The 225,554-nt window shown below is 62.5% G+C and carries 219 protein-coding genes, 2 tRNA genes and 1 pseudogene (2 of these 222 running past the window's edge); 90 read left to right on the top strand and 132 right to left on the bottom strand.

Going from position 1 to position 225,554, the window contains the following annotated elements:
* Positions 1-87, bottom strand: partial view of a M55 family metallopeptidase gene (locus JYP46_RS04105; protein WP_222473862.1) — the 5' end (the start) only. Its footprint begins 735 nt before the window's first position; only the first 87 of its 822 coding nucleotides appear in the window; it begins with the start codon at positions 85-87; the stop codon falls past the left edge of the window.
* Positions 88-435: 348 nt separating this feature from the next.
* Between JYP46_RS04105 and JYP46_RS04100 the strand changes: the two genes are divergently transcribed.
* The 5 genes from JYP46_RS04100 (at position 436) to JYP46_RS04080 (ending at position 6,307) form a co-directional block, all read left to right on the top strand.
* A complete protein-coding gene (locus JYP46_RS04100; protein WP_206547343.1) occupies positions 436-1,602 on the top strand; it encodes an MFS transporter in 1,167 nt (388 codons plus the stop codon).
* Between the two features lie 115 nt (positions 1,603-1,717).
* Complete coding sequence (locus JYP46_RS04095; RefSeq protein WP_113154649.1) at positions 1,718-2,272, top strand: cysteine hydrolase family protein; 555 nt, start codon at positions 1,718-1,720, stop codon at positions 2,270-2,272.
* A 467-nt stretch (positions 2,273-2,739) separates the two neighbouring features.
* The gene (locus JYP46_RS04090) at positions 2,740-3,348 is read left to right on the top strand and encodes a TetR/AcrR family transcriptional regulator (protein WP_206547342.1); all 609 of its coding nucleotides are present in this window, start codon (positions 2,740-2,742) and stop codon (positions 3,346-3,348) included.
* Positions 3,349-3,361: 13 nt separating this feature from the next.
* A complete protein-coding gene (locus tag JYP46_RS04085) occupies positions 3,362-4,522 on the top strand; it encodes an isovaleryl-CoA dehydrogenase (RefSeq protein WP_113154647.1) in 1,161 nt (386 codons plus the stop codon).
* Between the two features lie 177 nt (positions 4,523-4,699).
* On the top strand, positions 4,700-6,307 hold the full coding sequence (locus JYP46_RS04080) for a carboxyl transferase domain-containing protein (protein ID WP_113154646.1): 1,608 nt from the start codon (positions 4,700-4,702) through the stop codon (positions 6,305-6,307).
* Positions 6,308-6,324: 17 nt separating this feature from the next.
* Here JYP46_RS04080 and JYP46_RS04075 read toward each other — a convergent pair whose 3' ends face one another.
* The 3 genes from JYP46_RS04075 to JYP46_RS04065 form a co-directional block, all read right to left on the bottom strand.
* Positions 6,325-6,936 carry a DUF922 domain-containing Zn-dependent protease gene (locus tag JYP46_RS04075; protein WP_206546035.1) on the bottom strand — a complete coding sequence of 204 codons (612 nt, stop codon included), beginning with the start codon at positions 6,934-6,936 and terminating at the stop codon, positions 6,325-6,327.
* A 307-nt stretch (positions 6,937-7,243) separates the two neighbouring features.
* Positions 7,244-11,140, bottom strand: coding sequence for a TonB-dependent receptor (locus JYP46_RS04070; protein WP_244974829.1), 3,897 nt, complete (start codon positions 11,138-11,140; stop codon positions 7,244-7,246).
* 180 nt (positions 11,141-11,320) lie between these two features.
* Positions 11,321-11,482 (bottom strand): hypothetical protein, encoded by a 162-nt coding sequence (locus JYP46_RS04065; RefSeq protein WP_206545944.1) that lies wholly within the window; start codon positions 11,480-11,482, stop codon positions 11,321-11,323.
* 414 nt (positions 11,483-11,896) lie between these two features.
* On the opposite strand from JYP46_RS04065, the gene JYP46_RS04060 reads away from it, so the two are divergent.
* On the top strand, positions 11,897-13,852 hold the full coding sequence (locus JYP46_RS04060; RefSeq protein WP_206547340.1) for an acetyl-CoA carboxylase biotin carboxylase subunit: 1,956 nt from the start codon (positions 11,897-11,899) through the stop codon (positions 13,850-13,852).
* 91 nt (positions 13,853-13,943) lie between these two features.
* On the opposite strand, the gene JYP46_RS04055 is transcribed toward JYP46_RS04060, so the two are convergent.
* The 4 genes from JYP46_RS04055 to JYP46_RS04040 form a co-directional block, all read right to left on the bottom strand.
* Positions 13,944-14,210, bottom strand: a complete 267-nt coding sequence (locus JYP46_RS04055; protein WP_113154643.1) for an SEL1-like repeat protein — start codon at positions 14,208-14,210, stop codon at positions 13,944-13,946.
* Between the two features lie 382 nt (positions 14,211-14,592).
* Positions 14,593-15,429: an ABC transporter ATP-binding protein gene (locus JYP46_RS04050; RefSeq protein WP_206547339.1), complete on the bottom strand. Its 837-nt coding sequence runs from the start codon at positions 15,427-15,429 to the stop codon at positions 14,593-14,595.
* Positions 15,422-16,477, bottom strand: a complete 1,056-nt coding sequence (locus JYP46_RS04045) for a FecCD family ABC transporter permease (protein ID WP_206547338.1) — start codon at positions 16,475-16,477, stop codon at positions 15,422-15,424. The genes JYP46_RS04050 and JYP46_RS04045 overlap by 8 nt, the downstream gene beginning before the upstream one ends.
* Positions 16,474-17,466 (bottom strand): FecCD family ABC transporter permease, encoded by a 993-nt coding sequence (locus JYP46_RS04040; RefSeq protein WP_206547337.1) that lies wholly within the window; start codon positions 17,464-17,466, stop codon positions 16,474-16,476. The genes JYP46_RS04045 and JYP46_RS04040 overlap by 4 nt, the downstream gene beginning before the upstream one ends.
* 130 nt (positions 17,467-17,596) lie before the next feature.
* On the opposite strand from JYP46_RS04040, the gene JYP46_RS04035 reads away from it, so the two are divergent.
* The 3 genes from JYP46_RS04035 (at position 17,597) to JYP46_RS04025 (ending at position 19,956) form a co-directional block, all read left to right on the top strand.
* On the top strand, positions 17,597-18,496 hold the full coding sequence (locus JYP46_RS04035; RefSeq protein WP_206547336.1) for an ABC transporter substrate-binding protein: 900 nt from the start codon (positions 17,597-17,599) through the stop codon (positions 18,494-18,496).
* An 84-nt stretch (positions 18,497-18,580) separates the two neighbouring features.
* A complete protein-coding gene (locus JYP46_RS04030) occupies positions 18,581-19,495 on the top strand; it encodes an ABC transporter substrate-binding protein (protein WP_206547335.1) in 915 nt (304 codons plus the stop codon).
* Positions 19,496-19,611: 116 nt separating this feature from the next.
* Positions 19,612-19,956, top strand: a complete 345-nt coding sequence (locus JYP46_RS04025) for a DUF2147 domain-containing protein (RefSeq protein ID WP_206546034.1) — start codon at positions 19,612-19,614, stop codon at positions 19,954-19,956.
* A 166-nt stretch (positions 19,957-20,122) separates the two neighbouring features.
* Here JYP46_RS04025 and JYP46_RS04020 read toward each other — a convergent pair whose 3' ends face one another.
* Positions 20,123-21,031, bottom strand: coding sequence for a LysR family transcriptional regulator (locus JYP46_RS04020; RefSeq protein WP_113154637.1), 909 nt, complete (start codon positions 21,029-21,031; stop codon positions 20,123-20,125).
* A gap of 111 nt (positions 21,032-21,142) precedes the next feature.
* On the opposite strand from JYP46_RS04020, the gene JYP46_RS04015 reads away from it, so the two are divergent.
* Both JYP46_RS04015 and JYP46_RS04010 read left to right on the top strand, forming a co-directional pair.
* The gene (locus JYP46_RS04015; RefSeq protein ID WP_113154636.1) at positions 21,143-21,481 is read left to right on the top strand and encodes a DMT family transporter; all 339 of its coding nucleotides are present in this window, start codon (positions 21,143-21,145) and stop codon (positions 21,479-21,481) included.
* Positions 21,478-21,795, top strand: coding sequence for an SMR family transporter (locus JYP46_RS04010; protein WP_113154635.1), 318 nt, complete (start codon positions 21,478-21,480; stop codon positions 21,793-21,795). The genes JYP46_RS04015 and JYP46_RS04010 overlap by 4 nt, the downstream gene beginning before the upstream one ends.
* A gap of 73 nt (positions 21,796-21,868) precedes the next feature.
* On the opposite strand, the gene JYP46_RS04005 is transcribed toward JYP46_RS04010, so the two are convergent.
* Positions 21,869-22,573 (bottom strand): glutathione S-transferase family protein, encoded by a 705-nt coding sequence (locus JYP46_RS04005; RefSeq protein WP_206547334.1) that lies wholly within the window; start codon positions 22,571-22,573, stop codon positions 21,869-21,871.
* Positions 22,574-22,799: 226 nt separating this feature from the next.
* Between JYP46_RS04005 and JYP46_RS04000 the strand changes: the two genes are divergently transcribed.
* The 4 genes from JYP46_RS04000 (at position 22,800) to JYP46_RS03985 (ending at position 25,841) form a co-directional block, all read left to right on the top strand.
* Positions 22,800-22,970, top strand: coding sequence for a hypothetical protein (locus JYP46_RS04000; RefSeq protein WP_206545936.1), 171 nt, complete (start codon positions 22,800-22,802; stop codon positions 22,968-22,970).
* Between the two features lie 38 nt (positions 22,971-23,008).
* A complete protein-coding gene (locus JYP46_RS03995) occupies positions 23,009-23,173 on the top strand; it encodes a hypothetical protein (protein ID WP_206545935.1) in 165 nt (54 codons plus the stop codon).
* A gap of 92 nt (positions 23,174-23,265) precedes the next feature.
* Complete coding sequence (locus JYP46_RS03990; RefSeq protein WP_206547333.1) at positions 23,266-24,765, top strand: AMP nucleosidase; 1,500 nt, start codon at positions 23,266-23,268, stop codon at positions 24,763-24,765.
* 59 nt (positions 24,766-24,824) lie between these two features.
* Positions 24,825-25,841 carry an endonuclease/exonuclease/phosphatase family protein gene (locus JYP46_RS03985; RefSeq protein ID WP_206547332.1) on the top strand — a complete coding sequence of 339 codons (1,017 nt, stop codon included), beginning with the start codon at positions 24,825-24,827 and terminating at the stop codon, positions 25,839-25,841.
* A 60-nt stretch (positions 25,842-25,901) separates the two neighbouring features.
* Here the strand turns inward: JYP46_RS03985 and JYP46_RS03980 are convergent, their stop codons facing one another.
* A complete protein-coding gene (locus JYP46_RS03980) occupies positions 25,902-26,753 on the bottom strand; it encodes a class I SAM-dependent methyltransferase (protein WP_206547331.1) in 852 nt (283 codons plus the stop codon).
* 5 nt (positions 26,754-26,758) lie between these two features.
* A complete protein-coding gene (locus JYP46_RS03975) occupies positions 26,759-28,441 on the bottom strand; it encodes an electron transfer flavoprotein-ubiquinone oxidoreductase (RefSeq protein WP_206547330.1) in 1,683 nt (560 codons plus the stop codon).
* A 361-nt stretch (positions 28,442-28,802) separates the two neighbouring features.
* Between JYP46_RS03975 and JYP46_RS03970 the strand changes: the two genes are divergently transcribed.
* From JYP46_RS03970 to JYP46_RS03955, 4 genes are all read left to right on the top strand, one after another.
* Positions 28,803-29,402, top strand: a complete 600-nt coding sequence (locus JYP46_RS03970; RefSeq protein ID WP_328850063.1) for a DUF2585 family protein — start codon at positions 28,803-28,805, stop codon at positions 29,400-29,402.
* Between the two features lie 104 nt (positions 29,403-29,506).
* A complete protein-coding gene (locus JYP46_RS03965) occupies positions 29,507-30,079 on the top strand; it encodes a hypothetical protein (RefSeq protein ID WP_206547328.1) in 573 nt (190 codons plus the stop codon).
* 86 nt (positions 30,080-30,165) lie between these two features.
* Positions 30,166-31,002: a uracil-DNA glycosylase gene (locus tag JYP46_RS03960; RefSeq protein WP_206547327.1), complete on the top strand. Its 837-nt coding sequence runs from the start codon at positions 30,166-30,168 to the stop codon at positions 31,000-31,002.
* Positions 31,003-31,101: 99 nt separating this feature from the next.
* Positions 31,102-31,971, top strand: a complete 870-nt coding sequence (locus JYP46_RS03955) for a hypothetical protein (RefSeq protein WP_206547326.1) — start codon at positions 31,102-31,104, stop codon at positions 31,969-31,971.
* A gap of 25 nt (positions 31,972-31,996) precedes the next feature.
* Here JYP46_RS03955 and JYP46_RS03950 read toward each other — a convergent pair whose 3' ends face one another.
* Both JYP46_RS03950 and JYP46_RS03945 read right to left on the bottom strand, forming a co-directional pair.
* A complete protein-coding gene (locus JYP46_RS03950; RefSeq protein ID WP_113154626.1) occupies positions 31,997-32,950 on the bottom strand; it encodes a DMT family transporter in 954 nt (317 codons plus the stop codon).
* Positions 32,951-33,018: 68 nt separating this feature from the next.
* Positions 33,019-35,334, bottom strand: a complete 2,316-nt coding sequence (locus JYP46_RS03945; protein ID WP_206547325.1) for a xanthine dehydrogenase family protein molybdopterin-binding subunit — start codon at positions 35,332-35,334, stop codon at positions 33,019-33,021.
* A 187-nt stretch (positions 35,335-35,521) separates the two neighbouring features.
* On the opposite strand from JYP46_RS03945, the gene pepN reads away from it, so the two are divergent.
* A complete protein-coding gene (gene pepN, locus JYP46_RS03940; protein WP_206547324.1) occupies positions 35,522-38,167 on the top strand; it encodes an aminopeptidase N in 2,646 nt (881 codons plus the stop codon).
* Between the two features lie 130 nt (positions 38,168-38,297).
* A complete protein-coding gene (locus tag JYP46_RS03935) occupies positions 38,298-40,634 on the top strand; it encodes a PAS domain-containing sensor histidine kinase (RefSeq protein ID WP_162742259.1) in 2,337 nt (778 codons plus the stop codon).
* A gap of 25 nt (positions 40,635-40,659) precedes the next feature.
* Here JYP46_RS03935 and JYP46_RS03930 read toward each other — a convergent pair whose 3' ends face one another.
* From JYP46_RS03930 to JYP46_RS03760, 35 genes are all read right to left on the bottom strand, one after another.
* Positions 40,660-43,626: a bifunctional [glutamine synthetase] adenylyltransferase/[glutamine synthetase]-adenylyl-L-tyrosine phosphorylase gene (locus JYP46_RS03930; RefSeq protein WP_206547323.1), complete on the bottom strand. Its 2,967-nt coding sequence runs from the start codon at positions 43,624-43,626 to the stop codon at positions 40,660-40,662.
* 44 nt (positions 43,627-43,670) lie between these two features.
* Positions 43,671-45,131, bottom strand: coding sequence for a sensor histidine kinase (locus tag JYP46_RS03925; RefSeq protein ID WP_206547322.1), 1,461 nt, complete (start codon positions 45,129-45,131; stop codon positions 43,671-43,673).
* Entirely contained in the window at positions 45,131-45,802 is a 672-nt protein-coding gene (locus tag JYP46_RS03920) for a response regulator transcription factor (protein WP_113154620.1), read from the bottom strand. Before JYP46_RS03920 ends, JYP46_RS03925 begins: the two co-directional genes overlap by 1 nt.
* A gap of 97 nt (positions 45,803-45,899) precedes the next feature.
* Positions 45,900-47,447, bottom strand: coding sequence for a Do family serine endopeptidase (locus JYP46_RS03915; RefSeq protein ID WP_206547321.1), 1,548 nt, complete (start codon positions 47,445-47,447; stop codon positions 45,900-45,902).
* Positions 47,448-47,571: 124 nt separating this feature from the next.
* The gene (locus tag JYP46_RS03910; RefSeq protein WP_206547320.1) at positions 47,572-48,816 is read right to left on the bottom strand and encodes a bifunctional alpha/beta hydrolase/OsmC family protein; all 1,245 of its coding nucleotides are present in this window, start codon (positions 48,814-48,816) and stop codon (positions 47,572-47,574) included.
* A 103-nt stretch (positions 48,817-48,919) separates the two neighbouring features.
* Positions 48,920-49,393 carry a cytochrome c-type biogenesis protein CcmH gene (locus JYP46_RS03905; protein WP_206547319.1) on the bottom strand — a complete coding sequence of 158 codons (474 nt, stop codon included), beginning with the start codon at positions 49,391-49,393 and terminating at the stop codon, positions 48,920-48,922.
* On the bottom strand, positions 49,393-51,381 hold the full coding sequence (locus JYP46_RS03900) for a heme lyase CcmF/NrfE family subunit (RefSeq protein ID WP_206547318.1): 1,989 nt from the start codon (positions 51,379-51,381) through the stop codon (positions 49,393-49,395). The genes JYP46_RS03905 and JYP46_RS03900 overlap by 1 nt, the downstream gene beginning before the upstream one ends.
* A 62-nt stretch (positions 51,382-51,443) precedes the next feature.
* Entirely contained in the window at positions 51,444-51,878 is a 435-nt protein-coding gene (ccmE, locus tag JYP46_RS03895) for a cytochrome c maturation protein CcmE (protein WP_113154616.1), read from the bottom strand.
* A gap of 7 nt (positions 51,879-51,885) precedes the next feature.
* A complete protein-coding gene (gene ccmI, locus JYP46_RS03890) occupies positions 51,886-53,025 on the bottom strand; it encodes a c-type cytochrome biogenesis protein CcmI (RefSeq protein ID WP_206547317.1) in 1,140 nt (379 codons plus the stop codon).
* A 169-nt stretch (positions 53,026-53,194) separates the two neighbouring features.
* Positions 53,195-53,632 (bottom strand): RT0821/Lpp0805 family surface protein, encoded by a 438-nt coding sequence (locus JYP46_RS03885; protein WP_204360793.1) that lies wholly within the window; start codon positions 53,630-53,632, stop codon positions 53,195-53,197.
* 98 nt (positions 53,633-53,730) lie between these two features.
* Entirely contained in the window at positions 53,731-55,137 is a 1,407-nt protein-coding gene (locus JYP46_RS03880) for an ATP-binding protein (protein ID WP_206547316.1), read from the bottom strand.
* Between the two features lie 9 nt (positions 55,138-55,146).
* Positions 55,147-55,818, bottom strand: coding sequence for a response regulator transcription factor (locus tag JYP46_RS03875; RefSeq protein WP_206545916.1), 672 nt, complete (start codon positions 55,816-55,818; stop codon positions 55,147-55,149).
* Positions 55,819-55,893: 75 nt separating this feature from the next.
* Positions 55,894-56,160: a hypothetical protein gene (locus tag JYP46_RS03870; RefSeq protein ID WP_113156228.1), complete on the bottom strand. Its 267-nt coding sequence runs from the start codon at positions 56,158-56,160 to the stop codon at positions 55,894-55,896.
* A 106-nt stretch (positions 56,161-56,266) separates the two neighbouring features.
* Positions 56,267-56,473: a hypothetical protein gene (locus JYP46_RS03865; protein ID WP_206547315.1), complete on the bottom strand. Its 207-nt coding sequence runs from the start codon at positions 56,471-56,473 to the stop codon at positions 56,267-56,269.
* 24 nt (positions 56,474-56,497) lie between these two features.
* Entirely contained in the window at positions 56,498-60,457 is a 3,960-nt protein-coding gene (locus JYP46_RS03860; RefSeq protein ID WP_206547314.1) for a baseplate multidomain protein megatron, read from the bottom strand.
* Positions 60,458-60,463: 6 nt separating this feature from the next.
* Complete coding sequence (locus JYP46_RS03855) at positions 60,464-60,937, bottom strand: NlpC/P60 family protein (protein WP_206547313.1); 474 nt, start codon at positions 60,935-60,937, stop codon at positions 60,464-60,466.
* Entirely contained in the window at positions 60,937-61,827 is an 891-nt protein-coding gene (locus tag JYP46_RS03850; protein WP_206547312.1) for a DUF2163 domain-containing protein, read from the bottom strand. Before JYP46_RS03850 ends, JYP46_RS03855 begins: the two co-directional genes overlap by 1 nt.
* The gene (locus tag JYP46_RS03845) at positions 61,824-62,465 is read right to left on the bottom strand and encodes a DUF2460 domain-containing protein (protein ID WP_206547311.1); all 642 of its coding nucleotides are present in this window, start codon (positions 62,463-62,465) and stop codon (positions 61,824-61,826) included. Before JYP46_RS03845 ends, JYP46_RS03850 begins: the two co-directional genes overlap by 4 nt.
* 17 nt (positions 62,466-62,482) lie before the next feature.
* Positions 62,483-63,037, bottom strand: a complete 555-nt coding sequence (locus JYP46_RS03840; protein WP_206547310.1) for a phage tail tape measure protein — start codon at positions 63,035-63,037, stop codon at positions 62,483-62,485.
* 93 nt (positions 63,038-63,130) lie between these two features.
* The gene (locus JYP46_RS03835) at positions 63,131-63,349 is read right to left on the bottom strand and encodes a rcc01693 family protein (protein WP_206547309.1); all 219 of its coding nucleotides are present in this window, start codon (positions 63,347-63,349) and stop codon (positions 63,131-63,133) included.
* Positions 63,346-63,684 (bottom strand): gene transfer agent family protein, encoded by a 339-nt coding sequence (locus JYP46_RS03830; RefSeq protein WP_206547308.1) that lies wholly within the window; start codon positions 63,682-63,684, stop codon positions 63,346-63,348. The genes JYP46_RS03835 and JYP46_RS03830 overlap by 4 nt, the downstream gene beginning before the upstream one ends.
* Positions 63,681-64,097, bottom strand: a complete 417-nt coding sequence (locus tag JYP46_RS03825) for a phage major tail protein, TP901-1 family (RefSeq protein WP_206547307.1) — start codon at positions 64,095-64,097, stop codon at positions 63,681-63,683. The genes JYP46_RS03830 and JYP46_RS03825 overlap by 4 nt, the downstream gene beginning before the upstream one ends.
* Positions 64,098-64,125: 28 nt before the next feature.
* Positions 64,126-64,533, bottom strand: coding sequence for a DUF3168 domain-containing protein (locus tag JYP46_RS03820; protein ID WP_206547306.1), 408 nt, complete (start codon positions 64,531-64,533; stop codon positions 64,126-64,128).
* Positions 64,514-64,678, bottom strand: coding sequence for a hypothetical protein (locus tag JYP46_RS03815; RefSeq protein ID WP_206547305.1), 165 nt, complete (start codon positions 64,676-64,678; stop codon positions 64,514-64,516). The genes JYP46_RS03820 and JYP46_RS03815 overlap by 20 nt, the downstream gene beginning before the upstream one ends.
* Positions 64,675-65,010: a phage head closure protein gene (locus JYP46_RS03810; RefSeq protein ID WP_206547304.1), complete on the bottom strand. Its 336-nt coding sequence runs from the start codon at positions 65,008-65,010 to the stop codon at positions 64,675-64,677. Before JYP46_RS03810 ends, JYP46_RS03815 begins: the two co-directional genes overlap by 4 nt.
* The gene (locus JYP46_RS03805) at positions 65,010-65,579 is read right to left on the bottom strand and encodes a head-tail connector protein (protein WP_206547303.1); all 570 of its coding nucleotides are present in this window, start codon (positions 65,577-65,579) and stop codon (positions 65,010-65,012) included. Before JYP46_RS03805 ends, JYP46_RS03810 begins: the two co-directional genes overlap by 1 nt.
* A 75-nt stretch (positions 65,580-65,654) precedes the next feature.
* Positions 65,655-66,911: a phage major capsid protein gene (locus tag JYP46_RS03800; protein ID WP_206547302.1), complete on the bottom strand. Its 1,257-nt coding sequence runs from the start codon at positions 66,909-66,911 to the stop codon at positions 65,655-65,657.
* 10 nt (positions 66,912-66,921) lie between these two features.
* On the bottom strand, positions 66,922-67,605 hold the full coding sequence (locus JYP46_RS03795) for an HK97 family phage prohead protease (protein WP_244974828.1): 684 nt from the start codon (positions 67,603-67,605) through the stop codon (positions 66,922-66,924).
* A 3-nt stretch (positions 67,606-67,608) separates the two neighbouring features.
* The gene (locus JYP46_RS03790) at positions 67,609-67,968 is read right to left on the bottom strand and encodes a DUF6107 family protein (protein ID WP_206547301.1); all 360 of its coding nucleotides are present in this window, start codon (positions 67,966-67,968) and stop codon (positions 67,609-67,611) included.
* Positions 67,969-68,125: 157 nt separating this feature from the next.
* Positions 68,126-68,533: a hypothetical protein gene (locus JYP46_RS03785; protein WP_206547300.1), complete on the bottom strand. Its 408-nt coding sequence runs from the start codon at positions 68,531-68,533 to the stop codon at positions 68,126-68,128.
* A gap of 507 nt (positions 68,534-69,040) precedes the next feature.
* On the bottom strand, positions 69,041-69,322 hold the full coding sequence (locus tag JYP46_RS03780) for a hypothetical protein (protein ID WP_162742257.1): 282 nt from the start codon (positions 69,320-69,322) through the stop codon (positions 69,041-69,043).
* Positions 69,323-69,687: 365 nt separating this feature from the next.
* A complete protein-coding gene (locus JYP46_RS03775; RefSeq protein ID WP_206547299.1) occupies positions 69,688-70,299 on the bottom strand; it encodes a hypothetical protein in 612 nt (203 codons plus the stop codon).
* Positions 70,300-70,414: 115 nt separating this feature from the next.
* Complete coding sequence (locus JYP46_RS03770) at positions 70,415-71,584, bottom strand: phage portal protein (protein ID WP_206547298.1); 1,170 nt, start codon at positions 71,582-71,584, stop codon at positions 70,415-70,417.
* Positions 71,585-71,617: 33 nt separating this feature from the next.
* A complete protein-coding gene (locus JYP46_RS03765) occupies positions 71,618-72,916 on the bottom strand; it encodes a DNA-packaging protein (RefSeq protein WP_236042083.1) in 1,299 nt (432 codons plus the stop codon).
* Positions 72,849-73,322: a hypothetical protein gene (locus tag JYP46_RS03760; RefSeq protein ID WP_222473855.1), complete on the bottom strand. Its 474-nt coding sequence runs from the start codon at positions 73,320-73,322 to the stop codon at positions 72,849-72,851. Before JYP46_RS03760 ends, JYP46_RS03765 begins: the two co-directional genes overlap by 68 nt.
* Before the next feature lie 344 nt (positions 73,323-73,666).
* Between JYP46_RS03760 and JYP46_RS03755 the strand changes: the two genes are divergently transcribed.
* The 3 genes from JYP46_RS03755 to JYP46_RS03745 all read left to right on the top strand — a co-directional run bounded on the left by JYP46_RS03755 (position 73,667) and on the right by JYP46_RS03745 (position 77,019).
* Positions 73,667-75,814, top strand: a complete 2,148-nt coding sequence (locus JYP46_RS03755; protein WP_113154606.1) for a transglycosylase domain-containing protein — start codon at positions 73,667-73,669, stop codon at positions 75,812-75,814.
* An 85-nt stretch (positions 75,815-75,899) separates the two neighbouring features.
* The gene (locus JYP46_RS03750) at positions 75,900-76,484 is read left to right on the top strand and encodes a DUF1214 domain-containing protein (RefSeq protein ID WP_206547295.1); all 585 of its coding nucleotides are present in this window, start codon (positions 75,900-75,902) and stop codon (positions 76,482-76,484) included.
* Positions 76,477-77,019 carry a DUF1254 domain-containing protein gene (locus JYP46_RS03745; protein WP_113154604.1) on the top strand — a complete coding sequence of 181 codons (543 nt, stop codon included), beginning with the start codon at positions 76,477-76,479 and terminating at the stop codon, positions 77,017-77,019. Before JYP46_RS03750 ends, JYP46_RS03745 begins: the two co-directional genes overlap by 8 nt.
* A gap of 146 nt (positions 77,020-77,165) precedes the next feature.
* Here the strand turns inward: JYP46_RS03745 and JYP46_RS03740 are convergent, their stop codons facing one another.
* Complete coding sequence (locus tag JYP46_RS03740) at positions 77,166-77,357, bottom strand: hypothetical protein (protein WP_162742256.1); 192 nt, start codon at positions 77,355-77,357, stop codon at positions 77,166-77,168.
* A 235-nt stretch (positions 77,358-77,592) separates the two neighbouring features.
* On the opposite strand from JYP46_RS03740, the gene JYP46_RS03735 reads away from it, so the two are divergent.
* Positions 77,593-78,507 (top strand): hypothetical protein, encoded by a 915-nt coding sequence (locus JYP46_RS03735; RefSeq protein WP_206547294.1) that lies wholly within the window; start codon positions 77,593-77,595, stop codon positions 78,505-78,507.
* Here JYP46_RS03735 and JYP46_RS03730 read toward each other — a convergent pair.
* The 3 genes from JYP46_RS03730 to JYP46_RS03720 form a co-directional block, all read right to left on the bottom strand.
* Positions 78,483-78,830 carry a DUF1491 family protein gene (locus JYP46_RS03730; protein ID WP_113154602.1) on the bottom strand — a complete coding sequence of 116 codons (348 nt, stop codon included), beginning with the start codon at positions 78,828-78,830 and terminating at the stop codon, positions 78,483-78,485. The two genes, JYP46_RS03735 and JYP46_RS03730, sit on opposite strands and share 25 nt — an antisense overlap.
* A gap of 98 nt (positions 78,831-78,928) precedes the next feature.
* Entirely contained in the window at positions 78,929-79,870 is a 942-nt protein-coding gene (locus JYP46_RS03725; RefSeq protein WP_113154601.1) for a peptidoglycan-binding domain-containing protein, read from the bottom strand.
* A complete protein-coding gene (locus tag JYP46_RS03720) occupies positions 79,845-81,635 on the bottom strand; it encodes a sensor histidine kinase (RefSeq protein ID WP_222473854.1) in 1,791 nt (596 codons plus the stop codon). Before JYP46_RS03720 ends, JYP46_RS03725 begins: the two co-directional genes overlap by 26 nt.
* Before the next feature lie 463 nt (positions 81,636-82,098).
* Here JYP46_RS03720 and JYP46_RS03715 point away from each other — a divergent pair, with 463 nt between their 5' ends.
* Together JYP46_RS03715 and JYP46_RS03710 are read left to right on the top strand one after the other, a co-directional pair.
* The gene (locus tag JYP46_RS03715) at positions 82,099-82,449 is read left to right on the top strand and encodes a DUF5330 domain-containing protein (RefSeq protein ID WP_206545906.1); all 351 of its coding nucleotides are present in this window, start codon (positions 82,099-82,101) and stop codon (positions 82,447-82,449) included.
* Positions 82,450-82,511: 62 nt separating this feature from the next.
* Complete coding sequence (locus tag JYP46_RS03710; protein ID WP_206547293.1) at positions 82,512-82,940, top strand: SufE family protein; 429 nt, start codon at positions 82,512-82,514, stop codon at positions 82,938-82,940.
* 68 nt (positions 82,941-83,008) lie between these two features.
* Here JYP46_RS03710 and JYP46_RS03705 read toward each other — a convergent pair whose 3' ends face one another.
* Both JYP46_RS03705 and JYP46_RS03700 read right to left on the bottom strand, forming a co-directional pair.
* Positions 83,009-83,836: a DUF6456 domain-containing protein gene (locus JYP46_RS03705; RefSeq protein WP_206547292.1), complete on the bottom strand. Its 828-nt coding sequence runs from the start codon at positions 83,834-83,836 to the stop codon at positions 83,009-83,011.
* A 1-nt stretch (position 83,837) separates the two neighbouring features.
* Entirely contained in the window at positions 83,838-84,269 is a 432-nt protein-coding gene (locus tag JYP46_RS03700) for a helix-turn-helix domain-containing protein (RefSeq protein ID WP_222473853.1), read from the bottom strand.
* A gap of 205 nt (positions 84,270-84,474) precedes the next feature.
* On the opposite strand from JYP46_RS03700, the gene JYP46_RS03695 reads away from it, so the two are divergent.
* Complete coding sequence (locus tag JYP46_RS03695) at positions 84,475-84,837, top strand: hypothetical protein (protein ID WP_222473852.1); 363 nt, start codon at positions 84,475-84,477, stop codon at positions 84,835-84,837.
* Positions 84,838-85,048: 211 nt separating this feature from the next.
* Here the strand turns inward: JYP46_RS03695 and JYP46_RS03690 are convergent, their stop codons facing one another.
* From JYP46_RS03690 to JYP46_RS03655, 8 genes are all read right to left on the bottom strand, one after another.
* On the bottom strand, positions 85,049-85,468 hold the full coding sequence (locus JYP46_RS03690) for a Ros/MucR family transcriptional regulator (RefSeq protein ID WP_206545903.1): 420 nt from the start codon (positions 85,466-85,468) through the stop codon (positions 85,049-85,051).
* Between the two features lie 434 nt (positions 85,469-85,902).
* Positions 85,903-86,280, bottom strand: coding sequence for a monovalent cation/H(+) antiporter subunit G (gene mnhG, locus JYP46_RS03685; protein ID WP_113156224.1), 378 nt, complete (start codon positions 86,278-86,280; stop codon positions 85,903-85,905).
* Positions 86,280-86,615 carry a cation:proton antiporter gene (locus JYP46_RS03680; RefSeq protein WP_206545902.1) on the bottom strand — a complete coding sequence of 112 codons (336 nt, stop codon included), beginning with the start codon at positions 86,613-86,615 and terminating at the stop codon, positions 86,280-86,282. The genes mnhG and JYP46_RS03680 overlap by 1 nt, the downstream gene beginning before the upstream one ends.
* A complete protein-coding gene (locus JYP46_RS03675; RefSeq protein ID WP_113154595.1) occupies positions 86,612-87,085 on the bottom strand; it encodes a Na+/H+ antiporter subunit E in 474 nt (157 codons plus the stop codon). The genes JYP46_RS03680 and JYP46_RS03675 overlap by 4 nt, the downstream gene beginning before the upstream one ends.
* Positions 87,082-88,638 (bottom strand): Na+/H+ antiporter subunit D, encoded by a 1,557-nt coding sequence (locus tag JYP46_RS03670; RefSeq protein WP_113154594.1) that lies wholly within the window; start codon positions 88,636-88,638, stop codon positions 87,082-87,084. The genes JYP46_RS03675 and JYP46_RS03670 overlap by 4 nt, the downstream gene beginning before the upstream one ends.
* Before the next feature lie 7 nt (positions 88,639-88,645).
* Positions 88,646-89,023: a Na+/H+ antiporter subunit C gene (locus JYP46_RS03665; protein ID WP_113154593.1), complete on the bottom strand. Its 378-nt coding sequence runs from the start codon at positions 89,021-89,023 to the stop codon at positions 88,646-88,648.
* Entirely contained in the window at positions 89,023-89,442 is a 420-nt protein-coding gene (locus tag JYP46_RS03660) for a Na+/H+ antiporter subunit B (RefSeq protein WP_113154592.1), read from the bottom strand. The genes JYP46_RS03665 and JYP46_RS03660 overlap by 1 nt, the downstream gene beginning before the upstream one ends.
* Position 89,443: 1 nt before the next feature.
* Positions 89,444-91,789, bottom strand: a complete 2,346-nt coding sequence (locus tag JYP46_RS03655; RefSeq protein WP_206547291.1) for a putative monovalent cation/H+ antiporter subunit A — start codon at positions 91,787-91,789, stop codon at positions 89,444-89,446.
* A gap of 472 nt (positions 91,790-92,261) precedes the next feature.
* Here JYP46_RS03655 and JYP46_RS03650 point away from each other — a divergent pair, with 472 nt between their 5' ends.
* Positions 92,262-94,379 carry a S9 family peptidase gene (locus tag JYP46_RS03650; RefSeq protein WP_206547290.1) on the top strand — a complete coding sequence of 706 codons (2,118 nt, stop codon included), beginning with the start codon at positions 92,262-92,264 and terminating at the stop codon, positions 94,377-94,379.
* Here the strand turns inward: JYP46_RS03650 and JYP46_RS03645 are convergent.
* The 4 genes from JYP46_RS03645 to JYP46_RS03630 all read right to left on the bottom strand — a co-directional run bounded on the left by JYP46_RS03645 (position 94,354) and on the right by JYP46_RS03630 (position 97,617).
* The gene (locus tag JYP46_RS03645) at positions 94,354-95,286 is read right to left on the bottom strand and encodes a cytochrome c (RefSeq protein WP_206547289.1); all 933 of its coding nucleotides are present in this window, start codon (positions 95,284-95,286) and stop codon (positions 94,354-94,356) included. The genes JYP46_RS03650 and JYP46_RS03645 overlap by 26 nt on opposite strands.
* A gap of 122 nt (positions 95,287-95,408) precedes the next feature.
* Positions 95,409-95,858, bottom strand: a complete 450-nt coding sequence (locus tag JYP46_RS03640; RefSeq protein ID WP_113154588.1) for a c-type cytochrome — start codon at positions 95,856-95,858, stop codon at positions 95,409-95,411.
* A 178-nt stretch (positions 95,859-96,036) separates the two neighbouring features.
* Complete coding sequence (locus JYP46_RS03635; protein ID WP_113154587.1) at positions 96,037-96,636, bottom strand: superoxide dismutase; 600 nt, start codon at positions 96,634-96,636, stop codon at positions 96,037-96,039.
* Between the two features lie 102 nt (positions 96,637-96,738).
* Positions 96,739-97,617 (bottom strand): branched-chain amino acid aminotransferase, encoded by an 879-nt coding sequence (locus JYP46_RS03630; protein ID WP_206547288.1) that lies wholly within the window; start codon positions 97,615-97,617, stop codon positions 96,739-96,741.
* Positions 97,618-97,813: 196 nt separating this feature from the next.
* Between JYP46_RS03630 and JYP46_RS03625 the strand changes: the two genes are divergently transcribed.
* Positions 97,814-98,470 (top strand): haloacid dehalogenase type II, encoded by a 657-nt coding sequence (locus JYP46_RS03625; protein WP_113154585.1) that lies wholly within the window; start codon positions 97,814-97,816, stop codon positions 98,468-98,470.
* Positions 98,471-98,719: 249 nt separating this feature from the next.
* Positions 98,720-99,466, top strand: a complete 747-nt coding sequence (locus JYP46_RS03620; protein ID WP_206545897.1) for a L,D-transpeptidase — start codon at positions 98,720-98,722, stop codon at positions 99,464-99,466.
* 40 nt (positions 99,467-99,506) lie between these two features.
* Here the strand turns inward: JYP46_RS03620 and JYP46_RS03615 are convergent, their stop codons facing one another.
* Positions 99,507-101,078, bottom strand: a complete 1,572-nt coding sequence (locus tag JYP46_RS03615; RefSeq protein ID WP_206547287.1) for a helicase HerA-like C-terminal domain-containing protein — start codon at positions 101,076-101,078, stop codon at positions 99,507-99,509.
* Positions 101,079-101,333: 255 nt separating this feature from the next.
* Here JYP46_RS03615 and JYP46_RS03610 point away from each other — a divergent pair, with 255 nt between their 5' ends.
* From JYP46_RS03610 to JYP46_RS03590, 5 genes and pseudogenes are all read left to right on the top strand, one after another.
* Positions 101,334-102,779, top strand: a complete 1,446-nt coding sequence (locus JYP46_RS03610) for a methylmalonyl-CoA mutase family protein (RefSeq protein ID WP_206545895.1) — start codon at positions 101,334-101,336, stop codon at positions 102,777-102,779.
* Positions 102,776-104,902, top strand: coding sequence for a methylmalonyl-CoA mutase (gene scpA / locus JYP46_RS03605; RefSeq protein WP_206547286.1), 2,127 nt, complete (start codon positions 102,776-102,778; stop codon positions 104,900-104,902). The genes JYP46_RS03610 and scpA overlap by 4 nt, the downstream gene beginning before the upstream one ends.
* Before the next feature lie 64 nt (positions 104,903-104,966).
* The gene (locus JYP46_RS03600) at positions 104,967-105,197 is read left to right on the top strand and encodes an AbrB/MazE/SpoVT family DNA-binding domain-containing protein (RefSeq protein ID WP_206547285.1); all 231 of its coding nucleotides are present in this window, start codon (positions 104,967-104,969) and stop codon (positions 105,195-105,197) included.
* Positions 105,194-105,554, top strand: a pseudogene (locus tag JYP46_RS03595) (type II toxin-antitoxin system death-on-curing family toxin). The gene JYP46_RS03600 and the pseudogene JYP46_RS03595 overlap by 4 nt, the downstream one beginning before the upstream one ends.
* A 55-nt stretch (positions 105,555-105,609) precedes the next feature.
* Positions 105,610-106,977, top strand: a complete 1,368-nt coding sequence (locus JYP46_RS03590) for a TIGR03808 family TAT-translocated repetitive protein (RefSeq protein ID WP_206547284.1) — start codon at positions 105,610-105,612, stop codon at positions 106,975-106,977.
* Positions 106,978-107,033: 56 nt separating this feature from the next.
* Here JYP46_RS03590 and JYP46_RS03585 read toward each other — a convergent pair whose 3' ends face one another.
* Both JYP46_RS03585 and JYP46_RS03580 read right to left on the bottom strand, forming a co-directional pair.
* Positions 107,034-107,885, bottom strand: a complete 852-nt coding sequence (locus tag JYP46_RS03585) for an AraC family transcriptional regulator (protein WP_113154578.1) — start codon at positions 107,883-107,885, stop codon at positions 107,034-107,036.
* 181 nt (positions 107,886-108,066) lie between these two features.
* Positions 108,067-109,104, bottom strand: a complete 1,038-nt coding sequence (locus JYP46_RS03580) for an asparaginase (protein ID WP_206547439.1) — start codon at positions 109,102-109,104, stop codon at positions 108,067-108,069.
* 62 nt (positions 109,105-109,166) lie between these two features.
* Between JYP46_RS03580 and JYP46_RS03575 the strand changes: the two genes are divergently transcribed.
* Positions 109,167-109,946, top strand: a complete 780-nt coding sequence (locus JYP46_RS03575) for a DUF3750 domain-containing protein (protein WP_206547283.1) — start codon at positions 109,167-109,169, stop codon at positions 109,944-109,946.
* Here JYP46_RS03575 and JYP46_RS03570 read toward each other — a convergent pair.
* Entirely contained in the window at positions 109,939-111,105 is a 1,167-nt protein-coding gene (locus tag JYP46_RS03570) for an acetyl-CoA acetyltransferase (RefSeq protein ID WP_206547282.1), read from the bottom strand. The genes JYP46_RS03575 and JYP46_RS03570 overlap by 8 nt on opposite strands.
* 164 nt (positions 111,106-111,269) lie before the next feature.
* Here JYP46_RS03570 and betI point away from each other — a divergent pair, with 164 nt between their 5' ends.
* The 5 genes from betI (at position 111,270) to JYP46_RS03545 (ending at position 115,799) form a co-directional block, all read left to right on the top strand.
* A complete protein-coding gene (gene betI / locus JYP46_RS03565; RefSeq protein WP_206545888.1) occupies positions 111,270-111,872 on the top strand; it encodes a transcriptional regulator BetI in 603 nt (200 codons plus the stop codon).
* Entirely contained in the window at positions 111,865-113,517 is a 1,653-nt protein-coding gene (betA, locus tag JYP46_RS03560; RefSeq protein WP_206547281.1) for a choline dehydrogenase, read from the top strand. Before betI ends, betA begins: the two co-directional genes overlap by 8 nt.
* A gap of 114 nt (positions 113,518-113,631) precedes the next feature.
* Positions 113,632-115,095 (top strand): betaine-aldehyde dehydrogenase, encoded by a 1,464-nt coding sequence (betB, locus tag JYP46_RS03555; RefSeq protein WP_206547280.1) that lies wholly within the window; start codon positions 113,632-113,634, stop codon positions 115,093-115,095.
* Positions 115,096-115,153: 58 nt separating this feature from the next.
* Positions 115,154-115,230, top strand: a tRNA-Pro gene (locus tag JYP46_RS03550).
* 359 nt (positions 115,231-115,589) lie between these two features.
* Positions 115,590-115,799: a cold-shock protein gene (locus tag JYP46_RS03545; protein WP_206545885.1), complete on the top strand. Its 210-nt coding sequence runs from the start codon at positions 115,590-115,592 to the stop codon at positions 115,797-115,799.
* Positions 115,800-116,038: 239 nt separating this feature from the next.
* Here JYP46_RS03545 and JYP46_RS03540 read toward each other — a convergent pair whose 3' ends face one another.
* Positions 116,039-116,299 (bottom strand): hypothetical protein, encoded by a 261-nt coding sequence (locus JYP46_RS03540; protein WP_206547279.1) that lies wholly within the window; start codon positions 116,297-116,299, stop codon positions 116,039-116,041.
* Positions 116,300-116,540: 241 nt separating this feature from the next.
* On the opposite strand from JYP46_RS03540, the gene JYP46_RS03535 reads away from it, so the two are divergent.
* The gene (locus tag JYP46_RS03535; protein WP_206547278.1) at positions 116,541-117,086 is read left to right on the top strand and encodes a putative pterin-binding protein; all 546 of its coding nucleotides are present in this window, start codon (positions 116,541-116,543) and stop codon (positions 117,084-117,086) included.
* Positions 117,087-117,152: 66 nt separating this feature from the next.
* Here the strand turns inward: JYP46_RS03535 and JYP46_RS03530 are convergent, their stop codons facing one another.
* Entirely contained in the window at positions 117,153-117,911 is a 759-nt protein-coding gene (locus tag JYP46_RS03530) for a GGDEF domain-containing protein (RefSeq protein WP_206545881.1), read from the bottom strand.
* Positions 117,912-118,157: 246 nt separating this feature from the next.
* Between JYP46_RS03530 and JYP46_RS03525 the strand changes: the two genes are divergently transcribed.
* The 6 genes from JYP46_RS03525 (at position 118,158) to JYP46_RS03500 (ending at position 127,163) form a co-directional block, all read left to right on the top strand.
* The gene (locus JYP46_RS03525) at positions 118,158-119,246 is read left to right on the top strand and encodes a GGDEF domain-containing protein (protein WP_113154568.1); all 1,089 of its coding nucleotides are present in this window, start codon (positions 118,158-118,160) and stop codon (positions 119,244-119,246) included.
* A gap of 334 nt (positions 119,247-119,580) precedes the next feature.
* Positions 119,581-120,465, top strand: coding sequence for an endonuclease III domain-containing protein (locus JYP46_RS03520; protein WP_206547277.1), 885 nt, complete (start codon positions 119,581-119,583; stop codon positions 120,463-120,465).
* A 19-nt stretch (positions 120,466-120,484) separates the two neighbouring features.
* Positions 120,485-121,354: an ImuA family protein gene (locus tag JYP46_RS03515; RefSeq protein WP_222473850.1), complete on the top strand. Its 870-nt coding sequence runs from the start codon at positions 120,485-120,487 to the stop codon at positions 121,352-121,354.
* Positions 121,355-121,367: 13 nt separating this feature from the next.
* Positions 121,368-122,831, top strand: a complete 1,464-nt coding sequence (locus tag JYP46_RS03510; protein WP_206547276.1) for a Y-family DNA polymerase — start codon at positions 121,368-121,370, stop codon at positions 122,829-122,831.
* Positions 122,828-126,154 (top strand): error-prone DNA polymerase, encoded by a 3,327-nt coding sequence (locus JYP46_RS03505; RefSeq protein WP_206547275.1) that lies wholly within the window; start codon positions 122,828-122,830, stop codon positions 126,152-126,154. Before JYP46_RS03510 ends, JYP46_RS03505 begins: the two co-directional genes overlap by 4 nt.
* 79 nt (positions 126,155-126,233) lie before the next feature.
* A complete protein-coding gene (locus JYP46_RS03500; RefSeq protein WP_206547274.1) occupies positions 126,234-127,163 on the top strand; it encodes a carbohydrate kinase family protein in 930 nt (309 codons plus the stop codon).
* 278 nt (positions 127,164-127,441) lie between these two features.
* On the opposite strand, the gene cysQ is transcribed toward JYP46_RS03500, so the two are convergent.
* From cysQ to JYP46_RS03480, 4 genes are all read right to left on the bottom strand, one after another.
* Positions 127,442-128,245 (bottom strand): 3'(2'),5'-bisphosphate nucleotidase CysQ, encoded by an 804-nt coding sequence (gene cysQ / locus JYP46_RS03495; RefSeq protein ID WP_206547273.1) that lies wholly within the window; start codon positions 128,243-128,245, stop codon positions 127,442-127,444.
* A gap of 78 nt (positions 128,246-128,323) precedes the next feature.
* A complete protein-coding gene (cysN, locus tag JYP46_RS03490; protein WP_206547272.1) occupies positions 128,324-130,243 on the bottom strand; it encodes a sulfate adenylyltransferase subunit CysN in 1,920 nt (639 codons plus the stop codon).
* 2 nt (positions 130,244-130,245) lie between these two features.
* On the bottom strand, positions 130,246-131,205 hold the full coding sequence (cysD, locus tag JYP46_RS03485) for a sulfate adenylyltransferase subunit CysD (protein WP_283799448.1): 960 nt from the start codon (positions 131,203-131,205) through the stop codon (positions 130,246-130,248).
* 175 nt (positions 131,206-131,380) lie between these two features.
* Complete coding sequence (locus JYP46_RS03480; protein ID WP_206545875.1) at positions 131,381-132,499, bottom strand: DegT/DnrJ/EryC1/StrS family aminotransferase; 1,119 nt, start codon at positions 132,497-132,499, stop codon at positions 131,381-131,383.
* A gap of 297 nt (positions 132,500-132,796) precedes the next feature.
* Between JYP46_RS03480 and JYP46_RS03475 the strand changes: the two genes are divergently transcribed.
* Positions 132,797-134,158, top strand: a complete 1,362-nt coding sequence (locus tag JYP46_RS03475; RefSeq protein WP_206547270.1) for a phosphohexomutase domain-containing protein — start codon at positions 132,797-132,799, stop codon at positions 134,156-134,158.
* A gap of 52 nt (positions 134,159-134,210) precedes the next feature.
* On the opposite strand, the gene JYP46_RS03470 is transcribed toward JYP46_RS03475, so the two are convergent.
* The 3 genes from JYP46_RS03470 to JYP46_RS03460 all read right to left on the bottom strand — a co-directional run bounded on the left by JYP46_RS03470 (position 134,211) and on the right by JYP46_RS03460 (position 135,957).
* A complete protein-coding gene (locus tag JYP46_RS03470; RefSeq protein WP_222473849.1) occupies positions 134,211-134,471 on the bottom strand; it encodes a sunset domain-containing protein in 261 nt (86 codons plus the stop codon).
* Between the two features lie 199 nt (positions 134,472-134,670).
* Positions 134,671-134,745, bottom strand: a tRNA-Gln gene (locus JYP46_RS03465).
* 111 nt (positions 134,746-134,856) lie between these two features.
* Complete coding sequence (locus JYP46_RS03460) at positions 134,857-135,957, bottom strand: DUF2793 domain-containing protein (RefSeq protein ID WP_206547269.1); 1,101 nt, start codon at positions 135,955-135,957, stop codon at positions 134,857-134,859.
* Between the two features lie 529 nt (positions 135,958-136,486).
* Here JYP46_RS03460 and JYP46_RS03455 point away from each other — a divergent pair.
* Positions 136,487-137,893 (top strand): mannose-1-phosphate guanylyltransferase/mannose-6-phosphate isomerase, encoded by a 1,407-nt coding sequence (locus tag JYP46_RS03455; protein WP_206547268.1) that lies wholly within the window; start codon positions 136,487-136,489, stop codon positions 137,891-137,893.
* A 21-nt stretch (positions 137,894-137,914) separates the two neighbouring features.
* Here the strand turns inward: JYP46_RS03455 and JYP46_RS03450 are convergent, their stop codons facing one another.
* The 3 genes from JYP46_RS03450 to JYP46_RS03440 form a co-directional block, all read right to left on the bottom strand.
* Positions 137,915-139,150, bottom strand: coding sequence for an O-antigen ligase family protein (locus tag JYP46_RS03450; RefSeq protein WP_222473848.1), 1,236 nt, complete (start codon positions 139,148-139,150; stop codon positions 137,915-137,917).
* Positions 139,147-140,136 (bottom strand): UDP-glucose 4-epimerase GalE, encoded by a 990-nt coding sequence (galE, locus tag JYP46_RS03445; RefSeq protein WP_206547267.1) that lies wholly within the window; start codon positions 140,134-140,136, stop codon positions 139,147-139,149. The genes JYP46_RS03450 and galE overlap by 4 nt, the downstream gene beginning before the upstream one ends.
* A gap of 104 nt (positions 140,137-140,240) precedes the next feature.
* Positions 140,241-140,846 (bottom strand): biotin transporter BioY, encoded by a 606-nt coding sequence (locus JYP46_RS03440; protein WP_206545869.1) that lies wholly within the window; start codon positions 140,844-140,846, stop codon positions 140,241-140,243.
* A gap of 129 nt (positions 140,847-140,975) precedes the next feature.
* Between JYP46_RS03440 and JYP46_RS03435 the strand changes: the two genes are divergently transcribed.
* Positions 140,976-141,881, top strand: coding sequence for an MBL fold metallo-hydrolase (locus JYP46_RS03435; protein WP_206547266.1), 906 nt, complete (start codon positions 140,976-140,978; stop codon positions 141,879-141,881).
* A 42-nt stretch (positions 141,882-141,923) separates the two neighbouring features.
* Here the strand turns inward: JYP46_RS03435 and JYP46_RS03430 are convergent, their stop codons facing one another.
* Positions 141,924-142,679, bottom strand: coding sequence for a DUF1499 domain-containing protein (locus JYP46_RS03430; RefSeq protein WP_222473847.1), 756 nt, complete (start codon positions 142,677-142,679; stop codon positions 141,924-141,926).
* Positions 142,680-142,981: 302 nt separating this feature from the next.
* Here JYP46_RS03430 and JYP46_RS03425 point away from each other — a divergent pair, with 302 nt between their 5' ends.
* A complete protein-coding gene (locus tag JYP46_RS03425; RefSeq protein WP_113154553.1) occupies positions 142,982-143,344 on the top strand; it encodes a hypothetical protein in 363 nt (120 codons plus the stop codon).
* 42 nt (positions 143,345-143,386) lie between these two features.
* On the opposite strand, the gene ppdK is transcribed toward JYP46_RS03425, so the two are convergent.
* A complete protein-coding gene (gene ppdK, locus JYP46_RS03420) occupies positions 143,387-146,062 on the bottom strand; it encodes a pyruvate, phosphate dikinase (RefSeq protein ID WP_206547264.1) in 2,676 nt (891 codons plus the stop codon).
* Between the two features lie 264 nt (positions 146,063-146,326).
* Positions 146,327-146,560 carry a hypothetical protein gene (locus tag JYP46_RS03415; RefSeq protein ID WP_222473846.1) on the bottom strand — a complete coding sequence of 78 codons (234 nt, stop codon included), beginning with the start codon at positions 146,558-146,560 and terminating at the stop codon, positions 146,327-146,329.
* A 386-nt stretch (positions 146,561-146,946) separates the two neighbouring features.
* Between JYP46_RS03415 and JYP46_RS03410 the strand changes: the two genes are divergently transcribed.
* Complete coding sequence (locus tag JYP46_RS03410) at positions 146,947-147,972, top strand: AraC family transcriptional regulator (RefSeq protein ID WP_206547263.1); 1,026 nt, start codon at positions 146,947-146,949, stop codon at positions 147,970-147,972.
* Here the strand turns inward: JYP46_RS03410 and JYP46_RS03405 are convergent.
* Positions 147,938-148,399, bottom strand: coding sequence for a DUF1810 domain-containing protein (locus JYP46_RS03405; RefSeq protein ID WP_206547262.1), 462 nt, complete (start codon positions 148,397-148,399; stop codon positions 147,938-147,940). The two genes, JYP46_RS03410 and JYP46_RS03405, sit on opposite strands and share 35 nt — an antisense overlap.
* Before the next feature lie 151 nt (positions 148,400-148,550).
* Between JYP46_RS03405 and JYP46_RS03400 the strand changes: the two genes are divergently transcribed.
* Positions 148,551-148,895, top strand: coding sequence for a VOC family protein (locus JYP46_RS03400; protein WP_206547261.1), 345 nt, complete (start codon positions 148,551-148,553; stop codon positions 148,893-148,895).
* Positions 148,896-148,975: 80 nt separating this feature from the next.
* Here JYP46_RS03400 and smc read toward each other — a convergent pair whose 3' ends face one another.
* From smc to JYP46_RS03380, 4 genes are all read right to left on the bottom strand, one after another.
* Positions 148,976-152,434 (bottom strand): chromosome segregation protein SMC, encoded by a 3,459-nt coding sequence (smc, locus tag JYP46_RS03395; protein ID WP_206547260.1) that lies wholly within the window; start codon positions 152,432-152,434, stop codon positions 148,976-148,978.
* A gap of 54 nt (positions 152,435-152,488) precedes the next feature.
* Positions 152,489-153,199, bottom strand: a complete 711-nt coding sequence (locus JYP46_RS03390) for a DsbA family protein (protein ID WP_222473844.1) — start codon at positions 153,197-153,199, stop codon at positions 152,489-152,491.
* Between the two features lie 59 nt (positions 153,200-153,258).
* Positions 153,259-153,969, bottom strand: a complete 711-nt coding sequence (locus JYP46_RS03385) for a DsbA family protein (RefSeq protein WP_113154547.1) — start codon at positions 153,967-153,969, stop codon at positions 153,259-153,261.
* Positions 153,970-154,094: 125 nt separating this feature from the next.
* The gene (locus JYP46_RS03380; RefSeq protein WP_206545860.1) at positions 154,095-154,592 is read right to left on the bottom strand and encodes a DUF721 domain-containing protein; all 498 of its coding nucleotides are present in this window, start codon (positions 154,590-154,592) and stop codon (positions 154,095-154,097) included.
* A 50-nt stretch (positions 154,593-154,642) separates the two neighbouring features.
* On the opposite strand from JYP46_RS03380, the gene mutY reads away from it, so the two are divergent.
* Positions 154,643-155,761, top strand: coding sequence for an A/G-specific adenine glycosylase (gene mutY, locus JYP46_RS03375; RefSeq protein ID WP_206547259.1), 1,119 nt, complete (start codon positions 154,643-154,645; stop codon positions 155,759-155,761).
* A gap of 6 nt (positions 155,762-155,767) precedes the next feature.
* Entirely contained in the window at positions 155,768-156,379 is a 612-nt protein-coding gene (locus JYP46_RS03370) for an HAD family hydrolase (RefSeq protein ID WP_206545858.1), read from the top strand.
* Between the two features lie 108 nt (positions 156,380-156,487).
* Here JYP46_RS03370 and JYP46_RS03365 read toward each other — a convergent pair whose 3' ends face one another.
* Positions 156,488-157,621, bottom strand: coding sequence for a site-specific DNA-methyltransferase (locus JYP46_RS03365; protein WP_206545857.1), 1,134 nt, complete (start codon positions 157,619-157,621; stop codon positions 156,488-156,490).
* Between the two features lie 347 nt (positions 157,622-157,968).
* On the opposite strand from JYP46_RS03365, the gene JYP46_RS03360 reads away from it, so the two are divergent.
* Positions 157,969-158,658: an HAD family hydrolase gene (locus JYP46_RS03360; RefSeq protein WP_206545856.1), complete on the top strand. Its 690-nt coding sequence runs from the start codon at positions 157,969-157,971 to the stop codon at positions 158,656-158,658.
* A gap of 115 nt (positions 158,659-158,773) precedes the next feature.
* Here JYP46_RS03360 and JYP46_RS03355 read toward each other — a convergent pair whose 3' ends face one another.
* On the bottom strand, positions 158,774-159,274 hold the full coding sequence (locus JYP46_RS03355) for a hypothetical protein (RefSeq protein WP_222473843.1): 501 nt from the start codon (positions 159,272-159,274) through the stop codon (positions 158,774-158,776).
* Between the two features lie 344 nt (positions 159,275-159,618).
* Here JYP46_RS03355 and thrC point away from each other — a divergent pair, with 344 nt between their 5' ends.
* From thrC to JYP46_RS03335, 4 genes are all read left to right on the top strand, one after another.
* The gene (gene thrC, locus JYP46_RS03350; RefSeq protein WP_206547258.1) at positions 159,619-161,022 is read left to right on the top strand and encodes a threonine synthase; all 1,404 of its coding nucleotides are present in this window, start codon (positions 159,619-159,621) and stop codon (positions 161,020-161,022) included.
* Positions 161,023-161,047: 25 nt separating this feature from the next.
* A complete protein-coding gene (locus JYP46_RS03345) occupies positions 161,048-162,340 on the top strand; it encodes a M16 family metallopeptidase (protein WP_206547257.1) in 1,293 nt (430 codons plus the stop codon).
* Between the two features lie 14 nt (positions 162,341-162,354).
* On the top strand, positions 162,355-162,957 hold the full coding sequence (locus tag JYP46_RS03340; protein WP_206547256.1) for a GNAT family N-acetyltransferase: 603 nt from the start codon (positions 162,355-162,357) through the stop codon (positions 162,955-162,957).
* 80 nt (positions 162,958-163,037) lie between these two features.
* Entirely contained in the window at positions 163,038-165,851 is a 2,814-nt protein-coding gene (locus JYP46_RS03335; RefSeq protein WP_206546027.1) for an EAL domain-containing protein, read from the top strand.
* A 127-nt stretch (positions 165,852-165,978) separates the two neighbouring features.
* Here the strand turns inward: JYP46_RS03335 and JYP46_RS03330 are convergent, their stop codons facing one another.
* Positions 165,979-166,560, bottom strand: coding sequence for a YqgE/AlgH family protein (locus tag JYP46_RS03330; RefSeq protein ID WP_113154537.1), 582 nt, complete (start codon positions 166,558-166,560; stop codon positions 165,979-165,981).
* 175 nt (positions 166,561-166,735) lie between these two features.
* Here JYP46_RS03330 and JYP46_RS03325 point away from each other — a divergent pair, with 175 nt between their 5' ends.
* A complete protein-coding gene (locus tag JYP46_RS03325) occupies positions 166,736-167,533 on the top strand; it encodes a protein-disulfide reductase DsbD domain-containing protein (protein WP_206547255.1) in 798 nt (265 codons plus the stop codon).
* A gap of 36 nt (positions 167,534-167,569) precedes the next feature.
* Entirely contained in the window at positions 167,570-168,061 is a 492-nt protein-coding gene (locus tag JYP46_RS03320) for a peroxiredoxin (RefSeq protein WP_206545852.1), read from the top strand.
* Positions 168,062-168,141: 80 nt separating this feature from the next.
* On the opposite strand, the gene rnhA is transcribed toward JYP46_RS03320, so the two are convergent.
* The 11 genes from rnhA to coxB form a co-directional block, all read right to left on the bottom strand.
* Positions 168,142-168,588: a ribonuclease HI gene (rnhA, locus tag JYP46_RS03315; RefSeq protein WP_113154534.1), complete on the bottom strand. Its 447-nt coding sequence runs from the start codon at positions 168,586-168,588 to the stop codon at positions 168,142-168,144.
* Positions 168,585-169,553, bottom strand: a complete 969-nt coding sequence (locus tag JYP46_RS03310) for a homoserine kinase (RefSeq protein WP_113154533.1) — start codon at positions 169,551-169,553, stop codon at positions 168,585-168,587. Before JYP46_RS03310 ends, rnhA begins: the two co-directional genes overlap by 4 nt.
* Before the next feature lie 2 nt (positions 169,554-169,555).
* Complete coding sequence (gene ispH / locus JYP46_RS03305; protein WP_113154532.1) at positions 169,556-170,569, bottom strand: 4-hydroxy-3-methylbut-2-enyl diphosphate reductase; 1,014 nt, start codon at positions 170,567-170,569, stop codon at positions 169,556-169,558.
* Between the two features lie 49 nt (positions 170,570-170,618).
* Positions 170,619-171,332: an SURF1 family protein gene (locus JYP46_RS03300; RefSeq protein ID WP_244974826.1), complete on the bottom strand. Its 714-nt coding sequence runs from the start codon at positions 171,330-171,332 to the stop codon at positions 170,619-170,621.
* A gap of 38 nt (positions 171,333-171,370) precedes the next feature.
* Positions 171,371-171,787 carry a DUF983 domain-containing protein gene (locus tag JYP46_RS03295; protein ID WP_113154530.1) on the bottom strand — a complete coding sequence of 139 codons (417 nt, stop codon included), beginning with the start codon at positions 171,785-171,787 and terminating at the stop codon, positions 171,371-171,373.
* Between the two features lie 198 nt (positions 171,788-171,985).
* A complete protein-coding gene (locus JYP46_RS03290; protein ID WP_206547253.1) occupies positions 171,986-172,870 on the bottom strand; it encodes a cytochrome c oxidase subunit 3 in 885 nt (294 codons plus the stop codon).
* Between the two features lies 1 nt (position 172,871).
* A complete protein-coding gene (locus tag JYP46_RS03285; RefSeq protein ID WP_113154528.1) occupies positions 172,872-173,486 on the bottom strand; it encodes a cytochrome c oxidase assembly protein in 615 nt (204 codons plus the stop codon).
* Positions 173,487-173,493: 7 nt separating this feature from the next.
* Complete coding sequence (locus JYP46_RS03280) at positions 173,494-173,649, bottom strand: hypothetical protein (protein ID WP_204360791.1); 156 nt, start codon at positions 173,647-173,649, stop codon at positions 173,494-173,496.
* A 10-nt stretch (positions 173,650-173,659) separates the two neighbouring features.
* Complete coding sequence (locus JYP46_RS03275; RefSeq protein WP_113154527.1) at positions 173,660-174,598, bottom strand: heme o synthase; 939 nt, start codon at positions 174,596-174,598, stop codon at positions 173,660-173,662.
* A gap of 86 nt (positions 174,599-174,684) precedes the next feature.
* A complete protein-coding gene (gene ctaD / locus JYP46_RS03270) occupies positions 174,685-176,337 on the bottom strand; it encodes a cytochrome c oxidase subunit I (protein WP_113154526.1) in 1,653 nt (550 codons plus the stop codon).
* 38 nt (positions 176,338-176,375) lie between these two features.
* The gene (gene coxB / locus JYP46_RS03265) at positions 176,376-177,236 is read right to left on the bottom strand and encodes a cytochrome c oxidase subunit II (RefSeq protein WP_162742254.1); all 861 of its coding nucleotides are present in this window, start codon (positions 177,234-177,236) and stop codon (positions 176,376-176,378) included.
* A gap of 395 nt (positions 177,237-177,631) precedes the next feature.
* Here coxB and JYP46_RS03260 point away from each other — a divergent pair, with 395 nt between their 5' ends.
* From JYP46_RS03260 to JYP46_RS03250, 3 genes are all read left to right on the top strand, one after another.
* Positions 177,632-178,102 (top strand): invasion associated locus B family protein, encoded by a 471-nt coding sequence (locus JYP46_RS03260; RefSeq protein WP_224873325.1) that lies wholly within the window; start codon positions 177,632-177,634, stop codon positions 178,100-178,102.
* Positions 178,103-178,197: 95 nt separating this feature from the next.
* The gene (tldD, locus tag JYP46_RS03255; protein WP_206547252.1) at positions 178,198-179,616 is read left to right on the top strand and encodes a metalloprotease TldD; all 1,419 of its coding nucleotides are present in this window, start codon (positions 178,198-178,200) and stop codon (positions 179,614-179,616) included.
* Between the two features lie 2 nt (positions 179,617-179,618).
* A complete protein-coding gene (locus JYP46_RS03250; RefSeq protein ID WP_210346553.1) occupies positions 179,619-180,317 on the top strand; it encodes an NAD-dependent deacylase in 699 nt (232 codons plus the stop codon).
* 31 nt (positions 180,318-180,348) lie between these two features.
* Here the strand turns inward: JYP46_RS03250 and JYP46_RS03245 are convergent, their stop codons facing one another.
* The 7 genes from JYP46_RS03245 to aroC all read right to left on the bottom strand — a co-directional run bounded on the left by JYP46_RS03245 (position 180,349) and on the right by aroC (position 188,031).
* Positions 180,349-181,590 (bottom strand): class I SAM-dependent RNA methyltransferase, encoded by a 1,242-nt coding sequence (locus JYP46_RS03245; protein ID WP_206547251.1) that lies wholly within the window; start codon positions 181,588-181,590, stop codon positions 180,349-180,351.
* A complete protein-coding gene (locus JYP46_RS03240) occupies positions 181,587-182,321 on the bottom strand; it encodes a TlyA family RNA methyltransferase (protein WP_206547250.1) in 735 nt (244 codons plus the stop codon). Before JYP46_RS03240 ends, JYP46_RS03245 begins: the two co-directional genes overlap by 4 nt.
* Before the next feature lie 78 nt (positions 182,322-182,399).
* The gene (gene dxs / locus JYP46_RS03235) at positions 182,400-184,340 is read right to left on the bottom strand and encodes a 1-deoxy-D-xylulose-5-phosphate synthase (RefSeq protein ID WP_210344198.1); all 1,941 of its coding nucleotides are present in this window, start codon (positions 184,338-184,340) and stop codon (positions 182,400-182,402) included.
* Between the two features lie 152 nt (positions 184,341-184,492).
* Positions 184,493-184,744, bottom strand: a complete 252-nt coding sequence (locus JYP46_RS03230; RefSeq protein ID WP_113154519.1) for an exodeoxyribonuclease VII small subunit — start codon at positions 184,742-184,744, stop codon at positions 184,493-184,495.
* Between the two features lie 3 nt (positions 184,745-184,747).
* On the bottom strand, positions 184,748-185,674 hold the full coding sequence (locus JYP46_RS03225; RefSeq protein ID WP_206546025.1) for a histone deacetylase family protein: 927 nt from the start codon (positions 185,672-185,674) through the stop codon (positions 184,748-184,750).
* Between the two features lie 141 nt (positions 185,675-185,815).
* A complete protein-coding gene (gene ribB / locus JYP46_RS03220) occupies positions 185,816-186,919 on the bottom strand; it encodes a 3,4-dihydroxy-2-butanone-4-phosphate synthase (protein WP_113154518.1) in 1,104 nt (367 codons plus the stop codon).
* An 11-nt stretch (positions 186,920-186,930) separates the two neighbouring features.
* Positions 186,931-188,031 (bottom strand): chorismate synthase, encoded by a 1,101-nt coding sequence (gene aroC, locus JYP46_RS03215; protein WP_113156212.1) that lies wholly within the window; start codon positions 188,029-188,031, stop codon positions 186,931-186,933.
* A 201-nt stretch (positions 188,032-188,232) separates the two neighbouring features.
* Between aroC and JYP46_RS03210 the strand changes: the two genes are divergently transcribed.
* On the top strand, positions 188,233-188,481 hold the full coding sequence (locus tag JYP46_RS03210) for a DUF1344 domain-containing protein (protein WP_113154517.1): 249 nt from the start codon (positions 188,233-188,235) through the stop codon (positions 188,479-188,481).
* Between the two features lie 3 nt (positions 188,482-188,484).
* On the opposite strand, the gene JYP46_RS03205 is transcribed toward JYP46_RS03210, so the two are convergent.
* The 4 genes from JYP46_RS03205 to JYP46_RS03190 all read right to left on the bottom strand — a co-directional run bounded on the left by JYP46_RS03205 (position 188,485) and on the right by JYP46_RS03190 (position 191,686).
* Positions 188,485-189,075, bottom strand: coding sequence for a histidine phosphatase family protein (locus JYP46_RS03205; protein WP_206545845.1), 591 nt, complete (start codon positions 189,073-189,075; stop codon positions 188,485-188,487).
* A gap of 117 nt (positions 189,076-189,192) precedes the next feature.
* A complete protein-coding gene (gene fabI, locus JYP46_RS03200; RefSeq protein WP_113154515.1) occupies positions 189,193-190,011 on the bottom strand; it encodes an enoyl-ACP reductase FabI in 819 nt (272 codons plus the stop codon).
* Between the two features lie 155 nt (positions 190,012-190,166).
* Entirely contained in the window at positions 190,167-191,126 is a 960-nt protein-coding gene (locus JYP46_RS03195; RefSeq protein ID WP_206547249.1) for a DnaJ C-terminal domain-containing protein, read from the bottom strand.
* Between the two features lie 119 nt (positions 191,127-191,245).
* A complete protein-coding gene (locus JYP46_RS03190; RefSeq protein WP_206547248.1) occupies positions 191,246-191,686 on the bottom strand; it encodes an RT0821/Lpp0805 family surface protein in 441 nt (146 codons plus the stop codon).
* An 80-nt stretch (positions 191,687-191,766) separates the two neighbouring features.
* Between JYP46_RS03190 and pdxH the strand changes: the two genes are divergently transcribed.
* Positions 191,767-192,384, top strand: a complete 618-nt coding sequence (gene pdxH / locus JYP46_RS03185; RefSeq protein ID WP_206545842.1) for a pyridoxamine 5'-phosphate oxidase — start codon at positions 191,767-191,769, stop codon at positions 192,382-192,384.
* Between the two features lie 3 nt (positions 192,385-192,387).
* Here pdxH and JYP46_RS03180 read toward each other — a convergent pair whose 3' ends face one another.
* Both JYP46_RS03180 and JYP46_RS03175 read right to left on the bottom strand, forming a co-directional pair.
* A complete protein-coding gene (locus JYP46_RS03180; protein ID WP_113154511.1) occupies positions 192,388-193,140 on the bottom strand; it encodes a crotonase/enoyl-CoA hydratase family protein in 753 nt (250 codons plus the stop codon).
* Between the two features lie 23 nt (positions 193,141-193,163).
* The gene (locus JYP46_RS03175) at positions 193,164-194,933 is read right to left on the bottom strand and encodes an acyl-CoA dehydrogenase family protein (RefSeq protein ID WP_206547247.1); all 1,770 of its coding nucleotides are present in this window, start codon (positions 194,931-194,933) and stop codon (positions 193,164-193,166) included.
* A 267-nt stretch (positions 194,934-195,200) separates the two neighbouring features.
* Here JYP46_RS03175 and JYP46_RS03170 point away from each other — a divergent pair, with 267 nt between their 5' ends.
* Positions 195,201-195,437, top strand: coding sequence for a hypothetical protein (locus tag JYP46_RS03170; RefSeq protein ID WP_206547246.1), 237 nt, complete (start codon positions 195,201-195,203; stop codon positions 195,435-195,437).
* A 21-nt stretch (positions 195,438-195,458) separates the two neighbouring features.
* Here the strand turns inward: JYP46_RS03170 and JYP46_RS03165 are convergent, their stop codons facing one another.
* Both JYP46_RS03165 and JYP46_RS03160 read right to left on the bottom strand, forming a co-directional pair.
* Positions 195,459-195,992, bottom strand: a complete 534-nt coding sequence (locus tag JYP46_RS03165) for a chloramphenicol phosphotransferase CPT family protein (RefSeq protein WP_206547245.1) — start codon at positions 195,990-195,992, stop codon at positions 195,459-195,461.
* Between the two features lie 27 nt (positions 195,993-196,019).
* Complete coding sequence (locus JYP46_RS03160; RefSeq protein ID WP_206547244.1) at positions 196,020-196,481, bottom strand: Lrp/AsnC family transcriptional regulator; 462 nt, start codon at positions 196,479-196,481, stop codon at positions 196,020-196,022.
* Positions 196,482-196,578: 97 nt separating this feature from the next.
* Between JYP46_RS03160 and JYP46_RS03155 the strand changes: the two genes are divergently transcribed.
* The 4 genes from JYP46_RS03155 (at position 196,579) to JYP46_RS03140 (ending at position 200,771) form a co-directional block, all read left to right on the top strand.
* The gene (locus tag JYP46_RS03155; RefSeq protein ID WP_206547243.1) at positions 196,579-197,589 is read left to right on the top strand and encodes a pyridoxal-phosphate dependent enzyme; all 1,011 of its coding nucleotides are present in this window, start codon (positions 196,579-196,581) and stop codon (positions 197,587-197,589) included.
* A gap of 93 nt (positions 197,590-197,682) precedes the next feature.
* Positions 197,683-198,447 carry a transporter substrate-binding domain-containing protein gene (locus JYP46_RS03150; protein WP_244974838.1) on the top strand — a complete coding sequence of 255 codons (765 nt, stop codon included), beginning with the start codon at positions 197,683-197,685 and terminating at the stop codon, positions 198,445-198,447.
* Between the two features lie 49 nt (positions 198,448-198,496).
* Positions 198,497-199,789: an NAD(P)/FAD-dependent oxidoreductase gene (locus JYP46_RS03145; protein ID WP_206547242.1), complete on the top strand. Its 1,293-nt coding sequence runs from the start codon at positions 198,497-198,499 to the stop codon at positions 199,787-199,789.
* A gap of 10 nt (positions 199,790-199,799) precedes the next feature.
* Positions 199,800-200,771 (top strand): amino acid ABC transporter permease, encoded by a 972-nt coding sequence (locus tag JYP46_RS03140; RefSeq protein WP_244974837.1) that lies wholly within the window; start codon positions 199,800-199,802, stop codon positions 200,769-200,771.
* A 10-nt stretch (positions 200,772-200,781) separates the two neighbouring features.
* Here JYP46_RS03140 and purD read toward each other — a convergent pair whose 3' ends face one another.
* The gene (gene purD / locus JYP46_RS03135; RefSeq protein WP_206547240.1) at positions 200,782-202,056 is read right to left on the bottom strand and encodes a phosphoribosylamine--glycine ligase; all 1,275 of its coding nucleotides are present in this window, start codon (positions 202,054-202,056) and stop codon (positions 200,782-200,784) included.
* 158 nt (positions 202,057-202,214) lie between these two features.
* Between purD and ubiA the strand changes: the two genes are divergently transcribed.
* Positions 202,215-203,198, top strand: coding sequence for a 4-hydroxybenzoate octaprenyltransferase (gene ubiA / locus JYP46_RS03130; protein ID WP_206545838.1), 984 nt, complete (start codon positions 202,215-202,217; stop codon positions 203,196-203,198).
* Between the two features lie 35 nt (positions 203,199-203,233).
* Here ubiA and JYP46_RS03125 read toward each other — a convergent pair whose 3' ends face one another.
* Complete coding sequence (locus JYP46_RS03125) at positions 203,234-203,797, bottom strand: DUF6101 family protein (RefSeq protein ID WP_113154507.1); 564 nt, start codon at positions 203,795-203,797, stop codon at positions 203,234-203,236.
* Positions 203,798-204,298: 501 nt separating this feature from the next.
* Here JYP46_RS03125 and JYP46_RS03120 point away from each other — a divergent pair.
* The 3 genes from JYP46_RS03120 to JYP46_RS03110 all read left to right on the top strand — a co-directional run bounded on the left by JYP46_RS03120 (position 204,299) and on the right by JYP46_RS03110 (position 205,653).
* Positions 204,299-204,619 (top strand): DMT family transporter, encoded by a 321-nt coding sequence (locus JYP46_RS03120; protein ID WP_206547239.1) that lies wholly within the window; start codon positions 204,299-204,301, stop codon positions 204,617-204,619.
* A gap of 76 nt (positions 204,620-204,695) precedes the next feature.
* Entirely contained in the window at positions 204,696-205,079 is a 384-nt protein-coding gene (locus JYP46_RS03115; RefSeq protein WP_206547238.1) for a DMT family transporter, read from the top strand.
* Between the two features lie 169 nt (positions 205,080-205,248).
* The gene (locus JYP46_RS03110) at positions 205,249-205,653 is read left to right on the top strand and encodes a MarR family winged helix-turn-helix transcriptional regulator (protein WP_206547237.1); all 405 of its coding nucleotides are present in this window, start codon (positions 205,249-205,251) and stop codon (positions 205,651-205,653) included.
* A 39-nt stretch (positions 205,654-205,692) separates the two neighbouring features.
* Here JYP46_RS03110 and JYP46_RS03105 read toward each other — a convergent pair whose 3' ends face one another.
* Positions 205,693-207,108, bottom strand: a complete 1,416-nt coding sequence (locus JYP46_RS03105; protein ID WP_206547236.1) for an FAD-binding oxidoreductase — start codon at positions 207,106-207,108, stop codon at positions 205,693-205,695.
* A gap of 36 nt (positions 207,109-207,144) precedes the next feature.
* Positions 207,145-208,101 (bottom strand): L-threonylcarbamoyladenylate synthase, encoded by a 957-nt coding sequence (locus JYP46_RS03100; protein ID WP_206547235.1) that lies wholly within the window; start codon positions 208,099-208,101, stop codon positions 207,145-207,147.
* Positions 208,102-208,262: 161 nt separating this feature from the next.
* Here JYP46_RS03100 and JYP46_RS03095 point away from each other — a divergent pair, with 161 nt between their 5' ends.
* Positions 208,263-208,799, top strand: a complete 537-nt coding sequence (locus JYP46_RS03095) for a hypothetical protein (protein ID WP_206547234.1) — start codon at positions 208,263-208,265, stop codon at positions 208,797-208,799.
* A gap of 99 nt (positions 208,800-208,898) precedes the next feature.
* Positions 208,899-209,312, top strand: a complete 414-nt coding sequence (locus tag JYP46_RS03090; RefSeq protein WP_206547233.1) for a hypothetical protein — start codon at positions 208,899-208,901, stop codon at positions 209,310-209,312.
* 84 nt (positions 209,313-209,396) lie between these two features.
* Here JYP46_RS03090 and glyS read toward each other — a convergent pair whose 3' ends face one another.
* Positions 209,397-211,703 (bottom strand): glycine--tRNA ligase subunit beta, encoded by a 2,307-nt coding sequence (gene glyS, locus JYP46_RS03085; protein WP_206547232.1) that lies wholly within the window; start codon positions 211,701-211,703, stop codon positions 209,397-209,399.
* A 141-nt stretch (positions 211,704-211,844) separates the two neighbouring features.
* On the opposite strand from glyS, the gene JYP46_RS03080 reads away from it, so the two are divergent.
* Positions 211,845-212,042 (top strand): hypothetical protein, encoded by a 198-nt coding sequence (locus tag JYP46_RS03080; RefSeq protein ID WP_206547231.1) that lies wholly within the window; start codon positions 211,845-211,847, stop codon positions 212,040-212,042.
* Positions 212,043-212,065: 23 nt separating this feature from the next.
* Here JYP46_RS03080 and JYP46_RS03075 read toward each other — a convergent pair whose 3' ends face one another.
* The 4 genes from JYP46_RS03075 to JYP46_RS03060 all read right to left on the bottom strand — a co-directional run bounded on the left by JYP46_RS03075 (position 212,066) and on the right by JYP46_RS03060 (position 216,776).
* Positions 212,066-212,449 (bottom strand): VOC family protein, encoded by a 384-nt coding sequence (locus tag JYP46_RS03075; protein WP_206547230.1) that lies wholly within the window; start codon positions 212,447-212,449, stop codon positions 212,066-212,068.
* 78 nt (positions 212,450-212,527) lie between these two features.
* Positions 212,528-213,460 carry a glycine--tRNA ligase subunit alpha gene (locus tag JYP46_RS03070; RefSeq protein WP_204360896.1) on the bottom strand — a complete coding sequence of 311 codons (933 nt, stop codon included), beginning with the start codon at positions 213,458-213,460 and terminating at the stop codon, positions 212,528-212,530.
* Between the two features lie 117 nt (positions 213,461-213,577).
* On the bottom strand, positions 213,578-215,635 hold the full coding sequence (locus JYP46_RS03065; RefSeq protein ID WP_206547229.1) for a tetratricopeptide repeat protein: 2,058 nt from the start codon (positions 215,633-215,635) through the stop codon (positions 213,578-213,580).
* 127 nt (positions 215,636-215,762) lie between these two features.
* Positions 215,763-216,776: a polyprenyl synthetase family protein gene (locus JYP46_RS03060; RefSeq protein WP_113154494.1), complete on the bottom strand. Its 1,014-nt coding sequence runs from the start codon at positions 216,774-216,776 to the stop codon at positions 215,763-215,765.
* A gap of 171 nt (positions 216,777-216,947) precedes the next feature.
* Between JYP46_RS03060 and JYP46_RS03055 the strand changes: the two genes are divergently transcribed.
* The 8 genes from JYP46_RS03055 to JYP46_RS03020 all read left to right on the top strand — a co-directional run bounded on the left by JYP46_RS03055 (position 216,948) and on the right by JYP46_RS03020 (position 223,040).
* Positions 216,948-217,187, top strand: coding sequence for a putative signal transducing protein (locus tag JYP46_RS03055; protein ID WP_113154493.1), 240 nt, complete (start codon positions 216,948-216,950; stop codon positions 217,185-217,187).
* Positions 217,180-217,962: a tRNA1(Val) (adenine(37)-N6)-methyltransferase gene (locus tag JYP46_RS03050; RefSeq protein WP_206547228.1), complete on the top strand. Its 783-nt coding sequence runs from the start codon at positions 217,180-217,182 to the stop codon at positions 217,960-217,962. Before JYP46_RS03055 ends, JYP46_RS03050 begins: the two co-directional genes overlap by 8 nt.
* An 82-nt stretch (positions 217,963-218,044) precedes the next feature.
* Complete coding sequence (locus JYP46_RS03045) at positions 218,045-218,920, top strand: S49 family peptidase (protein WP_206545825.1); 876 nt, start codon at positions 218,045-218,047, stop codon at positions 218,918-218,920.
* 84 nt (positions 218,921-219,004) lie between these two features.
* Entirely contained in the window at positions 219,005-219,190 is a 186-nt protein-coding gene (locus tag JYP46_RS03040; protein ID WP_113154490.1) for an NfeD family protein, read from the top strand.
* Positions 219,191-219,290: 100 nt separating this feature from the next.
* Complete coding sequence (locus JYP46_RS03035) at positions 219,291-220,190, top strand: 4-(cytidine 5'-diphospho)-2-C-methyl-D-erythritol kinase (RefSeq protein ID WP_222473838.1); 900 nt, start codon at positions 219,291-219,293, stop codon at positions 220,188-220,190.
* Entirely contained in the window at positions 220,168-220,722 is a 555-nt protein-coding gene (gene moaB, locus JYP46_RS03030; protein WP_206547227.1) for a molybdenum cofactor biosynthesis protein B, read from the top strand. The genes JYP46_RS03035 and moaB overlap by 23 nt, the downstream gene beginning before the upstream one ends.
* Positions 220,723-220,952: 230 nt before the next feature.
* Positions 220,953-222,107 (top strand): PA0069 family radical SAM protein, encoded by a 1,155-nt coding sequence (locus JYP46_RS03025; RefSeq protein ID WP_113154487.1) that lies wholly within the window; start codon positions 220,953-220,955, stop codon positions 222,105-222,107.
* Positions 222,108-222,296: 189 nt separating this feature from the next.
* Positions 222,297-223,040: a ribonuclease HII gene (locus JYP46_RS03020; protein ID WP_113154486.1), complete on the top strand. Its 744-nt coding sequence runs from the start codon at positions 222,297-222,299 to the stop codon at positions 223,038-223,040.
* Here the strand turns inward: JYP46_RS03020 and JYP46_RS03015 are convergent.
* Positions 222,966-223,535, bottom strand: coding sequence for an NnrU family protein (locus tag JYP46_RS03015; RefSeq protein WP_206545821.1), 570 nt, complete (start codon positions 223,533-223,535; stop codon positions 222,966-222,968). The genes JYP46_RS03020 and JYP46_RS03015 overlap by 75 nt on opposite strands.
* A gap of 70 nt (positions 223,536-223,605) precedes the next feature.
* On the opposite strand from JYP46_RS03015, the gene JYP46_RS03010 reads away from it, so the two are divergent.
* Positions 223,606-224,346: a TetR/AcrR family transcriptional regulator gene (locus tag JYP46_RS03010; RefSeq protein WP_206547226.1), complete on the top strand. Its 741-nt coding sequence runs from the start codon at positions 223,606-223,608 to the stop codon at positions 224,344-224,346.
* Between the two features lie 164 nt (positions 224,347-224,510).
* Here the strand turns inward: JYP46_RS03010 and JYP46_RS03005 are convergent, their stop codons facing one another.
* Both JYP46_RS03005 and JYP46_RS03000 read right to left on the bottom strand, forming a co-directional pair.
* On the bottom strand, positions 224,511-224,990 hold the full coding sequence (locus JYP46_RS03005) for a F0F1 ATP synthase subunit B (protein ID WP_113154483.1): 480 nt from the start codon (positions 224,988-224,990) through the stop codon (positions 224,511-224,513).
* A gap of 9 nt (positions 224,991-224,999) precedes the next feature.
* On the bottom strand, positions 225,000-225,554 hold the 3' portion of the coding sequence (locus JYP46_RS03000) for a F0F1 ATP synthase subunit B (protein WP_113154482.1). 27 nt of this gene lie beyond the right edge of the window; 555 of the gene's 582 nt are visible here — the last part of the coding sequence; its start codon lies off the right edge, out of view; its stop codon occupies positions 225,000-225,002.

The raw sequence follows: 225,554 nt of genomic DNA, 5'->3' as shown, positions 1-225,554 counted from the left end.
CTCGTATTCCGGGTTGCCGCGCTGGCCCTGAAGGCTCTCGCAGACCCCGGCCACGCCCTCGATATCGACAGAGATAAAAATATGCATGCCGCTCCCCTGATAATGAATCGCCGGCATTCGACTTGAAACGCATGACGAATTCCAGTCCCAGCATGCGATAGAAACGATGCCAGCCGCTTGCACCGCAGCCTGCATCATGCAAAATGAAGCCAGCGTTCGGGCAAACAGCCCCTGGCAGCCCCCTTGGCAGCCCCCGGCAGCCCTTGGCATCCCCCTCCCGGCAACATTGCCACAAGACGCTTCAGCACCTCTCCTTTCTTCCCTGAAACGCTGCGCAAACCTTCTGCGCCAGCACTCCGGTGCGCTCTCTCCCCAAAAAACGTCTTTCCCGGCGCTCAAAGCGCCATCCCGTTCATCCTGAACATGGAGTTTTCCATGCCTTCACGGCTTCTTTTGCCGGTGCTTGCGCTGGCTGTTTTTTTCGTCGGCGTGACAGAGTTCATGATCGCGCCCCTTCTGACGCCCATCGGCGCTGCCTTTGGCGCAACCCCGGCTGCCGCCTCCTGGCTGATTTCCGGCTATGCGCTTGCCTATGCCGTCGGCGCGCCGCTTATCGGTCTTGTCGCCCACCGGCTTGACCGGCGGCGTCTTCTGCTTACGGCGCTGACGCTTCTCGCCGCCGATGGGCTTGCGGTGGCCTTCGCCCCCACGCTTGGCATTGCCATCATTCTTCGTGTTCTGGGTGGAGTGGCGGCGGCCGCGCTCATTCCCGCCGTGTTCGCCCTCATTGCCGACCGGTTTCCCGAGGCGCGACATTCACAGGCCATGGGCCTTGTCATGCTTGGCATGACGGCAGGCATCGCCGCCGGGCCAGCGCTGGCCGGCGTCCTGACACGGCTGTTTGACTGGCGCGCGCCCTTCCTTGCCAGCGCCATCGGCTGTCTTCTGCTGCTCATGCCCGCAGGCCGTGTGCTTCGGGGCGATGAGACGACACATGCGCCTGCCACACGGCAGCGTTTAAGCGGGCTCGGCAGTTCTGGAAGAAGCGCGCTCCTGCTTCTCATCGCCAAGGCTCTCTGGAATGGCGCTGCCGTTGCCGCCTTCGGTCTGAGTGGCGAGATGCTGCGGGACCGATTTGCAACCGACACGCTGCAAACGGGGCTGGCGATCACGGCGTTCGGCCTCGGTCTGGCCGTGGGCAATCTATCGACCGGCCTCGTCAGACGGCTGTCGCACGGCGATGAGCGGCTGCTGGTCGCCGCCGTTCTGTTTCTCGCGCTCAGTTTTGCAGCCTTCCTGCTTCTGCCATTGCCGCTTGTCGGCACGCTTTTCTGCCTTGCCTGCTGGGGCATTGCGCTCGGTTTTGCAGCCCCTGCAAGCACGGCGCTGGTCGCCCGCCGGGCGGGCGCGGACAAAGCGTTTGTGCTGGCCCTGTCGGAGAGCGCCAACAATATCGCGCTGCTCTCACTGCTCACAGGTGCGGCCTTCGCATTGCAGAGCTTTGGGTTGCCTGCGGCAGGCATGGTGCTTGGAAGCGGGCTCGCGCTGGGGGCGGCCCTCCTCCTGATGGACGGGTTGGTCCAGAAGCTGGCGAAACACTAGCGCGATGGCTCTTGCAGGTCCGGCAGCCGGCGGTAGCATTGACCTGCTATCCCTGCCTGATGCAGGCACCCAGTACAGGCAATTGCACAACAACCGGATACGCAAGGGCTCACCGATGGATCTAGACGACGCCGTTCTTCTGCTTGTCGATTATCAGCAGGCATTTGACGATCCGTCCTGGCCCCGGCGCTGGAACAGCGATGTCGACAGGAACGGTCTTGCACTTCTCGCCGCCTGGCGCAGGGCAAAACGCCCGCTGATCCATGTGCGGCACGATTCCGTCGAGCAGGCTTCCACGCTGCGCCCCGGCGCGCCCGGCAATGCCCTGCGGCCCGGTTTCGAGCCGCTGCCCGGCGAACAGCTTGTCACCAAGAGCGTCAATTCCGCCTTTATCGGCACCGATCTCGACCTGCGCCTGCGTCGTCTCGGCGCGAAGACGGTGGTTACCTGCGGCATTTCCACGGATATGTGCGTGTCTACCACCATACGCACCGGCGCGAATATGGGCTGGAACATGATGCTGGTGGAAGACGCCTGCGACTGCTTCGATCTGCCGGATGGCAAGGGCGGGAGCGTTCCTGCCGAAGAGGTTCACCGCGCGCATGTGGCCACGCTCGGCTTCGAGTTCTGCAGGGTCGCGACCACAAGAGACGTTGTGAGCGCGCTCTGATCCGCCCGTATGAACCGGGCGCGACGGCACAGAGAACAGGGACGGCTTTCCCGGTTTCCCACCCTGGTAACAACGCATTTGCATACCTGCTTCTGTCGCGTCCGGGCGGCTTCGCTTCTCTAGCGTAGGCCTCGTTTGCTTGCTCAGATTGCCGCAAATCCATCGAATGCCACGGTACGCACGTCCATGGCATTGACCCAGTGCGTGGTTCGACAAGCTCACCATGAGGGAAGTGGTATCCGACAGGAGCCTAGATCCCGGTCGTTGCAGCGGATTTGACAAACACCGCCCTCCCTCATGGTGAGCTTCCTGAGCTTGTCGAAGGGCGAACCACGCACCGCGCTGGGACTGCCAAACCATCTTGCGGCATGAACTGTGATCAAACGCCCTTTTGTCCGTAACCAACCAATTCACACCCATCTTGAATTAATTGAACGTTCGTTTTATTAATACGACAGGGAGGCACCATGGCGCGCACGACCGGCTCAGACGGTGAAAAGACGGAAGCAGCGATCCGCGAGGCGGCGCTGGACCTGATTGCGCGTCTCGGCTTTGAAGCCATGTCCATGCGCCAGCTTGCCGCCAGCGTCGGCGTGCAGCCGGCTGCTCTCTACCGATACTTTACGACTAAAGAAGCATTGCTCCATGCACTCATGCTCGAGCATATGGAGCGCCTTATCGCTTCCTGGGGGGAAGCGCGTCCTGCACGTGGCTCCGACAAAGAGAAGCCGGCAGGACGCCTCGCTAAATTCGTTGAAAACCACATCCGCTTTCACCTGGCGCGGCGCAACGCAACCCATGTGAGCAATCTGGAGCTGCGCAGCCTTTCCAGCGAGCGGCTCGAGCAGATTCTTGCGCTGCGCAGCCAGTATGAGGGCGAATTGCGCTCCATCCTGACCGATGGCCAGCGCGAAGGCGTTTTCCAGATCGACGATGTGGCGCTGACGGCGATGGCGATCATCCAGATGATCACAGGTGTGATCGTCTGGTTTCGCCCGGAGCTGCGGCTTTCCGAAGACGAAGTTGCCGCTAACTATCACACCATGACCATGCGCCTTGTGGGCGCGGAGGCTTGACCGGAGGAGACCGATGTATACCGGATCGATGAATTTCGGGCTTGGCGAGGACATCGACGCGCTGCGCGACATGACGCATCGCTTCGCTCAGGAAAAGATAGCGCCACTGGCGGCGGAAACCGACGAAAGCAATGAGTTTCCAGCCCATCTCTGGCAGGAAATGGGTGCGCTCGGCCTGCTCGGCATGACCGTTGATCCGGATTATGGCGGCTCGGGCCTCGGCTATCTGGCGCATGTGGTGGCGATGGAGGAAATCTCGCGCGCCTCGGCCTCGGTCGGCCTTTCCTACGGCGCGCATTCCAATCTCTGCGTCAACCAGCTCCGCCGCTGGGGCAATGATGCGCAGAAGGAAAAATACCTTCCGGCACTCTGCTCTGGCGAAACCGTGGGCGCGCTCGCCATGTCCGAGACCGGCGCGGGCTCCGATGTCGTGTCCATGAAGCTCAAGGCAGAAAAGCGCAATGACCGCTTCGTGCTCAACGGCTCGAAAATGTGGATCACCAACGGCCCCGATGCGGGCACGCTGGTTGTCTACGCCAAGACCGATCCCGATGCGGGCCCGCGCGGCATCACCGCCTTCATCATCGAGCGCGACATGAAAGGCTTCTCGGTCGCGCAAAAGCTCGACAAGCTTGGCATGCGCGGCTCCAACACCGGCGAACTGGTGTTCGAGGATGTGGAAGTGCCCTTCGAGAACATGCTTGGCGAGGAAGGCAAGGGCGTCAACATTCTGATGTCGGGGCTCGACTATGAGCGTGTGGTGCTGGCCGGCGGCCCGGTGGGCATCATGGCGGCCTGCCTCGACGTGGCAGCACCCTATGTGCGCGAGCGCCAGCAGTTCGGCCAGCCGGTCGGCTCGTTCCAGCTTGTGCAGGGCAAGCTCGCCGACATGTACACGACGATGAACGCCTGCCGGTCCTATGTCTATGCGGTGGCCAGCGCCTGCGACCGTGGCGAGACGACCCGCAAGGACGCCGCCGGCTGCATTCTCTACGCAGCCGAGAAAGCGACGCAGACGGCGCTCGATGCGATCCAGCTTCTGGGCGGCAATGGCTATGTGAACGAGTTCCCCGCCGGTCGCCTCCTGCGCGACGCCAAGCTCTACGAGATCGGGGCCGGCACGAGCGAAATCAGGCGCTGGCTGATCGGCCGCGAAATGATGACGGAAGCCTGATGCGGGCCTTGCAGACCGCCCTGCCCGCTTCTCTGCAAGATTTTCTGCAGGATTTTCTGGCCGGTGCTCTTCTATCCGTTGCGCCGGGCAGACATGATGCGCTTACCTGACGCTCAATTCGTTTGCGCAGATTGACCACCAAAGGGCCTTGCGCCCGACAATGCCGCCGGAGATCGCATGACCGTCCTTCAATCGCAGCTTTCCACCGCCTCCGACGCATACAGGGCCAATTTCGAACGCATGCAGGCGCTGGTGGCCGAAACGGCAGAGAAAGCCGCGCTCGTGGAGCGTGGCGGGTCTGACGAGGCGCGCGAACGCCATGTGAAGCGCGGCAAGCTTCTGCCGCGCGAACGGCTCGCCCAATTGCTCGATGTCGGCGCGCCCTTTCTCGAAATCGGCCAGTTCGCCGCCCACGACATGTATGGCGGCGACATCGCTTCAGCTGGCCTGATCGCCGGCGTCGGGCGCATTGAGGGTCGCGAATGCGTCATCGTCGTCAATGACGCCACCGTGAAGGGCGGTACCTATTATCCGCTGACGGTGAAGAAGCATCTGCGCGCGCAGGAGATCGCGCTCGAAAACAATCTGCCCTGCGTCTATCTGGTGGATTCGGGCGGGGCCAATTTGCCGAACCAGGACGAAGTGTTTCCCGACCGTGAGCATTTCGGCCGCATCTTCTTCAACCAGGCCAACATGTCGGCGAAGGGCATTCCCCAGATTGCCTGCGTGATGGGCTCCTGCACCGCCGGCGGCGCCTATGTTCCCGCGATGAGCGACGAGACCATCATGGTCAAGGGACAGGCGACGATCTTCCTCGGCGGCCCGCCGCTGGTGAAGGCGGCCACCGGCGAAGTGGTGACCGCCGAAGAACTGGGCGGCGCGGAGGTGCACACGCGCGAATCCGGCGTTGCCGATCACTATGCGCTGGACGATGAACACGCACTGGCCATCGTGCGGCGCATCGTCAAAAACCTGAATCGAAAGAAGACGGTATCGCTCGATCTTCGCAAATCGATTCCGCCGCTTTACGACCCGCGCGAGATTTACGGCATCATTCCCGCCGACACCCGCCAGCCCTATGATGTGCGCGAGGTGATCGCGCGGGTGGTGGACGGGTCGGAGTTCGATGAGTTCAAGGCCAATTACGGAACCACGCTCGTCACCGGGTTTGCGCATATTTACGGAATTCCGGTAGGCATTCTGGCAAATAACGGGGTGCTTTTCTCCGAAAGTGCGCTGAAAGGCGCGCATTTCATCGAGCTGTGCTGCCAGCGAAAGATCCCGCTCGTCTTCCTCCAGAACATCACCGGCTTCATGGTCGGCCGCAAATATGAGGCCGGCGGCATCGCCCGTGACGGCGCGAAACTGGTGACGGCTGTCGCCACCGCGCAGGTCCCCAAGGTGACGGCCATCATCGGCGGTTCCTTTGGGGCCGGCAATTACGGCATGTGCGGCCGCGCCTACTCGCCCCGCTTCCTGTGGATGTGGCCCAATGCCCGCATTTCCGTGATGGGTGGCGAACAGGCGGCGACGGTTCTCTCAATCGTCAAGCGCGAAGGCATCGAGCGCAAGGGCGGAAGCTGGAGCGCGGAGGAAGAGGCAGCGTTTCGCCAGCCGATCCTCGAAAAATACGAGCGTGAAGGCCATCCGCTCTATTCGAGTGCGCGGCTGTGGGATGACGGGATCGTGGATCCGGCGAAAACACGCGAGGTTCTGGCGCTTTCGCTCGGATCGGCGCTGAACGCCCCGATTGGCGACACGAAATTCGGCGTTTTCAGAATGTAGGCAAACGGCGCGGCAGATCAGTTGCTGCGCTGCCGGTCACCATTGATGAACTCCATCACCAGACGGTGGACATTGCCGCCATCGCCCATTTCGACGCGATCGAAATCGCGGCTGCGCTGACGCTGCGCCTGCGACAGGCGGCCCAGATGCTCCTGCAATTTCGCCCGCACCTTGCGGCAGCCGGGATCATTCTCCGCGCGCAGACCGACGGACACGGCCTGGATCTCCTTCACCATGTCGGTGATGATCTCGCCATGCATTTCTTCATGCGTGCGCACGCCCGCACTGAAGCGATCCCAGGCGGCCTGCGTCTGCGGTGAGAGGGAAGAAGGCGCTTGCGGCAGGCGATAGGTGATGATGAGCTTCGGCTTTGCGGAAGCCAGCACGCAGGCTCCGTCCTTGCGCTGCTGATAATCGCGCTGCCAGGTCAGCCTGAAATCCGTATAGGCAATCACGCGTCGCACGCCCAGCTTGGGACCGCGCTCGCCGATGGAACGGTAGAGATCCAGCGCGGTGGAACCGGTGATCTTGTAGGGTTCCACCTGTTCGACGGGCTTCCACCCGGCCAACGCAACGGACGGCAGCACCACCGCCACCGCCAGGACAACACCCCGAACAAGCTTGCTCAAACCGGACACCCCCGACACGCATTTCTGACCGCACACCACGTTGCGGCTGGAATAGAGCGCTTCCGCTTTTCGTTGAATCACGGAAGCGCTCTAATTCATTGTTTCTGCGCAATTCCGGACGGAAAACCGGATCCCACTTTTCCTGGAATTGCTCTAGCAGACCGCCAGAGCGCCGGCCATGGCGTTCTGGCGGAAATGCAAGACGGGTCTGTTTCACGGGCAAGTTTGTCGAAATGACGACCCGCGCCATACGCTTGCGAAAACAGGTGGTGGGCGCCGCCCCCTCAAGCGGCGCCCGCCTCGGGCCTCAGAACTTGCCAACCATGTTCAGGAAGGCGCCGCGATCATCAAGCGTGAGATCGCGCAGATCGTCCGAGAAGCGCCCGAAATTGTAGCCCGCTCCGACCTTGAAATTGTTGCCGACATGGCGGTAGAGGGCTGCGAGTGCGCCGTAATCCATCGACTCGATCTCCGGCAGATAGAAGGCCCTGCCCTCCACCATGGCGTCCCAGTTCTTGACCACGTGCAGGTCGGCCCTGACGATGCCAAGATGGGCGGAAGACTGTTCCCAGCTTCCCATCGCATTGCTGCCATCGGTGCGCCTCTGGCGAATTTCGCCCATACGCATACCGTATTTACCACCCACCGAAAGCCATGGAAGAAGATCATAGGTGACGTCGGCAGAGACGATATGGCTTCTCTGAAGCGGGCCATTCGTCGAGCGTGACGCGGTGCTGATCTGCTCATTGCCCGGCAGATTGTAGAGATAGGTGTAACGCACCAGAGCATTGAGCGCGTCATGATCGACCGGTCGGTAGGCGTAGCCCAGCGAGCCTTCGACATAATCGCCATTGTAATAGGCTCCACCCGGCGTCTGCGAGATGACGGCATCCACATTGCCAAGGACCCGTCCATAACCATCATGGTCCATGGAAGCACCCGCGCTGACCAGATAGGTGTTGCGGTTGCGGCTTTCATCGTCTGAACGCTCGAAGCGCGCTTCACCACGCGCACGGGCATTGACGCCCAGTTCTTCATCCTTGAAGCCGACGCTGACGGAACCGGCATAGCGCTCGAAATCGGAATACTGTTTTCCGGTGTTCGGATTGATGCGATCATCTTCGATATTGCCTGCTTCAACACCGGCATCGACGGTCCAGGCTGCATCGGGCGTATAGATCACGCCATAGCGCTGAGCCAGAGCATTACGCCGGCCGAACAGATCGTAATCCGCTTCGGAATAGGCCGAGACAACATCGGTCATGCGCTTCTTCACGCCGGCAACCACTGCGCCATAGTCCCTGCCCTGCAGATCGTAGCCGTAGTTGCCATTCGAGGCGCGATCCGGATCGAGGCGATAACCGAGGTAATAGTGATCCTCGGGCGTCGGATCGTAGGTAACGGCAGCGAGACCGCCGATACCGGACTCACCCCAGGACACCTCGCCCTCTGCACCCACTTTCTCGGTCAGACGAACTTCCGCGCCAACACCATAGCGGTCATTCTTGCTCATATTGCCGCCGCGATCGAAGGTCGCCTGGGCAAAGCCGTAATAGAGATAATCGTCGTTCTGGCGATAATCGACGCGCATACCGGCATCCAGCCGCCGACCGCTATATCCGGATTTGCCTGCGGCGACCGCTGCCGGCGAATGAAGTTCTGAGTATGCGACACCAAACGCAGCCTTCCAGTATGCGTCGAATGTGTAGCTGACTTCGAACTCGGCTTCCTTGCTCTCGCGCCCCTCGACGTTCCTGTAATCGTCGTAGGAGAGTTTTAACTCCATGTTCGCGGTCAGCGGAATTTCGGCATGCGCGCCCCAGATCCGCTCTTCCACATCCACCTGATCGGTGACGCTGGTGAAGCCGGCCTCCTTCTTCTCATAGTAGCCGCCGATCTTGCCGGGCGTGCCAAACACACGGAAATCCTTTAAGTCCGCCTGTCCGCGAATGCTCCATGCCTTGGCTGCCTGTCCCGCCTGACCGGCGGTTTCGCGATCCGCAAGAGTGAGACCGCCATCGGTAGAGCGGGTAAGACCGAAGCCCGGCCCTTTCGAATAGGCGATTTCCGCATCGATATAGGTATTCTCGGAACGCTGCACGCGAATGTCGCCGCCATAAGCGGTCTGGTCCGACAGGCCCGTCTCGTCCCGCAGGCCGGTCGCACCGAGGCGCACATGGTTCTTGAGCCATGTCTCGGCGCGGCCGCCATAGACATAGTTTTCCATCTCGCTCGCCCTGGAGCGATATTCATACTGGGCCACCATATAGGCCGAATGGCCGCCAAGCGCCCCATCGCGGACCGCGCCGCCGTCGACCGTGCCGGAGTTGAGCGGCGCATCAAGGATCACCACGCCCTGCAGATAATCGATCGTGTAGTCCTCGCCATAGACCAGCGCACGACGCTCGACGACGCGCCCCGTGGTCTTGTCGCGATACTCGATGTGCAGCGTTTCGGAACCATCGACGATCCGCTGCCGCTTCAGGAAATAGGCGGAGCCGCCGGTGCCGAGAAATTCGTCGCGCTGCGGCAGTGTCTCGGGCTTTGCGGCGAAGGCGGTGGCCTTGAATTTGGGCTCGCCCCTTGCATTGTTGCCCGGCGAACGCAGCACCATTTCCGCGCCGTAAAGACCTCGGTCGACCTGGAGAAAGCGCGTTCCGGATATCTTGGTCTTGTAATTGCCCCACATGACGTGGCTCTCGCCGCGCTCAAGACGGACATAGAATTTTCCGTTGGTCGGCGCGTCTTCCACCGAGGTGGAGTCATCGCCATAGACCGGATAGTACTTGTCCGGGTCGATGCGCCGGAGAAGCTCTCTCGGGTCGCGGGCGTCGAGATCCTTGAAAAGGTTCTTGATCTCGTTTTCGCCGGTGTCTGCCGCCGCGGTGAGCAGGAACTTGCCCTTGATCTTTCCGCGCAGGTAGAAGGCCAGTCTGCCGGAGTTCCACACCTTGTCGTATTCGCCCGTGCGCACCTCTTCAATGCGTGGATCGCCGCTGCGTTTGCCGACGGTGAAATCGGCCAGAGCGACGTAGAACCAGTCATTTGTGGGAATGTTGACGTCGCGGCTGAAATAGAGCCCCCCCGCCTTGGAGCCGCCGTCGACGGCCACGTCGACCATGTGCTGCCCCGGCGGGAGAATACGCTGGGTCACGAAAGTGCCCTTGGGATCGAGCGGGACCAGCTCATCGAAAACCACAATCCCGTATCCTTCGGGAACGCGCGATCCGTGGACCGTGACGGCCCCGCCATAGACGGGAATGTTGCGGAATGCGGTTCGATCTTCTGAATTGCCCGGCGCGACGCCATTGCCGGAGTCGGACATGAACTCGCCGCGCGTGCTTGCGAAGGTCATCGGAACCGTTTCATCGAAGCGGCCCTTGGCGTCGTAGACGCGTAGCACATAGCGGAACTCACGCCCGCTCTGGGCCGGCATCACCCAGCCAGCCTCCCCGTTCACATTGATGGGAACCACGGCGACCGGCTTGTTCTGCCAGGCGACATTGTTCTCATAGATGCGCACTTCGGACCGGGTGATGAAGGCGGGATAGTTGGAGGTCGCGTAAAAACGCACCGGTTCACCGGCGCGGAATATGCGCTGGACCGGCACTGTCGAGACGTTGAGCAGCGGCTCGACATCGAGCCCGTCGAACTTGATCTGGATATCGACGGAGCTCAGATCCAGATCGGTCTTGCGCTGTTTGTCGACCGGGCGTGCGCCCGGCGATACGCCGAACATGCCTTCGTCCACGATCTGGCCGCTCTCATCAACAACCTGGCCATCCACGGAGATGACAAAGGGGATGGAGGGCTGATCGCCGGGCTGGGCCAGTTCGGTGTTCTCGCCGATCCGGAGCGTGCCCGACCCGCTATTGTCGAGCATCTTGCCACGGACGGTAGCCGGACATGGAAGCCCGCCACAGGCATCGTTCATTTCCATAAGAGGCGGCAACCCGTCATCGCCCTTGTAAACCACGCCGCCATCACCGGGGGCACCGACGGGCGGTCCTCCGACAGTCCCCGCCATGGGCTCACCACCGACAATGCGCCCACTCCCGCCAAGCGGCGAGCGGGCCAAAATGGGCGGCTCCGGGATCGGCTCGATGCCCTGCATGTCTGCAGCCAGAAGCGGCTCTGCCTGAAGGGCGGCAGAAATTGATATGATACTGCTCGCGAGCAGAAAGCGGGGTCGTGAACGTTCCATCATGAAATTTCCATTTGTTGTCTGCTGACGAATTCAACGGATCGCGCCGTTTTCACGCCTCCGAGCAAATCGGGGTTTCTCCCCGGCGGGTGCTGGCGCGGCTGACCAACCGGCTCTCGCGACACCGCCTTGCTTCTCATTTTTGTTCGGGCACTGATGGTGGGCATTCGACGCCCCGCCTCAGTCATTCTTGATTTCCGTCTTGATGACTGCGCAGGGCAGACCAGGCGACGGCGATGCGCTGCCTTTGGGCGCGACGCTCAAACCACTGATGTTCAGCGCAAAAATATCGTTGCCGTCAGCGTTACCGCACGAGGGATGACCACATTCGAGTTCTTGCATGACCATTCGGGAACCAGCCTATGTGTATCGCGCCCGCAACCAGTGCTCCTGGCTGGGACTTTGTTGACGATGCGAAGTACTTGGAACGAACCGACGCGTACTCGGGGTCTAGACACAGGAAAAAAAATAGACGGAACGGATACCGCTTGAGCAGTGCTGGAAGGGTATGGTTACGGTATCGAAATCGAAGAGGTTACGGATTAAGGCACTGAAATCACTTTGTCTTTCCGGACACAAACGGAGAGAAGACCTGTTGATGCGGTCTCTCGGACAAGCGCAGCAGGACAGTTCAGCGTGGCTCCCGGAACGGTGTTTGCTTATGCATCCAAAAAACAGCGCCAGTGACCGATTCTTCGCTGCAAGCCCGTGCGACAGGCGTTATGCTCTGGCAGCTTTGTAGGAGGATCGGTTCGCATGTTTCAGAAAATCCTGATTGCAAACCGCGGCGAGATCGCCGTGCGGGTGATCAAGACCGCGCGGCAAATGGGCATTGCCACGGTCGCGGTCCATTCGGACGCGGACCGGGATGCCCGGCATGTGCGCATGGCGGATCAGGCCGTCCATATCGGCCCGGCTGCAGCTTCTGAAAGCTACCTCAACGGGGACCGGATCATTGCGGCGGCGCAGGAAACCGGTGCAGAGGCGATCCATCCCGGCTACGGATTTCTCTCCGAAAACCCGGATTTCGTGGAAAAGGTGGAAGCAGCGGGCCTTGTCTTCATCGGGCCTTCGTCGCAGGCCATTCGCGCCATGGGGCTCAAGGACGCCGCCAAGCGCCTGATGGAAAAGGCGGGCGTGCCGGTTGTGCCCGGCTATCACGGAGACACGCAGGCGCTGGTGGCGCTCGCCTCCAAGGCCAACGAGATCGGCTATCCGGTGCTGATCAAGGCGCGGGCCGGCGGTGGCGGCAAGGGCATGCGCCTGGTTGCGGACCCGGATGCGTTTCCCGATGCGCTCGCGGCTGCGCAACGCGAAGCAAAGGCCGCCTTTGGCGACGAGCGCGTTCTGGTGGAGAAATACATCGAGACGCCGCGCCATATCGAAGTGCAGGTCTTTGGCGACAAGCATGGCAATGCGGTGCATCTGTTCGAGCGTGACTGCTCTGCCCAGCGCCGTCACCAGAAGGTGATCGAGGAAGCGCCCGCGCCCGGCATGGATGCGCTGACGCGTGAAGCCATGACGGATGCTGCGGTGAAGGCGGCAAAGGCCATCTCCTATAGCGGAGCGGGCACGATCGAATTCATCGTGGATGCGTCCGAGGGGCTTCGGCCCGACCGGTTCTGGTTCATGGAAATGAACACGCGCCTGCAGGTGGAGCATCCCGTGACCGAGATGATCACCGGCATTGATCTGGTGGAGTGGCAGTTGCGGGTGGCCGCCGGCGAGCCCCTGCCCCGCACGCAGGACGAGATCGCCGCGCATGGCCATGCGGTGGAGGCGCGCCTCTATGCGGAAGACGCCACGCGGGACTTCCTGCCGGCCACCGGAACGCTGCATCATCTGAAGTTTCCCGAGCATGTCGATGGCGCGCGCCTGCGCGTGGATGCCGGTGTTGCCGAAGGCGATGCCATCACCCCGTTCTACGATCCGATGATCGCCAAGCTGATCGTGCATGCCCCGACCCGCGAGGAAGCGCTGGAGGGGCTGGCGAATGCGCTGGAACGCACGGAGGTTGCCGGATCAACGGTCAATCTCGGCTTTCTGACCCGATTGTTGCGCGACGACGATTTTGCGGCCGGCCGGCTGGAAACGGGGCTGATCGCGCGCAAGCAGGAAGCGCTGACCACGGTCGCGCCACTGCGGGACCGCCATCTCGCCGTTGCCGTTGCCGCCACAAGCGGGACGGCCACGGGCGCCGATGCCTCAGACCCGTTTTCGGCAATCTCGGGTTATGGGCATTTTGGGCCGCTCGTTCACAGGCGGACACTGGTGGATGGCGAGGATGCGGTGGAGGCGCGGGTGACGGCGCAGGGGGATGGCGCGTTGAGCATTCGTCTCGGCGACGACGAGGCGGCGCGACCGATCATCGTGCGTCGGGATGATCCGACGCGCATCGCGCGCTGGCCGGGACATGTCACGGTTTTTGAGGGCGCGGATGCGCTGACGTTAAAGGTGCCGGATCGCCTTCAGGCTGCCGACGAGAGTGCTGGCGGTGACAGGCTGAGCGCGCCCATGCCCGGCCTTGTGAAGGTCGTGCGGGCAGCGGTGAACGACACGGTGAAGAAAGGTCAGCCGCTTCTGGTGCTTGAAGCCATGAAGATGGAGCACACCATCACCGCGCCTCATGACGGCGTGGTCGCAGAGATTGCGACCGAGGGGGCGCAGGTGAATGACGGCGCGATGCTTGTCCGCTTCCAGGACGCTGATTAGGAGAATAAGGCGCCCGGGAGCCGGTGGATCTGCGTCCGGTCCCGGGCGTTCCGCCCTCGCTATCAGTTCCCGGGCGTTCCGCCCCCCGTTATCAGTGCATCGTCATCCATTCGCGCGCATCGCGCAGCGCCTTGGCGAGTTCCGGCTTGCTCATGCTTGCGGCCAGTTCCGAGCGCAGCGCAGCGGCGCGTCCAGAACCCTTGATGGCCGCAATGTTGAACCATTTGTGCGCGGCCACCAGATCGACAGCACAATCGCGGCCGGTCGCATACATCATTCCCAGTTGAAACAGCACGTCTGCCTGGGTGGACGAACCAGCCGTACCGAAGCCTGCTTCCTGAACGTCATAACGTGCCATAATCCAAGATCCCTGTTTTTCTCCCGAGAGCCTTTTGTTTTTGCCCGTCTGGGCTAGCCCTTCGATGCTTCCGAGAATGCAGGGAGCGGCTGAAATCGCCGTTAAATCTTGTGCTTAATTTGAAGAAAACAAAGTTCAAATTTTCAGTAAACGCCTGATTTTGTTAAGCATCGCAAACCCGCACGGTGTCGGGGTTTGGGCTCTGTGTGACCGGCTCATTCGTTAACGCCCAGGCTAAGACTTCGCTAACCATGCGGAACGCAAGAACAGACGGTTTTGTGAAAATTGCGGCGCATCGGAGCGAAAAGTGGGGACCGGTTTTCGGCCACTTCGATGCCCCAAGGACAGTGTAGAGCATCGGACCGTACGGACGCTCGGCGCTTTAGTCCTGCACGAGGCGGTCGCGACGGGCCGGACAGGCTGCGAGCGGGACGCAGAAGGGGCGGCCTGACGCTTCTTCGCGGCGGACAATGCATTCAATGCCGAACACGTCCTCGATCAGCTCCTGATGGAAAACCGCTTCCACCGGCCCGCAGCCGGCGACCTGGCCCGCACGGAAGAACACGATGTCATCGGCAAAGCGCGCGGCCAGATTGAGATCGTGGAGCACGACCACCACGGTCTTGCCCTCCTGCGCGCCGAGGCGCTGCACAAGCGACAGCACTTCCAGCGCATGGGCGATGTCGAGATGATTGGTGGGCTCGTCGAGCAGGATGACGGGTGCGGCCTGCGCCAGAACCATGGCGATCCAGACGCGCTGAAGCTGGCCGCCAGAGAGCGTGCCGATGGCGCGATGGGCAAGCTCGGTGAGATTTGTCTGTGCGAGCGCGACGGCAACGGCCTCGCGGTCGGCGCGGGCATCGGGCGCGAAGGCCCGGCGGTGAGCGTAGCGGCCAAGAGAGACCAGTTGCTCGACCGACATTTCGTCGGGTGCGGTGGGGCTTTGCGTGAGCATGGCGATCTCACGCGCAAGCGCCTTGGCCGGGATCTGCGAGAGCGGCGTGTCGCGCAGCAGCACGGAACCGGCCTGCGTGGGCAGCATGGCCCGCATGGCGCGCAGGGCCGTGGACTTGCCACAGCCATTCGGCCCACACAAAGCGGTGAGACGCCCCGGACGGATTGAAAGATCGAGCGCATCGAAGACGAGCTTTCCCGGATAGCCGAGCGCTGCGGCGCGCAGTTCGATTTCGCACTGGTCTGCCGAATGGCCTTTAAGCATGAACGCGTCCTGCACGGATCAGAATGAATAGGAAGTATGGTGCGCCGATCACGGCGGTGACCGCACCGGCAGGCACTTCAAGCGGCGCGAACAACACCCGCACCGCGAGATCGGCCGCGATGACGATGGCTGCGCCGATGAGCGCCGCGCCAAGCGCCTGCACGCCCGCCCTGCCCCCGAGCATGAGCCGCGCGGCATGAGGCGCGACGAGACCGACGAAACCGATGGCTCCGGCAAAGGAGACCGCGGCGGCTGTGAGTGTTGCCGCCAGCGCAAAGAGCATCAACTGGGTGGCGCGGACGGGAAGGCCCGTGGCCTGCGCGCTCAGTTCATCAAGCTGGAGCTGGTCCATGCGACGGGCGAGCAGAAAGACAAGCGGAACCAGAACGCCAAGCACGATGGCCAGCACCTGAACATCGGCCCAGCGCGCCTGATAGACGGAACCGGCAAGCCACATGGCGGCCTGGCTCGCGCGATGCACCGGGCCATCAACAATGAAGAGCGTGACGCCGGCCTTGGCCAGAGCACCCAGCGCGACACCGTAGAGAATGACCCGCAGGGGCGGCGCTCCGGTGCGCGCGGCAAGCAGGATGACAAGTCCTGCGAAGCCGAGCGCGCCCAGCACCGCCGCCAGCGGCTGCCACTGAATGCTGACAGTGAGCGCATTCGCGTCATTGCTGAAGAGGAAGAGAAACACCACCACGCCAAGGGCAGCGCCATCTACAATGCCGAGAACCGACGGTGAGGCGAGCGGATTGCGCGTCGCGCGCTGAAGCGCGAAGCCTGCCAGCGCCAGCGCCAGACCGCTCAGCCCGGCCATGGCGAGGCGCGGCATGCGCAGTGACCAGATGATGATGGTGTCGCTGCGCTCTCCCGTGCCGAGGATGGCGGACAGGACACGCTGCAACGACATGCCCGAGCTGCCCAGCGCAACGCTTGCAAGTGCAAGCGCGCATAAGACGGTGGCGCAGGCGACCAGGATGGCCACGCGCGCCGGGATGCGCGAGCGGACAGGATGCGCACGCTGCGCGAAAGAGGCTGCCGTCATGCTGTGGCTCCGAGCCGTTTGCGCTGAAGGAGATAAAGCAGCATCGGCACGCCGACCACGGCCAGAAGAACGCCAACCGGCGCTTCTGACGGATAGATGATGAAACGGGCCGCAATGTCGGCGGCGAGCGCCAGCGCCGACCCGGCAAGAAGCGAGAGCGGCACGAGCTGCCGGTGCCCCGGAAAGCCGCTGAGCCGCGCCAGATGTGGCGCGGCAAGACCGATGAAGGCGACCGGCCCGGCAACCGAAACACTGACACCGGCAAGGATGGCCGCAAGAACAAGCACCGTCATGCGCACTTTCAGAACCGGCACGCCCAGCGCCTCGGCAGTCGTATCGTCGGTCATGAGCGCGTCGAGCGTCGGGGCGAGGAAACGGCATGCCGCCGCCACCAGAACGACCACCGGAGCCGCCAGATAGAGAAGCTCCGCGTCCCGGTCAGCGAAACCGCCGGAAAGCCAGAAGATCAGCTCTTCCATGGTGCGTTCATCGGCAACGATGACGATCTGGATGCCGGATGACAGAAGGGCGGCAATGGTGACACCCGCCAGAAGCAGATAGGAAGGCGAGGAAATGCCACCTGCCGAGAAGGCGAGCGAGAAGACGAGAAGCCCACATAAAAGCGCGCCAAGGCAGGCCGCGAGCGCAATGAGGGAGAGTGATCCCGTGCCGGTGAAGACGACCAAGAGCACGACGGCAAAGCCAGCCCCTGCATTGACGCCCAGAAGACCGGGTTCGGCCAGCGGATTGCGGGTCGCCGTCTGAAGCAGAAGACCGGCAAGACCGAGCGCCCCTCCCACAATGAGCGCCACAGCCGTGCGCGGGACACGCAGCGTGTTGACGATCAGCGCGGCCTGATCGTCCCCGCCCTGGCTCAGGGCGCGCCAGACCTCTGCGCTGGGTGTGAAGCGAATACCCACATGCAGGCTGATGATCGCCAGAAGGGCAATCACCGCAATCAGTATGGCGTGTGGAAGATAGCGCGGCATCCGTCTCTCTTTCGTGCCCGCTGCATCCCAGAAATTGACTAATAATGTCAACTTCAAACTTGACATTTTAACGCAAGATTTGTTGGTCGTGCCGGCAAGACAGCCACCGCGTCAAATCAGGAGACAGATCATGCGCGTCCTTCCCCTCTTACCGGCCATGCTGATGGCGTTGTTCACGACGGCGGCGGGCGCTGCCGGGATCGAGCACGCCATGGGAACGGCCACGGTGCCCGACGCTCCGCAGCGCGTGATCGTGCTGACCAATGAAGGCACGGAAGCCCTGCTGGCGCTGGGCGTGAAGCCCGTGGGCGCGGCGAATTCCTGGAATGGTGATCCGTGGTATGCCCATATCGCGGACCAGATGGAGGGTGTGGAGCCGGTCGGCAAGGAGAGCGCCGTCAATCTGGAACTGATCGCTGCACTTGAGCCAGACCTCATTCTGGGCACCAGGATCCGACACGAAGGAATTTTCGAACAGCTTTCCGCCATCGCCCCGACCGTTGTTTCGGAGCGCCTGCGCGGCGACTGGCGCGAGAATTTCGAACTCTGGGCGAAGGCGCTGAACCGGCAGGAAGCCGGCGAGAAGGTGCTTGAGGACTTCGACGCGAAGGTCTCGTCCCTGAGAAACGATCTGGGCGAAGCGGTGGATGAGAAAGTCTCCGTGATCCGCTTCATGCCCGGCCACATCCGCATCTACCAGATGGACAGTTTTTCCGGCTTCATCCTCGACAGGGTCGGTTTTCAGCGCCCTGAAAATCAGGATGTCGACAACTTCATGCTGAAGGCCGGAAAGGAAAGCATTCCGGACATGGATGGCGACCGCATTTTCTACTTCACCTATGAACCCGGCGATGGCGACGCGACCAGACTTTCTGAAGAGGTGCTGGCCGATCCGCTGTGGCAGACGCTTTCAGCCGTGAAAGCGGGCAAGGTTCATCAGGTGGATGACACGATCTGGAACACGGCCGGAGGCGTTCTGGCCGCGAACCTGATGCTCGACGATCTTGCCCGCCTTTACGGGCTTCGTTGATCAAGACCGGGACGGCCTGCCAGTGACGGGCCCTCCCACCCTCCCCGTTTTGGGGATTTTTCTCATTTTCAGACGAGATTTTTCATGAAACGATTGCTTATTCCCCTTTTGACCCTTGCCCTGTCCGCCGTGAGCGGAGCCGCTCTGGCCGGCAATGTGCAGCATGCCATGGGCAGGACGACAACGCCCGACAACCCTCAGCGCATCGTGGTGCTGACCACCGGGGGAACCGAAGCGGTTCTCGCACTGGGCATCAAACCGGTGGGCGCCGCCAATGGACGCGCGGTCAATGCGCGTGGCTCCGTCTGGTATGCGCATGTGGCCGACCGGCTTGACGGCGTTGAGCCGCTTGGCGAAGAGCGTGCGGTCAATCTGGAGCAGATCGCGGCGCTGGAGCCGGACCTGATCCTCGGCAACCGCCAGCGTCATGAGGGCGTATACGACCAGCTCTCGGCGATTGCGCCCACCGTGCTGTCCAACCGCCTCAGGGGCGACTGGCGCAAGAATTTCGAACTCTATGCCGAAGCGCTTGGCAGGACGGACGAAGGGGCTGCGGTGCTTGCGGCCTTCGACAAGCGCGTGGCTGAACTGTCCGACGCGCTCGGCGCGCAGAAGGACGAGACGCTTTCCGTCATCCGCTTCATGCCCGGACAGATCCGCATCTACCAGAGAGACAGTTTTTCGGGCGATGTGCTTGCCCGACTCGGCATTGCGCGGCCTGAACTCCAGCAGGAAGACAGCTTCGTGCTTAAGGTCGGCAAGGAGAGCATTCCCGACATGGATGGCGACCGGCTGGTGCATTTCACCTATGAATCCGGTGACGGAAAGGCCACCGCGCTTGCGCGCGACATTGCCAGCGATCCGCTCTGGCAGAGCCTGAAGGCCGTACAGGCTGGCTCGGTTCATGCCGTTGACGACGTGATCTGGAACACGGCTGGCGGCATCCTTGCGGCAGAGCGCATGCTGGATGACGTGGCGAAGATCTACGGCGTCGACTGAGCGAAAAGCCCCCGCCCGTCTGCGCGGGGGCCTTCACGGGCCAGTTGCAGAAAGAGGTTGTATTACGTTTACGTTCGCGTAAGCTTGCGGCTGCAACGTCATTGGGAGGAAGAATGATGATTGGCAAACTCTTTCTGGGCGGTGCGGCCCTGCTGCTTGCCGGCGGTGTCGCCATGGCCGACCCGATCGAGGGGAACTGGAAAACGGAATCGGGCGCGACCGCGCAGATCGCCCCCTGCGGCGGTTCCTATTGCATCACGCTGAAAAGTGGAAAGTTCGCCGGCAAGAAGATCGGCACGTTCCAGGCAGCGGGCAGCAACAAGTACACCGGCAAGATCACCGACCCGGCCAAGGACAAGACCTATTCCGGCAAGGGCACCCTCACCGGCAACAATCTGAAGATGGGCGGCTGCGTTCTTGGTGGCCTGATCTGCCGCAACCAGACCTGGTCCCGCATCTAAAGCAATTCCAGGAAAAGTCGGAACCGGTTTTCCGTCCGGAATTGCGCAAAACAATGCCTTAGAGCGCTTTCGCGATTCAGCGAAAAGTGGAAGCGCTCCAGGGGCAGGCAAAACCCTCCAGCTCAATGCCTCCGCGCGCCTTAACCCTGCAAGGCGCGTGGAGGTTTTAATCTGCAATCAGCCCATCGCTGCGCATCTGTGTGAGAATGATGTCGTGCGCGCGCGACTGTAGCGGCTCCCTCGCCTGCCCCTTGGCGGCCAGCGGCTCGCGGCTGCAGACGAAATAGGGATACCACGCTGCGCCCAGACCATGATTGATCTGGCCGAGCTGCGCATAATCTTCTTCCGACAGCAGGGATTCGGGCACATAGCCCCAGCCCAGACCGTCGCAGATCGCATCCTTGCCGAGTTCGAAACTACTCAGCGCAATCCGCTCGCTGCCCATGGCGTCGAGGTGGAAGCGCTCATGCTGCGTGCTGTCGAGATAGGTGATCTGTGGCAGGATGGAGAGATCCGCATCGGCGACATAGCTCATGGCGGCGAGCGGATGACCACGCGCGACCATCATGCGCATGCCAATCCGCGCGATGACACGGCTGTAAAGCCCGCTGGCGGGACCGGATCGGCCGGAGGCGATGAAATAGGCGATGTCCAGCTGCCCCTCGCGCACCAGTTCCGGCAGCACGTCGCTTTCCGCGTAACGCATGCTCAGGCGCACATCCGGCCGCGCGCGCCTGATGGAGCGGATTACGTGGCGCCAAAAATTTTCCGAAAGCACGTCGTCGCGACCGATCCGCAGCTCCTGACCGGCGGTCTCCTCACCGCGCGCACAACGCTCGATGATGCTGTTGGAAAGCGCGATGATACGGGCGCAGTCGTCCAGAATGTGCTCGCCGACCGGCGACAGGGTGAGGCTGTTGCCGCGCCGCACAAAGAGCTCGGCCCCCAGCTCATCCTCCAGCGCGGCAATGGCCATGCTGACGGTGGAGCGGTTGCGGCCCAGCTGCACGGCTGCGCCCGAAATGGAGCCGGTTCGCGCCGCAGCCTCAAAATATTCCAGGTAGTCGAGCCGCATTGGAACGGCCTTTCGTCAAAATTCTTGTCACTCAGCGATTTCTCATACGTCGAAAAGGCGGATATCTCAATCAAGTGACATTAAATTTGATCTTACATCACGAGGACGAAATTGCACTGGTTCTATCTGATCGCTGCGGTCTCCGCAGAAGTTGTCGGGACCACACTGATGAAATTCCTGGTGTCCGCGGGCCAGCTGGCCCAGGGGACGCTTGCCGCAATCTTCATGGTCGCCATGGCCTATCTCTTTCTGGGCAAAGCGACGCTGCGCATACCGGTGGCGCTGGCCAACGCCTTCTGGGAAGGGCTCGGCATGATCCTGATCGCGCTTGCATCGCTCTATCTGCTGGATGAGAGCATCTCGACCATGCAGGCGGTCGGCATCGGCGTGGCGCTGCTGGGCATTGTTATAATCAATTATGGCCACCACCAGCAGGAGCAGAAGCGATGACCATCTATATGGGATATGTGCTCGGCTCGGTGGCGCTCGACATCATGGCCAATCTGGCGCTGGAAAAATCGAACGGCTTTGCCCGCAGAGGCTGGGGCGTTGCGGCAGTTCTTCTGATCATGGCGGCGTTCGCGCTGCTCGCACTGGCCGTCACCGGCATGGATCTTTTCATCGCCTATGCAGTGTGGGGCGTGCTTTCGATCCTGGGAACGGCCATCGCCGTTTGGCTCGTTTTCGGCCAGCGCCTCAACCTGACAAGCTGGGTGGGCGTAGGCATTCTGATCCTGGCCATACTGCTGATCAGGCTTGGCTAACGTCTGAGATTGGGCTGACGATAAAGAAAAGCGGGCGACCGGGATCGCCCGCTTTTTGCATTCCGGACAGGGATCAGCTTGCGCGCTGACCAAAGAGAACCTTCTGGGCCTCCTTGTCCTCGGCCAGATTGCTGCGATGCGTCTGACCAACCTCGAGCGCGCGAATGACCGCCGGCCGGGCCATGACGGTTTCGAACCAGCGCTTCAGGTTCGGGAAATCGTTGAGGTCCTGCCCCTGCTGCTCATAGGGCTTGATCCAGCCAACGCAGGCCATGTCTGCAATCGTGTACTCATCGCCCGCCAGATAGGCGCGGTCGGCAAGACGACGATCCATCACGCCGTAAAGGCGGTTGACCTCATTGGTGTAGCGCTCGATGCCGTAGGGCACTTTCTCGGGCGCATATTTGCGGAAATGGTGCGCCTGACCGGCCATCGGGCCAAGACCGCCCATCTGCCAGAACAGCCACTGATCGACTTCCACGCGGGCGCGCTCGTCCGCGGGATAGAACTTGCCCGTCTTGCGGCCAAGATATTGCAGGATCGCGCCCGACTCGAAAACGGAGATGGGCTCGCCGCCCGGGCCTTCGGGATCGATGATGGCGGGCATGCGGTTGTTCGGTGCGATCTTCAGGAAGGACGGCTCGAACTGCTCGCCCTTGCCGATGTTCACATAGTGCACGGCATAGGGAAGTCCGGTCTCTTCAAGAAAGATGGTGACTTTCCAGCCGTTTGGTGTCGGCCAGTAATGAAGTTCGATCGGCTTGATCTGGGTGGTCATGCTTGTCTGCCTCCAAGGGTTCAGAGCCACGCGGTCGGGGGAGGATCGTGGCGACATTGGGGCAGGTAAGCACCGCCCGCCCGTTTTGCAACACACGCGCCGATAAACGATCTGTCATCGGGTGTTAACCGCCGTGTTAACGCTGCTGAACGCCGGATGAATGCCCCCATCAGTATCGGTTCAGCCGTCCCCTGCCACATTGATGGCAACAAAGAGGAAGAGCCCGATGCTGATACGCCGATTTTCGATTGTCTGCCTGATTGCAGCCCTGTTCGGCATGGGCCTGGCGATCCTCGTTGCAGAGGCCGGCCGGTCTTCCGACCGCTGGCAGGGCGGCAGGCCTTTCGCCTGCATGACCGATGACAACGCGTTTTGCGGCCAGACGGTGCGGCGCTGAACGGCAGGAAAGAAGTGGGGTTGGTGATGTTGCAGACAATGACACATATGGCCAAGGGACTGATGTTCGCGATGCTGATCGGCTCGCCGCTTCTGGCGGTCCAGAATGTGCGCGCCGGTGATGAAAACATCATCGAAGGGCGTTATGACAGGTCGAGTGGCGCCGGTCTCGTTCTGATGGTCAGCCTGCAACGCTCGCGCTAGGAGAGCTTCCCCCACCAGCTGGAAGTGCGCGAGCAGACCATGGATGCCGCAACCGGGCCTTGAGAAGACCGGGAAAATCCATATAAAAGGCCATGGAACATAGAATCTATCCTCAGCCCATTCAGACGATTTCAAGTCCGGAGTCCTACGCCCGGAAGAGCTTTACCGATGCCCGCGAAGCCGTCGCGGCGTTGAAAGCGCTCTATGAGCGCAATACCGCATTCCTGCGCGATGCGTTTGCGCAGGTTTCCAAAGAAGGCGAGAGCGATTGCCGCTTCCGCGCCTTCTATCCCGAAGTCAGCCTCGCCACCGCCACCTACGCCCAGATCGACACGCGGCTGGCCTATGGCCATGTGGCGGCACCCGGTGTCTATGCGACCACGATCACCCGGCCCGACCTTTTCGACGATTATTTGATCGACCAGCTGAGCCTGGTGATCCGCAATCACGGCGTGCCGGTGACCGTGTCGGAATCGGAAACGCCGATCCCCCTGCACTTCGCCTTCCTGCAGGACACCTATGTGGAAGGCTCCATCGCCGACCGGCTGAAACGGCCGCTGCGCGATCTGTTCGACGTGCCGGATCTGAACGCCACCGATGACCACATCGTCAACGGCACCCATGAGACGCCGGCAGGAGAACCGGAACCGCTGGCCCCGTTCACGGCGCAGCGTGTCGACTATTCGCTGCACCGGCTGTCGCACTATACGGCGACGGCGCCTGCGCATTTCCAGAACTTCGTGCTGTTCACGAACTATCAGTTCTACATTGACGAGTTCTGCGCCCTCGCCCGCGAGATGATGGCCGAAGGCGGCAAGGGCTACACGGCCTTCGTGGAGCCCGGCAATGTGATCACCAAGGCCGGCGAGACGAGCCCTTCGGCCAGCACGCCGGCGCGCCTGCCGCAGATGCCCGCTTATCATCTGAAGCGTGACGGTCACGCCGGCATCACCATGGTGAACATCGGCGTCGGCCCCTCCAACGCCAAGACGATCACCGACCATGTGGCGGTTCTGCGCCCGCATGCCTGGCTGATGCTCGGCCATTGCGCGGGGCTCAGAAACTCGCAGGCGCTGGGCGATTACGTTCTGGCGCATGCCTATGTGCGCGAAGACCATGTGCTTGACGACGATCTGCCGGTGTGGGTGCCGCTTCCCGCACTTGCAGAGGTGCAGGTTGCGTTGCAGGAAGCGGTGGCGGAGACCACCGGCCTTTCCGGCTATGAGTTGAAGCGCATCATGCGCACCGGCACGGTGGCGACCATCGACAACCGCAACTGGGAACTGCGCGAACAGCGCGGCCCCGTGCAGCGGCTCTCGCAGTCGCGGGCGATTGCGCTGGATATGGAATCGGCCACCATCGCGGCCAATGGCTTCCGCTTCCGCGTGCCCTACGGCACGCTGCTTTGCGTTTCGGACAAGCCGCTTCATGGCGAACTGAAGCTGCCGGGCATGGCCACCGACTTTTACAAGCGGCAGGTCTCCCAGCATCTCAAGATCGGCATGCGGGCGGTCGAGAAACTTGCGGAAATGCCGCCAGAACGGCTCCATTCGCGCAAGCTGAGAAGCTTTTTCGAAACCGCCTTCCAATAGCCCAAAAGAACGGCTAGCCCGCGTATCTCAAGGGACACGCAGCAAACAAGGCGCGAGAGATGAAGAAGAGCAGAACCGCATCCGCACTGCCGGCAATTCTGGCAATCGGCGCGGTTCTGATTTCGGTGCCCCTCGTGGCCGGCTATTGGGGTCGGCTGCACCCGGCCTTCGACGCCATGGCGCATTTTCGGATGCATCTGGCGGTGCTGATCGCCATTCTCTCCCTGCCGCTGATCTTCATACGGGGCTGGCGGCAGATCGGTGCGGCAGGAACCGTGCTTGGCCTTGCAGCCCTGAGCGCCACGCTTTTGCCGGGACAGAATGCGGCAGGAACGGCCAGAGCCGAAGCCGCCGACATGCCGGCTGCGCGCTACCGGCTCCTCCAGATGAACCTGCGCTACGACAACCCCACCCCAAAACAGGTGTTTTCGCTGATCGGCCAGACCCGGCCGGACATCGTGACGCTGAACGAGGTTTCAAGCATGTGGGTGGAGGAACTGAAGTTCCTTGAAGCCACCTACCCCTACCGCGTGATCTGCCCGCCGCCGGCCCGGATTGGCGGCGTTGCCATTCTCTCCCGCCGCCCCTTTGCCAGCTCATCCGCCTATGCCTGCTACGACCGCGGCTCAATGGCCGTGGCGACGGTGCGCCTTGGCGCAGATCCGGTGGAGATCGCCGCGCTGCATCTCGGCTGGCCCTGGCCCTATGAACAGCACCGTCAGGTGGAGCGCGTGACGCCGGTTCTGCAGCGGCTCGGCAAGACGGCGATCCTTGCAGGTGATCTGAACGCAGCGCCGTGGAGCGCAACGGCGCATCGTGTTGCGGCTGCCGGTGAGCTGGATCTTGTGCCGGGCGTTGGCCCGACCTGGCTGAAACGTCTGGTTCCCGAACCCGTTCGCCGGGTTGCAGGCCTGCCCATCGACCATGTGTTCAGCAAGGGACGGATCGTGCCGATTGCCATCTCGCGGCCGCAGGATGCCGGTTCCGACCACCTGCCCGTCCTGTTCGAATTCGGCATCATGCCTGACGCCGAACAGAACATCCTTGAGGTGAAACTGGCGCAGAACGCCGGTTAGAGCGACGTGCGGCCATCCGGACGCACAAAGGACGCCCTAACCTGTTGAAAGCACGGTGCGCTAATCGGCTTTCTGCTTTCGGGCGATGACCAGATGCCCCGGCACCGGCTTGCCTATTTCATGCCGCACCACGATGTCGCCAATCGCCAGGCCGGCAAAGCCGTGATCGGCAAGCATTTTGCCGAGATAGGCCTGCGCATGGGCAAAGCGCTGGTGCGGGCCGACCATGAAGGGGCGGCCGGCAAGCGTTTCATCCGGCAGGGTCTCGCTTGAGAATGCGAGAACCGCACCCTCTGTGGCGAGTTCCGCAGCGCCTTCGAAGAAGGCTTCCAGCTCACCGAGATAAGGCAGAACATCCGTCGCCGTGATCAGGTCGAAGGGTTCGACATCCGCATGCTGCAGAAAGTCCACCGCATCGCCCACATAGAGCGCGTCGTAGAGCTCTTTCTCGTCGGTGACCTCGACCATCGTTTCGGAAAGATCGACGCCGGTGATGTGGGCCGCCATATCGCGCAGCACCTCGCCGGCAAGGCCGGTACCGCAACCAAGATCGAGCATGCGCTCATAGGGACCGGGCGCGATCTCTTCCAGCGCCTGACGCACGAGTGCGGGCACATCGTAGCCGAGCTGGTCTACGAGGATGCTTTCGAATTCACCGGCGTGCTGGTCGAACAGCGTCGCGACATAGGCCTCCGAGGCGCGTGTCGGCGTTTCGCCGCGCCCCATGCTGGCGAGCCGCACGGCTGCCCCGCCATGATCGGCGGGATCCAGCGCCAAAACTTCCCTGTAGGCCTCGGCGGCGGCGTCGAGATCGCCCGCCTTTTCCAGTGCAAGCGCGCGATTATAGGCTTCGGCCAGCGCCTCTTCATCGACGGGGCTGGCTTCGGCGGCGCCGGTTTCATGATCGGACAATGCGGTTACATCCCGGTGTAGACGGGCCCTTCGCCACCCTGCGGCGGCACCCAGTTGATGTTCTGGTTCGGGTCCTTGATATCGCAGGTTTTGCAGTGGACGCAGTTCTGCGCGTTGATGACAAAACGCGCGTCAGCCACATCGCTGCCATCGGTCAGCGCGTTGCCGTCGGCATCCACCCATTCATAGACGCCCGCCGGGCAATAGCGCGAGGACGGGCCGGCAAAGACGCCGTATTCCGAAGTCTTCTGCAGCTCCATGTCCTTCACCTGAAGATGAACGGGTTGCTCTTCCTCATGGTTGGTGTTGGACAGGAAGACCGAGGAGAGACGGTCGAAGGTGAGAACACCATCGGGCTTGGGGTAATCGATGGGCGCGTGTTTCGCGGCCGGCTCAAGCGAGGCGGCATCGGTCTTGCCGTGCTTCATCGTGCCGAAGGGCGAAACGCCGAACAGCGAGTTCAGCCACATGTCGAGACCGCCGATGCCGACGCCCAGAAGCGTGCCGAAGCGCGACCAGAGCGGCTTGACGTTGCGGACCTTTTTCAGATCCTTGCCGATGTCGGAGGCGCGCCAGGCGGCCTCATAGCCTTCAAGCGTGTCATTGGTGCGCCCTGCCCCGAGCGCCTCGACAACGTGTTCGGCGGCGAGCATGCCGGACAGAACCGCATTGTGCGAGCCCTTGATGCGCGGCACGTTGACGAAACCTGCGGAACAGCCGATGAGCGCGCCGCCCGGGAAGACGAGCTTGGGCACGGACTGCCAGCCGCCCTCGGTGATGGCGCGCGCGCCATAGGAGAGGCGCTTGCCGCCCTCGAACGTGTCGCGAATGGCCGGATGCGTCTTGAAGCGCTGGAACTCCTGAAACGGCGAGAGGAAAGGGTTCTTGTAGTTCAGGTGAACCACGAAACCGACCGCCACCTGGTTGTTTTCCAGATGGTAGAGGAAGGAACCGCCGCCGGTTTTCATGTCGAGCGGCCAGCCGAAGGAGTGCTGGACGAGACCGGGCTTGTGGTTCTCCGGCTTGACCTCCCAGAGCTCCTTGAGGCCGATGCCGAACTTCTGCGGCTCACGCTCTTCGTCGAGACCGAACCGGGCGATGAGCTGCTTGGCGAGCGAGCCGCGCACGCCCTCACCGATCAGCACATATTTGCCCAAAAGCGCCATGCCCGGCTGGTAGTTGGGACCGTGCGAGCCATCACGCTCAACGCCCATGTCGCCCGTGGCGACGCCGATGACTGCGCCTTCGTCATTGTAGAGGACTTCGGCTGCGGCGAAGCCCGGATAGATTTCGACGCCAAGCGCCTCGGCATGGCCGGCGAGCCAGCGGCACACATTGCCAAGCGACACGGCGTAATTGCCGTGATTGTTCATGAGCGGCGGCATGAGGAAATTGGGCAGGCGGATGGAGCCTGCCGGCCCCAGCACCAGAAACTGATCGTCGGTGACCGGCGTCTTGAACGGGTGGTCAGGATCTTCACGCCAGTCGGGAAGCAGGCGGTCGATACCGATGGGATCGACAACCGCGCCCGACAGGATGTGCGCGCCAACCTCACCGCCCTTTTCGAGCACGACGATGGAAAGCTCGGGATCAAGCTGCTTGAGCCTGATGGATGCGGCCAGTCCTGCCGGCCCTGCGCCGACGATGACCACATCGAATTCCATGCTTTCGCGTTCCATCTCGCTCATTTAACCCTCCGCAGTCTTTTTCTCTAGCGCACCATGGTTTCGACCCGAATATGGGCCGGTGCGGACCGGATACAAATCAGCCCCGCATAACGGTTTCAACGCCGGGCTATAGCGCATCCGCGCCCCTATCGAAACCAGAGAAGTTGCATCAACCCATTCCTGATTGCTGCAAACATATGACTTACTTTAACGTAAACGTAAATATTGGGCAATCTGGTGCTGGGCAATTCCTGTTTGCCAGCCTTCCCGAATCCCATCAGTGTCGCGCGGTTTCGAGAGCGTCAGGCAAGAATGCAATCCGGCTGTCGGCTGGATGTTCCGAATTGAGCCCGGTGTTTCAATTGAGAAGGAGAGCGTGCGCGTGAATGCGAGTGAAAATGCGCTTCTGAGAGCATATCGGCAAAGACCGGTTGCGATCACCGCGTTCTGCGTTCTCGGTATTCTGGCGATACAGGCGCTGTTTCTGAAGCTGATGGGGCAGACGACCATCTGCGACTGCGGCACGGTCAAACTCTGGTATTCGGATCCGTCGGGACCGGAAACCTCGCAGCATATCGGCGACTGGTACACCTATTCGCACTTTCTCCACGGCCTGCTGTTCTATGCGCTGCTCTGGCTTGTCGCGCCACGCCTGCCGATTGGAATTCGCCTCACGCTGGCGGTGGGTCTCGAAGCGGCATGGGAGATGGCCGAAAACACGCCGATGGTGATCAACCGCTATCGGGAATCGGCGCTGGCGGAGGGGTATTACGGAGACAGCGTGCTGAACTCGCTCTCCGATACCGCCGCGACGATTGTCGGCTTCTTCGTTGCCCGCATATCGCCAGTATGGCTGAGCATCGTTCTGGTGGTGGCGACCGAGATCTTCATGGCTGTGATGATCCGCGACAACCTCACGCTCAACATTCTTCAGCTGGTCTATCCCTCTCAGACGATCTCGAACTGGCAAGTGGGCGGCTGAGCTGGGCAGCTGAATTGGGCTAACGCCATTCCATTTCGCGGAAAGTACCGATGGCGATATAATGCGGCAGGAAGGGAGGTGTTATCCTGCCTCGCGCCGCAACCATGATCGCCCTGCCCCTGCTCGCATGCCTGCTGGCTGCGGAGCCGGGAGATGACGGGCGCTGGCAGGCGGGGCCATACGCCTTCTCGGACGAGAGCGGCGGGTTTCGCATCCGCGCGGTTTCCGGCAGCGGTTCGCGCAGTGATCCCGTCATCCTTCAACAGGAACTCTACACCGCATCGGCGGTGGTGATGGTCATTCGCCTCATCGGAGAGACGCCGCGCTATGCATATGACGAGCGCGCGGGCGCTGGTTATCTCTTCATCGAGATCGAAACGCTGAATGCGAGCAATCTGCCCTGGGTGGAATTCGAGTTCGAACTTCAGGAGAAGCGCGGGGTTTCCAGCGTCTATGGTGACGGGCTTTCGTTCGACCAGCGCAATGTGGGCAGCGACCATGTGGGCTCTGACGCCTTTAAAAGCCACGACCGCAAATTCGAGCCCCATGACCGACTGCTCTTTCAGTCCGGTACGGTGGATGCGGGGCATTCCGTCACATTTCGCCTGCTGATTACCGATCTGACGCCCCAGCCGGTCTTTTATCTGGTGCAGGATCCACGCATTCCCGCTTCGTGAACTTGCAACGGCAGGCAAAGAAAGAGAAAGTGCCGCTTCACCGCCAACCGGCGACAATCAGGATTTCGGGCAGGATTTCGGGCACGATGGATTCCGCAGGACTAAGGGAGCTTCTGACATTCTACGCCGATGCCGGCGTGGATGAGTCCCTGCTGGAATCTGCCGCCGACCGGTTTGAGGAAACCCGGGTCGAGGCGGAAAAGCGCGCCGCACGCCGCGCGCCGGCCGCGCAGGAGCAGAAGAAGAAAGCGCCGGCAGCGCAGATCCAGGCGCCGCCCCTTCCAAGCTCGCAGCGCGCGGCCATTCCCGACGATGCGCAGGCAGCCCGCGCACGCGAGATCGCCAAAAGCGCAAACACGCTGGAGGAACTGCGCGAACAGCTCGCCGCCTTCGATGGCTGCAATCTGAAAACGACCGCGAAGAACACCGTCTTCTCCGACGGCAACCCGCAGGCCGCCGTGATGCTTGTGGGCGAAGCGCCCGGCCGCGACGAGGATCTTCAGGGCCTGCCCTTTGTCGGGCGCTCCGGCAAGCTGCTCGACCGCATGCTGGCGGCTATCGGCCTCGACCGCACATCGGTCTACATTTCCAATGTCATCCCGTGGCGGCCGCCGGGCAACCGCGATCCATCTCCGCTTGAGACGGAGATCTGCCGCCCCTTCATCGAGCGCCATATCGAGTTGGTCGCGCCGAAAGTTCTGGTGACGCTGGGCAACCCTTCGACGAAGCTGCTGCTCAACACGCAGACGGGCATCATGCGCATGCGCGGCAACTGGGCGCTGCACAAGACCCCGGGTGGTCAGGAAATTCCGACCATGCCGACGCTGCACCCGGCCTATCTGCTGCGCAACCCCGCCCACAAGAAGCTCGCATGGCATGACCTTCTCGCGATCAAGGTGAAGCTGGAAGGCGCTGGCGCGTAGAGCCGCTTAAGCCCGCATTAACCCTGTTGGGGCACAGTCGACAGCCTCAACAACGTCCCGGAGTCGAGCATGTGTGTTCGCGTTATATCCGGGGGGCGCGTGGTTCTTCTTTTTCTCTTTCTGATCCTCACTTTTGCATTCCTGCCCAGCCAGGCATTCGGTGCTGATCTTCTGGCGCATGAGGCGCTGGAGCGGTATCGGAGTGCCCAGAGCGGCTCCATCAGGCATGCGCGCACCATGGGTGTGATCGAATATCGCCAGTCGGATGGCGATGGCAGGGTGGCCGGCGAAAGCGGGCGCAGCTCGACTGTTTCCGTGGCGGCAAAAGCCAACCGACGGATCGGCGCGGGCTGGAACGTGCAGGGCAATGTAAAGCACCGGCATTCGGAGCTGAACGGCGACAGGCGACAGCGCACGCAGGGTACGGCGCATCTCTATCATCGCGACCCGGAGCGCTATGCGCTTGGAGCCTTCGGCAGTCTGGCGACCGAACGCGCAAAGCCGGCAACCGCCATCGCAGGCGATGAATGGAAACGCGTGGACAGTGCGGCCGGCGGCGTGGAGGCAGCGCTCTTTTCGGAGAAGACCACGCTTCTGGCCGCAGCCGGTCTGCGCCGGAAGATGACCGAGCAGGAGGCGAGCGACAGCGCCTTCACCATGCTTGGCGCACGCTACTATGTGACGGATCAGTTTCGCCTTGGCCTTCAGGGCACTTATGAGCGCCCTCTCACCATCGAGGACGACCCGGTCATCTACGGGCTCGGCGCGGAGGTGAGCTACCGGCCGCACGAGCTGCCGTTCAGCAGCTTTGGCGGCTATCGCTACCAGCTGGCGCAGGCCGATGGCAGCGCCGAGAAGACGGTTTCACACGGCGTCTTCGCGGGCTTTCGCTATCATTTCGGCAGCCACAGCCTGAAGGAAGAAGAGCGCTACGGGCCGCTCTGGCCCGACCTGCCCATCGGCCTTTGAAAAGGCGGCGCGGCTGCGCCGGCCTTCAGGAGGCCGGCGGCACGAAGCGGCGCGCGGCAACGCGCCGGAGGCCAAGCCTGCGCTCGCGCCAGATGATGAACAGACCGGCGCTGATGACGATGGTGCCGCCGACCAGCGTGTAGATGGTCGGCACATCGCCAAAGGCGAAATAGCCGATGATGATGGCAAGCAGCATCGAGGTGTATTCGAACGGCGCGATGGTGGAGAGCTCCGCATGGCGGTAGCACTCCGTCATGAGGATCTGCGCGACGCCGCCGCACACGCCCGCCCCGGCAAGGGCCAGATACTGATCGCGCGTCAGGTCTGCCCAGCCGAACGGGATGGTGAAGAGCGCCAGCACCGTGGCCGTGACGGAAAACCAGAGAACAATGGTGGCGGTCTTTTCCGTCTGCACCAGCCGACGGACGAGAAGCATGGCGACGGCAGAGCCCGTCGCCGCGCAAAGGGCCGCAATGACGCCCACCGCCTGCGCGGCCTCAAGACCGGCGTCCCCGGTCAAAAGGGTGAGTTTCGGCCACGCGATGATGATGACACCGATAAAGCCGACGGCCACCGCGCTCCAGCGATAGACGCGCACGATCTCGCCCATAAAGATGGCCGAAAACACCACCACGATGAGCGGCTGCGCGTAATTGAGGGTGATCGCGTCAGGCAGCGGCAGGCGCGTGAGCGCGAAGAAGCCGAGCCCCATGGAGGTCACGCCGACAAGGCCACGCATGATGTGGCTGACGGGATGCGTGGTGCGAAAGGCGGTCGACAGCTCCTTGCGCCAGGCGAGCATGGCGAGGATCGGGAAGATCGCGAAGAAGGAGCGATAGAAGACGATCTGTCCGGACGGCACGGTCCCCGCCGATTTGATCAGCGAGGACATGACGACGAAGATGGAGACCGAGATGACTTTCAGCGCGATGCCGATGAGTGGCTGGCGTTCCGCGCCGAGTTCGGTCACAGCAGGCATTCTCTAAAATCCTGAAAAGCAGCTTCTGGGGATGGGAGAGCATTCCAGGGCGTATGCGCAGGCCTGCCTCATGCCGCGTCTGCCTCCCGGGCCATGCGGATAGCCTCCCAGACGCGCGATGGCGTGGTCGGCATGTCGATATGGTCGATGCCGTGGGCGCGGTAGAGCGCATCCGTGACTGCGTTCAGAACCGCCGGCGTTGCGCCAATGGTGCCGGCCTCGCCCGCCCCCTTGATGCCCATGGCATTGGTGGTGGACGGCACGTTGCGCGTCTCGAAATGGATGAAAGGCAGATCATCGGCGCGCGGCATGGCGTAATCCATGAAGCTGGCCGTGATGAGCTGGCCGTCTTCGCCATAGACCGTGTCTTCCGTCAGCGCCTGTCCAAGCCCCTGGGCAACGCCGCCATGCACCTGGCCGGCCAGCAGGATCGGGTTCACCGTTGCGCCGAAATCATCGACGATCCAGTAATCAAGCACCTCCGTGCGGCCCGTATCCGGGTCGATCTCGACCTCGCAGATATGGGTGCCGTTCGGATAGGTCGCCTCTTCCTGCACGAACTCGCCGAACCCTTCGACATCCTCGGGAGCCTTGGCGGCCTTGGCGATGGCTGCGAAATCGACCGCGCGGTCCGTACCGACGATGCGCGCCGCCCCGCCTGAAAGCTCGATATCGTCGACGGACGCTTCAAGTTCGTCGGCCGCCAACTTGCGGATTTTCTCGGCAAGGTCTTCACCGGCGCGCGCGGCGGAGACGCCGCCCAGCGGAATGGAGCGCGAACCGCCCGTGCCACCGCCCGACGCCAGCTCATCCGTGTCGCCCTGGCGCACAGTGATTTTGTCGATGTCGAGATTGAGCTTGTCGGCCACGAACTGCGCATAGGCCGTGGCGTGCCCCTGTCCGTTGGACTGGGTGCCGATCAGAAGCGTAACCGTGCCATCGTCATTGAGCTTTACATGGGCCGGCTCGGAGCCTGCGAAGGCGCAGGCCTCGATATAGGTGGCCATGCCGATGCCGCGCAGCTTTCCGTTTTGGCGTGCCTGATCCGCCCGCTCATCGAACGTGCTCCAGCCGGCATTTTCCATGCACTTGTTCATGTGCCCTTCGAACTCACCGACATCGTAGAGACGGCCGGTCTGGGTGCGATAGGGGAACTGCTCGGGCCTGATGAAATTGCGGCGGCGGATTTCCTCGCGTCCCATGTCGAGATCGCGGGCGCAGACATCCACCAGCTTCTCCAGCAGGAAGGCAGCTTCCGGGCGCCCCGCGCCACGATAGGCGTCCACCGGGCAGGTGTTGGTGTAGACGCCGTTGATCGTTACATCGAGCGCCTGAATATCGTAGACGCCCGTCGACATGGACACGCCAACGAACGGAATGAACGGGCCATATTGCGAGATATACGCGCCCATATTGGCCGTGAGATCCACGCGAAGACCAAGGAAACGGCCTTCTGAATCCATCGCCATTTCAGCGGTCACGACATTGTCGCGCCCCTGCGCGTCGGTCATGAAATGCTCGTTGCGGTCGCCCGTCCACTTGACCGGACGGCCAAGGCGCTTCGCGGCTTCCATCACCATGGCGTATTCGCGGTAGACGAAGGTTTTCGGGCCAAAACCGCCGCCCACATCCGGCGTGATGACCCGGAGGTTTTCCGGCTCGATGCCGAACGTCTTGCACAGAATGCCGCGCATGGAGTGCACGCCCTGCGAGCCGGTTGTCAGCACATAGCGGTTTTCATCGTCGCGCCATTCGGCCAGCGCCGCGCGCGGCTCCATGTAATTGCAGACCAGACGGTTGTTGACGAACTCGATGCGCGACACGTGGTCCGCTTTGGCAAAGGCGGCGTCGGACTTTTCCTTGTCACCCACATGATAAAGGAAGGCGCGGTTTGACCCGAGTTCCGGCCAGACCAGCGGCGCGTCTTCCGAAAGCGCTTCGGCGGTTGCCGCAATCGCCTCTTCATCGTCGAAATCGATATCGATCAGTTCTGCGGCATCCTGCGCCTGGGCGCGGCTGTCGGCCACCACGAGCGCCACGGCATCACCGACATACTGCACGCGGTCGCGGCAGAGAATCGGGATGTCGCGCGTCGGCGCGCGCGTGCCATCGGGCTGCTTCTGCATCGCGCCGGAGCGCAGATCCTTGAGATGCGCCACATCGGCGCCGGTCAGCACCAGATGAACGCCCGGCGACGCCTGCGCTTCCTCAATCGAGGAAATGGTGAAGGTTGCCTTGGCGACGGGCGAGCGCAGCACATAGAGATGCAGCGTACCCTCGGGCAGGAAATCGTCTGTATAGTGTCCCCGGCCCGTGATGAAAGCCGCATCCTCCTTGCGGCGGACCGAAGCCCCCATGCCGAATTTCGGCGTCATCACAGTCATGCGGAATCCCTTCTGGCCAAAAATTCCTGGCCGATGTTCGGTGAGCTGGCTGGAAACAGTCGAGCGACGTTTGATGCCTTAGTTTTGTCGAGCCGGATGGTTGTGTAAAGAGCCGCAATCCGATTTTGTTGGGCCAGGCGGACGCGGATTTTCCCGCACTGCGCCACAGGTCATGGAAAGAGTGAAGATGCGTACAGAAAGCGGCCAGATTTTTCGTCTCGAAGACTACAAACCCAGCGCCTATCTCATCCCCGGGATTGCGCTCGATTTCGCGCTGGACGCTGACGAAACGCTGGTGACGGCGCGGCTCCGGGTGGAACGGGCCGAGAATGCGCCGGACGATGCGCCGCTGGAACTCGATGGCGATGCGCTGACGCTGGAAGCGCTGAGAATCAACGGAGCCGATGTGCCCGTCTCGAGCTACGAGGCGACGCCCGACAAGCTGACCATCCGGAAACTCCCCGAGGAGCGGGAATTCGAGCTGACTATTGTCACGCGGGTCCTGCCTTCGAGCAACACGACACTGATGGGGCTTTATGTCTCAAGCGGCGTCTTCTGCACGCAGTGCGAGGCGGAAGGGTTTCGCCGGATCACCTATTTCCTCGACCGGCCTGACATCCTGTCGGTCTACACGGTGCGGATGGAAGCCGACCGCAAGGCTGCCCCCCTGCTTCTGTCGAACGGCAACCCGGTCGAGAGCGGCGCGCTTGAGAATGGCAGGCACTTTGCCGTCTGGCACGATCCGTTCCCCAAACCCTCCTACCTGTTTGCGCTGGTGGCGGGCGACCTTGGCGTGGTGACGGACAGCTTCACCACCGCGTCGGGACGCGAGGTCTCGCTCGGCATCTATGTGGAGCACGGCAAGGAAGAACGCGCCGCCTACGCGATGGACGCGCTCAAGCGCTCCATGCGCTGGGACGAGGAGCGCTTCGGCCGGGAATACGATCTCGATGTGTTCAACATCGTGGCCGTGTCGGATTTCAACATGGGGGCGATGGAGAACAAGGGGCTCAACGTCTTCAACGACAAATATGTGCTGGCCGATGCGGAGACCGCCACGGATGTCGATTTCGCCAATATCGAGGCGATCATCGCGCATGAGTATTTCCATAATTGGACAGGCAATAGAATCACTTGCCGGGACTGGTTCCAGCTCTGCCTGAAGGAAGGTCTGACGGTTTTCCGCGACCATGAATTCTCTGCCGACGAGCGGTCGCGCGCGGTCAAGCGCATCGGCGAGGTGCGCGCGCTCCGGGCGCATCAGTTCCCCGAGGATCAGGGACCGCTTGCCCATCCGGTGCGGCCGCGGCGCTATCGCGAGATCAACAATTTCTACACGGCGACCGTCTACGAAAAGGGCTCGGAAGTGGTGCGCATGCTGCGTACCATTCTGGGTGAAGAGGCGTTCCGCGCCGGCATGGACCTCTATTTCGAGCGGCATGACGGGCAGGCCGTGACAATTGAGGATTTTCTAAAAGCCTTCGAGGATGCCTCGGGCCGTGATCTCACCCAGTTCGCGCTCTGGTATCATCAGGCAGGAACCCCGAATGTGGCGCTCTCCTCGCGCTATGACGCCGGGGCGAAGACGCTGACGGTGGAGATAGAACAGTCCGTTCCGCCGACACCTTCTGAAAGCCGCAAGCGGCTGATGCACATCCCCCTCGCCTTTGGCCTTGTCGGGCCGGAAGGTGAAGATCTCGCCTATGAAAGCGCTGAGGGCGCGGTGGTGGAAAACGGCGTCATTCACCTGCGCAAGCGCCGGCATACGATTGTTTTCAAAGGCGTAAATGCGCGGCCAGTGTTCTCGGTCAACCGTGGATTCTCAGCGCCGGTGACGCTTTGCAGCGAGGGCAGAACCGCCGACCGGCTGTTCCTGGCCCGCCATGACAGCGACCCGTTCTCGCGCTGGCAGGCGCTCACGACGCTCTTCACCGACACGCTGATTGCCGCAAGCAAGGCCGTGCGCGGCGGCAAGGAGCCGGCCTTCGCCGACGATCTCGTGCAGCTGGCGCTGGATCTGGCTGCCGATGCAACGCTGGAAGAGGCTTTCCGCGCACTGGTTCTGACCCTGCCCAGCGAGGCTGACGTGGCGCGTGAAATCGGCCATGACATCGATCCGGACGCCATCCACACGGCCCGCAGGGCGCTGCTTGAGACCATTGCGCAGGCAGGACGGGAGACGTTTGGCGACCTCTATGAGGGACTGCACGACAACGCCCCCTTCTCGCCCGATGCCCGCAGCGCCGGACGCCGCGCCCTGCGCAACACGCTGCTGGAATATCTGGTGCTCGACGAAGGGAACCCTGCGACCGCACGCCGGCAGTTCGACGATGCCGACAACATGACCGAGCGCGCCGGCGCGCTGACCATTCTGGCGCAGTATTTCCACGATACGGAGGATGGCAGGGCCGCTCTTGCAGCCTTCGAGGAACGCTATCGCGACACGCCGCTGGTACTCGACAAATGGCTTCAGATCCAGGCCATGATCCCCTCCGAGGGGGCCGTATCGCTGGTGCGCTCGCTGATGGAGCATCCGCATTTCTCGCTCGCCAATCCCAACCGTGTCCGGGCGCTGATCGGCACCTTCTCCATGGCCAACCAGACGGCCTTTCACAGCGCCGATGGCGAAGGCTACCGCCTTGTCGCCGACACGGTGCTGGCGCTGGACGGACAGAACCCGCAGGTGGCGGCAAGGCTGGCCACCGCATTCCGCTCGTGGCGGTCGCTCGAAAAGGGCCGCCGCGAACATGCCCGCGCGCTTCTTGCCGACATGGCGGGACGTGAAAACCTGTCGCGCGATCTGGCGGATATCCTTGAAAGGACACTGGCCTGAGGGGGCGCATTAATAAGTTTTTTACCATGACATCTGGACAAGGCGAATCACCTTTGATTCCTTATGGATGATTCGGCAGCAGGCGGAGCCGAATCACCGAACTTAACCGAGGAACGAGGGAGCCCGTCGGATGGCGAAGGCAGGGGGTTGGGCTTTGCCCCTGATAGCGGGCATGGCTGCCGGGCCAAAAACCCGACGCGCAAGGCGTATGGGACTGGCCGGCAATGCCAAGATAATCGCTGCTCCGGCATACGAGCGTCTGCTGGCGGTGGAACCGTATCTGCGCCGCTCGATCCCCATTCTGATCATCATCTTTCTGCTGGTGCTGGCCGCAGCGCGCCTTCTCTCGCTGTTCACCTGGCGCGACGACATCGAACGCGATGCGCGGACCATGCTGGCGCTTGCTGCAGATTCGCTTGCCGCAAGCGTGGCCGTGGACACGACCGAGGCCGACCCGACGCACAAAGCACGCATGCTGATCGAGGAAGCGATGCGCCGCGCGGGTTCCGAAGACCAGCGCGTTCTGGCCATCACCGACAGCCGTTTCGACGTGATCGCAAGCTCGCCCAACGGGACCGACCTCGTCGGCCGTTCGCTGGAATCCGTTCTGACAGGCGGGCAGCCGCTCTTCCTGTTCGGCGCACGCGCCGGCGTGATGAACGTGGAAATCGGCGGCGAGAGCTGGCTGGCCTCGCTCGTGCATGTGCCCGGACAGGATGGCTCGGCGATTGCGCTGACCTCGCATGACGCGCTCTTTGCCGACTGGCGGCGCTCCGTCTCGCTGAACGTGACGCTGTTTGCGCTGACGGCGGCGATCCTGATGGTGATCCTCTACGCCTATTTCAGCCAGGCTGCGCGGGCGCAGGCCGCCGACCGCATCTACATGGAGGCCCATCAGCGGGTCGACATGGCCATGGTGCGCGGCAAGTGTGGCCTGTGGGACTGGGACATGGTGCGCGGCAAGATGTTCTGGTCGCGTTCGATGTTCGAGATGCTCGGCTACGAGACCACCGACGACATGCTTTCCTTCGGCGAGGTGGCGGAGATCATCCACCCCGAGGATGGCGATCTGTTTGATCTGGCCAACCGCATCGTGGCGCGCGAGATCGACCATGTGGACCGGGTTTTCCGCATGAAACGCGCCGATGGCCAGTGGGTCTGGGTGCGCGCCCGCGCGCAGGTTGTCGACCCGAACGCGCCCGAACTGCACCTGATCGGCATTGCCGTGGACGTGACCGAGCAGCGCACGCTGGTGCAGCAGACGGAAGCGGCCGACCAGCGGCTGCGCACGGCAATCGAGAGCATCGGCGAATCCTTCGTTCTGTGGGACTACGCAGAGCGCCTCGTCATGTGCAACACGAAGTACAAGCAGGATCTGGGCGTTGACCAGAGCATGATCGTGGCCGGCGCGCGCCGGCGCGACATCGAGGCCCATGCGCCCGCTTTCCGCTCCGAGCGGAGGCTGGCCATCCCCTCCGGCAATGGCAATGGCGCGACCTATGAGCGCCAGCTCGCAGACGGACGCTGGCTGCAGGTCACCGAGCTGAAGACGCGCGATGGCGGCACCGTGTCGGTGGGCACCGACATTACCCAGCTGAAGCAGCATCAGGGCAAGCTGGTCGACAGCGAACGCCGCCTGATGGCGACCATTCACGATCTGAGCCTTGCGCGCCGCGCCGAGCAGGAGCGCACCCGCGAGCTCAGCGAGCTGAACCGCAAATACATGCGCGAGACCGAGCGCGCCGAGGCGGCCAACCGCGCGAAATCGGAATTCCTGGCCAACATGTCCCATGAGCTGCGCACGCCGCTCAACGCCATCATCGGTTTCTCCGAGGTGATGCAGTCGGGCATGTTCGGCCCGCTCGGCTCCGAGCGCTATGCGGAATATGTTCAGGACATCTGTTCCAGCGGCTCCTACCTGCTGGGCGTGATCAACGACATTCTCGACATGTCGAAGATCGAGGCGGGCCAGTTCTCCGTCGATTGCGAGGAGATCGACCTGTGCCCGCTGATCCGCGAGACGGTGCGTGTGGTGGATCTTCAGGCGGCGGAGAAGTCCATCGACATGAAGATGGATATTCCGGAGACCATGCAGGTTTTCGCAGACCGCCGCGCCATCAAGCAGATCGTCATCAACCTGCTCTCCAACGCGGTGAAGTTCACCGGCGAAGGCGGACACATCTCGCTGCGCGCGCGCAAGGTTGGCCAGGCGGTGACGCTGACCATCGAAGATTCGGGCTGCGGCATTCCGCGCGATGCGCTGAAAAAGCTCGGACGGCCCTTCGAGCAGGTGCAGAACCAGTTCTCCAAGAGCCATACCGGCTCCGGGCTGGGGCTTGCCATCTCCCGCTCGCTGGCGGAGCTGCATGGCGGTGTGCTGAAAATCCGCTCGACCGAAGGCGTCGGCACCATTGTGTCCGTCCGCCTGCCGGCAGGCGAGCGCAAGAAGCCGGCCGTGGCCGCCTGATGACAGTCGTTAGAGGCTGGTTCGCTTAATCCTGTCCAACCAGGCCGATGAGCGCCTCGAAATGCCGGCGCACCCTGCCCGCGGTTTCCTCCACATGGGCGGCAAGAACCGGCAGTTCCGGCAGGTCGGTCTGACGAAGAAGCAGATCGGCAAAGCCCGGCGGCGCTTCGTCCGGGTCAAAGCCGCCTTCGAGGCAAAGCCGCGTGGTCTGCGTGAGCGTCATGTAGAGCGCATGCGCATCGACCAGTTCCTGACGGACCTGCGGCGGACAGAAGCCCTCTGAAAGCGCGGACAGAACCTCACCGGTTGCCGTGGCCTCCTCGCCCTGTTCCTCGATATTCCCGGTCAGGGCCGCAACCTGAGCGATGAATTCCAGATCGATCAAACCGCCGGGAACCAGCTTCAGATCCCAGATATCGCGGGCCGGCTTTTCCTCTTCGAGCAGGCGACGCATTTCCGCCGCCTCGCCGCGTATCTTCGCGGCATCGCGCGGCAGAGAGAGGATTTCGCCCACCTCCCCTTCAACGCGTTCCATGAGCGACGGGTCGCCGGCGACGGCGCGCGAACGCGTCAGCGCCATATGCTCCCATGTCCACGCCTCGTTGCGCTGGTAACGGGCGAAGGCCTCGATATTGGTGGCGACCGGCCCCTTGTTGCCGGACGGGCGAAGCCGCAGATCGAGTTCGTAAAGCACGCCCTCTGCGGTGGGGGCCGAAACGGCGGCGATCAGCCTCTGGGTGAGCCGCGCATAATATTCTGACGGCGCAAGCTCCTTCTTCCCGTCCGAATAATCCGCATCGGCATCGTGATCGTAAAGCAGGATCAGATCGATGTCGGAACCGGCGGTCAACTCACGGCTACCCAGCTTGCCCATGCCCAGAATGGCGGCGCGCCCGCCGGCGATGCGGCCATGGCGTTCGGCAAAATTGTCGATCACCGCATCAAGCGCGGAGCCAACAGTAAGATCGGCGAGATCGGAAAACGCCTTGCCCGCACGGGACGCATCAATGACGCCGGTGAGAAGCCGAATGCCGATCAGGAATTTCTGCTCGGCGGCGAAGATGCGCAGCCGGTCGAGGATTTCCTCAAAAATCCGGGCTCCGGCCAGAAACGTGTCCAGCCGCTCGGCGAGATAGGCGCGATCCGGCAGTTCGGAGAGAAGCGCCGGGTCGAGCAGACCGTCAAACACGTGCGGACGCCGTGTGATGATCGCCGCCAGCCTTGGGGCCGCTCCCATGATGCTGACCAGCATGTTGAGCAGCGCCGGGTTGGACTGTAGCAGCGAGAAAAGCTGAATGCCGGCTGGAAGACCCGCAAGGAACGTGTCGAAGCGCAGCAACGCCTCATCGGCGCGCCTTGTGCCGCCAAAGGCCTCGAGAAGCGCCGGCGTCAGCTCGGTCAGCCTTTCGCGCGCCTCGGCAGACTGTGTCGCGCGGTAGCGTCCATAGTGCCAGCCACGGATCACACGGCACATGTCGCTTGGCCGCTCGAAACCCAGCTCGCTCAGCGTTTCGAGTGTGCCCGGATCATCCACATCGCCGGTGAAGACGAGATTGCCGACCCCGCGCGAAAGCTGCGGCGCGGTCTCGAACAGGTCCGCATAATGCTGCTCCACGAGGCGCAGACTTTCGCGGAACGTTTCCGCAAACGACCCGGCGCTGTCAAAGCCCAGCATATGAGCGATGCGCTCCAGCTCGTCATCGTCTTCCGGCAGTGTATGTGTCTGTTCGTCAGCCACCATCTGCAGGGCGTGTTCCACATCCCTGAGGAACCAGTACTGGTGCGTCAGCGCATCGCGCGCTTCATCATCGATCCAGCCGCAGCGGGCAAGCTCCGCCAGCATCGTGACCGTGCGCCGCCCGCGCAGCTCCGGAAATCGCCCGCCGGCAATGAGCTGCTGAGTCTGAACGAAGAACTCGATCTCGCGAATGCCGCCACGCCCGAGCTTGACGTTGTGGCCCTTGACCGCGACCTCGCCATGCCCCTTGTGTGCATGGATCTGGCGCTTGATGGAATGCACATCTGCAATCGCCGCATAGTCGAGATATTTGCGCCAGACATAGGGCTGCAGCTCCTTGAGGAAGCTCTCGCCGCCTGCGAGATCGCCCGCAATCGGCCGCGCCTTGATCATGGCAGCGCGTTCCCAGTTCTGGCCACGGCTCTCGTAATAGTGAAGGGCGGCTCCGACCGGGATGGCAAGCGGCGTGGAGCCGGGATCGGGCCGCAGCCGCAGATCGGTGCGGAAGACATAGCCATGCTCGGTGCGGTCCTGAAGGATCCGCACCAGCCGGCGCGTCAGCCGTACGAACAGATCGACAGCCTCATAGGGCTCGGGGATGGCGGGCGCGTGCGGATCGACCAGAACGATCAGGTCGATATCGGATGAGAAGTTGAGTTCATTTGCGCCAAGCTTGCCCATGCCCAGAACGATCCAGCCACTGCCGCTGGAGGGGTCGGCGCGATCCGGCAGTTTGAGTTTTCCAGCCCGGTCCGCATCAAGGAGAAGAAAGTCGACGCTGGCGCGGATGCATTTGTCGGCAAGAAGGCTGAGCCGCTCGGTGGTGAGCGCCGTATCGGCGGCATCTGCCAAGCGGGCAATCGCGATCAAGAAATGCGCCTCGGCCTTCAGATCGCGAAGGGCCTTCATGAGGCCGCTCTCGCTCTGCCCCTCTTCAAAGGCGCTCTGCTCGATTGCCTCGAAAAGAACATCCAGCCGCGCGGCAAGCGGCGTGTCGAACAGGGCTTCCAGCGACTGCGGGTTGCGGCGCGCGAAGTCACGCAGAAATGGCGACAGCCCGAACACGGCCGTGAGAAAATCCGTCAGCGCGGTTTTGCCTGCAAGAAGATCGCCGAACCGTTGGCATTCATTGTCACGGGCGGCCTCAAGCACCATTTCCAGCGCATCGGCAGCCTGCTCGGCGTCGGCGGGTGTCAGCGCCTTGACCGGCGCTCCGAACCACAGGCTCCCATCCGCAACCGCATCACGCCCCATTCCGGTCCCCTCTTCAGTCAGGCATTCTTGCTTGTCTGCCCCCGTCAGGCAGAGGCGTCACGCTTCTTGAAAATCGCTTCCGATTTCCGTTTCGGCGGCTCCGCGGGAAACACCATCGTGACGGCGAGACCGGGCGCATTGTCGGCAAATTCGAGGCGACCACCATGGAATGTCATCACCGCCTTGGCAAGGCTGAGACCAAGGCCGGAACCCGGCTGGGTACGGCTTTCCTCAAGCCGCACGAAACGCTCCGTCACGCGCTGCCGGTCCGCCTCGGATACGCCGGGGCCATTGTCGCGAACCGTCAAGCGGATTTCGTCGCCGACCTTGTCCAGAGAGACCTTCACTGCCGGGCTTTCGCCGGAACCGGCGGAATATTTGATGGCATTGTCGACGATGTTCGACAGCGCCTGTCCGATCAGCTCGCGGTTGCCTGGCATTTCGAGCGCACCGTTGATCTGCGCTTCAAGCGCAACGCCCTGCTCCTCGGCCAGCGGCTCATAGAGCTCGACCACATCGGCGAGGATCGCGCGCAGATCGATGGTCCCGGTCGCCTCGGCTGAATAGCCGGCCTCAAGGCGCGAGATCATCAGGATTGCATTGAAGGTGCGGATGAGCTGGTCGGATTCAGCAATCGTGCGCTCAAGCGCGGCGCGGTAATCCGCTGTCTCCGGCTTGCCGGCGAGTGCCGCTTCCGCCCGGTTGCGCAGTCTCGTCAGGGGCGTCTTCAGATCATGCGCGATGTTGTCGGAGACCTGGCGCAACCCTTCATTCAGGGCTGCGATGCGGTCGAGCATCTTGTTCAGATTGTCGGAGAGACGGTCGAACTCGTCGCCTGCGCTGGAGACCGGCAGCCGGTGCGACAGATCTCCACCCATGATGCTGCGACTTGCCTCAGACACGCGGTCGATGCGTTTCAGGGCGCGACGGCCGACGAAATACCAGATCAGCAACGCGCCGACACTCATGATTGCAAGCGTCACCACAAGGGCGCGCTGCATCACACTGCGGAATTTTTCGGGCTCTCCCAGGTCACGCCCGACCATTACGATGACCTGATTGGGCAGGCGAAAGACAACGGCCACCGCCTTGTGTTTGGCTTCACTCCCGTTCGGGTCCAGACGCACCTCGCCTTCACCGAAACGGCTGTAGGTGAACGGGCGCTCTGTCCAGCCCATCACATCCAGAACGCCCGGCTGGAGGCTTTCGACATTGCCTGAGAGAATGCGGCCATTGGCGTCTGCGAGCAGATAGAGATTTGCGCCCGGCTGGCGCGCGCGCGATTCAATCACGCGAACAAGGAGCGGCAGCCCACCCCGCCGATAAGAGCGATCAAGGCCGCGCACTTCTTCATTGATGGCATCGCGCGTCTGCCCGACCAGCATGCGGGCGGACAGAGACGTCATGTAGATGACGAGGAAAGAGGCACAGACGGCAAACAGGATGAGATAGAGCGCAGAGAGGCGCGCTGCCGTCGTGTTGAGGATGGAAAGGATGCGCGCCATCAGTCCTTCAGCATGTAGCCGGCGCCGCGCACCGTATGAAGGAGCGGCTTGTCAAAGCCCTTCTCGATCTTGCCGCGCAGGCGCGAGATATGCACGTCGATGACGTTGGTCTGCGGGTCAAAATGATAATCCCAGACATTTTCGAGCAGCATGGTGCGCGTCACCACCTGTCCGGCATGGCGCATCATGTATTCGAGAAGACGGAACTCGCGCGGCTGGAGCACAATCTCCTGCCCCGCGCGGCGCACCGTATGCGACAGGCGGTCGAGTTCCAGATCGCCGACCTGGTAGGAGGTCTCGACATCTTTCGCGCCAGCGCGACGGCGCAGCACTTCGATGCGGGCGAGCAGTTCGGAGAAGGCATAGGGTTTGGTGAGGTAATCATCGCCACCGGCGCGCAGACCCGTCACACGGTCGTCCACCTCGCCAAGTGCCGAAAGGATGAGCGCCGGGGTATCATTGCCGCCTTCACGCAGTTCCGTGATGATCGACAGGCCGTCACGGCGCGGCAGCATCCGGTCGACGACGAAAACATCGTAGCTGCCGGTATCGGCCATGGAAAAACCGGTATCGCCATCGCGGGCGATGTCTGCCGTGTGTCCGGCTTCGGTAAAAGCGTTCTTCAGATAGTCCGCCGCTTCACGGTCGTCTTCGATAACAAGAATCTTCATACGCCCGTTATACCCCGTTTGCCGATCCAGCGAATTCAGAGAAGACAAACTCCCCCGCAAAGATTGCGGGGGAGATGTGAGGTCTTGTGTGAGGTGATCAGCCCTGGCCGGTTGGCAGGGCAACGAAACGGCTTGCGTCGTCACGCTGGATCTGGATCAGGACGGCCTTGCGACCGGCTTCAACGGCAGCCGCAACGGCTTCCTCGACATCCTTGCCTGACTTCACCGCCTGAGAGTTGACAGTGCGGATGATGTCGCCGGCGCGAATGCCGCGATCATCGGCGGGGCTGCCGGGCTCGACATCCGTGACAACGAGACCGTCACCATCTTCAGCCGGGGTAACCTTGAGGCCGAACTGCGCGTTCACCGCATCCGGCTGCGCGCCACCGCTTGCCGATGCCATTGTTTTGACGCCAGGCATTTCGGCAAGCGTCACCGTGAGGTTCTCGGTCTTGCCGTCGCGCCACACGGTCACCGCCACGTCATTGCCCGGAGCGTAGCCGGCGACAAGCCGTGCAAGCTCCTTGGGCGACGAGACCGGCTTGTCCTCAACGGCGATGATGATGTCGCCAGAGCGGATGCCAGCCTTGGCGGCAGGCTCACCAGCCTGCGCGTCGGCAATCAGCGCACCCTTTTCCTCGTCGAGGCCAACCGATTCAGCGATATCCTTGGTCACGGGCTGAATCTGGACACCGAGCCAGCCGCGCTCCACGGTACCGTCGTCGATCAGGTCTTTGACCACCTGTTTGGCGATGGATGCGGGGATGGCGAAGGCAATGCCCACATTGCCGCCGGAAGGCGAGAAGATTGCCGTGTTCACGCCAACGACTTCACCCGTCAGGTTGAAGGCCGGACCACCGGAGTTGCCGCGATTCACGGCAGCGTCGATCTGGATGAAGTCATCGTAAGGACCTGCGCCGATGTCACGACCACGCGCCGATACGATGCCCGCCGTCACGGTGCCGCCGAGACCGAACGGATTACCAACGGCCACGACCCAGTCGCCAACACGCACCTGCGCATCATCGGCGAAGTCTACATAGGTGAACTCGCGCTCTTCATCGACCTTCAGCACGGCAAGATCGGTGCGCGGGTCGGTGCCGACCAGCTTGGCGTCGATCTCGGTGCCGTCATCCATCACGACGGTGAAGCTGCTGCCACCTTCCACCACGTGGTTATTGGTCACCAGATAACCGTCTTCGGAGATGAAGAAGCCGGAACCCTGAGAGACCGGACGTGCACGCTGGCGACGGTCGGGACGGCGGTCCTTCTCATAGCCGCGCTCACCACGCTCGCCGCGGAACTCGCGGAAGAAGCGCTCAAGCGGATGCCCTTCCGGCAGTCCCTCGAAGCCCGGCATGTCGAAGAACGAGCCGCCACGGTCCGATGTGGTCTGGATTTCAGCCTTCACGCGCACGCTCACGACAGCGGGAGAAACCTCTTCCACGATGTCGGCAAAGCTCGGAGCCTGAACCGGCTGCTCGAGGCGAACGGCCTCAGCCATCACCGGCGCGGTTCCGCTCGTCACGACACCAAAGCCGACCGCACCTGCAATCGCAACAGACGCAATCGTGGCCATCAGCCGGCCGCGACCCTTGCCGATAACGCTCTTGTTTGTCGCGTTGTTGTCAGCATTCTGATGCATGGAATGATATCCTCTTGAAAACATTTCATTTCGGCGCGCCTCGCCGTCTTCGAAGACAGAGATAGTGACCCAAACATTACAGCGCCATTTCCAGCCGATGAATTTTTGGTAATGTTCGCCACGCCTACTCAGTCATGCTTTCACCCTCGCGGACACGCGTATGCACGTGTGCGACGCTCTCCAGGGTCCGGTGAACCGGGCATTTCCCGGCAATCTCTATCAGCTTGTCGCGCAGCTCTTCCGAAATGTCTCCCTCCACATCGATGACCCGTTCAAACCGGTCTATCTTCCCCTGCTCCCTCAGCGCTTCGGAACAGTCAGCGCAATCTTTGGAGTGAATCTTCGCATGCGAGACGTCCACATTGATCCGGCCGAGTGAGAGTTTCTTGCGGTCTGCATACATGCGCAGCGTCATGGTCGTGCAGGCGCCAAGCGCGATGGAGAGGAAGTCGTAGGGCGACGGTCCGCTGTCCATCCCGCCATAGCTTTCCGGCTCATCGGCAAACAGCCGATGGCGACCCGCCTGCACTGCGTTCTGAAATTTCCCCTGCCCCGTCTCCATGACACGGACATGCTCGATGGGCGCCTCGCCCTGCGGCTCATCGCCGGAGATGTAGCGCGAAAGCCAGCCGGTCATGACACTTGCGGCAAACGCGGCATCCTCTTGCCCGGTCAGAAGATGATCGCCGCTGTCCAGCGATACGAAGCTCTTGGGGTGTTTGGCGGCGAGGAAGATCTGCGTGGCGTTCTCGATGCCGACGATCTCATCCAGCGGCGCATGCATGACCAGAAGCGGCTTGTGCATCGCAGCCACGGCATCAAGCAGGGCATGCGAGCGCACATCCTCGACAAACTGATGCTGAACGCGGAACGGGCGGCCGCCGAGGGTGACATCGACCTCGCCTTCCGCTTCGATGCTCTCCGGCGATGCCCCGAGATGCCTGAGAACATGCGCCGTGTCGGAAGGTGCGCCAATGGTGACGACCGCCTTGACGGAAGGAAGACGCGCCGCAATCGAAAGCACGGCAGCACCGCCAAGCGAATGCCCGATCAGGACGCTTGGCGCTTCATAATGCTCTTTCAGGAATTCGGCAGCGCTTAGAAGGTCACCGAGATTGGTCGAGAAGTTTGTGGAGGCAAATTCGCCCTCGCTCGATCCGAGCCCGGTAAAATCGAACCGCAGGACGGCAATGCCACTGCGCGCCAGATCGGCGGCAATCCGGCGCGCCGCCAGCAAATCCTTGGAGCAGGTAAAACAGTGGGCAAACAGCGCATAGGCGCGAACCGGGCCGTTGGGCAGATCGAGACGCGCGGCCAGTTCAGCCCCTGAATGGCCGGGGAAAGCGAGCTTGAGTGTTTTCGCGGTCATGCGCCTACCTTTTGCGTGTGCCTCAATGGATCGTTTCAGGCCGAAGCCAGAGGCTCAAGCTATGGTGAAACGCCCGCAACGCAATGCTTGACGTAGCGAAAACTCAATCACGCTCGTTCAAGATTCGGTCAAGCCGCTCTTTCTCCTCGGCGCTCAGCGCCTGTTGACCCGCGCTGGCTCCGCGACGGCGGGCATTCGCATAAATGATCGCACCGCCGATCAGCAGCAGGAGAAACGGTGCGCCCCAAAGGAGCGCATTGCGATAGCTGAAGCGCGGTTTGAGAAGAACGAACTCGCCATACCGGTCGACCACATAGTCGAGCACTTCCTCATTGCTGTCGCCCGCCTGAAGACGATCACGAACCAGAACGCGCAGATCACGCGCCAGTTCGGCATCGGAATCGTCAATCGACTGATTCTGACAGACCATGCACCGCAGTTCGGTCGACAGATCGCGGGCGCGCGCTTCCAGTGCCGGATCTTCCAGCACCTCGTCGGGTTGCACGGCCGCCACCGGCTGCAACGACAGGAAGAGTGCGGCCGCAGACACGGCCAGAAGGCTGAATGGCTTGCGCATCATGCCTGTCCGCCCTGCGCCAGAGCGGCTTTCTTGCGGGGCATGGGTGCTCCGATCCGCAGCCTGCGATCAAGCAGCGACACCGTGCCGCCAATCATCATCACGAGCGCGCCAAGCCAGATGAGCGTCACCATCGGCTTCCACCAGATCCGCACGACAATCTTGCCGTTGGGCGTCTGGTCGCCAAGCGAAACATAGAGCTGGCTCACGCCGAGCGTGCGGATGCCCGCCTCCGTGGTCGGCATCTGACGCGCCGTGTAGAAGCGTTTCGACGAAACGATTTCGCCAAGCTGCCTGCCGGTCACGCGCGTCAGGACGAAGCGCGCCTGATCCTCGGTGTAGTTCGGCCCGGTGAAGGGCCTGAAACTGTCGAAGCGCAGATTGTAGCCATGAATTTCCACGACTTCGCCCGGCTCCATGGCGACGATCCGTTCCGTCTCCAGCGTGGTCACCGCCACGATGCCGATGGTGGTGAGGCCAAGCCCCGCATGGGCGAGCGCTGTGCCGAACACCGAACGCGGCAGCCCCTTGAAGCGACTGAAGGCAACCGAAGGCGCAACCTTGCCGAGACCGGACTTGATAACGAGGTCCGTCATTGCCCCCAGCACAAGCCACGCGCCAAGGCCGATGCCCAGTGCAGCCAGAACCGAAGTGCGATCCACCAGAACCAGCGCCAGAAGCGCAACCGCCAGCGCCCCGCCGAAGGCCCAGATGAGCCGCTGCGAGACCGCCCAGAGATCACCGCGCTTCCACGCAAGCAGCGGGCCGAAGGGCACGATTGCAAGCAGAGGAAGGATGAGCGGCCCGAATGTCAGGTTGAAGAAGGGCGCGCCGACCGAAATCTTGTCACCCGTCACCGCCTCCACCAGAAGCGGATAGAGCGTGCCGATCAGCACCGTGGCCGTCGCCGTGGTCAGGATCAGATTGTTGAGAACGAGCGCCCCTTCGCGCGACACGGGCTGAAAGAGCCCGCCCGACGTCAGCGTCGCCGCCCGCCATGCAAAGAGCGCCAGCGATCCGCCGATGAACAGGACAAGGATGCCCAGAATGAACACGCCGCGCGCAGGATCTGTCGCGAAGGCGTGGACGGACGTCAGCACGCCGGAGCGCACGAGGAACGTCCCCAGCAGCGAAAGCGAGAAGGTCAGGATCGCCAGCAGCACGGTCCAGATCTTGAGCGCGGAACGCTTCTCCATCACCAGTGCGGAATGCAATAGCGCGGTGCCGCCCAGCCAGGGCAGAAGCGAAGCGTTTTCCACCGGGTCCCAGAACCAGAAGCCGCCCCAGCCCAGCTCGTAATAGGCCCAGTAGGAACCCATGGCGATGCCGCCCGTCAGGAAGGTCCAGGCGGCCAGCGTCCAGGGACGCACCCAGCGCGCCCAGGCCGCATCGAGCCGGCCTTCGATCAGCGCCGCAATGGCGAAGGAAAAGGCAATCGAGAAGCCCACATAGCCGAGATAGAGAAGCGGCGGATGGATGGCGAGCCCGATGTCCTGAAGGATGGGGTTGAGGTCACGGCCTTCAATCGGCGCCGGATCAAGCCGCGCAAACGGGTTCGACGTCGCCAGAATGAAAATGATGAACGCGCAGCTGATCGCCCCCTGCACGCCAAGAACATTGGCCCGCAGCGAAAGAGGCAGGTTGCGGCCGAAGAACGCCACCAGCGCACCGAAGAACACGAGGATCAGAACCCACAGCAGCATGGAGCCTTCATGGTTGCCCCAGGTGCCGGTGATCTTGAACAGCATCGGCTTGGCCGAATGCGAGTTCTCCCACACATTCAGCACCGAGAAATCCGACTGGATATAGGCTGAGGTCAGCGCCATGAAGGACAGCGCGACCAGCATGAAGCTGGTGATCGCCGCAGGCTCCGCGACCCGCATCAGCGTTTCGTTCCTGAGCTGCGCGCCAATGATCGGCACCGACATCTGGACAAGCGCCAAAGCAAAGGCCAGGACAAGGGCGAAATGACCGAGTTCGATGCTCATTATCCGGTACGCTCCAATCAAGCCGTCTGCGGAGAAACTTCAGTGTAAAGGATCAGCCGCGTTCAATCTTCTTTCCAGACGCCCTTTTCCTTCAGGCTGTCTGCAACTTCCCGCGGCATGTAGTTCTCATCGTGCTTGGCAAGCACCGTATCAGCAACGAAGTTGCGATTCTGATCGAAGGCGCCTTCGGTCACAACCCCCTGCTCTTCGCGGAAGAGGTCCGGAAGAATGCCGGAATACTGCACCGCCACGGATTCGGTTCCATCCGTGACCGCAAAACGCACATATGTGTCGTCGCCGCGCTGAATGGAGCCCTTCTCCACAAGACCGCCCAGACGTATGCGCTGACCCGCCGCAACCGGCCGTTCTTCAAGGTCGCCCGGCATATAGAAATACGACGTCTGCTCGCCCAGCGCATAGAGTGTGAGCCCTGTCGCGAGCCCCAGAAAACCGATTGCGCCTGCGATGACGGCCAGTCTTTTCTGTTTCCGTGTCACGTCACACCTACTCGCTTTTGATGCCGAGACTATCGGCGAAGGCTTTCAATTCCTGGCTCTCGGGCGCATCGGCCCCAAGGGCTGCCAAAGCTCGCTCCAGAGCGGCCTTTGCGTCCTCCGGACGCTTCAGCACGATGTATGAACGAATGAGACGCTGCCATCCATCCATGTCATCCGGGTTTTCCTGCAGCTTGGCGTCGAGGCTCGCAACCATGCCTTCGATCATGTCCTGACGATCAGCCTGGGAGAGTTCGGCTGCCGCAGCCACATCCTCATCGCTTGGACCCGTTGGCGCGGTTTCTGCGCCTGCCACCGATGTGTCACCCGAGCTCAGCAGTGCCTGCCGCGCCGCCACGCGCCACGGCGATTCTCCCGGCAGGTCAGCCAGCATCTCACGCCACATCGCCTGGGCATCTTCGGTTTCGCCATCCTGCGCCAGCGCCAGCCCAAGGAAGAAACGCGCCCTCGGCTCCTTCGGGTCAAGCGCAATGGCGGCATTGAAGGCCTCTTCGGCTTCCGCCGTCACCATGCCCTGTGCGCCACCGACAATCGCTTCGCCCAGCCCAGACTGCATCTCAGCACTGTCGCCGGATATGCGCATGATATTGCGCAACGCGGTCTGTGCATCGCCGAAGCGGCCGATCCGCATATAGACCGGAGCCAGAACCTGCCAGCCGCGCGCATCGTCGGGGTTTTCGGCCAGATGGGCTTCCGCCCGCGCCACCAGCTCATCAATCGGGGCATTGGCCGGCTCTTCGGTTGCACGCGCATGAAAGGGCTGCGCCGGCATGTTGGGCGAGCCGGTAAACACGTAGAGCCCCCAACTGACGAGCGGTACGGCCAGAACTGCAATCGCAGCCGTCAGCTGCGTCACGCGTCGACTGGCGTTTCGCTTGCCGGCCTGACTGTCGGCCGCTTCGGATGCCTTGAGGATGCGCCGGCCGATTTCGGCACGCGCCTGCTCGGCCTCCTGCGGTCCGATGAGACCGCGCTCGGCATCGCGCTCGACTTCATCGAGCTGGTCTCGATAGACCTCGATATCATGAGCGGGGGCATCGTCTGCCTGCCCGTTGCGCACGGCAAAGGGCCGCAATACGGCGAAAGCGGCGACGAAGGTCAAAAAGGCTGCAAGGATCCAGAACAACATGAGCCCTAAATAGCGGTCGGCAAACCCGCTGCCAACTCGATACGCCTGCGGCCATTTGGCAAGTCACGGTTGCGCTGTGCAAACATCTCGCACAAACGCCTAAAATGCCAGACGTTCAGAAACCGGCACAACCGGTCAGTCAGGCCAGTTGCGCTGTCTTGTCAATGTATTAGCCGAGCAACATCCAGCTGCCATCCTCGTTGCGGCAAGCAGTTCCGCGCGCCTCGCGCGGCCCGCCATTGACCTGAATGACATGGGTATACTGCCGGCAGTCCTGCGAACCGACGCGGTAAGGCTGCGCCGGGCGCACTGTTCCCGCCCGTCCTGACGAGGCATCCTGCCACGAGACATCCTGACCGGCAGGCGTATTTTCCAGCGCCTTGTACTCGGCCTCGATGGCAAGCCGCTTCTGCCGTCGCGACAGGGCGTCACCAAGTTCACCGCCGACCAGCCCGCCGCCCTCCATGCCAAGAATGGCAGAGCTGTCCGCAGGCGTCTGCGTCGCCGCGAACTGATTGGGCTCAAGCTGCGAGCCGGACATGTTGCTGCTGAGGCAGCCCGATAAAACTGCGGAGAACGCTACAGCGAAGATTGGCGCGAGTTTCATTGATCTCGATGATCCCCTGAGACACACTCATCGTTTACGAGCCCCTGATTAGGGCATCGATTTGGCCTAATTTGGACGATCTTCCTTAACAAGCAATTCTATGCTTCGGCCCGTGGCAGCGTAACGACAGCTTTCAGCCCACCAAGAACAGACCGCTCCAGCGCAAGCGTGCCTCCGTATTCTTCCACCAGGTCGGCAACAATCGCAAGGCCCAGCCCTGTTCCCGGCTTGGTTTCATCGAGCCGGCGACCGCGTTTTACTGCGTCGCGCGCCTGCTCTTCGGGAATTCCGGGCCCGTCATCTTCGATCACGATGCGCAGGCCCCGCCCCTCGCCCGGCTCGCCCCCGTCTTCAAGGGTCAGCGCCACCTGGCCTGCGGCCCACTTCATCGCATTTTCCATCAGATTGCCGTTGATCTCCTCCAGATCCTCCCGCTCTCCGGCAAAGACCAGCACCTCGTCGGGCAGTTCCACCTGCAGATCGATGGACGGATTGAGCTTGCTCATCACCCGCGCCATCCGCTCCAGAGAAGCCTGCACTGGTGTCCGAAACACAAGGCTGTCGCGCTGTGCTGCAGCACGCGCACGCTGGAGATAGTGGTCAAGCTGCTGTTGCAGCGCCTTGGCCTGTGCGGTGATCAGCTTGCCGCGCTCGCCGCCCACCGCATCGCCTTCATTCATAAGCACGGCAAGCGGCGTCTTCAGCGAATGCGCCAGATTGCCCACCTGTTTGCGTGAACGTTCGACAATGCGCCTGTTGTTGTCGATCAGCGCATTGGTCTCATCCGCAAGCGCCTCGATCTCTGTGGGGAATGGCCCGGCCAGCCGCTGCGCCGTTCCCGCCCTGATGTCGGAAAGCGCCTGCTGCACGCGGTTCAACGGGCGCAGACCGTAAAGAATGGCGAAGACATTGATCGCCACCATGCCAATGCCGAAAAGCGCGAGATAGCCATAGAGCGTGCGAATGAAGCGGCTGATTTCGTCTTCCAGCTCGCTGCGGTTGCCCATCACGCGAAAGCGCGCAACCTGCCCCTGATCGCCCACCACCAACTCGGCCTCGACCACCTGGATCGTGTCGCCACCGGGACCGGTCGCCTTGTAATTGCGTTGAAAGCCCGCATTGAACGGCACCCTGGACGCGTCTGGCGAAGGGATCGGCGTCGCCATGGACGGCGAGCGCAGCGCCCGCCCCAGATCATCCGTCACCGGCTCAACCGCCCAGTACCAGCCCGACTGCGGCTGCAGAAAGCGTAGATCATCGAGGTTCGGATTGCCCTGCAACCCGCCATCCTCGGCCACGCCGACAGAACCGATCACATTGTTCAGATAGGCTGACAGAACGCTGTCAAACCCCCGTTCCGAGACCTGTCGGAACAGCGCAGAGATGATGGTGGCGATCACCACCAGCGCTATGATTGCCCAGAAAGAGGAAAACGCAATCACCCGCACCGCAAGCGAGCGGGACAGGATGCGCCTCAGATAGGATTGCTTGTTATGGTCAGCCATCGGGGCGGCCTAACCGGCCCCCGGCTCGCGCAGACGATATCCCATGCCACGCACGGTTTCGATCAGATCCACATCGCCAAGCTTCTTGCGCAACCGTCCGACAAACACTTCGATCGTATTGGAATCCCTGTCGAAATCCTGGTCGTACAGGTGCTCGACCAGTTCCGTGCGCGAAACCACCGTATCCTTGTGGTGCATCAGATAGGCCAGCAGCCGGTACTCATGCGACGTCAGCTTCAGCGGAACGCCCCCCACATCCGCCTTCGAGGCTTTCGTATCAAGGCGGACCGGACCACAGCGCAGTTCAGACGATGCATGACCCGCCGCGCGCCGGATCAGCGCGCGCAGCCGCGCGAGGACTTCTTCAATGTGAAATGGCTTGGTTACATAATCGTCAGCGCCCGCGTCGATACCGGCAACCTTGTCGCTCCAGCGGTCACGCGCCGTCAGGATCAGGACCGGCATCTTGCGCTCGTCCTGACGCCAGCGCTCCAGAACGCTGATGCCGTCCATCTGCGGCAATCCGATATCAAGAACCACCGCATCGTAGGGCTCGGTGTCTCCGAGGAAATGCCCTTCCTCGCCATCGAACGCCTTGTCGACCACATAGCCGGCATCGGTCAGTGCTTCGCAGATCTGCCGGTTGAGGTCCTTGTCGTCTTCGACAACCAGAATGCGCATCAGCCCCTCGACTTGTCCTGTTTCACGTCATTCAAAGGCCACGCACGGGCAAACGCCTCGCCCGGGCGCGCGGCATCAATTGGCCGGCACCACGAACTCGGCGCGTTTCGGGCGTTCCCCGTTACCACCGGGAATGACCACGACCACCCTGCAGACGGTCTTTCCACCCTGGTCTTCGGCTGTTGCCTGAACCAGTTGCCCGCCATTCTGGGCCGCAACCCGTGAACCGACGGAGTAGCAATCGACGCCCGACTGGGCGGCGGCTGCGGACGGCCAGATCAGCACCGGCAAAAGCGCCAGAGCGACCAGCAAGAAGGGTTTATTTGCACGATGCCAGAACATGCATCCGGTGTAGCCCATACAGCCTGAATAGGAAATGAACGGCTGTGTTATTTTACGGGGCGCTGGGTTTGCGAAGGCGGGTCATTGCCCGCCTTCGCAACTTTTTCTAGGCAATCGTGCTGCGGGCATGAACCCTGCCGAAAATGGCGACCAGCCCAGAAATGGCAGTGATGGCCTGCAACAGCCCTTCAGACACGGCCGAACTGTCGATCTCGCCGACCGGATAGCCGAGCATACTCGCCGCCGTCGCCGCAATCGTGACCACAGACGCCCAGATGGTGCGCGAGAGGTACCATGGTTTGCTTCTGATCATCGTCTTCCTTCCCTTGTTGAATGGTCAAACGGTCACTGCAATGCTGGCCGGGTTTCCCGGTCCGGCCTGAGCGCTGACCTGGCGCACGGTGAAATGGATCGGCCCCGCAGCACCCGGAAAATCGGCAGCCCTCTGCGCCGCCTCATAAACCCACTGGGCTGCCGCTGAGGAAACACTGCGCACCACCGCCCCGCCCTCACCCGCGATGTCGACACGGTACTGTTCGCTCGCCTCGCCAAGCGGGATGTCCTCGCCCAGCCAGCTGTCACCATCGATGCGACTGCGCCGTATCCAGGAAATGGAAATGTCGCCATTCGGCAACGCCCGCGCCCTGAGATGAACCGGTGCGAGCGGCAGAAGCGCTCTCGTTCCGCCCGATGCGCGCAACTGGAAGAAGCGGTCACTGCCAAAATCTTCGCCCGCAGGTCCGATGCGCCACGTCCGCTCAAGACCGATTTCACCGGCTTGAAGCCCCGCACTCGCCACAGCCTGATCAAGCAGCACGAACCCCGCACCCGGCGGCGCCCCGGCCCGCATCGCATCCTCTGTGCCCAATTGCCCGCGCAACAGCCCGCTCAGACGCCAGCGGGACGGCGCAATCTCCTCTGCGTCCATGAACTGCAGGATTTCCCAGGCCCCGTTCTGGCTGAAAACGGCAGCGGCATTGGCCCCGTTGAGCAGCCGCGATCGTGAAACCGCTTCAAGAGCACCCGACAGGAGGTCCACCGTCAGGCTCCGCCCTCTGTCGAGACGGCCAGAGCACACGCCCTCAATCGCCTCCGGAAGGAAACCCATCGTGGCGCGCTTTTCAATGGTCGTCCGGACTTCGAACCCGCTTTCCTCCGGAGAAGAAAACACCACGTGCCGTGTCCAGGGCTGCGCATGGACAGCGATGCCTAGCGCATCCTGTGCGCCCTGCATCCCCGGCTGCCAGGGCAGATCGAGCATAAGCGCAAACGCCGCACTTTCGTTGGCTCCTGCGCCGTCACCGGGCGGCAGCGGAAGCGGTTTTGCCGCCGGGGCCGGAATTGCGTGAACCCGCCGCGCCTTTACGCTGCGAAAGGTTCCGTCCTCGATCTCGGTAACGAGGTATCGGGTCTGCCCTGCCGCCTGCGGTATCGTGACGACCGACCCCGGCTCGATCCCGCCTTCGGAAGGCGGCAGGGCGAACTGCGCCTGCTCGCGCGCCGCCCAGTGTCGCAGCAGCCAGCCAGTCGCCTGCGCCTGCGCCTCAGGCGTCGCCAGAACACCCGGAAAGCTCAGGAAATGCGTCTTCTGCCCCTTGGCGCCCACATGCTCGGCCACCGCCGTAGACGCCTGATGATCCTTCATCTCATCGCGATAATCGACATGCAGCCGCGCCGGCAAAGCATGGTCGGGATCACGCACACGCTCAAACACCGGCGCATCGCCCTCGATCACCAGATCGCCGATCTCCTCTGCGTCCTTCACCGCCGCACCGATGGACCGGAACACCAGTTGCCCGGCGCGTTCATGCGCACCGATGCCGAACAGATCCGTAATCGGCTCAAGTGCTGCACGCGCCGTCGAAGGATTGGCCACGACGTAGCCGGTCAATGTCCCATCCGCAGACGCCGTCTCGGCGGGCGGCAAATCATGATCGGCCATAATGGCGTTGATCAGATCCTCGACGGCCAGACCACTTGCCCGGCCATTCAGCCAGTGCCCGCAGGACCAGCTCTCGCCATCGCCCCACACATCCCGTCGGTTCGGAAAGGCCGGAAACGGACGCGCATCCCACGCCCAGACCGAAGCCGTCTCGGGCGAAACCATCGGTGCGTGATAGACGGGCGAAACCGGATTGTGTGCCCCCGCACGCGACCAGTGCGCATAATGCGCCTGCAAAAGACGATGCTGCGCGAGGTCAGACCGTCCGCCACTGGAAAAATAGGGTATCGCCCCTTCCGACGATTTGGCGTCTGGAAACACATTCGGCTGGTTCGGCCCCTTGTCGACGGCGGGACAGCCGATCTCCGTGAAGATGATCGGTTTCGAGGCTGGAACCCATGCCGTCGGCATCGGCTTCTCAATCCCGCCCAGACGGTCGAAATGCGGATTGGACCACCATCCCACCAGATCCTTGTAACGAAAGACCCAGGGCTTGCCGTAAGCGCCATCCATTATCGGCGAGCGCCGCCGCGCCGCCCGGTCCGCCTCACTCGCATAATACCAGTCGAACCCTTCACCGGATGCAATGCCGGCCTTCAGCCCCTCAATGTCATACGGCCCCGAAAACCCGTCCGGGTTTGCACCCGCGTAATCCTCGTCGCGCCAGTCGGACAGGGGCATGTAATTGTCGATGCCGACCGCATCGACCGCATCTTCCGCCCACAGCGCATCGAGGTTGAACAGCACATCGCCACTGCCATCCGCCGGCTGGTAGCCGAAATACTCGCTCCAGTCCGCGCCATAGGTGATGGTCGGCCCGGCCCCCAGCAGGCTGCGCACCTCATTGGCCATCGTCCGCAGACCGTCGACAAACGGAAACTGGCCCGTCCCGTCGCGCAGCCGCGTCAGGCCGCGCAGTTCCGAACCGATGAGAAACCCGTCGACACCGCCGGCAGCCGCCGCAAGATGCGCGTAATGCAGGAGAAAGCGTCGATACCCCCAGTCCCCCGGCGCGCCATTGAAGGCAATCGTCGCCTCGTCCCGCACATAATCGGCAGGAGCCGCAGCGCCGAGAAGCGCCTGAACCTGCGCGCCCGCCGCTGCTGTCTTGTCCGCGCTCGCCGGTTGCCCCGGTGCTGGAAACGAGGTCACGCGCCCCCGCCAGGGATAGGCTGGCTGCCGGGGGCCACCGAACGGGTCCGGCAGATTGTTGTCCGCAGGCACATCCATCATGACGAACGGATAAAGCCAGACCTTCAGACCCCGCGCCCGGATCGCCCGGATCGCAGCCATCACCGTGTTGTCGGAAGGCGTGCCGCCATAGGCCGCGCCCTCCTCGGTCGAAGACACTATCTGCGCATCGTTTCGTTCGACACCCGATACACACCATTTTGCGCCTTCACTACCGAACAGAAGGCGGGTGAACGTCGCGTGGATGCCCATCATGTCCCAGATCGGCCCCCACGGGTTCGGAAGCGCTTCATGGCCATGGGAGACGACCATGGGCTTGATCTGGCAGTTCCCCGCGCGCAGGTCCGTGCCAAACCACGACACAACCAGCGAGATCGTCTTCAGATTTGGAAACAGCGCCTGCAATTCATCCAGCGACGCCTCAAGATCGCTTTCAGCGGATAGCGCGTTCCGGTTGACCAGAACATGCTGCCCCGGCCGTTCCATAATCTTCACCGCCTGCGGCGAAAGCCCGAATTCGGTCGAACCGGGAATAAGCGCCACAGAACCAATGGACCGGTTCAATGCCCCCACCGGACGCATCACTTCGAATTGAAACTGCGGAATGCGCCGCCCATAATCATCGATCGGCATGCGGTCGATCACCGCATAGGCCGTTCCCCTGTAGGCCGGCGCATTTCCGGCCCCCTGCTTCGCTTCAATGAGCGGATCGGGCATCTGGTCATCGGTCCCGCGATAGATGCGGATGTTGACCTTGCTCTGGTCCACCTCCCGTCCATCCGCCCATATCCGCCGCACGCCTGCGATTTCGCCTTCGCAAAGGGCAAACGCCACATTGGCGAAGTAATTGTAGGTGGTGACTTTCGGGCCGCCCTTGCCGCCCTGGCGCTCGGTCGTGCTGGTTTCCTCAAAACGGGTCGCCCAGATCAGCGTGCCGCCGGTGCGCACCGTGCCGTAAAGTCTCGGCAGCGGCGCGCCCTCCTCTCCGGAAAACGGACGCGCCGCCGAAAGACGCGGCCCTTCATAATGCTGCCGACCACCGAGCAATGCGCGGTCAACCACATAGCCGGCCAGCGCGCCCGCAGCCGTTCCAAGCGTCACGCCCACAGGGCCGAGAAAGCCGCCGAGAAACGCACCCGCAGCCTGCAGAACAATCGTCGCCATCGGCTCTCACTTTCCAGATTGAACAGTTACAGGCAGGGGAAACGCGAAGACACCGGCGATCCTTCGCCGCCATTGCGGCACCAGCGCCGAAACGGTCACCGCACCGCCTTCATAGGCATGAACAAACGCATCCTCGCCGCTGAGAATGCCCACATGTTTTGCAGGCAGCCCGCCCCGCCAGCGGAAGAGCACGAGATCGCCGGGCCTGCGCGCTCCGGTCTCCTTCTCGGCACAGTGTCTGCGCGCCGCCGCAAGAAGGCGCTCCTCGCGCGAGGCCTCTGCCCAGTCAGCGCTGTAACTGCCCGGATCTTCCGGCTCGCAGCCATAAACTTCACGCCACACGCCCCGCAGCAGGCCAAGGCAGTCGCACCCCACGCCCCTGCGGCTTGCCTGATGGCGATAGGGCGTGCCGACCCAGCGCATCGCTTCGCGCAGGATCGCCGCGCGCAGCTCCGCCTCGCATCCGATATCGTGGGGCATCATCTCACCAGCGCCCTTCCATCGAACACGCCCTCTTCATTCACATAGCCGTAAGCCGCGTCGTCTCCCGGCAGATGCGGAAAACCGCGAAAATTCACTCCGTTCGAGAACTTGGCCCTGCAGGTGGAAAACCGCTTGTCACAACCGGCAACGATGCTGAACGCATCGCCTGCCTCGCCGCCAAGTGCCGCTTCGCGCCACAGCGAAAGCCGAACCGCATCCCCCGCCCGGCCATGCGAGACGATCCGCTCCTTTCGCCCCGCATGCGCCCCGCCGGTCCAGGTCAGAACGCCATTGTCGAACCAGCCATTGGAGAAGCCGCCAATGCCATCAACGATGACGACGCCGCCGTCTTCCACGCGCACAAGCGTTCCAGTCCCCGCAAAATGCGCATCCGCAAGGTTGACCTTGCAGGTGCTGTCGCCCAGTTCGGCGTCGCAGTCGCGTCGCACCGTGCGCCCGTTTGGCTGATCAAGCGCCCAGTTCTCGCTTTCCAGCTCGGCAATGAAATGCCCGTCGCGCCGCGTCACCTTGCCGATCACCGCAACCCGCACCCGCCTGAACATTGCCGGATCGCGCCAGTTCACCAGCAGGGTCTCGACCTTCGCGCCGTCATAAAGACCGGAAAGAATATCCTCTTCCGAAATGTCGATGGCCGAGAGCGCCCCTTCCACATCGACGCTGTCGACGGACAGGCCAAAGGACGATTTCGCCTCGCTCGCGGTAAATCCGCTTTCCGGCGCAAACAGCGTTCCGTCGCACAGGAGTTCCCTGTCGTGGTCGGTGAAGCCAAGTACAGTCCCATCGCTTCGGCTCAGCCGCCAGCAATGGCAAACGCTTGTCGCTTCCCCCTCAAGATGCGCCGCCAGCACGTCACCAGTCTGCGTCATGCGAAAATCTCCACCAGCGGTATGGTTGGGATCTGCCCGGCCCTGAAGGCGCTCAGGCTTACCGAGAGCCGCTCCATGTCGAAGCGCACCGGCACATCGAATTCAAAGCCGGCCGTCACAACCGCGCCATCGACCGGCGTTGCCCCCGGCTGAAAGACCACTTCGCCCGTTTCGCCATCCACGGCGTAATCGAGCGAGGTCTGCATCTCTGTTCCGTTCACCGCGACCAGAACGGTCTCCGCCACCGGATGCGTCACCGGGCGCAAGACCGCATCTTCTCCATCGCCATAGGTCTTGGTCAGCGCAAACCGCGCCGTCGCGCCATCACCCGTGCCGACCCTCTGGTCGAGCGCCGATGGCGTCGCCGAAGGCGCACACGACTTCATGTCGAACGGATCACGAAAACGGAAACCGTGCAGCGATCCGCGCCGCGCCTCGAAGAAGGCAAGCACCGCATGCACATCGTCGAGCGAGCGAAGCCCCGTCCCCGCGTCGTAATAGCGCCGCGCCAGCGCCTGCCGCGCATTGCGCTGTTCGCGTCCCGAGACCAGTTGCACGATCTCGTTTCGGCGCTCCGGCCCACCCGTCGCGCCGAACGAGATCGCGAGCGGAAACCGCACGTCGTGAAAGCTATTCATGCTGTTTCCTTCCGCGCTCAGAGCGTCCGCGCCCCGCGCGATACGGCGCGGGTCAGCATGCCGGTGATCTGCGCTTCGGACTTGCGAAACGACCCGGCGTCAGGCGTGGACACGTTGAAGACAATTCTGGTCGCCGCGCCGCCGCCACCGCCAGCGGCGACGCCAAGACGGCCATCCGCCCCGCGCTGCAATGGCAGGATCGCCTCCGCGCCAGCCTCGCCCATCAGCCCCACATTGCCGCCCATGGGAAAATAGGTGGGCGAGGAAACAACACCGCCGCTCGCAAACGGCACCACCCCGCCCTTTGCAAAAGGCATGATGCCGCCCAGCACGCTGGAAAACAGCGAGGAACCGAGCGCCGCCAGGGGCTGAAGCGCCTGTGAAAGCGCCATGCTCGCCAGGTTCATGCCGATATTGCGCAGCACATCCTCAAACGACTTGCCGCTCACCACCGCGCTCTTCAGCGCCCCGGTCATCTGCCGGCCAAAACCGTCAGCCAGCTTTTCCAGATCGCCCAGCGCTGCCTCGAAAGGCCTGGTGTCCGCGCGAATTTCAAAGGTCACATCTTCCAAGGCATCGTCTCCGCCTGGCGCAATTCCGGGAAAATCGGGAACCGGCTTTCCGTCCGGAATTGCGCAAAATCAAACAATTGGAGCGTTTTGCAGTCAGGTGAGATCACGGTCGGGGAACCGCTCCATCAGCCGGTCGAGATCGTTGCGGGCAGGCGCGCCCGCCCCGTCCCCGCACAGGGCTTCCAGCGCGCAGTTCAGTTCGCGTGGCGTCATCGACCAGAATGCATCGGGTGAAAGCCGCAGCACCCCGAAGGCGAACCCCATCACATCGTTCCAGGGGAATGGCCTCGGGCGGGCTGCTGCGGCGTTCAAGGGTTTTCCGGCGTCTCCTCCGCCCCGCCAAAGGTGGCGGTCAGGAGCGCGCTCACGATGCGCGCAAAACCCGCCGCCCCTTCATCGCAGCGCATGGAGCGCACATCCTCGTCGCTGATGGCATGACCGCCTCCGCGCAGTCCCGCAGCGATGACGCGCAGCATGTCCCGGGCCGAAAGACGCCCGCTGGAAAAGCGCGCGGCCAGTTCCCCCAGATCGTCGGCAGCGAAGGCGTCTTCGAGTTCCGCCAGCGCGCCCAGCGTCAGGCACAGCCGGTAATCCCTGCCATCGATGCGCGCCGCCACTTCGCCGCGCCTTCTGTTCACGCTGCTCATGGGGCCACCGCAAAGCTCACCGCACCGGCGGATTCCAGCGCAATCTCAAAGGTCACCTCGCCATCATGATTACCGCTATATTCCAGCGCCGTGATTTGAAACGGCCCCGCCACCACGCCGAAATCGGGGATCGCCAATTGCCAGCTGGCGATCTCGCCTGCGAAAAAGCGACTGCGGATCGCGCCATCTGACATGCTGTCCTTGAAGATGCCCGACCCGCTGATTGCCGCCCGCTGCACGCCGCTGCCGGCGAGCAGTTCGCGCCAGCGGCCAGCCGAATCCGCATCCGTCACGTCCACCGTCTCGCTGTTGAAGGCGAGGCGCTTGGCGCGCAGCCCTGCCACAGTCGTAAAAGCCCCCGCCCCGCTCGTGTCGAGTTTCAGGAGCAGGTCCTTGCCCTTCTTGGCCACCATGCTTGTCCTCCAGGAATGTGTTGATGTCTCACGCGGGCTCGGTCACGGCGCGAAAGCGCATCAGCCCGTGATAGGCGGCGAGATCTTCGTCAAAGCGGATTTCTCTGCTCTCGCGGCGCAGATTGACCAGAACATAAGGCGTGATTGCCGCCGGCAGCGCGGCCAGAGCCGTCTCGATCAGCCCCATCAATTGCAGCGCTTCGCTCCGCCCCTTGCCGCTCGACCAGACATTGATCGTGAAGAAGTGCTCGTCGCCCTCTTCCGTATCGGTGCTCCAGTCATGCGTGCTTGCCGGGCCGAACGTCACATAGGGATAGGCGGTGCGCACCGGAGCCAGGTCATGGAGCTTGCGCCCGCCCAGCGCGCTTACAAGTGCCGCATTCGCAGCCAGTGCCCCAAACACCGCCTTTTGCAGTTCAAGTGCGGCGTCGGTCATCGGCACGCTCCCTGTCTTCGGCCCGCGTCTTTTCCTTTGCCCGCGCCTTGCGCCGCGCCTCGTCCCCCGCCTCGGCTGCCCGATGCGCCAGCCGCCGCAGCGCGCGTGTCAGGCCCTCGCCGGTCAGTTTCATGCTCGTCTTCATGACGGCTCCTCCTCGGCGAGACACACCAGATAGCGCCCGGTCTCGTCAGGATCGTGCGCCGTGACGATCCGAAAGACCCGACCCGCCCTCAAAAACCGCATGCCCCCCGCAACACCCGGCCGAAACCGCAGCGTGATGCGATGCGTCACCCGCTCATGGTTCTGCGCCGCGCCAAAAGGCGCTGACGCCCGCACTGGTTCAATGAACCCGAAAACCGTCGCTATCTCGCTCCAGCTCTCGGTGTGACCGCCCGCCCCGTCGGGCGTCAGCGTGGCGCTTTGCAAACTGAGTTCAGTTCGAAATGCGCCGGGGTCGATGAATTGCACCCGCATCACAGCCTCGGCGTCCGATAGCGGTTCACGAGGCGCTGATAGCCCGCCGGCAGCGAAACCGGCTGATCCTCGGCCCCGAACGAGGCGCGGAATTCGAACCAGTGCGCGACGAGAAGCAGAATGGCCCGGCGCAAAAGGTCCGGCACATCCGTGCCCGCCTCGCCATAACCAGCCCTGAAGTCGATCTCGATGCCGTTCAACCGGCGTCCCGGAAGCGGTCGGTCGCGAAACGCCAGCCGGGCCGGCTGCGCATGCGCGTCGAGCTGATAGCCCGCCGGATCAACCACCGAAGCCGCGCCATCACCGTCGAACACGGTCACCGAAAACACCTGCCGCACCGGCGTCCGGTTCAAAAACACGATTGCGCCCTGCGGCCAGTTATCCAGCGTCAGCCGCCAGGACTGGTCGATCAGCGCCTCTCCCGTCGCCTTCTCCACCTCCGCGCGCGCGGCGCGGATCAGCCCTTCGATGAGCGCATCCTCGCTGGCATGACCGACCCTCAGATGCGCCTTTGCTTCGGCAAGCGTCACCGGCTCGACCAGCGGATCAACCGTTCGGAAAAGCGTCATGTAAAAACTCCCGTTCAAAGAAAACGGCCCCGGAACGCATTCCGGGGCCGCATCGGCATGGTCGTCGAGGGAGGGCTAAACCGTGCCGAATTTCAGCAGCTTGACCGCATCGAAGTCCTGAATGCCGCCGCCGACGCGCTTGGTCGTGTAGAACAGCACATAGGGTTTGGCGGAATACGGGTCGCGCAGCACCCGCACGCCCGCGCGGTCCACCACCAGGTAGAAGCGGCGGAAGTCGCCGAAGGCAATGGGCGTCGCGTCCGCGCCGATGTCGGGCATGTCCTCGGCTTCTACCAGCGGGAAGCCCATCAGCATGGCGCGGCTGCCGGGCGTCGCGGGTGGCTGCCACATATAATTGCCGTCCGCATCCTTCAGCTTGCGCAGCGTCGCCTGCGTCTTGCGGTTCATCACCCAGCTCGCGTTCTGGCGGTAGCCCGCCTTCAGCGCATAGACCAGATCGATCAGCACGTCAGAGGAATCCGTTGCCGGCAGCGCGCCTGCGGCGCCCGTCACATTGTAGCCGACATTGCCCCAGCTCCAGGTGGCATTGGCAACCCGCGCATAGCTCAGAAAGCCCTTCGGCTTGTTGACCCCGTCACCATTGATGAAGGCCGCGCCTTCCTGCTCGGCAAAAGCGGTTTCCACCTCGCTTGCAATCCACTGGTCCAGATCGACCACCGCATCGTCGAGCAGCATCGCCGTTGCCGCCGGCATGGCGTAAAGCTCCGCCGTGGGAAACTGCAACTCGTCCAGCGTTCCCGTCGCCGTCTCCGGGCGCGCCGCCGTTTCGGCAACCCAGCCCACCGCCGGGCCGGTCACCGCAAAGGGCTTTTTCAGAACCGCGCTCGAAACCTGCCGCACCGTGGCGATGGAACGGATCGGCGAGAGCTCTGCCAGCCGTGCGCCAATGGCCGCTTCCGTCTCATCAGGCACCAGATAACCGCCATCCGGCGCAGAGCCGTAGGACATCGCCTTTTCTTCAAGCGAGCGCATGGCGCGCTCGTCGCCCGAGCGCATATAGGCGTCGAAGGCCTGTTTGCGCTCCAGATCCTGAAGCGCTGCGCCGCCGCCACGCCCCAGCACCGGCCGCGTCTTCTTCAGCACCAGCGTGTCCAGCGCCTGCTTCTGCTCATCAAGCGCCCGCGAGATGCGCTCCACCTTGTCCACGGTCACCACATCGGCGCTGCGCGTCTCGATCTGCTTCAGCTTCTCGTCATTGGCTTCCTTGAAAGCCTCGAACGCGTTCATGAATTCATGAAACGCACCCGTCACGTCACCTTCGTCGAGCGCCGACTTCACCTCGGGCGCGCGTTTTGCCAGTCCTGCCGTCATTTCCTGATCCTCAATCGTTGAACATCCGGGCCGCCTGGCGAATTGTCGCCGCCAGCCCGTCATCAAAGCCCCGCGCAGCGTCCCGCTCGCGTCTCAAGGCGCCAAAGCCCTTGGCGATCACCACCCGGGCCTCGCGCCGCGTCAGGCCGGCATCCTGCGTCAGCCATCGCTCAAATGCGCGCGCCGTGGGCAGTGGCGCGCCCCTTCCCTCCGCCTTCACCTCGTCCACACGCGCCTCCGGCAGCATGGGAAAGGTGACCACGGAAATCTCCCAGAGATCCGCCTCCACGATACGGCGCACGCCTGTCTTCGCCTCCGTCTTCGCCTTCACCGTGCGAAAGCCGATGGAGAGCCCGTCGAGCGCCCGGTCGCGCATCAGCTCCCAGACCTCCCGCGCCCTGGCGACGCCAAGCGCCAGCCGCCCGCGCACCAGAAGCCCGCGCGCGTCCTCGCGCAGCTCGTCCCAGGTGCCGATGGGCTGGTTCGGATCGTGCTGAAACAGCATCCGCACCCCTGCCGCCCCGCGCTTTTCAAGCGAGCGCGCAAACGCGCCCCGCTCCACCGCGTCGCGGCCAAGGTCGACCCGCCCGAACAGGCTCGCATAGCCGGAGAAGGTTCCGTCCGCCTGCACCGTTTCGATGTCGAGCCCGGCATATTTGCGCTCGTCGGGCATCGGCGCGCTCTTTGCGTGCATCCTCTAGCGTCCTTTCTGTTCGCGAAGACGATCATGCCTCTCCTGCGGCAGCGCCCCGACCGGGCGCGCATGGAGATAACGCAGCGCCAGACCGATGGCGCTCCACGCGCAGAGGCTTGCCACCGCCGCGCCCATCAGCATGGTTTCCGCCGCTCCCAGCCGCTCCGTCAGTTCCAGGATCTCGGCCAGTTTCAGCCCCGTCGCCCCGCCGAAAACCATCCCGCAAGCCACGCCAACCGCAAAGCGGATCGCCGCATCACGCCGGTGGCTCGGCAGGATATAGGCAAGCGAAATCGCGGAGCCGGCCACAGCGCCAGCCCCCTTTGCGAGCCATATCCAGCCCGCATGGGTCATATCGGTCATCAGAAAATCCTCGTTCGGGATCTTGTTCAAATATCCGGGCTCAAATGCCCGGCTGCCTACCCGGCCTCCAAACGCCAGACGGCAGACAACAGACAGCCCTCATGGTGAGCCTGTCGAACCACGCACCGCGCTCACTTCGCGCGGTTCGCAATGTTCATCATTCATGAATCCACCATTCGAACCCGCGATCATGGACCAGTTTTTCGGCCAGTTCAGCTCCACCGCCTTCGCCGATAAAAAGTTGCGGAATGACGGTGGTACAAATTTCGCCCTTACCACATGTCCAGTTTCCGTCTCCGCCCAGCACAAACCAGTCCTCCAACGAATCCAGCAGGGCGCTGGTCTCGCTTTCAGTTAAACTCGGACAGTCACCGGGACTGAGTATCCTCCACGAGAAACTGACGAGCTCTCTCTGCTTCAAATCTCTGATCGCACTGCAGTATTCGATCAAATCTGCGCTTGAAGGCGGATGGTACACCGTGTTGATGAGAGTAAAGACATTGTCCTCCCAGCTTTCCTCAAGCGAAGCCAGAATCCTTGCACCGATTTCATCGATCATATTCATGGGTCGCTGCCTCAATCGGTGTCAGGAACGGGTGTGTGCGGCTGCTCCTTGAGGTCACCCCTCATCCTATACCTGTAGTAGAATTTTGAAAGGATTTTCGCGTCAACTTTAGTGCGGAAATTCTCCCGGAGGCTTGCCATGATGCGAACGCCTCGCCGGTATGCTGGTTGCGGTAGATCACACCATCTCCACTTTTGGCATTGCGCTCAAATCTGTACCCGTTTCGAAAGAGCTCTTTCAGCAACCACCTGCGTCCCCAGAGAGGACTAAAATGGGGAACCGCCCCACGGGTGAGCTCCTGAAATCGATCACGCGCCTGTCGAGCAACAGCTTCGAAATGAAGTATTTCACCGTGTATGGTGGACGTAGCGCTTGTCGATCCGCGCCGCCCACCCGGCTCCACAGCGCCTCCCGATCATCGCCGGAAAGTTCCATTGCGAGTTTCATCCCTTCAGCCAGGCGGCAAAAACCTCGGGAACTTCCATCACTCACCTCGTCATCGCCAATCTACCCGGCACGCAGTGCCTCAAGGAGCTCCCGATAAAAAAGCTCCGCATACCCTTTGCGAAGGTAGCAATCAGAGCCCGTTTCTGACCAGATTTTCACCAAATCCTCATCGTTCAGCCCGTCCGCCAGCAACCGTTCGATAAAACCGGATGCAATTTCCTTTTCTTGCGCGGTCAAGGACCGAGCGAGATAGGCTGGCAACTCGTCATCAGATCGAACGACAAGCTCCACATCGGCATGCATATGGCGCGCCATGCGAGTAAAAGCGTCTGGAACAGACACTGTCTTTCTCCCGGCCTTGTTCTGCGGTCCCCGTAAGGGAGGCAATCAAGGCATTGCCCTACGTGTGCCGGAGAAAATACCGCACGAGGCACAAAACCATAGAACTAACGATGAATAAAATTAACAACGAGGCAGAGAACCATGACAAGGCCAATAAAAATAAATTCCCCCACTCTATAAAATCCGATTTCGACACCAAATCAAAAATAAAAATAAAACCAGCCCCAAATCTACAATCAAAACCTTCGTATGAAGCACAATATGAAGATTGAGGATTATGATCTAGGGCTATATAAACAATATAAATAGATATAAAAACCGATATAATAAGGGAAAATATTAAAATTTTCCCAAAAGAAATATTCCTACAAATCCCACCACGGTTCTTCTTCATAGATTTTCTGAACACGAGCCCCATAACCTGAAACCTGCTCTACTGACAGATTGTTGTACAGCGTTGCTACCTTTGCAACCGTAGGCTCTTTCACCCGCTCTGATATACGCTTCAGCAAAGTCACTCCGGCTCGAATATTGGTCGCCGGAACCTGTAGATCTTCCCGACTCCAGCCAAAGCCCGACCAATATGACACATGGACATTCATCGGCAAAACCGTCTTGGGCCGAGGGTGCAGCCGATCATAGTACCCATGCGTGGTCTCCATGTAGACGATGGCCATCACCAATCGATGATCGACATCTTGTGCCGACGCCTCCTTCAGAATGTCCACGGCATGCTCAAACACCTCGTTCATCTCATGGAGTTCGTAGATTGGTTTGCTGCCGTTTGCTTCTGAGTTCGCCTCAACCTCAAAGACTGCGGGCGTATCCTTGATTATACTTCTTTTCCTGTCTGCCGATCTTTGCAGGACAGGTGCTTCATCCTGCCCCATAGCGCCGGAACCAGTGCCCCCCCGCCTCCATCCGTCCACCGCCCGCCACCAGGATTTCCCGCCGGCACGCGCGGCTGAAGGTGCCATCTGGGATTGTATTTCAGTGCCATCTCCAGCCGCGCGGCGGCGGCCAGCAGGCGGAACCAAGCGGCCTCCCCGCGCATTCGGGCGGCAAGCATCCCCGCATCCAACATAATGCGCCTCACTCGCCGCGCGGGCCATAGCCTACGGCCCGGCGTTTTTCCTCGTCACTCAGGAAGTCGGCTGCGCCCACCCGGCTCCACAGCGCCTCGCGCTCGGCGGCCAGCCCCTCGATGCCGTCCGCGTCGTACCAGAGCCGCACCCCAGCGCCGAACACCGGCTGGAGCCAGGCGGAGAACTCCTTCGCCACCCGCCCCACAAGCGGCAGCACGGTCAGACGGTAAAAGGCCCGGTTCGCCTCCTGATAATTGGCATAGGTGTTGTCCCCGGGAATGCCAAGCAGCATGGGCGGCACGCCGAGCGCCAGCGCGATGTCGCGGGCAGCCCCATTCTTCGCCGCCATGAAGTCCATGTCGCGCGGCGAAAGGCTCATCGCCTTCCAGTCGAGCCCGCCTTCCAGAAGCAACGGTCGTCCGGCGCGCGCGGCGCCCGCATAGCCCTGTTCCAGCTCCACCTTCAGCCGGTCGAACTGGTCGTCGGAAAGGTTCCCGCCCTCTTTCGGCGCATAGACCAGCGCTCCCGAGGGCCGCGCAGAGTTGTCAAGCAGCGCCTTGTTCCAGCGCGCCGCCTGATTGTGCGTGTCGAGCGCCATCAGCGCCGCGCCCAGCGGCGCGAAACCATAATGATCGTCGAGCGGATGAAAGAGGGTGAGTTGCAGCGCTGCCCCCGCCTCCAGCGGCACACGCTCGCGCGCCTTGCCCTCGCGGTAGTCCAGCGCCACCGGCCAGCCACCCGCATCCGCCACCACCGACACCCGGTCCGGCCGCAATAGATGCAGTTCGCGCGTGCCCGTGCCCGTTTCCAGCATGCGCAGATAGGCATTGCCCGACAGAAGCAGATGCCCGTAAAGCGCCTCCATGAAGCCGCTGCCGGCCTGGCGCTGGTTGGGCCGCGCCATCAACTCCAGCACCGGATGCGCGTCATGCTCCCGCGCACCTTCATAAAGCAGCCACGGGATCGCCGCCGCCGCCTCCGCCACAAGCCGCACGGCGCGATGCGCAATCGGGTTGGCCATAAACCCCTCGCGCGACATCGCAGCATAGTCGCGCCGCGAAAACCGCGCCTCCGCTTCCCGGTGCAGCGCGACGAAACCGCCGGCATGCATCTGTTTGGTTTCAACCGGCGCGTCAGCACCTCCCGGACGCCTTGCCCAGGGCCAATACCAAGCCATGTGATTTTCCCGATCTGTGTTTCTTTGTCTGCCTCAGCCGAGCGCGCGCACACGCGGCTCCCGCCGGTTCGAAAGCATCAGTTCACTCAGCGCCCAGACCAGCGCATCCACCCGGTCCGGTGAGTGCCCGCCCGAGAGACCATCGAGGCCGAAATCGCACATCTCGTCCTCAAGTGCCGGAAAACGCTCCGCGTGGCGCACCCTTCCCTGTTCATAAAGCGCCGCCACCGGCTCCGCCCGCAGCCACTTGCCGCGTGTTGCCCGCACCGCCTTCACCGGCACGCTCGCGTCAACCGTGGCGATCACCGTCGCCACCATCTCGCCGCCCTGGTTCACCTCCGCCACCAGACAGTCGGCACCGAGCCGGCGATAAAGCGCTACCGCGCGCGCCGCCCATTCCTGTGGCTTTGCGCCCTTCACCGTCTCATCGCACAGCAACACGCCATGGCCCGCCGCATCGAGCCCCGCCGCCACCAGCCCGCAGGCGTCCGAGCGGCGGCCCGAAGCAGCCGGCGGATCCACCGCCACCACAATGCGCCTCAAGTCTCCCGCCCGTTCTGCGCAACCCGCCGCCTCCAGCATTGCCCGCGTCCACAATGCGTCAGGCCGGTCCTCGATCAGCTCGCCGTCAAGCTCCTGCCGCCCCAGCCGCGTGCCCGCATAGCGCTGGCGGATCGCCCGGATGAAGCCCGGCGCAAGATTGTCCCGGTTTTCGTCCGTACGCATCCGCGTCACCGTCACATGCGGATCGTCCATCAGCCGGCGGATCAGCGGGATCGGTCGCGGTGTTGTTGTCAAAAGCTGCCTTGGCCGCTCGCCAAGCCGCAGTCCGAATTGCAGCATGTCGAACGTCGCATCCGCCAGCCGCCATTTGGCCAACTCATCGCACCAGGCGGCATCGAATTGCGGTCCGCGCAGACTGTCGGGATCCTCTGCCGAGAACAGATGCGCCACCGCGCCATTCTCCCACACGATGCGCCTGCGGCTTGCCTCGAAACGCGGGCGCGCGCCGCGCGACACGGCAAGCACCCCCGACGGCCCCTCCACCATCACCTCGCGCGCATCGGTCAGCGTCTCACCGATCAGCGCCAGCCGCCCATAGCGCCGCCCGCCGGAAAAGGGCGGCAGACCGCGCACCAGCGCGTTGACCCATTCAGCCCCCAGCCGGGTCTTGCCCGCGCCGCGTCCGCCCATCACAAGCCAGCTGTCGAAAATCGCGCCAAGCGGATATTGCGCAAGCCGCGCCGAGCCCAGCCATTCCCGCTCAATCGCCAGCGCCAACCGCTTTTGAAGGTTCGCCCGCGCCCAGCCCTCCCGCCAGTTCTTCGGCAAGGCTGCGAATGCGTTCGTCGATGCGTTCGAGTGCGGCGGCCATGTCTTCATCGCTTGGAGCCTGCTCTGCATCCGCATCCTGCTCACCGGCAGCGTTTTCACGCATCTTCTCAACCATCTTGAGCATCGAGCCCAGCGCATCGATCCGCGCCTTGTCATAGGCGTCATCGCGCACGCCGCGCTCAATCGTCCGCTCGAGCTCCGTGAAGATCAGCCCCGTCAGAACCTCTGCCCGGTTCCCGCAGGCGCGGGGCTGGACGCCATCCCGCGTCTTCCACCCTTCCGTCTGCGCGCGCTTGCGCAACAGCCTCTCCGAGCGGCCACTGGCCAGCGCCAAGAGCTCAAACGAGGCCGGCGCGCCCTCACAAAGCGCGCGCAGGGCCATCAGATCGGCCGAAACCGTCATGCCCAAGAGACCCTCATGAGATCGCCATCCATTTTCGGAAACAAAAAAGGCGCGCCTTCGCCAGAAGACCCGCCCCGATGCCGCAACTTTGCGACCATGCCTGAAACCTATCAGCGGGCCGTTACGGTGTCAAGAATTTTTTCCTATATTTTGACATAGCCTGCCCCGGCGTTAGCCATCATGCCGGATTTCACTTGCAGAAAACGTTGAAATTCGGCGAAATTTACACAAATTCGCGCTAGGGTGGATATCATAAATGCGTCACACTGCAGGACCATTCTCGGCACATAATCCAATGGCGCGGATGTGATCGGGTTGGCCGCAAATGGCCGGACGGAGGTTGGGTGAATAAGCCGCGCGAAAAACGGCAGACGAAGGCTCCCCGGGCGACCAGACTTCTGGCGCTCGATGCATGGATCGATTCAACGCTCTACGAGGCGGGGTTCAAGCTCGCCGAAATCTGGGAAAGCATAACAATCTTCTCCCGTCGCTTTCGCGTTTACGGTTTCAAACGCGCAACGGTGGAACTGTTTAGCGAAGGCGTCACCCTCGCCGCCGTCGGCTCTGTCGTCATGCTGGGGCTCGCCTTGCCGGCCTTCGAGGAGACCGCCGGAGACTGGCGCGCCCAGGACGATTACGCCGTCACCTTTCTGGACCGCTACGGCAACGAAATCGGACAGCGCGGCATCATCCAGCTCGATTCCGTGCCTGTCGACGAGATGCCCGATCACGTCATCAAGGCCATTCTCGCCACCGAGGATCGCCGCTTCTTCGAGCATTTCGGCATCGACTTCCTGGGGCTTGCCCGCGCCTTCACCGAAAATGTCCGCGCCAATTCCGTTGTTCAGGGCGGCTCCACGCTCACACAGCAGCTTGCCAAGAACCTGTTTCTGACCAATGAGCGCACGCTGGAACGCAAGGTCAAGGAAGCCTTCCTGTCCGTCTGGCTGGAGATGAACCTCTCCAAATCCGAAATCCTGCAATACTATCTCGACCGTTCCTATCTCGGCGGCGGCACATTCGGCATTTCAGCAGCGGCCGATTTCTATTTCGACAAACAGGTCAAGGATATGAGCCTCGCCGAGGCCGCCATGATTGCCGGCCTCTTCAAGGCTCCGGCCCGCTACGCACCGCATGTCAACTTGCCGGCCGCGCGTGCGCGCGCCAATGAAGTGCTCACCAATATGGTGCAGGCCGGTTTCATGAGCGAAGGGCAGGTCCTGTCGGCCCGTTTGCAGCCGGCCACTGCCGTCGATCGCGATGGCGCGGAAGCCCCCGATTACTTCCTCGACTGGGCGTTCGAGGAGGTCAAACGCGTCATTCCCAATGGCACAACCCATTCGCTCGTCGCCCGCACCACGCTTGACCCGGATCTGCAGAAGGCGGCGGAGGAATCGCTGGAATTCCATCTGCGCCAGTACGGCAAGGACTACGATGTCTCCGAAGGCGCCATCACGCTCATGGACACGAACGGAGCCGTGCGCGCCATCGTCGGCGGACGCGACTATGGCGCAAGCCAGTTCAACCGCGCCACCAAGGCTGAGCGCCAGACCGGCTCGTCCTTCAAGCCCTATGTTTACGCCGTCGCGATGGAAAACGGGTTCGAGCCCGATTCCCTCATTTCAGACGGCCCCATCTCATGGGGCAGCTGGTCACCGCGCAATTACGGGCGCAGCTATGCCGGCCGCGTCACCCTTACGCGCGCCCTCATCAAATCCTACAACACCGTGCCGGTTCGCCTGGCGCGCGATCATCTGGGCATCGACCCGATCATCGCGCTGATCAAGTCATTTGGCATCGAATCCCCGCTCAACGGTCACAAGACCATGGTGCTCGGCACCTCCGGCATGACCACGCTCGATCAGGCCACCGGCTATTCCGTTTTCGCCAATGGCGGCTACGCCGACACCCGGTTTGGCATCTCGCAATTATCGACCCATTCGGCCCGGCTGCTCTACGACCATGGCCGCGATGCCTCACCGCCGCGCCGGGTTCTGTCCGAAAAGGCAGCGGCGTCCATGAACCAGATGCTCATCCTTGTGCCCGAACAGGGCACGGGTCGCCGCGCCGCGCTTCCCATGACGCGCTCAGCCGGCAAGACGGGCACCACCCAGTCCTATCGGGATGGCTGGTATGTGGGCTATACGGGCAATTATGTCGCCGCAGTCTGGCTCGGCAATGACGATTTCCACCCCACGCGCCGCATGACTGGCGGCTCCCTGCCCGCCATGGTCTGGCAGCGCATGATGGCCTTCGCCCACCAGAATGTGGAGATCAAGTCGCTGCCCGGCATCGAAGGCCCCATGCGTATCGAAACAGGCGAAGAGCTGGTCGCCAGCGAAGGCGCGGAGGGCGCCAGCCGCAAGCGCGAAGACCTGCCGCTCGCTCTTTCATCGCGCACATCCCGTTTCCTCAGGGAGCTGGCCGGGGACTTCAAAAAAGCTCCGAGCCTCAAAAACCAAAGCGCTCTTGAAACAGTCACCGCCCTGTAATGCCCGGCCCGGCACACTTCAAACCTCTTGAACCTGCGGTTGAAATCAGGCTATCCGGGGCCCTCCGTTTTTTGTCGGGCATCACATGCTGAAGTCTGTTTTCCAGGTGGCAGTGGTTCTGCTCATCGCCCTTGGCGGCGGTGCCGGCACGGCATGGCTTGCGCTGGAATCCACCCGCACGATCGGTTCGAGTGAAATCGGTCCCTGGGTTACATTTCCCAATGAAGGCACCAGCGACGCCGATCCCTATGCACGTGCGCGCAGCGCTCGCCTGGGCACGCTTGCGCTCGGAAACGCAGAAGGCATCGTAATCACCGCCACTCAGGACAGTCTGCGCCGTCCGCTTCTGCGCGAATGCAGCTATATGATCCGTGGCGACATGCCGCCCACCCGGTTTTTCACCCTGCACCTGACGGATCTTGAACGTCGCCCCCTGCCCGCGCCGGCGCGGTTTGCATCCGCACTCCACTCACAGTCCCTGGTCTGGCGACGAAACACCCCCCTGCGCATCATGGTTTCGCCACATGCCCATCCGGACAACTGGATCGCCACCACGGGCCCCGGCCCCATGCGCATAGTTCTGACGCTGGTCGACACCCCGCTGTTTACCGAGTCCAGCGTTGGCGAAACCCGGCTTCCGGTCATCATGCGGACGGGCTGCGATGCTTAGATTTGCGCACCTTGTCCTTCTCGGCCTCTTCGGCGCAGCCGCCGTCCATCTCGCCATCCTGTTTCTGCTACCCGCCTATTCGGAACGGGACATGTGGTCCGCGCTCGCCGCAAAGCACGACCTTTACACATTCACGCGCCTCGGCAAGGACGATGCCAACGCGCTGCTGGCAGAGAAGCAGAATCCATTTCTTGAGGAGGCTGCCTGCCGGTTCGATCTCGAAAACGGCATGACCTGGCTCAGTGCAGAAACCCGCGTGCCCTTCTGGTCTTTCTCGGTCTACGACCGCGACGGAATCAATGTTTTCAATGTAAACGACCGCGGCGCCGAGAATGGAAAACTCGATGCGCTGATCATGAACGCACCGCAACTTCTGGAGTTGCGCAAGGAAATGCCTGAGATGGTGAGCACCTCACTCATTGCCCAGACCGATCTGGACGAAGGCATAGTTGTCGTGCGGGTCTTTCAGCCAGACAAGAGCTGGCGCGCCACAATCGAGCGTTTCTTTCAGGAACTGCGCTGCTCGGCACTTTGAGTTCACGCGCGCGCTCAGGCCCGCTCTCCGGTCCGCCTGTTTGGCCAGAGCAATTCCAGGAAAAGTGGGAGCCGGTTTTCCGTCCGGAATTGCACAAGAACAATGAATGAAAGCGTTTTTGCGATTCGACGAAAAGCGGAAATGCCCTAGCGTTTCGTCACACGCCGGCCGACGCTTTTCGGCTGGTTGCCACCGCTGTCATCCTCCGGCCCCATATCCGGATGCTGCTCATAGCGCACGCCGGGAAAGATGATGATCGCGGCGTCCGAACGGCGCTGCCTCGGCACATTTGCCGAACTCTTTTTTGCTGCTGGTACGAAGCTCAATATCGTTGCCATGACATCGCGTCCCTTTCTGTGACGGAGTGGTACGCAACGCCTCCGTTACTGAGTAAGGCAGCACATGGTTAAGGTTTCGTTACCCCTGACAATCCGTTTCTGAACGGAACTCTAAAGAAACCGGTTAACAGCTTGCTAAGGGAATTCGTGTAATTCTAACCAGGCATCGGGCATTGGCGCGTCCGCCCGATGGCGTTTCATGTAACCATTCGTGTTTCTGGAGGTTTAGGTCTGCGTGTCATCCGCTGTATTCAGGCAACTGGCTTCGGGCGGGGAAGCGCATAGACCGGAGCGCCTGTTCCGTGCTGCCATATCCGCTTTCGTGTCGCTGACGCGACCGACCAGACGCGAGATTGCGCAACTGGACGACCTCGCCCTGCCGCTCTATCCGCTGATCGCCGCAGAGACCCGCCGCTACGCCGCTGCGGTCCTGTCCGATTTCGCAACGCCGCCCCCCGGGCTCCTGCGCAGGCTGACCGACGAGCCGGCGGAAATCTGCGCGCCCCTTCTGGTCCGCTCGCCCGCCCTTTCGGATGTCGATCTCATCGGCCTGATCGCGCGGCACGGGCAGCCCCACGCGCGGGTCATCGGCCGTCGCGCGCACCTCAACCCGGCCATTGCCGCACTCGTGCGCGCATTGTCGGCGCAGGCGCATGATGATGAGCAGACCGCACCGTCCGCCGGAAGCGCCAGCGAGGCTGATGTCCGCGATCGCCTGCGCCTCATCATGAGCGCAGCCAACACACAGGCTCCGGCTGCCCGCCAGCGCATCGACAGGCCCTTGCCGACGCTTGAGACTGCCGGTGCGATACTGCGCGAAGCCGTCTTCTCCAGCGAAAATGGAGCCTTCGAAGCCGCGCTCACAGAGCTTCTGGGAATTTCTTCAGATGCCGCCCGCGAGATCACGGGTTTTCCCACCTATGGCGAACTGATCATCGTCCTGAAGGCGCTCGGCTTTGAGGATGCGGAGGCGTTCCTCCTGACCGCAGCCGTGTTTCCAAAACTGTTCTCACAGCGCAGCGCCATCGGCTTTTTCCTGGAGCGTTACCGCGCCCTGTCTGCCGACAATGCACGGCACAGGCTGCAGAGCTGGCGGGACGGCACCAGCTCGCCGGGCCATGCCGATCAGCCGGTGGCAATCTCGAAATAGCGCTCCGCCTCATCGAGGTTCATGACCTCGATCTCCACAAGCCAGAAATCCGGATCGAACCGACGCTCGCGTTCGAGGCGCTTTTCGATCGCCTCCTCGTCATTCTGCACGATCAGCGCAAACCGGCGCTCATTGGGGCGCGCCTCGTCATAAACGGCCTGGGCCGCCGGCCCATAAAGCGCCTGCTCGCCAAGCCTGTTGCGCAACAGAATGTAGATTGTGCCGGCTTCGCGCGCGCCCTTTTGCAGGACGGTTGCAAAACCACCCTCCGCAAACAGCCTTTTGGTCAGGGCAGAGACCCAGAAATCGCTGGTCAAACGCATAGGCGCATCGGGCTCCTCGCCGCAGTTTCAGCCGTGCAAAACAGACGGCACGGGTAATCCCACGCACACCGCCCCTGTGCAAGGGCCGGTCTGGCCCGTCAATTGGTCAGGCCGACTTCGCGCATCTTGGCAAGGAAAGTGTCATCAGGGCGACCGGTGACCGGCAGGCCGAACAGGCTCTGAAACTCCCGGATCGCCGTCTGCGTGTCCTGGCCGAGGATGCCATCCACCGTGATCGCATCATTGCCGAAGGCTTTCAGGCCCGCCTGAACCCGCATGATGGTGGGATCGGCCTCAACCGCTTCCAGCGCTGCGGTCTGCACGCGCGGCTGCGGCACTTCGGCGGCGGGAACCGGAACGCTTGCCGTCTGCGGCCTTGTGGCCATTGCGGGCTGCGCTTGCGCTGCCTGCGGCTGATAGGCGGGCCGGGGCGTCGGGATTGGTACCACTGTCGGGGTTTGCACGACCGAGGGCGTGCCCGGAGCCTGCTCCGTTGCAGCCGTGGCGTTCGAGAGCCCCAACTGGCGCAGCAGCGCCTCATCGACGACCGGATTGGAATCCAGCCCCACGATGCGCCGATAATTGCCGATTGCCGTGCGCGTGGCCGCGCCCTGCAGACCGTCAATCGTTCCGTGATAGAGGCCGAGATCTTCCAGAACCTTCTGCACCTTGCGCACGACCGGATCGCCGCCCTGAAGAACATCGGGCCGCTGCACCGGTATCGCACCGGTCGTGTCCCGGTCAGGCGCGATCTGGCGCGGCGCCTGGCTCGGCACATCCTCCACCGCAGCCGGGAAGGTCGGCGCAGGCGTCGTTTCAACGAAGACGGGTTCGCGCGTTGAGATCAGCGCGCCGGCGTGAAAATGCGGCTGATACCAGAGCGCATTTGCAGAAACGAAGGAAAACGCCACGGCGAAGGCCGTCGCCCCGCCAACCGCAATCGGGTTGCGGGCGATGGCCATCCCTGCACCGGCCGCACCGGCGCGCAGCAGGGTTCCAAAGGTGACCTCCGGTTCAGGCCGTCTTGCGGTATTCTTCATCGCTCCACTCATCGTCAATCGCCGGTTTGCCGTTACCGGTATTCTGATCCTTGTCCTCGCCGACGCCGACCGGCAGGGAAATGCTCACCCGCGTGCCCTCGCCGGGGGCGCTGTCGATGGTCATGCCACCGCCCTGAAGGCCGACAAGCCCTTTCGCCAGTGCGAGGCCGAGGCCCGTCCCTTCCACATGCCGCGTCTCGTCGGTGCGCACCTGGGCAAACGGCTCGCCAATCCGCTCCAGATCGGCAGCTGCGATGCCCACGCCATTGTCGGAAACGCTGAAGTCCAGCCGGTTTCCTGAACGCTCGGCCAAAACGCTTACCTTGCCGTTCGCATGCGAGAATTTGACCGCATTCGACAGGAGATTGATCAGCACCTGCTGCACGGCGCGCCGGTCGCAATAGACCACGCCAACCGAGTCGGCAATGGCGACCTCGATGTCGATGGACCGCGCCGATGCATCCCCCTGAACGAAGGCAACACTCGGGTCAACCACTTCGCTGAACCGGAAGGCCTCGGGATGAAGCGTGTAGGTGCCGGCCTCAAGCTTGGAGATTTCCAGCGTCGAGTTCACCACCGAGAGAAGATGACCGCCAGCCTCATTGATCAGCCGCACATATTCGCGCTGCTTCTCGTTGGAAAGCTGCCCGAAAATCTCCGAAAGAAGTGTGTCGGAGAAGCCCAGAATGGCATTCAGCGGCGTGCGCAGTTCGTGGCTGACGGCAGCCAGCATACGCTTGCTCTCTACCTTCGCCACACGCGCCTCTTCGCGGGCGCTCGCCAGATCATGCTCCAGCTCGGCCATGCCGGCTTCATCGCGCAGAATGACAACGGCCCCGCCCTCGCCGGCTGCCGACAGGAGTTCGACACCGAACTGGCGGTAACCCGGTGCGCGCAGTGCGCCCTGTTCCACCGGCATGCGCAGGCGCATGCTGATCGTACGCGCCTCGGCGCCTTCATTGATATCGGAGACGGCGCACAGATAGGCGACGCGGTCGGCCACATGAATGCGCTGGAAAAAACCATTGCCGAGAAGAATGTCCGAACGCACGTTCAGAAGAGTTTCAGCCTGGCTGGATGCGTGCATCACATCGCCGGAACGGTTCACGCGAAGCAGCACTGCGCTCATGCGCTCTTCAATGCCGGAGGCTTCGGGAGCCGCATCCGCGTCCGCACGCGCCGGCTCTTTCACGGTGAAGCGAAGGCCAAGCGTTGCAACGTAGATGAGCGGCACGAGCCATTGTGCAGCCGAAGGCGTCACGGAAGGCAGACCACCAAAACCAAGAGTGCCTGCGCCGAAGGAGAGCGCCACCGCGACCGCACCGGCGAAAGCGCCGGTCATCGCCGCGCGACGGGTCCGGGCAATCCAGTAGCATTCTGCGGCCAGCGCCCCGGCCAGCAGCGTCATCGGCGAGGAAACCCCGCCGGCAATCGCGATCAGCGCCGCAACAGCCGGAACAGCCATGACAAGCGCGCCGGCTTCGACGAGCCTGCGCCGTCCGGTTGCCAGAAGCAGGGCAGCCGTCAGCCAGCTCGCGGCGAACACGGCGCTCGCCAGCGCCAGCGTCTGGGCAAAGCCAACCGTCGCGCCAAGAAGCTGCGCCGCAGCGCCTGCAAACAGAAAGGGAGCGGCAAACAGAACGGCAGCAAGCCTGAGCTGATGCGAGCGTTCGGGCCCCTGCTCGACACTCGGATGGATCAGCCCTTCAAATGCTGCCGAAACGGCTGCCAGCCACTCCGGATATGGAGATACTCGTGAACTCAACTCGACGCGCTCTTGTTTGGTCCGTTCGGCGGGTTCTTGTTCCTGAGGAGACTCGCACCGAGCGTTTAAGGAAAGGATAAGCGCAACGGGGAAACGGCCGCCTCAGGCCGCAAAACGCCGATTTCTCGCAGTAGAAAGCCGGCTGAATGTCGTCATGGTTAACGCCGCCTGAACAAAATACGCAGCTCCCCGCCCTCCAGAAAAACAGGCTTTCGCCCTTTGACCATCGCCGACACCTCAATCGGCACAGGCGCTTGGATGGTAAATCAAAGGTTAAGGCGTTTCACAGGCCTTGATGCAAACTTGTCTCGAAGGCAGTCATTTTCGAATGCGAGAGAAATTTGCTTTCAATTTTAGCAAAAATCTCAAGAGCTCCTTGGCCGGACCGTGCAATGGTAATGAAAGGGACGCCCCCTTGAGTTGGATCTTGAGCTAAACGGGGCAGGAAACGGGACTGGACGTCATGGGCTTTCTTATTCGCGCAATCTTCTGGCTTTCGCTTGTTCTGCTGTTTGTGCCGATTGGCGGCGCCGGTAATGATGGCGATGGCGCAGCGCCGCAGATCGGCGCCCTTCAGGCTCTGAGCGCTGCCCGCGATGCGGTCAGCGACATGGCAGGCATCTGCGAGCGCAAACCGGAAGTCTGCGCCACGGGCGTCGCCGCCCTTCAGACCATCGGCGTCCGCGCCCGTGAGAGCGCCCGCATGGCCTATGAGATGATCGAGGAAAGCGGCAGCGAAGCGCCCGACGCGGCAGCCGCTCCCGAAGACACCATCACCACCGGCAGCATTCCCGAGAGCGCCGAGAACCGCTAAGCGCGCCCTTCCTGAAAAGGTTTTGCGTGACGACAGGCCGGACAATCACTATATCCGGCCCAATGAGCACGACGATTGACACCCTCTACGACGACTTCGCCTTTCTGGACGACTGGGAAGAGCGCTATCGCTACATCATCGATCTGGGCAACGGCCTTTCGGCCTACCCGGAGAGCGCGCGGGATGAGGCGCATCGCGTTCGCGGCTGCGTTAGCCAGGTCTGGCTTTACACCGAGCACGCCGATGGCGACGATCCGGTCCTGAACTTCAGGGGCGATTCCGACGCTCACATCGTGCGCGGCCTGGTGGCCATCATGATGCTGCTCTTTTCGGGAAAGCGTGCCAGCGAAATCCTCGCCATCAATGCCGAAGACGTGCTGCGCAAGCTCGGTCTCGACGAGCACCTTACCCCGCAGCGCGCCAATGGCCTGCGCGCCATGGTTCAGCGTATCCGGGATGAGGCCGCCGCCGTAGCTCCCGCAGCGGGCTAAACCTCCTACTAGACTGAAATGCGAAGGCCCACATGGGCCTCCGCGCTGGCGTATCGTTGCGCCACACGTCAGGCGATTTTCGGGCGATAATCCTCAGCGCCCCAGTGAAGAATGGGCTTCTTTTGCGCCGCCGCTCTCCCGGCGTCCCGTGGCGCATAATGGCGGTCGAGCGCGCCAAGCGCCGTCTTCAACACCACCTTCGCTGAACGCACGGGCCAGCCGCGCTCCGTCTCCACCTGCTCGAGCCCTTTCAGGAAGCAGCAGATATCGACGAGAACGCCGGCAAGTTCCGGCCCCACCGCATTGAGCGCCCGGTCCACTCTCTGGCGCGCCGCAAGCGCCGCGTCGGTGAGGTCGGCCCCCTCGCCTGCCCCACCGCTCCTCCTGCCCGCCGAAACCGTCGCCACCCAGTTGGCGCTCATCCGCGGCATAATCTGCCCGCGCGTATAGTCTGCGCGCAGCCTTTCCCCCGCATCGAATTCCGCCTGGTTCAGAAATGGCTGGCCATTGCGCGCCCGCCGGCGGGCAAGCTGGGCGAGCGGCGATTCGCTCAATGTCGCCGACACCACCTCACGCTCCAGCCCCTCGCCAAAGCTTCGCTGTTCGAGCTCCCAGTGCTGCCTGCGAAAAGGTTCCTGACGCGCGCCAAGCCTGCACGCATGTGCGCTTCCCGCCTGCGTCAGCTTCACCCGTTCCCCATCACGAGAGACCAGATCATCACGGCTCAGCCTTTCCAGCACATCTCGCGCGATCGAGATCGTTCCCCGCTCTCCGCCATCCAGAAGCACCGCCCCCGTCTTCGCCCCGCGCTGAAGCCAGGCGGGCCCCTTCTGCAGAAACCTCAACGCCCTCTGAAATTCACGGCGCTGACGCACATCGTCCTTCATCACCGCCATCTCAGCGCACCTCCATATTGCGAAACGCAGCCGAGGTGATCCGCTCCGTCATCAGCACGATCCGGTCGAATTCTTCATCGTCGCGCATGTCCTCGATCAGATGGCACGCATATTGAACCGTGGTCCGGTCACGCCCGAAGCCACGCCCGACCTCGGTCATGTTCAACCCAAGCACAACATGCGCGACATACATGCCGATCTGGCGCACCCGCGTCACGCTGGTGGACGACCGACGGGCCTCGCGCAGCTCGCGCCCGCTCACATTGAACAGCGCTGCGAGGATATCGATGACGCATTCGCAGACGTCGCCCAGCCGCTCTTCGGTGACGGGGCTCAAGCGCCGCGCCAATGCCGGACGCTCGGTCTCCTTGGACACTCCTTCCGGCTCGGCTGCGTCTTGCGGCGGTTTGGTGGAATTTGAAAGCACAGGCATTATCCCTTCCCAAAAAAGAGGAATAAATTCTTATACCCTACACAACCACCAACGCGAACAAAGAGGGAGCGATATTTCCCCATCGATCAATCAAGATATTGAAATACAGACATAAAAATTCTGAGAACCGTTTTTCCAACACAGGTTTATCCCCGCCCGTGCCGCGCGCCCTCATAGTCACCCCAAATCAAGACAGGGATCGACCATGACCGCGATGAAGCAAGAACGCCTTGAGTTCCTTGAAGAAAAGAGAAAACGCCATGAACTGTCACGGCAAACGGCAGCACTGTTCCTCATTGGCGGCATCGATCTTGCCAAAGCGCTACAGACAACGGGCGCTGAACGCACCGCGCTGGTACAACGCCTGAAGCGTCTGATCGAAAGAGAGCGCCTGAAGGGTGTGCGCGGGCACTGGAGCTATGATCTCAACCGACACATCGCTCTAAAACAGGGGCTGGAACGCCTGGCGCCGGAAACACCATGCCCGGCACGAAGAAAATCCACACATCCGCCCGCAGCCATCTCGCTGGGCGCTCGCTCCGTCCCCCGAATTCCCGGAAACGCATGAGAAGCGTCGCATTTTGCGCAACAGGAAAAAGCCCCCCCTGAAACAAATCAGGCGTCGCTGTGGCAGCGACGCCTGAACCTTGAAGCGTGTAATCTCGGCGTAGCCGTTACACTGGATCACCCTGCGCCCAGCCGGGCAACAAAGGATGATCGAAACTTTTATAGAGCAGCCGAACAACCGAAAACCGGATGCCGCCTCTCGGTCCGAAGCTCTAGGTCTCTTTGCGCTTGCGGCCTAAACCCATCTGCTTGGCCAGCTTCGAGCGGGCAACCGCGTAGCTGGGCGCAACCATCGGGTAGTTCGGATCAAGGCCCCACTTCTCCCGATACTGCTCCGGCGTCATGCCGTAATGCGTCATCAGGTGGCGCTTCAGCGATTTGAACTTCTTACCGTCTTCGAGACAGATAATGTAGTCTTCATGCACCGAGCGCTTGGGGTTGACGGCCGGCTTCTGCTTCTCGGCCGGCGGCGCCTCAGGCGTTCCGCTGACACGGCCAAGAGCCGAGTGCACATCAGAGATCAGGTTGGAAAGCTCAGATGCGGGAACCGGATTGTTGCTGACATACGCGGCAACAACGTCCGCAGTCAGCTCTATAAGCATGTTGTCGTTCTTTACAGAATCGTCGTTCATTTCGTTACCTTGCCCCAACGTCATTAAAATTGGTCTCACCTCAAGTCGCCACTCATGAGGTCTCTAAAGGGAGCCAGATGTTTTTGGCATTTCTTGGCCCGACTCCCGATGAGGCAGCAATCTTATGATTACTTTTCTGCTTTCGGTCAACTCACTTTTAAGTCTTATACTAGGCGACACTAGAAGCCGATTGTTTATCTCATCTCAAAAAAATCAAATTCATTCCAAAAATCAGACAAAATTGAGCTTACTGGAAAATTATATCTAAGCCCGCCTTATTAAATTTGAGTATTGAAGCCATGCCTTGTGAGGTATGGACCTGTACCCGAGGCCGCACTTCCCGGGAAAAGCCGGCTTCAGGCTTTTCAAAGACCATCATAAGTAGAATCCATCCCGGCAATGCCTCAAAAAGGATTTACCGGAAAATTATTCCACTATTCTTTGTCACTTCTTGCCTCTGCGTCAGGGGTGGTCGCATCCCCTCCCGCATTCGCCATCTCATCATGCACCGAACGACCCCAGAGCTTGTAGCCGGCCGCATAGGCGGCCTTGGCCAGGAGATGCGCGGAAATCGGCGCTGTCAGCAGGAAGAAGACCACGGCAGCGAGCGCGCGCGTGACGATGGCCTGATCCTGCGCAAAGATCGCCAGGGCGATCAGCAACAGGCCCGAGCCGAGCGTGCCCGCCTTCGACGCCGCATGCATGCGGGTGTAAAGGTCAGGCAGGCGCAGAATGCCAATGGCCGCCACCAGCGTGAAGGCAGCGCCAATGATCATGAGCGCGCCGGTGAGAATGTTCAGCACGTCGCCCATCATTGGTCCTTGTCCCCGTAGATGCCCAGCGTATCGCGCTTCACGAACTCCTGCTCATAGCGGCGGCTGAGCACGAAGCGCGCAAACGCCACCGTCGCAAGGAAGCCGACAAGACCAAGCGCAATGGCGATGTCGAGATAGAGCGTGAAGCCCGTGCGAATGCCGATGACGGCGATGAAGCCGATGGCGATCGTCACCAGCATGTCGAGAGCAAGAACCCGGTCGGGCAGGCTCGGCCCCACCAGCACCCGCACCACCGTGAGAAGAAACGACAGGCTGAGCAGGGCGAGCGCCACAAACTCGGCGAAGACGAGGAATTCTTGACTGGCGCTCATCGAAACGCCTCCATGATCTTTCGTTCAAAACCATCGGCGATGTCGCGACGCAGTTCATCCGGGTCGGAACAGTCGATGGCGTGCACGTAGAGGAAACGGCGGTCTTCCGACACGTCGACGGACAGCGTGCCCGGCGTCAGCGTGATCAGGTTCGCCAGAAGCGTGATCTCGAAATCGCGATCCACCTTGAGCGGATAGGCAAAAATTCCGGGCTTGATGTCCATCTTGGGCGACAGCACGAGAATGGCTACACGCCACGCTGAAAGCACCAGCTCGTAGAGGAAGAGAAGCGCCAGCGAGAGAACCCGCATGCTGCGCTCGAAATAACCGAGCGAGCCCACCTGCTCGCGGATCAGATAGAGCGTGGCCGCACCAAGCAGAAAGCCGAAGAGGAAGTTCGGCAGCGTGAACGAGCCACTCACTGCGGTCCAGATCAGCGCCAGGAGAATGTTGATCAGGGACAGTTTCATTGCGCTGCCTCCACGGGAAAGACCGCTCCGATATAGGCGGACGGATCCAGAAGCCCTGCCGCAGCGGTCTCTGCGATGCGAATGAAGGGCTCAGGATACACGCCAAGAAGGATGATCGGAATGCAAAGCAGAGCCAGCGACACATAGCCGAGCCCCGGCCGTGCGTTCGGCTCGCCGCTCGGCGCGCCTTCGGGCCGGTTGCGCCAGATCGCCAGGATATAGACGCGGCCAAGCGCAATCGTGGTCAGAAGACCCGTCGCGAGAATGGCCAGCGCGAGCCATGGCAGACCGGATTCCAGCGATGCCTGCACAAGCAGGATCTTCGGCCACAGGCCGGATGCCGGCGGCAGGCCGGCCACGGCAAGCATAAGGATCAGCGCGAAGGCCCCCATCGCCGGATAGGCGCGGTAGAGACCGCCCAGCTCATGCAGCGAATAGCTGCCGCCAAGCTCCTTCATCACGCCCGCAAGCAGATAGAGCGCCGTCATCGCCAGAATGGAATGGAAAGCGTAGAGAACCGTACCGGTAAGCCCCTCTTCCGTCCCCAGCGCCAAACCGGCCAGCATGACGCCGACGCCCGAGATCACCACGAAACCCAGAACCCGGCGAACATCCGACTGGGCAAGCGCGCCCATAATGCCCAGCACCATCGTGCCGGCAGCCACCCAGGCGATCACGCCGGAAAGCTCCACGCGCTCGACCGGGAACATCATCACCAGCACGCGCAGCAGCGCATAGACGCCCACCTTGGTCAGAACGCCGCCAAACAGCGCCGCCGTGACGATGCGCGGCGTGTGATAGGAAGCCGGCAGCCAGAAATTGACGGGAAACGCCGCCGCCTTCATGCCGAAGGCCAGCAGATAGAGAACCGCCAGCGTCATCAGCGGCCCGGTGTCGCGCACGGCGTCGACCCTGCGCGCAATGTCCGCCATGTTCAGCGTACCGAACGTGCCGTAGAGATAGGCCGTCGCCGTCAGGAACAGCGTCGTGCCCACAAGGTTCAGGATCGCATATTTGGTCGCGCCGTCGAGCTGGCGTTCCGTCGAGCCCAGGATCAGAAGACCGAAGGACGAGATCAGGAACACCTCGAACCACACATAGAGGTTGAAGATGTCGCCCGTCAGGAACGAACCGCCCACACCGGCCATCAGGGCCATCACGAACGGGTAGAAGCCGTAACGGCGTCCCGTCGCCCCGATGTCCTTCATGGCGTAGAGCGCACACACGGCTGCCACCAGCGTCGCCACGAAGGCGAGCGAAGCGCCCAGCGCATCTGCGACAAAGGAAATGCCGAAGGGCGGCAGCCACCGCCCCATGGTCATCACCTGCGGCCCGTCGGCGAGCACCTGCAGCAAGAGCGCCGCATTGGCTGCCAGCGTCAGAAGCAGGCCGGTGATTGCGATACCGGCATGCAGGCGCGTCTCATGACGCACCATCAGCAGGATCGCGGCAAAAAGGATCGGCACCCCAACCGGCGCCACAATCATCCAGTCACCCAGCGTGGTCGGCTGGATCACCATTGCATCGGAAATGTCTATCGATTCAGCGGCCATCAGTGTCTCAGTATCCAAGCGGGGGCAGCGGCTCGCCCTCAGGTTCGGCGACGCGCATTCCGTCCGTATCGTCTGTTCCAAGTTCCTGATAGGCGCGGAACGCCAGCACAAGGAGGAACGCGAACAGCGAGAACGAGATCACGATTGCCGTCAGCACCAGCGCCTGTGGCAATGGGTTGGCGATCGCGGAGTCCGGCGTCTGCAGAGCCTCGGGAATGATCGGCGGCACCTCACGCATGAGCCGCCCTGCCGTGAAGATCGACAGGTTCACCGCATTGCCGAAGATCGAGACCCCCAGCAGGATGCGGATGATGTGCTTTGAAAGCATGAGATAAATGGCAACGGCAAAGAACACGCTGACCACAAAGGCAAGAGCGGCTTCCATTATCCATGCTCCCTTTCTTCAAGCGCCAGCGCGATCGACGTGATCGAGCCGAGCACCACCAGATAAACGCCGATGTCGAAGAACAGGACCGTCGACAGGTCCAGCGGCACGCCCAGAAAGTTCACCTTGGTCCACAGGCCCGTCATGAACGGCACCTGGAAGAAGTAGGAGAGCCAGCCAGCCAGCGCCGAGACCAGAAGTCCGAAACCGGAAATCGCCATCGGGTGGAAGTAAAGCGCCCGCCGCACCGGCGAAACACCACAGGCAATGCCATAGATCGCAAACGCAGAGGCCGCGATCAGACCGCCGATGAACCCGCCACCCGGCTCATTGTGCCCGCGCAGAAGCACGAACACGGAGAACAGGATCATCAGGCTCGTAAGATAGGGCGCGACCGTGCGGAAAATCAGAGTGCGCATATCAGCCCTCCCCGTTCTTGGAAGCGATCGGCTTCACACTGCGAACACGTACCAGCGCCAGAATGGCAAGGCCCGCAATCATCACCACGGCGATCTCGCCCAGCGTATCCGTCCCGCGGAAGTCCACCAGAATGACGTTCACGATGTTGCGGCCATGCGCCAGCACACGCGAATACTGCGTGAAGAAATCGCTCAGCTCGCTGTTGAACGGCACCTGCGTCACCCGCAGAAGCATCAGGCCGAGGGCCGCGCCGCACGTGCCCGCAACCGCCACGTCCATCACCTTCTCGCCCGTCGGACGATGATCCGTCGGCGAAAGCCGCAGACGCGTCATGACCAGCGCCAGGATGACCACCGAGAGCGTCTCCACCATGAACTGGGTGAAGGAGAGATCCGGCGCGCCCAGAAGCATGAAGATCAGCGCCACGGAGAAACCCTGAATGCCCAGCGAGACAATCGCCGTCAGGCGGTCGCGCGCATAGATCACCGCGCCCAGACCGATCAGCGCGATCAGAAGCACCGTCCACTCATAGAACGGCATGCGCGGCATCGAAGGAACGGCCGGCCACTCTCCATAAAGCCCCATCGGGATCAGGACGGCAGCGGCAACGGCGATGAAGGTCGCCGTCATGTAGTAGTCCAGCCGGCCGTTCTGGATGAGATTGGTCACCGAGAAGGAAACACGTGTCAGGCCGCGCATCACCTGGTCGAAACCCTTGTCCGGGCCCCAGCCGATGGCGTTGAGGATGCCGGCCATCGCCGCGCGCCCCTGCCCCAGCATGACGAACACCAGAACGCCAAGCGCAACCGTCACCACTGACAGCGCCAGCGGCATGCCGATATGCGGAATGGTCGAAATCGTCACCGTCACGGCCTCGCCGAGCACGGCGCTCGACATCGGGCTGCTGACGAGCTCATGGCTCACGCCGGAGAACAGTGCCGAGACCAGACCCAGCGCGCCCAGCACCACCGGTCCGAGCCAGAGCAGGATCGGCCCTTCATGGGCATGTTTGGGCGTTTCCACCTTCGCGCCGAGGAACGGCTTCAGCGCCACGGCGAAGCCGATGGCGAACATCAGCCCGTTGCCGGCGAGCGCCACCAGCGTCAGCATGGTGGTCCAGCCATTGGCAAAACCGAGGCCGGCATAGATCTCTTCCTTGGCGAGGAAGCCGAAGAACAGCGGCACGCCGCCCATCGAGGCCGCCGCCAGAACAGCCGCCGTAAAGGTGATCGGCATTGCCGTGCGCAGGCCACCGAGCTTCGTGACGTCACGCGTACCGGATTCGTGGTCGACAAGGCCCGCGACCATGAACAGCGCGCCCTTGAACATGGAGTGCGCCACGAGATAGAGCACCGCCGCCTCGACCGCCTTTTCCGAGCCCACGCCCGTCAGCATGACAAGCAGCCCCAGCGAAGCCACGGTCGTGTAGGCCAGCATCAGCTTCAGGTCCGTCTGGCGCACGGCCAGAAGCGTTCCCACCAGAAGCGTCGTGCCGCCGAACAGCGGCAGAATGGTTTCCCAGGCAGCCGTATCACCCAGCACCGGATTGAGGCGCATCAGCAGATAGACGCCCGCCTTCACCATGGTCGCCGAATGCAGATAGGCCGAAACGGGCGTCGGCGCTTCCATCGCGTTGGGGAGCCAGAAGTGGAACGGGAACTGCGCCGACTTGGTGAACGCGCCGCCCAGAATGAGCAGCAGCGCCGCCATGTAGAGCGGTGCATCACGCAGCACGCTCTCGGTCGCAAGCAGCGCCGACATGGAGTTGACGCCCGTGGCGCTCCAGATCACCAGAAGACCGGCAAGCAGCGAAAGGCCGCCAAGCCCCGTCACCACAAGCGCCTGCAGAGCCGCACGGCGCGAAGCCTCGCGCGAGTGATCGAAGCCGATCAGCAGGAACGAGGTGATCGAGGTCAGTTCCCAGAAAACGAACAGGGTGAGGAAGGAATCCGCGACCACAAGGCCCAGCATCGAGCCCATGAACATCAGGATGAACGAGAAGAAGCGCCCCTGATGCTCGTGCCCCTTCAGATAGCCGCCCGCATAAAGCACGATCAGCGTGCCGATGCCCGAGATCAGCAGCGCGAAAGTGACGGAAAGACCATCGAGGAACCAGGAAAAATCAACCGAAAGGCTCGGTATCCATGCATATCCGCCCGTCAGCGTTTCGCCATCGGAAACGGGTCCGACAAAGCCCGTAAAATGCAGAAAAATGAGAGCGGGCGCGATCGCCAGCACCCAGGCTGCATTGTGATGCAGCGCCCTTGTAAGCGCTGGTGCTATGGCGGCGGCTGCGAACGGCAGCAACAGAGCGAGAAATGTCAGCCACTGGCCGTCTGCCGTCATGAACTCTCCCCACTGGACTTAGTGTTTCAAGAAACTTCAGAAAATCTCACGGTGACATAAACACTCGCCCTCGGCACGACAAGGCGTAAACGCAACTCACAGGCGCGATGAAACGACGCCATTCACAAGAGATTGGTCAGCTTAAACCACCGGGGGCTCACTATGCAAAAACACCGCTGGAATCATGCCCACACAATCGGCAGGCCCCATCAGGTCGTTTGTTCCCCTATATAAGAAGAATGCATCATTCACGTTGCCCACGTGAAACATAATGCAGCTTAGACACAGTCTTTTATTTCGACTGCCCAGAAGAGGCGGATCGCGCCCTCGATGTTCCTGCCCTCCCCGCCCGCAGGTATTTTTTCGATTGGCCATTGCCACGCGCCCCTTCGGCGGGACAAAAATGCGCCCAGCTTCACGCAGCGCTTCGCGCCGCACCTGCACACATTCCGCAGATACTCCAAGGTTTGCCATGACTTCCAAAGCATTTTCCTCGACAGCCAGCGCTCCCTCGCCCGAAGCCCGCCCCGTCAGCGACACCCGCCATGGCATTGAGCGCACGGACGACTATGCCTGGATGCGCGCCGACAACTGGCAGGAGGTCCTGCGCGACCCGGCCCTTCTGGCAGACGACATCCGCGCGCATCTGGAAGCCGAGAACGCCTATCAGGCGGAACTTCTGGCCGACACGGAAGCGTTGCAGAAAACCCTGGTCGCCGAGATGCGCGGACGCATCAAGGAGGACGAGACCTCCGTACCTGCCAAGGACGGCCCCTACGCCTATGCCGCCGGTTTCCGCACCGGGGGCGAATATCCGCGCTTCTTCCGCCTGCCGAGCGATGGCGACGACAACGCCCAAGAGGAAGTGCTGCTTGATGGCGACCGCGAGGCCGAGGGCAAGAGCTATTTCCGCATCGGCGGCGCCGACCATTCGCCGGACCACAAGCGCCTTCTCTGGGGCCAGGACGACAAGGGGTCCGAGCTCTACACACTGAGCGTGCGCGATCTCGAAAGCGGCAAGGAGCTTCCCGACACGGTCACCGAAACCGGCGGAAGCGGCGAATGGGACGCAGCCGGCAGTGGCTTCTTCTACACAAGGCTTGACGAGAACCACCGCCCGTCAAAAATCTTCTACCACCGGATCGGCGCGGATTCCGCTGAAGACCGCCTCATCTACGAGGAAGCCGATCCGGGTTTCTTCGTCGACGTGTCCGGCAGCCGCAATCACGACTGGATCTACATCTCCGCCCACGATCACGAGACGTCGGAGTGCCGCATCCTTCCCGCAAGCGATCCCGACGCCACGCCGCGTCTGGTGGCCGCGCGCGAAACCGGACTGCAATACGATCTGGAAGAAGGCGGCGACATCTTCTTCATCCTCACCAATGCGGATGACGCCAAGGACTTCAAGATCGTCACCGCGCCCGCAGGCGATCCCGCCCGCGCCAACTGGCAGGATCTGGTGCCCCACGAGCCGGGCCGGCTCATCCTCGCCATCATGGCGTTTGCCAATTACCTCGTGCGTCTGGAGCGCAAGGACGGCCTGCCGCGCCTCGTCATCCGCGACCGCGCCGACGGGTCGGAACATTTGATCGCCTTCAACGAGGAGGCCTATTCGCTCGGCCTGATGGGGTCCTACGAATACGACACCGAGACGCTCCGCTTCTCCTATTCGTCCATGACCACGCCGCAGCAGGTCTTCGACTACGACATGCGCACCCGTAAGCGTACACTCCTGAAGACGCAGGAAGTGCCCTCCGGCCACAATCCGGATGACTATGTCACCCGTCGCCTCATGGCCCCTGCCCCCGATGGCGAACTGGTGCCCGTGTCGCTGGTCTATCGCAAGGACATCGCACTGGACGGCTCCGCGCCCTGCCTGCTCTATGGCTACGGCGCCTATGGCATGGCCATGCCCGCCGCTTTCAACACCAATTGCCTGTCTCTGGTCGACCGCGGCTTCGTCTACGCCATCGCACATATCCGCGGCGGCAAGGAAAAGGGCTACGCATGGTATGAGGACGGCAAGCGCGAAAAGAAGGTCAACACCTTCACCGACTTCATCGCCGCCGCCCGCCATCTGGTCGCCGAAGGCTATACCAGCCACGACCGCATCGTGGCCGAGGGCGGGTCCGCCGGCGGCATGCTGATGGGCGCAATCGCAAACATGGCCCCCGAGGCGTTCGGCGGCATCGTCGCCGCCGTGCCGTTTGTCGATGTGCTCAACACCATGCTCGACGACACGCTGCCGCTCACTCCGCCGGAATGGCCCGAATGGGGCAATCCCATTGCCTCAAGGGCCGATTACGACACCATCGCCGCCTATTCGCCCTACGACAATGTGGGCGCAAAGGACTATCCGCCCATTCTGGCGCTCGCCGGCCTCACCGATCCGCGCGTGACTTACTGGGAACCTGCGAAATGGGTGGCGCGGCTGAGAGAGCGCAAGAGCGGCGACAATCCGGTTCTTCTGAAAACCAATCTCGACGCCGGGCACGCCGGAGCCTCGGGCCGCTTTTCGCGGCTCGAGGAAAAGGCGCTCACCTATGCCTTCGTCCTGAAGGTCACCGGGAAGATGGATAACCGTTAGGCTTCGGCTGAACGGCAAGAAGATAGGCCGCGATCGCGTCGCGGTCTTCCTTGGAAAGCCGGGCCATGTTCTTCTGCACGGAGACCATGGCTCCGCCAACCGAATCGAACTCCGGCGTAAAGCCGCTTTCCAGATAATAGGCGATGTCGCCGGCCGACCAGGAGCCAATCCCGCCATCACCCGTGGTGATGTTCGGCACGATGCCCTCGCCTTCCGCCGAAACCGCACCCGCAAGCCACTGATCGTAGAGCTGTCCGCCGGCAATATTGCGCGGCGTGTGGCACTCGCCGCAATGGCCCGCACCCTCCACGAGATACTGCCCGCGCCGTTCCGCATCAGAAGCATCGGCTCCCAGCGCAACCACCGGCTCGTCATGCATATAGGCCAGTTTCCATAGCCCGATGCCGCGACGCATTGTGAAGGGGAACGAAAGCTGATGCTCGCCCGCATCGCCCTCCACTTCGGGAAGCGTCTTGATGAAAGCGAATAGGTCGCTCACATCCTGCGGCTCCATCCGCGCATAGGATGGATAGGGAAACGCCGGGTAGTAATGCTCGCCCTCGGGCGAAACCCCGTGCAGCATCGCATTGGCGAACGCCATGTCGCTCCAGCCGCCGATGCCGTCCTGCATATGTGGCGAAATGTTCGGTGCGACGAAGGTTCCGAAATCGGATTTCAACTCGACACCGCCGGCGAGTTCCAGCCGCGCATCGCCGTCAGCTCCGGGGCGCGCATGGCATGAGGCGCAGCCACCGGCCCAGAAGACCTGCTCGCCACGCTCCGCACTCGGCGCTTCCAGCGCGCCAAGCGCCCCGGCCTCCAGTGAGGTCGGAGCGCTCAACAGCCAGAACGCCGCTCCACCGCCCGCGATGACAATGAGGGCAGTGGTCAGCAATTTCTTCTTCATGACAATCCCGATCGTCCTGAGCTGAAAAATCGAACCGAAAGCCCGATACGGCTTTTCGGTCCGGAATTGCGTAAGACAATGAATTAGAGCGTTTTCGCGTTTCAACAAAAAGCGGAAAGGCTCTAGTTGTTCTGAACGCGGAACTTCTCGTGGCAGCTTTTGCAATTGCTGAACACCGGGCCGATTGCCGCCTGGAAAGAAGCGAGATCCGCCGGTCCGTCCTTGCCTGCCGCGTCTAAGGCAGCCGCCGTGTCGGTCATGTATTTGTCGAGCGCGGCCTGGAAGCCGGCTGCATCTTCCCAGATCGCCGGTGCAGCGGTGGTGTCGCCCTCGCCCGAACCCTCGGGAAAGAATGCGCCATACGACTTTGCGCCTGCGTTCAGCGTCAGGATCGCAGCCTTTGCGATTGCGGGATTATAGGCCAGCTCTTCCTTCATCATCGCGCCGGCAAGGCCGGCGGAAGCGGCCGTTGCCTGCATGATCGACTTGCGCACGGCAATCGGATCATCGGCCGCGGCAACGCCGGAAACCGACAGGCAAAGCGCTGAAACGGCAAGTGCAATCTTCTTCATGGAAACCCTCCGGTAATTTGTTCGAACAATACCCGGACCAACGCGATTGGCCGGGAATTATTCCGGGGAACGCCTTCACGCTTTCGTGAAGGTCGGTCGAATCAAAAAGGCCCGGCGCTGGGCCGGGCCTCTCGAATACAGCCAGAAGCCGTACTTATTGTGAAATCCACAAGCGGAATTACGAAGCCTGCTCGTAAAGCTCCAGCACGTAGTCCCAGTTGATCAGGCTGTCGACGAACGCCTCGAGATACTTCGGACGCGCGTTGCGGTAATCGATGTAATAGGAGTGCTCCCACACATCGACGCCGAGGATCGGCGCTGCGTCGTGAACCAGCGGGTTCTCGCCATTCGGGGTCTTCATGATCTCAAGCTTGCCGTTCTTGACAGCGAGCCATGCCCAGCCCGAACCGAACTGCGTTGCACCGGCATTGATGAAGTCGGCGCGGAACTTGTCGTAGCCGCCCAGATCGCTGTCGATGGCCTTGGCGAGCGCGCCGGGAAGGCTGGTGCCGCCGCCGTCTTTCTTCATCCACTTCCAGAAGTGAACGTGGTTGTAATGCTGGGCCGCATTGTTGAACAGGCCGGCATTCTTGCCGAAGGACTGCTTGACCACTTCCTCGAGCGACAGGCCGTCCATGCCTGCTTCTGCAGCCAGCTTGTTGCCATTGTCGACATAAGCCTTGTGGTGCTTGTCGTGGTGGTACTCCAGCGTTTCCTTCGACATGAAGGGCTGCAGTGCCTCATAATCGTAAGGCAGATCCGGCAGTTCAAAAGCCATGGTGGTAAACTCCCTCGTACAGGTGGTTGAATTCTGCAGGACGCAGATGGTGCTCTCCCTTGAGAGAGACAATACCCATCGCGTCCGATTGTTCCCGAATGATCAGGCGGGCACGCCCGAATGGGCCCACTCCCAATAGAGGTCACGGGCCTTTTTGGCCACAGGACCAGCCTGATAATTCTGATCTTCGACCCGGCTCACCGGAACGACCTTGGAGTGGTTGCCGGAGGAGAACACCTCGTCCGCTTCAAGGAAGTCCTTCACCGAAAGCGTCTTTTCAACGACTTCCATGCCTGCATCGCGCAGAAGGCCGATCACGCGGGTGCGGGTGATGCCGGTCAGGAACGTGCCGTTCGGCGCAGGCGTGTAGACCACGCCATCCTTGACCATGAAGATGTTGGAGCTGCCGGTCTCGGCCACATTGCCCAGCATGTCGAGCACCAGCGCATTGTCAAAGCCGCGGCTGCGCGCTTCCATGATGGCGCGGGCGTTGTTCGGGTAGAGGCACCCCGCCTTGGCATTGGTCGGCGCGGTTTCGAAGGTCGGCCGGCGGAACGGCGAAACGCCAACGGAAAAGCCGGTCGGCTCCAGCATCGGCGCTTCATAGAGGCACAGGCAGAAACGGCTGGAATCCGGGTCCGCCGGCACGCCCATATAGCCGCCGTGCTCGCCCCAGTACATCGGGCGGATATAGACAGCCGTCTTGCCGTCGAACTTCTTCAGACCGTCATTCGCCAGCCCTATGATTTCGTCAGCCGAAACCTTCGGCGTGAGGCCGAGATTGGCGGCGGAAGCGTTGACGCGTGCCGCATGCAGATCAAGGTCCGGCGCAACATTCTCGAACCAGCGCGCACCGTCGAACACGGTCGAGCCGAGCCACATGGCGTGGCTGCGCGGACCGATGAGGGGTACGTTGCCCTCATACCAATCGCCATCAACATAGGTCCAGGTCGTCGATTGGACTTCGGTCACTACGGTCATACTGCGCCTTCCTTCCTGATGATCACGCAAGAATCTCTGCAAAGATGCGAAATTCTTAAATTCTCGGTGCCAATTATGGAAATGACTTTGTCCGGTCCCGTCAATCGCCGCCATGCGCCTTTCGATGAGGCCAGACCACGCTTCTTGACCGTCTCCAGCCCGTGCGGTCAAGTACGCAGTGCGTAAAGGAGTAATGATGCGCCACGCGGCCTATGTGTTCGATGCCTATGGCACCCTGTTCGACGTGCATGCGGCGGTGCGTCGCCATGCCGGCGAAATCGGGCCGGAAGGACAGCGTTTTTCGGAACTGTGGCGCGCCAAGCAGCTCGAATATTCCTGGGTCTTCACCCTGATGGGCGAATACACCGACTTCTGGACCATGACGGAGCGGGCGCTCGATTTCGCCTTCGCAAGAATTCCCTCGGTTGATCGCCGCCTGCGGCAGGATCTGCTCGACGCCTACTGGCAGCTCGACTGTTATGAAGAAGTTCCCGCGGTACTCAAAGCGCTGAAGGCCGGCGGCGCGCGGCTGGCGGTCCTGTCCAACGGGTCGCCCGCAATGCTGGAATCGGCAATCCGCTCCTCCGCCCTCGACACGGTTCTGGATGAGGTTTTCTCGGTGGAAACGGTCCGCCGCTTCAAGACCGATCAGAGCGTCTATGAAATGGTCACCAATGCCTGGCGCATCTATCCGCAGAACGTGTCGTTCCAGTCATCGAATCGCTGGGACGTTGCGGGCGCGCAGCATTTCGGATTCCGCACGGTCTGGCTCAACCGAACGGACCAGCCGGACGAATATGAAGAGTTTCCGCCTGACCTGATTCTACCGTCCCTCGACGGATTACTGACGTAACTTAAGAAGATTCCGCACATTCCGGGCGCGTGCTATGATGCATCTATAACACACTCGACCAGGAACTGCGCCGAATGCGTGATTTTTCACCTTCAAGTCAAAGTTACTCGGTCTATCAAGCATGTTCCGATAACTTCTCTCACCCTAGGGCGGGAACAAGGGATTTAAATCCCGCATGTGATCCGGAGGGCCGGCATTCAGGCTTTCGGGGTCATCAGTCCTGACGAAACGCGAGTACACGAAAGAACCATGTCCAATTCCCCCACTGCCGTACGATCACTCACCCGGCGTCGTTTTCTGTCCCTGAGCGCAATTGGCGCCGCATCGGTCGGCCTGTCCGCCTGCGTCAGCGACCAGAGCGAAAAGCCCGCGATTGTCTCGCGTCCCGCGCCCAAGCCCGGCCCCGTCCAGTACAATTCCATGTACTCGGCCGTCGTTGATGCCGGCTACGACATTCCCGCTGTTCCGATCGAGAAGATCAACCCGCGCTACTACCGTCAGGAAGTTGCCGATCCGACCGGCGAGCGTCCCGGCACCATCGTCGTCGACACCGCCAACCACTTCCTCTACCTCGTGCTCGAGAATGGCCGCGCCCTGCGCTATGGCGTCGGCCTTGGCCGCGCCGGTTTCGAGTGGGCCGGTCGCGCCGAGATCAAATACAAGCAGCAGTGGCCCCGCTGGTTCCCGCCGGCAGAGATGATCGACCGTCGCCCGGAGCTCGAAAAATATCGTTCCGAGTACGACAAGGCCAACGACAAGTGGGTCGGCGGCATGCAGCCCGGCGTTTCCAACCCGCTCGGCGCCCGCGCGCTCTACATCTTCGAAGATGGCAAGGACACGCTCTACCGCGTTCACGGTTCGCCTGAGTGGTGGACCATCGGCAAGTCGGTTTCCTCGGGCTGCGTGCGCATGCTCAACCAGGACGTGATCGACCTTTACACGCGCGTTCCAGATGGTGCGCCGATCCTCGTCACCTCGGGCCTGCGCACCGTTTGACGCGATGGTCCCGTCAGGACTTGAATGAGAAAGGGGCGCTCTAGCGCCCCTTTTTTAAACTCCCGAGAATGCCCCGCACCAGCGCCCTTCCAAGCGAGGTGCCGACGGAGCGGACCACCGATTTGATGGCGGCTTCCGTGACCGACTGCCGGTTGGACGTGCGCCGGCGCGGCGTGGTCGTCGTCTTGCGCCGCGTCGTGGTGGTGGTTTTCGCGCCATCGCCGAAATCGGGCAGCGACCAGCGCGTGCGCCCTTCCCCGTCACCGGCCTCTTCGGCCTCCTGCGCGCTTGCCTCGGCCTTCGCCTTCTCTTCGGCTTTCTTTTGCAGCATCTCGAAGGCGGATTCGCGGTCGATGCTCTCGTCGTACTGACCGAACACCGGGCTCGCCTTCATAAGCTTGTCGCGTTCTGCATCCGTGATCGGCCCGAGCCGCGATGCCGGCGGGCGGATCAGCGTCCGCTGCACGATGGAGGGAACGCCCTTGGATTCCAGCGTCGAAACCAGCGCCTCACCGACGCCAAGCTGCGTGATCGCTTCGAAACAGTCGAATTCGGGATTGGGCCGAAACGTGTCAGCCGCCGTCTTCACGGCCTTCTGCTCGCGTGGCGTATAGGCGCGCAGGGCGTGCTGCACGCGGTTGCCGAGCTGGCTCAGAACCGTCTCGGGAACATCGAGCGGGTTCTGCGTGACAAAATAGACGCCAACACCCTTGGAGCGGATCAGCCGCACCACCTGCTCGACACGCTCGACCAGAACCTTCGGCGCGTCATCGAACAGGAGATGCGCTTCATCGAAGAAGAAGACGAGGCGCGGCCGGTCCGGGTCCCCCACTTCCGGCAGTTCCTCGAACAGTTCCGAAAGCAGCCAGAGCAGGAAGGTCGCGTAAAGACGCGGGTTCATCATCAGCTTGTCGGCGGCCAGCACGTTGATCGCGCCGCGGCCGTCGCGCGTGGTGCGCATGATGTCGCCGATCTCGAGCGCCGGTTCGCCGAAGAAGTAGTTCGCCCCCTGCTGCTCCAGCACCAGAAGCGTGCGCTGGATCGCGCCGACAGACTGCTTCGACACATTGCCGTAGCGTGTGCCGATCTCGTCGGCGCGGTCCGCCACATGCACCAGAAGCGCCTGCAGGTCCTTCATGTCGAGCAGCAGCAGCCCTTCCTCATCGGCAATGCGGAAGGCAATGTTCAAAACACCTTCCTGCGCGTCCGAGAGGTTCATCAGCCGCGACAGAAGAAGCGGCCCCATCTCCGAGATGGTGGTGCGGATCGGGTGGCCCTTCTTGCCGAAGAGATCCCAGAAAATGACCGGGAATTCCTGAAACTCATACGGGTCGAGCTTGATCGCGTCGGCGCGTTTGGTGAGGAAGCCCTTCTCCTCGCCCATCATGGCAATGCCGGAAAGGTCGCCCTTCACATCCGCGCAGAACACGGGCACGCCCGCATTCGAAAACCCTTCAGCGAGGATCTGCAGCGTCACCGTCTTGCCGGTGCCGGTTGCGCCGGTGACGAGCCCGTGCCTGTTGGCGTATTTCAGCAGAAGACGCTCGGCCTGCTGGTAGCTGTCGTCCGGATGCCGACTGGCCCCCAGAAAAATCGTGTCGTCTGCCGTCATGAAATAGCCTCGCTCGATCAACCCGTTGCTGCGCAATGTTCTCCGGTATAGTCAGCCCCGCAGAAACACTCAACGGCGTTGTGCACGCGCGCTGAAAGCGAGGCTTTCATGCAACGCTCGGGGCTATTTGGCCTATTGTGCATTGCGGCGTGATCTGTGGCGTCCTAAACTCCGGGCTCAGTAAAGGGTGGTTGCCTTGGGCTGGAAACGCGCAAAGCGGCGGATCCGGCCTCGGCCATCGGCGAATCGGGAGGCATGATGGATCGCGCGATCCTAAAAAAAGTGAAGTTCCCCCAGATCGATCAGGAGCGCTGGCGCGACCTGGTGGTCGAATCCCTGAAGGGGGAAGCAGGTCCGGAAGCTCTCTCCTGGCAGACGGATGACAATATCTCCATGCGCGCACTTTACGAGCGCATGCAGGACGCCAAGCCTCTGGCGCGCGGCCGTGGAAAATCCGGCTGGGCGCATGTTCAGCGCATGGACGACCCGGATCCCGTGCGCGCCAATCTTCAGGCGAAGGAAGACATCGCACAGGGTGCAACCGGCCTCGCGCTTGTCTTTGCAGGCGCTCCCAATGCATTCGGCTTCGGCATGCCCGCAACGCCCGAGGCGGTTGCGAAGGCGCTCGACGGCATCGACCTGCAGGGCATGCATCTGCGCATGGACGCCAATCCGAGCAGCCGCGCCATTGTCGACTGGCTGACCCAGCTTTTCACCGAGCGCCGCATCAACCCGGCCGCCATGACGCTTTCCTTCGGCATTTCTCCGGCGGCCACCTTTGCCGGCACCGGCAAGCTGCGCATGTCCATCGAGGCGCTTGAAGCCTCCATGCCGCAGTCCTTTGCGGGCTTCTTCGCGATGGATCTGCCCGGCATCCTGCTCGAGGGCGATGGCCGCGTGTTCCACAATGCCGGCGCTTCCGAGGCGCAGGAGCTTGGCATCATGCTTGCCTCCGCAGTCTCGCATCTGCGCATGTTCGAGCAGGCCCGCCAGCCGCTTGTCTATGCCGCGCCGCATATCGGCTTCTCGCTCTGCGTCGATCAGGATCAGTTCCTGTCGATTGCCAAGATCAGGGCCCTGCGCCGCCTGTGGGCGCGTGTTCAGGAGACCTGCTCCATCGAGCCGTCTCTTGCGACGATCCACGCAGAGACCTCCTATCGGATGATGACGGCGAAGGACCCGGAGACGAACACGCTGCGCACCACGATCGCCGCCTTTGCGGCGGCTGTTGGCGGCGCGGACACGCTGTCCGTCCTGCCACACACCATAGTCCACGGTCTTCCCGATCCCGATGCGCGGCGGCTTGCCCGCAACACGCAGCTCATTCTCTCCGGCGAAAGCCATCTGGATCTGATCATCGACCCGGCGGCCGGTGCCGGCGGCATGGAAACGCTCACCGCCGCGCTCTGCGAAAAGGCGTGGGACGAGTTCCGCCGCATCGAGAGCGAGGGCGGCGTGCTGCGCAGCCTGATGAACGGACACATTCAGGAGCGCGTGCTCGACATGCGCGAGCGCCGCGAGCAGCGCATCAATGACGGCAAGAAGGCCATTGTCGGCACCACCATCTATCCGGCTGCCGAAGAGCGCCCGGTCAAGACGCTCAAGGCGGTTTCGCCCGACATCTCCGGCGAAGTGGCCGCCGTGCGTTGCCAGCCGCTGCTTGCCCAGCGTCTCGACGAGACTGGAGGAGGCATCGCATGATCCCGGACTTCGCCAGCATCGACTGGTCGGTCCCTCATTCATCGCCTCTCCCAGCCCAGACTCCACCGGCAGAAACGCCGGAAGGCATCGCCATCAAGTCTTCCTATTCGGAGGATGACTTAAGGGGTCTGCGCTTTCTCGACACCTATCCGGGCGCCGCGCCCTTCATTCGCGGCCCCTACCCCACCATGTATACCCGCCGGCCCTGGACCATTCGCCAGTATGCCGGTTTCTCGACGGCTGAAGAATCCAACGCCTTCTACCGGCGCAATCTCGCCGCCGGCCAGAAAGGCCTGTCGGTCGCCTTCGACCTCGCCACCCATCGCGGCTATGACAGCGACCACCCCCGTGTTGCGGGCGATGTGGGCATGGCCGGTGTGGCGATCGATTCCATTCTCGACATGCGCCAGCTCTTCGACGGCATTCCGCTCGACAAAATGAGCGTGTCCATGACCATGAACGGCGCGGTTCTGCCGATCATGGCGCTCTACATCGTCGCGGCAGAGGAACAGGGCGTCGCCCACAGGGACCTTTCGGGCACCATTCAGAATGACATTCTGAAGGAGTTCATGGTCCGCAACACCTATATCTACCCGCCCAAGCCCTCAATGCGGGTGATCTCCGACATCTTCGCCTACACGGCGGAGCACATGCCCAAATTCAACTCCATCTCGATCTCCGGCTATCACATGCAGGAGGCCGGCGCGTCCGCCGATCTGGAGCTGGCCTACACCATCGCCGACGGCATCGAATATGCCCGCGCCGGCATCGCCGCCGGGCTCGACATCGACCGTTTCGCGCCCCGCCTGTCCTTCTTCTGGGCCATCGGCATGAACTTCTTCATGGAAGTGGCCAAGATGCGCGCCGCGCGTCTTCTCTGGGCCACGCTCCTGAAAGAGAATTTCGCGCCGAAGAGCGAGCGCTCGCTGTCGCTGCGCACCCATTGCCAGACATCCGGCTGGTCGCTCACCGCGCAGGATCCCTACAACAATATCGTGCGCACCATGGTCGAGGCCATGGCCGCCACCCAGGGCCACACCCAGTCTCTGCACACCAACGCCTTTGACGAGGCGCTGGCCCTGCCGACCGACCATTCCGCCCGCATCGCCCGCAACACGCAGCTTGTGCTGCAGCTTGAATCCGGCACCACGCGCATGATCGACCCATGGGGCGGCTCCCATTTCGTCGAGCGCCTCACACACGATCTCGCCAACCGCGCCCTCAAACACATCGAAGAGGTGGAAAGCCTCGGCGGCATGGCTGCGGCCATCGAGAAGGGTGTGCCGAAGATGCGCATCGAGGAAGCGGCCGCCCGCACCCAGGCGCGGATCGATTCCGGCGAACAGCTCGTCGTCGGCGTCAACAATTACCAGCCCGAACGCGACACCGAGGTGGACGTGCTCAAGGTGGACAACGCCGAAGTACGCGCCCGCCAGCTCGCCAAGCTGCAGCAGCTCAAGGGCACCCGCGACGTGGCCGAGACCGAGAGCGCCCTTGCCGCCCTCACCCGCGCTGCCGGGGGAGACGGAAACCTTCTCGAATTTGCCGTCCGCGCCGCCCGCGCCAAGGCAACGGTGGGCGAGATTTCTTCGGCACTCGAAAAGGTCTTTGGCCGCCATGTGGCCGAGATCCGCACCATTTCCGGCGTCTACCGCAAGGAGGTGGGCGACCTCCCCTCCGTCGAACGCGCGCACCAGAAGGTGGAGAAATTCCGCAAGAAGACCGGAGCCGCCCCCCGCATCCTGATCGCCAAGATCGGGCAGGACGGGCATGACCGCGGTCAGAAGGTCATCGCCACCGCCTTCGGCGATCTGGGGTTCGACGTCACCGTCGGCGCCATGTTCCAGACGCCCGAAGAAGTGGCCGAGCTCGCCATCGCCAATGATGTGCAGATCGTCGGCGCATCGTCGCTCGCCGCCGGTCACCTCACCCTCATCCCCGAGCTCAGGGCAGCCCTGGAAAAGCGCGGCCATGGCGACATTCTTCTGGTTGCCGGCGGTGTCATTCCCCCAGATGATTTTGCGGCCGTGCATGAAGCCGGCGCTGCGGAAATCTTCCCACCCGGCACGGTCATCCCGGAAGCCGCCGAGCGCCTGCTCGACCGGCTTCTGAAATCAGGCTGATCGCCCATTCTTGAAATGGCCGCCCTCTGCTATACCCTGAGTTGCAACATGCAGAGCCGGAGCCATGAATGTGACCATTCGCAAGATCGGAAATTCGGAAGGGGTCATCCTTCCAAAGGAAGTGCTTGAGCGGGACAATTTGCGCGCCGGTGACACGCTTAACCTTCTCGAGGACGGAACGGAGCTGCGCCTTCGCCCCCCGGCAGAGGATCCGGAAGAGTTCGAGCGGAAGATGAAGATCGCGCGTGAGCGTATGAAGAAATACGAAACGGCCTACCGTGTTCTGGCCAGGTGACCGAGTTTCATTCACGCGTATTCATAGAAGCGCTGCATCTTGAGCAGTTGCGTCTTCATGGCGGCGCACTGGAATCTGCGCTTCATCGCCCTCTGCAGAAAGAGGCCCATGAAGAGCCCGACTTGTGCGCGCTCGCAGCTGCCTATCTTTTTGGCATTGTAAAGCCCCCCCTTTGTCGACGGAAACAAGCGTACCGGCCTCGCCGCAGCCGACCTCTTTTTGTACTTCAATGGACTGAGCATGGAAGCGGAACAGCACGACGTTATTCAACTCGTTCTTATGATCGCCGCCAGCGAGATCGATGAAGCAGGCGCTGCGGCATTCTTCCGCGACCACACGGTCCCTCTCGAAACCTGAACCTCACGGCACGAAACCTGCATTCAAAATCGGGCCAGTCCGGAGTTGTGCCAAAATGAACCGCCGCAGATTTTTGAAAGCCAGCGCAGGGTTTGCCGTTCTCGGCCTTTCCATGCCGCATCTTGCCTTTGCCGACGCCGCGCTCGGGCGCATGGCGGCTGGTGCTGCCAGTGCGCGGGATTTCGGCATCGATCCGAACAGCGCCACAGATCAGACTTCGGCCCTCACCGCCCTGCTTGAACGCGCCAGCGCGGAATCCATACCGGTCTTTCTCCCGCCCGGCCGCTATCGCCTGTCGGGCCTGCCGCTTCCCCGTCAGATCCGCCTCATCGGTGTTCCCGGCGCAACGCGCCTCGTGCAGGAACGCGCCGGCGCATTTCTCACGGCGCGCGACAGTGAACACCTTTCCCTGTCGGGCCTTGCGCTCGATGGCGTGTACATGCCGCTTTCCGGCGATGCGCGCGCGCTTCTCGACATTGACGGTGCAGAACACCTCGCCATTGAGCAATGCGCCTTTCGGGCCAGCAGCGGCAGTGGCCTCGCCCTTCGCCGCGCACGCGGGCGGATCCGCGACAGCGAGATCGCGGACGCCTCCGACTACGCCCTTTACGCGCTGGATTCGGATGGGCTCTACATCAGCGCCAACACCATTGCCGATTGCGGCAATGGCGGCATTCTCGTCCATCGCAGCAGCCCCGGCGCGGATGGCAGCCGCATTGCGGGAAACCGCATCACCCGCATCCGCGCAGACAGGGGCGGCACCGGCCAGTATGGCAATGGGGTCAACGCCTATCGCGCCGACAATCTGCGCGTATCGGACAATGAAATTTCCGACTGCGCCTTCTCGGCCATACGCGGCAACAGCGCCGGCAACCTCCAGATTTCCGGCAACACCTGCCTGCGCTCCGGCGAGACGGCGCTCTATGCCGAGTTCGCCTTTCAGGGCGCGGTCATCACCGGAAATCTGGTGGATGGCGCGGCCCACGGCATTTCCATGGCAAATTTCGACAAGGGCGGCCGCCTCTGCGCCTGCACGGGCAACATCGTCCGCAACCTCTCCGCAAACGGCCCCTACCCCTCGCCCATGGCCGGTTTCGGCATCGGCATCAATGTCGAGGCCGACAGCGCGGTCACCGGCAATGTCATCGAGAACGCGCCGCTTGCCGGCATTCGCATGGGCTGGGGGCCCTTCCTGCGCAACATCACCGCTTCGGGCAACGTCATCCGCAAGGCAAAAACCGGCATCATTGTCTCCGTGGTCGAAGGCACGGGCGCAGCAGTCATTTCCGGTAATGTCTTTGAAGACACGCCGGATGGCGCGGTCGTCGGCCACCGCTGGGCCGACGCCGTCACCGGCGACCTGCTGCGCGCCGGCAGCAAGGACATTCCGCACCTGACAGTCGCAGACAATCGCGCAGGCTAAACTGAAAGACCTGCCCTTTCTGTCGAACGATGCTCAGCAGGTGTGCGGCTTCGGCTTCACTGCGCCGCCTTGAGAGGCAGGTAAATATCCGTGCGGAGTTCGCTTTGCGGCACCTCGCGCGGATCGTTCAGATAGGCCTCGAAGATGGGAGCATCCTCCGGCTCATAGCCGGATGCAGGCAGCCACACGCCCAGAAACCAGCGATAGGCCCCGCGCATGTCGGCATAAGGGCCCGTATAGCTCAGTTTCGCATATGCCCCACCGCGCAGCACCGTCTCCACGAGAGGCGCATCGATTGCGAAGGACTCTGCCACCGGCAGACAGGCGCGCGAGCGCAATTCGGTCTCGGGGCCGATATCCGGATCGTCGAAGAACACGCCGATCATGGCCGGCTCGGCCGGGATCGCGTCGCGGGCGGCAAGCGTGGTGAAGAGCCGTCCCATGGCGTGATCGATTTCCATATAGGAGCCGGTGTGATCGATCCCTGCGCAACGACGTTCCGGCACACGCTCCACCACCACCGGAAAAGCGCGCGCCGCACCTGCGGCATTCGCGGCCCTGAATGCTGCATGCGATCCCTTTTCGCGATAGGCTGCGGGGCTCATGCCGAAAGCGCTCTTGAACGCCCGGCCGAACGTGTCTGGCGAACCATAACCGGCACGAGCGCCGATGGCGTCGATGTCCAGTTCTGAATTGGCCAGCCGGTCGGCGGCGCGCTGGAGCCTCAACCGGCGGATCGTCGCGACAATGGTTTCGCCGCGCATGGCCGAGTAGATGCGGCTCCAGTGATAGGGCGAGAGGCAGGCAACTTCCGCCAGACGATCAAAGGAGAGATCCTCCTCAAGGTTGGCATAGACGTGATCGAGCACCCGGTTGAGGCGGTCATTGTAGTTTTCCAGGCAGGTCATGAATGTCCTCTGTCATGCTTGAAATCACGGAACTTCTCGCACGATGTGGACAGGCAAATCCTGCGCACTTGAAGCATGGACGTCAGCCTTGTCGCTTGAGAGGCCATGCCATCATGCCGTTGCACCATCAATGGTTTGGAACGTCCCCTGCGTCCCCAGAGGGGCGCACGGCAATCTAGGGTCAGGACCCATTAATATGGCCGCAATGGTCGGCCTGAACATCCAGAACGTCTGAAGGCCGCAGCCCGCCGACCTCGAAACCGCGCCGGTTGGTCAGAACGGGCCGCGCCATCTCATGCAGCGTCCCGGCAAGCGCATCCCCCTTCAGAAGCTGCGCCAGAACCTCGGCCACCATCACCTCGGCAGCCCGCGTGGCTCCGTCATCGCATTTGAGCGCAATGCCGAGGCCCTTCTCGGGGATCGCCGCACAGAATACGCCTTCCGCCCCCGTCTTGGTGAAGATGCGGCCCTGTCCGGCCTCCATCATGCGTGTGTCGGACCGTCCGCTGCCCGCCACATAGAACGGCTCGGCCATGCAGGCCGCAAAAATCCGTCGGGCGGCTTTCGCCCTTTCCGGCGCAAACCCCGAGCCCGTCGCCATGCGCGCAAAACCCAGCGCCAGCGCCCGAAGCGGCACCGCATAGGTGGGGATGGAGCAGCCATCCGTGCCGCACAGATCGCTCTTGTGCGCAGCGCCCGTCACATCTTCCATCGCTGCCTTCACCGCATCCTGAAGCGGGTGACCCAGCGCCACATAGCCCTGCGGATCATGTCCCAGATGGGCGCAGGTGCATAAGAAACCCGCATGCTTGCCGGAACAGTTGTTGTGCGCCGCCGTCGGCTCCGAAAGAGTGCGCGCCTGCTCGATCAGCACATCTTCCTGAGAAGACCAGTGCGCCCCGCACTCGAAAGCGTCCGCGCCGAGCCCCGCCCGCTCGAGCATGGCGATAGCCAGCGCCGCATGTTCCGGCTCGCCCGAATGCGACGAACAGGCGAGCGCGATCTCGCGATTGCCGAAGCCATAGGCATCCGCCGCCCCGCTTTCCACAAAGGGCAGCGCCTGAATGGACTTCACGGCTGAACGCGGGAAAACCGGTCGGTCGATATCGCCCAGGCTCATCACCGCGCCGCCATCCGCATCAAACACGGCGATGGCGCCCCGGTGCCTGCTCTCGACAACGTTACCGCGCAACACCTCGACCAGAACCGGATTGCCCATGTTTTCACCGTAATTTGCGGGATTCATTTTCATCATCTTCCGGCGACAATAGACTGGCCCCCATGCGTTTTTTCAAGCGAACTTTGCTCTTTCTCCTCGTCGTCTTCGTTTTGCCGGCCTCAGCTTCACTGGCCTGGTGGGCGGTGCAGGAACGGCCTGGCTCCTGGCGCAGCGCCGACTGGTCGGCGAGTGGCGTGCTGCCCGCTCCCGCAGACGATCCGCAGGCCGCAGTCTACGTGATGGCTGCACGCACCGGCGGCATGAAGGGCGCGCTCTCCGTTCACAGCTGGCTTGTGCTCAAACGTGCGAACGCCTCCGGCTATGACCGTTACGACAAGGTTGGCTGGGGCAGCCCGGTGCGCCGAAACGCCTACCCGGCGGACGGGCGCTGGTATTCCAACACGCCTTATGTGGTGACCGCCATCAAGGGGGAAGAGGCCGAACGCCTTATCCCTCAGGTGGAAGCGGCCATCACCAGCTATCCGTTTTCGCAGCGCGGCGATTACGGACTGTGGCCCGGCCCCAATTCCAATTCCTTCACCGCGCATGTGCTGCGCACGGTGCCCGACCTCGACATCGCCCTGCCGCCCACCGCCGTCGGCCGTGATTATCGCCCCGGCCTCTTCGCCTTCGATCACGCGCCCGACTGGAGCGATGTCCATGTGTCCTTTGGCGGCCTGGCAGGGTTTGCCGCCGGCCTGCGCTCAGGCTTCGAGCTTCAGTTTCTGGGACTGGTCGCCGGCCTCGACATACGCAACCCGGCACTGAAAGTGCCGGGCTTCGGACGCGTCGAACTGTGGCCGTCGGCAACGGCAGGCGAGAAGGCCGCGCCTTCTACTTGATCCGTTCGAGGATCGACACATAGTTGGCGACTGCCGCGCCACCCATGTTGAAGATGCCACCCAGCGTCGCGCCGGGGATCTGGATGCCGCCGGCCTCGCCGGTCAGCTGCATCGCCGTCAGCGCGTACATGGAAACGCCGGTCGCGCCGATCGGGTGGCCCTTGGCCTTCAGGCCGCCCGACGGGTTCACCGGCAGACGCCCGTTCTTCTGTGTCTGACCTTCGAGCGCGATCCTGCCGCCCTCGCCGCGCTTCGCCAGTCCCATGGCCTCATATTCGATCAGCTCGGCAATGGTGAAACAGTCATGCGTCTCCACGAAGGAGAGATCGTCCAGCGTCACGCTGGCGCTCTTCAGCGCCTGCTTCCACGCCGCCTCACAGCCCTCGAACTGCAGGATGTCGCGCTTCGACATGGGCAGGAAGTCCTGCACATGCTCATTGGCGCGCAGCGCCACCGCGCGGCGCATCGAAAGCGCCGTCTGCGTGTCCGCCAGAATGACAGCCGCCGCCCCGTCGGAAACCAGCGAGCAATCGGTGCGCTTCAACGGGCCGGCAACATAGGGGTTGCGCTCACTCTCCTGACGGCAGAACTCAAAACCCAGATCCTTGCGCATCTGCGCGTAAGGATTGTCGACGCCGTTCTTGTGGTTCTTTGCCGCCAGCGCCGCCAGCGCATCCGTCTGGTCGCCATATTTCTGGAAATAAGCATCCGCGATCTTGCCGAAAACGCCGGCAAAGCCACCCGGTATCTCGCCATCTTCCGGCAGATAGGATGCTTTCAGCAGGTTTTCCGCAATCTGCGGTCCCGGCGTTTTGGTCATCTGCTCCGCGCCCACCACCAGCACGATGCGCGCCGCACGCGCCTCAATGGCACGCGCGCCCTGCCGCACGGCGGCGGAACCGGTCGCGCAGGCGTTTTCCACCCGCGTCGCCGGCTTGAAGCGCAGCCGGTCATCGGCCTGCAGCACGAGGCTTGCGGTAAAATCCTGCGGCGAGAAACCCGCGTTGAAATGGCCGAGCACGATCTCGTCCACATCCTCCGGCCCGATGCCCGCATGGTCCAGCGCCTCACGCGCCACCTGCACGATCAGCCCTTCCAGCGTGTCGTCTGTCAGCTTGCCGAATTTGGAGTGGGCCCAGCCCACGATGCATGCGGTCATCTCGTCTCTCCCGGACCGCCAGCCACAGGCCGGCGCGTTGATGAACTGTCTCACAAAATCATAAATCCGGCGCGAAGACCGTTCAAGCCTGAACTATTTAAACACCCGGCCCGAGCCTCCGATTTTTTCTTGATTGACTCATCAATCAATAATAAACGAGAGCCATGCCCAAGATCGGAATGGAACCCATCCGCCGCCGCGCGCTCATTGATGCGGCCATCAGCGCCATTGGCGAGCGCGGCGCGCTGAACGTCACCATGTCGGACATTGCCGGTCGCGCCGGCGTGTCGACCGCGCTGGCGCATCACTATTTCGGCGGCAAGGACGACCTCCTTTTCGCCACGATGCGCCACATCCTCACCCAGCTCGGCAATGAGATCCGCCCGGCCATCGCTCCGCTTTCCGGGCCGGAACGGGTGCGCGCGATCATCGCGGTCAACCTCTCGCCGGAGCAGTTCCGCCCCGAGATCATCGCCGCCTGGCTCGCCTTTTATGTGGAGGCGCGGCGCGATGCAGCGCTTGGCCGCCTCTTCCGCATCTACGTGCATCGCCTTCACAGCGACCTTCTGAGCGGCCTCGCCGGTCTTCCCCGCCCTGCCGCCATACGCACCGCGCGCGGCATCGCCGCCCTTATCGACGGTCTTTATCTGCGCCGCGCGCTCGGCGAAGGCGTCGAGGATTCCCGGACCGCCATCTTCCTCGTCGAAGACTATCTCGACATGGCGCTTGCCCGTCACACGCCTCACGGGGGCCCGTTCCATGGCTGAAGCCGATTTCGTCATCATTGGGTCCGGCTCCGCCGGCGCCGCGCTTGCCTACCGCCTGTCGGAAGACGGCAGGCATTCGGTCATCGTCATCGAATATGGCGGCAGCGATATCGGCCCCTTCATCCAGATGCCCGCCGCCCTCTCCTTTCCCATGAACATGGCGCGCTATGACTGGGGCTTTCAGAGCGAGCCGGAGCCTCATCTGGGCGGACGCGTTCTTGCCACACCGCGTGGCAAGGTGATCGGCGGCTCCTCCTCCATCAACGGCATGGTCTATGTCCGCGGCCACGCCCGCGACTTCGACCACTGGGCCGAACAGGGCGCGGCCGGCTGGGCCTATGCGGATGTGCTGCCCTACTTCAAGCGCATGGAGACGATGGAGGATGGCGAAGCCGGCTGGCGCGGAACCGACGGCCCGCTTCATGTACGCAAGGGCCCGCGCGACAATCCGCTCTTTTCCGCCTTCGTTGAAGCGGGCCGACAGGCCGGCTTCGAGACCACGCCGGACTATAACGGCTCCAAACAGGAAGGCTTCGGCGCACTCCAGCAGACGATCCACAGGGGCCGGCGCTGGTCCACGGCCAACGCTTACCTCCGGCCCGCGCTGAAGAGAAAGAACGTGAGTCTCGTCAATGGCTTCGCGCGCCGCGTTGTCATGGAGAATCAACGCGCCACCGGCGTCGAGATCGAAGCTCACGGAAAGATTCAGGTCGTTAAAGCAAGACGTGAAGTCATTATCGCAGCATCAGCGATCAATTCACCAAAGCTGCTGATGCTTTCGGGCATCGGCCCCGCCGCACATCTGCAGGAGCGCGGCATTGATGTCGTAGCCGACCGGCCCGGCGTTGGCGGCAATCTGCAGGACCATCTGGAACTCTACATTCAGCAGGAATCACTTCAGCCGATCACGCTCTATTCAAAGCTCAATCTCCTTTCCAAAGGGTTGATCGGCGCTGAATGGCTGTTCTTTAAATCGGGTCTGGGCACATCGAATCATTTCGAGGCTGGCGCATTCGTCCGCTCCGCAGCCGGCGTCGAGTATCCGGATATCCAGTATCACTTCCTGCCCGTCGCCATCCGCTATGATGGCAAGGCGGCGGCGAAGGGACACGGCTTTCAGGCGCATGTCGGCCCGATGCGCTCCAGATCGCGCGGCGCGATCCACCTCAGATCGGGCGACGCCTGGGACAAGCCGGAGATCCGCTTCAACTACATGTCGCACCCGCAGGACTGGAGCGACTTCCGCCACTGCATCCGCCTCACCCGCGAGATCTTCTCGCAGGACGCCTTCACCCCCTATCGCGGACGCGAGATCGCGCCGGGCGACAGCATCCAGTCCGACGATGAACTCGACGCCTTCATCCGCGATCATGCCGAAAGCGCCTATCATCCCTGCGGCACCTGCCGTATGGGTGCGGCAAGCGACGCGATGAGCGTTGTCGACGGGGAATGCCGCGTGATCGGGGTCGAAGGTCTGCGGGTCGCAGATTCGTCGATATTCCCCCGTATCACCAACGGCAATCTCAACGGGCCATCGATCATGGTGGGCGAGAAAGCCGCCGATCATATTCTTGGCCGGACACCGCTCAGCCCGTCCAATCAGGAACCCTGGATCAACCCGCGCTGGCGGGAGACCGACCGATAGGGCAATTTCAGGAAAGGCGGAAACCGGTTTTCCGCCCGGAATTGGGCAAAACAAAAAGTTTCAGCGCTTTCGCAACTCAACGAAAAGCGAAGGCGCTCCAAAGCTGGAGACATTATGCGCGCGCAGCCAAAAGCATCGCACTACATCAACGGCCACTATGTGGAAGATGAACAGGGCGCCGTCATCGATGTCGTTTATCCGGCAACGGGCGAGACCATCGCACGCGTTCATTCCGCGACCCCGAACATCGTCGAGCTTGCCGTCGAGGCCGCACGCGCGGCCCAGCCGGCCTGGGCGAAGCTGAAACCCGTTGAGCGCGGACGCATTCTGCGCCGCGCAGCCGACCTTCTTCTTAAGCACAATGAAGAACTGGCCGCGCTGGAAACCCTGAACACCGGCAAGGCGCTTCAGGAAACGCTGGTCGCCGACGCCCCTTCCGCCGCCGAGGCTCTGGAGTTTCTGGGCGGCGCGGTTGCCGCCTTCAACGGCGAACAGGTCGAGCTTGGCGGCGCGTTCGGCTACACGCGACATGAACCGCTCGGCGTATGCGTCGGCATTGGCGCGTGGAACTATCCGATCCAGATCGCCGGCTGGAAATCCGCCCCCGCACTCGCCATGGGCAACGCCATGGTGTTCAAACCCTCCGAGGTGACCCCGCTTTCCGCGCTGAAGCTCGCCGAGATTTACACCGAGGCGGGGCTTCCGGACGGTCTCTTCAACGTGGTGCAGGGACTGGGCGATGTCGGCGCTGCTCTTGTCGCCCATCCCGGGGTCGCCAAGGTGTCGCTCACCGGCTCGGTGGAGACCGGCAAGAAGGTGCAGTCCCTCGCCGGCAGCCACATGAAGCCCGCCACGATGGAGCTCGGCGGCAAGTCGCCGCTGATCGTGTTCGATGACGCCGATCTGGAAAACGCCATTGGCGGCGCCATGCTCGGCAATTTTTATTCGACTGGCCAGATCTGCTCCAACGGCACCCGCGTTTTTGTGCAGAAGGGCATTTACGAGCGCTTCCTGTCACGCCTGACGGAGCGCACCAGTGCGATTCGCCTGGGCGACCCGCTCGACCCCGAAACCCATCTCGGGCCGCTCATCAGCAGGGCGCAGCATGACAAGGTGCTGCGCTATATCGAGATCGGCCGCGAGGACGGCGCAACTCTGCATCATGGCGGCAGCGCACCCGGACTGCAGGGGCTGGAAGACGGTTACTATGTGGAGCCCACGATCTTCACCGATGTGACCGACGGAATGCGAATCGCGCGTGAGGAAATCTTCGGGCCGGTGATGAGCATTCTCACCTTCGAGGACGAAGACGAGGTGATCGAGCGCGCCAATGACACGCCATTCGGCCTTGCAGCCGGCGTCTTCACGCAGAACCTCGCCCGCGCCCATCGCGTCATCAACGCGTTGAAAGCCGGCACCTGCTGGATCAACACCTACAATCTGACACCCGTGGAACTGCCCTTTGGCGGTGTGAAGCAGTCCGGCTTCGGCCGGGAGAACGCCATGGCCGCGCTCGCCGCCTATTCACAGGCCAAATCGGTCTATGTGGAGACCGGCGATGTAGAAAGTCCGTATTGAATGTCGGTTTGATCTTGCGCAGTTCAAATCCGGCGGCTATAAGCCCGCCGTCTGGTCACGGAGTGTAGCGCAGCCTGGTAGCGCACCTCGTTCGGGACGAGGGGGTCGCAGGTTCGAATCCTGCCACTCCGACCAGTTTTCAAAAATCGACATTTTGCCCAAGGGTTGAGCCAGTCCTCCCCTTCAAGCTGTGTCGGCTCCCCCTCTCTGCCACCCGTTCTCACGCAGATTGCTCTCGCACTTCCAGCGCGTCGGCAGGGATTTTGAGCATTCCCGAAAGTCGGAAATGCGCATGTGTGATCAGGGGGTGAACTATCTTTCAATCAGACCTTGTTTCAAACACAATCCACATCCATATGTGGAGCATCGAACTTGCTGTTGAACTTTGTTCCGCGCTGCAAAGCGCCCCTACGATCTTCCCTCAAATTCGAACTACCCGGTGCTTGGCAATCGTCAGGCATCGATTCCCTATGACGATTTGAAAGGAAAATCGCATGATTACTGGAACCGTAAAATTCTTCGACACCACCCGCGGCTTTGGCTTCATCGCACCCGATGACGGCGCGAACGACGTGTTCGTTCACATCTCTGCCGTCGAGCGCGCCGGTATGCAGTCCATCGTTGAAGGTCAGAAGCTCAGCTTCGAGATCGTTCAGGACCGCCGGTCGGGCAAAAGCGCTGCGGACAACCTGCAGGCTGCATAAGCTTCGTCTCCGCCACGTGACCACGGATGTACTGGCACGGGGCGTTGAGATGATCGAGAAGGTCGGGCTAGCGCCCGGCCTTTTTTTGTTTTCTGACAGAGATCATGCGCGATAGCGCGCCGCGCCAGCCTCACCCATTGCTTCTGTATCAATCGGCATTAAAGCTGAAACAGAAGCGCCTCGCCTGAAACACGGGCAGGCCGACCATGACGGAAAAGCGATCTTCGAGGGAAAATCGCCTACTCGGCCTTTTGCCATATGGGCATGCCGAGAGCGATTGCCGTGCAGGCATAGCCGATATGGGCCGGCGCGCCTTCGCGCCGATAGCGCGCGATCGTCGCCCTGCCCACCTGCAGCACCCTTGCTGCATGCCGTTCGCTGAAACCGAGATGCTTCAGCCAGGCATCGAAATCCGTTGCGCCCATCGCGGCAGGCCGCGCACCCCGTCCACGCGCGGGGTGCTCGTCTTCTTTATCCGCCCTGAATGCGACGACGTTCACCCCGTCCCTCCGTCTGAATGACAAATGCCGCACCACTTCCCCTGATGTGCGACGGCTAGCAATACACAATGCCTGGTTGAATTATGCAACCTGTAAATTCCAATCAATTGGGGAAACCTCGCACAGCCGCTTCACCACAATCGGCTGAGGGCCGCTACGTCGGGTGAATTTCTTAACACCGCGTTAAGAGCACGCGCCTAGGGTCTGCGCCATCATCAAACGAAACCACCCGGAGACGGCAATGCGCGGATTACTGATTTCGGCTTCCATCGCCACGTCCCTCTTGTTTGCAACGGTTTCCCCCGGCCAGGCCGAGGGTACGCTGCTGACGGTCAGCGGCGAGATCGACAACACCAATCGTGAGGCGTTTGACCCGTTCTTTGACGGGTTTCTGAAGTTCCACGACAAGACGTTCGACAAGGCGCACAGCTTCGACTGGGAGACGCTTGCCGCCCTTCCGCAGAAGACGATCAAGGTGAATGCCGACACGGAAGACTGGCCGCGCCCGCTCACCATGGAAGGCCCGCTTCTGAAAGACGTTCTTGCCACGGCCGGTGCGACAGGCGACAGCGCGACACTCTATGCGCTCGATGGCTTCGGCTTCGAAATGGATGCTGACAAGATGGCCGCCCATGAATGGATCCTCGCCATGAAGGTCGACGGAAAGCCACTCGGCATAGGCGGGCTTGGGCCGCTGTGGCTGGTCTACGACACCGGTGGCGCCAAGGCGCCGGAAGAAGAAGAACGCGGCTGGGTCTGGTCGGTTTTCCACATCGAAGTCGAATAGACGATACGCAAACGGCGCCCTTCGGCGCCGTTTTTCATTCCAAGAACCGCGTGCCCGGCGCCACCCTCAGGCGACGACCTCATGCGGCGCGCGATACATCACCTGATCGCGCCCGCCCCGCTTGGCCCTGTACAGAAGGAAATCGGCCTCGCGGACAACTTCATCCAGCGATTGCTCCGGGCGATGCATGGCGACGCCGATGCTCACCGTGGTGGAAAGCTCTTCGGGGTGCGCCGCGCACCCCACGAGACGGCAGCTCAGGGCGATGCGCTCCGAAACCGTACGCGCAAGCGGCAGGTCCGCGCCCGGCATGAACACGGCGAACTCCTCGCCGCCAATGCGCGCGCAGATATCATCCACGCGCACGCTCTGGCGAATTGCCTCCGCCACCAGCACAAGCACCCGGTCCCCCTCGGCATGGCCAAACCGGTCGTTGATCAGCTTGAAGTGATCCACATCGATGAAGAGAACGACACCTGCCGAGGCGTCGGCTTCTCCGATAAACGCGCCCGCCTGCTGCATGAAATTGCGTCGATTGCACAGCTCGGTCAGGTAATCAGTCGTTGCAGCCTTATCCAGTTCCGTTGCCAGTTTCGCGACCGTCGCCGTCTTGCTCAGAAAAACATAGGAGATCGGGTAGGCCACAAGAACGGTGATGACGGCCGTGAGAATCAGGTCGAGCATCAGCCGGTCGGAAAAGAATATGGAGTAAAGAATGAGCGTCAGCGCGTCAGCACCCACGGCAGCGCCCAGAGTGACGATGCATGCCTGTTGCCAGATGCGCAACGCGTAAAACCGCTCGAACACCGCCTGCAAACGTCCCATCCCCTCGCCCTTTTGCCGGCATATAATATTTCAGCGGTGTAAACATGCCGTTACCCTGCGGCAACCGGACGGACAAACCTCCACGGAAATACGCGAACAAGTTGAAGAACCGGGCTTTGCACTGGAACTTCTTGTGTTTACGCTGCCTTGTCATACATACTGAGTATCAGGCGAAGTAATGGCGGGCTGCATTTTCGCACGCAAATCGTTGTTTCTTTTGGTGAGGCGTCTGCGGAGATTGACCTGATGGACATGGCTGCCCTGGCATCCGAGTTCCTGCAAGGCTTGGGAATTGCGGTCATCGCCGCGCTTCTTTACGAGCGCGCGGCCCGGCTTGCGCTGACATCCTTACAGCGCAGCCTTCTCGTCTCCGCGCTTTTCTCCGTGGGCTCCATCGGGCCTGCCCTCTTCACCGCACACGCCTCCTCCGGCCTGTCTTTCGACATCGGCAATGTGTTTGTCGTTCTCGCCATGACCTATGGCGGCTGGATTACGCTTGCCATCACCTCGGCTGTCGCGATCCTCGGTCGCATCTGGCTTGGCGGCGCAGGCGTGGCGAGCGGCATTGTCGCCGTCCTGATCTGCAGCCTGGTGAGCCTGGCTTTCGCGCAGATGGTGAAAGGCCGGCGCGTTTCCATGGTCGCGCTCGCCGGCGTCGGCCTTCTGACATCGGTCTCCCTGATTTCGGTTTTCCTCATGCCGTGGGAAACCGCCATGCGCACCTTGGGCGAAGTCGCACCGGTTGCTATTGTGGCCAATGTGATTGCCGCCATCGTGATCGGCCGCATTCTTGAATTGCAGCGCTCGCATTTCGGACCACGACGCTTGAAGGAGGCACCGATGGGCACCACGGATACGGCAACCGGGCTTTTGAACCGGCGTGTCTTCGACAAGCTGGGACCGGAACTCGCCGCCGCCATGAACTGGGCCGGGCAACCCTACTCCATGGCGCTCATCGACATCGACGAATTCGATCAGGTGCTTGAGGAACACGGCCACGCGGCCGGTGAGCAGGCTCTGCGCCACGTCGCGTCCGTCGTCCAGTCAGCCGTTCGCCAGACGGACATGGTCGCCAGCTTCGGCGGGCAGGCCATTGCGCTTGTGCTGCCGGCCTATGACGCCGAACGCGCCTTCGGCCTTGCCGAACGCATCCAGACCGCCGTTTCCGATACGCCCTTCAATCTCGACGGGATCGAGATCCCGCTTACCGTGAGCGTCGGCCTGCACACGCCGCTGCCGCGCAAGGAGAGCTTCTGGATCGCGCTCGGTCAGGCCGACACTGCCCTCAACCGCGCAAAATCCACAGGCCGCAACCGTCTGGAAGTCGCTATTTGATGAAGGCCCTGCCCGTTTCGTGGGCAGCCTGCTCTGATGCGCATCATGGCCGGTGCGAGAACGAAACGCGCCCACTTGGACAGATAACGGCAACACACTGAAAAATCAGAATAAAGCCCAGGCGAACTGCGACTGGCACGCTTGATGCTTTCAGTATGGCAGGGTCCAGAGGGGACACTGCTGAAAGCGTCGTCAGAACGCTGGAGCGGGCCGTCAGACAGCGCGCGTCTGCCGTGGGACCAGCTGTCTGGCGGCCTTTCGTTTTCCTCAGCTGTTCTCAGCCCGATGGTAGAGAACGATTGATTTGTTCCCTATTTGTTCTTATCATGCGGGGATGCAATACACCCTGCCCCTTGCACCTTTCGACCGGATTGCAAGCCTCCATCAGCGCTTGCTGGCTGTCTTCGGACCGCCCACGGATTTCGTGCGTCTCGACCCGATAAGCCAGATGATTCTGGCGATGCTCAGCGGCAGAACGCACAATGAAACGGCGCTCGGGGTTTTCGCCGCTCTGGTCGAGCATTTCGAAGTGGCGCGGCACAGAGGCTCCTGGCAGCGTCTGGCCGAAGCATCCTCCCACGAACTCGACCCGCTTCTTGAAGGCGTCACCCACCCCGAGCGCAAGGCCGAAGCCCTGCCCCGCGTCCTGCAGGAAATCGCCAGCCTGCGCGGCGCGCTCGATCTCGGCTTCCTGCATGGCTGGCCGGTGGAGAACGCCCTTGCCTGGCTGGAACGGCTTTACGGCGTCGGCCCCAAGACCAGCGCTGCCACCCTCAACATGAGCACCCTGCGCAGGCGCGTTCTTGTCGTCGACACGGCGCACTGGCGCGCAGCGCGCTGCCTCGGCCTCGTGCCCGAGCAGACGTCGCCCGAGCGTTCGGTCCGCCTTCTCAACCGCCAGCTCCCCAATGGCTGGGAGGCTTCCGACACTGAAGAACACCACCTCCTCATGCAGGATCTCGGGCGGACGTTTTGCGCCCGCAGCAGCAAAGCTTCCTGCCCTTTCACAAATGTCTGCGCCGGCAGTGCCACGCCTCAGCGCACACGCCTTCTGGAAGAATGGCTGCGCGATGCGCCGCCCGCGCACGCCCTGCCGGGCGCAGGCGTGAAGACGAGTCAAATCAGTCCCTTGAAGGAAGATGCTGCGAATTTGAATCAGGGCGCTTCCGGCGCGCCGCCACCGGTGCAGACCGTGTCGGCATCCGCCGCGTCCTGTTAGTGCGTTCCGGAGTTGCGTCATGAAACACAGGTTCGAGATAGAGGCCTTACGCCGCCGCATCGCCCCTCAGGAAAGGCTGACGCCCAACGCCCGCCCCGCGCTTGGGCTGGGCGCAGAGGCACTTGACGCCGCCCTTCCCGCCCACGGTCTCAAGACTGGCGCGCTGCATGAAATCCTCCCGGCCACCCATGGCGATTTCGCCGCCGGCGCGGGCTTCGGCATCTGTTTTCTGGCGCGTCTTCTCCGCCAGCGCCCCGGCCCCATTCTCTGGGCTGTGCCCGCGCATCTGGCAAACGGCGAAGGCGCGCTCTACCCGCCCGGTCTGGCAGCCCTCGGGCTTGACCCGAACCGGCTGATCAGGATCGAGGTGCGCAAGCCCATCGACATTCTGTGGGCGCTGGAGGAAGGGCTTTCCCATGCGCCGCTCGCCGCCGTCGCCGGCATCCTGCCCGACAGCGCCCGCGCCTATGATTTCGCCGCCAGCCGCCGCCTTGCCCTGCGCGCCGCGCGCCACGGCGTCACCGCCCTCATCCTGCGCGGGCGACAGGCTTCAGCGGAGGGCACGGCGGCCGAGACCCGCTGGTCCGTCGCATCGCTTCCCGCAGCGCCCGCCTCGCCCAGCCAATCCTCAGGCCAATCATCGGGCCAATCCTCATATTCGGGTGCGCCGCGCTGGCGGCTTGCGCTTCTCAAATCAAGGCAAGGGATGTCCCGCCGTTTCTCAAGCGGCTGGGATGTCGAGTGGGATCATGACACGCTTTCTTTCCGTCTTCCTGCCCCGCTGGCCGATAGAACGCCGGCAGGAGCGACCACAGGGGCAACACCATGGCCACATGAGGCCGGGCGCGCCAGCTCCAGATTGCCCCCCGAATGGGCAGAAGCCTCATGAGGACGCGGCGCTGGTGCTCGTCACCACCACGGACAATGGCCAGCGCATCACCGCGCTCAATCAGGCAGCCGGGGCGCTGGGCTTTTCACCCGGCATGGCGCTGGCCGATGCGCGCGCCATCCACCCCGCCCTGCAGGTCGCCCATGCCGACCTTCAGGGCGATGAGCGCGCCCTCATAAGGCTGGCGCTCTGGTGCCAGTGTTTTTCGCCGCTGACGCGTCCCGACTTTCCCGACGGGGTGAGCCTCGACATTGCCGGCTGTGCGCATCTCTTCGGCGGCGAGAGCGCCCTCATGGAGATGCTGGCGTCAAAGCTTGGCCGTTTCGGCCTCACCGCACGGCTGGCGCTGGCGCCCACCATCGGTGGCGCCTGGGCGCTTGCCCGCCACGCGCCCGATGATCGCCTTGCCGTCACCCGCTCAGCCCTTGCCGGGCACATGGCGCCGCTGCCCGTCTGCGCCCTGCGGCTGGAGGAAGGCACGGTCAAGGCGCTTGAAAAGCTCGGCCTCAAACGCGTCGGCGATCTCATCGGCAAGCCGCGCGCGCCGCTGGCGTCGCGCTTTGGCCCGCTGGCGCTGCGCCGGCTGGACGAGGCGCTTGGCCATGAGGAGGAAAGCTTTCGCCCCCTCAACCCGCCCCATCTGCATGCCGCGCAATGCCGTTTCGCCGAGCCCATCGTCACGCAGGAAGCAATCGGGATCGCCATCGGCCGCCTCACGCGCGACCTCTGCGCGCTCCTTGAAAAGGCCGGCAAGGGCGTGCGGCGCGTGGAGCTGCGGCTGTTCCGCGTCGATGGCTGGTTCGAGGCCCTGCCGCTCGCCACCAGCACCCCCACGCGCGATGCAGCGCATCTCGCCCGCCTTCTCGGCGAGCGGCTCGACCGCATAGAGGATCGCGCCGGCTTCGGCTTCGAGGCGGCCAGCCTCACCGCCCTTTCCGTGGAAACGCTCGCCATGCGGCAGGAGGATCTGGGCGACGACGCCATGACCATGCGTGACGGCGACCTCGCTCCGCTGCTTGACCGGCTGGTCAACCGGTTCGGCGCGCGCAACGTCACCCGCGCCGAGCCCCATGCGAGCTTCCTGCCCGAGCGCGCCGCCCGCGCCGTCTCCGTGCTCAAGCCCGCGCAAAGCCACGACTGGCAGGCCCATGCCCGCTGCATTCAGGATGGCGCGGCCTTTGCCCGCCCCCTCTTCCTCTTTGCCGTTCCGGAGCCTGTCACCACGCTCGCCGGCGTGCCCGATGGCCCGCCCACCCGTTTCGAATGGCGGCGCGTGGCCCACCTTGTGACGCGTGCCGAAGGGCCGGAGCGCATTGCGCCTGAATGGTGGCGCGCGCCACTCGGGGCCAGCCGCAAGACACGCGACTATTTCCGCATCGAAGATGAAGCCGGCCGCCGCTTCTGGCTCTTCCGCGACGGGCTTTATGAGCGCGATGAAGAAACCCCGCGCTGGTTCATCCACGGGGTCTTCGCATGAGCGCGCAATCGTCAAGCCCCATCCCTCTGACCACCGGTTTAAAGGCCGACACCGCCGGAACGCCCCCCAAAAAGCGCTCCGCGCCACCGGCCCCGCCCTATGTGGAGCTCGGCGTCACCAGCAATTACAGCTTTCTGCGCGGCGGGTCTCATCCCCGCGAGCTGGTTGCCGAAGCCGCCCGGCTTGGCCATGCGGCCATCGGCATTGCCGACCGCAATACGATGGCTGGTGTCGTGCGCGCCCATGTGGAGGCGAAGGCGCAGAAGATCCGCCTTGTCGTCGGCGCGCGACTGGTCATGCTGGACGATTTCGAAACGCTCTGCTTCCCAACCGACAGGGATGCCTATGGCCGCCTGACGCAGCTTTTGACCGATGGCAACCGCCGTGCACCGAAAGGCGAGTGCCACCTCCATCTGGGCAATCTGGAACAACTTGGCGCGGACCAGCGCTTCATCGCCATGCCGCCCTATGATTTCGGTTCTGATTTCGAAGAAAACCTGCGCCGCCTCGCAGCCCTCTTCCCCGGCGACGTGTTTTTGGCGCTCACGCCCCATCGCCGGGCCAATGACGGCGCGCGCCAAGAGCGCCTTGCCGCGCTCGCCGCGACCTGTGGCACACCGCTCATCGCCACCAATGACGTGCTCTACCACATGCCGGCCCGCCGCCCCCTTCAGGATCTCCTCACCTGCATCCGCGCACACTGCACCATCGACGAGGCCGGTTTCCGGCTGGAACGCAATGCCGAGCGGCACCTGAAAGCGCCTGCGGAGATGACCCGCCTGCTGCGCGGCCACGAAGACGCCATTGCCCGTTCCGTGGCCCTCATGGATGAATGCCGCTTCTCGCTCGATGAACTGCGCTTCGACTATCCGAAGGAATCGAGCGGTGAGAGCGCCACCCCGCAGGAGGAGCTGGAACGCCTCACCTGGCTTGGCGCAAAAGTCCGTTTCGACGGCGTGGTTCCGCCAAAGGTCGCCGGCATGATTTCCCATGAGCTGAAGCTCATCGGCCAGCTTGGCTACGCCGCCTATTTTCTCACCGTGCACGACATTGTGAACTTCGCCCGCGCACAGACCCCGCCCATCCTGTGCCAGGGGCGCGGCTCGGCGGCCAATTCTGTCGTCTGTTTTTGCCTTGGCGTCACCTCGGTCAACCCCACCGAGATCGACCTTCTGTTCGAGCGCTTCATCTCCGCCGAGCGCGGCGAGCCGCCGGACATCGATGTCGATTTCGAGCATGAGCGGCGCGAAGAGGTGATGCAGTACATCTATGACAAATATGGCCGCCACCGCGCCGGGCTGGCCGCCACCGTCATTTCCTACCGCACGCGCAGCGCCGTGCGCGAGGCCGGCAAGGCCATGGGCCTGTCGCCCGATGTGGTCGCCGCCATGACCGGCCTTGTCTGGGGCCATTCCTCGCGCACACCCGCAGGCGATCAGGTGCGCGAAGCCGGTCTCGACCCCACCGATCCACGCCTGCGACAGACCCTCGTTCTCGTCAGCCAGCTGATCGGCTTCCCCCGCCATCTCTCCCAGCATGTGGGCGGCTTCGTGCTCACCCATTCGCCCTTGAGCGAAATCGTGCCCATCGCCAACGCCGCCATGAAGGACCGCACCATGGTGGAATGGGACAAGGACGATCTCGACGCGCTCAACATCCTCAAGGTGGATGTGCTTTCGCTCGGCATGCTCACCTGCCTGCGCAAGGGGTTCGATCTGTTGCGCGATCACTATGACCGGGATCACACGCTCGCCACCGTGCCCCGCGATGACGGCCCCACCTACGCCATGATCCAGCGCGCCGACACGGTTGGCGTCTTCCAGATCGAAAGCCGGGCGCAGATGTCCATGCTGCCGCGCCTGCGACCGGAAAATTTCTATGACCTCGTGATCGAGATTGCCATTGTCCGCCCCGGTCCCATTCAGGGCGACATGGTTCATCCCTATCTGCGCCGCCGCAACAGGGAAGAGGATGTCGATTATCCTTCCGAAGAATTGCGCGCCGTGCTCCAGAAGACCCTCGGCGTGCCGCTCTTTCAGGAACAGGCGATGAAGATCGCCATCGTCGCGGCCCGCTTCTCGCCGGAAAAGGCCGACCGGCTGCGCCGCGCCATGGCCTCCTTCCGCCGCACCGGCACAATCGACCAATTCCGCGAAGACTTCATCAAGGGCATGCTCGCCAATGGCTATGAACCCGACTTTGCCGAGCGCTGTTTCAACCAGATGAAGGGGTTCAGCGATTACGGTTTTCCCGAAAGCCATTCGGCCAGTTTCGCGCTGCTCGCCTATGCCTCCTCCTGGCTCAAATGCCACTATCCGGATGTCTTTGCCTGCGCACTTTTGAACTCCCAGCCCATGGGGTTTTACTCCGCCTCCTCCATCGTCCGGGATTTCCGCGATCATGGCGGCGAGACACGCCCCGTCGACATCAACCGCAGCGACTGGGACCACACGCTGGAACCCGCCTCGAAAAAGGGCGCGATCCGCCATGCGGTGCGGCTTGGCCTGCGCCAGGTGGATGGCATACGCGAGGCCGCAGCGCTGAAGATCATGGCCACGCGCGGCGCGGGCTTTGCCACCGTGCGCGACCTCTATTTCCGATCCGGCATCGACATGTTCTCCTTGCGCCGGCTTGCCGAGGCGGACGCCTTCCGCTCACTCGGGCTCGACCGCCGCGCTGCCCTCTGGGAGGTGCGCGGCCTGAGCGGCCATCAGGGCGTGCGTGCGGCAGCCGAGGAACTGCCGCTCTTCGCCAGCACCAAAAGCACGGAAGAAACGCCCCTTCAGGCCGAAGAGAGCGTGGCGCTGCCGGAACTTCTTCCCGGCGAGCAGGTGGTGGAGGATTACGGCACGCTCAGCCTTTCTCTCAAGGCGCATCCCGTTTCCTTCCTGCGCCAGCAGCTCAAGGAACGCCGCATCGTGGAAACCCGCGCCCTCGCGGATATCCCGGCCGGGCGCTTCGTGCGCGTTTCGGGCCTCGTTCTGGTGCGCCAGCGCCCCGGCACGGCAAGCGGCGTCATCTTCATGACGCTGGAGGATGAAACCGGCATTGCCAACGTCATCGTCTGGCCGCGCGTCTTCCTGCGCTTTCGCCGTATCGTGTTCGGCGCGCGCATGGTCACCATCGAGGGCATTCTGCAGAAAGAAAGCAATGTCATCCATGTGGTTGCCCGCCGCCTGCTCGACACGACGCCGGAGCTTCTGGCCGCCATGTCCGATCCGGGCGCGGACGCACAGGCGGCGGAAAAGCCCGCGACCGCGCAAAATCTCTGGCGTCACCCGCGCGATGTGCGTGTTCTGCCCAAGGGCCGCAACTTCCATTGATAAGGCCCCGCGCATCCTGCATTGCCAAGCCGCCCGCCGCCCGCTACTCCCGATGGGCAAAACGAACGGGAGGCACGTCATGATCCTTTGTTGCGGCGAAGCGCTGATCGACATGCTGCCGCGCCAGTCGAGCGACGGCGAAGCGGCCTTTGCGCCCTATACCGGCGGCGCGGTCTTCAACAGCGCCATCGCCATTGCCCGCCTTGGCGTGTCCTGTGGCTTCTTCACCGGCCTCTCGGACGATCTCTTCGGTCGGATGCTGCGCGAGAAGCTTGAGGAAAGCCATGTGGATCTTGGCTTTGCGCAGATTTCCAGCCGCCCCACGACACTCGCCTTCGTGACCCTTACCGCCGGTCAGGCCGAATACGCCTTCTATGATGAAAGCACAGCCGGCCGGATGGTCTCGCCCGACGACCTGCCCGCCATCGGCACAGATGTGTCGGCCCTTCTGTTCGGCGGCATCAGCCTCGTGTCAGAGCCCTGTGGCTCGGCCTATGAGGCGCTGATGGCGCGCGAGGCTGCGGGCCGCGTCATCATGCTCGACCCGAACATCCGCCCCGCCTTTATCACCGATGCAAAAAGCCACCGCGCCCGCATTGAGCGCATGCTTGCCCTGTCCGACATCGTGAAAATCTCCACCGACGATCTTGCATGGTTCGGCGAAACGGAAAGCACCGACGCGATCGCCGCGCGCTGGCTGGCGCGCGGGCCCTCCCTCGTCATTGTCACCGATGGCGGCAAGGGCGCGACGGCCTACACGAAATCACAAAAGCAGTTCGTCGCGGCACGGCCCGTCACCGTGGTCGACACGGTCGGCGCCGGCGACACGTTCAACGGCGCGCTTCTGGCGGCACTTGAGATGGCGGGGCTTCTGACGAAGGAGAAAATCGCCGCACTCGGCGCTGAAGAGATTTCAGAAGCAATGACCTTCGCAACCCGCGCCGCCGCCATCACCGTGTCACGCGCCGGCGCAAATCCCCCCTGGAAGGAAGAGCTGACGACGGCCTGACAGGACAGTCAGTTGAAAAAGCCCGGGCCCTGCCTTCCCTTCCCATCAAGGAGCGCCGCAGTTTCGGCCATCCTCCTTCTCCCCGTGTGCGGGGAGAAGGTCCCGGCAGGGGGATGAGGGGCCGCGCAAGCCTCGCCGCACGGCAGCCACCCCATTCAAAACCTGGCACTGATCACAATTGCAGGTGCCCGCCCCTCATCCTCACCTTCTCCCCGCCAGCGGGGAGAAGGAGGCGTTGACGGCTGCGCCTACCACAACAGCGCCCCAAAGGCAGGATGCTACCAGCCCGCCCCTTCGGCAACGAATGTCGGGCTCACAAAGGCTTCCAGCCCCTCGCCGCCCTTCGGCCCATAGGTGAGCGGCGCGCCATCCAGCGTGTGCGCCATGCCGCCTGCCGCACGCAGCACGGCGTCACCGGCCGCCGTGTCCCACTGCATGGTCCGGCCGAAGCGCGGATAGAGATCCGCATCGCCCCGCGCGATCATGCAGAATTTCAGCGACGAGCCGATGGAAACCGTCTCGGCATCCGGATGGCGGGCGATGAAGGCGCGGGTTTCGTCGGTACAGTGCGAGCGGCTTGCGACAATTGCAGGCGGTGTCCGGCGCGGCCGCGCCCTGATCGTCCGCCGCTCCTGCGGCTTGCCGCCCACCACCGGAATTTCAAACGCCGAACCCGGACGCGCCGAATAAAGCAGATCGCGCGCCGGCGCATAGACAACACCGGCCACCGGCTCGCCATTGCGGATCAGGCCGATATTGACGGTGAAATCCGGACGCCGCGCAATGAATTCGCGCGTGCCATCGAGCGGATCTACCAGAAGGAAATTACCGTCGCCGCAGGCCGGAATGACGCCACCGGACGCGGCCTCTTCAGAAACGCAGGGCGTTCCCAGCCCCACATTCCGAAACCCGTCGAGGATCACCCTCTCCGCAGCACGGTCGGCTGCCGTTACCGGCGTATCGTCAGCCTTCTGCTCCACCTCGAAGCCCGCCTCGTAGTGCTGCATGATCGCAGCCCCCGCCGCCAGCGCGAGTTCTTCAAACAGCGCCAGAAGCGCCGCGTCGTCCTTCATCATGCCCATGGGCCAGTCAGTCTTTCCACCAGAGCATCGGACCGGAAACCGGCTTTTGGTTGTTCCGATGCCCTTCTTCAATTCAGATCAGCAATGGCCACGTTCCTTGAGCCAGGCCTCGATTTCGTCGACCAGCTCTTCGGGCGCGCGGGCCGTCGTCTCGATGTGGATATCAGCCCTTTCCGGCGTCTCATAGGGGGAATCGACGCCCGTGAAGTTCTGTATCTCGCCATTGAGCGCCTTGGCATAGAGCCCTTTCGGATCACGCCTCGCGCATTCTTCAAAGGGCGTGTCCACGAAGACCTCCACAAACTCGCCCTCGCTCATCAGCTCGCGCGCCATGCGCCGCTCGGCCCTGAAGGGCGAGATGAACGAGACGAGCACGATCAACCCGGCATCCGCCATCAGCTTTGCCGTTTCGGCCACGCGGCGGATGTTCTCCACCCGGTCCTCGTCCGTAAAGCCCAGATCCCGGTTCAGCCCGTGGCGAACATTGTCACCATCCAGAACATAGGTGTGGCGGCCGGCTGCATGCAGTTTCTTTTCCAGAAGGCTGGCAATGGTCGATTTGCCGGAGCCCGAAAGCCCGGTGAACCACAGAACCGCCGGTTTCTGGTGCTTCAGCTCCGCGCGTGACTGGCGCGTCACGTCGAGCGCCTGCCAGTGGATGTTCGCTGCGCGCCGCAAAGGCCTCTGGATCATGCCCGCGCCGACCGTCGCATTGGTCAGCCGGTCGATCAGGATGAAAGCGCCCGTGGTGCGGTTGTCGCTGAAAGCGTCAAAGGCAATCGGGGCCTGAGTTGAAAAATTGCACAGCCCCACCTCGTTCAGATCGAGGCTGGTTGCCGCTTCCTCGGCAAAATTGTTGATGTTGCGGCGATGCTTGAGCTGGCTCACCGTCGCCGAAACCTCATCCGTTTCGGTGCGCAGAATGTAGGAGCGCCCCGGCAGGAGCGGCTTTTCATCGAACCACACAAGCGTCGCGGAGAACTGATCGGCCACATGCGGGCGCGCCTCCGGCGTCACCAGCATGTTGCCGCGCGAAAGCTCCACCTCGTCCTCGAGCAGAAGCGTCACCGCCTGCCCCTCCGAAGCAACGTCGAGATCGCCATCCTGCGTGACGATGCGGCGGATGCGCGTCTGCTTGCCCGACTTGGCGACCGTCACCCGCTCGCCGACGCCGATGCTGCCAGCAGCCACCGTGCCCGAGAAACCGCGAAAATCAAGGTTCGGCCGCGAGACATACTGCACGGGAAAGCGAAACGGCTTACCCTCCGCCTCGGCCTCGATGTCGACCGTCTCCAGATGCTCCAGCAGCGACGGCCCATCATACCAGGGCGTCTTGCCCGACGAGCGGATGACATTGTCGCCATAGCGCGCCGACATGGGGATCGGCTGGATCGTCGTGAAGCCGAGCTCTTCGGCAAACGCGCGATATTCCGCCGCGATGCGCTCGAACACGGCTTCGTCGAAGCTGACAAGGTCGATTTTGTTCACCGCCAGAACGATGTGGCGAATGCCCAGAAGCGAGGCGATCATCGAGTGTCGGCGCGTCTGAGGCAGGATGCCCTGCCGCGCGTCCACCAGCACGATGGCCACATCCGCTGTGGATGCGCCGGTCGCCATGTTGCGCGTGTACTGCTCATGGCCCGGCGTGTCGGCCACGATGAATTTGCGGCGCGGCGTGGAGAAGAAGCGATAGGCCACATCGATGGTGATGCCCTGCTCGCGTTCGGCCTCCAGCCCGTCGACCAGCAGTGCGAAATCGATCTCGTCGCCAGCCGTGCCGTGCTTGCGGGAATCGTTTTCAAGCGCTGCCAGCTGGTCCTCGAAGATCAGCTTGGTGTCGAACAGGAGACGCCCGATCAGCGTCGACTTGCCGTCATCCACCGAGCCGCAGGTCAGGAACCGCAAAAGCCCCTTGTTCTCCTGCCCGGCCACATAGTCGCGGATATCGACCAGAGCATCGTCATCTTCACGCAGAAGCGCTGTGTTGGCGGTCAACATGATCAGAAATACCCCTCGCGCTTCTTCTTTTCCATGGAGCCTGCCTCATCGCGGTCGATCAGGCGCCCCTGCCGTTCAGACGTGCGGGCCGTCAGCATCTCGCCGACGATTTCCTCGAGCGTGGCAGCGGTCGACGGGATCGCGCCCGTCAGCGGGTAGCAGCCAAGCGTGCGGAAGCGCACCAGACGCTCCTCCACCTTCTCGCCCGGCTGAAGGCGCATCCGGTCGTCATCGACCATGATGGTCATTCCGCCCCGATCCACCACCGGCCGTCTGGCGGCGAAATAGAGCGGAACAATGGGAATGTTTTCCTGCAGGATGTATTGCCAGATGTCCTGCTCGGTCCAGTTGGAGAGCGGGAAGACACGGATCGATTCACCCTGCGCCACGCGCGTGTTGTAGATTTTCCACATTTCCGGCCGCTGGTTCTTCGGGTCCCAGCCATGGCCTGCGGAGCGGAACGAGAAAATGCGTTCCTTGGCGCGGCTCTTCTCTTCGTCGCGCCGCGCGCCGCCAAAGGCGGCGTCAAACCCGTATTTGTCGAGCGCCTGGCGCAGCGCCACCGTCTTCATCACATGGGTGTGCGTGTTGGAGCCATGATCGAACGGATTGATGCCGTCGCGCACGCCCTCCTCGTTTACATGCACCAGAAGCTCAAAACCCTTTTCGCGCGCCATCCGGTCGCGAAATTCGATCATCTCGCGAAACTTCCAGGTGGTGTCCACATGCAGGAAGGGGAATGGCGGTTTGGCCGGATAGAACGCCTTCATCGCCAGATGCATCAGCACGGACGAATCCTTGCCGACGGAATAAAGCATCACCGGCTTTGAAAAGGTCGCCGCCACTTCGCGGAAGATGTGGATCGCCTCGGCTTCCAGCCTGTCGAGATGGGTAAGGGCTGCCGGCATGTTTTCGCCTTCGCGTCTTTGTCGCTGCGGCCGGAGCCTTTGCGGCTTCCGGATCCTGCCCTTGGGGTACCATGCGGTTTTCGGCCCTCTCAAGGCGCGCACGCCCAACCTCACCCCGGTTTGCGAGGCGCTTTTTGCGTTGTTTCCGGCAAAGGGGAAAAGGCATTTCAGAATGCAAAAAAGGCCCGCTTTCACGGGCCTTTTCGGTGTCCTGGAAGCAGTCGTCAGCCTATTCGGCGACGGCGCTGCGGATGGTCTCGATCACACGATCCTGGTCGCTCTCGGCGAGATAGGGGTGCATCGGCAGGCACAGGATGCGGTGCGGCAGGCTCTCCGAGATGGCGAGACCACCGGGCGCTTTCGCATGCATCTCATAGGCCTTCTGCAGGTGCAGCGGCTTCTCGTAATAGACAACCGAGGGAATGCCCGCCTCACCAAGGCGCTTGCGCACCAGGTCGCGCTTCCCGGTCTCGATGGCATATTGCGCCCAGGCCGAGCGATGGCCCTTCGGCGTCACCGCCACCTTCACCACATCGCCCAGACCTTCGGCATAGCGTGCGGCAACCTTCTGGCGCGCTTCCATCTCGTCTTCGAGGATCGCCAGCTTCTCGATCAGGATCGCGGCCTGAATCGTGTCGAGGCGTGAATTCAGGCCCACGCGCACATTGTCATACTGGCTTTCGCCCTTGCCGTGGAAGGCGATGGAGCGCAGCACATCAGCCAGCTCGTCATCATCGGTGAACATCGCACCGCCGTCGCCATAGCAGCCGAGCGGCTTGGCCGGGTAGAAGCTGGTGGACGCCACATGGCCGAACGCACCGCAGCGCTTGTTGTTGAGCGTGCCGCCGATGGACTGGGCGGCGTCCTCGATGATGCGCAGATCTTCACGCGCAGCGATGCCTTCGATGGCTCCGTAGTCGGCAGCCAGACCAAAGAGATCGACCGGGATCACCGCCTTCGGCGTCAGTCGGCCTTCCGCCTTGATGTGGTCGATGGCGGCCGTCAGGCTCTTCGGGTCCATATTGTAGGTGTCGGCGTCGATTTCCACGAAAACCGGCTCTGCGCCGGCCAGCGCCACGACTTCGGCCGTCGCTGCAAAGGTGAAGCTCGGGCAGAACACCGCGTCGCCCGGTCCGATGCCATAGGCCATCAGCGGCATGAGCAGGGCGTCGGTGCCATTGGCGCAGGCGATAACGTGCTTGGTGCCCACATAGGCCGCGAGCTGCTCTTCAAGAGCGCTGACTTCCGGCCCGAGAATATAGCGCCCTTCGGCAACAACCTTGTCGATTGCGGTCGCCAGTTTGTCCTTGATGCGCTCACGCTGAGCGCCGAGATCGATAAATTGCATTTGTTGCCCAATCGGTTGCGGGATGATTCCGCGTTATCCCCGTCCGTTGAATAGGGATGCGGCGGGCGCAGTGCAACCAACGCCCCCCTTCAAACTGATGCGCCGGCTGTTACACGAGGTGAACAAGCCGGCATGCAACCGTTTCAGCTCTTGTGTATTTGCGTAGCGTGCGCATTTGTCGCCGCAATTGTGACTCTGTGTGCCTTCATCCAATTCTAACAAAACTTCAATCAATCATTGCAATGCTAAACGATGACAGAGCATTGTTCATCTTCGAGATTATTCAGGAAGGAAAGTATGGGCGCCCCCTTCAAAGCGTATGACGTTCGCGGCCGTATCCCCGCAGAAATCAATGTTCCCTTCGCCTATCGCTTTTCGCAGGCGCTCAAGCAAAGCCTCAACCCCGGCACGGTCGTTATCGGCCACGACATGCGCATGGACAGCCCGGCGCTGGCCGAAGCGCTGACCCAGGGCCTTCTCGACAGCGGCGTCGCCGTGCGCCCCGTTGGCCGCTGCGGCACGGAAGAGGTCTATTTCCACACCGCCGCAAGCGGCGCGGACGCCGGCCTCATGGTGACCGCCAGCCACAACCCGCCCGATTACAACGGCATCAAGATGGTGCTGAAAGGCGCGTCCGCCGCCACGCCGGACAACGCCTTCAACGCAATCGAAGAGATCATGCGTTCGGATGCGGTGCTTCAGCCGGTTGCCGATTATGCCGCGCGCGGCGCACTGCACGATCCGTGCGACCGCGACGCCTATATCGAACGCCTTCTCAACGAGGTGGCCGGCCAGAACCTGAAACCGATGAAGATCGTCTGTCACGCCGGCAATGGCTGTGCAGGCCCGATCATCGATCTTCTGGAAAAGCATCTGCCCTTCACCTTCATCAAGATCGACCACGAGCCCGATCCGCGCCTGCCCAATGGCGTGCCCAACCCGCTGCTTCCGGAAAAGCGCGAGAAGGCCAGCAGGGCGGTGATCGAGCACGGCGCGGACCTCGCCATCGCCTGGGACGGCGATTTCGACCGCTGCTTCCTCTACGACCACAAGGGCCGTTTCGTGGAAGGCTATTATCTGGTCGGCATGATCGCCCAGTCCCTGCTCGCCAAGAATCCGGGCAGCACCGTTCTCTACGACCCGCGCCTGACCTGGAACACGATCGACGTGGTGGAAAGCGCCGGCGGCGTGGCGAAGGCCTGCCGCACGGGCCATGCCTATTTCAAGCAGATGATGCGCGAGGAGAACGCCATCTATGGCGGCGAGATGAGCGCGCACCACTACTTCCGCGATTTCGCCTATTGCGATTCAGGCATGCTTGCATGGCTCAACGTGGTGGCGGAGCTTTCGGCCAGCGGCACGACGCTCGCCGAGCGCCTGGAAGAGCGCATCGCTGCCTATCCCTGCTCGGGCGAGATCAACTTCACCGTTTCGGACGCAACCGCGGTACAGGCCCGCATTTCCGATCACTACATGCCGCAGACCCCCGAAATCGAGAGCCAGGATGGCCTCGGCATGGTGTTCGACGACTGGCGCTTCAACCTGCGCGCCTCCAACACCGAACCCCTGCTGCGCCTCAACGTGGAGACCCGCGGCGACAAGGCGCTCCTGAAGGCAAAGGTGGACGAGCTGCGCGGGATGATCGAGCAGGCTGGTTGATCGGAAGAACAATAACGCTTCAGGAAAGCCCGGCTGAAAAGAGCCGGGCTTTTCAGACCTTGGATCTGCGCCATCCTGCGCGGCGCGCCTCGGCTTCCGAACAGAACCACCTCTCCCCGTAGCGCGGCGAGATGACGGTCTGCTCGTAATAGCGTTGCCCCGGCACATGATAGATGCGCTCACCGGTATCGATGCTGACATTGCCCTTGATGTTGCAATTTGCCGACTGCATCAGCGCCTGAACCGGCTCGAGCCGTCCCCGGTCATAGGCGTATCCGGCGCCAACGGCTCCCAGAAGAACCGCTCCGAACAAGACTTTTTTCGTCAAACGCAATCGTTTGGCGCGTCTGAAACGCCGGGACGCGTCAATGACTTCGGGAGTAGGCTTCCACTTGCTCATGGCGCAAAGCTAGCCGTCAAAATTTGACGCAGCCCCAAGACACCCGAAGCAATTTGAAGAAAATTGCTCGCGTTCTCGCTTCAACAACAGAGATTTCTGGATTTGCGAAGGCTGGCTGGGGCGGCAGGATTCGAACCTGCGAATGACGGTACCAAAAACCGTTGCCTTACCACTTGGCGACGCCCCAAGACCGAGCGAAGCGGTGGATAGCAGAAGCGCGGCCCCACGACAAGCAGGCGTTTTCAGCCTTTCTGTGGAGCACGCGCCAGTCGCTGCGTCAGGCGTCAGGCATCAGGCGTCAGGCCACCCACTCTCCCCAGAACCGCGTGACCGTCGCCGGCACATAGCCATCAAGCCCGCTAAAGAGCTGCGCAAGCGCCACCGTGTCGCCCGCCGCCAGGCGCGCCATCACGTGAAGATGCAGCGCCGTTTCCGAACCATCCACCGCCAGATCGGCCACATCGCCCGCCACCAAAGGCGCGCAGAGGTCGCTCACGCCGTTGAGCACCAGCTTCGCCTTCACCGCCGTCGGCACATTCGCGCCATTCTGCTTCCAGCCGATGCTCGCCCCAAAGCGGTAGAGCCCGTCTGCCGGCGCGGTGAACCGGTTTGCGCCCGTGTCGAAGGACATCTGATCGTTCGACAGCGTGTTGTTGACGGCCACGGTCTGCCATGTGTCGGCGGCGACATACTGATCGTAATTGATGAAGCCAAGGAATTTGACGTTGCCCGGCAGCGACACAAGGCCGGAACCCTCATCCGTGCGAATCGCATCCTTGAAGGCCAGACCATCGGGAGAAACCGCGAGCCGCCAGCCATCGGAACCGAGCAGCCCAAACATCGCGCGCGTCACGAAACCGCTCTGCAACAGGAAGCCCACATCGCCGGCAGGCGCTTCCTTGTTCATCGTGTAGAGCAGGCTGCCCGTTCCCCCTTCGGCAGCGTAGCGGGCCGTCCAGAACGCCTTGTCCAGCTTTGCAGAAAACGGGTTGGTCGCATCGGCGGTCGTTCCAAGCCCGAACAGCGCTGCATTCTGGATCTCCGCCGCGCTCTCCGGAAATCCGTTGATGGCCTGCCAGCCCACGCCATCAAAGGCGGCAAGACGCGCCTCGTCGATGATCCAGGCCCGCCAGCCGGCAGCCGGCGCAAGCCGCATCCACGCCCCATCGGCGAAATACGCCACCTGCCCTTCCCAGCCCGTCCATGCCCCGGTCGCTGCCGCCGCAACGATGTGGCATTCGCCCTCTTCGGGGCTGACCGGCGGTGCGGAGAGGTCGCGGTCACGCACAGCGAGCTGCACCAGCCCGTCCAGAAGACGAATGGCTTCGTTGTGCGTCACGTGTTTCTGCGCCTGCGACGGCATGATGTAGGGAAGCTTGAGATTTGCGGTCTGTTCCATCTTGGCCCGTTCCTTTTGATCGGGGAAAGTCTAGGAGCGGCAGAGGGCGCGGGGAGAAAACGGTGCCGTTCATCGCGCCCTCTCCCCGGCAAAGGGCGCATGAGTGCGCACGATTGGCCTGCTTGAACGAGGCGCGGCGGGGAGAAAAACAACCGTGGAGGTAGTCCCCTCTCCCCATGGACGGGGCAAATCCCTTGATGGCGCTCTTGCCTACACCCCGCGTCAACGTTTCCAATCTAAAGTCGGGGCATCCTTGGCGAAGGTTCCCGGCATTGCACTGTTCGAAGGCATCCGGGCACTGTTCGAAGGCATCCGGCGGCCTGCGGCACAGGCCACAAAATTTCGCAGTCAGGTGGGAACAGCTGACATCCGCATAAGTGCGGAAAAACAGACAGATAGAGCGTCGGACTGAAAAGTTGATTCCGGCTTTAGGCCTGATGCTCCGTCAAAATTCTGGATCGTCCTTTGCGCGCCCGAAGGGGTGCGCGGCGATCCAGAGGTTCAGAACCAGAACGGCGGGGGTAGGCTCATGTTGGTACCGGTGATCATGGCGGGTGGAATGGGAACGCGGCTCTGGCCGGTTTCGCGCGAGCACTACCCCAAGCAGTTCTGCGCGCTGGTGGGCGACAGCACAATGCTGCAACAGACAATGCGCCGGCTGGACGGGCTGGGCGCAGCCACGCCCCTCACCGTCTGCAATGAAGAGCACCGCTTTCTGGCGGCCGAACAGCTTCGGCAGGCCGGCGTCGAAAATGCTCCGATCCTGCTTGAGCCTGTCGGCCGCAACACCGCGCCCGCGATCACGCTCGCAGCCCTTCAGGCGACGGCGAATGGCGCTGACCCGCTGCTTCTCGTCATGCCCGCAGATCACCTGATCCAGAACGTGCCCGCCTTCCATGAGGGGCTCTCAAGGGCAAAGGCGCTTGCCGAGGAAGGCTGGCTCGTCACTTTCGGTATCGTGCCCACCTGCCCCGAAACCGGCTTTGGCTACATCCGCCGCGGCAAGAAGATCGGCGACAGCGGCTTTGCGGTGGCCAGCTTCGAGGAAAAGCCGGATCTCGAAACGGCCAAGGCCTATCTCAAGGAAGGCGCATGCGACTGGAACAGCGGCATGTTCCTGTTCCGCGCCAGCGTCTATCTGGACGCCATGCAGAAACACGCGCCCGCCATTCTGGAGGCCTGCCGCGCCGCCATGGCCGGCGTGGAAAGCGATGCCTATTTTTTGCGTCCCGAGCGCGCGGCCTTCGAGGCATGCCCCTCCGATTCCATCGACTATGCCCTTATGGAGAAGACCGACCGCGCGGCCGTGGTCCCGCTCGACGCCGGCTGGAACGACATCGGCTCATGGTCGGCCATCTGGGAGGCGCAGGACCGGGACGCGGATGGCAATGCGCTCATCGGCGATGTTCTGCAGGTCGCGTCCAAAAACTCCATTGTCTCCGCGCAGAAACGCCTCGTCGCCATCGTCGGCGTTGAGGATCTCGTGGTCGTTGAAACGGCTGATGCCGTCCTCGTGGCCAAACGTGATGCCGTACAGCACGTCAAGGAGATCGTCTCGCAGCTGAAATCCGCCGACCGCACCGAGCATGTGGACCATCGCCGGGTCTATCGTCCGTGGGGCGATTACGATTCCATCGATTTCGGCAACCGCTACCAGGTGAAGCGCATCACGGTGAAGCCCGGTGCAAAACTCTCCGTGCAGAAACACCACCACCGGGCGGAACACTGGGTGGTCGTCCGCGGCACGGCGCGGGTTCTGAAGGGCGAAGACACGATCATGCTCACCGAGAACCAGTCCACCTACATTCCGCTTGGCGAGATCCACGCGCTGGAAAACCCCGGCAAGATCCCGCTGGAGCTGATTGAGGTGCAGTCCGGCTCCTATCTGGGCGAAGACGACATCGTGCGTCTGGAGGACCGTTACGGCCGCGTATAACGCGGCCGCGACGTCAGATCATCAAGGCCTTTCAGCCCGATCCGCATCGGTCAGGCGCGAGGTTCCCCGCGCCAGGAACAGCCCCACGATCAGAAAGACCATGAAGACCGTGTCAAGAATGTCATGGCCGAACATGACGTTCACGCTGCCACCTCCGGCATAGACCGCTGCAAGCATGAGCAGCATCGCGCCGCCGAGGCGGGCGAGCGGGTCCTCTTTGTTCCCGAGGCTCTTTATCGCATAGACGGTGATCACCGCGAACATCGCGATCACCGCACAGCCCGCCACAATGCCACCCTCGATAAAGATGGTCATGAAGCCGTTGTGAAAATGGGTGAACCCAACCTCAATGCCGAAATCCCGCAGCACATGTTCCTTGATGAGCGCCGAGGTGTTCTGCATCCCGTGGCCGAGAATCGGGCTCTCGGCAAAGAGCCGAACACCGCTTTCCCAGAGCGCCACCCGCAGTCCGATTGAGGTGTTGTAATCCCCTCCGGCCATAAGCCTGTCGACGTTCTGCCAAAGGGCATCGAAACGGCTGACAATCAGGCCGGAAGTCAAGACCAGCAACAGCAAGGCTACGCCCAGCAGCGCAAGCACATGCCCTCTCAGAACCGTAAAGACGCGCGCGCGGAAAATGAACAATTGCAGGAAAGCGAGCACAATCATCACAAGCCAGACAGAACGGGACTCTGAAAGCAGTACGGCTCCAAAAGCAGCCGCGAAAGCGAGCAGGAGAAAGAGAGCCTTCTTGCTGTCAAGGATGAGCCCCCCTGCCAGACAGGTGAGCCCCGCCAGACAAGCCACATCCGCAAACACAAGTGCGTTGCCTGCACCACCCTCGGCACGCAGTCCCAGAAACTCAGACTGTACGAAGGCAAAAATCAATGCCCCGAAACTTGCAATAACCGATCCCAAGAGTGCGGCCTGCGCCACGTCTTCCCGGTCGGCGATTGTCCAGATCGAGTAGGAAAAGGGAAACAAAGCGAAGGTCGCAAGCGGCAGGAGCTTGTAGACACTCTGCCACGAAGGATCATTGATGAGGAAGGCGATAAGGTTCGCGGCCACATAAAGCAGCATCAGCATGGCGATCCAGCGCATCGCGCTGTCAGGGCTCAGCCGCCGCCGTCCCGAAAGCACTTCAAAGACACACCAAAGTGCGCCGCCATGCCACACCACGCTTGTTGCCGACCCAACGACCGGCGGCATTGAGAAACAGGCGAGCGTAAAGAGCCTGTTGACGCCAGCATACCTCATTTACGGTTCCGTCCGGCAAGCTTCTTTTCCCAGTTCAGCGCATGCGTCACGATCTGGCGCAGATCGTCATACTTCGGCTTCCAGGAAAGTTCCCTCCGGCACCGCTCCGCCTCCGCGACGATGGCAACCGCATCACCCTGTCTACGGCCGGAAATCCGAACATCAAAGTCAGTCTGCGACACATCTTTCACCGCATTGATTACCTCAAGCACGGAGTAGCCATTTCCGTAGCCGCAATTGGCCACGAGGCTGCCGCCACCCGAGCGCATGCGACGGAGCGCCAGGTAATGTGCGTTCACCAGATCGGACACGTGAATGTAATCACGCACGCAGGTGCCGTCCGGCGTTTCATAATCCGTTCCGAAGACCTCCATATGACAACGTTTTCCCGTGGCGGTCTCGCAGGCAACCTTGATCAGATGCGTTGCGCCCTTGGTCGACTGCCCCGTGCGCAATTGCGGATCAGCGCCGGAGACGTTGAAATAGCGGAGCGCCGTATAGTCGAAATCGTGCGCAGCTGCGCTATCCCGCAGCATGAGCTCCGTCATCATCTTGGAAGTGCCATAGGGCGATTCGGGGCGCAGTTCGGTATCTTCTCCCACCGGGAAGCGCGCGGGGCTGCCATAAACAGCAGCCGTGGAAGAAAAGATGAAATGAGGAACGCCGCAGCGAACCGCGCTCTCGATCAGACTATGGGATTTGACCGTGTTGTTGAGATAATAGCCCAGCGGATCGGATACGGATTCGGGAACCACGATCGAGCCCGCAAAGTGAATAATCGCGTCCACATCGTGCTTGCGGATCATTTCCTCCACCAGCGTCTGGTCGGCGATATCCCCCACCACCAGCGTTGCCGCTTCGGGAACCGCCCAATCAAAGCCCGTGCTCAACCGGTCGAGAACGACCACGTCTTCTCCATGGTCGAGAAGCTCCAAGACCATATGGCTGCCGATATAACCGGCGCCACCAGTGACCAACACGCTCATGCTGTTCCTCTCAAAAAACTAAAATAAATCATAAAAAAATCGGGCCAGACATCCCCTTCTGGCCCGCTCTCCGTTCCGCGTAAAAGCGGCGATTCGATGTCCGTTTAGTGCCTCGATATGCCCAGGCCGCGCAGCAGCGCCCATGCCGCCGGCATGAAGCAGGCAGCCAGCGCCACCTTGATCAGGTCCGGCATGATGAACGGCGCAACGCCGAACTGCCAGGCATTCTCAGCGCCGATCAGGCCTGCAAGCCATGCAAAGCCGAGCACCATCAGAGCTGCCTCCGCCACCAGCATCGCGCCGGCAAGCTTCAGCGGATTGCGGTCCCAGCCGCGGTCTGCCGCCCAGCCGGCAATCGCCGCCATGGCGACAAAGCCCAGAAGGTAACCGCCCGTCGGTCCCATCATGTATGCAAGGCCAATGCCCTTTTCCGGCGTGCCCTGGAAAACCGGCAGCCCCATCGCGCCTTCAGCCATGTAGAGAAGCAGCGTCGCAACACCGAGGCGCATGCCGAAGGTTGCACCGATCAGAAGAACGGCCAGCGTCTGCAGCGAAAGATCCACCGGGCCAAGCACAACGCGCGTCTTTGCCGACAGCGCCAGCAGGAGCGTTGCGCCCACGGCGAGGAAGAGCTGGGTGGTCAGGCGTCGTGCTGCATTGTCGGGCAGCGACTGCGACACGAGGGATCTGGATGCGATAGCGAGCGACATGGCGTCTCCGTTCATGCTTTATGCGAGTTGTTCCGCTTTCCTTCTCCTATAAGCGGTTCCATGATATGCGGCAACCTGAATGCGCTTTTCAGGCGTCCAGCATGCATCCAACTTTCGGACCCGTTGCCCATGGCTCTCGAATTTGAAACGCGTTTCGACCCCGCCTATGGCGAGGCCGTCGAGATCGCTCCCGACATTCAGCGCCTTACGGTCAACAACCCCAGCGCCTTCACCTTTCACGGCACGAACAGCTATATCGTCGGCACCTCCAGCCTCGCCGTCATCGATCCCGGCCCGGAGGACGAAGCCCACTTCCAGGCGCTGCTCAGGGCCATTGGCGGCCGGCCGGTCAGCCACATCTTCGTCAGCCACACCCACAAGGATCACTCGCCGCTCGCCGCGAGGCTTTCGCGGGAGACCGGCGCGCTGGTCTGCGCAGAAGGCCCACACCGCGCCGCCCGTCCGCTGCGCATTGGCGAAACCAACCCGCTCGACGCCAGCGCCGACATGGATTTCAGTCCCGACATCGCACTCGCCGATGACGAGCTTGTCGAGGGCGATGGCTGGGCGCTGCGCGCAATCCACACGCCGGGCCACGCCGCCAATCATGCGGTGTTCGCACTGGAAGGAACCGGCGTGCTCTTCTCGGCAGACCATGTGATGGCCTGGGCCACCTCCATCGTCGCCCCGCCCGACGGCGCGATGTCCGATTACATGGCCTCGCTTGATCGCCTGCTGGAGCGTGACGACACGGTGTTCCTGCCCGGCCATGGCAGTCGCGTCCGCATGCCCCAGCGCTTCATGCGTGGCCTGAAGGCCCACCGGAAGATGCGCGAGCGCGCCGTTCTGGACCGCATCGAGCGCGGTGATCGCACCATAACGGAAATGGTTCAGGCCATTTACCGGGACACCGATCCCCGGCTTCATGGGGCAGCCGCCCTCTCCGTTCTCGCCCATCTGGAAGATCTGGTCGCACGCGGGGCCGTGACGACGGAGAACGATCCGTCAATCGACGCGATCTATTTTCCGGGCTGAACGCGAGAGCAATTTCGGCGAAAGCGGAAACAGCCTGAAGCGTTAGACCGGGGCCAGGAAGGCCATGCGTTCATCAAGTTCCTTCAGGAAGCGCTGGATACGCTGCGCATTGTCCCCAAGATCGTGGCGTCCATATCGAGACGCCGACCGCATGTCGACGAAGGTGGCGGCCTGGTCGTCTTCGATGCGTATGGCCACATCAGACGGAAACCCCAGAAGATAGGAATGCGCCACCCCTTCCAGCGTGACGCTGGCGCCGGCAAGTTGCAGCCCTTCAGGCCCCTGTGGCTGCCATCCCCTCTCGCGCATCATCGCGCGCACAACTTCAATGACATTGTCAGCCGTGTACTCGTAGCGCCGCCCCGTTACCTCGGGATAGTCCTGCTGCTGCATTGCCTGGCTCTCGGCAGACATGGGCTCGACGGCATTCATCACGCCGCTCCGCGCCCGCGCAGCCAGTGGCATTTGCGGCGGGTTTTCAGGGTCGGTCGAGATGTCGACCAGTTGCGGATGTTCAAAAAAGCGGTATCCGGAAATGCCGAAGGGAACCAGCGCAATGGCCGCGACGAACATTCCACCCGCCGCCATTGCAGCACCCAGAGAGCCATGTTCCCAGACCTGCAGAAGCGCCATCACACCGAGCATGAAGGCGACAAAGGCAAGCGCTCCGCCCAGCCCCAGGAGCCACAGGAAAGGAACCGTTTCCAGAAGTCCGAAGCGATGCGATGCGCCCGACACGATGAGCAGAACCAGCGAGAAGAGCGCAAGCCTTCGACACCAGGGAGCGGCGGGAGCCATTTGCCGTACCAATGTTGCCGTCATGAACCCAACCGAACGCGCCATTGCCATCAGAGATAGAGCCTCATAACGCATTGCTGATCGGCAGAAAATTCAATTTCAGTGGAATGTTTAAGATTTCAGGGCCTTGCACCCATTGGCTGCGACAATGATTCAGCCAGCACCCGCGCCTTGAAACAGGTGACAACCGGACCATATAACCATCTTCTTAGGTTATTGTAACACGCCATAATCCAGCCACGCTCGCGCGCACAATGTCATGGTCGGAGGGGTTGCGTGGGAAAATGTTGTGAGGTTCCGCCATGCAGACTGCGCTTCTAGAACAGAACGAAACGGCAGCAGGCCCGCTCGAACTGGTTGAGCTGGAGCTCGCCCTCAAACATCAGGATTTCGTCGAACAGGGTTTTGAGGGCGCGGTGAAACACGCTCTTGAACAGATCGAAGGGCGTCTTCTGTTTCAGATGCGCCTTGATGGCGTGAACGATTGCGACTGGGTTGCCGCCATTGCGCTTGAGGACGAGGACACGCCTGTCCATGCGCTCGTGGTACAGCGGACGGGAAGCGACACGCTTGATGTCGAGAGCATCGAGACCAGCGATCTGCCGGTGGCGCGTATCGTCAATGCCTATGCCAGCCTGATAACGACGCTGGACCGCGTTCAGTAACGCGGCCCACTGATCCCCGACGGCTTCATTCGGCAGAGCGCGTCAGGCTGCGCCCTTGCCCGCGTGAATGGCGGCCTGCGCTGCCGCAAGCCGTGCAATGGGCACACGGAAGGGCGAGCACGACACATAGTCCAGCCCCACCGTCTCGCAGAAGCGGATCGACGCCGGGTCGCCGCCATGCTCTCCGCAGATGCCGAGCTTGATTTCCGGCCGCGCCGTGCGTCCCTTTTCAGAGGCAATCCGCACCAGCTCGCCAACGCCATCCACATCAAGCGACACGAACGGGTCCTGCTCGATGATGCCGCGTGTGCGATAGGTTTCCAGGAAGGAAGCCGCATCGTCACGCGAGATGCCGAATGCGGTCTGCGTCAGATCGTTCGTCCCGAAGGAGAAGAACTCGGCGCTGCCTGCGATCTCGTCTGCCCGCAATGCCGCGCGCGGCAGCTCGATCATCGTGCCGACCAGATAGTCGAGCGTGATGCCGCGCTCTTCCATCACGGTTTTGGCCACCGCGTCGATGCGGTTCTTCACGAAGGTCAGCTCGGCCGACATGCTAACGAGCGGCACCATCACCTCCGGCACCACCGGCTTGCCGGCTTTCTCAGCCGCCTCTGCCGCAGCCTCGAAGATGGCGCGCGCCTGCATCTCCGCGATCTCCGGATAGGAAATCGCCAGACGGCAGCCGCGATGGCCGAGCATCGGGTTGAACTCATGCAGCGCCTCGGTGCGCTGGCGCAGTTTCTCCGCCGAAACGCCCATGGCGGCAGCCACCTCGCCGATTTCCTCTTCGGTCTTCGGCAGGAACTCGTGCAGCGGCGGGTCGAGCAGACGGATCGTGACCGGCAGCCCGGCCATCACCTCGAAGATCTCCACGAAATCGGAGCGCTGCATGGGCAGAAGCTTCGCGAGGGCCGCGCGCCGGTCGCTTTCGGTGTCGGCCAGGATCATCTCGCGCATGGCGAGGATGCGGCCATCATCGAAGAACATGTGCTCCGTGCGGCAAAGGCCGATGCCCTCCGCGCCGAAGGAACGCGCCGTGCGGGCATCAGCCGGCGTTTCGGCATTGGCGCGCACCTTCATACGCCGCGCCTCGTCGGCCCAGCTCATAATGGTGGAGAAATCGCCGGAAAGTTCGGGCTGCAGCATGGGGACCGCACCCTTCAGCACCTGCCCCGTTGCACCATCGATGGTGATCGTGTCGCCCGCCTTGAGCATCTGCCCCATGGCGAGCAGCACGCCCTTGCGATGATCGACACGCAGCGACCCCGCACCCGAAACGCAGGGCTTGCCCATGCCGCGCGCCACCACCGCCGCGTGGCTCGTCATGCCGCCGCGCGTCGTCAGAATGCCTTCGGCGGCATGCATGCCGTGAATGTCCTCGGGGCTCGTCTCCACCCGCACCAGAATGGTCCGGCGTCCTTCGGCCTTGGCCTCTTCGGCGGCTTCGGACGAGAACACGATCTCGCCCGTCGCAGCGCCCGGCGAGGCCGGCAGGCCCATGCCGATAATGTCGCGCGGGGCAGACGGATCGATGGTCGGGTGCAGAAGCTGGTCGAGCGACGCCGCATCGATGCGGGTCACCGCCTCGTCACGCGTGATCAGCCCCTCATTGGCCATGTCCACGGCTACTTTCAGCGCCGCACTTGCCGTGCGCTTTCCCGAGCGCGTCTGCAGCATCCACAGCTTGCCGCGCTCGATGGTGAATTCCAGATCCTGCATGTCGCGGTAATGCCGCTCCAGCGTGTCGGCGATCCGGGTGAAGGCGTTGAACGCCTCGGGCATCAGCTTTTCGAGCGATGGCTTGTCGGAGCCCGCCGCAAGCCGCGCCGCCTCGGTGATGTTCTGCGGCGTGCGAATGCCTGCCACCACATCCTCACCCTGCGCATTGACCAGAAACTCGCCGTAAAGCGCTTTCTCGCCGGTCGAAGGATCGCGGGTAAAGGCAACGCCGGTTGCCGAATCCTCGCCCCGGTTGCCGAACACCATGGCCTGCACATTGACCGCCGTCCCCCAGCTTTCGGGGATGTCATGCAGCCGGCGATAGGTCACCGCACGCGGGTTCATCCATGAAGAGAACACAGCGCCCACCGCGCCCCACAGCTGCTCGTGCGGGTCCTGCGGGAATGGCGCGCCAAGCTCGCTTTCGATGCGGCCCTTGTAGAGCGCAATAACGTTCTGCCAGTCCTCGGCCGAAAACTCCGTATCGACCTCGTAGCCGAGCCGCGCCTTCTCCTCTTCAAGGATTTCCTCGAAGAGATCATGATCGAGCCCGAGCACGACATTGCAGTACATCTGGATGAAGCGGCGGTAGCTGTCATAGGCAAAGCGCGCATCGCCGGCTTCTGCCGCGATCGCCTCGACCGTCTCATCATTGAGGCCGAGATTGAGCACCGTGTCCATCATGCCGGGCATGGAGGCGCGTGCGCCCGAGCGCACGGAAACCAGAAGCGGCTGCCCCGCATCGCCGAAACGGCGGGCGGCGACCCGGCCGACCTCGTCAAGCGCGGCCTCGACCTGTGTTTTCAGCGCGTCCGGATAGGTGCGGCCATTCGCATAATAGTGGGAGCAAAGGTCGGTGGTGATCGTAAAGCCGGGCGGCACCGGCAGCCCGAGGCTGCACATCTCCGCCAGATTTGCGCCTTTGCCGCCGAGCAGATTTTTCTCGCCCGCGCTGCCTTCGGCACGTCCATCGCCAAACACATAGACCCACTTGGTCATGCTGCATTCCCCTTCCGGTCGATTTGCCGGCGCCTGGAACTTGTGCTGCACCGGCTACGGGAGGCAGCGTTAAGCGGCAGCGACCATCAAGGCAAGGCCAACCAACGGAGCATCCGCCGCTTTATCGATTGAAGAGAAGATTTTTTCTTACCGGGAATGGAACAGTTCTACATGTGACAAGGGCAACAGTGCTTCTGCTTGCCAAAGCAGACGGGACGAGGCTCTCGCCCCATCCCGCAACCGTTCTGTTTTTTCCGCGCTGCGTCAGGCAGGCGCTGCCACCACCTGCGGGCGAACGCGGATGAAGATCATCACCGCCGCCAGTACCAGCACCACGCTCGAAACGCTGAACACGCCCTGCGCGCCACCGACATCGAAAATCAGCCCGCCACCTGCCGCGCCAATGGCGATGGCAAACTGGATTGCCGCCACCAGAAGACCGCCGGCGCTTTCGGCCTGATCCGGCACCGTCCGCGCCAGCCACGTGGACCAGCTCACCGGAACGGCGCCGAACGCCAGCCCGCAGAGCGGGGTTTCCCCCCGGTCAAGGGGTTTGACGCAGCAGGTCGCCGGTCTATCGAGCGTCCTTCGGATCAGCCTGATTTGCACGGGCTACTTTGTCGCAAGCCCTTGAAAGACATGAAGTCTTCCTGCGGCCTTGCTTCGCGTATCCGCACAAATCAGGCCGACCATTGCGGCCATATTAATGGGTCCTGACCCTAACGACATCGAAATCACTGCGCCCCAGGCCGGTTGCCGGCTGGCCTGCGCGCCTGTCCACTGCGGGGCTTCGTCCATCTGTCTTTCCTTTCGCATGCAATCTGTTTTGCAGTGCAAAAGAGATAGATTGGACATTCCGGACGAACCATGTCACAAAAACCGGAATGATTGATCGAAACGCCGAAACACCACCATCACTCGCCAATCCGGATCTGGTCAGCGAATTGCTCATGGGCATGCGCCTTTACGGGATGTCCTATCACCGCACCCAGATCACGCCGCCCTTCGGCATTCGCTACGGCACCATCGAAGGGCGGGCCCAGTTTCACTTCGTGGGCCGTGGTCCCGTCTACCTTCGCGGCCCTGACGACACGCTTCACACACTTGAAACCGGCGACGCCGTTCTTCTGCCGCGCGGCGGTGAACACGCTCTCCTCTCCGAGCCGGACTTTCAGAGCCAGTGCATCACGAATTTCCAGGCCAGGCCGCTCTGCCGCGATGTCAAAGAGATCATTGCCTGTTCGAACGAGCCGGATCGCCAAGACGACGCGCTCATCTTCTCCGGATGCATGGAGTTCGATCTGGGCAGCATGCACCCGCTCGTCGCACTCATGCCCGATGTCATGCGCGTGTCCACGCTTCTGGAGCGTTATCCGGAAATCCTGCCCATCCTCGATGCGATGGAGCGTGAGACACGGGGAGACCGCGCGGGTTTTGCCGGCATCCTCGCGCGGCTTGCCGATGTGGTTTCCGCTTTCATCGTCCGCTCCTGGGTCGAATGCGGCTGCGGCGGCTCAAGCGGCTGGGTGGCGGCGCTGCGCGATCCGCGCCTTGGTCATGTGATCGCCGCCCTGCACCGCGACCCCGGTCGCGACTGGACCGTCGCCGAACTGGCAAGGCAAATGGGCAGCTCCCGCTCCGTCTTTGCCGAGCGGTTCCAGACCGTCACCGGCATGACGCCCGTGCGCTATCTGACGGAGCTGAGAATGCGCATCGCCGCCCAGTGGATCAGCCGCGAGGGGCTGGCCATCGAAACGGCAGCACACCGCCTTGGCTATGGCTCACAGCCAGCATTCAGCCGCGCCTTCAAGCGCGTCATCGGCAAGCCGCCCGGCGCGCTGCGCGCTGCCACGCCTCCGCCCCCGCGCGCCACCGCTATGGATCGGGCGGGCAGCACTCCGGCGGTCTAACCCCCAGAAAACCAAGCGTCGCTTCATCCGCGCGCCCATCGCAAAGCTGCCGCATGGCTTCGCAAAAAAGCCTGTCGCCCTGCTCCGTGGCGCAGGCAAAAAGGGTCATGCAGGAGCGAAACTTCAGGTCATCCGGCGTTCCGAAAATCTCATGCAGCGAACCACCCGGCCCCGTCATCACCGCTTCCGTAGCAGCGCACAGGCGCGGCCCAAGAACCGGATGCGCGAGATAGGCACGCGCTTCATCAAGCGAAACCAGACCGTAGAACAATGCAGTTGGCGAGCGCCCCAGCTCACGCAATTGCGGAAACACGAACCACATCCAGTGCGTTCTCTTGCGCCCCGCGCGCAACTCCCCCAGCGCCTCGTCAAAGCAGTCCGCCTGCGCCGTCACGAAGCGCTGAAGGTCGAAAGGGTCTTCCGTCATCATCCGTCTCCGCGAATATTTTCCGGGAACCTTGCCGACGCATTCTACCAGACCCGTCACAGACATTTCGCGAGAGCACGGCGCATCTGCTTCAGGACTTGCAAGCAAGACGAAGATGAATTAGAACAAATCAAGAACAATGGAGGTTGTCATGCGCCAGACCGGAAAGCTCGACTATATCGAAATGCCCGCTTCGGGCGGCACCATCGACAGCGTCAAGGCGTTTTACGCACGGGCCTTTTCCTGGTCTTTCACCGATTACGGTCCCGGATACGCAGCCTTCAACGAGGGGATCGACGGTGGCTTCGACGGCGCGCCGGACGCGACCCGGAAACCGCTCCCCGTCCTTTACTCGGAGGATCTGGAAGCGACGCTCGCCACCGTGCGGGAAGCCGGCGGCGAGATTGTCAAACCGATCTTCTCTTTTCCCGGTGGCCGGCGCTTCCACTTCACCGATCCGGCAGGCAATGAGCTGGCCGTATGGAGCGAGACGTGAGAGCGAGCGGGGCGATCCTGCATCTCGACACGCATCCTGATTTTCCCGAAACCACGGATCAGGCAGGCCGCGACGCGTTGCTAGACTGCCTCGCGCAGGCGCTCGGCGGTCTGGAGGTCGACAGAGACCAACTGGCTGACGCCCTGCTCGGCCATGGTCACGCCGAACAGACGGTTCATGCGCGCCATGGTGATCGGGTTGTGGGTGATCACCACGAACCTCGTATCCGTTGAGGCCGCCATCTCATCCATGAGGTTGCAGAACCGCTCGACATTGTGATCGTCGAGCGGCGCGTCCACCTCGTCCAGCACGCAGATGGGTGCGGGATTGGTCAGGAACACGGCGAAGATCAGCGCCATGGCCGTCAGCGCCTGCTCGCCACCGGAAAGCAGCGTCATGGTCTGCGGACGCTTGCCTGGCGGGCGCGCGAGAATTTCCAGTCCCGCCTCCAGCGGATCATCGGACTCGATCAGCTGCAACTCCGCCGTGCCGCCGCCGAAAAGGTGGGTGAACAGGCGCTGGAACTGCTCATTGACCACATCGAAGGCGGCCAGAAGGCGCTCGCGGCCTTCCTTGTTCAGGTTCTGGATGGCCAGCCGCAGCTTGCGGATCGCCTCGATCACGTCCTCGCGCTCGGTCACGATGGTGCCGTGCCGTTCGCTGAGTTCCGACTGCTCTTCCTCAGCCCTGAGATTGACCGCGCCGAGCCGCTCGCGCTCAATCTTGAAGCGTTCGAGACGCCGCTCCACATCGGCGATCTCCGGCATGGGCGCATCCGGTTCCAGCTCCGCCATGGCCAGCACCTTGTGCGGCGGCACATTCAGCACTTCCTGAATACGCGCCTCGGCTTCCTTGCGCCGCTCTTCCGCCGCCGTCACGCGTTCTTCCGCGCGGGCGCGGCTTTCGCGCGCCGAGGAAAGTGACTGGATGCTTGCGGTCGCCAGCTTGTCCAGCTCCGCCTGCCGGTTCTCTGCTTCCTGCAGCTTGTCGGCAGCTTCCTTGCGCAGATTTTCCGCCTTTGAAATTTCGGAAAGCAGCGCGCGGCCACGCATCTCGATCTCTTCGGGAGCCTCGGCCAGTTCTTCCAGCTCCGCTTCGGTGTCGCCTCTGCGCTGCAGAAGCGCTGCCGTGTGCCGGTCAGCATTTTCCACGCGCGACTGCCAGCTGCGCCGTTCGGCGGCAATCGCCTCGAGCCTGCGCCGGCGCGCATCGGCCTCGCGCCGCAATCCCTCATAGGCTGCCCGCGCCTCGGCCACCGCCGCGCGCTTTGCCGAAACCCCGGCAAACTGCTGATCAAGCCGCGCCTGCAATTCGGTGATGTCGGGCGCGCTCTCCAGCGCCTCTTCGGCGGCCATGGTCGAAGCCACGGCCTCTTCATGATCCTCGACAACGCGGCCACGCGCTTCTTCTAGGCTCATCCGGCGGCTGGAAAGCTCGCCTGCCGCCCTCTCCGCACTCGCCAGCGCATCGCGTGCGCGGCCGAGCGCCGCCTGCGCTTCGCGCCCTTCTTCACGGGTGCGCCGCTCGGCTTCCACCGCAGCCTTCACCGCGTGTTCCGCATCCGCCAGCGCTGTCTCCGCCGCGTGCAGTCGCGCCGTCGCCTCGATCACTTCGCCATCTAGTTCGGCAAGCCGGTTCTTCTGCGCCAGCCTCTGCGCCGCAGCCGTCGGCGCATCCGCGCTGGCGCGGTAGCCGTCCCACCGCCACAGTGCGCCATCGCGCGCCACCAGACGCTGCCCGGTCTTCAGAAGCTTCTGAAGGCGCGGCCCGTCTTCCGCATCCACGATGCCGATCTGCGAGAGCCGGCGCGCAAGCTGTTCCGGGGCCTTCACCACGGAAGCGAGCGCCATGACGCCTTCCGGCAGCGCCGGATCATCCGCCGAAACCCCGGACGGCCCCCAATAGACCGGAGCCGCACTGTCGAGCGGCACGTCCAGATCTTCGCCCAGCGCCGCGCCCAGCGCGGTCTCGAAGCCGCGCTCCACGCGCAATTGCTCAAGCACCGCCGGATAAAGATCCGCGCCGCCGGCGTTCAGGATCTTGCGCAGCGTCTGCGCTTCCGTCTCCACACGCCCAAGCTCGGAGCGCGCTTCCTGCAACGGCGGGCGGGCAGCCTGTTCCGTCTCACGCGCGGCAGCGACCCGCTCTTCGCATTCCGCAGCCGCGCCTTCGGCCATCTCCACGCGTTCCGCGGCTTCTTCCATCAGTAGCCGCTTTTCAGCCGGGTCAGGCAGACCGGCAATCCGGCCCGTGATTTCCTGCAGCTCGGCATCCATGGTCGCAACCTGCCGCGCCAGCCGGTCCCGGCGCTCGGCCTGCTCGCGGATCGCGCGCTCGGCCTGCTGACGCGTCGCCGATGCCTCGGCCTTCTCCGCCGTCAGCCGCGAAAGCAGCTCTTCCGCTGCCGAAAGCTCCTCGGAAACCGTCTCGAACACATTCTGCAGTTCGATATCGCGGCCTTCCGCGCCGTCCTCGGCCTCTTTCAGCGTCTCTTCTTCTTCGGCAAGCCGCGCCAGCGCTTCCGCATTGTCGCGCACCATCTGCTCTTCACGCGCAACGTCCGCGTTGAGCTGATCGATCCGCTTCTGCAATTCCTGCGTTCGCGCCTGAACGCGCTTTGCCTCTTCCTCGATCTGCGTGCGCGCAATGGTCAGGCGCTGCAGGGCGGCGGCGGCGGCGGCTTCCGCATCGCGCAGTTCCGGCAGCTTGTGCGCGCCAATCGCCTGCGCCTTGGCGGCTTCCATCTGGCCCGATGCAGTTTCGCCAACCAGCGCGGTCGCCTGCGAAAGCGCGCTCTGCGCCTCCGCCTCCTGGCTCTTGGCCGAGGACCAGCGCAGATGAAGCAGGATAGCCTCGGCCTTGCGCACTTCTGCGGAGAGCTTCTTGAAGCGCGATGCCTGGCGGGCCTGGCGCTTCAGGCTTTCTATCTGGCTGTCGAGCTCGCTCACCACATCGTCGAGCCGCTCGAGATTCTGCTCTGCACCGCGCAGTCTGAGTTCGGCCTCATGGCGGCGCGAGTGCAGGCCGGAAATGCCGGCCGCCTCTTCCAGAAGCGCCCTGCGCGCCTGCGGCTTTGCCTGGATCAGTTCGCCAATGCGCCCCTGCCCCACCATGGAGGGCGAACGTGCGCCGGTTGACTGGTCGGCGAACAGAAGCTGCACGTCACGCGCGCGCGCTTCCTTACCGTTGATGCGATAGACCGACCCCGCCTCGCGCTCGATCCGGCGCGAAACCTGCAATTCATCCGCATCATTGTAGGAGGCCGGCGCGGTGCGGTCGCTGTTGTCGAGAAAGAGCGTCACCTCGGCCGTGTTGCGCGCCGGGCGTGTTCCCGAGCCCGAGAAGATCACGTCGTCCATGCCGGAGGCGCGCATGTTCTTGTATGAGCTTTCGCCCATCACCCAGCGCAGCGCTTCGACCAGATTGGACTTGCCGCAGCCATTCGGCCCGACCACACCGGTCAGCCCACTTTCGATGATGAACTCACCCGGCTCGACAAAGGATTTGAAGCCCAGAAGGCGCAGTTTGGTGAACTTCATGCCGCCCTCACCCGCACCAGCGCGCGCGAAAGCGGCAGGCAATTGCGTTGCCCGCTAAAGCATGCCGTCGATGATCGCCGACATTTCGTCAATCGACATGGCTCCCGAATGCTTCATCCCATTGATGAAGAACGTAGTAACGGCCTCGATCCCCAGGCGCTCCAAACCCCAATTGCGCATTGCTCTGACTTCATCCAGAAGCTCGCGGTCCGTCAAGCAAGCTTCGAAGCTCTTCTGTGAGAATCCCGCAATTCTGGCGGTTTTCAACAGGGCAGAGCGCCCATCCTTGGCCCAGGCCCACTCAGACTGGGTTTTGTAAAGGAGATCGGAGACGTTGAAATAATTGCCTTTCGAGCAATAGGCAAGCATCAGACCGGCTTCCGCGCGCGGGTCTGTCGGGATGCCGCGCACAATGTAGCGCACCCTGCCCGTCTCGATATATTTGCGCTTGAGCTCCGGCAACGTCTCGGTGTGATAGCGCGCGCAATGAGCGCAGGTCATCGACGCATATTCCACGATCGTCACCGGCGCGCCGGCTTCTCCGAGCACCTTCTCCTCAAGGCCACCGGCCTCGAGCAGCAATTCAGCGTCCACCCCGGCAGCCATCGCCGCCATGGTTCGATCAGCAGAAAATCCGGTTCCAAAGAGCGCCAGAACAAGCGCCAGAGACTTCAAAAAATGACGACCACCACGATGATCGTCCCCATGGCTGCCCTCGTGGCCGCGCCCGGAAAAAACTCCGGGTCGCGCCGAAAACAAACGCATAAATCAAACCTTTTAAACAAAGCGCCACCGGCCGGAGCCGGTGGCGAAATCAGTCGCTCTTAGAGCATACCGTCGATTACGGCAGAAATTTCATCAATGGACAGCGCGCCGGAATATTTCTTGCCGTTGATGAAGAAGGTCGGCGTCGCGTCGATGCCGAATTCTTCCGCACCGCGCGTACGCACTGCGCGCACCTTGGTCAGAAGCTCCTGATCGGTCAGGCAGGCCTCAAAGCTCTCCTTCGAGAAACCGGCAAGCTTGGAGATGTTCAGAAGCGCGGTCTGCGCATCCTGCACCGGCGCCCAGTTGTTTTGCTGCTTGAACAGAACGTCGACCATGGCGTGGTAATTGTCGCCCGAGCAGCGCGCCAGCATGAAACCGGCTTCCGCGCGCGGGTCGAACGGGAACTCGCGCATGATGAAGCGCACCTTGCCCGTGTCGATGTATTTCTTCTTCAGTTCCGGATAGGTCCGCACGTGGAAGGTGGCGCAGTGGCTGCAGGTCATCGAGGCATATTCGACGATGGTCACCGGCGCGTTCTCGTCGCCCAGCACCTTGTCTTCGAGCGCGCCCTCTTCAAGCAGCTTCTCCATGTCCACCGAACCGGTCGAGGCAGGCGCATCCACCGAAGCGGTCGTCACCGGATCCGTCCCGGGCTTGCCCGCATTGGCTTCGGCATTGGTGTCGGAGCACGCGGCCAGTCCCAGTCCAAGCGCCGGCAAGGCGGCCATGGAGAGAAGAAGTCTGCGGCGCTGGATCATTTCGGACATGAAGAATCACCTGTTCGTCTTGGAGTGTTGCCTAGCGTAACGCCACAAAGCGGGCGTTTCGGGCGAATTTGGGTCAAGCGCGTCATTTTCTAAAGCAAGCGCCCTATCACGTTTTGGTGATCGGCTCACCCGCGCTTGCGCGCAATGCTCTCACCCAGTTTCTGGAGCGATTGCCGCAGCGCATCATCCTCAATGCCTGCGGTCAGCTGATCTATCCGCTCGTTCTCCGGGGCGGTCAGTGCCCGCTTCGGGCGCGGGCGGCGCTGTGGCGCAACCTTTACCGGCTTTTGAACAATCTTCACGCGCCCCACGGCTGCAAAGCCCAGAAACGCATTCACCCGGCCAATCACCTCGCCCGTCTCGTGCTGCAGGCGCAAAGCCGCCGCCCCCTCGCAGGCGATCACCAGCGTGGCCGGCTCAAACGGATCGTCCTCGTGCCGGCGACGCGGCCATGCGAGCTTTTCGGGCTGTGTGCTGAGCGCCAGCCGCTCGCCCACGATCTCGCTCCACGACTGCACCAGTTCCACCGAAAGCCCGGCGCGCTTGCGCATCACCGGGTCGAGAATACCGGTGGCGATGTCGCTCACCGCAACGGGATTGCCGTAACGCCTCTTCCCTGTCATGACATGATTTCTCGAATTGATCCGCAACGCATATTGAGTTCCTCTCCAGTATGGCACGCACGGAAGCGTCGGTCACCGACGCGCAAGCATCTTCGACCGATTTTTCGCGCCCGCTTCTGGCCTGGTACGACCGCCACCACCGGCACCTGCCCTGGCGCACCCCGCCGCATGAAACCCTTGTCGGCGTCCTGCCCGATCCCTACCGGGTCTGGCTGTCCGAGATCATGCTCCAGCAAACCACGGTCGGCGCGGTCAAAAGCTATTTCGAGGCTTTCGTAGAGGCCTGGCCCACCGTCGAGGCGCTCGCCGCCGCCGAAACCGACGACGTGATGAAGGCCTGGGCGGGGCTCGGCTACTATTCGCGCGCCCGCAATCTCAAGAAATGCGCCGAGACCGTTGCTGCCGAACATGGCGGCCGCTTTCCCGACACCGAGACCGGCCTCAAGGCGCTGCCGGGCATCGGCGATTACACGGCCGCCGCCGTGTCCGCCATCGCCTTCAATCAACCCGCCGCCGTAGTGGATGGCAATATCGAGCGCGTCATCACCCGGCTTTTCTCGATCGAGACCCCGCTGCCGCAGGCAAAGCCGGAAATCCGCACCCGTGTCGCCGCGGCATTGCCGCACGACCGGCCCGGCGATTTCGCGCAGGCCATGATGGATCTGGGCGCGACGATCTGCACGCCACGCAAACCCGCCTGTGTGCTCTGCCCCATCACGGAGGGCTGCACGGCCCGGCGCGAAGGCACTGCCGAGCGCTTCCCCGTGAAGGCTCCCAAAACGGAAAAGCCCGTCCGCAAGGGTGCGGCCTTCGTCGCCATGCGCGCCGATGGCGCGGTGCTCCTGCGCCAGCGTCCGCCGCAGGGCCTTCTGGGCGGCATGACCGAAGTGCCCGGCAGCCAGTGGACCGCGCGGCAGGATGGCGTCTGCGACACCACCGCAGCGCCCTTCCCCGCCGACTGGCAGGCGGCCGGCGCGATCCGCCACGTCTTCACCCATTTTGCCCTCGAACTTTCCGTCTTCCGCGCTGAACTGCCGCAAAATGCGCCAGCCGGCGATGGCTGGTGGTCCGCCCCCGACGCCCTTCCGGGCGAGGCGCTGCCAACCGTCATGAAAAAAGCAATAGAAGCTGCAATACCCGGAGCCACGAAGAAACGCAGACAGGGATAGAACCGCATGAGTGAGATCCGCCACATCGTCTTCGATATCGGCAAAGTGCTGCTGCACTACGACCCGGAAATCCCCTATCGCCGCCTGATCCCGGATGACGGCGCACGCCGCTGGTTTCTTGAAAACGTCTGCACCGGTGCGTGGAACGTGGAGCAGGATCGCGGGCGCGACTGGCGCGAGGCCGAGGCCCTGCTCATCGCCGAACACCCGCACGAGGAAGACAACATCCGCGCCTTCCGCCGTCACTGGCACGAAATGGTCCCGCACGCCTATGATGATTCGGTCGCGCTTCTGGAGAAGCTCGTCGACGCCGGGCACGACGTGACCATGCTGACCAATTTCGCAGCCGACACCTATGCCGAGGCGCGCAGGCGCTATCCCTTTTTGGAGAAGCCGCGCGGCGTCACCGTTTCCGGCGAGATCGGCATCATCAAACCCGACCGCGCAATCTACGACACCCATGCCGGGAATTTCGGTCTGGAACCGCAGGCGACCCTGTTCATCGATGACAGCGAAAAGAATGTGGAAGGGGCGAAGGCCGCCGGCTGGCAGGCCGTTCATTTCACCGGAGCGGAGAAACTGCGCGCCGATCTCGGCGGGTATGGTTTCGCCGTTTAACGGTCAATGCGAAGAATCACGCAGAGAGTCGCAAAAGCGCTCCACCTGCCTGTATTCCCATGAAAAAAGCGACTTCAGGCTTCTCCCTGAAGTCGCCTGTCTTCATGCTCAGGCGGCAACGCCCTGCATGTTGTCACGCATGATCTGACGCAGGCTGTCGATCGGTTTCAGGCAGCCTTCTTCCTCGAAGTGCCAGAACGTCCAGCCATTGCAGGCCTCAAGTCCCTGAACACGTGCGCCGATGCGGTGGATCGACCCTGCCTCGTCACCGATGGCGATGGTGCCATCCGCGCGCACATTGGCCGTCCAGCGACGCTTGGAATCGCAAAGCTGCGTGCCCGGCTGCATGAGACCGGCCTCAAGCAGGCTGCCGAAGGCCACGCGCGGCGCGGCGCGCTTGCCCTGCATCTGCGCCAGATCCATCTCGTTCAGCGGCTCGATGCCGGCGATCCGTTCGCTGGCCGCCTGGATGTACTCGTCCTGACGCTCGATGCCCACGAAGTGACGGCCGAGGCGCTTGGCAACCGCGCCGGTTGTGCCGGAGCCGAAGAACGGATCGAGCACCACGTCGCCCGGCTTGGTCGAAGCCATCATGACGCGCGCCAAAAGCGCTTCCGGCTTCTGCGTCGGGTGCAGCTTGCCGCCGTCATCATTCTTCAGGCGTTCCTTGCCCGTGCAGATCGGGAACAGCCAGTCCGAGCGCATCTGCACATCGTCATTGGCCGCCTTGAGCGCTTCGTAATTGAAGGTGTAGCCCTTGGTCGACTTGTCGCGCGAGGCCCAGATCATCGTCTCATGCGCGTTCTGGAACCGGCGGCCGCGGAAGTTCGGCATCGGGTTGGTCTTGCGCCACACAATGTCGTTGAGCAGCCAGTAGCCCAGATCCTGCATCACCGTGCCGACGCGGAAAATGTTGTGATACGAGCCGATCACCCAGATCGTGCCATTCGGCTTCAGAACGCGGCGCGCGGCCAGCATCCATGCACGGGTGAACGCGTCATAGGCGGCAAAGCTGTCGAACTGGTCCCAGGCGTCATCCACCGCATCGACCCGCGACTGGTCCGGACGGTGCAGATCACCACCAAGCTGCAGATTGTAGGGCGGATCGGCAAAGATCACGTCGACGGATTTCTCGGGCAAACGATCGAGAGCTGCAACGCAGTCCCCCTTAATGATCGTATCGAGCCATTCGGCCTTCTTTGGTTCGGGGGCAAGCTCATCGATACGACGCACGGCGGACATGGACTGACCTCTAACTCGGACTATTAACCTGCCGTTATGGTTACGGAAGATGGTAAATATTCCGTAAGGACTCGAAGCGAATTGCGAGGTCGGTGTTGCAGCTGCTCTCTTTGTCTCCGCTCCCGGCGCTTGCCGGATCAAATTTCTCAAGGGCAAGAAAGACATTCAGGGCCGTTAGAAAACACTCAGCGCCAAAAGGCGGCGGTGGCTGCCGGCAAGCGCACCGGGATCGTCATAGAATAGCCCGAAGGCGCGACGATACCTGCCGGACAGTTGTTTCGGGGCGGCATAAGGGCTATGCCGCCCCGAGCTTATTCATCCGCTTCCCCAAAAGGACAGGTCTTGCCATGCCAGCTCCCGAACTCGTCATCTTCGATTGCGATGGCGTTCTCGTCGATTCGGAAATCATCGCCTCGCGCGTCGAAGCGCGCGTGCTGACCGAGGCCGGTTTCGAGATCACGCCGGAAGAGCTTGCCAGCCGCTATGCGGGCCTCACCTTCAAGGACATTCTCCTGTCCATCGAGGAAAATGCCGAAGCCCCGCTTCAGGCCACGCTGATCGACCGCGCCGAAAGCGAGGTGGACCGGAAGGTGCGCAAGGACGTAAAGGCCATCGACGGCGTCCACGAGGCAGTGGCCCGCATTCCCCTGCCCAAATGTGTCTGCTCCAATTCGAGCCATGACCGGGTGGAAGCGATGCTCACCCGCACGCAATTGCTGCCCCTCTTCAATGGCCACATCTATTCGGCTCTTGAGACACCGACGCGCCAGCCAAAGCCTGCGCCCGATGTCTTCCTCTACGCCGCCGAGAAAATGGGAGCCAAGCCGGAAAACTGCTTCGTCATCGAAGACTCCGTGCACGGCATTGCCGGAGCCAGGGCCGCAGGCATGCGCGTCATCGGCTTTACCGGCGGTTCGCACATCCAGCCGGGCCATGCCGACCTTCTGATGGAAGCCGGAGCCGAGACGGTCATCCACCGTTTCCAGGACCTGATTGCCGTTCTGGCCGCGCTCACTGAATGGGCGGAAGACGCCTGAGCGACCGTTCCTGAAATTCCGATTCAAACGGGAATCGGAAACGACTGATATTCAAATAAAAAAAGCAGGAGCCCGGCTCCCGCTTTTTTCTTTATCCCGCAATGCTGCCGCTGCTCTAGCGACCGCTGGTCGGACCTTCGTCATAGCCGACCATCAGCTGCACGCTGCGGTCGGGCTTGCCGGCAATCGTGACATTCGGGTCGTTGAAGATGAACTGCGTCGCGCCGGCCGTATCGCCGATGGAGACCTGGTGCTTGAACAGCTTGGAATAGACCACCTCACCGGCGCGTAATGCGACGATGCGGATCGGCATGGTGATCGTTCCGGTCTTGCCAAGCGGGCCCGGCACCACGCGGCCGGCAACGGCGACCGTCATGCTGAACGCGCCATTGTTGTAGCTGCACTTGCGCGTCACATCGGTGATGGACGCCTGATAGATTTCCTGACCGGCCTCGCCCTGCGCACCCTTCTTGTAGGTGGTGAAATAGGCCGTGCCCTCGCGCAGCGAAACAGACGGGCAATAGGCGCGCAGCTCGCTCTCGAGGATCGTCTCGACCGGCTGATCGCCCGTCTGCGCGACCTGGGTCTGCGTGTTGTTGCCGGACTGCAGGTTCATGCCCCCGGTTGCGTCATCGGATTGACAGCCGGAAACAAAAGCGGCGGCGGAAAGCAGTATGGAACTGACGAAAAGACGATAATTGACCAAGTGACATGCCCCGTGAATCTGCGCGCGCCCGAAGCCGACTGAAGTTCAACCGGCAAAAGGCAGCGGAGAAATGACAGATTTCGGCGGCAATTGCCAGAAAACCCGTCATCGACAATCAATTTCCATGCGGTTTGAGTGGAAAACCGGTTCCCACCCGTCCAGATCATGCTCTATATCAGACGCGCGGCCGGAATGCGAAGGGCTCTTGTCCGCACCGGCTGTTCTTCCTCGCAGTTCATGAGGCAATACGACGTATGGCGACAGATTACATTAGCACGCGTGGCGACGCGCCGGCGCTCGGCTTTTCCGATGCAATGCTTGCGGGCCTCGCCCGCGACGGCGGTCTTTATGTTCCCCGCGAGTGGCCGCATTTCTCGGCCGATGACATTCGCGCCATGCGCGGCCTTTCCTACAGCGAGATCGCCTTCCGCGTCCTCTCCCCCTTCGTGGGAGACGAGATCGCTCCGGCGACCCTGCGCCGCATCATCGAGGAAAGCTACGCCACCTTCCGCCATCCGGCAGTCTGCCCGCTGGTGCAGACCGGCCCCAACGAGTTCATCCTCGAACTCTTCCATGGGCCGACGCTGGCCTTCAAGGACGTTGCCATGCAGCTTCTGGCGCGCCTGATGGATCACGTTCTGGCCGAGCGCGGCGAGCGCGTCACCATCGTCGGTGCGACGTCCGGCGATACGGGCGGCGCGGCCATCGAGGCCTTTGCCGGCACCGAGCGCGCGGATGTCTTCATCCTCTTCCCCGAGGGCCGCGTCTCGCCGGTCCAGCAGCGCCAGATGACCACGTCCGGCGCGCCCAATGTTCACGCTCTGGCCGTGAAGGGCAATTTCGATGATTGCCAGGCCCTGCTCAAGGACATGTTCAACGATCACGCCTTCCGCGACGGCGTTTCGCTCTCCGGCGTGAACTCGATCAACTGGGCGCGCGTCATGGCCCAGATCGTCTACTATTTCACCGCCGCCCTGTCGCTCGGTGGACCGGATCGCACGATTTCCTTCACGGTTCCGACCGGCAATTTCGGCGACATCTTCGCAGGCTACGCCGCCAAGCGTATGGGCCTGCCGGTCGACCAGCTGGTGATCGCCACCAACGACAACGACATTCTCGCCCGCACGCTCGCCACCGGCGAATATGCGACCCGAGGCGTGGTCCCCACCACCTCGCCCTCGATGGACATTCAGGTGTCCTCCAATTTCGAGCGCCTGCTCTATTTCGCCTCCGGCGGAAATGTCGACGAGATCCGTCGCTACATGCAGTCGCTGAAACAATCGGGCAGCTTTACCGTCGAGGAAAAGACGCTTGAGGCGATCCGCGCGGAATTCGCCGCCGGCCGTTCCGACATGGCCGAGACCGCCGACACCATCGGCTCCGTGCTTGAGGAAAACGGCTATCTGCTGGATCCGCACACCGCCACCGGCGTGAAGGTCGCGCGCGGACTTGAAGCGTCCAGCGCGCCCATGGTCGTCTTGTCGACGGCCCATCCGGCCAAGTTTCCACAGGCCGTCAAGGACGCCAGCGGCGTTGAGCCGCCCCTTCCCGCGTGGCTCGGCGATCTTATGGAACGGAAAGAATCCTTTACAGTCGTTCCCTCAGACTTAAAATTGTTGCAGGATCACATTAGCCGCCACGCACGTGCGGCGCGTTAAGTATTGTTCAGGGAGTCACGTCAATATGGGTGTTGAGGTAAGCCGTCTGTCGAACGGCCTGACGGTCGCCACCGAAACCCTGCCACATCTGGAAACCGTTGCGCTGGGCATCTGGGTCAAATCCGGCTCGCGCAACGAGTATGAGAACGAGCACGGTATCGCGCATCTTCTTGAACACATGGCGTTCAAGGGCACGAGCAAGCGCACCGCTCGCCAGATTGCGACAGACATCGAGGATGTTGGCGGAGAGATCAACGCCGCGACCAGTGTCGAGACCACCGCGTTCTTCGCGCGTGTTCTCAGCGCAGACATGCCGCTGGCCGTCGAACTCCTTTCCGACATCCTGACCGATTCCAAGTTCGATCCCCATGAGCTTGAGCGCGAACAGCACGTGATCCTCCAGGAGATCGGCGCTGCGCACGACATTCCCGACGACATCGTCTTCGACCGGTTCACCGAAACCGCTTTCCGCCACCAGGCGCTTGGCCGCTCGGTTCTCGGCACGCCCGAAACCGTCCAGTCCTTCACCTCCGATCAGCTGCGCGGCTTCCTTGAGCGGCAATATTCCGCTGACCGCATGGTCATTGTCGCTGCGGGCGGCCTGAAGCACGAGGATTTCGTGCGCGAGGTGGAAAACCGTCTGGGCAGCTTCCGCGCCAAGGCCGAAGGCGTTGCCCCGCAATATGCGCACTATGTGGGCGGTGATTTCCGCGAGCATCGCGATCTGATGGATGCGCAGATCATCCTCGGCTTTGAGGGCCGCGCCTACCACATGCGCGACTTCTATGCCTCACAGGTGCTCTCCACCATTCTCGGCGGCGGCATGTCGTCCCGCCTGTTCCAGGAAGTGCGCGAGAAGCACGGCCTGTGCTACTCGGTCTACGCCTTCCACTGGGGCTTCTCCGACACCGGCATTTTCGGCGTCCATGCGGCGACCGGAAAGAGTGACATCGAGGAACTCGTTCCCCTTCTTCTGGGCGAATTGCAGAAAGCCGGCCAGAGCATCGGTCAGGACGAGCTTGACCGGGCCCGCGCCCAGTATCGCGCCGGCCTGATGATGGCGCGGGAAAACCCCGCCAGCCGCGCATCGCAGATTGCCCGCCAGCTCCTGCTTTACGGCCGTCCCATCGACGTGGACGAGCTGATGGACCGCCTTTCCAACCTCACCGTGGACCGCCTGACGGACCTGTCTCAGCGTCTCTTCACCTCCAAGCCAACCCTCGCGGCCATCGGCCCCGTGGGCACGCTCGCACCGTTCGAGACGATCCAGGACGCACTTACCGATCAGGGGCCCATGCCGCGCAAACTCGCCGTGTAGGACCGCCCCGCCATATGTTGGACGTGCCCTTCTTCCGCCGCCCGCCTCCGGCGCTCAAGGGCGAAACAGTGTTCCTCAGGGGCCCTGTCATGTCCGATCATGCGGAGTGGGCGGCACTGCGCGAGGAAAGCCGCAATTTCCTCGTGCCGTGGGAGCCGAGCTGGGCCTTTGACGAGCTGTCCAGAAGCGCCTTTCGACACCGGTTGAGGCGCTATCGCAGCGAATATGACAATGGCACCGGTGTCAGTTTCTTCGTTTTCGATGCCGGGACCGGTGCGCTCGCCGGCGGCATCACCATGTCGAACATCCGCCGCGGCGTCGCCCAGACCGCAAGTATCGGTTACTGGATGGGCGAGCGTTATGCGGGACGCGGCATGATGCTTGCTGCGGTGCATCTCATCATTCCCTTTGCATTCGAGACCTTGCGGTTGCACCGTCTGGAAGCGGCCTGTATTCCAAACAACAAACGATCTGTCGGTTTACTTGAAAAAGCCGGATTTCAGCGCGAAGGCCTGCTCAGGTCCTATCTCAGGATCAACGGTTCTTGGCGTGATCACTGTCTTTATGCGCTGGTCGCCGAGGAGCGTCATGTGCCTGCATTAGAAACACGAGGCTGATTTCCTTGTCGCGCTCAAACTTCTTCGCATCCCTTGCGACCATCGCCGCCATTGTCATCGCTCTTGTGTCCTCAATCGGTATGGCGCACGCCATCGAGCCGATCAAGATCGCACGCGACGACGTGGCGCTCGACCTGTCTGGCGCGGTGGAGATCTATCGTGGTCAGGGCGAAGCGTTTCAGGTGTCCACGGCGCCGGATGTCGATGGCATTGTGCGACGCATCGAGGTGGAAGCCCAGGATGAGCGCTCCACCGGCGACTGGGCGGTCTTTGCGCTCGCAAACACGACGGATCAGCAGCTCGACCGCCTGATTGTCGCCCCGCATTTCCGACTGGTCGGCTCCGGCCTCATCTGGCCCGATCTCGGCTCCCAGCGCATCGCGGCGATCACGCCAAGTTCCGGCTTCACGCTCGACCGTCAGGAAAGTGCCGATGCCGATGAATTCCGCGTCACGCTCAACCCCGGTTCGGTCGTCACCTTCGTCGCCGAGCTTTCCTCGCCGAACCTGCCACAGATCTATCTTTGGGATCCCGGCGCATACAAGGACACGGTGAACGCCTACACGCTGTTCCGCGGCATCGTCCTTGGCATTGCCGGTCTGCTGGCCCTCTTCCTCACCATCCTGTTCGTGGTCAAGGGCACCTCGATGTTCCCGGCCACCGCAGCGCTCGCCTGGGCGGTCCTGGCCTATATCTCCATCGATTTCGGCTTCCTGAGCAAGGTCATCGAGATCACGCCCGGCAATGAGCAGATCTGGCGCGCCAGCACCGAAGTCGGCCTTGCCGCCACGCTGGTCATCTTCCTCTTCGCCTATCTCAACCTCAATCGCTGGCACGACCATTTCAGCTACGGCCTGCTCGCCTGGGTTCTGGGGCTCGGCATCATTGCCGGTTTCGCCATCATCGATCCCGCCGCCGCCGCCGGCATCGCGCGCATCTCCTTTGCGGCCACCGCCGTGGTCGGTCTCGGCATCATCGTCTATCTCAGCATTCAGGGTTATGACCGCGCCATCATGCTGGTGCCAAGCTGGGTGATGATCATCGCCTGGATGGTCGCCTCCTGGATGGCCATAACGGGCGTTCTCGACAACGACATCGTGCAGCCGGCCATCGGCGGCGGCCTGATCCTGATCATCCTTCTCATCGGCTTCACGGTCATGCAGCACGCCTTTGCCGGCGGTGCGCTCTTCCAGGGCCTGTTCAGCGACATGGAGCGCCAGGCGCTCGCCATTTCCGGTTCCGGCGACGTGGTCTGGGACTGGGACGTTTCGCGCGACCGCATCATCACCCGGCCCGATGTCAGCCGCCAGCTCGGCCTGCCCGTGGGGGCGCTTCACGGCCCTGCCCGCGACTGGCTGTCGAACCTGCACACCGAAGACCGCGACACGTTCCGCACCACGCTCGACGTGGTTCTGGAGCAGCGCCGCGGCCGCATCTCGCAGAGCTTCCGCCTGCGCGGCGCCGATGGTCACTATCACTGGTTCGATCTGCGCGCCCGCCCCGTGATCGGCTCTGATGGCGAGGTCATCCGCTGCGTCGGCACCATGGTCGACGTAACCGAACAGAAGAAGGCAGAAGAGCGCCTCCTGCACGACGCCGTCCACGACAATCTGACGGGCCTGCCCAGCCGCGAACTGTTCCTGAACCGGCTCGACGCAATCATCTCCATCGCACGCACCGAACAGCAGGTGCGCCCCACCGTATTCGTCATCGACATAGACCGCTTCAAGCAGGTCAATGACGAGCTTGGCATCTCGGTCGGCGACACGATCCTGCTCACCATCGCGCGCCGGCTCCATCGGCTGCTCAAGCCGCGCGATTCGCTGTGCCGTCTTTCCGGCGATCAGTTCGCCATGATCCTTCTGTCCGAGCAGGAGCCCGCGCGCATCGCCGCCGTTGCCGATGCGGTGAAACAGGCGATCCGCACGCCGGTCACCTTCGCCCGCCGCGAAATCGTGCTCACTTCCTCCATCGGCCTGATTTCCTGGACTGCCACGCAGGAGTCGGCTGAGGAAATGCTGAAGGACGCCGAGCTGGCCATGTATCAGGCCAAGCGGTTTGGCGGCGACCGCATCGAACCGTTCCGCCCGGCATTCCGCTCCATCGACAACAATCGCCTGCGCATGGAATCGGACCTGCGCCGCGCCATCGAGCGCTCCGAGCTCAAGCTCGTCTATCAGCCGATCATCCGCCTTGAAGACCGTTCCATTGCGGGCTTTGAAGCGCTCCTGCGCTGGGATCACCCCCGCCGTGGCGCCATTTCTCCCTCGGACTTCATTCCGATTGCCGAAAGTTCAGGCCTGATCGTTCAGCTTGGCCACTTCGCAATGCAGAAATCGGCAGAAGACCTCTATCGCTGGCAGAAGCAGTTCAGGGACACGCCGCTCTTCGTCTCGGTCAATCTTTCAAGCCGCCAGCTCATCCGGCGCGATCTTGTCGGCGACGTCCGTTCCGTCATCGCGCGCTCCGGCATCCGGCCGGAAGGCTTCCGGCTCGAACTCACCGAATCGATCGTCATGGACAATCCCGAGCAATCCGCCCATGTGCTCCAGAAGCTCAGGAAAATCGGCATCGGCCTGTCGCTGGACGACTTCGGAACCGGGTATTCGTCCCTCTCCTATCTCTCCAGCTTCCCGTTCGACACGATCAAGATCGACCGCCGCTTCCTGGAAGATCACAGCCCCCGTGGGCTCGTTCTCGTCCGTTCCATGGTGCGCATGGCGCAGGAGCTCGAACTCTCGGTCGTCGCCGAAGGCGTGGTCGACGAGCAGGACGCAGCACAGCTTGCGGAAATGGGATGCGATTACGCGCAGAGCTTCATCTTCGGCGAGCCCGCAGATGCAGAAGCCACCGACAGGCTCCTCTTCGAGCACACGACTGCTGCAAGGTCATAAGGCGAAGCATGCGCCTCAAGAGAGCGACAAACGCTCTCCTTCCCGGGCTTCATGCATAAGCCCGGGATGACCCGGCATGAAACGGGCGGCGACCCGCCCGGCAATTTTCATGAAACGGTGAGCCGCTTCAGGCGTGGCCTGCCACCTGGCTCAGATTGGCCGCATCGACACCGATCGTGGCGAGAACGCCTTCATATTTGTGCTCGAGATCACCTTCGAAAACGAGCTGTGGCGTGGCCGGGCATGTGAGCCAGCCATTCTCGCCGATCTCCATCTCAAGCTGGCCTGCGCCCCATCCGGCATAGCCGAGCGCCATCAGCGCGTGGCGCGGCCCCTGCCCGAGCGAAATGGCCCGCAGCATGTCGACCGTCGCGGTCAGGCAGATGCTTTCGGAAACGGGCATGGAGGATTCCACAACATAGTCATCCGTATGGAGAACGAAACCGCGGCTGCGGTCCACCGGACCGCCATTGCGCACCGGCATGTCGCGCGCTTCCTGCGGAAGCCGGATGGCTTCGGATTGCTCCAGAATGCCGAGCTGCACCAGAATGTCTGGAAAGGCGAGCTGCTGTGGCTGATTGATGATCAGCCCCATCGCGCCTTCCTCGCTATGGGCGCACAGATAGATGACTGCGCGCGCAAAACGCTCGTCGCGCATGCCCGGCATCGCGATCAGGAAGTGGTTTTCCAGATACGGAAGTCCCGTCATTCCCTTGCTATACCCTTGGATTTCACCCTAAATTTCCATGCAGACAGCCTAGCGCGTTTTCATGAAGCTTGAAAGGCGGATGTATTCCCGGACCGGCCCAGCGCTCACGCATTTATGATGCCAGTGCGCGCAAGCGTGTGTTGCCGCCCGAACCGCGCCGCTGCACTCTTCATCCATGATTCGACACATCGCGCTCGCATTGCCCCTGTTTCTGGCTACGCCTGCCCTCTCCGCTTCCAGCCAGTGGCAGCAGAGCGAGGGCGGGGCCGTGCGCATCGTCACCAGCGGCCTGCCCGACGCCGGGGGGCGTCTCAAAGGCGCGCTGGAGATCGAACTCAAGCCCGGCTGGAAGACTTACTGGCGCAACCCCGGTGCGGCGGGCATCCCGCCGCAGCTTGATGTTTCGCGCAGCACCCATGTCAGCGCAGTCGACATGCAGTTTCCGCCGCCACAGCGCATTCAGGACGGCGATGTGACATGGGCGGGCTACAAACACTCCGTATCGCTCCCCGTCACCTTCACGATGGACCGGCCGGACGCCGTGGCGCTGATCGACGCTGACGTGTTTCTGGGCATCTGCGAAACGATCTGCATTCCCTTTCAGGCGTCTTTCCTGTTCGATCCCGGAGCAGATGCCGATAACGCCGCCGACGCGCTCGCCGTTGAGCGCGCCTTTGCACACCTGCCGACCCCTGCCGGCTCGGGCTTCGGGATAACGCATATCAGCCGCAGTGCCGACGCGCTGACCCTGACCGCCAGCCTGCCTGAAGGCGCACAGTCTCCTCTTCTTTTCATCGACCACAGCCTGTCGCGCCATCTGGGCGCGCCGAAGCTCGCAGAGCAAAAGAATGAGACGGCAAACTTCGTTGTTGAAATATTCGATGACGCAGGCGGGAAACTTGAAGGCAGCGCTCTTATATATACGCTGACGGCCGGCGAGAAAGCCGTCATGGGGGAATCCGAAATCCCCTAAAACAATTTGATTTTAAACGTTTTTCAGGAGTCCCAGATGAAAGTATCGGTTGGCGATCGCATTCCCGAGATCACCTTCAAGAAGGTTGAGGGAGATGGCGCGACGGATGTCGCAACGCCTGATTTCTTCGCCGGTCGCAGGATCGTCGTCTTCGGCGTTCCGGGTGCCTTCACTCCGACCTGCAGCAACAGCCATCTGCCGGGCTTCGTCGAGAATGGCGATGCAATCCGTTCGCGCGGCGCGGACGACATTGCCGTTGTCTCGGTCAATGACGCGTTCGTCATGAAGGCCTGGGCGGGCTTCACCGGCGCGCAGGACAAGATCACCTTCATCGCCGATGGCAATGGCGATTTCACCAAGGCGCTCGGCCTCGACATCGACCTGTCGGTCGCCGGTCTTGGCAGCCGCTCCAAGCGCTACTCGATGATTGTCGAAGACGGCGTGGTGAAAACCATCAATGTCGAGGAAAATCCCGGCGAGGCCGAGACCAGCGGCGCCGCCCGTATCCTTGAACAGCTTCAGGCCTGATACTGAATGGAAAAGGCCGGTCGAGACATCTCGGCCGGCCTTTTTGCGTCAATGGGCGCCTGCCCGCAGCGCTTCGCGCCTCAGCGGCGATTCTTCTTGAACGGCTCCATGCCAGCCCGCGCCAGAGCGTCGGCGCGCTCGTTCTCGGGGTGGCCCGCATGGCCCTTCACCCAGTGCCACTTGATCTGGTGGCGGCGGCGCGCCTCGTCCAGCGCCTGCCAGAGCTCGGCATTCTTCACCGGCTTCTTGGCAGCCGTTTTCCAGCCATTGCGCTTCCAGCCCTCGATCCAGCCGGAAATGCCGTCGCGGACATAAACACTGTCCGTGTAGAGATCGACGTCGCAGGGCCGCTTGAGCGCACTCAGCGCCTCGATGGCTGCCTGAAGCTCCATCCGGTTGTTCGTGGTCTCGGCTTCGCCGCCCGACAGTTCCTTTTCCGTGCCGTTGAAGCGCAGCAGCGCGCCCCAGCCGCCCGGCCCCGGATTTCCCGAGCAGGCTCCGTCGGTGTAAATTTCCACGCTTGTCACTTTATGCCGATCCCATATTCCGAAGGTGAGCTGATTTGCCGGTGGAAGCGCAGACGGCGCACATATTCCATCGGGTCGCGCTTGTTCACCAGCGCGCCGTCAGGGATCGTCAGCCAGTCATAGAGCCGCGTCAGCATGAAGCGCAGCGCCGAACCGCGCGCCAGAAGCGGCAGCGCCGCAATCTCGGCCTGCTCCAGCGGCCGCACGGACTGATAGCCCTCGAGCAGCGCCGTTCCCTTGGTCAGATTGTAGGAACCATCCGCCTCAAAGCACCATGCATTCAGGCAGGTGGCGATGTCATAGGCCAGGAGATCATTGCAGGCGAAATAGAAATCGATGATGCCCGACACCTCGTCGCCGAGGAAGAACACATTGTCGGGGAAGAGATCGGCATGGATGATGCCGGTGGGCAGATCCTGCGGCCAGCCTGCCGTCAGAGCGGCCAGATCGGCCTCCACTTCGGACACCAGCCCCGGCTCCACTTCGTCGGCGCGCGGCTTTGCCTTCTCCCAGAGCGGACGCCAGTCGCCCACCGTCAGCGCATTGGGCCGCGTCAGCTCAAAGCCCTGCCCGGCGAGATGCATGCCGGCCATCGCCTTGCCCACTTCGCGGCAGTGCCTTGGCGCGGGCTTCCGCAGCCACATCCCTTCCAGAAAGGTGATCAGCGCAGCAGGCCGTTCGGCAATCTCGCTCACCACCACACCATCGCGCCGGTGCACCGGCAGCGGGCAGTTCACGCCATTCTGCGCCAGATGCTCCATCAGCCCCAGAAAGAACGGCAGGTCCGAGCGCTCCACCCGCCGCTCATAAAGCGTCAGGATGAAAGCCGCCTTCGACGTGTGCAGCATGTAGTTGGAGTTTTCCGACCCCTCGGCAATGCCCTTGTAGGAGAGCAGGTCACCGACGTCGTATTCCTTCAGGAGCGCACCGAGTTCGAGTTCGGTAATATCCGTATAGACTGCCATGCTTATGCGTTGCCGTTCACAAAGGCCATGTCGGCGCTGGTCAATTCCACGTCCCTGATGGCGCGCATGACGGGGAAATTCTCCGTCTCCTCGGCCGTGATCGCGAGCTCGACATTGATGTCGAAGCGCTCGCCGAACGCATCGATGATTTCGTTGACGATGATCTCGGGGGCAGAAGCGCCAGCCGAAAGGCCGAGCACGCGAATGCCGCCCACCTCGTCCCACGGGATCTCGGACGCGCGCTGTACCAGCAGCGAACGCTTTGCGCCGGCGCGCTCCGCCACTTCCACCAGACGGCGCGAATTGGAGGAGTTCGGCGCGCCGACGACCAGAAACAGGTCCGCCCCCGGCGCAGCCTTCTTCACCGCCTCCTGGCGGTTCGTGGTGGCGTAACAGATGGATTCGGCCGCCGGCGCATGCAGATCCGGAAAACGCTCTTCAAGCGCCTTCAGAATGTCCGCCGTATCCTCCACCGAAAGCGTCGTCTGGCTGACGAAGCCAAGCTCCACCCCTTCCGGGCGCACCAGCGCGTTCGCGCCTTCCACGGTTTCCACCAGCGTCACCGTGCCTTCCGGCAGCTGCCCCATCGTGCCGATCACCTCGGGATGACCCGCATGGCCGATCAGAAGCACATGGCGGCCAAGCCGGTGGTGCCGCATGGCCTGCTTGTGCACCTTGGAAACGAGCGGGCACGTGGCGTCGAGATAGAACAGGTTGCGGTTCTGCGCATCGGCGGGCACCGATTTCGGCACGCCATGCGCGGAGAACACAACCGGGCTGTCGCGGTGTTCCTCGGGGATCTCGTTCAGCTCTTCGATGAACACGGCGCCGCGTTCCTGCAGGCCCTCCACCACATAGCGATTGTGCACGATCTCGTGGCGCACATAGACCGGAGCCCCGTATTTCTTCAGGGCCAGAACAACGATCTGGATGGCGCGGTCAACGCCCGCGCAGAAACCACGCGGACCGCAAAGCCGCACCGTCAGCTTCTGTTTTGTCATATCGGCAGCCGTCATCTGTCTTCCCCTTGCTCGGGCCGGAATTGGCGGTGTCAGGCGATCAATGTCAAGAGCGCCGGCGATTTCTCCGCCACCAGACAAACAGCACCCCGCAAAGCGCCACCGCCAGCCCGTACCAGGTGATCGCATATTGCAGATGGCTGTTGGGAAGGTCGATGCGCGTCACGCCGCCCACGGGCAGACCGCCGGGATTGGGCGAATCATCGGCATCCATATAAAATGGCAGCACGCGCGAGGCCTCGGGCAGCCCGGCCGTTGTCGCCATTGCCTTCAGATCCTTCCAGTAGAAGATGTTCTTGGCTTCGTCATTCTCGGGAACGATGAAGGACGGCTTCTCCTCAATGCCGTTGCGCGCCAGTCCGGCAACCCGCACACCGCCGACCACCTGCCCTTCGGCGCGTGCCTCGGCGTCCTTGCGGTCGAACGGAACGAACCCGCGATTGACGAAGATGAAGCGGCCATCGTCAAGCTTCAGCGGCGTGTGGACGAAATAGCCCGACTGCCCCTTCCAGGTCGCAAAGTAATGGCGCTCGCCAGTGTGCCGGAACGCCCCCTCCACCTGGAGCGGGCGGTATTCCACATCGCCGCTCTCGGCATAGATCCGCTCCATGCTCTCCAGATCGACGGGATCCGCATTGACCCGCTCTTCGATCTGCGCGATCAGCGCTTCCTTCCAGTAGAGCCGTTGCACCTGCCAGGTGCCGAGTGCCAGAAGACAGGCAAGCACCACAAGGCTCAGCAGAAGCAGAAGCCAGGTCATGCCAGACCGGCGGGATGCAGTCGTTTCCGATGCGGCCATTACTGGTCCAGCTCTCCCTGAGCAGCCTTGTTGCGGTATTGCAGTGCGATCAAAAGCCCTTTCATGAGCCGCAGCGCCGTCAGGCACAGAACGATCGCCAGCGGGATCCACAGAAGGAAATGCACCCAGAGCGACGGTCCGAGCGAAACCTCCATCCAGAGCGCCAGCCCGACGATGAGAAAGCCGATGATCAGTATGACGAACACGGCCGGTCCATCGCCGGCATCGGCAAAGCTGTAATCCAGACCGCAATTGTGGCACCCGCGCCCCACGGTCAGAAAGCCGGAGAAGAGCCGCCCTTCCCCGCACCGCGGACACCGTCCGCCGAGCCCCGCACTCACGGGATCGACCGGTGGCCAGATGGCCTTGTCGACGACAGGTTCGTCGCCACGCTCATTGTTCTCAGGCACCGTCATTCACATCCAATCCGGATTGCAGCCCCGCCCCATCGCGGATGGGCGTTTGATAAAGCCGCTTAACACAGTCGGCCCGGTCGGGTCGACGCCTCGCCCTGTCGCAGCGCGAAGGGTTTCACCGCTACAGGCAAATTGCGCCCCAAAAAAGAAAACGGCCGGGTCTCCCCGGCCGTTTCCATGTTCCCCCACTGGGCGGGATTACATATGTGCGATCGTCGCGCCCGAAGAGGCCCAGACATAGATGAAGACGAAGAGGAACAGCCAGACAACGTCAACGAAGTGCCAGTACCAGGCAGCCGCCTCGAAAGCGAAGTGGCGCTCGGGCGAGAAGTCGCCGGCCATTGCGCGCAGCAGGCACACCAGCAGGAAGATCGTGCCGATGAACACGTGGAAGCCGTGGAAGCCGGTCGCCATGTAGAAGGTCGCGCCATAGATGGAATCGGCGAACGCGAACGGTGCGTGCATGTACTCGTAGATCTGCACGGCGGAGAAGAGAACGCCGAGCGCAACGGTCAGCGCCAGCCCCCAGACGAGGCCCTTGCGGTCATTCTCGAGCAGGGCGTGGTGCGCCCAGGTCGCCGTCGTGCCCGAAAGCAGCAGAATGATCGTGTTGTACAGCGGCAGGTGGAAGGGATCGAGAACCTCGACTCCGACGGGCGGCCAGGTTCCGCCGGTGAATTCGGCGCGCGTCTCCTGAACCAGCTCGCCCGGGAACAGGCTGGCGTCGAAGAACGCCCAGAACCATGCCACGAAGAACATCAGCTCCGAAGCGATGAACATGATCATGCCGTAGCGCAGGTGAAGCGCCACAACACGCGTGTGATGGCCCTCGCGGCCCTCCTGGATCGTGTCCGCCCACCACGAATACATGGTGAAGAGCACGATGAAGAGGCCGATCAGGAACAGCCAGTAATTGCTTGCGGCGAGATCGAAGCCGAAGATCGTGAAATCGGTCCCGTTCAGGGCCTTCATCCAGGCGATGCCGCCGATGGACATGACCAGGGCGCCCAGCGAACCCAAGAAGGGCCACGGGCTGGGATCGATGATGTGATAGTCATGATGTTTTGCGTGCGCGTCGGCCATGTCAGCCCCCGAGATTTTCGTTCTGATTGGTGTTTGTTTTGGGCGCGGCAACGACCGGCGCCTTCTTCTCAAGCGGGAAGAATGTGTAGGAAAGCGTAATTGTTTTAAGGTCTTTAAGTTCGGGCACGTTGACGATCTCCGGGTCGACAAAGAACACGACCGGCATGTCATAGGACTCGCCGGGTTGCAACTCCTGTTCGGTAAAGCAGAAGCACTCAACCTTGTTGAAATAAGCGCCCGCCTGCGGCGGCGACACATTGAACGTCGCCGTGCCCCAGGTGGGGTAGTCAGCCAGATTGCGCGAAACGTAGGAAATCTGCTTCGTTTCGCCCAGACGCAGCGTGATGTCGCGCTGCACCGGCTTGAACTCCCACGGCACACCATTGGTGTTTGCGTCGAAACGCACCGTGATCGTCCGGTCCAGAATGGTGTCGGAATACTGCTCGACGCGCTGCGTCGTACCCCCGTAGCCCGTCACCTGACAGAAAAGCTGGTAGAGCGGCACGGCTGCGTAGGCCATGCCCACCATGCCGCCAACGACCGCGCAGCATACGATCGCTGCCGTGCGGTTGCGGTTGCCCGCCTTCTTTTCCCGGTCCGTGGTTTCGCTGCTCATGTCACACCTACATGCCGCGCTCGAACAGGCCGGGTCCGATCTTGGCCAGGCTGCCGATATAGACGATGACGACGAAAGCAGCGAGCGCAATGGCAAGCGCGACGGAGCGCTTGCGGCGCGCCTTCAGCTGAGCTTCGGTCGGTTTGACGAAATCCTTGTCCATCAAAGCCACCTCAGAAAACCAGGCCGAGGCTGACGAGCAGCCGGTCGACCAGAAGTGCCGTAAACAGCACGAAAAGATACAGGAGCGAGTAGCCGAACAGCGCCTTGGCGGGCTTCATGGCCGTGTCGCTCTCCGGCATCCGCAGCACCTGCCAGGAATACCACACAAAGCCCACGCCCAGAACGGCAGCCACGACCCCGTAGACGAGGGTCGCAAAGCCGGCGACCACCGGCAGGAGACCGCTCACGGCCAGAAGCAGGGCGTAAATGAAGATCTGTTTCTTGGTCGCCGCATGTCCCGCAACATTGGGCAACATGGGAATGCCCGCCCGCTCATAGTCACCGGACTTGAACAGGGCCAGCGCCCAGAAATGCGGCGGCGTCCAGAGGAAGATGATGAGGAAAAGCACGAGGCTTTCCATGCTGACCGTACCGGTCACGGCAGCCCAGCCCACAACCGGCGGCAGCGCGCCTGCAGCGCCACCGATGACGATGTTCTGCGGCGTCGAGCGCTTCAGCCACATCGTGTAGACCACGGCATAGAAGAAAATCGTGAAGGCCAGCAGCGCCGCTGCCGTCCAGTTGGCCATCAGGCCGAGCGTGGCCACCGAAAATGCGGAGAGCACCAGACCGAAGCCAAGCGCCTCGCCCGCCGTCACGCGGCCGGCCGGAACCGGGCGGCGCGCGGTGCGCCCCATGACGGCGTCGATATCGGCGTCGTACCACATGTTCAGCGCGCCCGATGCGCCGGCTCCAACCGCGATTGCGGCGATGGAGATCACCGCCAGCAGCGGGTTGGTAACGCCCGGCGCCATGGCCAGACCGACAAAGGCGGTGAACACCACAAGGGACATGACGCGCGGCTTCAACAGCGCAATGAAATCGCCCGGCGCCGCCTCGGAAAGGCGGTAAGCCGTGTCTTCCATCTGCTCTTGGTCAACCAGCGCCATGTCGTGCCCTTGTTTCATTAATTCGGCTGCGCGGCCCGTCTCTGCGGAAGGCCGCGCAGCCTTTACCCGTTACGAACTGCCTGCGATCAGCGGATTTTCGGCAGCTGCTCCCACTGGTGGAACGGCGGCGGCGAAGAAAGCTGCCACTCGAGCGTCGTTGCGCCCTCGCCCCACGGATTGGCGCCAGCCGGACGCTTCTTGGCGAATGCCTCGAACACACCGTACAGGAACACCAGGACACCCACGAAAGAGATGTAGGAGCCGTAGGAGGAAACCAGGTTCCAGCCCGCGAACGCATCCGGGTAATCGATGTAGCGGCGCGGCATGCCGGCCAGACCCAGGAAGTGCTGCGGGAAGAAGATGATGTTCACGCCAATGAAGGTGATCCAGAAGTGGATGCGGGCGATGAACGAGTTGTACATGTAGCCGGTCATCTTCGGGAACCAGTAGTACCAGGCCGCGAAGATCGCGAACACGGCGCCCATGGACAGCACGTAATGGAAGTGTGCGACCACGTAGTAGGTGTCGTGCATGGCCCGGTCCAGACCGGCATTGGCGAGCTGAACGCCCGTCACGCCGCCGATGGTGAACAGGAAGATGAAGGCGATTGCCCAGATCATCGGCGTGCGGAACTCGATGGAGCCGCCCCACATGGTGGCAACCCACGAGAAGATCTTCACGCCGGTTGGCACCGCGATGACCATCGTTGCGAACACGAAGTAACGCTGCGTGTCGAGCGACAGGCCGGTCGTGTACATGTGGTGCGCCCACACGATGAAGCCGACTGCGCCGATGGCGACCATGGCGTAGGCCATGCCGAGGTAACCGAAGATCGGCTTCTTCGAGAAGGTCGACACAATGTGGCTGACAATGCCGAAGCCGGGCAGGATCAGAATGTACACTTCCGGGTGACCGAAGAACCAGAACAGGTGCTGGAACAGGATCGGGTCGCCGCCGCCCTCAGGCGCGAAGAAGGTCGTGCCGAAGTTGCGGTCCGTCAGAAGCATGGTGATGCCGCCGGCCAGAACCGGGAGCGACAGGAGCAGCAGGAAAGCGGTGATCAGCACCGACCAGGCAAACAGCGGCATCTTGTGCAGCGTCATGCCCGGAGCGCGCATGTTGAAGATCGTGGTGATGAAGTTGATCGCACCGAGGATCGACGAAGCACCGGCAATGTGGATCGACAGAATGGCGAGGTCCATTGCGGGTCCGGGCTGACCGGAGGTCGAAAGCGGCGGATAGATCGTCCAGCCGCCACCGGTGCCGTAAGCGCCGGCCGGGCCCTGAACGAAGAGCGACATCATCAAAAGAATGAAGGCCGGGGGCAGAAGCCAGAACGAGATGTTGTTCATGCGCGGGAACGCCATGTCAGGCGCACCGATCATGATCGGGATCATCCAGTTGGCGAAGCCGCCGATCAGCGCCGGCATGACCATGAAGAAGATCATGACGAGGCCGTGCGCGGTGGTGAACACATTGTACATGTGCTTGCCGGCGTCGATGGCTGCATCGCCTTCGTAGCCGTAGACCATCGCGGCAAGACCGTGGAAGATCTGAATGCCCGGCTCAGCCAGTTCCCAGCGCATCATAACGGACAGGAAGCCGCCGACCACGCCTGCGAAGATGGCGAAGATCAGGTAGAGCGTACCGATGTCCTTGTGGTTGGTGGAGTAAACCCACCGGGTCCATCCGGTTGGCTTGTGTTCGCCATGGGCGTCTTGGGTTGTAGCGCCTGCCATTTCCTACCGCTCCATTTCCTCTCTGGACGTCTGCCGGCTCATTCGCCTGCAGACGCAACTTTCGTATTGCCCTCGACTGCAGCCATCAGCGCCTTATTGGCGCCGGCGAGATCCTCGCCTGCTGCTGCAACCCAGGTGTCATATTGGTCTTGCGCCACGACGCGGATGGCGATCGGCATGTAGGCATGGTCCTTGCCGCAAAGCTCGGAACACTGACCGTAATAAAGGCCTTCTTTTTCAGCCTTGAACCAGGTCTCGTTGATACGGCCGGGAACCGCATCGACCTTGACGCCAAAGGCCGGCATGGCAAAGGCGTGGATCACATCGCTGGCCGTCACGAGAACGCGAACGGTGGTGTCCACCGGAACGACGATCTCATTGTCGACTGCCAGAAGACGCGGATATTCCGCCTTGTCTTCCTTGCCTGCCGAAGCGCGCTCGTCTTCTTTCAGCATCAGCGAGCTGAAGGAAAGCGGCTCTTCGAGCTGGTATTCGTAATCCCAGTACCACTGGACGCCGGTCGCCTTGATGGTGATGGCCGGCTCTTCCTTGGGCGTGTACTGCGCCGTCAGAAGCTGGAAGGACGGGACCGCGAGGAACAGGAGCACGATCACGGGGCCGACAGTCCAGACGACCTCGATCAGCGTGTTGTGGCTGGTCCGCGACGGCGTCGGATTGGCTTTTGCGCGGAAACGCACAATGCACCAGGCCAGCAGCAGCGTGACAAGGATGGTGATCGGTACGATGAACCACAGAGTGTATTCCTCGAACCAGGTGATCTCCCGCATGATGCCGGTGGCGGCGGGTTGAAAGCGCATCTGCCAGGGCTCGGGTTGCGCAGCAACGGCGCCCGTGGCGAGAAACGGCAGAGTGGCAAGGCCAACAGCGATATTCTTCATAACCCTCGTCATCTCCCGTGGCGACACGACAAAACCGACCGTTCGATTTTGCCGCAAAGGGAATTCTGGCTTTTTATAGGCGCGTTCAAAACATACTCTTATTTGAACCGCAAGGCGGGCGCGAAATGCCACGTGCGGCATTTTTGCACCCCCATCGGCAGGCTCATAGCGCCGTCCTTCATCAAAGTGCAATACCACAAAGCGTCCAAGCGTCCCATTTCCGTCGGAATCATACGCAATTGTTTTCTTTGTCCCCGCATAAACAGGTTATCCCAATCTTTGCTGACACAGTCCCTTTTCGCCAACTGCAAACGCAGGATAAATTGTCCTGATTCGTACGGGAGCCAGGAACAATGAGTATGTCCTTCCTCAAATGCGCCGCGGCAGCGCTCGCGATGACCGTCTTTCCCGTACTGGGCGCTCAGGCCCAGCAAAGCGGAACGGTGCGCTCCACCCATGGCGCGTGGTCTATCCTCTGCGACACGCCGGCCGGCGCTTCCAGCGAACAGTGCGCCATGATGCAGAACGTGGTTGCCGAAGATCGTCCCGAGATGGGGCTTTCGGTCGTTGTTCTGCGCACCGCCGACGGAAAGGCGGAGATCCTGCGCGTTCTTGCGCCGCTTGGCGTCCTCCTTCCCAACGGGCTTGGTCTCAATGTGGACGGCAAGGACATCGGTCGCGCCTATTTCGTGCGCTGCTTCCAGGACGGCTGCTACGCCGAGGTGATCCTTGAGGATCAGCTCGTCGAGACCTTCAAGTCCGGTCAGTCGGCCACCTTCATCGTCTTCCAGACCCCGGAGGAAGGCATTGGCATTCCCGTCGATCTGAACGGTTTTGCCGCCGGTTTCGACGCCCTGCCGAAGTAATCTCACGACCGCCTGTCTGAACCGCTGCCGGATCACCACTGGATTGCACGCGCTCTCTTCCCTAAATGGAAGAGAGTTTCGACAGGATATTGTTCATGACCGCCAAATCGCTGCTTGATGCGTTCGACTGCTCGGCCGAACGACTCAAATCTCTCGTTTCCGACACGATCCGCGGCGCGGATGACGGGGAGCTCTTTCTCGAATACCGGGAAGGAGAAGCGCTCGTCTTCGATGATGGTAGGCTGAAAACCGCCAATTTCAACACCGATCAGGGCTTTGGCCTGCGGGCCGTCGCCGGCGAGGCTTCGGGCTACGCGCATTCGAGCGAATTGTCGGAAGCGGCCCTGCGCCGCGCCGCCGATGCCGTTTCCACCGTCAAGGACGGTTATTCCGGAAAACTGGCCGCCGCCCCCGCCGGGACGAATCAGCGGCTTTACGGTGACGAAAATCCGATCGTTTCGCCCGGTTTCGAGGAAAAAGCGAAGCTTTTGCAGGAAATCGACGGCTGGTTGCGGGCAAAGGATGCGCGCGTGCGCCAGGTCTCGGCCTCGCTTGCCGCCTCCTGGCAGCATGTGGAAATTCTGCGCGCCGACGGCCAGATCGCGCGCGATATCCGCCCTCTCGTCCGGGTCAATGTGTCTGTCATGGTCGGCGATGGCGACCGGCAGGAGACCGGCTCCTACGGCATGGGCGGACGCAAGAGCTTTGGCGAATTCCTTGCAGAAGATTCCTGGCAGTTCGCCGCCAGCGAGGCGCTGCGTCAGGCGCTCGTCAATCTTGAGGCCGTCCCCTCGCCTGCCGGCACGTTCGACATCGTGCTCGCCAATGGCTGGCCGGGCGTGATGCTGCACGAGGCCGTTGGCCACGGGCTCGAAGGCGACTTCAACCGCAAGAAAACCTCCGCTTTCGCCGGGCTTCTGGGCGAACAGGTTGCCGCCCGTGGCGTGACCGTGGTGGATGACGGCACGATTTCGGAACGGCGCGGCTCCCTCACCATCGACGATGAAGGCACGCCCACCGGACGCAACGTGCTGATCGAGGACGGCAAGCTGGTCGGCTACATGCAGGACCGCCAGAACGCCCGCCTCATGGGCATGGCGGCCACCGGCAATGGCCGGCGCGAATCCTATGCGCATGAGCCCATGCCGCGCATGACCAACACCTACATGACCAGCGGCGACAAGACGCCCGAGGAAATCATCGCCTCTGTGAAGAAAGGCATCTACGCCGTTTCCTTCGGCGGCGGTCAGGTGGACATCACATCCGGCAAGTTCGTGTTCGGCTGCACCGAGGCCTACATGATCGAAGACGGCAAGGTGACCCAGCCGGTGAAGGGCGCCATGCTGATCGGCAATGGCCCGGACGCCATGCACCGCGTTTCCATGGTCGGCAACGACATGAGCCTCGACAATGGCATCGGCATGTGCGGCAAGGCCGGACAGGGCGTGCCCGTGGGCGTCGGCCAGCCGCATCTGCGTATGGACCAGATGACCGTGGGCGGCACGCAGACCTGATCATGTTCGAGCGCATCGTCATACTGACCGGCGCAGGCATCTCCGCCGAATCCGGCGTGGACACGTTCCGCGACAGGAACGGTCTGTGGTCCAAGATCGACTATCGCGACGTGGCGACGCCCGAGGGCTTCGCCGCCAATCCGGTTCTGGTGCATGATTTCTACAATATGCGCCGGCGCAGGATCGCCGGGCTTGAGCCCAACGATGCGCACCGCGCACTCGCCCGGCTGGAACGCGAGTTCAGCGGCGAAGTGCTTCTCGTCACACAGAACATCGATGATCTGCATGAAAGGGCGGGCTCCTCCAACCTGATCCACATGCATGGCGAACATCTGAGCGCGTTATGCGCCGATTGCGGGGTACGCACTGCCTGGCAGGGCGACATGTCGGTGGAGACGCCCTGCCCTTCCTGCGGCGCGGTCGGCCACATGCGCCCGGATGTCGTCTGGTTCGGCGAGATGCCCTATCAGATGGAACGCATCTACACCGCACTTCGCGCTGCCGATCTATTCATGTCCATCGGCACGTCGGGCAATGTCTATCCGGCAGCACAGTTCGTTCAGGAAGCCGGCCGCTCCGGCGCGCACACGATCGAGCTCAATCTCGAGCCCTCCGACACGTTCGATGATTTCGACGAGGCGATCCACGGGCCGGCAAGCCGCGTGGTGCCTTCCTATGTCGACATGCTCCTGAAGGGCTGATCAGCACATTTCGCGGTCAGGCGGAAACGCCTTATCGCCGCTGCGGCTTCTTTTCCAGAAGCGCCACCGCTTCCACATGCGGCGACCAGAGGAACTGGTCGATGGGCGTGACGCTGGTGACGCGATAGCCACCCTCGACAAGGATCGCCAGATCCCGCGCCAGCGTGCCCGGATTGCACGACACCGCCGCAATGCGCCGCACGGTCGAGCGGGCAAGCTGCCGGCACTGGAACTCCGCACCCGCGCGGGGAGGATCGAAAACCAGCCCGTCGAAATCCGCCAGCTCCTTGACCAGAAGCGGACGGTGGAAGAGATCGCGCTTTTCCGCCTTCACCGGCTTGAGCGACGGCCACTGCCGTGCGGCATTGTCGAGTGCTGCAAGCGCTGCTGCATCGCCCTCGGCGGCGTAGACCCGCGCCTTCTGCGCAAGCCGCAGCGCAAACGTGCCGCTGCCGGCAAAGAGGTCGGCAACATGCTTGCAGCCTTCCAAGTACCCCGCCACGAGTGCGGCCATCGCGTTTTCCGCCTCGGCGGTCGCCTGCAGAAAGCCGGCCGGCGGGATCGCCACCGGCACACCGCCGAAGAGCACGGCCGGCTTGTTGCCTTCCACGATGATCTCGCCATCGGCGGACAGCCGCGAAACCTGCTTTGAGAGCGCCATGTCCACCACGGCCCGGCGCTGCTTTTCGCCAAGCTTTCCTGCGCCCACAACCGCTATGTCGAGGCCGGACACCGTCTCGGTCACCGTCATATGGAACGGTTTTGGCGTTGCGGCGATTGCCTTTGCCAGATCCCGCAGATCATCCAGCGCCCCCGTGATGCCGGGCGTGGCGACCGGACATTCCTCGATCACGACGATGCGGTGCGTCTGCGCGGCGTTGAAGCCAAGCAGGATATCCGAGCCCAGACGCCGTGCGGTGAAGGTCACGCGGCGGCGCGTCTGCGGCGGACACGCGACAAGCGGCTCCACCGCCACATCGATGCCGCGCGCCTGCAGCGCGCGCTCCACCTTGTCGCGCTTCCAGGCGCGATAGGCTTCCTGTTCCAGATGCTGCACCGCGCAGCCGCCGCAATCGGCGAAATGACGGCACACGGGTTCGGCGCGTTCCGGCACGGCCTGCTGGAGCTTCACCCTGCTGGCGCGCCCCTTGCGCACTTCGGCTTCCACCACTTCGCCCGGTAACGCAAACGGCACATAGACAGGCCCGGACGGCGTGACCGCCACGCCATCGCCCTGTGCACCCAGATGATCAATCGTCAGAGTTTCGCTCATCGGCTCCTGCGCCCGGCCAAAAGAAATTCACGGTTTCCGTCTCCGCCCTCTATGGGCGACGGTGCAAGCCCCACGGCCTGCCAGCCGGCGTTCGTCCCCAGCCAATTCTCCAGATCCGCAGCTATTTCATCGGCCCGCGCCGGATCGCGCAACAGGCCGCCCTTGCCGATGGCTTCCCGCCCCGCCTCGAACTGCGGCTTGACCAGAAAGATACCGTACGCGCCCGGCGCTGCCAGAGCGAGTGCCGGCGGCAGGGCAAGTTTCAGCGAAATGAAGCTCACATCCGACACCAGAAAATCCGGCGCGCGGCCATTCAGGTCTTCCGCCGTCAGATGCCTTGCATTCACGCCCTCGCGCGACGTGACACGCGGATCGCTCTCGATACGGGCATCCATCTGCCCGCTGCCCACATCGATGGCCGTGACATGGGCCGCGCCGCGCTCCAGAAGCACCTGCGTGAAACCGCCGGTCGACGCGCCGATATCGAGCGCCTCGGCCCCTTTCGGATCGAAACCGAAGACCTGGAGGCCGCGCAGGAGTTTTAGCGCCGCGCGCGATACATAGGCGCTTGCCGGATCATCGACACCGATCTCGACAGTTGGCGCGACCGTCTGGCCCGGCTTTTTCGCCGGTTTCCCGTCCACCATCACCGTGCCGCGCAGGATCGCGTCGCGCGCGCGGGCGCGGCTGTCGAAAAATCCTCGCTCTACGAGAAACTGGTCGAGCCTCATCGGAGGGTCCTGCTGGAATTGCGCATTTGGGGTGCTTTACCCGCCTGCGGCGCGCCTGCCAACCAAAACCCGCCGTTTTCAGGCGCGCGCTGCGCTCTCCGCCTGCTGGCCTAGAGCGGCAAACACGGTGCGCACGATGGCCGGGGCATCAAGGCCCGCATCCTCCACCATACGCTCCGGCTTGGCGTGGCCGATAAAGCGGTCTGGCATGGCCATGGGCCGCACCTTCACACCGCTTTCGAGCAGACCTTCATGCGCCAGGAAATTGAGCACATGCGAACCGAAACCGCCGATGGAGCCTTCCTCGATGGTGATGAGAACCTCGTGCTCCTGCGCCAGCCGGCGAATCATCTCCGTGTCCAGCGGCTTGGCGAAGCGGGCGTCGGCCACGGTCGTGGAAAGACCCGCCGCATCCAGCTCGTCCGCCGCCTTCATGCAGTCTTCAAGCCGGCCGCCCAGCGAGAGAAGCGCCACCTTGGAGCCCTCGCGCATGATGCGCCCCTTGCCCAGTTCCAGCACCTCGCCGCGCTCCGGCATCTCGACGCCAATGCCATTGCCACGCGGATAGCGGAAGGCGATTGGCCCGTGATCATGTTCCACGGCGGTGCGCACCATGTGGCGCAACTCCGCCTCGTCCGCCGCCGCCATGACGACGAAATTCGGCAGGCTGGCCAGATAGGTGATGTCGAACGCGCCGCAATGGGTGGCGCCATCCGCCCCCACAAAGCCGGCGCGGTCGATGGCAAAGCGAACCGGCAGGTTTTGCAGCGCCACATCATGCACCACCTGGTCATAGGCGCGCTGGAGGAAGGTCGAATAGATCGCCGCGAATGGGCGCAGCCCCTCCGTCGCCAGCCCGGCGGCAAAGGTCACCGCATGCTGCTCGGCAATGCCCACATCAAAAGTGCGTTCGGGAAACTCCTGCTCGAACAGGTCGAGCCCGGTGCCGGACGGCATCGCCGCCGTGACGGTGACGATCCGGTCGTCCTCGCGCGCTTCCTGAATGAGCGACTGGGCGAAAACCTTGGTGTAGCTCGGCGCGTTCGCCGGCGCCTTGGCCTGCGCGCCGGTGATGACGTCGAACTTGTTGACGCCATGATATTTGTCGGCGGCGGCCTCTGCGGGCGGATAACCCTTGCCCTTCTTCGTCACCACATGGATGAGCACCGGCCCCGTGCCATTGTCGCGCACATTCTTCAGAACCGGGATGAGGTGTTTGAGATTGTGCCCGTCGATGGGACCGATGTGGAAGAACCCCATTTCCTCAAACAGCGTGCCGCCGGTCACATAGCCGCGCGCATGCTCCACCGCGCGGGTGATCGCCCGGTCCACGCCCTCGCCCAGATAGGAGGTGAGTTTCTTGCCGAAATCGCGCACGCCCTGATAGGCCCGCCCCGAGGCAAGCCGCGCCAGATAGGCGCTCATCGCGCCCTGCGGCGGCGCAATCGACATGTCGTTGTCGTTGAGGATGACGATCAGCCGGGCGTCGAGAGCGCCGGCATTGTTCATCGCCTCATAGGCCATGCCCGCCGACATCGCACCATCGCCGATCACCGCAATCACATTGCGCTTTTCGCCAGCCAGCTCATGGGCAACGGCCATGCCGAGACCGGCGGAGATGGAGGTGGAGGAATGCGCGGTTCCGAACGGATCGTATTCGCTCTCCGAGCGCTTGGTGAAACCGTAGAGCCCGCCCTCCTGCCGCAGAGTGCGGATGCGATCGCGCCGCCCGGTGATGATCTTGTGCGGATAGGCCTGATGGCCCACATCCCAGATCAACCGGTCATCCGGCGTGTCGAACACATAGTGCAGCGCCACGGTCAGCTCGACCACGCCGAGCCCTGCGCCCAGGTGCCCGCCGGTCCTGGAGACCACGTCGATCAGTTCGGCGCGCAGCTCGTCAGCAAGCTGAGGAAGCGCATCCTCGGAAAGGCGTTTGAGATCGGCAGGAATGCCGACCGTATCGAGAAGTGGAGTCTCGGGTGGCGATTTCACGCGCGTCACCTCGGCTGTTTGCATCGCTTCGACATAGGACGTCAGCTATCCAAAGTAAACGCAATGCGATGAAACAGTACAGTTTCAAAGGAGCATAATTTTTCATGATGCAAATACAAAACAACCTCCGCACAAACAAATGTACAGAGGTTGCCGATATTTTGGATTTTCCGGACTCAGCTTTCGTCGAGTGGCTCGCTGCCGGCTGCCTGCCCTTCGCGTGAGAGGCGGATCTTCTCCACCTTGTCCTCGGCCGCCTTGAGCAGCTGGTCGCAGTGCTTCTTCAGCGCCTCGCCGCGCTCATAGATCCTGATCGACTGGTCGAGCGGCACGTCGCCGCGCTCGAGATCCTCAACGATCTTCTCCAGCGCCTCGAGCGCCTGCTCGAAGCTCATGCCCTTGATGTCGCTGTTGGCTTCTTCGGCCATCTCTCACCCCTTTAACAAGCGGCCGACATGCGCAGCGACCGACACGGAAAGTCCCTGCAGGTCGTACCCACCTTCAAGCAGGCTGACAAGGCGACCCTGTGACAAACGATCGGCCCGCTCCATCAGAACGCCCGTCGCCCAGTCGAAATCCTCAGCCTCCAGATTGATCTCCGCAAGCGGGTCGCGGCGGTGCGCGTCAAAGCCTGCCGAAATGATGATCAGATCGGGCGAAAACCGGTCGAGCGCCGGCAGAATGACCTTGTCGAACGCCTCGCGAAAAATCTCCGAGCCGGAGCCGGCGGCAAGCGGCGCGTTGAAGATGTTGCCCGCCCCCGTTTCATGGGCCGCACCCGTTCCCGGGAAAAGCGGCATCTGGTGCGTGGAGCAGTAAAGAACGCTCGGATCGTCCCAGAAAATCTCCTGCGTGCCGTTTCCGTGATGCACGTCCCAGTCAACGATGGCGACACGCTCCGCGCCGTGCTTCTTCTGGGCATGGCGCGCGGCGATGGCCGCATTGTTGAACAGGCAGAACCCCATGGCGCGGTTCTTCTCGGCATGGTGGCCGGGCGGACGACCTGCCACGAACACATTGCCGGTATCGCCGGAAAACACGTCGTCCACACCGGCCAGCGCGCCGCCGATGGCGGTCAGCGCCGCTTCAAAGCTCTTCGGACTGATGATCGTGTCTTCATCGATGCGCGCCATCCCCTCTTCGGGAATATTCGCCTTCACCTTGTCGAGATGCTCCTGCGGATGTGCGTAGAGCACGGTCTCTTCATCGGCGAGCGGCGCTTCCAGCCGCTCCAGATAGGTGAAGGGCTCGTCGTCGAGCCGATCCACGATCACCCGTAATCGGTCCGCCCGCTCCGGGTGGCCGGGTGGTGTGATGTGCTCACGGCAGATCGAATGCGTGTAGAAACGGGTGTTCATGTCATAACTGTAATTGCCAAAGCATAACTTGGCCATGACAGGATTTCGCGCAGTGGTCGCATGTCAACAGGCTTTCACCCGGCCTTTTGGGCCGGATGGATGCCTTCATGCCCGCTGCCACAGCCCCTGGGGCTGTTTTTCTTACATGATGTCGGTCGAAGCGATCTCGATACCGAAACCTTCAAGCCCCACATAATGGCGCTCGCGGGAGGCCATCAGCTTGATCGAGGAAATGCCCAGATCCTTCAGGATCTGCGCGCCAAGGCCGATCTCGCGCCACTCGCTCTCGCGCCGCAGGGCTTCGTCATGATCCTCGCGATCTTCGTTGCCGGCCGGACGGCGGCGGTTCTGATGGGCAACGCCCACCGACCCCTCGCGCAGATAGACCAGAACGCCACGACCAAGGCCGTTCATGCGCTCCATGGCCTCGCGCAGGCGCTCTTCCGTGCCGAACACGTCCGTCACCACGTCCTCGGTGTGAAGACGCACGGGAATGTCGACGCCGTCGCGAATGTCGCCGAAGACGATGGCCAGATGCTGCATGGCTTCCCAGGGAAGCGTGTAGGCATGAGCCTTTGCAGGGCCGCTCGGCGTGTCGATGTCAAAACTCGCCACCCGCTCCACCAGCGTTTCCTGACGCTGGCGATAGGCGATGAGATCGGCGACCGACACCTGCTTGAGACCATTCTTCTCGGCAAAGGCAGAGACTTGCGGTCCACGCATCACCGTGCCGTCATCATTGACCAGTTCGCAGATCACGCCAACCGGCGGCAGGCCGGCGAGCTTGCACAGATCGACAGCCGCTTCCGTATGGCCCGAGCGCATCAGCACCCCGCCCTCGCGCGCCACCAGCGGGAAAATGTGTCCCGGTCGCACAAAGTCGCCGGGGCCGACATTGGGGTTCGCCAGATTGCGCACGGTCAGCGTGCGGTCATCAGCCGAAATGCCGGTGGTCGTGCCATGTTTGAAATCGACGCTGACGGTAAAGGCCGTGGAATGCGGCGCATCGTTCTCGGCCACCATCGGCGTCAGGTTCAGCCGCCGCGCTTCGCCCTGCGGCATGGGTGCGCAGACAATGCCGGAGGTATGGCGCACGATGAAGGCCATGTTCTCGGGCGTGCAGTGCACGGCGGCGACAATCAGGTCGCCCTCGTTCTCGCGCCCGTCATCATCCATGACGACAACGATCTCGCCCTTTTCAAAGGCGCGCAGGGCTTCAACGACCTTCTTCTGGTCATAGGGCATGGGAAAACTCCTCAGATGCGACCGGTCTGGCCACGGTGCCGCAGATAATGATCGGCGATTGCGCAGGCCACCATTGCCTCGGCAATCGGCACCGCGCGGATGCCCACACAGGGATCGTGCCGGCCCTTGGTCAGAACATCGACCTCATTGCCGTCCCTGTCGATGCTCTGGCGCGGCGTCAGGATCGACGAGGTCGGCTTGACGGCGAAGCGCGCCACGATGGGCTCACCGGTGGAGATGCCGCCCAGAATGCCGCCGGCATTGTTGCTCAGAAAGCGCGGGGTTCCGTCATTGCCCATGCGCATCTCGTCGGCGTTTTCCTCGCCGGTGATCCGCGCCGCCTCGAAACCATTGCCGATCTCCACGCCCTTCACGGCGTTGATCGACATCAGATTGGCGCAGATATCCTGATCGAGCTTGGCGTAGATCGGCGCGCCGAGACCGGCAGGCACGTCTTCCGCCACAACCTCGATCACCGCGCCCACCGACGAACCCGCCTTGCGGATGCCGTCGAGATATTCGGTGAACACCGGAACAGAGTTCGGGTCCGGAGTGAAGAAGGGATTGTCCGCATTGCCGATGAAATCCCAGTCCCAGTTGGCCCGGTCGATTTCCTTCTCCCCCATGGCGACAAGCGCTGCGCGCACATTCATGCCCGGCACGACCTTGCGGGCGAGCGCGCCTGCGGCAACCCGCGTCGCCGTCTCGCGCGCCGAAGAACGGCCACCGCCGCGATAGTCGCGCAGACCGTATTTCGTCTCGTAGGTGTAGTCCGCATGCCCCGGCCGGAAGCGCCTGGCGATCTCGCCATAATCCTTGGAGCGCTGGTCAACATTCTCGATCAGCATGGAGACCGGAGTGCCGGTGGTGATCAGCGTTTCGCCGTCCTCATCCGGCAGCACGCCCGACAGGATTTTCACCTGATCCGGCTCGCGGCGCTGGGTGACGAAACGCGACTGCCCCGGACGCCGCTTGTCGAGCTCGGCCTGGATCTCGGCCAGCGTGAAACGAATGCCGGGCGGGCAGCCATCGACCACGCAGCCTATGGCCGGGCCATGGCTCTCGCCCCAGGTGGTGACACGAAACAGATGACCGAATGTGTTGTGAGACATGAATGCAGGCTTCCAGAAAACAGACAGCCCGACCATCGAGCGCGTCCCCGAGAGCCGGTCGTTTCGCTTCTATTGGCCTTTGCGGGTGCGGTCAAACCGGATTGCCTAATGCGAAAGTTTTGACACAATTAGGTGGTTTACAAAATTGAAGGGATTCGCGCCCCGGATACGGGCGCCACATAGAAATCCGAGAGGTGTGGAATGCGCATTTTCGCCGCGGCAGTGGGATTATTAATGCTTGCCTCATCCGCCTTTGCCCTCGACGCCGAGGGCAAGGTTCGCAATGTGGACCCGGACAATCTCACCATCACGCTTGAAAATGGCCAGACCTACAAGCTGCCGAGCGAGATGGACGTTTCCGCCATTCAGCCCGGCATGGAAGTGGTTCTCGCCTATCGGGAAGTCGACAATGGCGTGAAGCAGATCACGGACATGCTTCTGCCCGAGTGAGCCTTACAGCCAGTCTGCCGAACCACTCTCAAACCGCAGGATGCGATCCTGCGGTATGGTGAGCGCAGCCGCTTCATCGCTGGACGCATGGCCCAGCAGGTAAAGAAGCGAGCGGATCACGCCGCCATGGGTGACACAGACGGTCGGCCCTGTGACCTCTCCGAGCCACGGCTTGATGCGCTCAGCCAGCTTTTCATAGCTCTCTGCATTGTCGCCGGGCGGGACAAATCCCCATTTGTCGTTCGAACGGGCTGCCGTGCAGCCGGGATTTTCCGCTTCCAGCTCGGCATAGGTAAAGCCCTGCCAGTCGCCGAAATTCAGTTCCATCAGCCGGGGATCGGTGCGGTATGCCTCGCGCGGCAGGCCAAGGCCTGCGCGCACACGCTCCATCGTCTCGCGCGTACGTCGTAACGGGCTTGCGACAAAATCAAAGCCATCCGCATTGTGATCGAGAAGATCGGCAAGGCGAATGCCATTACGGTCGGCCTGAACCTGACCAACCGCATTGATATCAGTATCGGCCTGCCCCTGAAGACGCTCTTCGGCGTTCCAGGCCGTCTGGCCGTGTCTGATGATATAGAGGGTGGGAAGCACTGCGGGCCTTCTGACTTGGAGCATCGGACCGAAAAGCAGGAACCGGCTTTCGGGTATTCCGATGCTCCATCACTGGTTAGGATCGTCCTTTGCGCGTTCGAATGAACGCAGGCCGATCTACTCCGTCACGACAGAAATATCGGGAGCGTCCACGGCCTTCATGCCGACCACGTGATAGCCGGAATCGACATGCAGCACTTCGCCCGTCACGCCGCGCGAGAGATGCGACAGCATGTAGAGAGCGGAATCGCCCACCTCATCGGTGGTGACAACGCGCTTGAGCGGCGAGTTGTACTCGTTCCAGCGCAGAATGTAGCGGAAATCGCCGATGCCCGAAGCCGCCAGCGTCTTGATCGGGCCAGCCGAAATGGCGTTGACACGAATGTTGCTGCCGCCCAGATCGACCGCCATATAACGCACGCTCGCCTCAAGCGCGGCCTTGGCGACGCCCATGACATTGTAGTGCGGCATCACCTTCTCGGCGCCGTAATAGGTGAGCGTCAGGATGGAGCCACCATCGGTCATCAGCGGCTCGGCGCGCTTGGCAAGCGCGGTGAGCGAATAGACCGAGATGTCCATGCTGCGCAGGAAGTTGTCGCGGCTCGTATCGACATAACGGCCGGTCAGCTCGTCCTTGTCGGAGAAAGCGACGGCATGGACCAGGAAGTCCAGCTTGCCCCACTCCTTCTCAAGCTTCTCGAACACCGCATCGACGCTGTCCATGTCGGTCACGTCGCAGTGACCGGCGACGATCGCGCCCAGCTCTTCAGCCAGCGGCTCGACGCGCTTCTTCAGGGCGTCGCCCTGATAGGTCAAAGCAAGCTCTGCGCCGGCATTGGCGCACGCCTTGGCGATACCCCAGGCGATCGAGCGGTTGTTGGCGACACCCAGAATGAGCCCGCGCTTTCCGGCCATCAGGCCATTGCCACTTGTCATGGAATGGTTCTCCGAATTCAATTGCCGAAGCGTCATGCTTTCACCAGAAGGCGCGGCGCTTCATCACTCCAACTACCTGCATAGCACGACCGGGCGATTCCCGACCGCGCAATATAAATAAGCCGGCAGCCCTATCGCACAGCCCGGCGAAGGCATCAAGCCGATTGGCGGAACAATGCCTCAAGCGCCGGATCTCCGCCTTCCGGCAGCATGATCTGGATATGAGCGTAAAGGTCGCCGTTTCCATCGGTCTTCAGCGGCAGGCCGCGCCCTTTCAGACGCATGGTGCGGTCAGAACTTGTCCAGGCCGGAATGGTCAGCGCAAGCCGTCCCGTCGGCGTTTCAACGGGCACTTTCGCGCCCAGAACCGCATCACGCAGGCTCACCGGCAGATCCACATGCAGGTCCCGGCCCTCAACGCGGTAGCGCGGGTGCTTGCGGAAGCGCAGCTTGACCAGCGCATCGCCGCGCTCGCCAAATGGCGTCTCCTCGCCCTGCCCCTTGAGGCGGATGGTCTGGCCGTCTTCCACGTGGCGCGGGAGCTTGACCGCGATGCGCCGCCCGCCCGGGAAGATGGCCGTGACCTTGGAAGCCTTTGCAACGTCCTCGATATCGACATCCAGCGTCGCGTTCAGATCGCCCATGCCGCTCGGGCGCTTGTGTCCAGCGCCAGCGCGCCGTCCCTGACCGGCAGGACCGCCCTGCTGCGAAAAAGCGTCACCGAAGATCTGGCTGAAAATGTCCGCGCCGCTGAAACCGGCCCCATCGGGACCGCCGCTTCTGAATTCGAAATGCTGCGCACCCGGGCCGCCCGGCCCGCCCCGGCCCGACCGCCGGAAACCGCCAAACGGATCACCGCCCGCGCCCCCGCCTTCAAAACCGGTGAAACGCGGTTTGCCTTCGGCATCGATCTCACCGCGGTCGAAAGCGCCGCGCTGTTTCTCGTCGCCCAGAATTTCATAGGCCTGCCCGATTTCTGCGAAGCGCTCCTTGGCCTTCGGATCGTCCGGCTTCTGGTCCGGATGATACTTCTTCGCCAGCTTACGGTAAGCCGATTTTATCTCCTTGGACGAGGCGTTCTTGGCCACGCCCAACACGTCATATGGATTGCGCATGTGCAGCTCTATTCCTGATCGTTCCGCATTATACGGCAAAACGTTCGTGAATTCGGGGTGTTGTTCACTATATGCGTCTGGCTAGGAAGAAATTCCAGACCCCGCGCCCGAAACAGCCGCTAAACCGCTTCGAACGCCTGTATCTGCCATCCGAACTCGGGCGTTGGACAGACCGTACCGCGATAAAGTCCGACGCCATCGAAACTTTCACGCGAGGTCACGAAGCGGCGGCAGGTGCCGGTCTCGTCATCGAAAATGGCGGTGACAACGCCGCGCACATCATTTTCCGGATCGTCCCAGGAAAGAGGCGGCGCGCCGTCGAGACTGTCGCCCATGCCGCCGACCATGGCGTGCAGCATGGCGTGCGTCCCTGTCGGCAGCGGTGCAGGCTTCACGGACTGAGACATGAAGTTTTCCGGCATCGGCACCGGCGCAATGGAACCCGTCACAACCGAACGGTCCACATCCGGCGCTCCAGGATCAAGCGCCGAGACACTGCACCCGGCCAGAAGAATCACCGCTGCAGGCGCGACACAGCGCTGCAGAACACGCAGAGCCAAGGCCTTGCCCCGAACTGGCGCTTGCTTTGCCCCCGACAATCGGCATTCTCCCCGTAGATAACGCGAACCAGGCAGCCAGTATGATTGACGAGACGTTAAAATCCGGTGACTTCACCGAACGCAGCGAGCCTTTTCGGCTCTTTGCCGAATGGCTCGAGGACGCCACGAAATCCGAACCCAACGACCCCAATGCGCTGGCGCTGGCGACCGTCGATCCCGATGGAATGCCGAATGTGCGCATGGTGCTTCTGAAAGGGTTCGATGAGCGCGGCTTCGTCTTCTACACGAATTTCGAGAGCGCCAAGGGCGGTGAAATCCTGAGCGCGGAAAAGGCGGCCATGTGCTTTCACTGGAAGAGCCTGCGCCGTCAGGTGCGCATTCGCGGACCGGTGGAGCAGGTGAGCGACGCGGAGGCGGACGAGTATTACGCGTCGCGGCCGCGCGGAAGCCGCATCGGCGCATGGGCATCAAAACAGTCGCGCCCGCTGGAAAGCCGCTTTGCGCTGGAAAAGGCGGTTGCCGAATACACGGCCAAATTTGCCGTGGGCGCAATCCCGCGCCCGGCGCACTGGTCGGGCTTCCGCATCGTGCCGAGCCAGATCGAATTCTGGCACGACCGTCCGTTCCGCCTGCATGACCGCGTGGTGTTCACCCGCGACGATCAGGGCGCGTGGCAGACGAAACGGCTCTACCCGTAAGCCTCAGGACGCCTTGCGGCTCATGAAGGCCATGAAGGCGGCGCGCGCCTCATCCGATTTGAGGCGCGCACGAAAATGCTCCGCCTCCTCGCGAATGCGCGCGATCACGTCGTCGCGCGGACCGCGCAGCAGATCGCGGGCAATCTTCAGCGCCTCCGGCGGTTTTGCCACAAGTGCCTCGGCAGCCGCAAACACCGCCTCTTCGAGCGCCTCTGCCCCCACAACCCTGTGAATGAGCCCCGCAGCACAGGCATCGGCTGCCGGCAACCCCTCGCCCAGAGCCAGAAGGGCAAACGCCCGCTGCTGCCCCATGATCGCCGGGGCGAGCAGACTGGAGCCCGCTTCAGGCACCAGACCGAGATCGACAAAGGGCGTGGAGAACACGGTCGCGGGCGTCGCGAAGGTCAGGTCACAATGCATGTGGATCGTCGTGCCAATGCCCACCGCAACGCCATCGACGCCGGAGACCAGAGGCTTTGCCGCCCCTGCCAGCGCCAGAAGGAAATCATAGACCTCCTGACCGCCCTCGCCGCCCGTGGCGACGGCCAGAAAATCGGCCAGATCATTGCCGGCGGAAAACGCGCCCTTCTGGCCCAGAATGACGTGGCAGCGCACGTCCGCATCCTCATCGCCGCGCTTCAGCGCTTCGGCCATCGCCGCATACATGGCGCGGGTGATGGCGTTCTTCTTTTCAGGCCGGTTCAGGCGGATCACCTGCACCGCACCGCGCCGCTCGATCAGAACATGTTCGCTCATGGTTTCTCCTCCTCCCGGAACGTTCAGGCCGAAAGCAGCGCGTCAGCCGCCGCATCCAGACTGTCAGCGCCGCCGATTACCTGCTGCCTGAGCGTTGCCGTCTCCACGAGCAGGTTTTCCGCCATGAAACGCACCAGAACGGCGTGGTCGGGCCGGTCGCCGGCGGCAAGCGCCCGCGTGTTCAGCGCAACGCCGATAACCAGCGAGAAAAGCCGCAGATAAGGCGTTGCGCCGCAAAGCGCCTCGTTCACCCGCCCCTCGGAGAGCGCCTTGGTGAGATACGCCGTTGTCTCCTCCAGATCATCCAGCGCCTGGCCCAGCCTTTCCGCCGTTGCGCCAAGCCCCGATGCGTCCGAGAGTGCGGCATGGTCGGCCCGCAGCTCGTTTAAGAATGCCGCCATCGCCTCGCCACCCTGAAGCGGCAGCTTGCGCATGACGAGATCGATGGCCTGAATGCCGTTGGTGCCCTCATAGATCGGCGCGATGCGGGCGTCGCGATAAAGCGCGGCAGCACCCGTCTCTTCAACATAGCCCATGCCGCCATGCACCTGCACGCCAAGCGAGGCGACATCCACGCCCACATCGGTGGAGAATGCCTTGGCCATGGGCGTCAGGATATCCGCGCGCGCCTGCCAGGCCTTTGCCTCATCGCCCTCACCGAGCCGCGCCCGGTCGATCGCGTAGGCGCAGGAATAGGTGATGGCGCGCGCCATCTGGGTCTGCGCCTTCATGGTCAAAAGCATGCGCTTGATATCGGGATGCGCCACGATCGGGCTCATGCCTTCGCCCTTAGAACCTGCGGCGCGGCCCTGCCGACGGTCCTGCGCATAGGCCAGCGCTTTCTGCGTGGCGGTTTCGGCAATGCCCACACCCTGCATGCCGACTGCCAGCCGGGCGTTGTTCATCATGGTGAACATGCAGGCCAGACCGCGATTTTCCTCACCGATCAGCCAGCCGACAGCGCCCGGCGTGTCGCCGAACTTGCCGTCGCCATAGATCATGGTGCAGGTGGGCGAAGCATGGATGCCGAGCTTGTGCTCCATGGAGGCGCAGAAGGCATCGTTGCGCGCGCCGAGCGATCCGTCATCATTGACGAAGAATTTCGGCACCAGAAACAGCGAAATGCCCTTGGTGCCCGCCGGCGCATCCGGCAGCCGCGCCAGAACCAGATGCACGATGTTGTCGGTGAAATCGTGCTCGCCATAGGTGATGAAAATCTTCTGGCCAAAAATCCGATAAGTGCCGTCGCCCACCGGCTCGGCCCGAGCCTTGAGCGCGTTGAGGTCGGAACCGGCCTGCGGCTCCGTCAGGTTCATCGTGCCCATCCATGCGCCGGAAACGAGCTTTTCCAGATATTTTTGCTGCAGCTCGGGCGTCGCATGCTTGTCGAGCGCCTCGATTGCGCCGACCGTCAGCGTCGGACCGATGGCGAAGGCCATGGAGCCGGAATTCCACATCTCGAAGGCGGCGACCGAGAGAAGCGTCGGCAGCGCCTGCCCGCCGAATTCCTCGGGCGCGGCAAGCCCGTTCCAGCCACCCTCGCACCAGCGGCGATAGAGATCGGCCCAGCCCGGCGGCGTGGTGACGGCCCCGTCCTTCAACACCGCGCCCTGTTCGTCGCCCACCCGCGCCAGCGGCGCGATTTCTTCGGCTGCAAAGCGGCCTGCCTCCGCCACGATGGCGTCGACCAGATCTTCCGACAGATCGCCAAACCGGCCGCTGTCGAGGTCAGCGGCAAAGCCGGTGACGTGTTTCAGGGTGAAGGCGATTTCATCGACAGGGGCTCGGTACATGCTGCAATCCTCCTGATGTCCGGCGAGACCCTAGCCGTTCAGCAAAGCGCTCGCCATCATACATTGGCGCAAGATTGATATTTTCTCTTTACGTAAACGTCAAACTCAGAAAGCTTGCAGTGTCTGATACCAGGGTCGGATCACGATGCGGCCATCCAGCGGCGCGAAGGACGCTCCAAAGGTTTGACGGCACATCGAAGTTGTCGAAAACCGGTTTCCACTTTTCGGTTCGGTGCGGTAGAAACCGGCCAACGGAAGGAACGCCCCATGCTTGCAAGACCGGAAAAACATCGCTGCATCGAATGCGGAAAGGCACTCGGCATGCCGGGCTTCACCTATCATCAGGGCGACATCGATAACGGCCCGGCCTACTGGACCGACCGCGGCATTCTCTGCACCATCGAATGCTCGCTCGCCCACCACAAGAAGCGCGCGGCCGAAGGCACCCTGCCCGACAAGCCCGCGCCCGATCCCTTCGAGACGGAATATCAGTTCGAGGACTAGGCGGCTGGGGCGACGCAGCACCTATTGCGCGAAATCCGAATTGCGCGCCCGGCCTCTCCAGCCCCTGAGGATCAGATCGGAATTGCGCTCTGCGCCGTCGAGGGACTGTAGTTCGAGATCATAGTTCTTTCCGAGATGCACCTTCTCGAAATCACGCTGCGCACTGCCCACGGGCCTGTCTCCACGCGCCGCCTCCCGCTCGTTGAGAACAGTCAGCGGGCAATGAAGCCCGACGAAATAGACATCGAATGGCGCAAGCAGCGCCTGAAGCTCGGGCAGCCATGCGTCGTCATCCAGAATATGTTCAAGGATCAGATTGTTCCCCGCCCTCGCATAGGCTGCCAGAGACGCGTGAAACCCCTTGAAGAAGGCGGGCCTGGCGGCCTGCCAGTCGAAATCGCCGCGCCGGAACCGCTGTAGCGGCAGAACTCCGGCATCGCGCAGATGGTCTATCGAGACATGCCAGAAAGGCAGCTCGATGCGCGCCTGAAGCGCCCGCGCAAGCGTCGACTTGCCGCTGCTCGAAGCGCCGTGGAGAAAGATGATCTGGGTCATGGAGAGCCTGGTGCCGTTGATACGCTTCTAACCACCACCGGTCTCAATCTCGCGTATCGCAACAATGGTCTTGAACGATTTAACATTTTCGTCCGCATGGAACACGTCATCCACGAAGTCGGCATAGTGATCCATGCCCGGCAGACGCAGAAGAAGAACGAAGTCCACCTCACCCGTCACGTACCAGATCTTCTTCACCTCGGGCCGCAGCCTGATCTTGCGGATGAAGGCATCAAGATCGAAAGAGCGCTCACGCTCCAGAGAGACGAGCACGTGGATGGAGACAACCTCGCCCGCAACCGCCGGATCGACCACCGCGACGTCGGCGACAATCACCCCTTCGCTGCGCATCCGCCGCAAGCGCCTCAAAACGGCGCTTTCCGAGAGGCCGACGGCCTCCGCAAGCTCCCGCGCCGGCCGCAGATTGTTTTTCTGGACGAGGGCCAGAAGCTTCCTGTCGAACTGATCGAGCGTGACGATTTCAGTCACATTATCCTCTCCAAAAGCCTGATTTCGCCAACCTACAGCGAATTTCGGCGTTTTGCATAGGCTGCAGCCGATAGACTGATGTCATCTGGAGGATTTCATGAACATTGTGCCGGATCATCATCTCATCATGGCTCGCCTGAAGAAGCTCGACAGCGCTTATCAGGCCTCTCCCTTATCCTCTTCTCCGCAACTGGCGGAACATCTCGGCGTCGCCGAAATACACCTGAAAGACGAAAGCAAGCGCCCGCTTGGCAGTTTCAAATCGCTCGGCGGCACGTTTGCCGGCCTCGAAGCGGTGGCCACGCAGGGCGAAAAAGCCCGCATCCTGGTCTGCGCCAGCGATGGCAATCACGGCCTGGCGGTTGCCTCTGCCGCTCGTTACGCGGGCCTCCCCGCCAGAGTGTTTCTGCATGCCGATGTCTCGAAGGAACGGGTCAGGCGGATCGAAGACACGGGTGCGGATGTCATCATCGTAGCGGGGACATTCGATGACGCGGTGAACGAGGCCGCGCGTGCCGCCGAAGCTGACGGCGCCATTCTCATTGCCGACACAAGCGACAATGTGAACGACGTGATGACCGGGCATGTGATGGCTGGCTATGGCGTCATTGCCGGCGAGGCGCGTGAGCAATACGCAGCGCAGAATCTTCATAAACCCACGCATCTTTTCATTCAGGCAGGCGTTGGCGGGCTGGCTGCCGCCATGGCGCGCGGCCTGCACGCCTTCATGGACGCGCCCGGCATCGTCGTGGTGGTGGAGCCGGCGGAAGCGGCATGTGTGCATGTCGCGATGAAGAAGGGGCACCCTGAAACCATTCAGGGCGAGTTGCGCACCTGCGCCTCCATGCTCTCCTGCGGGCGGGCAAGCGCGCCGGCTCTGAAAGTGCTGCAGGGCTGCGACGCCAGAACGATCACCGTTTCCGAAGCGGAGCTGATGGCCGCGCCGGCCCTGCTCGCAAAGACAACCGGGCTTGCGACCACGCCTTCGGGAGGCGCGGGACTGGCTGGCCTGACCCACGCGCTTGGGGATCCGGGCATCCGGACCGGTCTCGGGCTGGACGCGGAAAGCCGGGTTCTTCTCGTAATCAGCGAGGGCCCGCAAAAATAGGCAAAACTGGGAGGAGAAAAGATGAGGAAACTGCAGAAACTGGGAACCGGCGTATGGACAGCCGTCGCACTGTTCGGCCTGACGGGCGCCGCCATGTCCGGCGAAACGCTCGACCGGGTCATGGAAAAAAAGAACATGGTCGTGGCCACCAATGCGAGTTGGCCTCCACAGAGTTTTCTGGACGATTCCGGCCAGCTGGCAGGTTTCGACATCGACGTATCCGGTGAAATCGCCAAACGTCTCGGTGTCGAGATTTCCTATGAGACGCCTGACTGGGCGATCATGACCGGCGGACACTGGAAAGGCCGCTACGATATCGGCGTTGCATCGGTAACCCCGACCAAGGCGCGCTCCAATGTCATCGACTTCGTCAGCATCTATTACTACAGCCCTTATGTTTACGTGGTGCACGCCGACTCCGACATCAAGACCGTGGAGCAGCTGAACGGCGGCAAGATCGGTGTGGAAACGGCAACCACCTCGGAAGACTTCATCAACCGCCGCCTCGAGATCGACGCGCCTGGCATGCCCCCCATCGAATACAAGGTGGAACCGGGCGAAGTGCGCACCTATGCAAGCTCCATGCTGCCCTTCGACGATCTGCGGCTTGGCGCAGGCGTGCGTCTTGATGCGGTGATCGCACCGGTGCAGACGGCCGAGAATGCCGTCAAGAATGGCTACAAGGTGCGCATTATCGAGAACGAATATGCCTTCCGTGAACCGCTTGTCGTGATCGCCGACAAGGGTGACGATGAGTGGGTTGCGAAGGTTTCCGGCGTTCTCGAGGAAATGAAATCGGACGGCACGCTGAGCGCACTCACCGAGAAATGGTACGGAAAAGACTACAGCGATAAATAATCACTATCGCGAGCCCCGCGGCCTGCCGCGGGGCATTTGATGGGTTGCCATGAATTATATCGAAACATTCTATTCCCGCACGCTGGCCGACGCAGCCGAAAGACCGCCTCTCGAAGGGGTGCAGGAAGCCGATTGCTGCATCATCGGCGGGGGGCTCGCGGGCCTCAGCACCGCCTTTCACCTGACTGAAGCCGGCAAAAGCATCATTCTTCTGGAAGAAAACCGCATTGGCTGGGGCGCGTCCGGACGCAATGGCGGTTTTGTCAGCCCCGGCTATGCGCATGGCCGTGCGGCCATTGCCGGCATGGTCGGCCAGGCGCATGGCGACGCCCTGCATCGCCTCTCGATAGAAGGCATGCGTCTGGTGCGTCAGCACATTGATGCGCTCGGCCTTGATGAAGCCGCTCCCCGGAACGGCATCATGAGCGTGGTTCGCTACGACACCGGCGAGAGCCTGCGGTGCGATGCCGAAACCATGCGCGAGCGCTTCGACTATCCCCTCACCTTCATGGACACTGAAGAGGTGCGGGCGGAACTGCGCAGCGAGCGCTATTTTCAGGCGCTGCGCGACGATCAGGCATTTCATTTTCACCCGCTCAACTATCTGCGTGGCCTTGCCGGCACGGTGGAAAAGGCGGGCGGACAGATTTTCGAGCAGTCGCCTGCTGTCGCCCTGCACCGCAAGGGCGCCATATCGCTGATCGACACGCAGAACGGTCAGGTCAAGGCGCGCGATCTCGTCATCGCCACTGGCGGTTACACCGGGTCACTGTCAGACAGGCTTCAGCGGGCCTACCTGCCGATCGCCACCTATGTGCTCCTGAGCGAGGACAATCCCGAGCTCATCGCCAGCGCCATCCGCACAAGGCACGCAGTCGGCGACAACCGGCGCGCAGGCGACTATTACCGGCTGGTCGACGATGGGCGGCGTATTCTCTGGGGCGGCCGCATCACCACACGGGCGGCAAGCACCGAAGCGCTGGCACGGGAGCTGCGCGCCGAGATGGTCAGCACCTTCCCGCAGCTTGCAGATCTTCGGGTCGAACTCGCCTGGTCGGGCATGATGTCCTATGCCCGCCACCGCATGCCCCAGATTGGCAGTCTCGGCCCCAATATCTGGCACTGCACCGCATTTGGCGGGCACGGCATGAACACGACCGCCATCGGGGGGAAGGTGGTCGCGGAAGCCATATTGGGCGACGAGACGCGCCTGCGCCTGTTCGCGCCGTTCGGCCTGACCTGGGCCGGGGGCGCGGTCGGGCTCGCCGTCGCGCAGACAACCTTCTGGAAGCTGCAAATGCAGGACAAATGGCAGGAATGGCGATCTCAAAAGGGGGGATGAGGAAATGGAGCTGATCGGTCGGCTTGCGCTGGATTATCCGCGCGCCATGTACTGGAGCGGGCAGGCGCTGGTCATGGTCGCCATGACCACGGCGCTTTTTATCCTGGGAGCCGGCGATGGCGTCATGAGCGCGTTCAGTGGCGCCGGAGAAGCCGATGCTTCGGGTTCCCTGTTAGGCCGCATCTCCGGAGCGCTCATTCTCGCTCTCATCATCGCGACCTTCTGGCGGGCGGCCTCGCTTCTGCCAAGACGCCAGCAGATAATCGTGAGCTGGGTCACGCTCTTTGCCCTGCTTCTCGCCTTCTTCTATTCCTTCGACCTGAGCTTCGAATTCATCGCCAAGAAGATTGGCTTTCTGGTCACTCAGGGCGTTGTGACAACGCTCTACATTTCAGTGCTTGCCATCGTGATCGCCACCACGATCGCCCTGTTCGGCGCCATCGCCAAGCTCTCCAAGAACGGCCTCATCTACGGCTTCGCCTCCTTCTACACCTCCCTGTTTCGCGGTCTGCCCCTGCTCATGCAGATCTACATCATCTACCTCGGCCTGCCGCAGCTTGGCTTCGTCATCGACGCGGTCCCGGCAGGGATCATGGCGCTGTCGCTCTGCTACGGCGCCTATATGACGGAAATCTTCCGCGCCGGCATCCAGAGCATTTCCAAGGGACAGTGGGAAGGCGCGACCGCGCTGGGGCTCGGCCCCAATCAGACGATGTTTCTGGTGATCCTGCCCCAGGCGATGCGCGTCATTATCCCACCGACGGGCAACCAGTTCATCTCGATGCTGAAGGATTCATCGCTGGTTTCGGTCGTCGGCGTCTGGGAGATCATGTATCTGGCCCGCACGCTCGGCCAGACCGAGTTCCGGCACATCGAAATGCTGATCACCGCATCCTTCATCTACTGGATGCTGTCCATATGCCTGGAGTTCCTCCAGTCACGGATCGAGGAGCATTTCGGCCGTTCGCAGAAGAGAGGCTGAGGCGCGCGCCTCAGCCTTCGCGCTCCACGGCGCGCCAGCCGATGTCGCGGCGGCAAAAACCTTCCGGCCAGTCGATCAGGTCCACTGCGCGATAGGCGTTCTGCTGCGCTTCCGTGACTGAAGCGCCAAGCGCCGTGACATTGAGAACGCGGCCGCCATTGGCCACCAGAACACCGTCCTTCAGCGCCGTGCCGGCGTGGAAGATTTCGACATTCTCGTCCGCAGCCGCTGCTTCCAGCCCACGGATCGCCGTGCCTTTTTCCGGACTTGCCGGATACCCATTGGCCGCCAGCACCACGGTAAGCGCTGCCTCGTCGCGCCAGCGGGCAGAGACATGCGCGAGCTGGCCGTCCACCGCCGCGTTGATCAGCGCCAGAAGGTCTTCCTTGAGGCGCATCATCAGCACCTGGCATTCCGGATCGCCGAAACGCACATTGTATTCGATGAGCTTGGGGCCGTCCTTGGTCAGCATCAGGCCCGCATAGAGAACCCCGGTGAAGGGCGCGCCCATCTCCGCCATGCCCTTGAGCGTCGGCTCGATGATTTCGGCCATGGTGCGCGCCAGAATGGCTTCGTCCAGCACCGGAGCCGGCGAATAGGCGCCCATGCCGCCGGTGTTCGGGCCGGTGTCGCCATCGCCCACGCGCTTGTGGTCCTGCGCCGTGCCGAAGGGCAGCGCCGCAGCGCCATCGCACAGGCAGAAGAAGCTCGCCTCTTCGCCTTCCAGAAATTCCTCCACCACGACCGAAGCGCCCGCCTCGCCGAAGCTGCCGTCGAAACACTCGTCGATTGCTGCAATCGCCTCGTCTTCCGTCATCGCGACGGTCACGCCCTTGCCGGCGGCAAGCCCGTCGGCCTTGATGACGATGGGCGCGCCCTGCTCGCGCACATAGGCGCGCGCGGCCAGCGCATTCTCGAAGCGGCCATAGGCGGCGGTGGGAATGCCGTAGCGGTCGCACAGTTCCTTGGTGAAGCTCTTGGAGCCTTCAAGCCGGGCAGCGGCGGCGCTCGGGCCAAACACGCGAATGTCCGCAGCGTTCAACGCATCGGCAAGCCCCGCCACCAGCGGCGCTTCCGGGCCGACCACCACGAGGTCGACGCCCTTTTCACGGCAGAACGCAACGACGGCGTCATGGTCCGACACGTCAAGCGCAACGCATTCGGCATCCCGTGTCATGCCGGGATTGCCGGGTGCTGCGTAGAGCTTTGTCAAAACCGGGGAGGCCGCAAGTTTCCAGGCGAGCGCGTGCTCACGGCCGCCGGATCCGATCAAGAGAACATTCATGCCACGCATCCCCACTTGTTCAATTGTCGCTTCGGGCTATGGCTCTTTGCAGCGAAAATCAAGGCGCAGATGCCAACTTCCCACGACAGAAACGCTTGACGCGCGCATCAGGCCTTGCCACTCCCTCCTGAAGGAGACAACAAGAAGGAAAATGCGTCATGGAAAAGATCCAGTCCCGTCAGGGTCAGGGCCGCGTCTCGGATGCCCCCTCCGGACACTGGGTCTATCGTGTCATGCCGCAGGCCATGTGGCCCTATGCGCAGCTTGCCCGCTGGGATCGCCCCATTGGCTGGCAGCTGCTTCTGTGGCCCTGCTGGTGGTCCGCCGCGCTGGCCGCAGCCGCCTATGCACGGCCCGGCGCGCCTCTGGAAGACGTGCTGCCTTCGCTCTGGCACCTGGGGCTTTTCCTCATCGGCGCGATCGCCATGCGTGGCGCGGGCTGCACCTATAACGACATCGTTGACCAGCGCATTGATGATGCGGTCGAGCGCACCCGTTCGCGCCCCCTGCCTTCCGGTCAGGTCTCGCGCAAACAGGCCTGGGCCTTCCTCATCGCGCAGGCGCTTGTCGGTCTTCTGGTGCTTGTCCAGTTCAACATCTTCGCCATCGCACTGGGCTTTGCCTCGCTTGCGGTCGTGGCGATCTATCCCTTCGCAAAGAGATTCACGGACTGGCCGCAACTCTTTCTGGGACTTGCCTTTTCCTGGGGTGCGCTGATGGGCTGGGCAGCCGATTTCGAAAGCCTCACGCTTGCGCCCGTGCTGCTCTATTTCGGCTCCATCCTCTGGGTGATCGGCTATGACACAATCTATGCGCATCAGGACAAGGAAGACGACGCCATTGTTGGCGTGCGTTCAACCGCGCGCCTGTTTGGCGACAGGACCCGTCAATGGCTGATCGCGCTTTATGGCGGCGCGCTTCTGTTCTTCGCCGTCGCCTTTGCGCTCGCTGAAGTGCCGATGCCAGCACTCGCCGGTCTGATCGCCGCCGGCGCGCATATGGCGCGTCAGATCCGGGTCATCGACATCGACAATCCGGACCAGTGCCTGGCGCTTTTCCGTTCCAACAATGTGGTTGGCTGGCTGATTTTCCTGGGCCTTATCGGCGGCAGCCTGTGGGCCGTCATCAGCCCACAGTTCTAAGGCAACTTTCCAAGACTGTTTTCTAAGGCTGCGGTTCAGTCGCGGGCGATGATCTCGTCGCCCCCGACAACCACGCGCACACCGAGGCTTCCGCATTTGCGGCGGGCGAGAAAGCGCGGGCGGCGCGCACGCACCGGGCGGCCCTGACGGCGCTCCTGCGGCGGCGCGGCCTTCACTTCGCCAATGCTCTCTTCAAGCGCATGGGCAAGACCATCATCCTCGATCATGAGCATGGGCAGGCCAAGCGCTTCGGACCAGGCGCGCCAGTCAGCGGCCACATCGTCCAGATCGTCCGCCACCAGAAGCGGCACGCACAGCATCGGATCGGAATGGTGCAGTTCGAGCGTGACGGTCACGTCACCGAAATCATCTTCCATGGCGCGGGCAGCCACGCCACGAAATGCGCGCGGCGGCAGCGCAAAGGTCACCGGCAGGCCGCTCTGGCTGAGCAGACGCCGCATCCGCACACCACGCTGATTGATGGTGAAGGACACCTCACCGAATGCATCATGCGACGCATAGCTCACCGCCTGCGGCAGATGAAAAGGGTCGAGCCGCATCGCGCGGCCCGCCCAGACTGGCTTAAGCCCACCGTTCATGTCTTTGCCTTCCTGTCACTCCTGAGAGCCGGTTTTCCGGTTCTCTCACCGGGTCGTTTTCGACCTCGTTATGGGATGCACTCTAGCGATGGCCCGTTACCGGCAGGCTTAGAAAGTCAGTTAAATTTTGCTGACCTTACAATTGGTTAGCGATTTCCAACCGGGTGTAACAGTCTGGAAAGTCCCGTCACCGGAACGTAAACGGCATTGCCCAAAGGCCCGAAAGACAAGGGGTGGCGCATTGGGTTTCGGCACCCGCAAGTGCCCGCCAGAGCCCGCCAGAGCCCTCACGCTGCGTCAGAAAGCCTGCGTGCTCACTATTTAATTGCATGCGCAAGCAAATAAATTGACACCATCTGTGCAAATCAATATGTATGCACATGCAACCAGATGGAAACCAACCACCCGGCCCTGCCTGAACTGGAATCACGACTGCGAGAAGCAGCCACTCCACGCATCGCCACCAAGCCCCGAACCGCTCAATTCGAAAGGAATCCCCTCATGCACTGGTTATATCTCGGCATCGCCGTCATCTTTGAAGTCGCCGTCGCCATATCGGCTGGCAGGGCCCAGGGCTTCACCCAGCCATTCTGGACCGCCGCCACGCTCATCAGTGGTGCCATCGCCACCTTCTTCCTGGGCCTCGCCCTGCTCACTTTCGACGTGGGCGTGGGATACGCGATCTGGACCTCGGTCGCCGGCGTCGGCATCGTCGTGATCGGCGCACTCTTCTTCAACCAGCGGCTCGACTGGAAGAAGGGTTTTGGCATTCTCCTCGTCATTGGCGGCGTTGTCGGCCTGCGCCTCACCGGCGCGGCATAGTGCAACGGAGAGCCCTCCCCTCACCCGGCGGATTGGCGCGCTTGCCGTCCCGCCAATCACCTCAAGGAAACTCCCCATGACCACCCACACCAAAACCACGGGCAACGCCCGCGCCTGGATCAGGCTGCTGCTGGCCGGCGCATTCGAGATCGGCTACGCCCTCAGCGTCGGCGGCAGTCAGGCCTTCACGGTCCCGTCCTGGTCGATCGCTGCCATCATCTTCTTCCTGCTGACGCTCTATTTTCTGAGCGCGGCTCTCAAGACCATTGATGTCGGCATCGGCTATGCGGTTTGGGCCGGCATTGGCGCGGTCGGCGCGGCAACCTTCGGCAGCCTGCTTCTCGACCAGCCGCTCACGATCGGCCAGATCGGCTGGCTCGCCGTCATCATCGGCGGCGTGGTCTGGCTCAAGCTCGCTGACAGTCCCAGATTTGCCGGCGAACAGACCGCCGCAGGCTGATCATCGGTCCGAAAGCCCCGCGGCGCGCTCCGCCGCGGGCGCTTCGCTTCCCGAAACGCCCCGCCAAAGCCAAGGGAAGCGCATATCGACGGGAGAGCGGCTTGAAACGGATTTTGCATGCGCATACATCTGCTTCACCGTCAGAAAACCGCCCGCAGGAGACCAAGCCATGCCCAGTTCAAGCGATGCCTGGCTCCGCCTGGTCCACACCGTCAGCACTGTGGAAAGCGATATCGCCCGCATGCTGACCAGCGAGCACGGCATTGGCCTTTCCGAATACCGCGCGCTTCAGGCGCTGGCGAAGGCTCCGGATCGCGAACTGCGCATGCAGGATCTGGCGACCCATCTTCAGCTGAATCAGAGTTCGATTTCGCGCATGGTGGAGCGCATGGAGCGGTCCGGCCTGACGGTTCGCGACGTCTGCGCAGACGACAAGCGTGGCGTCTTCTCCGTCATCACCGAAAAGGGTGAGGCGCGGCTCGAAGAGGCCCGGGCCGATTACGAAACCGCACTCGCCAGCGCCCTGAAGGAAAGCGGCCTTGAAGGCATGCTTGCCGCAATACCCGCCAGATAGCCGCGCCTGCCCCTCAGGCCGCTCTCGTCTACCCGCCCCCTAGATCACCTTGTGCGGGTTCATGATGCCAGCCGGGTCGAATGCTGCCTTCACCCGGCGCATCAGCTCCGTGGCGATGGCCGGCTGCGTGGCGACGAGTTCGTCGCGCTTCATGCGCCCGATGCCATGCTCTGCCGAGAAGGAACCGTTCAGATCGCGTACAATGGCGTGGATGGCGTCGTTCATCTCGCGGTAGAGCGCCAGATAGGCCTGCTTGTCGCCGCCTTCCGGCTGCGAAATGTTGTAGTGCAGATTGCCGTCGCCCATATGGCCGAAACACACCACGCGGCAGCCCGGTGCGACCTTCTGTGCGGCAGGCCCTGCCCGCTCGATGAATGCGGGAATGTCCGAGACCGGCACCGAAATGTCGTGCTTGATCGAACCACCCTCGGGCTTCTGCGCCTCCGACATGGACTCACGCAGATGGCGGAAAGCATTGGCCTGCCCTTCGTTCTGGGCAATGGCCGCGTCGACCACCAGCCCTTCCTCGAAGGCGACGGTCAGGATCTCTTCCATCAGTTCCTTGGCGTCGTCGGCGGAGCGGCCGGACGAAATCTCGATCATCACATACCAGGGATGCGCCTCTTCCAGCGGATCGACAGCGCCGGGCACATGCGCCAGCGTGAACGCCAGCGGCGTGCGCTCGATGAGTTCGAATGCCGTGAGCCCGTTGCCGGCGCGGTCATTGGCCATCTCGAAAAAGCGCAGCGCATCGGCTGGCGAAGGCAGCGCCGCCCAGGCCAGTTCCCGCCCCTTGGGCATGGGGAAGAGCTTCACCACCGCCGCAGTGATAACGCCGAGCGTGCCCTCCCCGCCGACAAACAGGTCTTTCAGATCGTAGCCGGTGTTGTCCTTCTTGAGCTTGCGCAGATCATCGAACACCTCGCCGCTCGGCAGCACCACTTCCACGCCGAGGCAGAGGTCGCGCGCCGTGCCATAGGCGAGCGCGCCCACACCGCCTGCATTGGACGAGAGATTGCCGCCGATCTGGCAGGAGCCCTGCGAGCCGAGCGACAGGGGAAACAGGCGATCCTTCTCCGCCACTTCTTCCTGCAGCACCTGCAGAACCACGCCTGCCTCCACGGTGGCCGTGTTGGACTGCAAATCGATCTCGCGGATCTGATTGAGACGCGAAAGCGAGAGAACGATCTCATTGCCATCGCCATCGGGCATCTGGCCGCCCACAAGGCCCGTATTGCCGCCCTGCGGCACCACCGCCGTGCCGGTTTCGCTGGCCAGCCGCAGAATCGCGCTCACCTCGTTCACAGAACCCGGGCGCAGCACAAGCGGCGTCTTGCCTCCGAAAAGGCCGCGCGGCTCCTCCTCATAGGGCGCGATCTCGTCCGGGGCGGTCAGCGCATGGCGCTCACCGACGATTTCTGAAAAGCGGGCGAGCAGTGCGGCATCGATGGTCATGGATGGATGGGTTCCTCAGGAATTGGCTGTCTCAAATTAGCTGTCACGGGGCGCGGCTGCGCGCGCCAGGCGATCATTGATGGCTTCGCCCAGCCCTTCAAGGGGCACCGGCTCCACAGCGATTGTGGCAGCGCCCGAACTGTCCAGCGCGAGAAGATGGGAGAAAAGATTGGCCGCGGCTTCCCGCAGATCTCCACTTTCGGAGAGATTGCGCAGCGCAACCGCCTTTTCCGCGCCCCCCACACGCCGGGGACCGAAGGCCAAAAGCGCCTCACCCGGCTTCACTTGTGTCACGTTGAGCCGCATATGGGCGCTCGGCGCATAATGCGATGCGAGCATCCCCGGAGCCTGTACGCCCTTTGCCCCGCGCGCGAGCGGAAGACCGGCAACGCGTTCGATCTCTTCTGCCGCGATGCCGCCCGGCCGCAACAGCGCAATCCCGTCGTCCGAAACCTTCACAATGGTGGATTCAAGCCCCACCGGGGTCGGCCCGCCATCCACGATCAGCGGAATGCGCGCGCCCAGATCGGCCGCAACGGCCTGCGCCGTGGTGCCGCTGATGCGCCCGGATGTGTTGGCGCTGGGAGCTGCGACAGGCCGGTCCAGCGCCGCAATCACGCGCGCGCCGAACCCTCTGGGGCAGCGCAGCGCAATCGTGTCGAGCCCCGCTGTCACCAGTGGATGAATGCCCGATCCCACGCGGTGCGGCAGAACCAGTGTCAGCGGCCCCGGCCAGAACGCATCGGCCAGCCTGCGCGCAAGCGGATTAAAATTGGCGATACGTTCGGCCATCGCGATGTCCGCCACATGGGCGATCAGCGGATTGAACTGCGGGCGCCCCTTGGTTTCATAGATGCGCGCCACCGCCTCGCCATTGGTGGCGTCGGCGGCCAGCCCGTAAACCGTTTCCGTGGGGATGGCGATGGCCGCTCCCTCACGCAAAAATTCGACAGCCCGCGACAGGGCTTCACTCTCCGGCAGGATATCAGCCAAGCACCAGATCCTCATAAAAATCCCTCTGCTGAGTATCGCGCCTGCCCATGGCGGGCAAGTTCGCCGGCAAGCGAGTTTGCTGAATCTTAAGGGATTTCGCGTTTGAGTGGTCAGGCGAAATGAAATGCGCGCCATAAACCGCCAATGACTGGGGGAGAAGAATGCGATCAGGGCTCGTGAAGCCACTGCTTGTCACCATGCTGCTTGTCGCGGCTGGCGACGTTCGCGCTTCATCCCTTCTTGAGCTGAAATCCGAAGATCATCTGCACCAGCATTCGACCATCGCGCTCAAGGAGCTTGCGCTGGAAGAACGGCAGCCCGCACCGGATACGCCACCGCTCTCCTATCCCGGCCCTGCCCTGAGCGCCATGCCGGAGATAGCGCCTCACCACCTCTCCCCTTCCATGGTCGACATCGGCGCGCCCGCGCATTCGCTTGGGCCGGCGACAGGCGAAACCACGTCTTCCATTCCGCAGAGACCGCGCCAGTTGCCAAGGGTGATCCGCGGCGGCGAGACCGGCCCGGCAGCCCCGCGCGCTGCTTCCGCACCTCGAAAGACGGAACAGGCCACGCCCGCTGCGCCAGAGCGCCGGCACAAGGCAAAACGGCGTGCCGGGACGAAAGCAGACAACGGGCCTGCCGCAGCACCTCCATCCGCAGCGCCACCTTCCGGTCAGCCCCTCGGCCGCCCCGAATAGTTCCTGCCATCAGGCTGTCAGGATGGGTTTTCAAGCCCGGCTTGACCTTGCGCGCGCCGCAACGCACCCTCCGCGCAACATTGTTCGGAGAAATTTCCCATGCTGACCTTCATGAAAATCCTGCATTTTTTCGGCCTCATGCTGGGGGCTGCCGGCGGCATGGGGGGCATGATGGTGGCCATCCAGGCCAAACGCTCCGATGGCGCGCCGCCGCAGGGTCTTCTGGCGCTGCGGCCGCGCTTCACCCTCATCACGCTGATCGGCGTCGTGCTCCTGTGGCTCACCGGCCTGTGGATGTGGCTCGTCCAGTATGACGGCGCATTGATGAGCACCGCCTTCGTCCTAAAGCTTCTGGCGGCAAGCTTCATTCTGGTGGTCGCGATTCTCGGCTTCGTGGCCGTGAAGCGCGCCTCGCCCGGCACGCCCCCGCCCACCTATCTGCAGAAGCTCGGGCCGCTGGCAGGCCTCGCCTCCTATCTGGCAGTGGCGCTGGCGGTTTACGTCTTCGCCTAAAGAACAGGGCCGGAAAGCGAAATCCGCTTCCCGGCCCCATGTTCAATCCTCTCTCATTCGCCCGAACGGGGCGCAGCGATCCTCTTACCCGGTGATCCGGGAGAAGTCGGCCACCTGGGCCGTCGCGCTGCGAATGCGGGCGAGCAGCGCCAGGCGGTTTGCCCGCACGGCCTCGTCATCCGCATTGACCATCACCCCGTCAAGGAAGGCGTCGACCGGCTGGCGCAGCGCCGAAAGGAAGGACAGCGCCTTCACATAGTCATTCTCCGCGATGGCCTCGCCGGCGAAGCGCTCCTGCTCTTCAAGACTGTCGAACAGCGCCCGCTCCTCATCCGTTGCAAAAAGGCCCGCATCCACCGTATCGGCGATGGTCGTGCCCTTCTTCTCCGCATCAGCGACGATGTTTGCCGCGCGCTTTGCACCGGCCAGAAGGTTTTCGCCATCGGTGGTGGCGAGGAATTCCGACAGTGCCTCCACGCGGCGCACGATCAGAAGCAGATCGTCGCTGTCTTCCGAGATCACCGCGTCGATCAGATCGTAGCGCGCGCCCTGATCGCGCAGGTAAACCTTCAACCGGTCATGGAAGAAGGAGAGCAAATCGTCGGCGCGGTCATTCAACCCCGCCGCCCATGTCGCGGCATTGCGCTCCACATTCGCCCGCTCGTCTTCCGCGATCTGCTGCAGGATCACCTTCAGCGAATCCGGGCTCAACTGACCGCCAATCTCCATGACCTTCGCCAGGAACTGGCTGGCCGCATGGCCGTAAAGCGTGCGGAAATGCTCCAGCCAGACCGGGTTCGCAGCCTCGATGAGCGACAGATCGACCTTGTTCTCGATGATGATGCGGATCACGCCCAGCGCCGCACGGCGCAGCGCATAGGGATCCTTCGAGCCCGTCGGCTTTTCGTCGATGGTCCAGAAGCCCGTGAGCACGTCCAGCTTGTCGGCCAGCGCCACGGCGACGGAGACCGGATCGGTCGGCACGGCGTCGTTGGGTCCCTGCGGCTTGTAATGATCCTCGATGGCCGCCGCCACCGCATCGCTCTCGCCCTGAAGGCTCGCATATTTGCGGCCCATGAAGCCCTGTAGCTCCGGGAACTCGCCCACAACTTCGGTCTGGAGATCGGCCTTGGCCAGATGCGCCGCGCGCACGGCCTCTGCCGGATCGGCCCCCACCAGCGGCGCAATTCCCTCCGCCAGCGCCGCAATGCGCGCCACGCGCTCGCCCTGCGTGCCGAGCTTGGCATGGAAAGTCACGCCCAGATGGTCGAGCCGCGCCATGCGCTGGTCGAGCGGCTTTGAAAGATCGAGCCCGAACTTCTTGGCCGAGGCCTCAAGCTTGCCGAGATCCGGCAGGTCCGCCTGGTCGGTCTTCCAGAAATAGAGCGCATCGGAAAGGCGCGCACGCACCACCTTGCCATTGCCATAGGCGATTTCCCTGCCGCCGTCCTTCGCCTCGATGTTCGAGGTGATGACGAAGCGGTTGGAAAGCGTGTCCGTCTCGCCCTGCGGGCGGCAGACAAAGCACTTCTGGTTGGCGCGGATCGTCAGCCGGATAACCTCCGGCGGGATCGTCAGATAGTCTTCCTCGAACTCGCCCAGCAGCACCACGGGCCATTCCACGAGGCCCGAAACCTCTTCCAGAAGCCCCTCGTCTTCCACCAGCTCAAGCCGGTTCGCGAAAGCGAGATTGCGCGCGTCATCGAGAATGATGCGCTTGCGGCGGTCGGGATCGAGCACGACCTTCGCCGCTTCCAGCTTCTCCGCGTAATCCTCGAAACGGCGCACCGTGATGGCGTCCGGCGCATGGAAGCGGTGGCCATGGGTCACATTGCCGGCGCGAATGCCGTCGATCTCGAAATCGACCACCACCGGCTCCTCGGTCTCCGGACCGAAGGTGCACAGGATGGACTGAAGCGGCCGCACCCAGCGCAGGCTGCCGGGCTTTGCAGAAGCCGCACCCCAGCGCATGGATTTCGGCCATGGGAAATTGCGGATGATGCCCGGCATGATGTCGGCGACGATCTCTTCGGCCGCGCGGCCCTTCTTCTGGATCACCGCGACATAGAAATCGCCCTTCTTGGGGTCGGTCTGAACCTCGGCCTCATCGATGGAGGAAAGCCCTGCGCCACGCAGAAAGCCCTGGATCGCCTTTTCCGGCGCATCCGTGCGCGGGCCCTTGCGCTCCTCGCGCACATCCTTCGAGCGGGCGGTCACGCCGCGAATGTCGAGCGTCAGCCGGCGCGGCGTCCAGTATTCGGTCGCCGCCTCATAGGTGAGACCGGCATCCACGAGACCGTCTGTTACCAGCTTCTTCAGATCGCCGGCAGCCTTGCGCTGCATGCGGGCGGGAATTTCCTCGGAGCGGAGTTCGAGAAGAAGATCGGGCATTTGGGATCTCTGAAAAGCGGACTGTATTGGGTGCGGCAATAGCAACTCCGCCCGCCAATGTCACCCGCCACGACCCGGGAATGAACCTTTTCGTGCCGCAGCGCGACTGACCTGCATCAGTTCACACCCCGGACGAAGACAATGACAACCGCCTCAACGCTCCTGCATTCAATCGCGCTCAGCGCCTGCCTGACCATTCAGGCCGTGCCCGGCAGCAGCGAACGCCCCTCCGGCATACGCCGCGCCCTGCAGACCCTTTCGACACAGCAAACGGAGCTCTGCGCCATGGCCGCTCCGGCCGATGCCGCGCATCTTGCAGGCCTGATCGACCGCGCCTGACGGTCTTTTGTCCGGACCGGTGCTCAGCTCATGTCGACAGGCGTCATCCAGCCAATCACCGCGCCACCCGGCTGGCGCAGAATGGCGATGCGGCCAACACCCGGCACATCGAAGGGCTCGCGCATCACCGATGCGCCGCCTGCCTTCGCTTTCTCAAGGGCGGCATCCACGTCATCCACCGAGAGATAGGACATCCAGTATTCCGGAACGCCGTCGAAATCCGGACCGGCCATGGTGAACATGCCACCCACCGGCGTTTTGCCAACCATGGCGATCCAGTAGGTCTGCCCGTTGCCCATGTCCATGTCGTCAAAGGTCCAGCCCACCGCATCCGCGTAGAAGCTCTTCATCTTCTCCGCGTCGCGGGTCATCAGTTCGTTCCAGTGGAAATGGCCATGCTGCGTCATGATCTCCTCCGTTGGCCCAAATGAAAAAGGGGCGCATCCATGATACGCCCCGCTTCATCATTCGCCAAAGGAGATTGATCAGGCCGCTGCCTTCTCCGCGCCGCCGGCATCGGTGAGCAGGAAGGCCTCACCGCAGGCCTTGGCCAGCTCGCGCACGCGCAGAATGTAGCTCTGGCGCTCCGTCACAGAGATCACGCCGCGCGCATCGAGCAGGTTGAACACATGGCTCGCCTTGATGCACTGGTCATAGGCCGGGAACACGCATTTGTGCAGATTGCCCGCTTCCGCCGGCGCACCCGCCTCCAGGATCGCACGGCACTCGGCCTCCGCGTCCTTGAAGTGCTGGAACAGAATGTCCGTGTCGGCATATTCGAAGTTGAAGCGCGAATATTCCTGCTCGGCCTGCAGGAACACGTCGCCATAGGTCACCTTGGCGTCGCCTTCCAGGCCGTTGAAATTGAGGTCGTAGACATTGTCCACGCCCTGCACATACATGGCCAGCCGCTCCAGACCATAGGTCAGCTCGCCGGCAACAGGCGCGCATTCAATGCCGCAGACCTGCTGGAAATAGGTGAACTGCGACACTTCCATGCCGTCGCACCAGCACTCCCAGCCAAGGCCCCATGCGCCGAGCGTCGGGCTTTCCCAGTCGTCTTCCACGAAGCGCACATCATGCGTCGCCATGTCGAGGCCGATGGCCTCCAGCGAGCCGAGATAGAGCTCCTGCAGGTTGGACGGGTTAGGCTTCAGGATGACCTGATACTGATAATAGTGCTGGAGCCGGTTCGGGTTTTCGCCATAGCGGCCATCCGCCGGGCGGCGCGAAGGCTGCACATAGGCCGCGTTCCACGGCTTCGGACCAAGCGAGCGCAGCGTCGTGGCCGGGTGAAACGTGCCCGCGCCCACTTCCATGTCGTAGGGCTGCAGGATGACGCAGCCATGCGAGGCCCAGTAATTGTGCAGGGTCAGAATGAGGCCCTGAAACGAGCGCGTGGGGTGCGTGTTGGGCAGGTCGGTGCTGGGGGCGTTCACAATGCTTCTCCGGGTGGATTCCGGGCTTCTCCGGGGTGGATGCCGGCTCGTCCTATTCCGCGCCCCGGCAAGCGTCAAGGCGCGGAGGACACGAACTCAGTCCGGGAGCCGGATTTCCTGCCCTGCCCTGAGCAGGTCGGGATTGCTCTTGAGCGCCGGATTGACCGCCAGAATATCGCGGAACCGCTCGCCATCGCCAAGCTGGTCGACAGCGATGGACCAGAGCGTCTCACCGGGCTTGATGGTGTACATCGCACCACCTGTCGCAGCCTTCTGCGGCGTTTCGGGAGCCTTCGCCTCGCTCTCGGGCTCTGCTTCCGGTTCGACCGTTTCAGGCGCAGGGGCCGTATTGGGCGCAGCCTCGGCTGTGGCGCTCTCGTCGGTTTTCACCGCGTCCGCCGGTGAAACCTCGGCAAGGCGCTTCCCGTCTTCTTCTGGCAGACCGTCCTTGAGCTTCTTCTCCACCTCGGCCAGCAGGTCCGGCTCGGGATCGAGATCGCGCGCATGCGCCCACTGATAGGTGGCTTCGAGCTTGCGGCCCGTGCGCCAGTAGGCGTCACCCAGATGGTCGTTGAGCACCGGATCTTCCGGCCGCAGCGCCACCGCGCGTTCCAGCTCGCTTGCCGCTTCTTCATAACGGCCAAGCCGGTAATGCGCCCAGCCAAGCGAATCGACGATGTAGCCATCATTGGGGCGCAGCTCGACCGCGCGCTCGATGAGCTTCATCCCCTCTTCCAGCTTCATGTTCATGTCGACCCAGGAATAGCCCAGATAGTTCAGAACCTGCGGCTGGTCGGGATAAAGCTCCAGCGCCTTGAAGAAATTCGGCTCCGCCTTCTCCCACTCTTTCAGCCGCTCATAGGCGATGCCGCGCTGGTAGAAGAGGCTCCAGTCCTCGCGTTCCGGCTCTTCGACACGCTCGACCGCGCGGTCATAGACCTTCGCCGCCGATGCATAATCCTTCTGCACCGCGTAGACGCGGCCCAGCGCCAGATAGGCGCGAATGTCGTCGGGGTCCTGCTCGATTGCCGTATTGAGAAAGGTCTCCGCCTCTTCATGGCGGTCGAGATCAGCCAGGTTCAAACCTGTCTGCAGTTCCGCAAGACGCCGCCAGGGCGACCCGTCGCCGATCCGCTCATAGAAGGCGATTGCCTTTTCCGGCTCGCTCTGCTGCTCGGCGAGCGAAGCAAGCTGGATCAGAATGTCGTCATTGTCGGGCGTGAGCACCAGCGCATAGTTCAGATAGAGCTTCACGAAGGGCTCGCCGCCACCGCGATTGAGCGCGGTCGCGATGTTCAGGAGAATTTCGGCAGCACCCGCGCGCGCATCGGCCACCGGCACGACAACCTCTTCGCCGGCCTCGATATTCTCGCGCAGAATGGTCGTCGCAGCGCGTCCCGTAATATAGGTCTCGCCCTTGTCGAGCGCGGCGAGCGCCTTTTCCTTCTCGCCACGCGAGGCGAGCCATGCGGCATAGGTTTCAGCCGCGCGCATATAGGTGTCCGGGCCGGCGGATGCCGACGCCACGTCGCTCAGCAAAGCGTCGAAGGCCTTCTCCGCCTCCTCGTTCATGCCGCTCTGCATCTTGATCAGCGCATCATGATAGGTGCTAAACAGACGATACCACTCCGGCCCTTCCAGCTCGTCCAGCGCCTTCAGCGCCTCGTCGGAATTGCCTTCGCCCACCTTGCTCCATGAAGACATGATGGAGGTGATCAGCCGATCGAGATCCGATTCCAGAACCAGCTTCAGCCAGTCTCCGGCCTCTTCGTATTTTTCATTGCGCAGTGCATCCACCGCAAGGCCGAGGCGCGAAAAGCGCTCGATCTCGGGCACGGATTTAAGCGAACGCATATGCGGAAGCGCCGCCTCGAAGCGGCCTTCCGAAACCAGTGAGAGAAGCAGGCTCTGCTGGATCACCTGATTGTCGGGTTCAAAGGAAAGCGCGCGCTCGTAATAATCGATGGCGCTGTCGAGATCGTTGTCGGCTTCCGCCGCCCTGGCGGCAAGGAACGCGCCGGAGAAGGAGGAGATCGAGATCAGATCGTTATCGTCCACCCCGCCTTCCTTGGCAGACCCCGCCTGGGGCGCAAGAGCGAGAAATCCCGCCAGACCAACCGTTGCCAACAGTCTCGAGTTGATGCGCTTTCTCATTTACCGTCCCGCTGCATGCTGCCCTCGTCTCTTGTTCCTCCGCCAAAGCGAAGACGCTGGGAATCCCTTCCCGTCTTGCAGACAAGCATGGCCTTTTTGCGGAAGCGCTTCAACGTCAAGAATTACTTTAGGTCACCCGGCTGATGCAGAAGTCGATCACGTCAAGGAGCGCGTCTTTCTGCGGTGTATTCTCCAGCGGCGCGAGCGCATCGCGGGCGATTTCGCCAAAATGGCGCGCCCGGCCGATCGTGTCGCCGATCGCACCGTGTTTCTGCATCAGGGTCATTGCCTTTTCCAGCGCCGCATCATCGCACTGGTTGTCCTCGATGGCGCTCTTCCAGAAGGCGCGCTCTTCGGGGCTGCCACGGCGATAGCTCAGGATCACCGGCAGGGTCACCTTGCCCTCGCGGAAGTCGTCGCCGACATTCTTGCCGAGGTCCGAACTCTTGCCGCCATAATCCAGCGCATCGTCGACCAGCTGGAAGGCAAGGCCGAGATTGGTGCCGTAAGAGCGTAATGCGGCGCGGTCGTTGCGGGTCGCGCCTGCGACCACGGGGCCAACTTCCGCCGCGGCCGAGAACAGGGCCGCCGTCTTCGCCTTGATGACCGCGAGATAGTCGTCCTCGGTCGTCTCCAGGTTCTTGGCGACGCTGAGCTGCAGCACTTCGCCCTCGGCAATCACCGAAGCGGCGGTCGACAGAATGTCGAGTGCCTCAAGCGAGCCGACTTCAACCATCATGCGGAACGCCTGACCGAGCAGGAAGTCGCCCACCAGAACGCTTGCCTGGTTGCCCCAGATCATGCGCGCGGTCTTGCGGCCACGGCGCAGGTCGCTTTCATCCACCACATCGTCGTGCAAAAGCGTTGCCGTGTGCATGAACTCGACGCTGGTGGCGAGCTTCACATGTCCCTCGCCCGAATAGCCGAACATCTGGGCTGCGGCGAGCGTCACCATCGGACGCAGGCGCTTGCCACCGGAATCGATCAGGTGCTTTGCAAGTTCGGGGATGAGTTCCACATCCGAGCCCGCTTTGGAGAGAATCAGCTCGTTTACACGCGCCATCTCGTCGGCGGTCAGCTCCATGAGGCTGGCGACGGAGGCGGCGCCGCGCTTGCCGTCAAGATTCAATACTACACCCACAGATGGTCCTCCAATTGCGGCAGGGCCGGAACTTCTTAGCCGGAACTCATAAACGTTCAACGCAATCTAGTTCCCCCTGCCCCACGGGAGCAAGCGGCGAATGCGCGCGGGGTAACCCCGGTTATTCACGAAGTCGTTTACAGCCGTGGCGCAAACTGTCAACGTCGCACCATGTTCGAGCTTGTCCGCACCAACGATCCCGTCGTCATTTCCTTCGTCCAGAGCCTGCTGCGCGATGCGGGCATTGCCTGTTTCGTCGCCGACCAGAACATGAGCATTCTGGAAGGGTCGCTCGGCATCTTGCCAAAGCGCATCCTGATAGACGAGGAAGACCGTCAGGCGGCCCATCAGCTGCTTGAGGATGCGGGCATAGAGCACGAGATGCGCAGCAGCGACAGAGACAATGACTGACACGGTTCCCGACGCGGCCTGCAGCGTCGATTCTTTCCATCGGGACGCTTTCCGTCTGGTCCAGCCCGTGCGGCGCGGCCATCGCGCCGGCGTGGACGCGATGCTGGTGGCGTCCGCGCTTCCGGGCAGTTTCAGCGGTGCCGTCGCCGATCTGGGCGCGGGCGCAGGCGCTGCCGGCTTTGCCGTGGCCGCCCGCTGCCCGCAGACGCACATCACCCTTGTTGAAAACGCGCCCGAGATGGCCGGTTTCGCCCGCCGCAGCATCGCTCTTGCGAAAAACAGCGCCCTTGCCCCCCGTATCTCCGTGCTCGAAGCCGACGTGACGCTGACCGGAACGGCCCGTGAAGCCGCAGGTCTTGGCCGCAATGCGTTTTCCGGCGTCGTCATGAACCCGCCTTTCAACAGCGCCAGCGACCGCGCCACGCCCGATGCGCTGAAGCGGGCGGCGCATGTGATGGCCGACGATCTGTTCGAGACATGGCTGCGCACCGCCGCCGCCATCACCGCGCCCGGCGGGCTTCTGGCGCTGATCGCGCGCCCTGCCTCGCTGGCCGCAATTCTTGCCGCACTGGAGGGCCGTTTCGGCGGCGCGCGCATCGTGCCCGTGCATGGACGGGCTGAAAGCCCCGCGATCCGCATTCTGATTCGCGCCCGGAAGGGAAACCGCGCCGGCCTCACGCTGGAGCCGCCGCTTGTCCTGCGCGACCGCGACAACCAGGTAACAGAACGCGCCGAGGCGCTGACCAATGGCCAGGCGGCGCTTTTTGGTGATTGAGCGCGCTTCGCCATTGCACGGCCCGCGCAAATGCCTACATGCTTTTGAGCTGTAATCCCTGTCATCTGGAGCAACAGAGCCCTTGCGACGCTTCTTCAGCCGTCTTCTTCCCAAAAGCCTGCGCGGCAATACGGTCACCATTCCCGTGATCCGGCTTTCCGGCGCAATCATGCCGTCGAGCAGCGCCTTTCGCCAGAATCTGTCGCTGGCGACCACGGCCGCCGTGATCGAGCGCGCCTTTTCCATGCCGGATGCGCCGGCCGTCGCCATTTCGCTGAATTCGCCCGGCGGCTCGCCCGTGCAGTCCCGCCTGATCTTCCGCCGCATCCGCGATCTCGCGACGGAGAAGGACAAGAAGGTCTTCGTCTTTGTTGAAGATGTGGCGGCCTCCGGCGGCTACATGATCGCCATTGCCGGCGACGAGATCATCGTCGATCCCTCCTCCATCGTCGGCTCCATTGGCGTCGTCTCCGCCGGTTTCGGCTTCCCGGAGATGCTCAAGAAGATCGGCGTCGAGCGGCGCGTGCACACGGCCGGCCAGAACAAGGCGATCCTCGACCCCTTCCAGCCGGAGAAGAAGGAAGACGTGGAGCGCCTCAAATCGCTCCAGCTCGAAATCCACGACACGTTCATCAATCTGGTGAAAGAACGCCGTGGCGCAAAGCTCGCCGAGGATGGCGATCTCTTCACCGGCGCATTCTGGACCGGCGAAAGCGCCCTGAAACTGGGGCTTGTGGACGGCATCGGCGACATGCGCTCGGTGCTCAAGGAACGCTATGGCGAAAAGACCAAACTCGCCCTCATCACCCAGCCGCGTGGCCTGTTCGGCCGCAAGCTTGGCATTGCCGGCAGCGCCGGCGGCCTGCCCGATCTCGGGGCGGCCTTTGCCGGCAACGCAGCCTCCGGTCTTCTGGAAGCAGCAGAGGAACAGGCGCTGTGGCGTCGCTACGGGCTTTGACCCGGCGCCGCGCCGGATCAAAGCGTCCTTTGTGCGTCCGAATGGATGCGCTAAACTCGGTGGCATGAAACCGGAGGATCGACAATGCCCCAACTGATCTTCTTCGCCGCAGTCGGCGTTGTGGCCTATGTGGGCTATCGCAAATTCGTCCGCGAGGCCGAACGCGTGACCGCAAAAGCGCGCCGCGCCCGCAAGGAAGCGGCCAATGGCAGCATGGGAACACTGGTGTACGATCCCAAGACGGGCGAATATCGCGTTCCCAAAGACTAGAGAATTCATGCAGATAGAGCATCGGGATAACTGAAAACCGGTTTCCACGTTTTCGGTCCGGTGCTCCCTCCATCTTCAAGGTCAGGACCCGGCCCCTCACATGTCCCCACACGGCAGCATGATCGCGCCCGCCAAGGTGAATCTGGCACTGCATGTCGTCGGAAGACGCGCGGACGGGTTTCATCTGCTCGATACGCTCGTGGCCTTCACCGGCGATGGTGATCTTCTGGAAGTGGAAGACGGCGCGGAAGACGATTTCTTCGTATCGGGCCATTACGCCGCTCATGTGCCCATCGGGTCCGGCAATCTCGTCACTCGCGCCCGCGATCTCCTGCGCGAGACCTTCGGCGGCGATGCGCGCGCGCCGGTGCGGCTCCATCTGGAAAAGAACCTGCCCGTTGCATCGGGCGTTGGCGGCGGCTCCGCCGATGCGGCCGCAGCCCTGCGTCTGCTCGCCCGCCACTGGGACCTCGCCATAAACGAGACCGATCTCATCCGCCTTGGCCTCCGGCTTGGGGCCGACGTGCCCATGTGCCTTGCCGCCAAACCCCTCATCGCGCGCGGCATCGGTGAGGCTCTGGAAACGCTCCCCGCCTTCCCCGCCCTGCCGCTCGTTCTGGTAAACCCCAACATTCCGCTCTCAACGCCTGAAGTCTTTTCAGCGCTTGAGCGGCGCGACAACGCTCCCCTTCCCGCCCTTGAGGACCTGCCCGACGCCGCAACGGCCGTCCGCTGGCTGGATGGCGCGCGCAACGATCTGGAAATGCCGGCGCGCCGCCTCGTGCCCCAGATCGAAGATGGTCTTGGCGCTCTCAGGCGCGCCGGCGCGCTGACCGCGCGCATGTCGGGCTCGGGCGCCACCTGTTTCGGCATTTTCTCATCAGCGGATGCGGCAGCGCGCGCCCGGCGCGCCCTTGCCTGCGAACATCCCGAATGGTTCGTCCTTGAAACCGAAACCCTTGCAGCGGAGCAGCCAGATGCCGACCACGCCCACCCGTGAATTCATCCCCGTGCGCTTCGCCGTGCTCACCGTCTCGGACACGCGCGGGCTCGAAGATGACCGTTCCGGCCAGACGCTTGCCGAACGCATCGAGGCGGCGGGCCACACGCTCACCGACCGCAGGATCGTTGCCGACGATGTCGAGGCCATCCGCATGGCCGTCAAACTCTGGTGCGCCGATGCCGGCATTGATGCCGTCATCACCACCGGCGGCACCGGCTTCACCGGTCGCGATGTGACGCCCGAAGCGCTCGAACCGCTGTTCGACAAGCGCATGGATGGCTTTTCGCATGTCTTCCACCGCATCTCCTTTGAGAAGATCGGCACCTCCACCATCCAGTCGCGCGCAACCGCCGGCCTCATCGACCAGACCTTCGTCTTCGCCCTGCCCGGCTCCACGGGCGCCTGCCGCGATGCCTGGGACGGCATCCTCAGGGACCAGTTCGACTACCGCCACATGCCCTGCAATTTCGTGGAAATCATGCCGCGACTTGCCGAACATCTGAAGCGCGGCGGCGGCAAGTCCGCCTGAGCGGCACCCCACCTCTCCAAAAACCTGTTTCAAGCCAGGCTGGCATCCACATGGATGCTGGTTCCTGACGCCTGTGGACAAACACGGCTGTGCCGTTCCCCGATTAAAGTTCTTGCTTTGTTCTCATTTGTTCGATAGGAATAGATTCATCGGCAGCGATGCTGATTCCGCTTTCCGCCAGTTCCCGCGTTCCAGAAAGCCGGCCACATCGCCCAGGCATGGAGTGACCCATGGAACAGATGACCAGAGCAGATACGGCCGCCTTCAATGGCGGTGGCGCCGCGGTGGCCAACACGGTGATCGACCGGTCCGGCATCCGCATCGATGCCGAACGCCGGCGCGGTCGTGCCGCAGGCATCAACCCGTCGGGACGTTACGAACCGGTGTCGCGGCATGTCTTCGATGATGGCTGGGGTTCCATTGAGGAACTGCCGCCCTTCAAGACCGAAGTGCAGGTGGAAAAGCCGCGCACCATCATCACGCGCAACAGCTCGCCGGACATTTCCTTCGACCGGTCCATCAATCCGTATCGCGGCTGCGAGCATGGCTGCGTCTACTGCTTCGCACGCCCCACCCACGCCTATATGGGGCTTTCGGCCGGGCTCGACTTCGAGGCAAAACTGTTTGCCAAGCCGGATGCCGCCCGCCTTCTGGAGCGTGAGATCGCAAAGCCCGGCTATGAGCCGCGCACCATCGCCATCGGCACCAACACCGACCCCTACCAGCCCATCGAGAAGAAATACCGCATCATGCGCGAGATTCTCGAAGTGCTGGAGGCGCACAAACATCCGGTCGGCATCGTCACCAAGTCTGCGCTCGTCATGCGCGACATGGACATCCTCTCCCGCATGGCCGAGCAGGGGCTGGCCAAGGTCGCACTCTCCGTCACCACGCTCGACCGCAAGCTGGCGCGCACCATGGAACCGCGTGCCGCCACCCCGTCGCGCCGGCTGGAAACGGTGCGCGCGCTGACGGAGGCAGGCATCCCCACCTCCGTGATGATGGGCCCCGTCATTCCCGGCCTCACCGATTGCGAGATCGAACGCATTCTGGAATCGGCGGCGACCGCCGGCGCGCGTGAGGCGGGTTACATCATCCTGCGTCTGCCGCTGGAGGTGAGCCCCATCTTCAAGGAATGGCTGCTGCGCCATGCGCCTGATCGTTATCGCCATGTCGTTTCGCTGATCCGCTCCATGCGTGGCGGAAAGGATTACGACGCCCAGTGGGGCAAGCGGATGAAAGGCGCCGGCCCCTATGCCTGGCAGATCGGTCGCCGGTTCGAGATCGCCGCCAAACGGCTTGGCCTCAATCAGGAGAAGCGCCGGCTGAGGAGTGACCTCTTCACCCCGCCCACACCGGGAGGCGAGCAGCTCATGCTCCTCTAGGTTCCCTTGCGTCCATTGCAGCGCCACCGGACCCGCCTCCCCACATGATTACCGCCGCGCTCCGGCGCGGCGCAGAAATCCCGTCAGGCTTTGCATCCCCGTGGGCCGACGGAAGCTTCCCGGCTTTTCCGCCCCTTGCGCCGGGAAGACCTTGCGGAGAATCGGAACCGATGCGAGCATCGCCGCACCATGGCTCGTACGCGTTCCGATTCTCCCACTCTCTTCGACCTCCCCGTTCGTCCCGATTTCCAGATGGAAGCGGCACTCATGCGCGAAGGCATGGCGCCTGTCGCCGGTCTGGATGAGGCCGGCCGCGGCCCGCTTGCCGGTCCCGTGGTGGCCGCCGCAGTCATTCTGGATGGCAACCGGCTGCCCGAAGGGCTGGACGATTCCAAGCGTCTCTCCGCCGAGGCGCGCGACCGTCTCTATGAGAACATTCTGGACATGGCGGTCAGCGTGTCCGTCGCCTCTCTTTGCGCGACCAGCATCGACGAAACCAACATTCTGCGCGCGAGCCTTGAGGCCATGCGCCGTGCGACTGCCGGTCTCTGCGTCACGCCGCTCTTTGCCCTTGCAGACGGGCGCGATGTGCCGCCCGGCCTCTGTTGCCCGGCGCGCGCCGTCGTCAAGGGCGATCAGCGCAGCCAGTCCATCGCCGCAGCCTCCATCGTCGCCAAGGTCACACGCGACCGCATGATGGGCCGGGCAAGCGAAATCGCCCCGCCATATGGTTTCGAGGCCCATATGGGTTACGGCACCAAGCGACACCGCACGGCGATCACAGAGCACGGCGCAGTGCTTCGCCTCCACCGCATGACCTTTGCGCCCCTGCGCGATCTGAACGCGCCCTCGCCCTCCTCAGAGAGGCGAGACGCCGATCAGCCACTCATGGAGCCCGGCGACAAAAATTCCGTAGATCGCGAGCCCGCCTAAAACTGCGACCGCATCCCCGGCCCATCCGCCGGGTACCTTCGCAGACGAACTGACGGGACGCGCAAGCGCCGAACGCCAGTCTATGACCGCCCACACCAGAAAACCGCCGAACAGGATCACATCGGCAAACGTGCCGTTCGCCATCAGATGGGCCAGCGCCCAGAGGACGGTCGCCACCAGCATGGGATGCCCCACGGCAGCCCTGATGCGGCTCGGCACATAGGCGGCAATCAGCAACGGAAAAACCGGCAGAAGCACGAGCAGCGCCACATGCCGCAGCGCAAGCGGCGGCGCATAAACCAACCCCGGGTCCATGCGCGCCAGCCCATAGCCCCAGACGATGAGCGCAAAGCCTGCGAGCGATACTGCCGTATAGGGCAACAGCCAGGCGTTTTTGCCCCGCTCCGCCATCACCCGGGCGCGCATCTCCGGCGCAACGATCCGCAGCGAATGCACTGCGAGGAAAAGCACCAGTCCAGCCACCAGCACGGTCATGCGTATCTCCGTTTGCGCATCTCAGTTCAGTTAGATACTATAACTAAAATTATTATCTGTAACGGACAATATGAAACCTGCCGACGATATCCCCACGCTGACCCGCAAGGAGATGCAGCGCGCCGCCACATTCCGCGAGATTCACGACATCGCCCGCGCCCTGCTGGTCGAGCAGGGCAGCGCTGCCGTCACCATCAATGCGATCGCCCGCCGCATGGGCATGAGCGGCCCTGCCCTCTACCGCTACCATCCAAGCCAGGCGGCCCTCATCGAGGCGCTCCGCAGGGAGTTCTTCAACGAGTTGGTGGCGCATATGCGTCAGGCCGCATCACTACCACATGCCGACACGCCTGCACGCCGTCTCGGGGCCACATGCCGCGCACTGAGAGGCTGGGCGCTTGATCATTCGGCCGAGTTCGGTTGGCTGTTTGCAAGCCCGGTGGAGACGAAAGGCGATGCCGCCGCGCCCCTCTACGATGACGCGGCAAGCTGCGGTGCATTTGGAGAGGTGTTTCTCGAACAGGTTGCCGAGATATGGGAGACGCAGCGTTTCCCCATTCCGAACCTCGACGACATGCCCCCCGTTCAGGTGGAGCAGCTCATCGCCTTCAGCGAGAAGAACGGGAACATCCTGCCGCCCGACGCGGCGCATGTTTTCCTAAAATGCTGGATCCGCCTCTATGGGCATCTGTGCATGGAAGTGTTCGGGCAGATGGCCTTCGCCTATACGGACATGGAGCCAGCCTTCGAGGAATGCCTGAGCGAGCTCTGCACGCTCCTCGACGTTCCCTATGAACCCGCCCCCGTGTGATCTTTTTACGGCCTGTATGCCGATGAGAACGCACGGCTTGTGAAGGCATCCGCTTCCCGCACCTGCCCGACCGGAAAGCCCTCCACCGCCCTTCAGAATTCTGCACAAACAAAAACGCCGCCGGAGACCGGCGGCGTTTTTGAGATTTCGTCTGGAAAAGCCGATCAGTTCAGCTTCGCCTTAACGTCCTGAAGCGAAGCCTTGAAGAGATCGCCACTGGTCTTGGCGTCCACCTTGTCGGCCAGAACGGCGCGAGCTGCTTCCACGGCCAGATCGACGGCGCTTGCGCGCACTTCGTTGACCGCATCCACTTCAGCCTGCTCGATCTTCTGCTCGGCCAGAGCGGTCCGGCGGGCGACATACTCGTCCGTCTTCTGCTTGGCTTCCTTGACGATCAACTCGGCCTCGTGCTTGGCGGCGCTGACGATGTCCTGCGCCTCCTGCTCGGCTTCCTGCCGCTTGCGCTGGTATTCGGCGAGCAGCTGCTGCGCGTCTTCACGCAGCTTGCGCGCTTCGTCCAGCTCGTTGCGGATGCGCTCGGCACGTCCGTCGAGCGCGCCGTTGATCATTCCCGGCACCTTGAAGTAGGCAAGAACGCCCAGGAAGATGATCAGGGCAATAAACGCCCAGAATGTCGCGTCCATGGCCTTCTCCTACTGCTTGACGGCCTTGACGGCAGCTTTCGCTGCAGTCGTGTCGAGCCGGCCGCCGACCAGTTCCTGAACGATGGATGCCGCCGTGTCTTCAGCGATGGCGCCCACGTCCTTCATGGCCGTTTCCTTGATCGAAGCAATGCGCTCCTCGGCTTTGGCGAGCTTGGCATCGAGATCCTTCTCGATCTGCTGACGCTCGGCGTCCGCTTCCACCTTTGCGGCGTCGCGGGCTTCCTGACCGATGACATTGGCTTTCTTGCGAGCGTCGGCGAGTTCCTGCTCATAGGCAGCAACAGCCTGATCCGCCTCTTCCTTCATCCGCGCAGCCTGGTCGAGGTCCTGGGCAATGCGGTCACGCCGCACTTCCAGAATGCCGCCGATACGCGGCAGCACAACGCGCTTGAGGAACAGGTAGAACAGCCCGAAAGTGATCGCCAGCCACAGAATCTGCGACGGGAATGTGGACGAATCGAAGGGCGGGAAGCCAGCTTCGTGAGCGCCTTCCGACGCCACGCCGGTTTCCGAATGGGTCGCTTCCGCGGCGTCCTGCGCCGA

The sequence above is a fragment of the Nitratireductor aquimarinus genome (assembly GCF_017255295.1).
GTDB lineage: Bacteria > Pseudomonadota > Alphaproteobacteria > Rhizobiales > Rhizobiaceae > Nitratireductor > Nitratireductor aquimarinus.
The sequence above is the reverse complement of the archived record's forward strand: the minus strand, read 5'-3'. Positions and strand labels throughout refer to the sequence as shown.

Coding starts and splice junctions, on each gene's coding strand:
- JYP46_RS03180 (WP_113154511.1), bottom strand. CDS start 193,140: ATGAGCGAACATGTTCTGATCGAGCGGCGCGGTGCGGTGCAGGTGATC.
- JYP46_RS03155 (WP_206547243.1), top strand. CDS start 196,579: ATGAACATTGTGCCGGATCATCATCTCATCATGGCTCGCCTGAAGAAG.
- JYP46_RS03055 (WP_113154493.1), top strand. CDS start 216,948: ATGTTCGAGCTTGTCCGCACCAACGATCCCGTCGTCATTTCCTTCGTC.
- moaB (WP_206547227.1), top strand. CDS start 220,168: ATGCCGACCACGCCCACCCGTGAATTCATCCCCGTGCGCTTCGCCGTG.
- JYP46_RS03650 (WP_206547290.1), top strand. CDS start 92,262: ATGACTTCCAAAGCATTTTCCTCGACAGCCAGCGCTCCCTCGCCCGAA.
- JYP46_RS03695 (WP_222473852.1), top strand. CDS start 84,475: ATGACCGCGATGAAGCAAGAACGCCTTGAGTTCCTTGAAGAAAAGAGA.
- JYP46_RS03710 (WP_206547293.1), top strand. CDS start 82,512: ATGAGCACGACGATTGACACCCTCTACGACGACTTCGCCTTTCTGGAC.
- JYP46_RS03800 (WP_206547302.1), bottom strand. CDS start 66,911: ATGACGGCAGGACTGGCAAAACGCGCGCCCGAGGTGAAGTCGGCGCTC.
- betI (WP_206545888.1), top strand. CDS start 111,270: ATGCCCAAGATCGGAATGGAACCCATCCGCCGCCGCGCGCTCATTGAT.
- JYP46_RS03440 (WP_206545869.1), bottom strand. CDS start 140,846: ATGTCGCTCGCTATCGCATCCAGATCCCTCGTGTCGCAGTCGCTGCCC.
- JYP46_RS03165 (WP_206547245.1), bottom strand. CDS start 195,992: ATGACCCAGATCATCTTTCTCCACGGCGCTTCGAGCAGCGGCAAGTCG.
- JYP46_RS03820 (WP_206547306.1), bottom strand. CDS start 64,533: ATGACCGACGCCGCACTTGAACTGCAAAAGGCGGTGTTTGGGGCACTG.
- JYP46_RS03665 (WP_113154593.1), bottom strand. CDS start 89,023: ATGGAAGCCGCTCTTGCCTTTGTGGTCAGCGTGTTCTTTGCCGTTGCC.
- JYP46_RS03730 (WP_113154602.1), bottom strand. CDS start 78,830: ATGCGTTTGACCAGCGATTTCTGGGTCTCTGCCCTGACCAAAAGGCTG.
- JYP46_RS03570 (WP_206547282.1), bottom strand. CDS start 111,105: ATGACCGCATGCATCGTGGGCTGGGCCCACTCCAAATTCGGCAAGCTG.
- JYP46_RS03535 (WP_206547278.1), top strand. CDS start 116,541: ATGCGCGGATTACTGATTTCGGCTTCCATCGCCACGTCCCTCTTGTTT.
- tldD (WP_206547252.1), top strand. CDS start 178,198: ATGACCGCCAAATCGCTGCTTGATGCGTTCGACTGCTCGGCCGAACGA.
- JYP46_RS03365 (WP_206545857.1), bottom strand. CDS start 157,621: ATGTCCGCCGTGCGTCGTATCGATGAGCTTGCCCCCGAACCAAAGAAG.
- JYP46_RS03645 (WP_206547289.1), bottom strand. CDS start 95,286: ATGAAGAAGAAATTGCTGACCACTGCCCTCATTGTCATCGCGGGCGGT.
- coxB (WP_162742254.1), bottom strand. CDS start 177,236: ATGAAGAATATCGCTGTTGGCCTTGCCACTCTGCCGTTTCTCGCCACG.
- JYP46_RS03775 (WP_206547299.1), bottom strand. CDS start 70,299: ATGGCACCTTCAGCCGCGCGTGCCGGCGGGAAATCCTGGTGGCGGGCG.
- JYP46_RS03240 (WP_206547250.1), bottom strand. CDS start 182,321: ATGAGGCTCGACCAGTTTCTCGTAGAGCGAGGATTTTTCGACAGCCGC.
- betA (WP_206547281.1), top strand. CDS start 111,865: ATGGCTGAAGCCGATTTCGTCATCATTGGGTCCGGCTCCGCCGGCGCC.
- JYP46_RS03585 (WP_113154578.1), bottom strand. CDS start 107,885: ATGACCTGCCTGGAAAACTACAATGACCGCCTCAACCGGGTGCTCGAT.
- JYP46_RS03965 (WP_206547328.1), top strand. CDS start 29,507: ATGATCGCCCTGCCCCTGCTCGCATGCCTGCTGGCTGCGGAGCCGGGA.
- JYP46_RS03670 (WP_113154594.1), bottom strand. CDS start 88,638: ATGGCCGCTGAATCGATAGACATTTCCGATGCAATGGTGATCCAGCCG.
- JYP46_RS03035 (WP_222473838.1), top strand. CDS start 219,291: ATGTCCCCACACGGCAGCATGATCGCGCCCGCCAAGGTGAATCTGGCA.
- JYP46_RS04010 (WP_113154635.1), top strand. CDS start 21,478: ATGACCATCTATATGGGATATGTGCTCGGCTCGGTGGCGCTCGACATC.
- JYP46_RS03090 (WP_206547233.1), top strand. CDS start 208,899: ATGCTGACCTTCATGAAAATCCTGCATTTTTTCGGCCTCATGCTGGGG.
- JYP46_RS03345 (WP_206547257.1), top strand. CDS start 161,048: ATGGGTGTTGAGGTAAGCCGTCTGTCGAACGGCCTGACGGTCGCCACC.
- betB (WP_206547280.1), top strand. CDS start 113,632: ATGCGCGCGCAGCCAAAAGCATCGCACTACATCAACGGCCACTATGTG.
- JYP46_RS03225 (WP_206546025.1), bottom strand. CDS start 185,674: ATGAACACCCGTTTCTACACGCATTCGATCTGCCGTGAGCACATCACA.
- JYP46_RS03915 (WP_206547321.1), bottom strand. CDS start 47,447: ATGCATCAGAATGCTGACAACAACGCGACAAACAAGAGCGTTATCGGC.
- JYP46_RS04070 (WP_244974829.1), bottom strand. CDS start 11,140: ATGGAACGTTCACGACCCCGCTTTCTGCTCGCGAGCAGTATCATATCA.
- JYP46_RS03300 (WP_244974826.1), bottom strand. CDS start 171,332: ATGACCTGGCTTCTGCTTCTGCTGAGCCTTGTGGTGCTTGCCTGTCTT.
- JYP46_RS03500 (WP_206547274.1), top strand. CDS start 126,234: ATGATCCTTTGTTGCGGCGAAGCGCTGATCGACATGCTGCCGCGCCAG.
- pepN (WP_206547324.1), top strand. CDS start 35,522: ATGCGTACAGAAAGCGGCCAGATTTTTCGTCTCGAAGACTACAAACCC.
- JYP46_RS03635 (WP_113154587.1), bottom strand. CDS start 96,636: ATGGCTTTTGAACTGCCGGATCTGCCTTACGATTATGAGGCACTGCAG.
- JYP46_RS03195 (WP_206547249.1), bottom strand. CDS start 191,126: ATGCGCAATCCATATGACGTGTTGGGCGTGGCCAAGAACGCCTCGTCC.
- JYP46_RS04065 (WP_206545944.1), bottom strand. CDS start 11,482: ATGCAAGAACTCGAATGTGGTCATCCCTCGTGCGGTAACGCTGACGGC.
- JYP46_RS03335 (WP_206546027.1), top strand. CDS start 163,038: ATGGCGCACGCCATCGAGCCGATCAAGATCGCACGCGACGACGTGGCG.
- JYP46_RS03905 (WP_206547319.1), bottom strand. CDS start 49,393: ATGCGCAAGCCATTCAGCCTTCTGGCCGTGTCTGCGGCCGCACTCTTC.
- JYP46_RS03600 (WP_206547285.1), top strand. CDS start 104,967: ATGAATGTGACCATTCGCAAGATCGGAAATTCGGAAGGGGTCATCCTT.
- JYP46_RS03620 (WP_206545897.1), top strand. CDS start 98,720: ATGTCCAATTCCCCCACTGCCGTACGATCACTCACCCGGCGTCGTTTT.
- JYP46_RS03975 (WP_206547330.1), bottom strand. CDS start 28,441: ATGAGCGAGATGGAACGCGAAAGCATGGAATTCGATGTGGTCATCGTC.
- JYP46_RS03520 (WP_206547277.1), top strand. CDS start 119,581: ATGCAATACACCCTGCCCCTTGCACCTTTCGACCGGATTGCAAGCCTC.
- JYP46_RS03825 (WP_206547307.1), bottom strand. CDS start 64,097: ATGGTGGCCAAGAAGGGCAAGGACCTGCTCCTGAAACTCGACACGAGC.
- JYP46_RS03660 (WP_113154592.1), bottom strand. CDS start 89,442: ATGCGCACTCTGATTTTCCGCACGGTCGCGCCCTATCTTACGAGCCTG.
- JYP46_RS03025 (WP_113154487.1), top strand. CDS start 220,953: ATGGAACAGATGACCAGAGCAGATACGGCCGCCTTCAATGGCGGTGGC.
- JYP46_RS03250 (WP_210346553.1), top strand. CDS start 179,619: ATGTTCGAGCGCATCGTCATACTGACCGGCGCAGGCATCTCCGCCGAA.
- JYP46_RS03910 (WP_206547320.1), bottom strand. CDS start 48,816: ATGACCGCGAAAACACTCAAGCTCGCTTTCCCCGGCCATTCAGGGGCT.
- JYP46_RS03370 (WP_206545858.1), top strand. CDS start 155,768: ATGAGTGAGATCCGCCACATCGTCTTCGATATCGGCAAAGTGCTGCTG.
- JYP46_RS03380 (WP_206545860.1), bottom strand. CDS start 154,592: ATGACAGGGAAGAGGCGTTACGGCAATCCCGTTGCGGTGAGCGACATC.
- JYP46_RS03125 (WP_113154507.1), bottom strand. CDS start 203,797: ATGAACGGTGGGCTTAAGCCAGTCTGGGCGGGCCGCGCGATGCGGCTC.
- JYP46_RS03875 (WP_206545916.1), bottom strand. CDS start 55,818: ATGCGCATTCTGGTTGTCGAAGACGACAAGGACCTCAACCGGCAGATC.
- ubiA (WP_206545838.1), top strand. CDS start 202,215: ATGGAAAAGATCCAGTCCCGTCAGGGTCAGGGCCGCGTCTCGGATGCC.
- JYP46_RS03850 (WP_206547312.1), bottom strand. CDS start 61,827: ATGACGCAGACTGGTGACGTGCTGGCGGCGCATCTTGAGGGGGAAGCG.
- JYP46_RS03575 (WP_206547283.1), top strand. CDS start 109,167: ATGCGTTTTTTCAAGCGAACTTTGCTCTTTCTCCTCGTCGTCTTCGTT.
- JYP46_RS04095 (WP_113154649.1), top strand. CDS start 1,718: ATGGATCTAGACGACGCCGTTCTTCTGCTTGTCGATTATCAGCAGGCA.
- JYP46_RS03275 (WP_113154527.1), bottom strand. CDS start 174,598: ATGGCGCTGGTTGACCAAGAGCAGATGGAAGACACGGCTTACCGCCTT.
- fabI (WP_113154515.1), bottom strand. CDS start 190,011: ATGACAAGTGGCAATGGCCTGATGGCCGGAAAGCGCGGGCTCATTCTG.
- JYP46_RS03725 (WP_113154601.1), bottom strand. CDS start 79,870: ATGAAGAATACCGCAAGACGGCCTGAACCGGAGGTCACCTTTGGAACC.
- JYP46_RS03385 (WP_113154547.1), bottom strand. CDS start 153,969: ATGTCCGAAATGATCCAGCGCCGCAGACTTCTTCTCTCCATGGCCGCC.
- JYP46_RS04090 (WP_206547342.1), top strand. CDS start 2,740: ATGGCGCGCACGACCGGCTCAGACGGTGAAAAGACGGAAGCAGCGATC.
- JYP46_RS04025 (WP_206546034.1), top strand. CDS start 19,612: ATGATTGGCAAACTCTTTCTGGGCGGTGCGGCCCTGCTGCTTGCCGGC.
- JYP46_RS03400 (WP_206547261.1), top strand. CDS start 148,551: ATGCGCCAGACCGGAAAGCTCGACTATATCGAAATGCCCGCTTCGGGC.
- JYP46_RS03995 (WP_206545935.1), top strand. CDS start 23,009: ATGACACATATGGCCAAGGGACTGATGTTCGCGATGCTGATCGGCTCG.
- JYP46_RS03455 (WP_206547268.1), top strand. CDS start 136,487: ATGTTGGTACCGGTGATCATGGCGGGTGGAATGGGAACGCGGCTCTGG.
- JYP46_RS03700 (WP_222473853.1), bottom strand. CDS start 84,269: ATGCCTGTGCTTTCAAATTCCACCAAACCGCCGCAAGACGCAGCCGAG.
- JYP46_RS03830 (WP_206547308.1), bottom strand. CDS start 63,684: ATGAGCAGCGTGAACAGAAGGCGCGGCGAAGTGGCGGCGCGCATCGAT.
- JYP46_RS03760 (WP_222473855.1), bottom strand. CDS start 73,322: ATGACGGTTTCGGCCGATCTGATGGCCCTGCGCGCGCTTTGTGAGGGC.
- ppdK (WP_206547264.1), bottom strand. CDS start 146,062: ATGACCAAGTGGGTCTATGTGTTTGGCGATGGACGTGCCGAAGGCAGC.
- JYP46_RS03515 (WP_222473850.1), top strand. CDS start 120,485: ATGAAACACAGGTTCGAGATAGAGGCCTTACGCCGCCGCATCGCCCCT.
- JYP46_RS03405 (WP_206547262.1), bottom strand. CDS start 148,399: ATGACGGAAGACCCTTTCGACCTTCAGCGCTTCGTGACGGCGCAGGCG.
- JYP46_RS03120 (WP_206547239.1), top strand. CDS start 204,299: ATGCACTGGTTATATCTCGGCATCGCCGTCATCTTTGAAGTCGCCGTC.
- JYP46_RS03770 (WP_206547298.1), bottom strand. CDS start 71,584: ATGGCTTGGTATTGGCCCTGGGCAAGGCGTCCGGGAGGTGCTGACGCG.
- JYP46_RS03245 (WP_206547251.1), bottom strand. CDS start 181,590: ATGAGCGAAACTCTGACGATTGATCATCTGGGTGCACAGGGCGATGGC.
- JYP46_RS03260 (WP_224873325.1), top strand. CDS start 177,632: ATGACCGTCTTTCCCGTACTGGGCGCTCAGGCCCAGCAAAGCGGAACG.
- JYP46_RS03805 (WP_206547303.1), bottom strand. CDS start 65,579: ATGACGCTTTTCCGAACGGTTGATCCGCTGGTCGAGCCGGTGACGCTT.
- JYP46_RS04055 (WP_113154643.1), bottom strand. CDS start 14,210: ATGGCACGTTATGACGTTCAGGAAGCAGGCTTCGGTACGGCTGGTTCG.
- JYP46_RS03145 (WP_206547242.1), top strand. CDS start 198,497: ATGAATTATATCGAAACATTCTATTCCCGCACGCTGGCCGACGCAGCC.
- JYP46_RS03285 (WP_113154528.1), bottom strand. CDS start 173,486: ATGAGCAGCGAAACCACGGACCGGGAAAAGAAGGCGGGCAACCGCAAC.
- JYP46_RS03900 (WP_206547318.1), bottom strand. CDS start 51,381: ATGAGCATCGAACTCGGTCATTTCGCCCTTGTCCTGGCCTTTGCTTTG.
- JYP46_RS03860 (WP_206547314.1), bottom strand. CDS start 60,457: ATGGCGACGATTGTTCTGCAGGCTGCGGGTGCGTTTCTCGGCGGCTTT.
- dxs (WP_210344198.1), bottom strand. CDS start 184,340: ATGCAAACAGCCGAGGTGACGCGCGTGAAATCGCCACCCGAGACTCCA.
- JYP46_RS03930 (WP_206547323.1), bottom strand. CDS start 43,626: ATGGGGCGTGATGCGGTTGCGGATGGGAGCCTGTGGTTCGGAGCGCCG.
- JYP46_RS03865 (WP_206547315.1), bottom strand. CDS start 56,473: ATGATCAGAAGCAAACCATGGTACCTCTCGCGCACCATCTGGGCGTCT.
- ribB (WP_113154518.1), bottom strand. CDS start 186,919: ATGCCCTATGACCAGAAGAAGGTCGTTGAAGCCCTGCGCGCCTTTGAA.
- JYP46_RS04085 (WP_113154647.1), top strand. CDS start 3,362: ATGTATACCGGATCGATGAATTTCGGGCTTGGCGAGGACATCGACGCG.
- JYP46_RS04040 (WP_206547337.1), bottom strand. CDS start 17,466: ATGCCGCGCTATCTTCCACACGCCATACTGATTGCGGTGATTGCCCTT.
- JYP46_RS03340 (WP_206547256.1), top strand. CDS start 162,355: ATGTTGGACGTGCCCTTCTTCCGCCGCCCGCCTCCGGCGCTCAAGGGC.
- JYP46_RS03435 (WP_206547266.1), top strand. CDS start 140,976: ATGGCTCTCGAATTTGAAACGCGTTTCGACCCCGCCTATGGCGAGGCC.
- JYP46_RS03290 (WP_206547253.1), bottom strand. CDS start 172,870: ATGGCCGACGCGCACGCAAAACATCATGACTATCACATCATCGATCCC.
- JYP46_RS04045 (WP_206547338.1), bottom strand. CDS start 16,477: ATGACGGCAGCCTCTTTCGCGCAGCGTGCGCATCCTGTCCGCTCGCGC.
- JYP46_RS03075 (WP_206547230.1), bottom strand. CDS start 212,449: ATGACGCAGCATGGCCATTTCCACTGGAACGAACTGATGACCCGCGAC.
- JYP46_RS03150 (WP_244974838.1), top strand. CDS start 197,683: ATGTCCGGCGAAACGCTCGACCGGGTCATGGAAAAAAAGAACATGGTC.
- JYP46_RS03065 (WP_206547229.1), bottom strand. CDS start 215,635: ATGAGAAAGCGCATCAACTCGAGACTGTTGGCAACGGTTGGTCTGGCG.
- JYP46_RS03230 (WP_113154519.1), bottom strand. CDS start 184,744: ATGGCCGAAGAAGCCAACAGCGACATCAAGGGCATGAGCTTCGAGCAG.
- JYP46_RS03110 (WP_206547237.1), top strand. CDS start 205,249: ATGCCCAGTTCAAGCGATGCCTGGCTCCGCCTGGTCCACACCGTCAGC.
- JYP46_RS03280 (WP_204360791.1), bottom strand. CDS start 173,649: ATGGACAAGGATTTCGTCAAACCGACCGAAGCTCAGCTGAAGGCGCGC.
- JYP46_RS03945 (WP_206547325.1), bottom strand. CDS start 35,334: ATGACTGTGATGACGCCGAAATTCGGCATGGGGGCTTCGGTCCGCCGC.
- JYP46_RS04100 (WP_206547343.1), top strand. CDS start 436: ATGCCTTCACGGCTTCTTTTGCCGGTGCTTGCGCTGGCTGTTTTTTTC.
- aroC (WP_113156212.1), bottom strand. CDS start 188,031: ATGTCTCACAACACATTCGGTCATCTGTTTCGTGTCACCACCTGGGGC.
- JYP46_RS03355 (WP_222473843.1), bottom strand. CDS start 159,274: ATGAACCTGCAGTCCGGCAACAACACGCAGACCCAGGTCGCGCAGACG.
- JYP46_RS03680 (WP_206545902.1), bottom strand. CDS start 86,615: ATGAGCGCCAGTCAAGAATTCCTCGTCTTCGCCGAGTTTGTGGCGCTC.
- JYP46_RS03480 (WP_206545875.1), bottom strand. CDS start 132,499: ATGCAATTTATCGATCTCGGCGCTCAGCGTGAGCGCATCAAGGACAAA.
- JYP46_RS04080 (WP_113154646.1), top strand. CDS start 4,700: ATGACCGTCCTTCAATCGCAGCTTTCCACCGCCTCCGACGCATACAGG.
- purD (WP_206547240.1), bottom strand. CDS start 202,056: ATGAATGTTCTCTTGATCGGATCCGGCGGCCGTGAGCACGCGCTCGCC.
- JYP46_RS03175 (WP_206547247.1), bottom strand. CDS start 194,933: ATGTACCGAGCCCCTGTCGATGAAATCGCCTTCACCCTGAAACACGTC.
- JYP46_RS03580 (WP_206547439.1), bottom strand. CDS start 109,104: ATGGGCAATCCGGTTCTGGTCGAGGTGTTGCGCGGTAACGTTGTCGAG.
- JYP46_RS03020 (WP_113154486.1), top strand. CDS start 222,297: ATGGCTCGTACGCGTTCCGATTCTCCCACTCTCTTCGACCTCCCCGTT.
- JYP46_RS03745 (WP_113154604.1), top strand. CDS start 76,477: ATGCTTAGATTTGCGCACCTTGTCCTTCTCGGCCTCTTCGGCGCAGCC.
- ccmI (WP_206547317.1), bottom strand. CDS start 53,025: ATGTTGTTCTGGATCCTTGCAGCCTTTTTGACCTTCGTCGCCGCTTTC.
- JYP46_RS03170 (WP_206547246.1), top strand. CDS start 195,201: ATGCTTGCAAGACCGGAAAAACATCGCTGCATCGAATGCGGAAAGGCA.
- JYP46_RS03390 (WP_222473844.1), bottom strand. CDS start 153,199: ATGCGTTTGTTTTCGGCGCGACCCGGAGTTTTTTCCGGGCGCGGCCAC.
- JYP46_RS04050 (WP_206547339.1), bottom strand. CDS start 15,429: ATGCTTAAAGGCCATTCGGCAGACCAGTGCGAAATCGAACTGCGCGCC.
- JYP46_RS04030 (WP_206547335.1), top strand. CDS start 18,581: ATGAAACGATTGCTTATTCCCCTTTTGACCCTTGCCCTGTCCGCCGTG.
- JYP46_RS03675 (WP_113154595.1), bottom strand. CDS start 87,085: ATGAAACTGTCCCTGATCAACATTCTCCTGGCGCTGATCTGGACCGCA.
- JYP46_RS03740 (WP_162742256.1), bottom strand. CDS start 77,357: ATGGCAACGATATTGAGCTTCGTACCAGCAGCAAAAAAGAGTTCGGCA.
- JYP46_RS03430 (WP_222473847.1), bottom strand. CDS start 142,679: ATGGCTCCCGCCGCTCCCTGGTGTCGAAGGCTTGCGCTCTTCTCGCTG.
- JYP46_RS03625 (WP_113154585.1), top strand. CDS start 97,814: ATGCGCCACGCGGCCTATGTGTTCGATGCCTATGGCACCCTGTTCGAC.
- JYP46_RS03590 (WP_206547284.1), top strand. CDS start 105,610: ATGAACCGCCGCAGATTTTTGAAAGCCAGCGCAGGGTTTGCCGTTCTC.
- mutY (WP_206547259.1), top strand. CDS start 154,643: ATGGCACGCACGGAAGCGTCGGTCACCGACGCGCAAGCATCTTCGACC.
- JYP46_RS03425 (WP_113154553.1), top strand. CDS start 142,982: ATGCAGACTGCGCTTCTAGAACAGAACGAAACGGCAGCAGGCCCGCTC.
- JYP46_RS03885 (WP_204360793.1), bottom strand. CDS start 53,632: ATGAAACTCGCGCCAATCTTCGCTGTAGCGTTCTCCGCAGTTTTATCG.
- JYP46_RS03715 (WP_206545906.1), top strand. CDS start 82,099: ATGGGCTTTCTTATTCGCGCAATCTTCTGGCTTTCGCTTGTTCTGCTG.
- pdxH (WP_206545842.1), top strand. CDS start 191,767: ATGATTGACGAGACGTTAAAATCCGGTGACTTCACCGAACGCAGCGAG.
- JYP46_RS03880 (WP_206547316.1), bottom strand. CDS start 55,137: ATGGCTGACCATAACAAGCAATCCTATCTGAGGCGCATCCTGTCCCGC.
- cysQ (WP_206547273.1), bottom strand. CDS start 128,245: ATGGGCATGATGAAGGACGACGCGGCGCTTCTGGCGCTGTTTGAAGAA.
- JYP46_RS03005 (WP_113154483.1), bottom strand. CDS start 224,990: ATGGACGCGACATTCTGGGCGTTTATTGCCCTGATCATCTTCCTGGGC.
- JYP46_RS03655 (WP_206547291.1), bottom strand. CDS start 91,789: ATGACGGCAGACGGCCAGTGGCTGACATTTCTCGCTCTGTTGCTGCCG.
- galE (WP_206547267.1), bottom strand. CDS start 140,136: ATGAGCGTGTTGGTCACTGGTGGCGCCGGTTATATCGGCAGCCATATG.
- JYP46_RS03095 (WP_206547234.1), top strand. CDS start 208,263: ATGCGATCAGGGCTCGTGAAGCCACTGCTTGTCACCATGCTGCTTGTC.
- glyS (WP_206547232.1), bottom strand. CDS start 211,703: ATGCCCGATCTTCTTCTCGAACTCCGCTCCGAGGAAATTCCCGCCCGC.
- JYP46_RS03785 (WP_206547300.1), bottom strand. CDS start 68,533: ATGAATATGATCGATGAAATCGGTGCAAGGATTCTGGCTTCGCTTGAG.
- JYP46_RS03115 (WP_206547238.1), top strand. CDS start 204,696: ATGACCACCCACACCAAAACCACGGGCAACGCCCGCGCCTGGATCAGG.
- JYP46_RS03810 (WP_206547304.1), bottom strand. CDS start 65,010: ATGCGGGTGCAATTCATCGACCCCGGCGCATTTCGAACTGAACTCAGT.
- mnhG (WP_113156224.1), bottom strand. CDS start 86,280: ATGGGCGACGTGCTGAACATTCTCACCGGCGCGCTCATGATCATTGGC.
- JYP46_RS04060 (WP_206547340.1), top strand. CDS start 11,897: ATGTTTCAGAAAATCCTGATTGCAAACCGCGGCGAGATCGCCGTGCGG.
- JYP46_RS03630 (WP_206547288.1), bottom strand. CDS start 97,617: ATGACCGTAGTGACCGAAGTCCAATCGACGACCTGGACCTATGTTGAT.
- JYP46_RS03320 (WP_206545852.1), top strand. CDS start 167,570: ATGAAAGTATCGGTTGGCGATCGCATTCCCGAGATCACCTTCAAGAAG.
- JYP46_RS03525 (WP_113154568.1), top strand. CDS start 118,158: ATGGACATGGCTGCCCTGGCATCCGAGTTCCTGCAAGGCTTGGGAATT.
- JYP46_RS03530 (WP_206545881.1), bottom strand. CDS start 117,911: ATGGGACGTTTGCAGGCGGTGTTCGAGCGGTTTTACGCGTTGCGCATC.
- JYP46_RS03360 (WP_206545856.1), top strand. CDS start 157,969: ATGCCAGCTCCCGAACTCGTCATCTTCGATTGCGATGGCGTTCTCGTC.
- JYP46_RS04000 (WP_206545936.1), top strand. CDS start 22,800: ATGCTGATACGCCGATTTTCGATTGTCTGCCTGATTGCAGCCCTGTTC.
- JYP46_RS03925 (WP_206547322.1), bottom strand. CDS start 45,131: ATGGCGCGCATCCTTTCCATCCTCAACACGACGGCAGCGCGCCTCTCT.
- JYP46_RS04005 (WP_206547334.1), bottom strand. CDS start 22,573: ATGACCACCCAGATCAAGCCGATCGAACTTCATTACTGGCCGACACCA.
- JYP46_RS03545 (WP_206545885.1), top strand. CDS start 115,590: ATGATTACTGGAACCGTAAAATTCTTCGACACCACCCGCGGCTTTGGC.
- JYP46_RS03640 (WP_113154588.1), bottom strand. CDS start 95,858: ATGAAGAAGATTGCACTTGCCGTTTCAGCGCTTTGCCTGTCGGTTTCC.
- JYP46_RS03615 (WP_206547287.1), bottom strand. CDS start 101,078: ATGACGGCAGACGACACGATTTTTCTGGGGGCCAGTCGGCATCCGGAC.
- JYP46_RS03950 (WP_113154626.1), bottom strand. CDS start 32,950: ATGCCTGCTGTGACCGAACTCGGCGCGGAACGCCAGCCACTCATCGGC.
- JYP46_RS03690 (WP_206545903.1), bottom strand. CDS start 85,468: ATGAACGACGATTCTGTAAAGAACGACAACATGCTTATAGAGCTGACT.
- JYP46_RS03990 (WP_206547333.1), top strand. CDS start 23,266: ATGGAACATAGAATCTATCCTCAGCCCATTCAGACGATTTCAAGTCCG.
- JYP46_RS03795 (WP_244974828.1), bottom strand. CDS start 67,605: ATGCACGCAAAGAGCGCGCCGATGCCCGACGAGCGCAAATATGCCGGG.
- JYP46_RS03330 (WP_113154537.1), bottom strand. CDS start 166,560: ATGACGGGACTTCCGTATCTGGAAAACCACTTCCTGATCGCGATGCCG.
- JYP46_RS03080 (WP_206547231.1), top strand. CDS start 211,845: ATGACAACCGCCTCAACGCTCCTGCATTCAATCGCGCTCAGCGCCTGC.
- JYP46_RS03325 (WP_206547255.1), top strand. CDS start 166,736: ATGATTCGACACATCGCGCTCGCATTGCCCCTGTTTCTGGCTACGCCT.
- JYP46_RS03960 (WP_206547327.1), top strand. CDS start 30,166: ATGGATTCCGCAGGACTAAGGGAGCTTCTGACATTCTACGCCGATGCC.
- JYP46_RS03505 (WP_206547275.1), top strand. CDS start 122,828: ATGAGCGCGCAATCGTCAAGCCCCATCCCTCTGACCACCGGTTTAAAG.
- JYP46_RS03475 (WP_206547270.1), top strand. CDS start 132,797: ATGGGCGCCCCCTTCAAAGCGTATGACGTTCGCGGCCGTATCCCCGCA.
- ispH (WP_113154532.1), bottom strand. CDS start 170,569: ATGACGGCTGCCGATATGACAAAACAGAAGCTGACGGTGCGGCTTTGC.
- JYP46_RS03295 (WP_113154530.1), bottom strand. CDS start 171,787: ATGACGGTGCCTGAGAACAATGAGCGTGGCGACGAACCTGTCGTCGAC.
- JYP46_RS03105 (WP_206547236.1), bottom strand. CDS start 207,108: ATGACCATCGATGCCGCACTGCTCGCCCGCTTTTCAGAAATCGTCGGT.
- cysN (WP_206547272.1), bottom strand. CDS start 130,243: ATGTTGACCGCCAACACAGCGCTTCTGCGTGAAGATGACGATGCTCTG.
- JYP46_RS03450 (WP_222473848.1), bottom strand. CDS start 139,150: ATGAGGTATGCTGGCGTCAACAGGCTCTTTACGCTCGCCTGTTTCTCA.
- JYP46_RS03040 (WP_113154490.1), top strand. CDS start 219,005: ATGCCCCAACTGATCTTCTTCGCCGCAGTCGGCGTTGTGGCCTATGTG.
- JYP46_RS03985 (WP_206547332.1), top strand. CDS start 24,825: ATGAAGAAGAGCAGAACCGCATCCGCACTGCCGGCAATTCTGGCAATC.
- thrC (WP_206547258.1), top strand. CDS start 159,619: ATGGCGACAGATTACATTAGCACGCGTGGCGACGCGCCGGCGCTCGGC.
- ctaD (WP_113154526.1), bottom strand. CDS start 176,337: ATGGCAGGCGCTACAACCCAAGACGCCCATGGCGAACACAAGCCAACC.
- JYP46_RS04035 (WP_206547336.1), top strand. CDS start 17,597: ATGCGCGTCCTTCCCCTCTTACCGGCCATGCTGATGGCGTTGTTCACG.
- smc (WP_206547260.1), bottom strand. CDS start 152,434: ATGAAGTTCACCAAACTGCGCCTTCTGGGCTTCAAATCCTTTGTCGAG.
- JYP46_RS03815 (WP_206547305.1), bottom strand. CDS start 64,678: ATGAAGACGAGCATGAAACTGACCGGCGAGGGCCTGACACGCGCGCTG.
- JYP46_RS03610 (WP_206545895.1), top strand. CDS start 101,334: ATGATGGATCGCGCGATCCTAAAAAAAGTGAAGTTCCCCCAGATCGAT.
- JYP46_RS03310 (WP_113154533.1), bottom strand. CDS start 169,553: ATGGCAGTCTATACGGATATTACCGAACTCGAACTCGGTGCGCTCCTG.
- JYP46_RS03920 (WP_113154620.1), bottom strand. CDS start 45,802: ATGAAGATTCTTGTTATCGAAGACGACCGTGAAGCGGCGGACTATCTG.
- JYP46_RS03750 (WP_206547295.1), top strand. CDS start 75,900: ATGCTGAAGTCTGTTTTCCAGGTGGCAGTGGTTCTGCTCATCGCCCTT.
- JYP46_RS03015 (WP_206545821.1), bottom strand. CDS start 223,535: ATGACCGTGCTGGTGGCTGGACTGGTGCTTTTCCTCGCAGTGCATTCG.
- JYP46_RS03460 (WP_206547269.1), bottom strand. CDS start 135,957: ATGGAACAGACCGCAAATCTCAAGCTTCCCTACATCATGCCGTCGCAG.
- JYP46_RS03790 (WP_206547301.1), bottom strand. CDS start 67,968: ATGACCGATATGACCCATGCGGGCTGGATATGGCTCGCAAAGGGGGCT.
- JYP46_RS03050 (WP_206547228.1), top strand. CDS start 217,180: ATGACTGACACGGTTCCCGACGCGGCCTGCAGCGTCGATTCTTTCCAT.
- JYP46_RS03410 (WP_206547263.1), top strand. CDS start 146,947: ATGATTGATCGAAACGCCGAAACACCACCATCACTCGCCAATCCGGAT.
- JYP46_RS03010 (WP_206547226.1), top strand. CDS start 223,606: ATGAAACCTGCCGACGATATCCCCACGCTGACCCGCAAGGAGATGCAG.
- JYP46_RS03855 (WP_206547313.1), bottom strand. CDS start 60,937: ATGCCCCACGATATCGGATGCGAGGCGGAGCTGCGCGCGGCGATCCTG.
- scpA (WP_206547286.1), top strand. CDS start 102,776: ATGATCCCGGACTTCGCCAGCATCGACTGGTCGGTCCCTCATTCATCG.
- JYP46_RS03705 (WP_206547292.1), bottom strand. CDS start 83,836: ATGGCGGTGATGAAGGACGATGTGCGTCAGCGCCGTGAATTTCAGAGG.
- JYP46_RS03870 (WP_113156228.1), bottom strand. CDS start 56,160: ATGTTCTGGCATCGTGCAAATAAACCCTTCTTGCTGGTCGCTCTGGCG.
- JYP46_RS04020 (WP_113154637.1), bottom strand. CDS start 21,031: ATGCGGCTCGACTACCTGGAATATTTTGAGGCTGCGGCGCGAACCGGC.
- JYP46_RS03935 (WP_162742259.1), top strand. CDS start 38,298: ATGGCGAAGGCAGGGGGTTGGGCTTTGCCCCTGATAGCGGGCATGGCT.
- JYP46_RS03845 (WP_206547311.1), bottom strand. CDS start 62,465: ATGAATAGCTTTCACGACGTGCGGTTTCCGCTCGCGATCTCGTTCGGC.
- JYP46_RS03210 (WP_113154517.1), top strand. CDS start 188,233: ATGCGCATTTTCGCCGCGGCAGTGGGATTATTAATGCTTGCCTCATCC.